Origin of the sequence: Mycobacterium neumannii, assembly GCF_002245615.1 — a bacterium.
In the GTDB taxonomy this organism is placed as follows: domain Bacteria; phylum Actinomycetota; class Actinomycetes; order Mycobacteriales; family Mycobacteriaceae; genus Mycobacterium; species Mycobacterium neumannii_A.
The window spans coordinates 228241-427600 of sequence record NZ_NKCO01000002.1 but is presented as its reverse complement, the minus strand read 5'-3'; the positions used below and the strand labels follow the sequence as shown (position 1 = coordinate 427600).

General features: G+C 67.8%; 165 protein-coding genes, 5 tRNA genes and 4 pseudogenes (1 of these 174 cut by a window edge). 56 read left to right on the top strand and 118 right to left on the bottom strand.

Annotated elements, in window-relative coordinates; genetic code table 11:
- Together CEX88_RS26260 and CEX88_RS04625 are read left to right on the top strand one after the other, a co-directional pair.
- A pseudogene (locus CEX88_RS26260) lies at positions 1-115 on the top strand (IS110 family transposase); the annotation flags it as partial.
- A gap of 14 nt (positions 116-129) precedes the next feature.
- A complete protein-coding gene (locus CEX88_RS04625) occupies positions 130-2136 on the top strand; it encodes a TPM domain-containing protein (RefSeq protein WP_094292535.1) in 2007 nt (668 codons plus the stop codon).
- A 263-nt stretch (positions 2137-2399) separates the two neighbouring features.
- On the opposite strand, the gene CEX88_RS04620 is transcribed toward CEX88_RS04625, so the two are convergent.
- Positions 2400-3794, bottom strand: coding sequence for a glycine--tRNA ligase (locus CEX88_RS04620; protein WP_094292579.1), 1395 nt, complete (start codon positions 3792-3794; stop codon positions 2400-2402).
- A 155-nt stretch (positions 3795-3949) separates the two neighbouring features.
- Here CEX88_RS04620 and CEX88_RS04615 point away from each other — a divergent pair, with 155 nt between their 5' ends.
- Positions 3950-4324 carry an ArsR/SmtB family transcription factor gene (locus tag CEX88_RS04615; RefSeq protein ID WP_066841703.1) on the top strand — a complete coding sequence of 125 codons (375 nt, stop codon included), beginning with the start codon at positions 3950-3952 and terminating at the stop codon, positions 4322-4324.
- Between the two features lie 10 nt (positions 4325-4334).
- A complete protein-coding gene (locus CEX88_RS04610; RefSeq protein WP_066841812.1) occupies positions 4335-4742 on the top strand; it encodes a Fur family transcriptional regulator in 408 nt (135 codons plus the stop codon).
- Here CEX88_RS04610 and CEX88_RS04605 read toward each other — a convergent pair.
- Genes CEX88_RS04605 through recO form a run of 3 tightly spaced genes read right to left on the bottom strand, consistent with a single transcriptional unit; the run spans position 4731 to position 6871 of the window.
- A complete protein-coding gene (locus CEX88_RS04605) occupies positions 4731-5156 on the bottom strand; it encodes a hypothetical protein (RefSeq protein WP_066841702.1) in 426 nt (141 codons plus the stop codon). The two genes, CEX88_RS04610 and CEX88_RS04605, sit on opposite strands and share 12 nt — an antisense overlap.
- Before the next feature lie 25 nt (positions 5157-5181).
- Positions 5182-6081: a decaprenyl diphosphate synthase gene (locus CEX88_RS04600; RefSeq protein WP_094292534.1), complete on the bottom strand. Its 900-nt coding sequence runs from the start codon at positions 6079-6081 to the stop codon at positions 5182-5184.
- Positions 6011-6871 carry a DNA repair protein RecO gene (recO, locus tag CEX88_RS04595; RefSeq protein ID WP_064426169.1) on the bottom strand — a complete coding sequence of 287 codons (861 nt, stop codon included), beginning with the start codon at positions 6869-6871 and terminating at the stop codon, positions 6011-6013. The genes CEX88_RS04600 and recO overlap by 71 nt, the downstream gene beginning before the upstream one ends.
- A gap of 63 nt (positions 6872-6934) precedes the next feature.
- Between recO and CEX88_RS04590 the strand changes: the two genes are divergently transcribed.
- Together CEX88_RS04590 and CEX88_RS04585 are read left to right on the top strand one after the other, a co-directional pair.
- Positions 6935-8452 (top strand): amidase, encoded by a 1518-nt coding sequence (locus tag CEX88_RS04590; protein ID WP_066841700.1) that lies wholly within the window; start codon positions 6935-6937, stop codon positions 8450-8452.
- A gap of 11 nt (positions 8453-8463) precedes the next feature.
- A complete protein-coding gene (locus tag CEX88_RS04585; protein WP_064398955.1) occupies positions 8464-9012 on the top strand; it encodes a CAP domain-containing protein in 549 nt (182 codons plus the stop codon).
- A gap of 4 nt (positions 9013-9016) precedes the next feature.
- Here CEX88_RS04585 and era read toward each other — a convergent pair whose 3' ends face one another.
- From era to hrcA, 8 genes are all read right to left on the bottom strand, one after another.
- A complete protein-coding gene (gene era / locus CEX88_RS04580; RefSeq protein WP_094292533.1) occupies positions 9017-9931 on the bottom strand; it encodes a GTPase Era in 915 nt (304 codons plus the stop codon).
- Positions 9928-10254 carry a cytidine deaminase gene (locus tag CEX88_RS04575; protein ID WP_094292532.1) on the bottom strand — a complete coding sequence of 109 codons (327 nt, stop codon included), beginning with the start codon at positions 10252-10254 and terminating at the stop codon, positions 9928-9930. The genes era and CEX88_RS04575 overlap by 4 nt, the downstream gene beginning before the upstream one ends.
- A 6-nt stretch (positions 10255-10260) precedes the next feature.
- Positions 10261-11586, bottom strand: coding sequence for a hemolysin family protein (locus CEX88_RS04570; protein ID WP_064419603.1), 1326 nt, complete (start codon positions 11584-11586; stop codon positions 10261-10263).
- Positions 11583-12119 carry an rRNA maturation RNase YbeY gene (ybeY, locus tag CEX88_RS04565; RefSeq protein ID WP_064398947.1) on the bottom strand — a complete coding sequence of 179 codons (537 nt, stop codon included), beginning with the start codon at positions 12117-12119 and terminating at the stop codon, positions 11583-11585. Before ybeY ends, CEX88_RS04570 begins: the two co-directional genes overlap by 4 nt.
- Before the next feature lie 8 nt (positions 12120-12127).
- Positions 12128-13171 carry a PhoH family protein gene (locus tag CEX88_RS04560; RefSeq protein WP_064419604.1) on the bottom strand — a complete coding sequence of 348 codons (1044 nt, stop codon included), beginning with the start codon at positions 13169-13171 and terminating at the stop codon, positions 12128-12130.
- 105 nt (positions 13172-13276) lie between these two features.
- Entirely contained in the window at positions 13277-14017 is a 741-nt protein-coding gene (locus tag CEX88_RS04555) for a 16S rRNA (uracil(1498)-N(3))-methyltransferase (RefSeq protein ID WP_094292531.1), read from the bottom strand.
- A gap of 67 nt (positions 14018-14084) precedes the next feature.
- Positions 14085-15230: a molecular chaperone DnaJ gene (gene dnaJ / locus CEX88_RS04550; RefSeq protein ID WP_066841695.1), complete on the bottom strand. Its 1146-nt coding sequence runs from the start codon at positions 15228-15230 to the stop codon at positions 14085-14087.
- A gap of 33 nt (positions 15231-15263) precedes the next feature.
- On the bottom strand, positions 15264-16295 hold the full coding sequence (gene hrcA, locus CEX88_RS04545; protein WP_064398940.1) for a heat-inducible transcriptional repressor HrcA: 1032 nt from the start codon (positions 16293-16295) through the stop codon (positions 15264-15266).
- 178 nt (positions 16296-16473) lie between these two features.
- On the opposite strand from hrcA, the gene CEX88_RS04540 reads away from it, so the two are divergent.
- A complete protein-coding gene (locus CEX88_RS04540; RefSeq protein ID WP_094292530.1) occupies positions 16474-16809 on the top strand; it encodes a type II toxin-antitoxin system VapB family antitoxin in 336 nt (111 codons plus the stop codon).
- Positions 16810-16816: 7 nt separating this feature from the next.
- Here the strand turns inward: CEX88_RS04540 and mbtG are convergent, their stop codons facing one another.
- The 8 genes from mbtG to CEX88_RS04500 form a co-directional block, all read right to left on the bottom strand.
- Positions 16817-18118 carry an NADPH-dependent L-lysine N(6)-monooxygenase MbtG gene (gene mbtG / locus CEX88_RS04535; RefSeq protein WP_094292529.1) on the bottom strand — a complete coding sequence of 434 codons (1302 nt, stop codon included), beginning with the start codon at positions 18116-18118 and terminating at the stop codon, positions 16817-16819.
- Positions 18115-22440: a non-ribosomal peptide synthetase gene (locus CEX88_RS04530; RefSeq protein ID WP_094292578.1), complete on the bottom strand. Its 4326-nt coding sequence runs from the start codon at positions 22438-22440 to the stop codon at positions 18115-18117. Before CEX88_RS04530 ends, mbtG begins: the two co-directional genes overlap by 4 nt.
- Positions 22441-22481: 41 nt before the next feature.
- Positions 22482-27569, bottom strand: coding sequence for a non-ribosomal peptide synthetase (locus CEX88_RS04525; RefSeq protein ID WP_094292528.1), 5088 nt, complete (start codon positions 27567-27569; stop codon positions 22482-22484).
- Positions 27566-30505 carry a mycobactin polyketide synthase MbtD gene (mbtD, locus tag CEX88_RS04520; protein WP_094292527.1) on the bottom strand — a complete coding sequence of 980 codons (2940 nt, stop codon included), beginning with the start codon at positions 30503-30505 and terminating at the stop codon, positions 27566-27568. Before mbtD ends, CEX88_RS04525 begins: the two co-directional genes overlap by 4 nt.
- Positions 30505-31836 carry a beta-ketoacyl [acyl carrier protein] synthase domain-containing protein gene (locus CEX88_RS04515; RefSeq protein WP_094292526.1) on the bottom strand — a complete coding sequence of 444 codons (1332 nt, stop codon included), beginning with the start codon at positions 31834-31836 and terminating at the stop codon, positions 30505-30507. Before CEX88_RS04515 ends, mbtD begins: the two co-directional genes overlap by 1 nt.
- Positions 31826-32572, bottom strand: a complete 747-nt coding sequence (locus CEX88_RS04510) for a thioesterase II family protein (protein ID WP_094292525.1) — start codon at positions 32570-32572, stop codon at positions 31826-31828. The genes CEX88_RS04515 and CEX88_RS04510 overlap by 11 nt, the downstream gene beginning before the upstream one ends.
- Before the next feature lie 249 nt (positions 32573-32821).
- A complete protein-coding gene (locus tag CEX88_RS04505; RefSeq protein ID WP_094292577.1) occupies positions 32822-34558 on the bottom strand; it encodes an ABC transporter ATP-binding protein in 1737 nt (578 codons plus the stop codon).
- Positions 34555-36381, bottom strand: coding sequence for an ABC transporter ATP-binding protein (locus tag CEX88_RS04500; RefSeq protein WP_094292524.1), 1827 nt, complete (start codon positions 36379-36381; stop codon positions 34555-34557). Before CEX88_RS04500 ends, CEX88_RS04505 begins: the two co-directional genes overlap by 4 nt.
- 122 nt (positions 36382-36503) lie before the next feature.
- Between CEX88_RS04500 and CEX88_RS04495 the strand changes: the two genes are divergently transcribed.
- Positions 36504-37364 (top strand): LLM class F420-dependent oxidoreductase, encoded by an 861-nt coding sequence (locus tag CEX88_RS04495; RefSeq protein ID WP_094292523.1) that lies wholly within the window; start codon positions 36504-36506, stop codon positions 37362-37364.
- Between the two features lie 4 nt (positions 37365-37368).
- Here the strand turns inward: CEX88_RS04495 and CEX88_RS04490 are convergent, their stop codons facing one another.
- Positions 37369-40854, bottom strand: coding sequence for a non-ribosomal peptide synthetase (locus tag CEX88_RS04490; RefSeq protein ID WP_094292522.1), 3486 nt, complete (start codon positions 40852-40854; stop codon positions 37369-37371).
- A gap of 102 nt (positions 40855-40956) precedes the next feature.
- On the opposite strand from CEX88_RS04490, the gene CEX88_RS04485 reads away from it, so the two are divergent.
- Complete coding sequence (locus CEX88_RS04485; protein WP_094292521.1) at positions 40957-42639, top strand: (2,3-dihydroxybenzoyl)adenylate synthase; 1683 nt, start codon at positions 40957-40959, stop codon at positions 42637-42639.
- An 87-nt stretch (positions 42640-42726) separates the two neighbouring features.
- Here the strand turns inward: CEX88_RS04485 and CEX88_RS04480 are convergent, their stop codons facing one another.
- The 4 genes from CEX88_RS04480 to hemW all read right to left on the bottom strand — a co-directional run bounded on the left by CEX88_RS04480 (position 42727) and on the right by hemW (position 50616).
- Complete coding sequence (locus CEX88_RS04480) at positions 42727-47910, bottom strand: type I polyketide synthase (protein ID WP_094292520.1); 5184 nt, start codon at positions 47908-47910, stop codon at positions 42727-42729.
- 180 nt (positions 47911-48090) lie between these two features.
- Entirely contained in the window at positions 48091-48798 is a 708-nt protein-coding gene (locus CEX88_RS04475) for an anti-sigma factor family protein (protein ID WP_094292519.1), read from the bottom strand.
- Complete coding sequence (locus CEX88_RS04470) at positions 48795-49310, bottom strand: sigma-70 family RNA polymerase sigma factor (RefSeq protein ID WP_094292518.1); 516 nt, start codon at positions 49308-49310, stop codon at positions 48795-48797. Before CEX88_RS04470 ends, CEX88_RS04475 begins: the two co-directional genes overlap by 4 nt.
- 118 nt (positions 49311-49428) lie before the next feature.
- Entirely contained in the window at positions 49429-50616 is a 1188-nt protein-coding gene (hemW, locus tag CEX88_RS04465) for a radical SAM family heme chaperone HemW (protein ID WP_094292517.1), read from the bottom strand.
- A 361-nt stretch (positions 50617-50977) separates the two neighbouring features.
- Here hemW and CEX88_RS04460 point away from each other — a divergent pair, with 361 nt between their 5' ends.
- The 3 genes from CEX88_RS04460 to CEX88_RS04450 are packed head-to-tail and all read left to right on the top strand — an operon-like array spanning position 50978 to position 54076.
- The gene (locus CEX88_RS04460; RefSeq protein WP_094292516.1) at positions 50978-52660 is read left to right on the top strand and encodes a nitrite/sulfite reductase; all 1683 of its coding nucleotides are present in this window, start codon (positions 50978-50980) and stop codon (positions 52658-52660) included.
- Complete coding sequence (locus tag CEX88_RS04455; RefSeq protein ID WP_094292515.1) at positions 52657-53361, top strand: phosphoadenylyl-sulfate reductase; 705 nt, start codon at positions 52657-52659, stop codon at positions 53359-53361. Before CEX88_RS04460 ends, CEX88_RS04455 begins: the two co-directional genes overlap by 4 nt.
- Before the next feature lie 7 nt (positions 53362-53368).
- The gene (locus CEX88_RS04450; RefSeq protein WP_066841677.1) at positions 53369-54076 is read left to right on the top strand and encodes a sirohydrochlorin chelatase; all 708 of its coding nucleotides are present in this window, start codon (positions 53369-53371) and stop codon (positions 54074-54076) included.
- A gap of 3 nt (positions 54077-54079) precedes the next feature.
- On the opposite strand, the gene CEX88_RS04445 is transcribed toward CEX88_RS04450, so the two are convergent.
- The 7 genes from CEX88_RS04445 to CEX88_RS04420 form a co-directional block, all read right to left on the bottom strand.
- Positions 54080-55147: a class I SAM-dependent methyltransferase gene (locus CEX88_RS04445; RefSeq protein ID WP_066841676.1), complete on the bottom strand. Its 1068-nt coding sequence runs from the start codon at positions 55145-55147 to the stop codon at positions 54080-54082.
- Between the two features lie 68 nt (positions 55148-55215).
- The gene (locus tag CEX88_RS04440; RefSeq protein ID WP_066841675.1) at positions 55216-56259 is read right to left on the bottom strand and encodes a sulfate/molybdate ABC transporter ATP-binding protein; all 1044 of its coding nucleotides are present in this window, start codon (positions 56257-56259) and stop codon (positions 55216-55218) included.
- 14 nt (positions 56260-56273) lie between these two features.
- A complete protein-coding gene (gene cysW, locus CEX88_RS04435) occupies positions 56274-57086 on the bottom strand; it encodes a sulfate ABC transporter permease subunit CysW (RefSeq protein WP_066841674.1) in 813 nt (270 codons plus the stop codon).
- Positions 57083-57970 carry a sulfate ABC transporter permease subunit CysT gene (cysT, locus tag CEX88_RS04430; protein WP_082961583.1) on the bottom strand — a complete coding sequence of 296 codons (888 nt, stop codon included), beginning with the start codon at positions 57968-57970 and terminating at the stop codon, positions 57083-57085. The genes cysW and cysT overlap by 4 nt, the downstream gene beginning before the upstream one ends.
- Positions 57967-58980 (bottom strand): sulfate ABC transporter substrate-binding protein, encoded by a 1014-nt coding sequence (locus CEX88_RS04425; RefSeq protein WP_094292514.1) that lies wholly within the window; start codon positions 58978-58980, stop codon positions 57967-57969. The genes cysT and CEX88_RS04425 overlap by 4 nt, the downstream gene beginning before the upstream one ends.
- A gap of 117 nt (positions 58981-59097) precedes the next feature.
- On the bottom strand, positions 59098-59190 hold the full coding sequence (locus CEX88_RS26580) for an Ms4533A family Cys-rich leader peptide (RefSeq protein WP_353612094.1): 93 nt from the start codon (positions 59188-59190) through the stop codon (positions 59098-59100).
- 139 nt (positions 59191-59329) lie between these two features.
- A complete protein-coding gene (locus tag CEX88_RS04420; RefSeq protein WP_066841672.1) occupies positions 59330-59527 on the bottom strand; it encodes a hypothetical protein in 198 nt (65 codons plus the stop codon).
- 32 nt (positions 59528-59559) lie between these two features.
- Between CEX88_RS04420 and CEX88_RS04415 the strand changes: the two genes are divergently transcribed.
- Complete coding sequence (locus tag CEX88_RS04415; protein ID WP_274381081.1) at positions 59560-60801, top strand: FAD-dependent oxidoreductase; 1242 nt, start codon at positions 59560-59562, stop codon at positions 60799-60801.
- A 57-nt stretch (positions 60802-60858) separates the two neighbouring features.
- The gene (locus tag CEX88_RS04410) at positions 60859-62895 is read left to right on the top strand and encodes a glycoside hydrolase family 15 protein (protein WP_064396771.1); all 2037 of its coding nucleotides are present in this window, start codon (positions 60859-60861) and stop codon (positions 62893-62895) included.
- 481 nt (positions 62896-63376) lie between these two features.
- On the opposite strand, the gene CEX88_RS04405 is transcribed toward CEX88_RS04410, so the two are convergent.
- Together CEX88_RS04405 and lepA are read right to left on the bottom strand one after the other, a co-directional pair.
- A complete protein-coding gene (locus tag CEX88_RS04405; RefSeq protein WP_066841670.1) occupies positions 63377-64096 on the bottom strand; it encodes a sensor domain-containing protein in 720 nt (239 codons plus the stop codon).
- A 6-nt stretch (positions 64097-64102) separates the two neighbouring features.
- Positions 64103-66016 (bottom strand): translation elongation factor 4, encoded by a 1914-nt coding sequence (lepA, locus tag CEX88_RS04400; protein ID WP_231987609.1) that lies wholly within the window; start codon positions 66014-66016, stop codon positions 64103-64105.
- A 21-nt stretch (positions 66017-66037) separates the two neighbouring features.
- Between lepA and CEX88_RS04395 the strand changes: the two genes are divergently transcribed.
- Complete coding sequence (locus tag CEX88_RS04395; protein ID WP_066841668.1) at positions 66038-66649, top strand: type II toxin-antitoxin system PemK/MazF family toxin; 612 nt, start codon at positions 66038-66040, stop codon at positions 66647-66649.
- A gap of 100 nt (positions 66650-66749) precedes the next feature.
- On the opposite strand, the gene CEX88_RS04390 is transcribed toward CEX88_RS04395, so the two are convergent.
- Both CEX88_RS04390 and CEX88_RS04385 read right to left on the bottom strand, forming a co-directional pair.
- The gene (locus CEX88_RS04390) at positions 66750-67355 is read right to left on the bottom strand and encodes a GNAT family N-acetyltransferase (protein WP_066841667.1); all 606 of its coding nucleotides are present in this window, start codon (positions 67353-67355) and stop codon (positions 66750-66752) included.
- Positions 67348-67776, bottom strand: a complete 429-nt coding sequence (locus CEX88_RS04385) for a CBS domain-containing protein (RefSeq protein ID WP_066841666.1) — start codon at positions 67774-67776, stop codon at positions 67348-67350. Before CEX88_RS04385 ends, CEX88_RS04390 begins: the two co-directional genes overlap by 8 nt.
- Positions 67777-67983: 207 nt before the next feature.
- Between CEX88_RS04385 and CEX88_RS04380 the strand changes: the two genes are divergently transcribed.
- Positions 67984-68844 carry a ribonuclease Z gene (locus tag CEX88_RS04380; RefSeq protein ID WP_066841665.1) on the top strand — a complete coding sequence of 287 codons (861 nt, stop codon included), beginning with the start codon at positions 67984-67986 and terminating at the stop codon, positions 68842-68844.
- Between the two features lie 4 nt (positions 68845-68848).
- Here CEX88_RS04380 and CEX88_RS04375 read toward each other — a convergent pair whose 3' ends face one another.
- The 3 genes from CEX88_RS04375 to CEX88_RS04365 are packed head-to-tail and all read right to left on the bottom strand — an operon-like array spanning position 68849 to position 72315.
- Entirely contained in the window at positions 68849-69688 is an 840-nt protein-coding gene (locus CEX88_RS04375) for a transglutaminase family protein (protein WP_066841664.1), read from the bottom strand.
- The gene (locus CEX88_RS04370; RefSeq protein WP_064405768.1) at positions 69688-70659 is read right to left on the bottom strand and encodes an alpha-E domain-containing protein; all 972 of its coding nucleotides are present in this window, start codon (positions 70657-70659) and stop codon (positions 69688-69690) included. The genes CEX88_RS04375 and CEX88_RS04370 overlap by 1 nt, the downstream gene beginning before the upstream one ends.
- Positions 70660-70674: 15 nt before the next feature.
- Positions 70675-72315, bottom strand: a complete 1641-nt coding sequence (locus CEX88_RS04365) for a circularly permuted type 2 ATP-grasp protein (protein ID WP_318284634.1) — start codon at positions 72313-72315, stop codon at positions 70675-70677.
- A gap of 157 nt (positions 72316-72472) precedes the next feature.
- Here CEX88_RS04365 and rpsT point away from each other — a divergent pair, with 157 nt between their 5' ends.
- Positions 72473-72733 carry a 30S ribosomal protein S20 gene (gene rpsT / locus CEX88_RS04360; RefSeq protein ID WP_064396786.1) on the top strand — a complete coding sequence of 87 codons (261 nt, stop codon included), beginning with the start codon at positions 72473-72475 and terminating at the stop codon, positions 72731-72733.
- 16 nt (positions 72734-72749) lie between these two features.
- Here the strand turns inward: rpsT and holA are convergent, their stop codons facing one another.
- Genes holA through CEX88_RS04345 form a run of 3 tightly spaced genes read right to left on the bottom strand, consistent with a single transcriptional unit; the run spans position 72750 to position 76077 of the window.
- Complete coding sequence (holA, locus tag CEX88_RS04355) at positions 72750-73691, bottom strand: DNA polymerase III subunit delta (RefSeq protein ID WP_197696717.1); 942 nt, start codon at positions 73689-73691, stop codon at positions 72750-72752.
- A 14-nt stretch (positions 73692-73705) separates the two neighbouring features.
- Positions 73706-75250 carry a ComEC/Rec2 family competence protein gene (locus CEX88_RS04350; RefSeq protein ID WP_094292572.1) on the bottom strand — a complete coding sequence of 515 codons (1545 nt, stop codon included), beginning with the start codon at positions 75248-75250 and terminating at the stop codon, positions 73706-73708.
- Between the two features lie 5 nt (positions 75251-75255).
- Complete coding sequence (locus CEX88_RS04345; RefSeq protein ID WP_066841662.1) at positions 75256-76077, bottom strand: ComEA family DNA-binding protein; 822 nt, start codon at positions 76075-76077, stop codon at positions 75256-75258.
- A 112-nt stretch (positions 76078-76189) separates the two neighbouring features.
- Here CEX88_RS04345 and CEX88_RS04340 point away from each other — a divergent pair, with 112 nt between their 5' ends.
- Genes CEX88_RS04340 through CEX88_RS04330 form a run of 3 tightly spaced genes read left to right on the top strand, consistent with a single transcriptional unit; the run spans position 76190 to position 78868 of the window.
- Positions 76190-76948, top strand: coding sequence for a hypothetical protein (locus CEX88_RS04340; RefSeq protein WP_231987602.1), 759 nt, complete (start codon positions 76190-76192; stop codon positions 76946-76948).
- 37 nt (positions 76949-76985) lie between these two features.
- Complete coding sequence (locus CEX88_RS04335; protein WP_202931364.1) at positions 76986-77792, top strand: SDR family NAD(P)-dependent oxidoreductase; 807 nt, start codon at positions 76986-76988, stop codon at positions 77790-77792.
- 23 nt (positions 77793-77815) lie between these two features.
- Positions 77816-78868: an NAD(P)H-dependent amine dehydrogenase family protein gene (locus tag CEX88_RS04330; protein WP_066841661.1), complete on the top strand. Its 1053-nt coding sequence runs from the start codon at positions 77816-77818 to the stop codon at positions 78866-78868.
- A 19-nt stretch (positions 78869-78887) separates the two neighbouring features.
- On the opposite strand, the gene CEX88_RS04325 is transcribed toward CEX88_RS04330, so the two are convergent.
- The 11 genes from CEX88_RS04325 to CEX88_RS04275 all read right to left on the bottom strand — a co-directional run bounded on the left by CEX88_RS04325 (position 78888) and on the right by CEX88_RS04275 (position 87353).
- Positions 78888-79496 (bottom strand): maleylpyruvate isomerase family mycothiol-dependent enzyme, encoded by a 609-nt coding sequence (locus CEX88_RS04325; RefSeq protein WP_094292570.1) that lies wholly within the window; start codon positions 79494-79496, stop codon positions 78888-78890.
- Positions 79497-79504: 8 nt separating this feature from the next.
- Positions 79505-79990 (bottom strand): SRPBCC family protein, encoded by a 486-nt coding sequence (locus CEX88_RS04320; RefSeq protein ID WP_094292512.1) that lies wholly within the window; start codon positions 79988-79990, stop codon positions 79505-79507.
- Positions 79987-80271 (bottom strand): ArsR/SmtB family transcription factor, encoded by a 285-nt coding sequence (locus CEX88_RS04315; protein ID WP_369829765.1) that lies wholly within the window; start codon positions 80269-80271, stop codon positions 79987-79989. The genes CEX88_RS04320 and CEX88_RS04315 overlap by 4 nt, the downstream gene beginning before the upstream one ends.
- A 140-nt stretch (positions 80272-80411) precedes the next feature.
- Positions 80412-81248 carry a DegV family protein gene (locus CEX88_RS04310; RefSeq protein WP_066841658.1) on the bottom strand — a complete coding sequence of 279 codons (837 nt, stop codon included), beginning with the start codon at positions 81246-81248 and terminating at the stop codon, positions 80412-80414.
- Positions 81239-81961: a diglucosylglycerate octanoyltransferase gene (octT, locus tag CEX88_RS04305; RefSeq protein WP_094292511.1), complete on the bottom strand. Its 723-nt coding sequence runs from the start codon at positions 81959-81961 to the stop codon at positions 81239-81241. Before octT ends, CEX88_RS04310 begins: the two co-directional genes overlap by 10 nt.
- Positions 81951-82610 carry a glucosyl-3-phosphoglycerate phosphatase gene (gpgP, locus tag CEX88_RS04300; protein WP_094292569.1) on the bottom strand — a complete coding sequence of 220 codons (660 nt, stop codon included), beginning with the start codon at positions 82608-82610 and terminating at the stop codon, positions 81951-81953. Before gpgP ends, octT begins: the two co-directional genes overlap by 11 nt.
- Before the next feature lie 20 nt (positions 82611-82630).
- Positions 82631-83032, bottom strand: a complete 402-nt coding sequence (gene rsfS, locus CEX88_RS04295; protein ID WP_094292510.1) for a ribosome silencing factor — start codon at positions 83030-83032, stop codon at positions 82631-82633.
- Positions 83029-83700 (bottom strand): nicotinate-nucleotide adenylyltransferase, encoded by a 672-nt coding sequence (nadD, locus tag CEX88_RS04290; protein ID WP_202931363.1) that lies wholly within the window; start codon positions 83698-83700, stop codon positions 83029-83031. The genes rsfS and nadD overlap by 4 nt, the downstream gene beginning before the upstream one ends.
- Positions 83701-83755: 55 nt before the next feature.
- Positions 83756-85204 carry a vWA domain-containing protein gene (locus CEX88_RS04285; protein ID WP_094292508.1) on the bottom strand — a complete coding sequence of 483 codons (1449 nt, stop codon included), beginning with the start codon at positions 85202-85204 and terminating at the stop codon, positions 83756-83758.
- Position 85205: 1 nt separating this feature from the next.
- Positions 85206-86081 (bottom strand): AAA family ATPase, encoded by an 876-nt coding sequence (locus CEX88_RS04280; RefSeq protein WP_068200830.1) that lies wholly within the window; start codon positions 86079-86081, stop codon positions 85206-85208.
- Positions 86082-86096: 15 nt separating this feature from the next.
- Entirely contained in the window at positions 86097-87353 is a 1257-nt protein-coding gene (locus CEX88_RS04275) for a glutamate-5-semialdehyde dehydrogenase (protein WP_094292507.1), read from the bottom strand.
- Positions 87354-87427: 74 nt separating this feature from the next.
- Between CEX88_RS04275 and CEX88_RS04270 the strand changes: the two genes are divergently transcribed.
- The 5 genes from CEX88_RS04270 (at position 87428) to CEX88_RS04250 (ending at position 90810) form a co-directional block, all read left to right on the top strand.
- Positions 87428-88318, top strand: coding sequence for a ribokinase (locus CEX88_RS04270; protein ID WP_202931362.1), 891 nt, complete (start codon positions 87428-87430; stop codon positions 88316-88318).
- A complete protein-coding gene (locus CEX88_RS04265; protein WP_066841651.1) occupies positions 88315-89151 on the top strand; it encodes an enoyl-CoA hydratase/isomerase family protein in 837 nt (278 codons plus the stop codon). Before CEX88_RS04270 ends, CEX88_RS04265 begins: the two co-directional genes overlap by 4 nt.
- 95 nt (positions 89152-89246) lie before the next feature.
- On the top strand, positions 89247-89576 hold the full coding sequence (locus tag CEX88_RS04260) for an ArsR/SmtB family transcription factor (RefSeq protein ID WP_094292505.1): 330 nt from the start codon (positions 89247-89249) through the stop codon (positions 89574-89576).
- The gene (locus CEX88_RS04255) at positions 89576-90187 is read left to right on the top strand and encodes a cation efflux transmembrane domain-containing protein (protein WP_094292504.1); all 612 of its coding nucleotides are present in this window, start codon (positions 89576-89578) and stop codon (positions 90185-90187) included. The genes CEX88_RS04260 and CEX88_RS04255 overlap by 1 nt, the downstream gene beginning before the upstream one ends.
- A gap of 20 nt (positions 90188-90207) precedes the next feature.
- On the top strand, positions 90208-90810 hold the full coding sequence (locus CEX88_RS04250) for a methyltransferase family protein (RefSeq protein ID WP_094292568.1): 603 nt from the start codon (positions 90208-90210) through the stop codon (positions 90808-90810).
- 125 nt (positions 90811-90935) lie between these two features.
- Here CEX88_RS04250 and CEX88_RS04245 read toward each other — a convergent pair whose 3' ends face one another.
- A complete protein-coding gene (locus CEX88_RS04245) occupies positions 90936-92990 on the bottom strand; it encodes an NAD(+) synthase (protein ID WP_094292503.1) in 2055 nt (684 codons plus the stop codon).
- A gap of 43 nt (positions 92991-93033) precedes the next feature.
- Between CEX88_RS04245 and CEX88_RS04240 the strand changes: the two genes are divergently transcribed.
- The 4 genes from CEX88_RS04240 to CEX88_RS04225 all read left to right on the top strand — a co-directional run bounded on the left by CEX88_RS04240 (position 93034) and on the right by CEX88_RS04225 (position 95889).
- Entirely contained in the window at positions 93034-93573 is a 540-nt protein-coding gene (locus tag CEX88_RS04240) for a cysteine hydrolase family protein (RefSeq protein WP_064396824.1), read from the top strand.
- 176 nt (positions 93574-93749) lie between these two features.
- Positions 93750-94250, top strand: a complete 501-nt coding sequence (locus tag CEX88_RS04235; protein WP_145987693.1) for a copper chaperone PCu(A)C domain-containing protein — start codon at positions 93750-93752, stop codon at positions 94248-94250.
- A 119-nt stretch (positions 94251-94369) separates the two neighbouring features.
- The gene (locus CEX88_RS04230) at positions 94370-95221 is read left to right on the top strand and encodes an NAD-dependent protein deacetylase (RefSeq protein ID WP_094292501.1); all 852 of its coding nucleotides are present in this window, start codon (positions 94370-94372) and stop codon (positions 95219-95221) included.
- The gene (locus CEX88_RS04225) at positions 95218-95889 is read left to right on the top strand and encodes a hypothetical protein (RefSeq protein WP_094292500.1); all 672 of its coding nucleotides are present in this window, start codon (positions 95218-95220) and stop codon (positions 95887-95889) included. The genes CEX88_RS04230 and CEX88_RS04225 overlap by 4 nt, the downstream gene beginning before the upstream one ends.
- A gap of 9 nt (positions 95890-95898) precedes the next feature.
- On the opposite strand, the gene proB is transcribed toward CEX88_RS04225, so the two are convergent.
- The 11 genes and pseudogenes from proB to CEX88_RS04170 form a co-directional block, all read right to left on the bottom strand.
- On the bottom strand, positions 95899-97023 hold the full coding sequence (gene proB, locus CEX88_RS04220) for a glutamate 5-kinase (protein ID WP_094292499.1): 1125 nt from the start codon (positions 97021-97023) through the stop codon (positions 95899-95901).
- Complete coding sequence (obgE, locus tag CEX88_RS04215; RefSeq protein ID WP_094292498.1) at positions 97020-98465, bottom strand: GTPase ObgE; 1446 nt, start codon at positions 98463-98465, stop codon at positions 97020-97022. Before obgE ends, proB begins: the two co-directional genes overlap by 4 nt.
- Before the next feature lie 82 nt (positions 98466-98547).
- A complete protein-coding gene (gene rpmA, locus CEX88_RS04210; RefSeq protein ID WP_064396842.1) occupies positions 98548-98814 on the bottom strand; it encodes a 50S ribosomal protein L27 in 267 nt (88 codons plus the stop codon).
- Positions 98815-98860: 46 nt separating this feature from the next.
- Positions 98861-99184 (bottom strand): 50S ribosomal protein L21, encoded by a 324-nt coding sequence (gene rplU, locus CEX88_RS04205; RefSeq protein WP_066841644.1) that lies wholly within the window; start codon positions 99182-99184, stop codon positions 98861-98863.
- Between the two features lie 180 nt (positions 99185-99364).
- Positions 99365-102235 carry a ribonuclease E gene (gene rne, locus CEX88_RS04200; RefSeq protein WP_094292497.1) on the bottom strand — a complete coding sequence of 957 codons (2871 nt, stop codon included), beginning with the start codon at positions 102233-102235 and terminating at the stop codon, positions 99365-99367.
- A 306-nt stretch (positions 102236-102541) separates the two neighbouring features.
- Positions 102542-102949, bottom strand: coding sequence for a nucleoside-diphosphate kinase (gene ndk / locus CEX88_RS04195; RefSeq protein ID WP_068201233.1), 408 nt, complete (start codon positions 102947-102949; stop codon positions 102542-102544).
- Positions 102950-102988: 39 nt separating this feature from the next.
- Positions 102989-103381, bottom strand: a complete 393-nt coding sequence (locus CEX88_RS04190; RefSeq protein WP_066841642.1) for a DUF4233 domain-containing protein — start codon at positions 103379-103381, stop codon at positions 102989-102991.
- Positions 103378-104853 (bottom strand): bifunctional tetrahydrofolate synthase/dihydrofolate synthase, encoded by a 1476-nt coding sequence (folC, locus tag CEX88_RS04185; protein ID WP_094292496.1) that lies wholly within the window; start codon positions 104851-104853, stop codon positions 103378-103380. The genes CEX88_RS04190 and folC overlap by 4 nt, the downstream gene beginning before the upstream one ends.
- Positions 104850-107501, bottom strand: coding sequence for a valine--tRNA ligase (locus CEX88_RS04180; RefSeq protein ID WP_094292495.1), 2652 nt, complete (start codon positions 107499-107501; stop codon positions 104850-104852). The genes folC and CEX88_RS04180 overlap by 4 nt, the downstream gene beginning before the upstream one ends.
- An 85-nt stretch (positions 107502-107586) precedes the next feature.
- Positions 107587-108846: a saccharopine dehydrogenase family protein gene (locus tag CEX88_RS04175; protein WP_094292494.1), complete on the bottom strand. Its 1260-nt coding sequence runs from the start codon at positions 108844-108846 to the stop codon at positions 107587-107589.
- Positions 108847-108856: 10 nt separating this feature from the next.
- A pseudogene (locus CEX88_RS04170) lies at positions 108857-110889 on the bottom strand (prolyl oligopeptidase family serine peptidase).
- Between the two features lie 73 nt (positions 110890-110962).
- On the opposite strand from CEX88_RS04170, the gene CEX88_RS04165 reads away from it, so the two are divergent.
- Both CEX88_RS04165 and CEX88_RS04160 read left to right on the top strand, forming a co-directional pair.
- On the top strand, positions 110963-112129 hold the full coding sequence (locus CEX88_RS04165; RefSeq protein WP_094292493.1) for an FAD-dependent oxidoreductase: 1167 nt from the start codon (positions 110963-110965) through the stop codon (positions 112127-112129).
- Positions 112126-112707 (top strand): VOC family protein, encoded by a 582-nt coding sequence (locus CEX88_RS04160; RefSeq protein WP_094292492.1) that lies wholly within the window; start codon positions 112126-112128, stop codon positions 112705-112707. The genes CEX88_RS04165 and CEX88_RS04160 overlap by 4 nt, the downstream gene beginning before the upstream one ends.
- 145 nt (positions 112708-112852) lie before the next feature.
- On the opposite strand, the pseudogene CEX88_RS26255 reads toward CEX88_RS04160, so the two are convergent.
- The 6 genes and pseudogenes from CEX88_RS26255 to CEX88_RS26000 all read right to left on the bottom strand — a co-directional run.
- Positions 112853-113083, bottom strand: a pseudogene (locus tag CEX88_RS26255) (transglycosylase family protein); the annotation flags it as partial.
- Between the two features lie 322 nt (positions 113084-113405).
- Positions 113406-113633 (bottom strand): annotated as a pseudogene (locus CEX88_RS04150) (transglycosylase family protein); the annotation flags it as partial.
- A 1137-nt stretch (positions 113634-114770) separates the two neighbouring features.
- Positions 114771-115361, bottom strand: a complete 591-nt coding sequence (gene mobA / locus CEX88_RS04145; RefSeq protein WP_066840644.1) for a molybdenum cofactor guanylyltransferase — start codon at positions 115359-115361, stop codon at positions 114771-114773.
- A gap of 10 nt (positions 115362-115371) precedes the next feature.
- Positions 115372-116442, bottom strand: coding sequence for a 2-oxoacid:ferredoxin oxidoreductase subunit beta (locus CEX88_RS04140; protein ID WP_094292490.1), 1071 nt, complete (start codon positions 116440-116442; stop codon positions 115372-115374).
- A complete protein-coding gene (locus CEX88_RS04135) occupies positions 116439-118394 on the bottom strand; it encodes a 2-oxoacid:acceptor oxidoreductase subunit alpha (RefSeq protein ID WP_094292567.1) in 1956 nt (651 codons plus the stop codon). Before CEX88_RS04135 ends, CEX88_RS04140 begins: the two co-directional genes overlap by 4 nt.
- Positions 118395-118713: 319 nt before the next feature.
- Positions 118714-118857, bottom strand: a complete 144-nt coding sequence (locus CEX88_RS26000; RefSeq protein ID WP_156431692.1) for a hypothetical protein — start codon at positions 118855-118857, stop codon at positions 118714-118716.
- A gap of 105 nt (positions 118858-118962) precedes the next feature.
- On the opposite strand from CEX88_RS26000, the gene fdhD reads away from it, so the two are divergent.
- Complete coding sequence (gene fdhD / locus CEX88_RS04125; RefSeq protein WP_094292489.1) at positions 118963-119799, top strand: formate dehydrogenase accessory sulfurtransferase FdhD; 837 nt, start codon at positions 118963-118965, stop codon at positions 119797-119799.
- Positions 119800-119829: 30 nt separating this feature from the next.
- Here fdhD and clpX read toward each other — a convergent pair whose 3' ends face one another.
- From clpX to CEX88_RS04100, 6 genes are all read right to left on the bottom strand, one after another.
- Entirely contained in the window at positions 119830-121110 is a 1281-nt protein-coding gene (clpX, locus tag CEX88_RS04120) for an ATP-dependent Clp protease ATP-binding subunit ClpX (protein WP_064396868.1), read from the bottom strand.
- A 292-nt stretch (positions 121111-121402) separates the two neighbouring features.
- Positions 121403-121714, bottom strand: a complete 312-nt coding sequence (locus CEX88_RS25900; RefSeq protein WP_126315837.1) for a hypothetical protein — start codon at positions 121712-121714, stop codon at positions 121403-121405.
- Positions 121715-121807: 93 nt separating this feature from the next.
- A complete protein-coding gene (locus CEX88_RS04115; protein WP_066840652.1) occupies positions 121808-122467 on the bottom strand; it encodes an ATP-dependent Clp protease proteolytic subunit in 660 nt (219 codons plus the stop codon).
- Positions 122464-123066: an ATP-dependent Clp protease proteolytic subunit gene (locus tag CEX88_RS04110; protein ID WP_064396872.1), complete on the bottom strand. Its 603-nt coding sequence runs from the start codon at positions 123064-123066 to the stop codon at positions 122464-122466. The genes CEX88_RS04115 and CEX88_RS04110 overlap by 4 nt, the downstream gene beginning before the upstream one ends.
- Positions 123067-123173: 107 nt before the next feature.
- Positions 123174-124577: a trigger factor gene (gene tig / locus CEX88_RS04105; protein ID WP_094292566.1), complete on the bottom strand. Its 1404-nt coding sequence runs from the start codon at positions 124575-124577 to the stop codon at positions 123174-123176.
- 39 nt (positions 124578-124616) lie between these two features.
- Positions 124617-124690 (bottom strand) — tRNA-Pro (locus tag CEX88_RS04100).
- A gap of 155 nt (positions 124691-124845) precedes the next feature.
- Here CEX88_RS04100 and CEX88_RS04095 point away from each other — a divergent pair.
- Both CEX88_RS04095 and CEX88_RS04090 read left to right on the top strand, forming a co-directional pair.
- A tRNA-Gly gene (locus CEX88_RS04095) sits at positions 124846-124919 on the top strand.
- 130 nt (positions 124920-125049) lie between these two features.
- Positions 125050-126267, top strand: a complete 1218-nt coding sequence (locus CEX88_RS04090; RefSeq protein WP_094292565.1) for a peptidoglycan DD-metalloendopeptidase family protein — start codon at positions 125050-125052, stop codon at positions 126265-126267.
- On the opposite strand, the gene CEX88_RS04085 is transcribed toward CEX88_RS04090, so the two are convergent.
- A complete protein-coding gene (locus CEX88_RS04085) occupies positions 126257-127243 on the bottom strand; it encodes a hypothetical protein (protein ID WP_238381939.1) in 987 nt (328 codons plus the stop codon). The two genes, CEX88_RS04090 and CEX88_RS04085, sit on opposite strands and share 11 nt — an antisense overlap.
- A gap of 83 nt (positions 127244-127326) precedes the next feature.
- Between CEX88_RS04085 and CEX88_RS04080 the strand changes: the two genes are divergently transcribed.
- Positions 127327-128274 carry a dTDP-glucose 4,6-dehydratase gene (locus CEX88_RS04080; RefSeq protein WP_094292487.1) on the top strand — a complete coding sequence of 316 codons (948 nt, stop codon included), beginning with the start codon at positions 127327-127329 and terminating at the stop codon, positions 128272-128274.
- A gap of 11 nt (positions 128275-128285) precedes the next feature.
- Here CEX88_RS04080 and CEX88_RS04075 read toward each other — a convergent pair whose 3' ends face one another.
- Positions 128286-129044: a class I SAM-dependent methyltransferase gene (locus CEX88_RS04075; protein ID WP_094292564.1), complete on the bottom strand. Its 759-nt coding sequence runs from the start codon at positions 129042-129044 to the stop codon at positions 128286-128288.
- A gap of 5 nt (positions 129045-129049) precedes the next feature.
- On the bottom strand, positions 129050-130276 hold the full coding sequence (locus CEX88_RS04070) for an MFS transporter (protein WP_094292486.1): 1227 nt from the start codon (positions 130274-130276) through the stop codon (positions 129050-129052).
- Between the two features lie 721 nt (positions 130277-130997).
- Here CEX88_RS04070 and CEX88_RS04065 point away from each other — a divergent pair.
- Positions 130998-131654 carry an undecaprenyl diphosphate synthase family protein gene (locus tag CEX88_RS04065; RefSeq protein ID WP_318284632.1) on the top strand — a complete coding sequence of 219 codons (657 nt, stop codon included), beginning with the start codon at positions 130998-131000 and terminating at the stop codon, positions 131652-131654.
- A 6-nt stretch (positions 131655-131660) separates the two neighbouring features.
- A complete protein-coding gene (locus CEX88_RS04060) occupies positions 131661-133049 on the top strand; it encodes an FAD-dependent oxidoreductase (protein ID WP_094292484.1) in 1389 nt (462 codons plus the stop codon).
- 32 nt (positions 133050-133081) lie between these two features.
- On the opposite strand, the gene CEX88_RS04055 is transcribed toward CEX88_RS04060, so the two are convergent.
- Entirely contained in the window at positions 133082-134542 is a 1461-nt protein-coding gene (locus CEX88_RS04055) for a sugar transferase (protein WP_238381938.1), read from the bottom strand.
- Between the two features lie 195 nt (positions 134543-134737).
- Positions 134738-135445 (bottom strand): GAF domain-containing protein, encoded by a 708-nt coding sequence (locus tag CEX88_RS04050; protein ID WP_094292482.1) that lies wholly within the window; start codon positions 135443-135445, stop codon positions 134738-134740.
- A 177-nt stretch (positions 135446-135622) separates the two neighbouring features.
- Here CEX88_RS04050 and CEX88_RS04045 point away from each other — a divergent pair, with 177 nt between their 5' ends.
- Entirely contained in the window at positions 135623-136384 is a 762-nt protein-coding gene (locus tag CEX88_RS04045) for a hypothetical protein (protein WP_066840674.1), read from the top strand.
- Between the two features lie 7 nt (positions 136385-136391).
- Here the strand turns inward: CEX88_RS04045 and CEX88_RS04040 are convergent, their stop codons facing one another.
- The 4 genes from CEX88_RS04040 to CEX88_RS04025 form a co-directional block, all read right to left on the bottom strand.
- Positions 136392-138080, bottom strand: coding sequence for a cation:proton antiporter (locus CEX88_RS04040; RefSeq protein WP_094292481.1), 1689 nt, complete (start codon positions 138078-138080; stop codon positions 136392-136394).
- A 50-nt stretch (positions 138081-138130) separates the two neighbouring features.
- Positions 138131-138937 (bottom strand): Fpg/Nei family DNA glycosylase, encoded by an 807-nt coding sequence (locus tag CEX88_RS04035; RefSeq protein WP_094292480.1) that lies wholly within the window; start codon positions 138935-138937, stop codon positions 138131-138133.
- A 2-nt stretch (positions 138938-138939) separates the two neighbouring features.
- Positions 138940-139413, bottom strand: coding sequence for a ribose-5-phosphate isomerase (locus CEX88_RS04030; protein WP_066840809.1), 474 nt, complete (start codon positions 139411-139413; stop codon positions 138940-138942).
- A gap of 112 nt (positions 139414-139525) precedes the next feature.
- Complete coding sequence (locus tag CEX88_RS04025; protein WP_066840680.1) at positions 139526-140134, bottom strand: mycothiol-dependent nitroreductase Rv2466c family protein; 609 nt, start codon at positions 140132-140134, stop codon at positions 139526-139528.
- Between the two features lie 189 nt (positions 140135-140323).
- Here CEX88_RS04025 and CEX88_RS04020 point away from each other — a divergent pair, with 189 nt between their 5' ends.
- From CEX88_RS04020 to CEX88_RS04010, 3 genes are all read left to right on the top strand, one after another.
- Complete coding sequence (locus tag CEX88_RS04020) at positions 140324-140707, top strand: DUF732 domain-containing protein (RefSeq protein WP_066840682.1); 384 nt, start codon at positions 140324-140326, stop codon at positions 140705-140707.
- 50 nt (positions 140708-140757) lie between these two features.
- On the top strand, positions 140758-143343 hold the full coding sequence (pepN, locus tag CEX88_RS04015) for an aminopeptidase N (protein ID WP_066840685.1): 2586 nt from the start codon (positions 140758-140760) through the stop codon (positions 143341-143343).
- Between the two features lie 96 nt (positions 143344-143439).
- Entirely contained in the window at positions 143440-143790 is a 351-nt protein-coding gene (locus CEX88_RS04010) for an HNH endonuclease (RefSeq protein ID WP_094292562.1), read from the top strand.
- An 86-nt stretch (positions 143791-143876) separates the two neighbouring features.
- Here CEX88_RS04010 and CEX88_RS04005 read toward each other — a convergent pair whose 3' ends face one another.
- From CEX88_RS04005 to CEX88_RS03995, 3 genes are read right to left on the bottom strand one after another with little or no spacing between them, the layout of a single operon-like run.
- Positions 143877-144362: a DUF5130 domain-containing protein gene (locus CEX88_RS04005; RefSeq protein ID WP_420799180.1), complete on the bottom strand. Its 486-nt coding sequence runs from the start codon at positions 144360-144362 to the stop codon at positions 143877-143879.
- Positions 144349-144633 (bottom strand): aa3-type cytochrome oxidase subunit CtaJ, encoded by a 285-nt coding sequence (ctaJ, locus tag CEX88_RS04000; protein WP_197506136.1) that lies wholly within the window; start codon positions 144631-144633, stop codon positions 144349-144351. Before ctaJ ends, CEX88_RS04005 begins: the two co-directional genes overlap by 14 nt.
- Positions 144634-144658: 25 nt before the next feature.
- Positions 144659-145327 carry an HNH endonuclease gene (locus tag CEX88_RS03995; protein ID WP_066840693.1) on the bottom strand — a complete coding sequence of 223 codons (669 nt, stop codon included), beginning with the start codon at positions 145325-145327 and terminating at the stop codon, positions 144659-144661.
- Between the two features lie 131 nt (positions 145328-145458).
- Between CEX88_RS03995 and CEX88_RS03990 the strand changes: the two genes are divergently transcribed.
- Together CEX88_RS03990 and CEX88_RS03985 are read left to right on the top strand one after the other, a co-directional pair.
- Positions 145459-145863, top strand: a complete 405-nt coding sequence (locus CEX88_RS03990; protein ID WP_197696687.1) for a globin — start codon at positions 145459-145461, stop codon at positions 145861-145863.
- Entirely contained in the window at positions 145863-147428 is a 1566-nt protein-coding gene (locus CEX88_RS03985) for a glycoside hydrolase family 13 protein (RefSeq protein WP_094292478.1), read from the top strand. Before CEX88_RS03990 ends, CEX88_RS03985 begins: the two co-directional genes overlap by 1 nt.
- 140 nt (positions 147429-147568) lie before the next feature.
- On the opposite strand, the gene CEX88_RS03980 is transcribed toward CEX88_RS03985, so the two are convergent.
- The 10 genes from CEX88_RS03980 to CEX88_RS03935 form a co-directional block, all read right to left on the bottom strand.
- Positions 147569-148228, bottom strand: coding sequence for a DUF8185 domain-containing protein (locus CEX88_RS03980; protein ID WP_420799179.1), 660 nt, complete (start codon positions 148226-148228; stop codon positions 147569-147571).
- Positions 148225-148668 (bottom strand): acyl-CoA thioesterase, encoded by a 444-nt coding sequence (locus tag CEX88_RS03975; RefSeq protein ID WP_094292477.1) that lies wholly within the window; start codon positions 148666-148668, stop codon positions 148225-148227. The genes CEX88_RS03980 and CEX88_RS03975 overlap by 4 nt, the downstream gene beginning before the upstream one ends.
- The gene (locus tag CEX88_RS03970) at positions 148665-153557 is read right to left on the bottom strand and encodes an NAD-glutamate dehydrogenase (protein ID WP_094292476.1); all 4893 of its coding nucleotides are present in this window, start codon (positions 153555-153557) and stop codon (positions 148665-148667) included. The genes CEX88_RS03975 and CEX88_RS03970 overlap by 4 nt, the downstream gene beginning before the upstream one ends.
- A 135-nt stretch (positions 153558-153692) precedes the next feature.
- A complete protein-coding gene (gene ettA / locus CEX88_RS03965; RefSeq protein ID WP_094292475.1) occupies positions 153693-155366 on the bottom strand; it encodes an energy-dependent translational throttle protein EttA in 1674 nt (557 codons plus the stop codon).
- 122 nt (positions 155367-155488) lie between these two features.
- Positions 155489-155947, bottom strand: coding sequence for a single-stranded DNA-binding protein (locus tag CEX88_RS03960; RefSeq protein ID WP_094292560.1), 459 nt, complete (start codon positions 155945-155947; stop codon positions 155489-155491).
- 232 nt (positions 155948-156179) lie between these two features.
- Complete coding sequence (locus CEX88_RS03955; RefSeq protein ID WP_094292474.1) at positions 156180-157022, bottom strand: hypothetical protein; 843 nt, start codon at positions 157020-157022, stop codon at positions 156180-156182.
- 120 nt (positions 157023-157142) lie between these two features.
- Positions 157143-159146: a bifunctional copper resistance protein CopD/cytochrome c oxidase assembly protein gene (locus tag CEX88_RS03950; RefSeq protein WP_094292473.1), complete on the bottom strand. Its 2004-nt coding sequence runs from the start codon at positions 159144-159146 to the stop codon at positions 157143-157145.
- 104 nt (positions 159147-159250) lie between these two features.
- A complete protein-coding gene (locus CEX88_RS03945; protein ID WP_094292472.1) occupies positions 159251-161593 on the bottom strand; it encodes a glycerol-3-phosphate 1-O-acyltransferase in 2343 nt (780 codons plus the stop codon).
- Positions 161590-163245, bottom strand: coding sequence for an HAD-IB family hydrolase/lysophospholipid acyltransferase family protein (locus CEX88_RS03940; RefSeq protein WP_094292471.1), 1656 nt, complete (start codon positions 163243-163245; stop codon positions 161590-161592). The genes CEX88_RS03945 and CEX88_RS03940 overlap by 4 nt, the downstream gene beginning before the upstream one ends.
- Positions 163242-164726 carry a wax ester/triacylglycerol synthase family O-acyltransferase gene (locus tag CEX88_RS03935; protein WP_064427572.1) on the bottom strand — a complete coding sequence of 495 codons (1485 nt, stop codon included), beginning with the start codon at positions 164724-164726 and terminating at the stop codon, positions 163242-163244. The genes CEX88_RS03940 and CEX88_RS03935 overlap by 4 nt, the downstream gene beginning before the upstream one ends.
- A 119-nt stretch (positions 164727-164845) precedes the next feature.
- Between CEX88_RS03935 and CEX88_RS03930 the strand changes: the two genes are divergently transcribed.
- From CEX88_RS03930 to CEX88_RS03910, 5 genes are all read left to right on the top strand, one after another.
- Positions 164846-164918 (top strand) — tRNA-Arg (locus tag CEX88_RS03930).
- Positions 164919-164955: 37 nt separating this feature from the next.
- Positions 164956-165708 carry an acyl-[acyl-carrier-protein] thioesterase gene (locus CEX88_RS03925; RefSeq protein ID WP_094292470.1) on the top strand — a complete coding sequence of 251 codons (753 nt, stop codon included), beginning with the start codon at positions 164956-164958 and terminating at the stop codon, positions 165706-165708.
- A gap of 62 nt (positions 165709-165770) precedes the next feature.
- Positions 165771-167204, top strand: coding sequence for a PE-PPE domain-containing protein (locus CEX88_RS03920; RefSeq protein WP_094292469.1), 1434 nt, complete (start codon positions 165771-165773; stop codon positions 167202-167204).
- 111 nt (positions 167205-167315) lie between these two features.
- The gene (locus tag CEX88_RS03915) at positions 167316-167651 is read left to right on the top strand and encodes a hypothetical protein (protein WP_094292559.1); all 336 of its coding nucleotides are present in this window, start codon (positions 167316-167318) and stop codon (positions 167649-167651) included.
- A gap of 20 nt (positions 167652-167671) precedes the next feature.
- On the top strand, positions 167672-168424 hold the full coding sequence (locus CEX88_RS03910) for an enoyl-CoA hydratase (RefSeq protein WP_094292468.1): 753 nt from the start codon (positions 167672-167674) through the stop codon (positions 168422-168424).
- A 1-nt stretch (position 168425) separates the two neighbouring features.
- Here CEX88_RS03910 and CEX88_RS03905 read toward each other — a convergent pair whose 3' ends face one another.
- The 9 genes from CEX88_RS03905 to CEX88_RS03865 all read right to left on the bottom strand — a co-directional run bounded on the left by CEX88_RS03905 (position 168426) and on the right by CEX88_RS03865 (position 178271).
- Positions 168426-168806 (bottom strand): YchJ family protein, encoded by a 381-nt coding sequence (locus CEX88_RS03905; RefSeq protein ID WP_094292467.1) that lies wholly within the window; start codon positions 168804-168806, stop codon positions 168426-168428.
- A 5-nt stretch (positions 168807-168811) separates the two neighbouring features.
- Positions 168812-169984, bottom strand: coding sequence for a dihydrolipoamide acetyltransferase family protein (locus tag CEX88_RS03900; RefSeq protein ID WP_094292466.1), 1173 nt, complete (start codon positions 169982-169984; stop codon positions 168812-168814).
- The gene (locus CEX88_RS03895; protein ID WP_420799184.1) at positions 169981-171012 is read right to left on the bottom strand and encodes an alpha-ketoacid dehydrogenase subunit beta; all 1032 of its coding nucleotides are present in this window, start codon (positions 171010-171012) and stop codon (positions 169981-169983) included. Before CEX88_RS03895 ends, CEX88_RS03900 begins: the two co-directional genes overlap by 4 nt.
- Before the next feature lie 28 nt (positions 171013-171040).
- The gene (pdhA, locus tag CEX88_RS03890; RefSeq protein WP_094292464.1) at positions 171041-172150 is read right to left on the bottom strand and encodes a pyruvate dehydrogenase (acetyl-transferring) E1 component subunit alpha; all 1110 of its coding nucleotides are present in this window, start codon (positions 172148-172150) and stop codon (positions 171041-171043) included.
- Positions 172151-172249: 99 nt separating this feature from the next.
- The gene (locus CEX88_RS03885) at positions 172250-173065 is read right to left on the bottom strand and encodes an HpcH/HpaI aldolase/citrate lyase family protein (RefSeq protein ID WP_094292463.1); all 816 of its coding nucleotides are present in this window, start codon (positions 173063-173065) and stop codon (positions 172250-172252) included.
- Complete coding sequence (locus CEX88_RS03880; protein WP_094292462.1) at positions 173065-173565, bottom strand: MaoC family dehydratase; 501 nt, start codon at positions 173563-173565, stop codon at positions 173065-173067. The genes CEX88_RS03885 and CEX88_RS03880 overlap by 1 nt, the downstream gene beginning before the upstream one ends.
- Positions 173562-174725, bottom strand: coding sequence for an acyl-CoA dehydrogenase family protein (locus CEX88_RS03875; protein ID WP_094292461.1), 1164 nt, complete (start codon positions 174723-174725; stop codon positions 173562-173564). The genes CEX88_RS03880 and CEX88_RS03875 overlap by 4 nt, the downstream gene beginning before the upstream one ends.
- Entirely contained in the window at positions 174722-176716 is a 1995-nt protein-coding gene (locus CEX88_RS03870) for an acetyl/propionyl/methylcrotonyl-CoA carboxylase subunit alpha (RefSeq protein WP_094292460.1), read from the bottom strand. The genes CEX88_RS03875 and CEX88_RS03870 overlap by 4 nt, the downstream gene beginning before the upstream one ends.
- Positions 176717-176720: 4 nt before the next feature.
- Positions 176721-178271, bottom strand: a complete 1551-nt coding sequence (locus CEX88_RS03865; protein WP_066840727.1) for a carboxyl transferase domain-containing protein — start codon at positions 178269-178271, stop codon at positions 176721-176723.
- 91 nt (positions 178272-178362) lie between these two features.
- Here CEX88_RS03865 and CEX88_RS03860 point away from each other — a divergent pair, with 91 nt between their 5' ends.
- Complete coding sequence (locus CEX88_RS03860; protein ID WP_066840729.1) at positions 178363-178995, top strand: SACE_7040 family transcriptional regulator; 633 nt, start codon at positions 178363-178365, stop codon at positions 178993-178995.
- Positions 178996-179022: 27 nt separating this feature from the next.
- Here the strand turns inward: CEX88_RS03860 and CEX88_RS25995 are convergent, their stop codons facing one another.
- The 3 genes from CEX88_RS25995 to CEX88_RS03845 form a co-directional block, all read right to left on the bottom strand.
- Positions 179023-179178, bottom strand: a complete 156-nt coding sequence (locus CEX88_RS25995) for a DUF6131 family protein (RefSeq protein ID WP_094286318.1) — start codon at positions 179176-179178, stop codon at positions 179023-179025.
- A 33-nt stretch (positions 179179-179211) separates the two neighbouring features.
- Positions 179212-179421 carry a hypothetical protein gene (locus tag CEX88_RS03850; RefSeq protein WP_064396951.1) on the bottom strand — a complete coding sequence of 70 codons (210 nt, stop codon included), beginning with the start codon at positions 179419-179421 and terminating at the stop codon, positions 179212-179214.
- A gap of 91 nt (positions 179422-179512) precedes the next feature.
- Positions 179513-181354 carry an alpha/beta hydrolase family protein gene (locus CEX88_RS03845; protein WP_094292459.1) on the bottom strand — a complete coding sequence of 614 codons (1842 nt, stop codon included), beginning with the start codon at positions 181352-181354 and terminating at the stop codon, positions 179513-179515.
- Positions 181355-181479: 125 nt separating this feature from the next.
- Between CEX88_RS03845 and CEX88_RS03840 the strand changes: the two genes are divergently transcribed.
- Positions 181480-182274: an MmpS family transport accessory protein gene (locus CEX88_RS03840; RefSeq protein ID WP_068200935.1), complete on the top strand. Its 795-nt coding sequence runs from the start codon at positions 181480-181482 to the stop codon at positions 182272-182274.
- On the opposite strand, the gene CEX88_RS03835 is transcribed toward CEX88_RS03840, so the two are convergent.
- The gene (locus CEX88_RS03835; protein WP_068200937.1) at positions 182271-183581 is read right to left on the bottom strand and encodes an MFS transporter; all 1311 of its coding nucleotides are present in this window, start codon (positions 183579-183581) and stop codon (positions 182271-182273) included. The genes CEX88_RS03840 and CEX88_RS03835 overlap by 4 nt on opposite strands.
- A 26-nt stretch (positions 183582-183607) precedes the next feature.
- Here CEX88_RS03835 and cmrA point away from each other — a divergent pair, with 26 nt between their 5' ends.
- Positions 183608-184414, top strand: a complete 807-nt coding sequence (gene cmrA, locus CEX88_RS03830; RefSeq protein ID WP_064426220.1) for a mycolate reductase — start codon at positions 183608-183610, stop codon at positions 184412-184414.
- 80 nt (positions 184415-184494) lie between these two features.
- On the opposite strand, the gene CEX88_RS03825 is transcribed toward cmrA, so the two are convergent.
- Positions 184495-186102, bottom strand: a complete 1608-nt coding sequence (locus CEX88_RS03825) for a helicase HerA-like domain-containing protein (protein ID WP_094292458.1) — start codon at positions 186100-186102, stop codon at positions 184495-184497.
- 83 nt (positions 186103-186185) lie between these two features.
- Here CEX88_RS03825 and orn point away from each other — a divergent pair, with 83 nt between their 5' ends.
- Together orn and CEX88_RS03815 are read left to right on the top strand one after the other, a co-directional pair.
- Entirely contained in the window at positions 186186-186833 is a 648-nt protein-coding gene (gene orn / locus CEX88_RS03820; RefSeq protein WP_066840825.1) for an oligoribonuclease, read from the top strand.
- A 41-nt stretch (positions 186834-186874) separates the two neighbouring features.
- Positions 186875-186950 (top strand) — tRNA-His (locus CEX88_RS03815).
- 178 nt (positions 186951-187128) lie between these two features.
- Here CEX88_RS03815 and CEX88_RS03810 read toward each other — a convergent pair.
- Positions 187129-188346, bottom strand: coding sequence for a L,D-transpeptidase (locus tag CEX88_RS03810; protein ID WP_066840750.1), 1218 nt, complete (start codon positions 188344-188346; stop codon positions 187129-187131).
- Positions 188347-188505: 159 nt separating this feature from the next.
- On the opposite strand from CEX88_RS03810, the gene CEX88_RS03805 reads away from it, so the two are divergent.
- Positions 188506-188578: transfer RNA gene (locus CEX88_RS03805), tRNA-Lys, on the top strand.
- Positions 188579-189098: 520 nt separating this feature from the next.
- Here the strand turns inward: CEX88_RS03805 and CEX88_RS03800 are convergent.
- Complete coding sequence (locus CEX88_RS03800) at positions 189099-189326, bottom strand: DUF3618 domain-containing protein (protein ID WP_064397418.1); 228 nt, start codon at positions 189324-189326, stop codon at positions 189099-189101.
- A 110-nt stretch (positions 189327-189436) separates the two neighbouring features.
- On the opposite strand from CEX88_RS03800, the gene bcp reads away from it, so the two are divergent.
- Positions 189437-189910, top strand: coding sequence for a thioredoxin-dependent thiol peroxidase (gene bcp / locus CEX88_RS03795; RefSeq protein ID WP_094292457.1), 474 nt, complete (start codon positions 189437-189439; stop codon positions 189908-189910).
- A 46-nt stretch (positions 189911-189956) separates the two neighbouring features.
- Positions 189957-190397, top strand: a complete 441-nt coding sequence (locus tag CEX88_RS03790; RefSeq protein ID WP_066840752.1) for a nitroreductase family deazaflavin-dependent oxidoreductase — start codon at positions 189957-189959, stop codon at positions 190395-190397.
- Between the two features lie 64 nt (positions 190398-190461).
- On the opposite strand, the gene CEX88_RS03785 is transcribed toward CEX88_RS03790, so the two are convergent.
- From CEX88_RS03785 to CEX88_RS03775, 3 genes are all read right to left on the bottom strand, one after another.
- Positions 190462-191808: a dipeptidase gene (locus CEX88_RS03785; protein WP_094292456.1), complete on the bottom strand. Its 1347-nt coding sequence runs from the start codon at positions 191806-191808 to the stop codon at positions 190462-190464.
- A 124-nt stretch (positions 191809-191932) separates the two neighbouring features.
- Positions 191933-192325, bottom strand: coding sequence for a holo-ACP synthase AcpS (gene acpS, locus CEX88_RS03780; RefSeq protein ID WP_064396968.1), 393 nt, complete (start codon positions 192323-192325; stop codon positions 191933-191935).
- A gap of 43 nt (positions 192326-192368) precedes the next feature.
- Positions 192369-199360: the 3' portion of a type I polyketide synthase gene (locus CEX88_RS03775; protein WP_094292455.1), read on the bottom strand. The gene runs 2260 nt beyond the window's last position; 6992 of the gene's 9252 nt are visible here — the last part of the coding sequence; the start codon falls outside the window, past its right edge — the gene reads right to left on this strand; the stop codon is at positions 192369-192371.

Genomic DNA, 199360 nt, shown 5'->3' with positions numbered 1-199360 from the left:
CTCCACACCCGAAGCCCTGCGCTGCCTCAAACGCCGCCTGGCCCGCGTCGTCTACGGCCACCTGCACACCGACCACAACAATCGTCAAAAGCCTTGCCAAGCGGCAGCGGCTTGACATAGGAGAAACGCATGCGCCTCGTCCGCCTGCTGACCCTCGTGCTCGCCATGCTCGCCGGCAGTGCACTCACCGCGCCGACGGCGGCTGCCGAGCCGCCGTTTCGGCTGCCGGGCTACGTCACCGACAACGCGGGCGTCCTCGACGGCGCCGCTCGGGCGGAGGTGACATCGGCGGTCGACTCGCTCTACAACAGCAGCAGGACCAGGTTGTGGGTCGTCTACGTCGATACCTTCTCCGGTCAGCCGGCCGAGACGTGGGCGCGCAACACCATGCGTACGAGCGACCTGGGCACCTACGACGCGCTGTTGGCGGTGGCCACGGTTGACCGTTCGTACGCGTTCCTGGTGCCCGACAGCGCAACGGAGTTGAGCTCGAGCCGGGTGGAAAGCGTTCGGCGCAACGGCATCGAGCCTGCACTGCGCAACAGCGACTGGGCAGGAGCGGCGGTCGCGGCGGCCGAAGGGCTCGCCCGGTCGGGCAGCTCGGGTTCGACCCTGAGCTGGGTCGGGTTGCTCATCGCCCTCGGAGTGATCGCGCTCGCGGTGGTGGTGCTGATGGTCTGGCGACGACGACGGCAGCGCAAGCGCCGGGAGGCCGAATTCGCCGCTGCGCGCAGAGTCGATCCGAGCGACCCGCAGGCGCTGGCGGCGGTGTCGCTGGACGCGCTCGACGACCTCTCGCGAGCGATGGTGGTCGAGGTCGACAATGCGGTGCGGACCAGCGACCACGAATTGGAATTGGCGGTCGAGGAGTTCGGCACCTCACGGACCGAGCCGTTCACGCGGGCGGTCAACAACGCGAGAACGACACTCGCCCAGGCATTTAACGTCCGGCAGATCCTCGACGACGCCATCCCCGAAACCCCGGCGCAAAGGCGCGACCTCTTGACCCGGGTGGTGGTCGCGGCGGCCAAGGCCGACCGTGAGCTCGACGCGCAGCGCGACGCGTTCACCGAGCTGCGGAACCTGGTGATCAACGCCCCGTCGAAACTGGACTCGATGACGCAGCGGGTGGTCGACATCACCGCCCGGCTCGAGCCGTCCCGCCGGAAAATGGCCGAACTGCACAGCGAGTTCGATTCAACCGCGCTGAGTTCGGTGGCCGGCAACGTCGACGCGGCCAAAGAACTGCTCGACTTCGCCGATACGAGCATCAGCCGTGGGCGCGACCTTGCCGCCCGCCCGGTGCCGGGCCAGCAGAGTGAGCTCGTCGAATGTGTGCGAGCGGCGGAGTCGGCGTTGGTGCAGGCGCGCGGTCTGCTCGACGCGGTGGACAGCGCCGCCAGTGACATCCGTCGCGCCGCTGCCACGTTGCCCGCGGCGATCGAGGACATCCAGAACGGCATCAAGCAGGCCGGCGCGTTGCTGCAGCAGGGCAACGTGCCGCAGGCCGCGCAGTTGGCCGAGGCGCGTGACGCGGCAGCGGCTGCCGTCGCCGCCGCGCAGCGCTCCAAAGCCGCTGACCCGCTGGGCACTTTCACCGAACTGACGAAGGCCGACGCGGATCTCGATCGGCTGCTGGCCGCCGTCGAGCAGGAGCGGGAGGCCGCTGACCGCCTCAACCGAGCCTTGGACGAGGCGCTGTTCACGGCGCGGTCGCGGGTCCGGTCGGTGTCGGACTTCATCGACACCCGTCGCGGCATCGTCGGTCCCGAGGCCCGGACCCGCTTGGCCGAGGCCGTCCGTCAGATCGGCGCCGCCGAAGAGCGGCGGGCCACCGATCCGGCCGAGGCCATCAAGCACGCCAACGGTGCGGCGATGCTCGCGTCACAGGCGCAGAACCTGGCCAACGCCGACGTTCAGAACGCGCACAGTTCGTACATGGGTCCGTTCGGCGGCGGCGGCCGCGGCGGTGGGGGCAACATGGGCGCGATCATCGGCGGCATCCTCATCGGAAACATCCTCAGCGGAGGAATGCGCGGCGGCTTCGGTGGCTTCGGCGGCGGCGGGTTCAGCCCCGGTTCGTTTGGCGGCTCCGGTGGCGGTGGCGGAATGTTCGGCGGCGGCGGCCGCTTCTAGCCGTTTGCCCCTCTCCTTTGCACCTTTCCTCTGCACCGCGAGCGCGCGTGTTTGCTCAGGGCACGCCGCTGCTTTTGCGCAGCTCGCGCACGCTCGACGGAGCGCGACGGTGCGAAAACTGTTGCCTTGCAACGGTGTGTTGTCGACAGACACGCACGCTCAGCGACGAGTGAGAGTGCGTGCAGTGCTCAATTTTCGCGGCGTGGCGTGGGCAAACACGCACGCTCGCGGCAAGGGAGTGACACGCACGCGCGCGCCGCTAGTCAGCAGCCTTTGAGACGAGCGGCGAGGTAGTCGCTGACGTTGTCGAGCGACACCCGGTCCTGCGTCATCGCGTCGCGCTCGCGGACGGTGACAGCCTGATCCTCGAGTGTGTCGAAGTCGACCGTCACGCAAAACGGGGTGCCGATCTCGTCCTGGCGGCGGTAGCGCCGCCCGATCGCGCCCGCGTCGTCGAAGTCGACGTTCCAGCACTTACGCAGTTCGGCGGCGAGGTCGCGCGCCTTCGGCGAGAGGGCCTCGTTGCGCGACAGCGGCAGCACCGCGGCTTTGACCGGAGCGAGCCGCGGATCCAGCCGCAAAACTGTGCGCTTGTCGACGCCGCCCTTGGCGTTGGGCGCCTCGTCCTCGGCGTAGGCGTCGACGAGGAACGCCATGAACGACCGCGTCAGGCCGGCCGCCGGCTCGATCACATAGGGGACGTAGCGGGTGTCGTTGGCCTGGTCGTAATAGGACAGGTCCGCACCGGAATGCTTTGTGTGCGTGGACAAGTCGAAGTCGGTACGGTTCGCGACACCCTCCAGCTCGCCCCACGGGTTGCCCTGGAAACCGAACTTGTACTCGATGTCGACGGTGCGGTCGGAGTAGTGCGACAGCTTCTCCTTCGGATGCTCGTAGAGCCGGAGATTGTCGCGGTCGATGCCCAGTTCGACGTACCACTGCAACCGCTCGTCGATCCAGTACTGGTGCCACTCGCGTGCGGTCGACGGCTCGACGAAGAACTCCATCTCCATCTGCTCGAACTCGCGGGTCCGGAAGATGAAGTTGCCCGGCGTGATCTCGTTGCGGAAACTCTTACCCGTCTGGGCGATACCGAACGGCGGCTTCTTGCGTTGCGTGGTCACCACATTGGCGAAGTTGACGAAGATGCCCTGCGCGGTCTCCGGCCGCAGATAGTGCAGGCCCTCTTCGCTCTCGATCGGACCGAGGTAGGTCTTGAGCATCATGTTGAAATCGCGCGGTTCGGTCCACTGACCCTTGGTCCCGCAGTCCGGGCACGCGATCTCGGTCATCGCCACGGATTCGGGGTCGCTGATGCCCTTCTTCTCGGCGTATGCCTCCTGCAGGTGGTCCTGCCGATGCCGCTTGTGACAGTTGAGGCACTCGACCAGCGGATCGTTGAACACGTCGACGTGCCCGGACGCCACCCACACCTCGCGGGGCAGGATGATCGACGAGTCCAGGCCCACCACGTCGTCGCGGCTGGTGACCACCGACCGCCACCACTGGCGCTTGATGTTCTCCTTGAGTTCCACGCCGAGCGGGCCGTAGTCCCACGCCGACTTGGTGCCGCCATAGATCTCCCCCGCCTGGTAAACCAGCCCGCGCCGTTTGGCCAGGTTCGCAACGGTGTCGATGATCGAGGAAGAGTGAGCCACGACTGCATAGCCTAGCGACCCGCTCACCACCGCCGAGCGACCGCATTTGTACGGCGACACGCCGCGATTTCGCGGACAGACACGGTCGCTCGCGGCCATTGGGCAGCCGTATCCCGGCGTTGACATGCATAGAAGCGCATGTATTGTTGGCCGTAATGAAAATCGTTTCCACTTTGGCGGACGGAAGCGTCGCCACCGGGGACGCCCACGACCACGGCGGCGCACCGTATCCCGACCTGCCCCCGCGTGACGTGCTCGACACCTCCGGCGACCTGCTGCGCGCGTTGGCCGCCCCGGTGCGGATCGCGATCGTGCTGCAATTGCGGGAGTCGGCGCGCTGCGTGCACGAGCTCGTCGATGCGCTGGCGGTGCCCCAGCCGTTGGTCAGCCAGCACCTGCGCATCCTGAAGGCCGCGGGCGTCGTCGCCGGTGAACGGTCCGGGCGCGAGGTGATGTACCGCCTCGTCGATCATCACCTCGCCGACATCGTCGTCGCGGCGGTCACGCACGCGGGCGAGGCGCACGAGTGATCACATGCCGATGAGCATGGGAGTGCGCGCCACGAGGCAACGCGCAGCCATCGCGGACCTGCTCGAGAACGTCGACGAATTCCGTTCGGCACAGGAACTGCACGACGAGCTGCGCCGCCGCGGCGAAGGCATCGGGCTGACCACCGTGTACCGCACCCTGCAACAGATGGCGGCCGCAGGCGTCGTCGACACGCTGCGCACCGACACCGGCGAGTCGGTGTACCGCCGCTGTTCGGAGGACCACCATCACCACCTGGTCTGTCGCGCGTGCGGTTCGACGGTGGAGATCCAGGGCGGCGACGTCGAGACCTGGACCGCCGACATCGCCCGACAGCACGGCTTCTCCGACATCAGCCACACGATCGAAATCTTCGGCGTGTGCGGGCAGTGCACGACGACGAACGGTTCAGCCGACTAGCGCCCGGCGCACCTCGGCGCCGGTCGCGAGCACCATGAGAATCAGCGTGCGCAGCGCGTCATCGGTCAACCCGGCGGCCGGAAAGTTGTAGCGCAGCAGCACATCCGCAGCCTTCTTGGAGTTGCGCTTGGCGCCCGCGGCAATCTCTTTCGGCGCGCTCTTGGAGGCCAGCGACACCGTGCCGAGCAGCGTGTTGTGGGCGTGTTCGGCGACCGCGGCGCGCAGCTTGGCATCCAGCGGCAGATCCCAGGCCAGGATCTGGGTCAGCGACACCAATTCCAGGCCTTCGGCGACCGCCACCGTGCGCAGCGAGGCAAAGGTCTCGTCGTGGTGGACGGTGACCGCCCCGTCGTCCTCTCGCGTCACGGGCACCACGCCCTCGAGGATCTCGCCGAGCCGCTCCTGCATTGCCATCACGCTCTCCCGCTCAGGTACATCATCAGGCTCTGCCGAAGCGACGGTTGCGGTTGACGTACTCCTCGCAGGCGGCCCACAGGTCGCGGCGGTCGTAGTCCGGCCACAACTTGTCCTGGAACACGAACTCGGCGTAGGCGGCCTGCCAGAGCAGGAAGTTGCTGGCGCGCTGCTCCCCCGAGGTCCGGATGAACAGGTCCACGTCGGGGATGTCGGAGCGGTGCAGGTGCTTGGCGAACGTCGCCTCGCTGATGCGGTCCGGCTTGATCCTGCCGTCGGCGGCCAACCGCGCGAGCTCGCGCGTCGCCTCGATGATCTCGGTCCGTCCGCCGTAGTTGACGCAGTAGTTGATCGTGATGACGTCGTTCCCGACGGTCATCTGCTCGGCGATGTCGAACTCCTTGATCACGCTGCGCCACATGCGGGGCCGCGAGCCGACCCAGCGCATCCGCACGCCCATGTCGTTGAGGTTCTCCCGGCGGCGACGCACCACTTCCCGGTTGAAGCCCATCAGGAAGCGCACCTCTTCGGTGCTGCGTTTCCAATTCTCGGTGGAGAACGCATACACCGTCAGGTGTTTGATGCCGATTTCGATTGCCCCGCAGGTGATGTCGATGAGGACGGCCTCACCCATCTTGTGCCCCTCGGTGCGGTGCAGGCCACGCTGGGTGGCCCAGCGCCCGTTGCCATCCATGACGACGGCGACGTGCTTGGGCACCTGATCGGCAGGGATGCGCGGCGCTGCCTCCTTCGACGTGTGCTGGGGCGGGCGCGCGAACCGGCCGTTGGTTCCTGCAGGAATGTCAGGAAAGACGACGGGCCACGTCGACTTGTCCGGGAACGTGGGATAGTCGTCAGGCGCCGGAGGCAGCTGTGGGTAGGTCGGCGGAGCCTTCTTCCTCCGCCCATCCCGTTCGCTCGCCATGTGGCACATCCTGCCCGACCACCGACGCGTGCTGGTCGCCGACACTCCTATCCACCCGGTACACCCGTTCCACCAGCGGCAACGTTCGCAATTGGCGCTCCAGATGCCACTGCAAATGCGCGGCCACCAGCCCGCTGGCCTGGCTGCGGTGCGACGCCGTCGACGTCTCGGCGTACTCCCAGTCCCCGTCGTGCAGCGCGGCCATCAGGTCCAGCACGGCCTGAGGCGGCGTCGCCGATCCGGAGGGTCGGCAGTGCACGCACACGCTGCCCCCGGCCGCCACGTGGAACGCCCGGTGGGGGCCCGGGGCAGCGCAGCGGGCGCATTCGGTCAACGCCGGTGCCCAGCCCGCGATCCCCATGGCGCGCAACAGGTACGCGTCCAACACGAGCTCACGGGGCCGGCCGCCGTCGGCCACCGCCCGCAACGCGGCCACCGTCAGCCGGTGCAGCGCGGGCATCGGCGCGCGTTCCTCACCGGCCAGGCGCTCCGCGGTCTCCAGCACCGCGCAGGCGCAGGTGTAACGGCCGTAGTCGCTGACGATGTCGGAAGCGAACGCGTCGATGGCCTGCACCTGGGTGACGATGTCGAGGTTGCGGCCCGGGTGCAGCTGAACGTCGATGTGCGCGAACGGCTCCAGCCTGGCACCGAATTTGCTGCGGGTGCGCCGAACCCCCTTGGCCACCGCCCGCACCAACCCGTGATCGCGGGTGAGAAGAGTCACGATGCGGTCGGCCTCGCCGAGCTTGTGCTGGCGCAGCACCACCGCCCGGTCTCGATACAGCCGCATCGGTTCAGTCTCCCACTGCGGTCCGTCAGATTCCGATCCGCACCGCCGATAAGCTTCTACTCGATGGTCAAAAACGCGCGATTCCCCACCCTCACTCAACAGCTCTTCCAGCTAGCGAGCGGCTCCATGACGTCGGTGGAACTGGTTCAGCGCTCCCTCGACGCCATCGCGGCCAGCCAACCGACGCTCAACGCGTTCCGCGTGGTGTTCACCGAGCAGGCCCTCATCGACGCCGCCCGCGCGGACCGCAAACGCGCCGCAGGCCAGGATCTTTCGAAGTATCCCCTGCTGGGCATCCCGATCGCGGTCAAGGACGACGTCGACGTCGCGGGCCATCCGACCCGGTTCGGCGCCGACGGCAACGTCCGCCCCGCCACCGGGGACGCCGAGGTGGTGCGGCGGTTGAAGGCGGCGGGCGCGGTCATCGTCGGCAAGACCAACACCTGCGAACTCGGTCAGTGGCCGTTCACCAGTGGACCCGCCTTCGGCCACACCCGCAATCCGTGGTCACGCGATCACACACCCGGCGGTTCGTCCGGCGGCAGCGCCGCCGCGGTGGCAGCCGGGCTGGTGACCGCCGCGATCGGCTCCGACGGGGCGGGCAGCGTGCGCATCCCCGCCGCATGGACACATCTGGTCGGCATCAAACCGCAGCGCGGCCGAATCTCGACATGGCCGCTGCCCGAGGCCTTCAACGGGATCACGGTCAACGGCGTGCTGGCACGCACCGTCGCCGATGCGGCGCTGGTGCTCGACGCCGCGTCCGGCAACGTCGCAGGCGATCGCCATCAGCCCCCAGCGGTCAAGGTTTCGGACTACGTGGCGCAGGCGCCCGGTCCCCTGCGGGTCGCGATGTCGACGAAGTTCCCGTTCACGGTGTTCCGCGCCAAGCTGCACCCGGAAATCCAGGCGGCGATGGCCGTCGTCGCCGCTCAGCTCGAAGACCTCGGGCACAGCGTGTTCGGCGCCGATCCGGACTACAGCCTCGAGATGTCGTGGAACTTCCTGTCCCGGTCGACGTCGGGGCTGCTGGAGTGGGCCGATCGGCTCGGCCACGGCGTCACGCTCGACAAGCGGACCAAGGCCAACCTGCGCACCGGCCGGTTGCTGTCGGAGCACGTGCTGCGCAAGGCCCGCGCCCGCGAGGCCCGCGCGCATCGCCGCATCGGATACATCTTCAACATCGCCGATGTGGTGCTGGCCCCCACAACCGCGCAACCGCCGCTCAAGGTGCACGAGTTCGACGAGCTCGGCGGGCTGGCCACCGACCGCACGATGATCAAGGCGTGCCCGGTGACCTGGCCGTGGAATCTGCTGGGCTGGCCGTCGATCAACGTGCCGGCCGGGTTCACCTCCGAAGGCCTGCCGATCGGCGTTCAGCTGATGGGCCCGGCCAACAGCGAGCCGTTGCTGATCTCGCTGGCCGCGGAGTTGGAGGCGATCAACGGCTGGACGGTACGCCAGCCCGAGCCATGGTGGTTTCCCGCACCCGCCCCCGACCCCGAACCCGCGGCATCCGACAAGCCGGTAGCGGCCTCCGACCGGCGCGAACCCGAGGACGTCTCCGACGAGGTCGCGTAGAGTCTCCCGGCATGAGAGCGCTGGGTTATGCGTGCGCGTTACCGGTTCTCGGGCTGGTGGGCGGCTTGGTGACCGGGGTTCCGACCGCGGCCGCTGACAACAAGCGGTTCAACGACGGTGTGGTGGCCAACGTCTACACCATCCAGAAGCAGGCCGGCTGCGACACCGACATCAAGATCAACCCGAAGCTGCGCCTGGCCGCCGAATGGCACACCAACGACGTGCTCAACAACCGCGCGCTGGGCGGCGACATCGGCTCGGACGGCAGCACGGTCGCCGACCGTGCGCGCAACGCCGGCTACGCGGGCCCGGTGACGGAGACGGTGGCCATCAACCCCGCGCTGGCGATGAGCGGCATCGAGTTGCTCAACCAGTGGTATCACCGGCCTGACTACAAAGCCATCATGGCCGACTGTTCGAACGTCGACATCGGCGTGTGGTCGGCCAACGCGCTCGATCGCACGGTGGTGGTGGCGGTCTACGGCAAGGGCGACGGCGCCCCACCGGCACACGGCCCGGGACGGCCGTTCGGGGAGCCCGGCTCGGGCGCCCAGAGCTGACGCGCTAGAAGCCCAGGCGGCCCAGTTGTTTCGGGTCGCGTTGCCAGTTCTTGGCGATCTTGACCCTCAGGTCGAGGTAGACCTTGGTGCCCAGCAGCTTTTCGATCTGCTGGCGCGCGGCGGTGCCGACCTCGCGCAGCCTGGCGCCGCCCTTGCCGATGACGATGCCCTTCTGGCTCTCGCGTTCGACGAACAGGATGGCGTGGACGTCGATCAGCTCGCCCTGCTCGGGTGTGCGGCCCTCGCGCGGGGTGACCTCATCGATGACGACGGCCAGCGAGTGCGGTAGTTCGTCGCGGACACCTTCGAGCGCGGCCTCGCGGATCAGCTCGGCCATCAGGGTCTCCTCCGGCTCGTCGGTGAGCTCGCCGTCGGGGTAGAAAGCCGGTCCCGGCGGCAGTTCGGAGGCGAGCACGTCGACGAGCACGTCGAGGTTGTCCCCCGCGGTCGCCGACACCGGAACGATCTCCGCGTCGGGTCCGACCAGCTCGCTGACCGCCACCAGTTGCGCGGCGATGCGGTCCTTGGGCACCTTGTCGATCTTGGTGACGATCACGACCAGTGTGGTCTTGGGTGCGACCGCGCGGATCTGGTCGTGGATCCAGCGGTCGCCGGGACCGATCCTCTCGTCGGCGGGGATGCACCATCCGATGACGTCGACCTCGGAGTAGGTGTCCTTGACCAGGTCGTTGAGCCGCTGCCCGAGCAGCGTGCGCGGGCGGTGCAGCCCCGGGGTATCGACGAGCACGATCTGAAAGTTCTCGCGGTGCACGATTCCGCGAATGGTGTGCCGGGTGGTCTGCGGGCGGTTCGACGTGATCGCTACCTTGGCCCCGACCAGCGCGTTGGTCAGCGTCGACTTTCCGGTGTTGGGCCGGCCGACGAAACAGACGAAGCCCGAACGGAATTCGTCGCTCATAGGTTTCGCACCGGGTGCCCGGATCGGTCTGTGACGATCACTATCGCGTCCGCGGACAGCTCGTGCACCGCGGCCACGCCCGCGTCGTCGGCCGGGCCGCCGAGCACCACTGCGGCCTCCAGCCGGGTCGCGCCGCTCGACACCGCTGCGGCCACGGCGGCCTGTAATGCGGTCAGCTCCAACGCCGTCAGCGCCACCGGAGCCGCCGCGTAGGTGCGGCCGTCACGGTCGCGGACAGCGGCTCCGCTGCCGGCCTCCGCCCGCGCCATCGCCCCGCGCGCCAGCGTCACGAGCTTGGCGTCCTCACTGTCCAGGTCGGTCATCACGCCCTACCGCTCTTCGCGCAAGCGCTCATCGTCATCATCACCGTCGTCTTCTCTTTGCGGAGGCTCGGTTCGGCTGACCAGAACCGTGCCGATGCGCACCCGCCCGCGGGGGTCCGGCCCGCCTTCGGCCTGCAGCCGCAGCCCGTCCCACGTCACCTCGGCGCCCGGAAGCGGGACGCGGCCGAGTTCCAGCGCGACGAGACCGCCGACTGTGTCCACATCGAGGTCGTCGTCGAACTCGATGTCGTAGAGCTCGCCGAGGTCCTCGATCGGCAATCGGGCCGAGACGCGATAGCGGTTGTCGCCCAAGTCTTCTACGGGCACCACTTCGCCGGCGTCGTACTCGTCGACGATCTCGCCGACGATCTCCTCGAGGACGTCCTCGATGGTGACCAGGCCGGCGATCGCGCCGTACTCGTCGACCAGCAGAACCATGTGGACGCGGTCGCGCTGCATCTCGCGCAGCAACTCGTCGAGCGGCTTGGAATCCGGTACGAACACCGTGGGCCGCATGACATCGGAGACCTTGGTGCCGCGACCGCCGTCGGTTGAGTAGTACGTCCGCTGCACGAGGTCTTTGAGGTAGACGACACCGACGATGTCGTCGACGTTCTCCCCGATCACCGGGATCCGGGAGTGGCCGCTGCGCACCGCAAGTGAGGTCGCCTGCCCTGCGGTCTTGTCGCTTTCGATCCACACCATCTCGGTGCGCGGCACCATCACCTCGCGTGCCGGGGTGTCACCGAGTTCGAACACCGACTGGATCATGCGCCGCTCGTCGTCGGCCACCACACCGCGCTGCTGCGCCAAGTCGACCACCTCGCGCAGTTCGATCTCGGAGGCGAACGGGCCGTTGCGGAATCCTCGACCGGGCGTCAGCGCGTTACCGAGCAGCACCAGCAACCGGCTGATCGGTGTCAGCAGCACCGAAAGCGCTTGCAGCGGAAGGGCCGCGAGCAAGGCAATCGTGTAGGCGTGTTGTCTGCCGAGCGTGCGCGGGCCGACGCCGATCACGACGAAGCTGACCACCACCATGATCGCGGCGGCGACGAACAACCCCCAGGTGACGCCGAGATGCCCGTCGAGGTAGGCGGCCAACAGCACCGTCGGCCCGACCTCGCAGGCGATGCGCAGCAGCACGATCAGGTTGATGTAGCGGGGCCGTTCGGCCATCACCCTGGCCAGCCGCACCGCACCCGGTCGCTCGTCGCGGACGAGTTCCTCGACGCGCGCCATCGAGACCGTGCTCAGGGCCGCGTCGATCGCCGCGAACAACCCGCCGAAGAAGACGAGGACGATCGCGAAGATCAGCTGTCCGACGCCGGTCACAGTTCGTCGAAGTATCGGGAGTTGTCGAGAAGCCTGCGTTCCTTCTCCGACTGGCGGTCGTGGTGGTAGGCCTCGACCTGGTCGGCGACCCACTCCTCGAGCAGTTGACGCTGCAGGGTGAACATCTCTTTTTCCTCGGCGGGCTCGGCGTGGTCGTAGCCCAGCAGGTGCAAAACCCCGTGCACGGTGAGCAACGCGAGCTCCTGGCCCAGCGAATGCCCGGCCGCAGCGGCCTGATCTGCGGCGAACTGCGGGCACAGCGCGATGTCACCCAACATGGCCGGACCGGGCTCGGGTGCGTCGGGCCGTCCGCCCGGCTCCAGCTCGTCCATCGGGAAGCTCATGACGTCGGTGGGGCCCGGCAGGTCCATCCACCGCATGTGCAGATCGGCCATCGCCGCGGTGTCGAGCAGCACCATCGACAGTTCGGCCGCGGGGTTGACCTTCATTTTGCGGATGACGAAGCGGGCGACGCTGATCAGTTCCTCTTCGGAGACGTCGATGCCCGACTCGTTGGACACCTCGATGCTCATATCGGCCGCTACCGTCGGGCTCGGCCGCCGGAGGCGCGGCGCTGGGCCCGGTTCAGCTGCGTGGGCTCGTCGTGTCGCGCGTACGCGTCGACGATCTCCGACACCAGCCGGTGCCGCACGACGTCGGCGCTGGTGAGCTCGGCGAAGTGGATGTCGTCGATGCCGTCGAGGATCCGCATCGCCGCGTGCAGGCCCGAAGCGGCCCCGCCGGGCAGGTCGACCTGCGTGATATCGCCCGTCACAACGATTTTCGAGTTGAAGCCCAGCCGGGTCAAAAACATCTTCATCTGCTCGGCGGTGGTGTTCTGCGCCTCGTCGAGGATGATGAAGGCATCGCTAATCGTGCGGCCCCTCATGTACGCCAGCGGCGCGACCTCGATCACCCCGGCGCTCATCAACTTCGGGATCAGCTCGGGGTCCATCATGTCGTGCAGCGCGTCGTAGAGCGGGCGCAGATACGGGTCGATCTTCTCGCTCAGCGTGCCGGGCAGGAAGCCGAGCCGCTCACCGGCCTCGACGGCCGGCCGAGTGAGGATGATCCTCGACACCTGCTTGGACTGTAAAGCGTTGACGGCCTTGGCCATCGCCAGATACGTCTTGCCGGTGCCCGCGGGACCGATGCCGAACACGATGGTGTGCGCGTCGATGGCGTCGACGTAGCGCTTCTGGTTCAGCGTCTTGGGCCGGATGGTCTTACCGCGCCGCGACAGGATGTCGAGGGTGAGCACCTCGGCGGGCGACTCGTTGCCGGTGCCGGTGAGCATCCCGACGCTGTGCCGCACGACGTCGGGGTTCAGCGCCTGGCCGTTGGACACGATCGCGATCAGCTCGGAGATCACCCGTTCGGCGAGCGCGACGTCGGCGGGTTCACCGGACAGGGTCAGCGCGTTGCCGCGCACATGGATGTCGGCCGCCAGGATGCGCTCGAGCGCGCGCAGATTCTCGTCGGCGGAACCCAATAGGCCCACGACGAGGTCGGGCGGAATGTTGATGCTGCTGCGTACCGACTCAGAAGACTGATCAGAGTCAGCGGTCGTCTCGCGGGGCGTCAAGAGGGTTCAGTGCCTGCTTTCTGGTTCTGGCCTGGCCGTTGCTGATGTCTGTTCACAGTTTACCGCTGGTCAGCGACACGACCCAATGGATAAGGCGCCCGCCCATCACGACCACCGATCGGTCAGCACGCCCAGCGCCCCCAGCGCGACCGCCGCGGCGGTGGAGGTCCGCAGCACCGTGGGCCCCAGCCGCACGGCCGTCGCACCTGCATCGCAGAGCGCGGCCAGCTCGTCGTCGGCGATGCCGCCTTCCGGTCCCACGACCACGACCACCGCATCGGCTGCGGTGACCGGCACATCGGCGAGTCGCTGGGTCGCCGATTCGTGCAGCGCGAGCACGACGGCGTCCCGGTCCCCGAGTCGGTCGACCAACTGGGTCGTCGAGACCGGGCCGCTGACCTCGGGGATGCGGGCCCGCCGCGACTGTCGGGCCGCCGAGCGGGCCACCGCACTCCAGCGGCGCAGACCTTTTTTGGCCTTGGCCCCCGAGTCCCACCGGGCCACGCATCGGCCGGCCTGCCAGGCCACGAACGCGTCCGCGCCCGCCTCGGTGGCCAATTCGATCGCCAACTCCGAGCGATCCGACTTGGGCAGCGCCTGCACGACGGTCACGGTCGGTGACGGGGGCGGCACGAAGCGCCGGTCCAGCACCCGCGCCGTCAACCTGCCCTTCGCCACCTCGTCGACCTCGCAGTGCGCCAGCTCTCCGGCGCCGTCGCTGAGCTGCAGGCGCTCACCGGGCCGGATGCGGCGCACATTGGCGGCGTGGAAGCCCTCGTCGCCCTCGACGACCGCGAGCTCACCGACCCCAGGCAGGGCGTCGACGTAGAACAGCGCCGCGGACATCGGCGTTTACCGAGGCGTCCGGGTCGAAATCTGTGGCCGGGTCGTCATCCGAGCGGGATCACGACCGTCAGCGGCCGCTGAACGTCTCACGCAGCCGGTTGAACAGCCCGCCGCCGCTGGCGGCCGTCGGCTGCGCCGAGCGCACCTCGGCGACGTCGCGGGCGCGCTTGGCCTTGAGCTTGCGCAGCAGTTCGGCGTCCTCGTTGTCCAGCCGCGACGGCACCACGACATCGATGTGGGCGTGCAGGTCACCGCGGACCCCGGAGCGCAGATGGGGCATGCCGTGACCGCGCAGCGTGACGATGGCGCCGGGCTGTGTGCCGGAGGGGATCGCGATCTCGGTCGGCCCGTCGAGGATCGCGTCGACGGTGACGGAGGTGCCCAGCGCCGCGTCGACCATCGGCACCGAGACGGTGCAGTGCAGATCGTCGCCGTCGCGCAGGAAGGTGGCGTGCGGCTGCTCGTGCACCTCGACGTACAGGTCGCCCGCGGGTCCCCCGCCCGGTCCGACCTCGCCCTGTGCCGCCAACCGCACCCGCATGCCGTCGCCGACGCCTGCCGGGATCTTCACGCTGATCTCCCGGCGGGCGCGCACGCGGCCGTCGCCGCCGCAACGGTGGCAGGGGTCCGGGATGACCTCGCCGACGCCGCCGCACACCGGGCAGGGCCGCGACGTCATGACCTGGCCCAGCAGGGAGCGCTGCACCGTCTGGATCTCGCCGCGACCGCCGCAGGTATCGCAGGCCATCGGGGCGGAGTTGCCGTGTGTGCCCTTGCCGTGGCACAGGTCGCACAGCACCGCGGTGTCGACAGTGACCTGCTTGGTCACGCCGGTCGCACACTCCGACAGGTCCAACCGCATCCGCAGCAGCGAATCCGACCCTGGCCGCACCCGGCCGATCGGCCCGCGGGTGGTCGCGCCGCCGCCGAAGAACGCCTCGAACACGTCGCCCAGGCCCCCGAAGCCACCGGAGAAACCGGCTCCGTTCGCCGCCGACTCCAGCGGGTCACCGCCGAGATCGACAATGCGGCGCTTCTCCGGATCGCTGAGCACCTCGTAGGCGGCGCTGATGTCCTTGAACCGGGCCTGAGCAGCCTCGTCCGGATTGACGTCGGGATGCAGTTCGCGCGCCAACCTGCGATAGGCGCGCTTGATCTCCGCATCCGACGCGCCCTTGCTCACGCCGAGCAGCCCGTAATAGTCGCGTGCCACGCTGACTTGCCTGACCTTCCACCTGTGCCGGGTCTACCGGCTGCCTAAGACTTCCCCGATATAGAGAGCAACCGCAGCGACATTAGCGATAGTTCCCGGATAGTCCATTCGGGTGGGCCCTAACACACCCATGCCGCCGTACACCTTGCCCGAACTGCCGTACGCGGTCGTCACCACCGACGTACCGGCCATCTCCTCGGCCTCGGTTTCGTGGCCGATGCGCACGGTCACCTTGCCGGCCTCCTGCTGCGCCGCCAGCAGCCGCAGCACCACCACCTGCTCCTCGAGCGCCTCGAGCACCGATCGCAGGGAGCCGCCGAAGTCGGCGGTGTTGCGGGTGAGGTTGGCGGTGCCGCCCAGCAGCAGCCGTTCCTCGCGGTGCTCGACGAGCGTCTCGACCAGCACGGTGGCCGACCGGCCGACCGCGTCGGCGAGCCCGCCGTGCCCGTGCAGCTGGGAGGCCAGGTCTGCGACGGCCACCGATGCGGCCGCCAGCGGTTTGCCCTCCAGGGCCTGACCGAGCAGGTCACGCAGCTTGCTCACGTCGTGCTCATCGAGCGTGTCGCCCAGCTCGACCATGCGCTGGTCCACCCGGCCGGTGTCGGTGATCACCACCAGCAGCAGCTTGGCCGGGGTGAGCGCGACCACTTCGAGGTGGCGCACCGTGGAGGTGGACAGCGTCGGGTACTGCACGATCGCGACCTGGCGCGTCAGCTGCGCGAGCAGGCGCACGGCGCGGCGCAACACATCATCGAGATCGACGCCGGATTCGAGGAACGACAGGATCGCGCGGCGCTCCGACGACGACAGCGGTTTGATGTCGTCGATCCTGTCGACGAACTCGCGGTAGCCCTTCTCGGTGGGCACGCGCCCGGAGCTGGTGTGGGGCTGGGCGATGTAGCCCTCGGCCTCCAGCACCGCCATGTCGTTGCGCACGGTCGCACTGGACACCCCGAGGTTGTGCCGCTCGACGAGCGTCTTCGACCCGATCGGCTCCTTGGTGGCCACGAAGTCGGCGACGATCGCGCGCAGCACCTCGAACCGGCGGTCGTCGGCACTACCCATGTCTGCTCACCTACCCCTCGAATCGCGTTGTCACCCATTTTAGGGGCACCAACAGCGCCGATAGCGCGTGCGCGGCTCTTCGACACGTGCAACAGGCGCGATCGCGGTGCATTAGCCTTGCTTCTTGTTGTCACAGTCCGGGGAGGACTCGGGGGACGACTCGAAGGACGCTGGCCCGATGATCTTCAAGGGAGTCAGGGAGGGTAGGCCCTACCCCGAGCACGGGTTGTCTCACCGCCAATGGGCGCAGATCCCCCCGCGCCAGATCCGCCTCGACGAGTTGGTCACCACCACCACGGTGCTCGCGCTCGACCGACTGCTCTCCGAGGATTCGACGTTCTACGGCGACCTGTTCCCGCACGCGGTGCGGTGGAAGGGCATCATCTACCTCGAAGACGGGTTGCACCGCGCGGTGCGGGCCGCGTTGCGCAACCGCACGGTGCTGCACGCGCGCGTGTTCGACATGGACGTTCCGTCCCCGGCTGACGCGTGGGCCCAGGCGCGACAGGTCTAGAACCGCGTCACCGAACTGATTGACGCTCATGTCCTTTCGGTGACGCGCCGGTGGCCTCGCCCAGGTCGGCGCCGAGGATGCGGTCCGACAACAGGCCCAGGCACGACAGGTTGGGAAAGCCCGGCCCCTGCGTAAGTCCCGACAGACCCGGCAGGAAGAGCTTGGGCCGCAACCCGGAGACGGCGAGGTCGTCGCCGATGGCCTCCTGCAGCACATCCGGGGTCAGCGGCGCGCCGAGGCCGAGTTCCAGCAGATCCAATGCGTCCTGGCCGAGCAGTGGCACGAACCACATCGCGTCAGCGCCCGAGCCGTCGATGACCAGGTCGAAACCGTGCACTGTCTCGAGCGATTCGCCGCCCTGAGTTGTGCTCAGCGTCAACCGGATACGGCCTTCGCGGGCGACCGCGTGCGCGACCCGACCCCGCAGGTGGCGGATCCGGTCGTCGGCGAGCAGCGCCTCCTGTACGCGGGCGGAGAACACCCCGCGGTCGGTCCGCAACAGCGCGTCGCGGCGCTCCGTCATGGTCAGGCTGGTCCAGCCGGTGGGGTCGGAGAACAGCGTGTTCTCGAAGAATCCTTCGCCTCGGGTGAACAGGGTCACCTGCGGCGAGATCACCGTGATCGTCGAAACACGATGCCGGAACAGCTCGTTGAGCATCGACGCCGCGGTCTCTCCCCCGCCGATGACCGCCACGCGTTCGGCGCGGATCAGCTCGTACTGCGCCGCGCGATGCCAGAACTGCGCGATCGACAGCACCCGCGGATTGCCCGGCAGGATCGAGCGCTCCGGCTGACCGGGACCCGTGATCATCAGGCCATCGGCCGTCACGGTGCGGTCGGGCGTCCGCAGCGCCCACCGCGGCTCGCCCGATTCGGTGTCGACCGAGATGCCGCGCACCTCGCCGCGGACCACGTTCATCTCGACGTTGCCCGCGACCCAGCGCAGGTACTGGCTCCACCTGCGATGGGTGGGGGCGGGCCGTCCGCGGTCGACCCACTCGGCGAACTGGCCCGTCGAGATCAGGTACTGCTGCCAGCTGTGCTGCGTCATGCGCTCGTCGAGTTCGGCGTTGCGCCGCGGCACCAGGGCTGAGCGGTACGGGAAGCCGACGTCCTTCTCCGGGCTCGTGCCCAACCGGTGCTGCCCGTCGGTCCAGCCGCCGTCGGCCTGCCAGTTGGCGGCCACGCCGGTCTTCTCGACGGCGACGACCTCGGGCACGTCGATGCCCATGTCGCGAAGTTCGGCGGCCTTGGCGGCGACGGCGACGGCCTTGGCGCCCGCACCCACCACCGCAAGCGTCCGGCTCATGAAACGACCTCTCGTAGCGATTCCAGCCACATCGTCTGCAGTGCGGCGACATCGTCGGCGGACAGAATCTCGGGAAGCGTGCGCCATTGCGTGCCCAGCACCGGCGCGTCGCTGTCGCCGAGCACGGCGGCGAGCACGGTCAATTCGTGCCGGACCGCCAGCCGCGGTTCGGGCAGCGGCGACACCCCCCCCAGCAATGTCCGGTCCGGACGCAGCGCACCGCCGTCGAACCCCGCGTGCACCCGGCCCAGGAAGTTGAGCAACACCTGCGGTTCGGGCAGCGCCGCCAGGCGTTCGGCGGTGTCGGGCCGCAGATAGCGCAGCAGCCCGTAATCGATGCCGTCACCGGGTATCTCGCCGACATCGCGGGCGGTCTGCACACGCAGCGGGTAGATCGCGGTGAGCAGGCCGACGGTGTCGGAGGTGTCGACGGTGTCGATCAGGTTGTCGGCGCGGCCGTGGGTCTCCAGGGCCAACAGCGGCGGCGGGGTGTCCTGGCCGCGGTGCAGCCGCCAGCGGGTGACGGTGCGCGCCGCCGCGGCAGCCAGCAGGTGCGGCGCGGGTTCGGACGCGTTGAGCAACCGCAGGGTGAGGTCTGTGTCGGTCACCGCCATCGAGACGACGACGTCGCCGACCCGATCGGTCTGCGGGCGCAGCCTGCGGGCGCCGAGCGGTGGGTCCTCGCCGTCGAGTTGAGCCGCCCAGAAGTCGGCCGTGTCAAGCGTGTACGCCCGCTCGCGCAGCAGCCTCGACCAGCGCCGGTAGGTGGTGTGCTCGCGGATGGGTGCCGGTTCGCGGCCCGATGCGATGGTGTGCCAGGCCGCGTCGAGTTCGGCCAACAGGATCCGCCAGGACGCCGGGTCCGCGGCCAGCACATGGGCGGTCAGCAGCAGGATGCCGGGCCCGCTGGGCGGGTGCAGCCACACCGCGGCGAGCAGCGAACCCTGTTCGGGGTCAAGGCGTTCCACCGACCGATGGGCGTGTTCGGCTACGGCTGCGACGAGGGCTTCGTCCGTGTCGTCGTCTACGGGCACCTCGGTCAGCAGATCTTGTGGCTCGTGCTCGACGAGCGTCATCGTCTGCCGGTCGATACGGCTTCGCAGTATCGGATGTCCGCCGACCACGGCGCGCAGAATCTGCTCGAGTGTTTCTCGGGTGACGCCGTCGGGCAACCGGATCGCCTCGGTCTGCCCCAACCGTCGCGGTTCGCCGCGTTCGTAGAGCCAGTGCGCGCTGGGCAGCACGGGCGTCGGACCATCGGGGTCGTCGTCGTGCTCGGCGAGCGCCGACTCGTTCTCGATGGCCTCGGCGAGCTCACGCAATGTCGCGCACTCCAGCATCAGCCTGGCGCGCAACGGAATTCCGCGCCTGCGGGCGGCCTGCACCACCGACAGCGCGACGATGCTGTCCAGGCCGAGGGCCAGAAGGTCCGCGTTGACATCGATGGTGGTGGCGTCGGGGCTTTCAAGCAACTGGCAGAGCACGGCGGCCAGCGCCTTCTCGGTCTCGGTCTCCGGCGCGGTCGAGGGCCCCTCGGCGACGGCGATCGCGTTCAGTGCGGCCTCGTCGACCTTGCCATGCGTGGTCAGCGGCATCTGGTCGATGACCACGATCGAGTGCGGAACCATGTAGCGCGGCAGGCGTTTTGACACCATGGCGCGCAACTCGGAGGCCGCGGGCGCGGGTTCGGCGGCGACGAACGCCACCAGTCGTGCGCCCCACCGTTGCTGGCGCACCACCACGTGGGCGTGGCGCACCGCGGGGTGGGTGTGCAGGACCGCCGAGATCTCGCTCGGCTCCACCCGGAAGCCGCGGATCTTCACCTGTGCGTCGGAGCGCCCGAGGAACTCCAGCGCGCCGTCGGGTTGGCGCCGCACCACGTCGCCGGTCCGGTACATGCGCTCGCCGTGCCCGAACGGGTCGGCGACGAACCGGCAGGCGGTCTCGCCGAACCGACCCAGATAGCCGCGGGTCAGTTGGCCGCCCGACAGGTACAACTCGCCCGGCACACCGTCGGGTACCGGCCGCAGCCACGAGTCCAGCACGTAGGCCCTGCTGGGCGACGTGGGATGCCCGATGGTCGGTTGGTCGTGTTCGGCGATCGTGGCGACGACTGCTTCGACGGTGGTTTCGGTTGGGCCGTAACAGTTGTAGGCCGCCATGCCGGTACGCGCGCACTCGTCGCGGATCAGGTTCCACGCCGGGATGCCGACGGCCTCGCCGCCGAGTGCGAGCACCCCGAGCGGCACCGTCGTCAGCAGTCCGACCGCGTGCAGCTGGGCGAACATCGACGGGGTGGTGTCGATCAGGTCGATCCCGTACCGGCCGATCGTCTCGACCAGCGCCTCGGCGTCACGCTGGATGTGATCGTCGACGATGTGCACCGCATGCCCGTCGAGCAGGGCGGCCAGCGGCTGCCATGCGGCGTCGAACGTGAACGACCAGGCGTGCGCCACCCGCAGCGGATGACGCAACCGAGCCGCCGCGGGGCGCAGCACATTTCGGGCGTGGTCCTCGGCGTAGGCCAGCAGCGCCTGATGGGTTCCGATGACACCTTTGGGCCTGCCGGTGGTGCCGGAGGTGAACACCATGTACGCGGCCTGACCCGGCAGCGCGGTCACCGGCCGGAAGTCCTGGGCGGTCTCGGACGGCACCTCTGCGAGCATCGCATCGTCGACGACGACGGTCGCAGCGCACTGGTCGAGGATGTCGGCGATCCGCTCGGCGGGCATCCCCGGGTCCAGCGGCACGATCACACCGCCTGCCTTGAGCACCGCCAGCATCGCGACGACATACTGCGGTCCTCGCGAAAGGCGGATCGCAACAGGCGTTTCGGCGATTACACCCTTGGCCACCAGCACGGTGGCGAGCCGATCGGCCGCCTCGTCGAGCTGTCGGTAGGTCAACTCACCGCCGGACCAACTCAGCGCCGGTGAACCCAACCGCGCGCTCGCGGCTTCGGCGAACGCGCTGTGCACGCCGAGATGCTCGCTCGCCGGCGCGGGCTCGGCGGTTGCGATCGCGCCCTCGCCGTCGAGCAGGACACTGACGTCGCGCAGCGACCGATCCCAGCCGGTGATCAGTCGCTGTGTGGTGGTGAGCAACCGATGCCCGAGCGACTCGGGAGTCATCTGGCCCAGCGCCCCTTCGACGACTTCGACCAGGACAGTGAGCTGGTCGTCGATCATGTGCGCGGCAATGGTGACCGGGAAGTGCGACACGCTCTCCAGCGCAGCAGGCCGGAATATCGCGCCGTTGGCCTCGAAGTCACCGCCACCGACCAGGCCGCCGGGCGGGAAGTTCTCGTACACGAGAAGGGTGTCGTACATCTCGCCGATGCCACCCAGGGCCCGCAGTTCGTTGTGGGGCAGGTATCCGTGGTCGCGCAGCTTGGCCGCTTCGCGTTGCAGCGAAACGCATTGGGCGCCCACTCGGGCCGTCGGGTCCAGCCGGACCCGCAGCGGCACCGTGTTGATGAAAAGCCCGACCATGGTCTCCACGCCGGCCAACTCGCCGGGGCGTCCGGACACCGTCACGCCGAACACCACATCGGAGCGGTCGGTGAACGCCGAGAGCACTGCGGCCCAAGCCATCTGGACCAGGGTGTTGACCGTGACACCGCGGGACCGGGCGGCCTCGGCCAACTGCTGCGTAGCGTCCCGATCCAGGCGCAGCTCGGTACGGTGCGGTTCACCGGTGGGCGGCTCCCCGGAGGTGAGGGCGGGTGTGACGAGCGTCGGGCCGTCGAGGCCGGCGAGGTGCTCACGCCACAGCGCGCGGCTGGTCTCCTGATCGCGGCCGGCCAGCCAGCCGATGTAGTCGCGGTAGGGGCGCGGCGGCGGTGGTAGTACGGACGGATCGCCGCCCGAGCGGTACAGCGAGATCAGCTCGCCGACGAACAGCGGCAGCGACCACCCGTCGATGATGATGTGGTGGGCCACGACGACGAACCGCCAGTGCGATTCGGGCACCTCGATCAACAGGAACCGGATCGCCGGTCCGCGCGCGAGGTTGAACGGCCTGCGATATTCATCGGTCTCGAGCGCCTCGACCTCGTCGGCCGCCACGGTGATGTGACGCCACGGTACGTCGACGCGGTTCGGCACAATCTGGACCGGTTTGCTCTGCGCCCGAACGAAACTCGCCCGCAGGTTGGGGTGGCGGGCGAGCATCGTGGCCGCGCACTCGCGCAGTAGGCCCGCGTCGAGCGATCCGGTGACATCGGCCGCCATGGTGATGACATACGGGTCCTCGCCGCCGTCTTCGGCGCTGCTCAGCTGCGCCAGCGAGAACAGCCCCTGCTGCAGCGGGCTGAGCGCCATCACGTCCTCGATGGCGACCTTCGGTTCGGCCTGCGTCGAGGTCACGGCGCGCCCTCTTGGGACGCCGACCACATCGACGTGACCGCCGCCAGTTCGTCGGCCGACAGGCCCGAGGCCGCCATCGGCTCGTGATAGACGTCGGGTGTCTCCGTCTCCGCGCCACCGTCCACCTTGGCAGCCAGTTCGTGGATCGTGGGGTGCTCGAACACCATTCGCGCAGTGACCGTCAGCCCGACATCGCGCGCCCGGGCGGCGAGCTGAACCGCGAGGATGGAATCGCCACCGAGCTCGAAGAAGTCGTCGGTGCGGTTCACCTCGGCCACGTTGACGACCTCGGCGAGCAGCGATGCCAGCACGCGCTCGGTTTCGGTGCGCACGGGTTCGGCCGGCCCGGCAGGCGTCGCCGGGCGACGCGCCTCGACGGCCTCGATGTACTCCAGTTCACCGTCGGCGGTCCAGCGCCCACGTCTGCCGGTCGCACGCAGGTCGGCGCCGGTCTCGTCGACGACGTGCTCGTAGACGTCGCCGACCACGCCGATCGCGACCGGGTCGCGCCAGCCGTCGAGCACGCTGGCCGATGCCGCCGCGCTGAACCGCTGCACCAGCCGGCGCTCTTGGCCGTCGGCGATCTGCACGTCGCGCACCCGTTGACCGGGATCGTCGGCGAAGGCGGCCAGCACACGATTCAGCCACCCGACGAACCGTTCGGCGGTGCTGCGCCGATACAGGTCGGTGCGGTAGATGACGTGGCCGCGGTAGCAGTCGTCGGCGCCGAAGAAGTTCACCGACAGGTCGGCGTGCGCGACGTCGAACGGGGGCTCGAGCGCGGTGAACGTGGTGTCGTCGTCGGGCCGTGATTCGATCACCTGGTCGGCGGGCAGCGCCTCCCGCACGTGCACAACGACACCGAACAAGGGGTTGCGCGACAGCGACCGCGCCGGGCTGACCGCATCGACCACCTGGTCGAACGGCAGGTCCTGGTGGGCGTAGGCAGAAAGCGCGGTGTCGCGGGCCCGGCGCAGCACCTCGCGCAGCGTCGGGTTGTCGGTCAGATCGTTGCGCAGCACCACGATGTTGATGAAGAAGCCGACGAGCTGGTCGAGTTCGGCCTCGGTGCGGCCCGCGACCGGGGTGCCCAGCGGAATGTCCGGGCGCTCACCGGCTTTGTGCAGCGCGACTGCCACGGCCGCCTGCAGCAGCATGAACTCGGTGACGCCGAGCTCCTGGCTCAGTTCGGCGAGCTTGCCGCGGGTGGCGGCGTCGATACCGAACTCGATAGCGTCCCCCTCCCCGCTGAGCACCGGCGGGCGCGGGAAATCCGGGGTCAGGCCCGGATCCTCGTGCAGACCGGCCAACTGCTCGCGCCAGTAGTCGCGCTGCGCGGCGACGGGCCCGTCGGTTTCGCCGAGCAGGGCCGCCTGCCACGCCGCGTAGTCCGCGTACTGGACCGGCAGCGGCGCGAAACCCGGTGCCTCACCGGCGCGCCTGGCCCGGTAGGCCGTCAGCAGGTCGGTGAACAACACCATCGCCGACCAGTGGTCGGCGGCGATGTGATGCACCACCAGCGAGACCACGTGCACCTCCGGCGTTGCGAGCACGGCCGCGCGAACGGGTGGGTCGGCTTCCAGGTCGAAGACGTGCCTGCGCTCCTTGCCGAGCTCGGCGTCCAGCCAGTCGTCGTCGGCGCCGTGGGCGCGGCGCACCGCGACCTCCAGTTCGTCGTTGACGATCTGATATGGCGCACCGTCGATTTCGCGGTAGGTCGTGCGCAGCACCTCGTGCCGGGCCACCACGTCGCGCACCGCGCGCACGAACGCGTCGGCGTCGCAGGGCCCGTTGATGCGGGCCGCGAACGGGATGTTGTTGACCGGGCTCGGTCCGTCGATGCGGTACTGGAACCACATCCGCAGCTGCGAGGCCGACATGAGCAGCGGCCCGTCGTGTGGGACGGGGACCAGCCTGGGGCGGGTGGGGCCGCCGGCGGTCGATGACGAGTCGATCCGTTGCGCCAGGGCGGCCACGGTGCCCAATTCGAAGACCTCGCGCACACCGATGTCGACGTTGAACGCACTGCGCACCCCGGCAACGAGTTTGGTGGCCAGCAGCGAGTGGCCGCCGAGGTCGAAGAACGAGTCGTCGGCGCCGATGCGGTCGCGTTCCAGCAGTTCGGCGAACAGGTCGGCGATCCGGCGTTCGGTACCGTCGGCCGGCTCGCGGAACGCCGCGCCGGAGTCGATGTCAGGTTCGGGTAGCGCCGCCCGGTCGATCTTGCCGTGGGCGGTGATCGGGATCTCGTCGAGCACGACGTAGGCCGCCGGGGTCATGTACTCCGGCAGGGCGGCGGCGACCCGGTTGCGGATCCGCTCGACATCCACCGATTCGATGTCCTCGGCCGGCGTGACGTAGCCGACGAGACTCTTGCCCACCCCGGGCAGGTCGCTGACCACCACGACCGCCTGGCCGACGCTCGGGTCGACGGAGATCGCCGCGGCCACCTCGCCGAGTTCGATGCGGAACCCGCGGATCTTGACCTGCTCATCGGCGCGACCGACGAACTCGATGTCGCCGTCTGCGTTGCGGCGGGCCAGGTCACCCGATCGGTAGAGCCGGCCTCCGGGGTTGAACGGGTCGGCGACGAACCGCTCCGCGGTCAGCTTGGGCCGGTCGTGATAACCGTGCGCGACATGGGTTCCGCCGATGTAGATCTCGCCGATCACCCCGACCAGGACAGGCCGCAGGGCGTCGTCGAGCAGGTGGATCTGGGTGTTGATCTTGGGCTTGCCGATGGGCACGATGCGGGTGCCCTGCTTACCCTCGACCTTGTACCGGCTCGCGTTGATGACGGTCTCGGTCGGGCCGTAGAAGTTGTGCAGCAGCGCGTCGAATGTGGCGTGGAACTTGTCGGCCAGCTCACCGGGCAGCGCCTCGCCGCCGATGGGCACCCGTTGCAGGGTCCGCCACTGGTTGACGCCGGGCAGCGACAGGAACAGGCCCAGCAGCGAGGGCACGAAATGCATTGAGGTGATGCCCTCGTCGTGCAGCAAGTCGGTGAGGTAGCCGACGTCGCGAAGCCCGTCCGGGCGCGGAATGACCAGCCGACCGCCGCACGCGAGCATGCCGAAGATCTCGGCGATCGAGACGTCGAAGCTCGGCGAGGCGACCTGCAGCAACCGCTCGCTGTCGTCGATCCCGTAGTCGCCCTTGAACCAGACGAAATACTCGGCGACGGGCTTGTGGGCCACCGGGACGCCCTTGGGCAGACCGGTCGAACCCGAGGTGTAGATCAGGTAGGCGGTGCTCTCCGGGTACAGCGGGCGGACGCGCTCGGCGTCGGTGGGGTTGGTGGTCGGGAACCGGTCGAGGTCGGTGATCGGTTCGCGGATGGCCAGTTTCGGATCGGAGTCCGACAGGATGAACGTCAGTCGGTCCTCGGGGTAGGTCGGGTCGACAGGCTGATACACCGCGCCCGCCTTGATCACGCCGAGCGCGGTGATCACCAGCTCCGGTGAGCGGTCCAGCAGCACCGCCACACGATCCTCGGTGCCGATGCCACGCTCGATCAGCCAGTGCGCCAACCGGTTCGCCGACTCGTTGACCTCGCGGTAGGTGTAGTTGCGTCCCTCGTAGACCACGGCGACGGCGTCGGGTGTGCGTGCCGCCTGCGCCTCCACCAGAGCCGTCATGGTCGACGGGACGGTGTCGAATTCTTCTCCTGCCGAGACCCGGCGCAACCATTCGACGTCTTCGGGCGCCATCAGTTCGAGTTCGTTGACGGGGAGATCGGGGCGCTGCAGCGCGTCGTCGAGCAGCACCGCGTAGTGCTCGAGCAGCTGGCGCACCAGCGGCGCGTCGAGGATCTCGACGCGGTACTCGGCCTCCACCACGATCCCGGGTGCGTCGAACTCCACCATGAAGCCCAAGGGCAGCTGGGTGAGATGACCGCGTAATTCGGCTCGGCGGCAGGTGATTCCGGGCGGGTTGAACCCCTGCGAGTCGGCGCCGCGCGCGCCGAAGGTCACCCGCGTCATCCGCTCCACACCGTGGCGGCGGTCAGGGTTCAGTTCGCGCACCACCCTGTCCAGGTTCACGCGCTGATGGGCGAACGCACCGACCGCGGTGTCGCGGGCGTGTGCGAGGACGTCGCGGAAGCTCTCGTGAGCGCCTGGGCGCAGGCGCAGCGCCACCGTGTTGCCGTAGTACCCGATCACGTCCTCGGTCTCAGCGGTGCGGTTGAGCACCGGTGCGGCGACCAGGAAGTCGTCGGCATGGGTGTAGCGCTGCATCAGTACCCCGAAGGCGGCCAGCAGCACCATGTACGGCGTCGCGCCCGCCTCCTTGGCCAGCGCGGCGATCCGCTCGACCGTCGCATCCGGCAACTGCAGCGTCAGCCGCTGCGAACGCCAGTTCGTCGGCACCGCAGAGCCGTTCGGTCCGGGCAGCTCCAGCGGCTCCGGCGGGTCGGCGAGCGTCTTGCGCCAGTAGTCCAGGTCCTCGTCGACCGGACCCAGCGCGTGCGACGGTGGTGTGACCGCGGGCGCCAAGGCCTCACCGGCGTACGCGCGCGTGAGATCGCCGAAGAAGACCGGCCAGCAGCCGTCGTCCCAGGCGATGTGGTGCGCCACGAGCAACATGACGTGTTCGTCGGGCGCGGTGCGCACAACGGTGAGCCGCAGCGGCGAGTCGGTGCTCAGATCGAAGGGGGCGCAGAATTCGCGCTGGGCCAGCACCTCCAAGCGCAGCCGGCGCGCATGCTCGGACAGCTCGGTCAGGTCGTGCACGGTCCAGCCCGGGGTCAGGTCGTCGTGGACGCTCGGTTGTGGTTCGCCGTCTTCGTCGACGCCGTAGGTGGTGCGCAGCGCGGCGTGACGCGCGGCGACCGCGTTGACGGCGTCGTGCAACCGGGCGACATCGAGGTCGCCGGTGAGCCGGTAGGACAGGCAGATGTTGAGGATCACCCCGGTCGGGTCGGCCGCTTGGACGAACCACATGCGGCGCTGGCCGTCGGACAGTCCGTCTTGTTCGCCGGTCGAGGTGTTCTCACCGCGCAGACCCCGCTCGGCGAGCTTGCGGCGCAACAGCTCCAGCCGGCGGTCCTCCACCTGCTCGCGGATATCGACCGTGTCAGTCACGCGTTGTCCACCTTCTCTGATCGTTCTTTGCTGTCGAGGTCGGCGATGAGTTCGCCGCCGGTGACGCCGCCGAGCAGGACCGCCAGCGACACCTTGTGTCCGGTCGCCCGTTGCAGCCGTTTACGCAGATCCAAAGCCAGGAGCGAGTCGACCCCCAGGTCGAGCAGCGATGTCTCGAGGTCGATCGAGCTCGCCTCGATGTTGAGCACCGCACCCAGCTCCGACGTCACCACCGCCGTGGTGTCGCCCGCCGGTTCGGTTGTGGCCGCGGTTGTCTCGGCATGCTCGGCCGTTCGGCTCCCCAAGAACACCCGCAAGCGGGCCTGGTCGGCGCTGAACAGCAGCGGATCCTCGCCGTGGTCGCGCACGCTGGCCTCGACGGCGGCGTCCGGGGACATCGCCAGCAGCCCGGACCGCTCGATCTTGGTCACCTCGTCTGCGTCGGCGATACCGCTGCCGCGCCACAGTCCGTACCTGGCGGCCACACAGCGTTGGCCCTTGGCCCGCAGCTGGCCCGCCATCACGTCGAGTATCCGGTTGGCGGCCGAGTATGCGGCGTGTCCGCGTCCACCCCACACTCCGGACACCGAGGAGCACACCAGGATTCGACCGTCCCGGCGCATCGGCCAGAGCTCGGTCGCCCTGGCCAGCCCGCCGATCTTCGCGGCGGCCGCCTCAGTGAACGTCTCCGGCGTGAGCTCGTCCCGATCGGCGAAGGCCGCCGCGCCCGCGGCATGGATGAGCAGGGACGCACCGTCGGCGCCGAACTCCTCGGCCGCCGCGGCCATCTCCTCGGTAGAGGTGATGTCACACCGCGGCGCGACCACGTCGAGGCCCGGCGCGATCGCGGCGAGTTCGGCCTTGGTGGCGGCGTCGACACCGCGGCGGCTGAGCAGCACGATGCGGCGTGCCCCGTGAGCGGCCAGATACCCGGCGAAATGCAATGCCACCGCGCCGTTACCGCCGGTGATCACGACGTCGTCGAACGCGCCGGACACCGAGAGCCACGAGGGTGCGGGCTCCATCGCCTCCCCGACGGAGCGGAGGAAAACCGCTGGACCCGAACCATCGTCGCGCACGGCAACCTCGTCGCCGCCGGACAGAAGTGCGCTGACCGCCGCGGCGGCCAGGGTGTCGTCGGGCTCCCAGGAAGGCAGGTCGAGATGCCGAAACGCCTGCTCGGGTCGCTCGAAGCCGAGACTGCGGTGCATCGCCGCCAGGGCGGTCTGCGCGGGCAACGCGACCGGCTCCCCCGGCTGGACGTGCTCACCGCCGACCGTCACGAGGCAGACCGCGCGGCAGTGCGGTCCCGACGCGTCGACGTAATCAAGCAGGCCCTCTCCGACGAGCTGGGAGATGTCGTGGGCCGCGCGTTCGGCGTCGGGATGGTCGAGCAGGGGTGCGACGGCGACGACGAGTTCGGCGTCGGCCGGTTCGACCACGTCGGATCCGTTGTCCCGCAGCGCCGTCCGCAGCTGTGCACCGAGCGACCCGCGCGGGCCGGCAAGCTCGACGACGGCGACGCGCTGTGCGGTCTCCTTTGAGCGCGCAGCGGTGGCGTCCCATTTCTCACGGGCGACGGTGAGGCCGTAGACCGGAGCCAGCGGCTGCGGTTGTGCCCACAGCCGCACCGACCGCATCGGCGCGTTCGGGAAGCCGCGCAACCGGGGTTGCGCAGCGACGTCGACCAGGTCGGCCCAACGAAATTCGGGGTTGGCCACCGCGACGGTGGCGATACTGGCCGACAGCGCGTCGATGGCGGCAAGGTCGCGATGCCCCGATCCGATGATCAGTGGGTCCTCGTCGCCCAGCAGGTCGCCCAGCGCAAACAGCAGGGCCGGATGCGCCGACATCTCGATGTACGCCGCGGCGCCGCGGCGACCCGCGGCCGCGACGGCCCTGTCGAATCGCACGGTGTTGCGCAGGTTCTGGTACCAGTATGAGGTGAACCCGGTGCCCCCGGGCACCACGTCGGCAGTGGTGGAGCCGATGAACTCTACTGGAGCATCGGCGAACTCGGTGTCTGGGAGCATCGCGAGGAGGTCCTCGCGCAGCCGCTCCAGCGCACTGGTGTGTCCGGGATAGTTCACGTCCAGTTCGCGCGCGAACAGACCGTGCTCGGTTGCGGTCGCGACGAGCGCGCTGATCGCCCCGCGCTCCCCCGACACCGCCACCGACGCGCCGGCGTTGACCGCCGACACCTCGAGCCATCCCGGCGTCGATTCGATCAACCGCTCGGCGTCGGCCAGTGAAACCCCCAGCGCGGCCATGCCGTAGTCGCCGGAGAGCCGCTCGACTGCCCTGGCTCGGGCGATGACCACAGCGGCCGCGTCGGGCAGCGTGATGGTCCCGGTGACGTGGGCGGCCGCGACCTCACCGAGGCTGTGCCCGACCACCAGGTCGGGTGTGATTCCGCATGAGCGCCAGATCTGGGCCAGCGCGACGGCATGGGTGAACTGCGCTGACTGGATCTGCGTCTGCGTCCAGGACCCGCCGTTGGTCTCCGCCGTCAGGTACGGCAGCGGTGACGGCTCGCCTGCGGCGACGAACGCCTCCGCGCACCGGTCGACGTGCGTGCGATACACCGCAGACCGCCGATAGGCGTCCGCCCCCATGGACGGCCATTGGTTGCCCTGTCCGGGGAAGACGAAAGCCGTTCGCGCCGCCGTTGATTGCGACGAGCGGGCCATCAGCGGGTGCGTACCGCCGTCGGCGATCGCTCGGAGCCCTTCGGCCAGTTCGGCGGTGCCGGCGGCGCGCACGACCGCGCGGTGCCTGCGTACGCGCCGGGTGCGCAGCAAGGTTGCGGCCACCGCCGCCACGTCGGGCTCGCGATCGAGGTAGCGCAATATCGCCTCGGCGTCGGCGGCCAGCAGTTCCTCGGCGTGCGCGCTCAACACGACCGGCACCCGGCCGTCGGGGAAACCGGTGGCCATCACGCCACCTCGGGACGGCTCGACGGAACCGACACGATCACATGGGCGTTGGTGCCGCTCATGCCGAACGCGGTCACCGCCGCGAACCGCTCACCGTTGGTGGCGGGCCAGGGTGTCAGCTCCGATGCCAGGCGCAATCCTTGGCTGTCCCAGTCGATTTCGCGGCTGGCCTCGTCGGTGTGCAAGGTGGCGGGGATGGCGCCGTGTTCGGCGGCGATCAGGGCTTTGGCCAGGCCGAGGCCCCCCGCGGCGGCCTGGGTGTGGCCGAGGTTGGACTTCACCGAGCCGAGCAGCGGGCCTCGGCCGGGTTCGGTGGCGCCGTAGGTTCCGGCGAGCGAGATCAGTTCGGTGCGGTCCCCGAGCCGGGTGCCGGTACCGTGCCCCTCGACCATCCCGATGTCGCGCGGACGCAGACCACTCTGTTCGAGGGCCCGAGCGAACAACCGCGCCTGCGCCGGGCCGCTCGGTGCGGTCAGCCCGACGGAGCGGCCGTCCTGGTTGAGGCAGGTCACCCGCAACTCGGCGAGAACGTGGTGTCCGTCGCGCAGCGCGCGCGACCGGCGCTGCAGGACGAACATGGCCGCGCCCTCGGCCCATACGGTTCCGCTGGCCTGCGCGCTGTAAGGGCGGCAGTGACCGTCGTCGGACAGCGCGTGTTGTTTGGAGAATTCGACGAAGAAGCCGGCTGAGCCCATCACGCAGACACCGCCGGCCAGCGCCAGGTCGCAGTCTCCCGACCGCAGCGACTGTGCAGCGGTGTGGATCGCGGTCAGCGTCGACGAACACGAGGTGTCGATGGTCAACGCGGGCCCGGCCAGACCGAGGGTGTAAGCGATGCGCCCCGAGATCACACCGAGCGCGGTGCCCGACATCAAATGCCCGGTGAGGTTGGAGTATTCGGCCAGATCGGGGCCGTAACCCATCACCGAAGCGCCCACATAGCAGCCGGCGTCGTGGCCCGCGAGGTCGTCGGGGTTGATGCCGCTGTTCTCCAGTGCCCGCCACGCCACCCGGAGTGCGACCCGCTGCTGCGGGTCCATCGCGACCGCTTCCCGCGGTGAGATCCCGAAAAACTCCGGATCGAATTCGGCTGCCCGAGCGAGGAAGCCGCCGAGATCGTGGATGCGCTTGAACCCGTCGCGCGCCGAGCCGTCGAGGATGTCGCGGACCGACCAGCCGCGGTCCCGCGGGAACGGGCACAGGCCCTCGCGGCGGTTGACCAACAGATCCCAGTAGTCCTCGGCGGTGTCGATTCCTCCCGGCGCCTCGATCGCCATCCCCACGATGACGATCGGATCCTCGCTGACGCCGTCGGGCGTGCTAACCGGCATTGACCAACTCCGCGACGGCGTCGAGATGGTCGTTGATGTAGAAGTGTCCACCGTCAAACAACGACAGCGTGAAGGCGCCCTGAGTGTGAGTCTCCCATCCGCGCAACATGTCTGGGCTGATTCGGTGATCGTCGCGGCCACCGATGGTGTGTATGTCGGCGGTGAGGCGGATGTCGGGTTCGCACGCGTAGCGGTTGAACGCCTCGTAGTCCGCGCGCACTGCGCGAACGAGCAGTTCGATGAAGTCCTCGTCGGCGAGCAGGCGAGGGTCGGTCCCGCCGAGGTCGACCATGTTGGCGACGACTTCGGTCGCGGCCGTCGGCAGGCGCGGTGAGGTGGCGATGGTCGAGGGGGCCTGGCTCGCCGAGACCCACAGCTGGCGGATGGGAAGGCCGTTGCGCTCGGCCACGCGGCCGAACTCGAACGCGGTCACCGCACCCATGCAGTGGCCGAACAAGCGCAGCGGTCCCAGTTCGGACCAGTCCCCCGCGGCGAAGAGGTCGGCGGCCAGATCCTGCACCGTCTCCGGTGCGGGATGGCGGAGCCGGTCCGCGCGCTGCGGGTACTGGACCACGTACGCGTCGTCACCGGTGCGGGCCAGCGCCGAGGCGAACGCGCGGTAGGCCGCGGCCGCCCCGCCGGCGTGCGGGAAGACGATGGTCGCTCCCTCTGATGACTGCCCCGCGGAGCGTTTGATCCAGGGCGCGAAGGTTAGCTGGCTCCGTTCGTCGATCATCGCGTCGGAGTCGCGTCGGGGTGGCGTCGAAGACCGGACAGGTGCGATGAGCGTGCCTGCGATTCCGCGGTGAAAACACTCATGAATTCCTCCGTGTGATTAGCGCAGGCTGTCCTAAATCGGAAGTGAGGTTACCCTATCCTTCGCGCCCCGGGCACGCCTACGTCGCCCCTCCGGTAAGGGGCATCCCGGTCCTGTCGGCTTCGCTGCTTCGCGTGGTTGTACCGGGTCTGAGGTGCGCGAACGCAGTTATCCCTTCGCGGCGGCCATCACCCACCCGCTGGCGGTAACGCGTTGGTTCCAGAACTGCGCGTACTGGCCGCCGCGGGCCATCAGCTCGGCATGGCTGCCCTGGTCCTCGACCGTGCCGTCGGCCGAGAGCACCACGATGTTGTCGGCGGCGGTAACCGTGGACAGCTTGTGTGCGACCACGATGACGGTGCTGTGTTGGGCCAGCGTCCGGATGGACTCGGCGACGTGATGTTCGTTCTGCGGGTCCAGCGCGCTGGTGGCCTCGTCGAACAGCACGATGGGCGCGTTCTTGACCAGCGCCCGCGCGATCGACACCCGCTGCCGTTCGCCGCCCGAGAGCGCCGAACCGCCTTCACCGACCCGGGCCTGCCAGCCGTCGGGCAGGCGCTCGACGACCGACAACAGGCCCGCGGTGCGAGCCGCCTCCACGATGGCGGCATCGTCGGCGTCGGGCCGCCCGATGCGGATGTTCTCCCACAGCGTGTCGTCGAACAGGTACACGTCCTGGAAGACCAGAGACAGTTGCGCCATCAGGTCCGCGGTGAGTTGGTCGCGCACGTCGACGCCCCCGACCCGGACCACGCCGCCGTCGACGTCGTAGAAGCGCGCGATCAGCTTGGTGATCGTCGACTTCCCCGAGCCCGACGGGCCGACCAGCGCGGTCATCGTGCCCGGTTCGGCGACGAAACTGACGTCCGTGAGCACCTTGCGATCCGAGTAGCCGAACGCGACACGGTCGAGCTCGACGCGCCCGGGCGCCGGAAGCGCGCTCGCGGTGGCCGGCTCGGCCAACGACGGGGTGTCGAGGATGGAGGTGATGCGCTCCAACTCCGCGGTCGCCAGCCTGACCGCGGACCCGAGTTCGGCCAGCTGCGACAGCGGTGAGGCGAACCGGGCGGCGAGCCCGAGGATGGCCACCAGCGTGACGGGGTTGATGTCGCCCTGCACCGCGATCCACACACCCGCCGCGATCAGCGTCGAGAAAACCGCCTGCACCGCAACGCCGTTCAGAAGCAGCCCGGTCACCGACTGCCACAGTGCGGCGCGTCCGGCGCGATGCTGGGTTTGTAGCGCGTCGCCAAGCGGCGTGTAGTCGGCCCCGGTGCGTCCGAAGGCCCGCAGCACGGGTTGGTAGCGCGCGAACTCGATCACCCGGTTGTTGACCTCGATCGCCGCATCGTGGGTGCGCACCTCGGCGCCGGCGATCAGCCGGGAGGCGAACCGCCCGCACATCACCAGCAGCACACCGCCGACCAGAGCGACGAGCCCGATCCGCCAGTCGAAGTAGAACAGGCCGGCCACCACGGTCACCGCGCTGACGGTGTTGACCACCAGCGGGGTGACCAGATTTCCGCCGCTGGTGCCGACGAAAACTGTTCCCTTGACCGCGATCTGGGACACCTTGCCGACCGTCTCGCGGCTGAACCATCCCAGCGGCAGGGTCACCATGTGGTCACCGAGCCGGTGGTGCAGCAGCCGCATCGTGGTCAGCGCCATGCGGATCGCGAGTTTGGCTTGAACGTAGCTGAGCACCGACGCGACCAGCACGGTAACCGCCATCAGGCCCAGCCAGCGGCCGGTGGCGGCGTAGTCGCCGTCGAACAGCGACACCGTCACCGGCACCAGGAGCAGCATCACCAGGCCGTGCAGGATGCCGTAGACGGTCACCACCGCCAGGAAACTGAACATCCGGCCCCGCTGCGGGCCGAGGATCTGCAGAAAGCCCCGGATCATCGGGCCACCTCCCATTCCCGTGCGTGCCCTGCCGTGTAGGACTGCCACATGCGCGCGTACTGCCCGCCCGCGGCGAGCAGTTCGTCATGGCTGCCTTGTTCGGCGACCCGTCCCTGATCCAGCACGACCACGTTGTCGGCGGACACGATCGAGCCGAGCCGGTGGGCGATGACCAGCACGGTGCGCCCGACGATCAGCCGCGACAACGCCTCTTGGATCTGGGCCTCCGAATCGGGATCGGCGAAGGCGGTCGCCTCGTCGAGCACCAGGATCGGCGTATCGGCCAGCACGGCGCGCGCGATGCTCACGCGCTGAGCTTCACCACCGGAGAAGTGCGCGTCCTCGTCGATGACGGAGTCATATCCCCTTGGCAGCTGCAGGATCCGGTCGTGGATGCGGGCGGCCTTGGCCGCGGCGACGACGTCCTCGTCGGTGGCGTCGGCGCGGCCGAGGCGGATGTTGTCGGCGACGCTGATGCCGAGCAGTTGCACGTCCTGCAGCACGAACCCGACGTGCCGGTACAGCTCGGCGGGCGCGATGTCGCGGACGTCGACACCACCGACGCGCACCGCGCCCGCGGTGACGTCGTGAAAGCGCGGCACGAGCGTGGCCAGCGTCGACTTGCCGCTGCCCGAGGGCCCGACCAGCGCGGTGATGGTCCCGGCTCCGAGTGTGAGCGACACGTCGTGCAGGACGGTGTTCTCGCCGTCGTAGGAGAACCGGACGTCCTCGAACCGGATCGAATTGTCCTGCGGTACCTGCGGTTCGCGCGCGACGGGCAGCACGGGTGTGTCCAACAGGCGCTGCAGGCGTCCGGCGGCGGCCGCGGCCTGGCGTTTGATGTGCGTGGAGTAGCCGACAGTCAGCACGGCCGCCGGGATGGTCACCGCGACCAGCGTCGAACCCAGCACCTCGATCGGGCTGACCCAGCCGCTGCGGACGAACCAGTATCCGCCGACCAGGTTGGCCAGCAGCAGCGCCGGGGTGTCGATGAAGACCGACGACACCGCCTTGACCCGAACCAGCGGTCCGATCCATCCCGCGAAGCTCTCGTTGAACTCGTCGGCGGCGTCGGCGAAACGCTTGTGCGCCTTGCCGGCCTGGCCGAACGTCTTGACCACCGACACCCCGGCGATGAACTCGACGATGGTGGCGCTGATCCGTTCGACGCCCTGGTCGAGCCGTTCCATCTGCATCCGGGAGTCGCGCCCCAGCGCGAGGTAGATGCCGATGTAGAACGGCACGGTGGCCATTGCCAGCAGGCCCAGGCGCCAGTCGAGGTAGAAGCAGTAGATGAGGCCGAACAGCGGGGTGGCCAGCGCGCCGGTGTTCTCCACCGCCGAATGGGCGACCAGGAAGTGCAGTTCGCCGACGTCGTTCTGGACGGCCTTGTTCACCTCGCCCGACGACTTGCTGCCGAACCAGCCCAGCGGCAACCGGCCCAGCTTGTCGACGATCCGCAGCCGCAACGACCGCTGCAGATCGACGTCGGCGAAGTGGGTGATCGTGAGCGCGGCACCGCCGGCGAGCGTGCGCACCAGCAGCGCGACGACCACGATGGCGACGACGGTCCAGAGCCTGGCGGTGTCCGGCGGCCCGTCGGCGAGCAGTTCACGGCCGATCTCCACGATGCCGATGAACGGCACGATCGTCGCCGCCGAGGCCAGCAGCTGGTACCGCTGTGCCCGCGACGAACGCGCCCGGGTGGGCGCGAGCAGCTGCTGCAGCGCGAGCTTGTCGTAGGTGGCTGCGCGCTTGGCCGCATCGGCCGGGGTTTCGGGGGAACCCGTCTCGATGGCGGGCGCGGGTTGCACAGCGGTCATGCACCCTCCAGGTCTAGCGGTGGGTAAGGGTCGCCTAACCCTACCGGTCGCCTATGAGGCGGCGGCCGCTACGTAACGTGAAGGCGTCGAGTACGGGCAAACACCTTTCGAAGGGATCGTTCATGGACCTGGCAGGCTTCGGTATCTGGAGTTCGCAGCTGCGCTACGGCGACCAGGGTGAAGCGGCCGAGGCCGCCGCGGAGCTGGAGGACCTCGGGTTCTCGGCCCTGTGGATCCCCGACGTCGGCGGGCCGGTCCTCGATTCGGTGGAGCACCTGCTCTCGGCGACCAAGCAGGTGGTGATCGCCACCGGAATCCTCAACCTCTGGATGCACGAGCCCGCCGACGTGGCCGCTCGCTACGCGTCGCTGACCGACAGCCACGGCGAGCGCTTCCTGTTGGGCATCGGGGTCAGCCATGCCCCGTTGATCGATTCGAAAGAACCGGGGCTCTACCGCAAGCCACTCGCGGCGACCCGCAAGTACCTCGACGACATCGATGCGACCCCCCAGCCGGTTCCGGTCGCCAACCGGGTACTCGCGGCCCTGGGTCCCAAGATGCTCGAACTCTCCGCGACCAGGGCGCGCGGCGCGCACCCCTATCTGGTCACCCCGGATCACACGCGCTATGCCCGCGAGCAGCTCGGCGAGGGCCCGCTGCTGCTCCCCGAGCAGACGGTGCTGCTCACCACCGACGCCGACGAGGCCCGCGCGCTCGGAACCGACTGGCTGCGTTCGTATCTGGCGCTGCCCAACTATGCCAACAACCTGTTGCGGTCGGGCTTCACCGAAGATGACGTGGCGACGGTCAGCGATCGGTTGTTCGACGCGATCATCGCCTGGGGCGACGAACAGACCGTGCTGGAGCGCGTTAAGCAGCATCACGACGCCGGCGCCGACCACGTGTGCGTGCAGGTGCTGACCGCCGATCCGCGGGAGTTCCCGCGCGAGCAGTGGCGGCGACTGGCCAGTGCCCTTCGCTGAGGCCCTAGGCTGACGACTCGAGCTCGGACAGCACCGCGGCGCTGTCCATCTGCGCGACCTCCAGGTACACCTCGGCGACCGCGTTGAGCCGCTCGGCGTCGGGTTCGCGGCCCAGGAGTCGTTCGGCGAGTTTGGCGACGCACCGGGCGGCGAACATGTCGGTGACCAACACCGTCGGGGTGTCCAGCCAGTCGCGCACCCGGGCGATCACCTGGGTGGCGAGCACGGAATCCCCACCGAGGGAGAAGAAGTCGTCGTCCACACCCACGCGCACGTCGTCATCGACATCGAGCACGTCTGCGACGATCGCCACCAACGCCGACTCCAACGGTGTGGCCGGCGCCCGGTACTCCTGGGCCGCAGGCGGTTCCACGTCAGCGAGCAGCCAGGCCGCGGCCTTGCGGTCGATCTTGCCGTTGACGGTGAACGGGATGCGGTCGGACACCGCGATGATCTTCGGGATCATGTGGGCGGGCACGAGATCGGTCATGGCCTGGGTGACCGTCCGCGCGTCGACCGCGGGGTCGTCGGTGCGCACCAACGCCGCGAGCACATCGCGTTCGCCGGGAATGACGGCGGCGACCGCGGCGTCGATTCCGGCGACCCGCTTCAGCGCGGCCTCGACGTCACCGAGTTCGATGCGGTATCCGCTGATCTTGACCCGGTGGTCGACACGGCCGACGAACTCCAGTGTCCCGTCGGGCAGGTAGCGGACGAGATCGCCGCTGCGGTACCAGGTTCGGCCGTCGTGCTCGACGAACTTCTCGGCCGTCAAGTCGGGTCGCCCGCGGTATCCGCGCGCGATGCCGCGGCCGGTGAACCACAGTTCGCCGGGCACCCAGTCGGGGCAGTCCGACCCGTCGGCGGCCACCACGCGGCAGGCGTTGTTCGGGAACGGGGTGCCGTAGGGCACCGACGTCCAGTGCGCGGGCGGATCGTCGACCTCGCAGATCGTGCCGTGCACCGCGGTCTCGGTCGCCCCGCCCAAACCGGCGGCGCGGACGCCCGGAGTCGAGTTGCGCAGGGCCCGAATCAGTTCCGGTCGCACCCAGTCGCCGCCGAGTAGAACAACCCGCAAGCCGGTCAGCCGGTCACCGCCGACCTCGAGCAGCATGTCGAGCCATCCGGGCATCCAGTTCAGGAACGTCACCCCGTGCTGCTGGATCAACCGCGCCCAGGTGTCCGGATCGCGGCGCTGATCCTCGTCGACCACCACGACCGCGCCGCCCGCGCGCAAAAGCGCGAAAATCTCCAGCACCGACATGTCGGCCTCCAACGAGGCCAGCGCCAGGCTGCGATCACCCCGGTGCAATCCGAAGTGCTCGGAGACGAACTCGATGGTGTTCATCACCGCGTCGTGGGTGAGCTCGACACCCTTGGGCTCGCCGGTCGAACCCGAGGTGAACAGTACATAGGCAAGCGAATTCGGGTCGGTCTGGACGGGTTGCGCGTCGGTGTCGCGGGTGACCGCGTCGGCGACGGCGATGACCGGCACGCCGGTGTGGTTCGCCCGCGCGCCGCCGCAAACGAGCACCGCGGCCACCGTGCTCGACTCGAGAATCCGGGCGGTGCGCTCATCGGGTTGGTCCGCACCGATCGGGAGATAGGCGGCGCCCGCCGCGAGGATGCCGAGCACCGCGGCAATCTGTTCGACACACTTGGGACCGATCAGTGCGACAAGATCGCCGGGTCGAACGCCGTTGTCGCGCAACGTCACCGCCACGCTCAGGGCCCGGTCGCGAAGTTCTCCATAGGTCATCTCGCCGTCGCCGCTGAAGACCGCCGGGGCGTCGGGGGCGGCGAGCGCTCGGTTGAAGAACCCGTCGTGGATCGCCTCACCGCTCGGCGGCGCGGTGGTGCTGTTGACCGCCTGCCGCACGGCTCGCTGCGCCTCGGGCACCGCGGGCGGATCGAATGCGTCCCAGGCGGCGTCGTCGGTCGCGAGCCGGGTCAGCTCGGCGAGGTGGTAGGCGAACATCTCGTCGGCGACACCGGGCCGGAACGCGTCGACGCGCACATCCCAGTTGATCATCAGGCCGTCGGCGAGCGGGGTGGCCTGCGCGTCGATGAGCACCTGCGGGCCTTGCGAGATCGTCCAGACCGGTGCCCCGAACTGGTCGGTGACCTCGCCGGCGAACAGGTCGCCGAGACCCAGTGCGCTGGTGTAGACGATCGGTGCCAGCACCTGGTTGCCGCGGTGGCGACCGAGGTCGCGCAACACCGACAGGCCCGAGTACCTCGAGTGCCGTGCGGTGTTGTGCAACGTCTCCTGCACGGCGCGTGCCCGCTGTGCGGGCGTGCGGGCTTCGGTGAGGTCGATGTCGAGCATCAGAGAGGACGTGAAGCAGCCGACGAGTTTCTCGACGTCGGGATGGAACGGCTCACGGCCGAACATCGGCAGGTTCAGCAGGAACCGCGAACCGCTCGACCAGCGCGCCAGCGCATGGGAATACGACGCCGCAACGGCCATCGCGGGCGTGATGCCACGGCGGTGCGCGGCGGCGAACAAGGCGTCGCGGGTCGGGACGTCGAAGATGTGCCAGAGCCGCACGCTACGCCGCGGGTCGTCCTGTTCGGCAGGCGGAATCAGCGGCAGCGCGGGCGATTCGGGAAGGTCGGGGATGCGCTCGGCCCACCACCGCACGTCTTCGTCGGAGGGGCCCGGATCGGACGCGGCCAGCGCGGCGCGGTACTCCCGGTAGGTGTAACCCAGATCGGGAAGATCGCCGCCGCGGTAGAACACCGCGAGGTCGGCCATGAACTTGCGGTAGCTCACCGCGTCGGCGGCGTTCATGTCCATGTCGACGTGCAGCCGGGTGCGACCGCCGGGCCGCAGCGACAAGCTCAACTCGAGCACGTCGCCGTCGAGGATCTGGTGCGATTTCTCGTGCCGGATGGACTCGAGTCGTTGCTCGGCGGCCTCGGCGTCGAGGTCCCGCAGGTCGTGGACCGTCACGGGCAGTCCGCGGTCACCGATGCGCTGCGTGCCGTCGGGAAGGATCTCGACGCGCAACATCGGGTGGCGCGCAACGAGTTTGGTGGCCGCGTGCTGTAACCGCTCGGGGTCGACGCCGGCACCGTCGAATTCGACGTACAGGTGCGCGGCAACGCCGCCGAGCTGCTGATCGTCGTTGCGGCCCAACCACATCGCGTGCTGCATCGGCGCCAACGGGAAGGGTTGGTTTTCGTCGCCGGTCTGCGCGGGCTCGGCCGCCGGCTCGGCGCCGCCGCCCCCGGACCGCTCGGCCACCAGTGCCGACCACGCCGCCACGGTGGGATTCTCCGCGAGAGCGGCGAAGTTGATGTCCATGCCCTGTTTGCGCCACCGGCCAGACAGCGACATCATGCGGATCGAGTCGAGCCCGGAGGCGATCAGGTCGGCGTGCGGGTCGACCTCGTCGGGACTCACCCCGAGCAGTTCGGCGACCTCCACGCGGACGGTGCGATCGGTTGTTCGCTCTGTCGACGAACCAGTCTCACCCACACCCACGACGCGTCCTCCGGATTAGTACAGGCTGCCCTAACTAACGCGGGGCACGCTACCTTATATGCGACCTACCGAACACACCTACCCCAAGGGGTCGCATCCTTCATGAGCACCGGTTTCGAGCAGTGCCCACAAGCAGATCAACCGCTTCGGAAAGGCGGGCTCGGCGACCTCATGACGGGTTTCGTGCCGTTCCCCGCAGACCGCGCCGACGAGTACCGGCGCGCGGGCTACTGGACCGATGAACCACTCGAGTCGATCCTCAAAGATGCGGTCGCGGCGTGGCCCGATCGGACCGCCGTCATCGACGACCACGTCAGCTACACGTTCGCCGAACTCGACGCCCGCGCCGAGCGGATCGCGGCGGCGCTGGCCGACCACGGCATCCTCCCCGGCGACCGCATGCTGGTGCAGTTGCCGAACACCTGCGAGTTCGCCGTTGCGCTGTTCGGTGTGCTGCGGGCCGGCGTCGTCCCGGTGATGTGCCTGCCGGGGCACAGGTCGGCGGAGCTGAACCATTTCGCCGCGGTCAGCGGTGCGGTGGGCCTGATCGTGCCCGATTCGGTCGGCGGGTTCGACTACCGCGAGCTGGCCCAGGAACTCGTCAGGGACAACCCGGCGCTGCGGCACGTGTTCGTCCACGGCGACCCGGGCCGGTTCCAATCCTGGTCCGCGCTGGCCGATTTCGACGGTCCCCTCGCCGAGCGGCCGCCGGTCGACCCCGATGCGCCCGCCCTCCTACTGGTGTCGGGTGGCACCACCGGACTGCCGAAGCTCATCGCCCGCACCCACAACGACTACCTCTACACCGCCAGGGCGAGCGCCCAGGAGTGCCACCTGACCGGCGATGACGTCTACCTCGTGGTGTTGCCCGCCGGGCACAATTTCCCGCTGGCGTGCCCGGGACTGCTGGGGTCGATGACCGTCGGCGCGACATCGGTTTTCACCACCGATGCCAGTCCAGAGGCCGCGTTCGCGCTGATCGACCGGCACAGGGTCACGGTCACCGCGCTGGTCAACGCGCTGGCCAAGGTGTGGACCCAGGCGTGCGAGTGGGAGCCGGTGCTGCCGACGGGGTTGCGGCTCGTCCAGGTCGGCGGTTCGCGGATGACACCGCAGGAGGCCGAGTACATCCTGTCCGCGCTCACGTCCGGGCTGCAGCAGATCTTCGGCATGGCCGAGGGCATGCTCAACTTCACCCGTCCCGGCGATCCGGTCGACGTCGTGGTCAACACCCAGGGCAGGCCGATGTCTCCGCACGACGAGATGCGCGTGGTCGACGAGTCCGGCGCGCAGGTGGCGCCCGGTGAAGAGGGCGAGCTGCTGGTGCGGGGCCCCTACACGCTCAACGGCTACTACCGCGCCGAGGAGGCGAACGCGCGCTCGTTCACCCCGGACGGCTTCTACCGCAGCGGCGACCGCGTGCGGATCTTCGCCGACGGCCCGCGCGCCGGCTACGTCGAGGTGACCGGCCGCATCAAGGACGTCATCCACCGCGGCGGTGAGACGGTGTCGGCGTCGGACCTCGAAGAGCATCTGTTCGCCCACCCGGCGGTCTACACCGCGGCGGCGGTGGCGCTGCCCGACGAGTTCCTCGGCGAAAAGATCTGCGCCGCAGTCGTCTTCAAGGGCGCCCCGATCACCCTGGCCGAGCTCAACCAGTTCCTCGACGAGCGGGGGGTGTCGGCGCACTGCAGGCCCGACGTGCTGGCACCGCTGCCCGCGCTGCCCAAGACCGCGGTCGGCAAGGTCGACAAGAAGAAGGTCGTCACTGCGCTCACGTCGTGACACGAGCTGACGCGCCGCCGAAACTGAAGAACTGCAGCAAATATTGGCGGCTTTTCGTGCAAACCTTCAGTTTCGGCGGGTTCTCGGTCAGGACACCTCGACCGTCTCCGCACCCTCCGGTGCGCCGAGCAGCTCGACGAGGCGTTCGGAGACCGCCGCCGCCGTCGGGTACTCCCACAGCAGTGTCGGTGGTAACGACAACCCGGTCTGCTTCTCCAGCTGCTTGAGCAGCCCGACCGTCATGATCGAGTCCACGCCGACCTCCACCAGCGGCAAACCGGTGTCGACGTCGGCCTCGGCCACGCCCAACTGTGCGGCCACCGCGGCGGTGACGACCTGGGCGACGCGTTCGGGGTCGGCGTCCACCAGGCTCACCTCCGGTGCATCGTCGCCTCCCGGGGCATCGAGTTCGGTGGGCGCCACGTCGGCCAGCATCGGCACCGACGCTGCCGCCGGAAGTAGCGGCAGCACAACAACGTTCGGATCGTCGTGGCGCATCGCCAGGTCGAGTGCCCGCATCGCTTCGTCCGCCCCGATGGTGTCCATGCCCAGCGCGTCCAGTTGCGCCGCGACGAACCCGGACGTCGAGCCCATGCCCAGGCCGCGCCACGCGGTCCAGGCGACGCTGACGGTGCGGTCACCGAGCGCCCGCCGGTGGCGCGCCATTCCGTCGAGGAACGAGTTCGCGCATGCGTAGGCGCCCTGGCCGGGGAAGCCGGCGAGGTAGCCGCACGACGAGAACAGCACCAGCCAGTCCAACTGTTCGGGTGGGAAGACCTCGTGAAGGGTCAGCGTCCCGTCGACCTTGGGACGCATCGCCGCGGTGAAGTCCTCGGGCGTCGTGTTGACCAACAGCGCACCCGCTTCGACACCGGCGGCGTGGATCACCCCGCGCACCGGAGGCAGTTCGCGCAGCACGGCGCGCAACGCGTCGGCCGCCCCTGCCGCGGCGATGTCCAACGCCACCACGCGCACGGACACACCGCGCTCCTCGAGTGCGGTGACCGTGTGGACCAGCTCCGAATCCGGTTGCCACTGCGAACGATCGGGCATGCCGCTGCGGGAGAGCAACACCAATCGCCGTGCGCCGATGTCGGCAAGCCGCTGCGCCATTTGCAAGCCGAGCGCACCGGTGCCGCCGGTGATGACATAGGTGCCGCCTGCCGAGCATTGCATCGGCGCTCCGGTCCCCCGCCCCGCCGCGGACAGCCGAGCCGATTGGGCGGCACCGTCGCGGAAGGCCACGACCGGATGGCCCTGCACCGATGAGAGGACCCCGACCGGCAGTTCGGCTGTGGCCACGTCGATCACGCCGCCGAAGGTCTTCGGGTGTTCGGCGGCGGCGACCCTTGCCAACCCCCACAGCGGTGCGTGCGCCACGTTCGCGCCCTCGTACACGCCCTGCGTGAGCACCCACATCCGCGCCTTGGCGCCGTGGTCGAGCAGTCCGCGCAGCGTCTGCGTCACCACCGCGACCGACTGTTCAGGTGTGTCGTGCGTGCTCGGGAGCACTAGCACGACGGTGTCACGGTCGAACGACTCAGCCGCAGAGGAAATCTCGGCCGCATCGCCGTAAAGCGCATGCGGCACCTCGGCAGCCGAGAGGTCCCGCGTCACGAACTCGCGGATGGCGGTGTCTCCGCCGACGATCACGACCGCCCCGGGCCGGCTGTCGGCCTGCCACGGCACCGGATGCCACGAGAGCCGGTGCAGCATCCGGGAAAGATCGCTGCCGGAAGGGTTTTCGAGCTCTTCGAACGACATACCCGTCAGCGAGGCGAGGACCTTGCCGGACTCTTCGGCGAGCAAGACGTCGGTCGTGGTGGTTCCGGGCCTGCGCCGAACGTGCAGCAGCGCCACCGCCGGCGGTCGGCCGTGCACCTGCACGCGGTCGATGTGGGCGGGCATCCGCAGTCGCGGTGGCCCGTCGAACACCGTGGAGGCCGCCGAGGTCGCCGCGTCCAGCAGCGGGGCCCAGGTGTCCGGCGTCGTACGGTCCCCGCGCGCGGCGACCTTGGCGAGCAGTTCGCCGTCGCCGCCGTGCAGTTCGAGGATCTCCCAGTCGAATCCCATCGCGGCCACACCCAGCGTTGCCAGCGTGTCCACGACGTGGTTCGAGGGCAGTGGATCACGGCAGCCGTCGCGCACGGACGACTCGTCGAGCACCTCCCCGAGGAGGTCTTCGATGTCGTCGTCGGCTGCGACCACCGCGCTGCTGTGGGTCAACCAGCCGCCGTCGACGGTGTCCTCGTCGTCGTCGACGAGGCGGGTGGCCAAGGTCAGCCCGTGGTCCTGCAGGACCACCTGCACGTCGCGGGCGCGTCCGGGCGCCACCGGGGTGCGCAGCCGGACGTCGACGAGGTCCCTGCCCGCACGGTCGCAGCGCGTGTCCAGCTCGTTGGACACGCCGAGGAAGGTGTTGACGATGACGGCGGCGGGCACGATTTCGGTGCCCTTCACCGGGTGGTCGCCCGGATACGGACGGGAGTCGAGATCCACGCGGGTCTGCCACATCTTGGAGGCGACCGCGCCGGTCACCTCGATCCGGCCCCCGAGCAGGGTGTGGGTGTCGACGTCGTGCACACCCCGGCCGCCGGGCGGAGGGGTGGGAGTGCGCCAGAAGTGGCGGTGGTGCCACTGCGTCACCGGGAGATCTGCCACCCACGGTGCCGATGACAGCTGGTGCTGCACCGGTGCACCATGGCAGTGCAGCGCGGCGACCGCCGTTGCCACCGAATGCATCAGGGGGCGATCACGACGCAACAGCGGGACGACGGCGTGCTGGTCGGTACCGGCCGTCGTGAGCGTCTCGACGATCGAGTGCGCCACCACCGGGTGCGCCGAGACCTCGAGGAACAGCCGATGCTCGTCCTCGATAGCCGCCGAAACGGCTTCCGCGAACCGCACCCGGTCGCGCAGGTTGGCCACCCAGTAATGCTGATCGCGTGGCGCCGCCGAGCGGGGATCGGCCAACGCCGTTGTGTAGAGCGGAATCTCGGGGGTGCGTGACGGCGGGAGTGAAGCCGTGAGTCGACCGAGCTCGCCGGTCAGCGCATCCATGGCGGGGCTGTGAAACGCGACGTCGGTGTTGACGCGACGCACCATGAAGCCTTGCTCGGTCCACTCTCGGCAGACACCGTCGACCGCCTCGATCGTGCCGGATATCACGGTCGACTCCAGCGACGCGCTGATCGCCGCCACCACGTCGGTCCGCCCGGCCAACCGCCGCTCGGCTTCGGCGAACGGGAGCCGCACGAGCGCCATCGCGCCCTTGCCCATCACCGACCGGAAGCCGCGGGCGCGGTAGCACGCCACCGCGGCACCGACGGTGAGGTCGAAAACCCCTGCGGTGACACAGGCCGCGACCTCGCCGACCGAGTGTCCGATGACCGCCGCCGGGGTGACGCCGCGCGCACGCAGCATCGCGGCCAGACCCGCCTGCATCGCGAACGTCAGCGCCTGCACCTGGTCGGTGCCGCCGAGCTCTCCCGTGGTCAGCGCCTGGCGCGCCGAGAACCCCAGCTCCACGGTGAACACCGGATCGATCGCGTCGATCACCGCGGCGAATTCCGGTGCCGCCGTGAGCAGTTCGCCACCCATACCGGCCCAATGTGAGCCGTGACCCGAGAACACCCAGACCGCGCCGTCGACCGCGGCGGGCAGCACCGTACCGGTCACCACGGACGGGTCGGGGATGTCTTCGGCCAGTGCGGTCAACGCGGCCGCCGCACCGTCGGTGTCGTCGGCCACCACGGCGGCCCTGGCCGGTTCGTGTGAACGCCGTGTCCACAGCGTGGCCGCGACTTCGTCGATCGGTGCGCGGTGGTATCGCAGGTGATCGGCGAGTGCACCCGCCTGGGTGCGCAATCGGGCGACGTTGCGCGCCGAGACGGGAATGATCGCCGGAAGCTGTTGCGCCGGAGGGTGGTGCGCGGACGGTTCGGCGGCAGGCGCCTCCTCGAGGAGCACGTGGGCGATCGTTCCGCCGTAGCCGTAACTGCACACCGCGGCCCGCCGCGGCGCACCGTCGGCGCCGTCCCAGGGCTCGACGCGCGTCGGCACCCGCAGGCCGCTGTTGGCCCAGTCGACGGCCGGAGTCAGTGAGGTGACACCCGCCGTCGGGGGGATGGTCCGATGGTGCAACGCCAGCGCCGCCTTGATGAGTCCCACCACTCCGGCGCCGCCTTCGAGGTGGCCGACGTTGGGCTTCACCGACCCGATCCGGCACGGCGCATCGGCGGGGCGGCCCGCCCCGTAGACCGACGCGAGCGCACCGACCTCGGTGGGGTCACCGGAGGGGGTGCCGGTACCGTGCGCCTCGACGAAGCCGACGCTCGCGGGCGCGATGCCGGCGAAATGGCATGCGCGCCGGAACATGTCGGCCTGCGCGTCGCCGTTGGGCGACATGATGCCGACGGTGCGCCCGTCCTGCGCCACCGCGCCGCCTCGCACGACCGCGTACACGTGGTCGCCGTCGCGCAGCGCGTCGGCGAGGCGCTTGAGCACCACCACGCCCGCACCTTCGCCGCGCCCGTAGCCGTCGGCCGAGGCATCGAAGGTCTTGCACCTGCCGTCGGGCGCGGTCGCGCCTGCCACGTCGAGCACCCGGGTCAGACCCGGTCCGATCAACGCGCTGACCCCGCCAGCCAGCGCCAGCGACGTCTCACCGGCATTGAGCATCTGGCACGCCTGGTGCACCGCGACCAGCGAGGCCGCGCACGCCGCGTCGAGGGCGACGCTGGGGCCGCGCAGGTCGAGCAGGTGTGAGACGCGGTTGGCGATGCCGCACAGCGACGTTCCGATGCCGGTCCAGGCTTCGATGCCCGGCAGGTCTTCCATGATCAGCTTGCCGTAGTCGTCGGAGTTGACGCCCATCAGCACCGCGGTGTCGCTGCCCGCCAACGACTTCGGCGGAACGCCGGCGTGCTCGAGGGCCTCCCAGCTCACCTCGAGCGCCAACCGCTGCTGGGGGTCCATCAGCTCGGCCTCGCGCGGTGAGACCCCGAAGAACTCGGCGTCGAACCCGGCCAGGTCGTCGAGGAACGTTCCCCACCGGGTGACATCCTTGAGCACCGCCGCGTTGCGGGGATCGCGCTGAAGGTATGGCTCCCAACGCTCCGGCGGAACCTCGCGGACGTCGCTGCCGCCGTCGAGCAGGAAGGTCCAGAACTGTTCCGGGGTGCCGATCGCACCGGCAACGCGGCAACCGATCCCGATGATCGCGACCGCGTCGGGGCGTGCGGAATCCTCGGATGGTGCGGTATCGGTCACGTCAGCTGAGTCCCGAAGCCTGGATAGCCTTGCCTAAGAAGCCACACGCCATGGCCGCAATACTGGCATAACCGGGCTCATTTGTGGAACCTACGCGGGCCTGGCGAACGTGGTGCCAATCACGTTCGAATCAGCTTGCCGCGACGTCATTCCGCCGACGGTCGAGGCACGTCCGAACCGTCACAAGGTGCGGACGGCCAGCGGTTCGTCGCTGCCCGACACCCGGATGTCGATGCTGCGGATCTCCGCGGTCGGGATGCTGGTCGCCGCCGACAGCCCGGTCGCCTCGTCTCCGGCCGGACGCCACGAACCCACGGCCGTCTGGACGCCATCGCGCGTCGTCACCACAATGTCGTAGCTGTCGACGTCGCGGGCCCAGTCCTTGGTGTACTCGCAGGCCCAGTTGAGCTCGGTGCCCCACTTCTTCTCGGTGACCGCCAGCTGTGCGGTCAGGCCCTGGCGCTGGCCGGGCTGCATCGGCTCCATCGCCACTGTCTGCACCGACGATGTGCGGGGGAAGACCGTGGCGCCCACGACACCGCCGAGGACCGCCAGCGCGGCCGCGACCGCGACCGTCGCCGCGAGCATCGTGCGGCGTGACCGCCGCTGACGCTTGGCCGCGGCCTGCGCCAGCGAGGCGACATCGGCGGACTGCTCGACAGCGGACCCCTCGTCCGCATCGATCAGCGCCGCGGCCTCCTCCCGGCTGAGCGCGGCCAGCATCGCGGGCATCTCGGCCAGGCCGGCCACCTCGGCGGCACGCGCCGGGTTCGCGGCGAGGTAGTCCTCGTAGGCGCGACGGTCCTGCGGGCTCAGCGCGCCGAGCACGTAGGCCGCATCCCATTCGGCGAGGTCGGCGACGGGTGTCCGGTCGAACTTGTCGCTCATTGGACCACCCCCCTTTCCTGCAGCGCCATCCGCAACGCGCGCAACCCGTAATGGAGCCTGGACTTGACGGTGCCCGGGGCGATCCGCTCGTGTGCGGCGATGTCGGCGACAGTTTGCCCGAAATAGTAGGCGCGCACTATGGCGGTGCGGTGGTCGGCGCTGAGCGATTTCAGCGCCTCGGCCAGCACCCACTTGTCGACCGCGGGACCGATCGCGTCGAGCGACGGCCGCTCGGGCAGGTCGTCGGTCTGCAATTCCCGGCTGAACCGCGCGCTGCGCCGGTCGTCGATGACGAGGTTGCGTGCGACGGTGAACAGCCATGCCCGCGCGGCGTCACCCGGCTGTTGCAGGATCTCGGGTTTGCGCCACAGCCTCAGCAGCGCTTCCTGCACCACGTCCTCGGCGAACGGTGTGTCGCCGCGGGTCAGCCGCAGCACGTATCGCAGCAGCGCCTGGCTGTGCTCGTCGTGGATCGCGCGCAGCAACTCGGCGTGCGCGGGGTCGGGAGTCATCGCTCATCCACCGCAGTCGTCATCGCTGATCACTACGACATCCACCAGAGAATCGTTCAATGTCCGGCGCGCGAGCGTGAGCTTATGGGCGAATTTCGGAGCCGAAGTTCCCCGGCGATCAGTCCAGCAGGTCGCGGACCACCGCGTCGGCCAGCAGCCTGCCGCGGTCGGTGAGCACCAGACGGTCGTCAACCCGGCTCAACAGCCCGTCGGCGATCGCGACGGCGGCGCGCTCCCGCTCGTCCGCACTCAGCACGCTCGTCGGGAGCCCGTCACGCAACCGCACCCGCAGCATCACGTCCTCGAGATGCAGGGTGCCGGCGTCGAGGTGCTCGAAGTCGACCACCGGCAGGCGACCATCGGTCAACGTTTGGGCGTACGCGTTCGGATGCTTGACGTTCCACCAGCGCACCGCGTCGACGAACCCGTGCGCACCCGGTCCCGCGCCCCACCACTGGCCGCCGTTCCAGTAGCCGATGTTGTGTTGGCACTCTCCGCCCGGTCTGCTCCAGTTCGAGACCTCGTACCAGGCGAAGCCGGCCTCCGCCAGGCGCGCGTCGAGCAGCTCGTAGCGGCGGGCCAGCACGTCGTCATCGGTCGGCACGAGCTCGCCGCGGCGCACCCGCCGGGCCATCGCCGTGCCGTCCTCGATGACCAGCGCGTAGGCCGAGACATGGTCGACGCCGGCCTCGACGACGGTGTCGACCGAGCACAGCAGGTCGTCGTCGGACTCCCCCGGCGTGCCGTAGATCAGGTCGAGGTTGACGTGGCCGAACCCGGCCGCACGGGCCTCCCGCGCCGCGGCGAGCGCCCGGCCCGGCGAATGTTTCCGGTCGAGAGCCGCCAACACATGGGCAGCCGCCGACTGCATGCCCAGCGAGACCCGGGTGTACCCGGCCGCCAACAGCTGGTCGAACAGCAGCGGAGACGTCGACTCCGGGTTGGCTTCCGTGGTGACCTCGGCACCCGGCGCCAGCGGGAAGTGCGCCCGCACGGCGTCGAGAACCGCGGCCAGCCCGGGCCCGCCCAGCAGCGACGGTGTGCCCCCGCCGACGAACACGCTGTCGACCTCGGGGATACGGCCCAGATGCGCCGCCGCCTGCGCCAACTCGATCCGCAGCGCCGCAAGCCACCCGTCCGGGTTGGCGCCGCCCAGCTCGCCGGGCGTGTAGGTGTTGAAGTCGCAGTAGCCGCAGCGGGTCGCGCAGAACGGCACGTGGATGTAGATGCCGAACGGCCGCCCCTGCGCAGGGGTCATCGGCGGCAGCACCCGCGCACGGTTCTCGGCAGCTACGGTTCGGACCATGTCTGCAATTGTCCGCCTGCCGCGAGATTGCACTCAGGCAGGCGTGCACTCGAACTTCTGATGCGTGGATGCATTCTCGACGAGGTTCTGCTCACCATGAGCGCAAATCTCGCCCGGTTAGGGCAGGTGCGGCGATTCGTGGCACAATGGCCGACGTGACTGCCCTCCGCATCTTCCCCAAGCGTGTATCGCTGGTGGTGCGTCGGCACGTCGACTTCAAGCGCGTGTGTACGTGTTGCTGTCTGCCTTGACGCGCTTGATCTAGACCCAGCCCACCCGTACTTCAGCTGGCCGCCGGATCTGCGCCGCCGGACAGCCCCGGCGATGACGCGCGATCCGGCTCCCCAAAGGAGCCAAAACCATGACCACAGCGGAATCCAAGCCGAAACCCGCAAAGAAGCCCCGCGCCGAGGGCCAGTGGGCCCACGGTTACCGCGAGCCGCTCAACGCCAACGAGCAGTTCAAGAAGGACGATGACGCACTCAATGTGCGCGCCCGCATCATCGACATCTACTCCAAGACCGGTTTCGACGGGATCGACAAGCAGGACCTGCGCGGCCGGTTCCGCTGGATGGGCCTGTACACCCAGCGTGAGCAGGGCTACGACGGCACCTGGACCGGTGACGAGAACGCCGACCTGCTCGAGGCCAAGTACTTCATGATGCGGGTGCGCTGCGACGGCAAGGCGCTGTCGGCGGCCGCACTGCGCACGCTGGGCCAGATCTCCATCGACTTCGCCCGCGACACCGCCGACATCTCCGACCGGATGAACCTGCAGTACCACTGGCTCGAGGTCGAGAACGTGCCCGAGATCTGGGAGCGGCTGGCCGCTCACGGTCTGCAGACCACCGAGGCGTGCGGTGACTGCCCCCGCGGAATGCTGGGCTCGCCGCTGGCCGGCGAATCGCTGGAGGAAGTGCTCGATCCGACGCCGGCCCTGGACGAGATCGTGCGGCGCTACATCGGCAACCCCGAGTACTCCAACCTGCCGCGCAAGTACAAGACCGCGATCTCCGGTCTGCAGGACGTCGCCCACGAGGTCAACGACATCTCCTTCATCGGGGTGAACCACCCCGAACACGGCCCCGGGCTTGATCTGTGGGTGGGTGGCGGTCTGTCAACCAACCCGATGCTGGCGCAGCGGCTCGGGGCGTGGGTTCCGCTTGACGAGGTGGCCGACGTGTGGGAGGCGGTCACTGCGGTTTTCCGCGACTACGGGTATCGGCGGCTGCGGTCCAAGGCCCGGCTCAAGTTCCTGATCAAGGACTGGGGTATAGAAAAGTTCCGTGAAATTCTCGAACAGGAGTACCTGGGTCGCAAGCTGATCGACGGGCCCGCACCCGAACCGGTCAAGCATCCAATCGACCATGTTGGCATCCAGAAACTGAAGAACGGACGCAACGCCGTCGGCGTCGCACCGATCGCGGGCCGGGTCTCCGGCACCATCCTGACCAAGGTGGCCGATCTCGCCGAGGCGGCGGGGTCGGACCGCATCCGGTTCACCCCTTACCAGAAGCTGATCATCCTCGATGTGCCCGACGACAAGCTCGCCGAGCTGACCGCGGGCCTCGAGGCGCTCGGGCTGCCGCCGGAGCCGTCGCACTGGCGCAAGAACCTGATGGCCTGCACGGGTATCGAGTTCTGCAAGTTGTCGTTCACCGAGACGCGGACCCGCGCGCAGGTGCTGGTTCCGGAGTTGGAGAAGCGGCTCGAGGACATCAACGCGCAGCTCGATGTGCCGATCACCGTGAATATCAACGGCTGCCCGAACTCGTGCGCGCGCATCCAGGTCGCCGACATCGGGTTCAAGGGCCAGATGGTCGACGACGGTGACGGCAACTCGGTCGAGGGTTTCCAGGTGCACCTGGGCGGCAGCCTCGGTCTGGACAGCGGTTTCGGCCGCAAGCTGCGCCAGCACAAGGTGCTGTCCAGTGAGCTCGGCGACTACATCGACCGGGTCGTTCGCAACTTCGTGAAACAAAGGGAGCAGGGCGAGCGTTTCGCAACGTGGGCGATACGAGCGGACGAGGCGGACTTGAAGTGACCGATTTGACCACGGATACCGATCTGCAGGGGCTCGCCGAGCGCGGCGCGGCCGAACTCGAGGGCGCGAGCGCGCATGACCTGCTGCGCTGGACCGACGAGAACTTCGGTGGCAATTACGTGGTCGCCTCGAACATGCAGGACGCCGTGCTCATAGATCTCGCTGCAGAGGTGCGGCCCGGCGTGGACATCCTCTTCCTCGACACGGGGTACCACTTCGTCGAGACCATCGGCACCCGCGACGCCGTCGAGGCGGTCTACGACGTCAACATCGTCAACGTCACCGCCGAGAAGAGCGTGGCCGAGCAGGACGAGTTGTTCGGTAAGGACCTGTTCGCGCGGGAGCCCAACGAGTGCTGCCGTATGCGCAAGGTCGAGCCGCTCTCGGCGGCGCTGCGCGGCTACTCGGCCTGGGTGACCGGCATCCGCCGCGTCGAGGCGCCTACGCGCGCCAACGCGCCGTTCATCAGCTGGGACAAGGCTTTCGGGCTGGTGAAGATCAATCCGTTGGCGGCCTGGACCGACGAGGACATGCAGAACTACATCGACACCAACGGTGTGCTCGTCAATCCGCTCGTCTACGAGGGCTATCCGTCGATCGGCTGCGCACCGTGCACGGCCAAGCCCGTCGAAGGCGCCGATCCGCGCAGCGGCCGCTGGGCAGGCACCGGCAAGATCGAATGCGGGCTGCACGCATCGTGAGGTCACTGTGACCCTCGTGCTGACCGCGCACGGCAGCGCCGACCCACGCTCGGCGGCGGTGACGCATGCGGTGGCAGGCCGGATCCGGCGCCTGCGTCCGTGGCTCGACGTGCGTCCGGCGTTCCTGGAACAGAACGGCCCCAGCCTGCTCGACACCCTGAGCGGTCTGCACGCCCCGGCCGTGGTCGTACCGTTCCTTTTGGCCAGTGCCTTCCACGCACGCATCGACATCCCCACGGTGATCGAGGAATCGCGCGCGGTGGTCGATCGGGCCGAGGTGCTCGGCGAGGACCCGGCGCTGTTGAGCGTGCTGCGGCAGCGGCTGGCCGAGCTCGGGGTCTCCCCCGACGACGACGGCCTTGGCGTCCTCATCGTCGCGGTCGGCTCGTCGCATCCCGCCGCGAACGCCAGGACCGCCACGGTCGCTGAGTCTCTGCGCTCCGGAACGCGCTGGGCGGGAGCCGAAGTCGCGTTCGCCACCGGACCGTACGCGAGTGTCGCCGAAACCGCCGAGCGCCTGCGTGCCCGCGGGGCCCGACGCCTGGTCATCGCTCCGTGGTTTTTGGCGCACGGCCGGATCACCGATCGCGTCGCCGAATACGCTGGGGCTCAAGGTATTGCGATGGCCGAACCGCTCGGGTCGCACAACCTCGTCGCGGCGACGGTGATGGACCGGTACGACGCGATCACCGCCACCGGGACCGTCGCTGCGTAGTCCTCAGGGCCGGACCTCGAACACGTTGTTGAACGGGGTCTGCGCGGCCAGCCGGAACCGTCGGAACCCGGCCGCTGTCACGACATCTCGAATGCGGGCCGGGCCCGCCTGAGTGCCGAGCGCCATCCCGACCGGTTGAGCCAATGACGACGGTGTGCACAGCAACGTGGAAAAGCCGTAGTACGCGCGCCCGATCGGGTTGAGGTTGTCCTCCACCCGGTCACCGGCGGCCGGCTCGACCACCATCCATGTGCCGTCTTCAGCGATGACCTCCCGCACGTGGCGTGCGGCGCCGATTGGATCGCCCATGTCGTGCAAGCAGTCGAACATCGTGACCAGGTCGTACGGCCCACCCGCGAACGCGTCCGCGGCCGCGGTCTGGAAGCTGACCGCTCCCGGCATCCCGTTCCGCGCACTGGCCACCTCGATGGACTTCGCATGTCCGTCCACACCGACGAACGTCGAGGCGGGAAAGGCTTCGGCCATCAGCAGCGTCGACGCTCCGTGTCCACAACCGACATCGGCGACACGGGCGCCGCTCCTGAGTTTCTCCACGACACCGTCCAACGCCGGGATCCAATCGTCGACCAGATGCGCGGCGTAGGTCGGGCGGAAGAACCGTTCGCACCCGACATGGACGTCGGAGTTGTGATCCCCCCAAGCGACGCCGACGCCTGCGCGGGCCGCCTCGAAGATGTGTCCAGCGTCCGATGCGGTTCCGTGCGCGATCTGGAAGAGACCGCCGACGAAGGCCGGGCTTGTTTCGTCGGTGAGCGCCACGGCCTGCTCGGCCGGCAACCGATAACGACCGGTCGCCGGGTTGTATTCGACGAAGGCGCCGGCGGTTTGCGCGTTGAGCCACTCCCTGGCGTAGTGCGCGTCGGTGCCGGTGCGTTCGGCCAACTCGGCTGGGGTGCTCGGCCCGTGCTCGACAAGCGACCGGTAGTACCCGAGGCGGTCGCCCATCACGACGAGTGCGCAGTTGAGTGCCGCGCCGGCCTCCTCGACCGCGCGGAAGACGAATTCCATCAGTTTGTCCGGATCGACCTGGGTCGGGGTGCTGGTGTTCATGCGAGCAACTCAACCAGGAAGTCAACCTGGCGTAATGGGGCAATTGCCCCATCTTCGGCCCAACCGACTCAGGCCCTCGTCACGGCCTCATCGTCGGGTGGATCCTGTGTGCTGCCGGGCAACGGTGGCACCCGGGTTGCGCGGACGTAGACAGTGTCCCCCTCCTTCAGCCCGAGCGCCTCGGCGTCGCCGCGGGTGATCTGCGCGGTGAAGGGCGTCTGGTCCGTCGCACTGTGTAACTCGACACGAACTTCGAAGCCTAGCATGACAATTCGGTCGATGATCGCGCGTACCACTCCGGTGGACTGCACCGACTCGTCGGTGGAAGCGATCGCCATGTCTGGGTTGCGTCCTACACGGATGTCGTGCGGTCGGACCAGCGCACCGTTCAGCGAGGAAACCGCACCTAGAAACGACATCACGAACGCGTTGGCTGGTGCATCGTAAACCTCTGCGGGGGAACCGATCTGCTCGATGCGGCCTCTATTCAGCACCGCGATCCGGTCGGCGACGTCGAGCGCCTCAGACTGATCGTGCGTCACCAGCACCGTGGTGACCTGCACTTCGTCGTGCAACCGGCGCAGCCAAGCGCGCAAATCCTCTCGCACCTTGGCGTCCAGCGCACCGAACGGTTCGTCGAGCAACAGCACTTGTGGGTCCACGGCCAGCGCGCGGGCCAGCGCCATGCGCTGACGTTGCCCTCCGGAGAGCTGGTTCGGGTAACGAGTCTGGAAACCGGCTAGCCCGACCACTTCGAGGAGATTGTCGACCTTCTGCTTGATTTCGGCCTTGGGCCGCTTGCGAATCTTCAGCCCGAACGCGACGTTGTCCCGCACCGTCAGGTGCTTGAACGCCGCATAGTGCTGGAACACGAAACCGATACCGCGCCGCTGGGGCGGCACGTTGGTGACGTCGCGGCCGTTGATCGTGACGGTGCCGGAATCGGGCCGGTCGAGGCCCGCGATGGCCCGTAGTAGCGTCGACTTCCCGGACCCGCTGGGCCCTAGCAATGCGGTCAGCGAACCGGATGGTACTTCGAAATCGACATTGTCCAGGGCCGCGAAGTCGCCGTATCGCTTGTTGGCGCCTCGCACGGCTATCGCATTGCTCATACTTCCCTTTCCGCCTATCTGCTGGCTCTGGACCGGCGCGCGTCGAGCAACACTTGCGTAATCAAGACCACGACCGCCACACTCATCAAAAGCGTCGACACCGCATACGCCCCATACTCTTCACCTCGGTTGTACCGGTCCGACACCAGCAGTGTGAGCGTCTGCGAAGAGCCTGGAAGGTTGGACGACACCATCAGCACGGCCCCGTACTCACCGAGGGTGCGTGCGATCGTGAGCACGACGCCGTAGGTCAGACCCCACCGGATGGACGGCAGCGTGACCCGCCAGAACGTCTGCCACCACTGCGAGCCTAGCGTGGCAGCGGCCTCCTCCTGATCGGTGCCTATCTCGTGCAGCACCGGTTCAACCTCACGGATCACGAACGGCACCGTGACGAAGACGCTGGCTAGCACGATGCCGGGGAACCCGAAGATGATCTTGAAGCCGAGGTTGTTCTCGACGAATCCGAACAGCCCCGCCGAGCCCCACAGCAGGATCAGCGCGACACCGACCACCACCGGCGACACCGCGAACGGCAGATCGATCACGGCCTGCATCAGACTCTTGCCGCGAAACTTGTTCCGCGCCAGCACCACCGCGGTCGGCACGCCAAACAGCACGTTGAGCGGCACCACGATCGCGACGACCAAGAGCGACAGTTGCAGAGCGGATACCGCGGCCGGGGTGGTTATCCAATCAATAAAGGTTCCGAAGCCCGGGGCGAAACTGCGCCACAGGATCAGGCCCACCGGCACCACGACCAAGACGACGATGTAGGTCAGCGCGAGGTAGCGAAGCAGGTGTCTGACCACCGGCGAAAGGATCATTGCGCCAAGGCGTCGCGTCGGGCGGCGCGCGATCCGATCGCGCGCAGGATGAACAGCACGACGAACGAGATGGCCAGCAGCACAATCGAGATCGCGGCGGCGCCGGTACGGTCGTCGTTCTCGATCAGGGTGCGGATCCACTGCGAGGACACTTCGGTCTCGCCAGGCACGGCGCCGCCGATCAGGACCACCGAACCGAACTCGCCGATCGCGCGGGAGAACGCCAGACCGGCGCCCGACAGCAGCGACGGCAGAAGTGCGGGCAGCATCACCCGGGTGAAGATGATCCAGTTGTTGGCCCCCAACGATGCCGCGGCTTCCTCGATCTCGCGGTCCAGTTCCAACAGCACCGGCTGCACCGATCGCACCACGAACGGCAGGGTGACAAACAGCAACGCCACCCCGATACCCCATATGGTGTGCTGCAGGTGCAGCCCGACCGGGCTGGCGGGGCCGTAGAGCGCCAGCATGACCAGGCTGGCGACGATCGTCGGCAACGCGAACGGCAAGTCGATCACTGAGTCGATCAGCCGCTTGCCGACGAATTCGTCGCGGGTCAGCACCCAGGCAACCAACAGCCCGAACACCAGGTTGACCACCGTCACCCCGAACGACACGGTCAGCGTCACCTTGAACGACGCGACGGCCGCGTTCGAGGTGACCGCAAGCCAGAACGCCTGCCACCCGCCGCCGGCCGACTGCCAGAGGATCGCGGCCAACGGCAGCAGCACGATGATGCTCAGCCAAATCGTCGCCGCACCAACCCGTAGCGAGGTGGTCCCATACCGGGGGCCCCAGAGGCTAATTGTTCGCTCGCCGTTCGTGGGTTCGGGTCGGCTCCCGTCAGGATACGGGGAACCCAACGCGTTCACGGAAGGGGTCATCCGGTCGCCTGGGTGTAGATCTTGGTGATGGTGCCGTTGTCCTTGTCGAACAGCTCGGGATCCAGTGTCGCCCAGCCTCCGAGGTCGTCAACGGTCCATAGTTTTGCGGGCGCGGGGAACTTGTCCCGGAACTCCTCGAGCACCGCGGGATCGACGGGACGGAAACCGGCCTCGGCCCACAGCTTCTGCGCCTCGGGGGTGTAGATGAAGTTCTTCAGCGCGTTCGCCTTGTCCAGGTGCGTGCTCGACGACACCACGGCGACAGGGTTCTCGATCTTGAAGGTCTCCGGCGGGTTCACGTACTCCAAGCCGAAGTGCAGCGCCTCGTTCTCGTAGGCCAGCAGCACGTCACCGCTGCCCTGCCGGAACACGTCGGTGGCCTCACGGCCCGAACTCGGGCGCAGCTTGATGTGCTGAGTCACCAGCTCGGTGACGTAGTCGAGACCGGCTTGGGGATCCTGTCCGCCCTTGCTGGCCCACGCGTACGGCGCCAGCAGGTTCCACTTGGCGGACCCGGAGCTCAGCGGGCTGGGCGTGATGACCTCGACGCCGGGCTTGAGCAGATCCGGCCAGTCCCTGATGTTCTTGGGGTTACCGGGCCGCACCGCGAAGGACACGACGGATCCGAACGGGATGCCCTTGGTGGCGTCGGCGTTCCAGTCCTCGGTGACCTTGTCGGCCTTAACGAGTCGGGTGATGTCCGGCTCGACGGAGAAGTTCACGATGTCGGCGGGCTTACCGTCGACGACGGCGCGCGACTGGTCGCCCGAGGCGCCGTACGACGTCGTGACGCCGACGCCTTTACCTTCCGGTGTCGCGGCGAATGCGGGAATGATCTTGCTCCAGCCGGGTTCGGGCACGGCATAGGCGACGAGCGTCAGCGTCGTGTCGGCGCCATTCCCGCCGCCCTCTCCGACCACATCGCTCGAGCCGCCTCCGCATGCGGCGAGCACTGTGGCGGTGGTGGCCAGCGCCGCCGCGGCGCGCCAGGTTTTGCGGATGTTGACCATCGGGGACCTTTCGTTGGGGGACTTCGGTGGAACCCGTCCCGACGGGAAGGCGATGGATCAGCGCGAGGCGTCATCTGGCAGCCGTTACCGACACCGAACCGCGGACGGGCGGAGGAGTCAGCAACAACAACAGACATCGGCAACAGCGCTGAAACTCACGGCAATGAGGGCCAGAACATGGCCGCTCTTGTTGCCGGACGCTGTTTGCATGGCGCGAAGCCTAACAGAGTTTCCGCGGCCTGCTCGGTGAAAGTTCGGCGGCGTCAACGAGTGAACAGCCACATGACGATCACCAGGATCACCAGGAGGACGAGCACCAGCGTCACCCGCGACCGCGGCATCCCGCCGCTCATTGATCAGCATCCCGTTCGTCGTGGCGAACACGGCGCCACAACCTGATCCCGTTACCGAGGGCGCCGTCGAGCACGACCGCGGTGCCGTACGCCAACGCGAGCACCACCGGCATCACCATCGCGGTCTGGGCGACGAACGGCAGGCCGGTGAGCCAGAGCTCGACACCGTCCCACCAACTCAGAAAGCCACCCACGCGGCCAGCCTAGGCGATGCGAAGATGGGGGCGTGGCCGCCGACTCCGACCCCGCTCTGCGTGCCGGTAACACCACCTGCATCGTGGCCGGCGGCGGTCCAGCGGGCATGATGCTCGCGTTGGTGCTGGCCCGCGCCGGGGTCGACGTCACGGTGATGGAGAAGCACGCCGACTTCCTCCGCGATTTCCGCGGTGACACCGTGCATGCCAGCACGCTGCGGCTGCTCGACGAGTTGGGGCTGTCCGACGAGTTCGCGGCGATTCCGCACCGAGAGATCGACACGCTGTCGATGACGGTGCAGGACACGCCGGTCACCATGGATCTGCAGCGAATTCCCGGTCCGCACAAACACATTGCGCTGGTTCCGCAGTGGGATTTCCTGGAGCTGCTGGCCACTGCCGCTCAACGAGAGCCGTCGTTCACCTTGCTGCGCAGCACCGAGGTGCTCGGCCCGATCCGTCACGGTGACAGGGTGGTCGGTGTCCGCTACCGCAGCGCCGACGGTGAGGAGCGCGAGATGCGCGCGACGTTGACCGTCGCCTGCGATGGGCGGTCATCGACGCTGCGCACCGAGATGGGGCTCAAGCCGAAGGACTTCGGTGTGCCGATGGACGTCTGGTGGTTCCGGCTGCCCCGCGATCCCGACGACCCGCACGGGCTCGCCGGTGTCCTCGGGGCCGGGCACGCGCAGATCGTCATCGACCGCGGCGACTACTATCAGTGCGCCTACGTCATCCCCAAGGGCCGCGACCAGGAGTTGCGGGCGCAGGGAATCGGGTCGCTGCATCGCGGTGTGGTGGCGCTGGTGCCGTGGCTGGCCGACCGCATCGGGGCGGTGACGTCGTTCGACGACGTGAAGCTGCTCGACGTGCAGTTGAACCGGCTCAGGCGCTGGTACGGCGACGGCCTGCTGCTTATCGGCGACGCCGCCCACGCGATGTCGCCGGTCGGCGGGGTGGGGATCAACCTCGCGGTGGCCGACGCCGTCGCCGCAGGCCGGATCCTGGCGGGTCCGTTGCGCTCGGGCAGCCTGTCGGCCAGGCATCTGGCCCGCGTGCAGGCGCGGCGCTGGCTGCCCGCCGCGCTGATCCAGTCGGTGCAAAGGCTGATCCACCGCCGTGTCATCGCGGTCGCCGTCGCTTCGACCGGCCAGGCCGAAGCGCCCCGGTTCGTGCGGGTGGCCGCCGGGCTTCCGTTGTTGCGCCGTTTGGCGGCCTACGGTGTGGCGATCGGTCCCCTACCGGAACGCATTCCGGCCTTCGCCCGCCGCTGACGCGCCGTTACGGCCAACAAGTAGACGGCGAGCGCGTCGGCAGTCGATGATGGCGGCATGGTTCTGCAACAAACCGGGCCGTCGGACGGGTCAACGGAGACCGAGAACGGGGCGAAGCCGGCTCAGGCCGTCACGGACAACACCCCGCTGACCGTGACCGCACCGACGCCGTACGCGCCCACCGGAGCGTTGCGAAACCCGTTTCCGCCCATCGCCGACTACGGCTTCCTGTCCGACTGCGAGAACACGTGTCTGATCTCATCGGCCGGGTCGGTCGAGTGGATGTGCGTGCCGCGGCCCGACTCGCCGAGTGTGTTCGGCGCCATCCTCGATCGCGGCGCCGGCCATTTCCGGTTGGGGCCCTACGGGGTGACGGTGCCCTCGGCCCGGCGCTACCTGCCCGGCAGCCTGATCCTGGAGACGACGTGGCAGACCCACACCGGGTGGCTGATCGTGCGCGAGGCATTGGTGATGGGTCCCTGGCATGACCTCGAGACCCGTTCGCGCACCCATCGGCGCACACCGATGGACTGGGATGCCGAGCACATCCTGCTGCGCACCGTGCGATGCGTGAGCGGCACCGTCGAACTGGTGATGAACTGCGAGCCGGCGTTCGACTACCACCGGATCCCCGCGACGTGGGAGTACTCCGCGCAGGCGTACGGCGAGGCGATCGCGCGCGCCAGCCGCGACGCCGATGCGCACCCCACGCTTCGGCTCACCACGAACCTGCGGCTCGGCCTGGAGGGCCACGAGGCTCGGGCCCGGACCCGGATGAAGGAAGGCGACCAGGCGTTCGTCGCGCTGTCGTGGTCCAAGCATCCGGCGCCACAGACCTATGAAGAGGCGGCCGACAAGATGTGGCAGACCAGCGAGGCCTGGCGCCAGTGGATCAACATCGGCGACTTCCCCGACCACCCGTGGCGGGCCTACCTCCAGCGCAGCGCGCTGACGCTCAAGGGGCTGACCTACTCCCCGACCGGTGCGCTGTTGGCCGCGCCCACCACGTCGCTGCCGGAAACGCCTCAGGGCGAACGAAACTGGGACTACCGCTATGCGTGGGTGCGCGATTCGACTTTCGCGCTGTGGGGTCTCTACACACTGGGCCTGGACCGCGAGGCCGACGACTTCTTCGCGTTCATCGCCGATGTGTCCGGCGCCAACAACGGTGAGCGACACCCACTTCAGGTGATGTACGCCGTCGGCGGCGAGCGCACGCTGGTCGAGGAGGAACTGCGCCACCTGTCCGGATACGACGGGGCGCGGCCGGTGCGCATCGGCAACGGCGCGTACAACCAGATGCAGCACGACATCTGGGGCACCATGCTCGATTCGGTGTATCTGCACGCCAAGTCGCGCGAGCAGATCTCCGACACGCTGTGGCCGGTGCTCAAGCAGCAGGTCGAAGAGGCGATCAAGCACTGGAAGGAGCCCGACCGCGGGATATGGGAGGTACGCGGCGACCCGCAACACTTCACCAGCAGCAAGATCATGTGCTGGGTCGCGCTGGACCGCGGCTCGAAACTCGCCGAGTTCCAGGGCGAGAAGTCCTACGCGCAGCAGTGGCGCGCGACCGCCGAGGAGATCAAGGCCGACGTGCTCAAACACGGCGTCGACTCCCGCGGTGTGCTGACGCAGCGGTACGGCGACGACGCGCTCGACGCCTCGCTGCTGCTGGCCGTGCTGACGCGGTTCCTGCCGCCCGACGATCCGCGGGTGCGCGCGACCGTGCTGGCGATCGCCGACGAGCTCACCGAGGAAGGCCTGGTGCTGCGCTACCGGGTCGACGAGACCGACGACGGGCTGTCCGGCGAGGAGGGCACCTTCACGATCTGCTCGTTCTGGCTGGTGTCGGCCCTGGTCGAGATCGGCGAGATCAGCCGCGCCAAACACCTGTGTGAACGGCTGCTGTCGTTCGCCAGCCCGCTGCACCTGTATGCCGAGGAGATCGAGCCGCGCACCGGCCGCCATCTCGGCAACTTCCCGCAGGCGTTCACCCACCTGGCGTTGATCAACGCGGTCGTGCACGTGATCCGGGCCGAGGAGGAAGCCGACAGCTCCGGAGTCTTCGTCCCGGCCAACGCCCCGATGTAGATCGCCTTTTCGGCGAGACTGCTGTTTTTGATGGATCTCCGCCGCCGGTCGTCAGAAAGCCCAGTCTCGGCGCGGTGTTATCTGGCCGCGTGGCGAGCATGTCCTGCGCGATGGTGGCCGCCTCGTCGCCGATCGAGTAACTGCACGGCCACGCCTCGACGGTCAGGTTCGATGCAGTCGACAGCACATGCTGGCAAGCACAAGCCGTCGGCATCCTGTTGCGTCGTAACCTGGGCGACCATCTTGCCGTCGGTACGAACCTGACCGAGTTCCACAAGTATACGTCGCATGAATTTCTCACGCCCACAGTGGAATTGGTGTAACCCCCCACGTCTCTCGAGACGAGTTGAAGAAATGCTGCGCCTCCTCGGCCGACGTGTAGAGCACCGCGGTCTGTTCGACCCAGTGATTTTGTCGTCGTCGTGTTCGCGCGGTCAGCTCCAACAGATTCGCGACGTAACCGACAATCTCGACCGAATGCTCAGGACTGGCCGATCTTGTCCATCATCAGGTCGGCGACCGCGGTCGCGTGCCGGGCGCCGGTCGGGCTGGGGCCGGCGACGTCGGTGATCTCCACCTCCACGATGCAATCGCCTGCCACACCGAGGGCCCGCTGAACCGTCGATCCGGCGTCCTGCATCACCACCGCCGAGACGATCTCGTCGTCGACGCCGACCTCGGTGATCCGGCTGGATCCCTGTGCGCCGCGGTCGGGTTGGCTCAACACCAGCGTCTGGCCGTTGCATCGGTGCCACTTGTCGGCCGATGAGGCGAAGAACTCCTGCGCGGCATCGGCGTCGATGAACTCGACCACCCCGAAGAACCCGGTGACGGTGGGGCCGTTGGCGTCACCTCCGGCCCACGACTGGCTGACCACCGACCGCACCGGGCTGGCTTGATACACCACCTTCTCCAACCGGTAACCGGTGCTCACACAGTCGGGCGGGCTCGCCTCGGCCTCCCGGACGCCCTGCAGCAGCATGTCGGCGCCACCTTCGACGACCTGACCCATGAAGCCGCTGGCCCCGAACATCGTGGTCAGCTCCTCAGCCGTGGGCAAAGCCTGGTCCAGCATCCGGTTCGGCGACGGTTTGGCCACCTCGGCGATCTGCGGGGCCGGGGCATCACCGGCGGGCGCCGAACAGCCGGCGAGGATCGCGCATGCGCCCACGGCCGCCGCCGTCATCGCCGCCGAGCGCACGCCGTCCTACTTCTTGGCCTTGTCGGCGGCCGACGAGTCGGTGGACAGGGCGGCCACGAACGCCTCCTGGGGCACCTCGACCCGGCCGATGGTCTTCATCCGCTTCTTGCCTTCCTTCTGCTTCTCGAGCAGCTTGCGCTTGCGGGTGATGTCCCCGCCATAGCACTTCGATAGCACGTCTTTGCGGATCGCGCGGATGTTTTCGCGAGCTATGATCTTCGAACCGATCGCTGCCTGCACCGGAACCTCGAACTGCTGGCGCGGAATCAGCTCCTTGAGCTTGGTGGTCATCTTGTTGCCGTAGGCGTACGCCGACTCCTTGTGCACGATCGCGCTGAACGCGTCGACCGGCTCACCTTGCAGCAGGATGTCGACCTTGACCAGGTCGGCTTCCTGCTCACCGGCCTCCTCGTAGTCCAGGCTGGCGTATCCGCGGGTGCGCGACTTCAGCGCGTCGAAGAAGTCGAAGATTATCTCGCCCAGCGGCATCGTGTAGCGCAGCTCCACCCGTTCCGGGGACAGGTAGTCCATGCCGCCGAGTTCGCCGCGCCGCGACTGGCACAGCTCCATGATGGTTCCGATGAACTCGCTGGGCGCGATGATCGTGGTCTTGACGATCGGCTCGTAAACCGTGCGGATCTTGCCGTCCGGCCAGTCCGACGGATTGGTCACCGTGATTTCTGAACCATCCTCCTGCACAACGCGATACACGACGTTCGGCGACGTCGAGATCAGGTCGAGGTTGAACTCGCGCTCAAGACGCTCGCGGGTGATCTCCATGTGCAGCAGGCCCAGAAAGCCGCTGCGGAAACCGAATCCGAGCGCCACCGAGGTCTCCGGTTCATACGTCAGCGCCGCATCGTTGAGTTGCAGCTTGTCCAGCGCGTCGCGCAGGACCGGATAGTCCGACCCGTCAACGGGATACAGCCCCGAGTACACCATCGGTCGCGGCTCCCGGTATCCGGTGAGCGGCTCGGCCGCGCCGTGGCGGGCGGTCGTCACGGTGTCGCCGACCTTGGACTGGCGCACGTCTTTCACGCCGGTGATCAGATATCCGACCTCGCCGACGCCGAGACCCGCGGAGGCCTTGGGCTCGGGCGAGACGATGCCCACTTCCAGCAGTTCGTGATGCGCGCCGGTGGACATCATCTTGATGCGTTCGCGCGGAACGATCTTGCCGTCGACGACGCGGACGTAGGTCACCACGCCGCGGTAGGTGTCATAGACCGAGTCGAAGATCATCGCCCGCGCGGGTGCGTCGGCGTCGCCGACGGGCGGCGGCACCTCGCGCACGACGTGGTCGAGGAGGTCGGCCACGCCCGCGCCGGTCTTCCCGGAGACCCGCAGCACGTCCTCGGGTTCGCAGCCGATGATGTGGGCAAGTTCGGCGGCGTACCGGTCGGGGTCGGCCGCAGGCAGGTCGATCTTGTTGAGCACCGGGATGATGTGCAGGTCGCGATCCAGGGCCAGGTAGAGATTCGCCAGCGTCTGGGCCTCGATGCCCTGGGCGGCGTCGACGAGCAGCACCGCACCTTCGCACGCCTCCAGCGCGCGCGACACCTCGTAGGTGAAGTCGACGTGCCCGGGGGTGTCGATGAGATGCAGGACGTATTCCTGGTCCCCCAATTTCCATGGCAGCCGGACGTTCTGCGCCTTGATCGTGATGCCGCGCTCGCGCTCGATGTCCATCCGGTCGAGGTACTGCGCGCGCATATCGCGATCGGCGACCACACCGGTGAGTTGCAGCATCCGGTCGGCCAGCGTCGACTTGCCGTGATCGATATGGGCGATGATGCAGAAGTTCCGGATCTGCGCCGGCGCCGTGAAGGTCTGATCGGCGAAAGTGCTGATGGGAATCTCCTGGTGAACGCGGACTTCGGGTGCCACCAGCGTATCCAGGCAGCGCCGGAAGCACACAATCGCGCTGGGCGGCGCTCGCTTATGCTCGGAAATATGCCTGCGCCCTGGAAACCACTGCAGACATTCCAAAGGTATGCCGAGAATCTGGTGTTCAACGAGGCGCCGAAGATCATCCGTCAGATCGGTCAGTCCGAGACCGTGCAGCGCGGCATCCAGCAGGGCATCCGGATCGGTCTGGACGCGATCGCCGGCGCATCCAGAGACGAGGCGCCCGCGATCACCGCCGGGCGACCGGTCAGCCGGCACTTCGTGCCCACCGCCCACCGCGCCCGCAAGGTGGTGTACGCCCCCGACCTCGACGGGCGCGCCGATCCGGGCGAGATCGTGTGGACGTGGGTGGTCTACGAGGACGACCCGACGCAGGGCAAGGACCGGCCGGTGCTGGTGGTGGGCCGCGACCGGTCCACGCTGCTCGGCCTGATGCTGTCCAGCCAGGATCACCATCGAGACGACCCGGACTGGGTGGCCATCGGCTCGGGCACCTGGGATTACGAGGGGCGGGCGAGTTGGGTGCGCCTGGACCGGGTGCTCGATGTGCCCGAAGACGGCATCCGTCGCGAAGGCGCGATCCTGGCCCGCGAGAAGTTCGAGGTCGTGGCCGCGCGGCTACGTGCCGAATACTCCTGGAGTTGAACGCTCGTCACCGCGAGCGACCGTGTTCGTCCGCGACACGCCGTAGATTTCTGGCACTTCGCGGTCACTCGTCAGCTTCGCTTGGTCCACGCACACCGGATCAACGCGGTTGGCGCCACATCGGCCACATCGGCGGGCCGCCGTCGGGCAACGCGATCTCGCCGGTGACGTCGAACCCGAAGCGCCGGTAGTAGGCGATGTTGTCGGGGTTGCTGGACTCGAGGTACGCGGGCGCGTGCTCGGCGTCGCAGCGGTCCAGGCGCGAGCGCATCAGCGCCTGCCCGTATCCGGTGCCGCGCACCGTCGGATCGCTGCCGATCACCCCCAGATACCAGTGGGGCTCCTCGGGGTGGTGCTGCTTCATCAGCTCGGCCATCGCCTGGCCGCGCCGCACATTGGCTCCCATCGCCCGGATGAATGCCGGCATCATCCGCAGCTCTTGGAGCCCGGTCTGCCGCCACTCGCCGGGCGGGTCCCACAGCGCGGCGGCCCCGATGCGCCGGCCGCCCGCCACCTCGACTCCTTCGGTGCGCAGGAAGTGGTGGCGAATCATCGTGGCGAACACCCGTGACAGGGCTCGCTCCCGCGCGGCATCGTTCGGCAGCATCCACTTCATCACCGGGTCGTCGTAGAACGCGCGCGCCAGCACCCCCGACATCTGGCGCACGTGCTGCCGCGCCGCCGGAGCGACCTCGACGTCAGCCACGGGTGATGTAGGCCTGCAGCTGCTCCTGCTGCGTTTCGAGCTCTTCCATCCGGGTCTTGACGACGTCGCCGATGCTGACGATGCCGACCAGCCTGCCGTTCTCCATCACCGGTACGTGCCGGACCCGGTTCGTCGTCATCAGGGCGCTCAGGCTGTCGACCGAATCGTCGGGAGCGCAGGTCGCCACCAGCGTGGTCATGATCTCCGACACCGGCTTGGTGAGCAGTTCGCCGCCCCGTCGGTGCAGCGCGCGCACGACGTCGCGCTCGGAGACGATCCCCATCAGACCGTCGGGCGACACCACGATCATGGCGCCGATGTTGTGCACCGCCAGTTCGGTGAGCAATCCCGAGACCGACGTCTCCGGAGTTATCGTGGCCACCGCGGCGCCCTTGCTCCGCAACACGTCCGCGATCCGCATCCTTGCCTCCGCTCGTGATCTTCCTCACAGGCTAGGTTGGACTGAGTCGGCGCGGAAGGCTTTGCGAGGTTGCAACCCGGTCACACTCGGGTGCGCAAGTCGCGAAACGGCATTCCAACAGCGCAAAGTCGAGTACATGGCTGCCGGAATACCGTTTCGGCGCCTATTGGCGCCAATTCGACGAGGCCCTCCGGTATATGTGGGGCCATGATCGAGGTCACACTGCTTGGCACTGGAAGTCCCATCCCCGACGCCCGCCGGGCGGGCCCGTCGACGCTCGTGCGCGCTGGCGGGCAGACGTTTCTGATCGACTGCGGTCGAGGTGTACAGCAACGTCTGACGGCCGCGGGAGCGCCGGCGAACGGATTGTCCGCGCTGCTGTTGACGCATCTGCACAGCGACCACATCGCGGATCTGGGCGACGTGATCATCAGCCGTTGGGTGTCGACGTTCACGCCCGAGCAGACGCCGCTGCAGATCATCGGACCGCCGGGCACCGCCGAGGTGGTCGAGCACACCCTCAAGGCGTTCGGCTTCGACATCGGATACCGCATCGCCCACCACGCCGACCTGACGGCCCCGCCCCCGGTGGAGGTGCACGAGTACACCGAAGGTGAGGTGTGGAACCGCGACGGCGTGACGATCCGGGTCGCGCCCACCGACCACCGCCCGGTCGCCCCGACGATCGGCTTCCGCGTCGAGCACGCCGACGCCTCGGTGGTGCTGGCCGGCGACACCGTCCCGTGCGAGAGCCTCGACGAACTGGCGGCAGGCGCAGGGGCGTTGGTGCACACCGTGATCCGCAAGGATCTGGTCGACCGGATGCCCATGCAGCGCATCCGCGACATCTGCGACTACCACTCCTCGGTCGAGGAAGCGGCGGAGACCGCGGCGCGCGCGGGCGTGGGAATCTTGATCCTCACCCATTACGTGCCCGCAATCGAACCCGGACAGGAAGAGGACTGGCGCGCACTCGCCGCGTCGGTCTTCGACCGGCAGATCGAACTCGGTGACGATCTGCTGCGCGTCGAGGTGCATCCCGGAATCTCGGCGAAGCCGGCCGTCTGACCGGTCAGGCCAACCGGGTGATCTCGACGACGACGTCGAGGTCGGTCGAGCCCTCTCCGGAGTAGATCCCCTTCAGCGGGGTGACATCGGAGTAGTCCCGGCCCACACCCACGCTGATGTACTGCTCGTTGATCGGGGCGTCGTTGGTGGGGTCGTAATTCCACCAGCCACCGGTCCAGGCCTGCACCCAGGCGTGGCTCTGCCCGTCGATGGTGTCGCCGATCACCGCTTTGTGGTTGGGATGCAGATACCCCGACACGTAACGGGCGGGAATGCCCATGGAGCGCAACAGGATCAGCGTCAGGTGGGCGAAGTCTTGACAGACGCCCTTGCCCTCGCGCAACGCGTCCAGCCCTGAGGAGTGCACTCCGGTGGTGCCCGCGACGTACGCCAACTCGCTGCTCACCCACGACGCGGCGGCGGTGACGGCCTCGTGCGGCGCGTGTTCCTTGATGATGCGCTGACCGACCCGGCGGATGCGCTTGCTCGCGGGCGTGTAGTGGGTGGGCGCAAGGACCTCGTCGAACCTGTCGACGACGGCCTCGGATTGCAAGTCCTCCCATGTCACTTCGCGTCCGGACATTTGGTCGACGTCGGTCTCCACGACCGACGACGACGTCACCTCCAACTCGGTGTGCGGTGCGTGCAGGTCGAACGCCGTCACCGCCGTTCCCCAGTAGTCGACGTAGCGGTAGTTGCGGGTGGCCGGGACGGTCTCCACGCGGTTGAGGATCACGTTCTGCCGCGAGTCCGATCGCGGCGTCAGCCGCGCCTCGTTGAACGACGCCGTCACCGGCGACTTGTATGCGTATCCGGTCGAATGGACGACCCGCATCCGCCACATCAGAGCTCTCCCTCTTCGATGACGAGCGTGCCGTTGTGACCCGCGTCGTGCCACGCCACCCACGGAGCGGAGTGAAAGTACTGCAGCGCCAACGCTTCACCGACATCGAAGCAGGTCTTCTGCAGGCCGGCCAGCCGCTGTTCCAGCGACTCGAGCAGCACACCGGGGCGCAGGAACTCCAGCTCGCTGCGGGCCCTGCCGAGTAGCCGCTGCGCCTCGGCCGTGGCGCCGAGGCGGCTGTGGGGTCGGTTCATCAACTCGTCGAGGCTGTGTTCGGCAAGCCGCAGAGAATAGAAGATCGACCGTGGGAAAAGCCGGTCCAGCAGCATGAATTCGACCACGCGACCGGCGTCGAGCACGCCGCGGTAGGTGCGCAAATAGGTGTCGTGTGCGCCTGCCGACCGCAGCAACGTGACCCACGCGGGTGACGACGCGCTGTCCCCGACCCGCGAAAGCAGCAGTCGCACAGTCATGTCCACCCGTTCGATGGCCCGGCCGAGCACCATGAAGCGGTAGCCGTCATCGCGCGACAGCGTCGAGTCGGCCAGCCCGGCGAACATCGCGGCGCGGCCCTCGACGAACGAGAGAAACTCGTGCGGTCCGAGACGCTTGGCGGCTCGTTCCCGCTCGGCCAGCGCGTTGTAAGTGGTGTTGAGGCACTCCCAGATCTCGGTGGACGTGACTTCGCGTGCGCCGCGGGCATTTTCGCGAGCCGCCGAGATGGCGTCGACGATCGACCCCTGGGTGCCTCTGCTGAAGGCGACGATGTCGGTCAGCGACCACACATCCAGCGGCGCGTCGGGAGCCTCCATCCCCAGCACTCGCAGCAGTGTCCGGGAGGCCTGGTCGGGGTCGACGCTGGAGTCCTCGAGCAGTTGATGCACGGTCACATCGAGGATGCGGGCGGTGTCGTCGGCGCGTTCGACGTACCGTCCGATCCAGTACAAGGATTCGGCGTTGCGGGCCAACATCAGCGCACCACCCCTCTACTGCTGCTGTTGTTGTTGTTGGTCTTGGGTCTGCCCGTCGCTGCTTTCGGCCTTGGGCCCACGCGCGGACTTGGGCAGCTTGCGCACCACTTCGGCGGCGCCGAGCTCGCGGTCGGCGACCGAGGTGCGCGACGCCAGCACCCAGGTGTCCTTCGACCCGCCGCCCTGGCTCGAGTTGACCACCAGCGAGCCCTCGGGCAGCGCGACGCGGGTGAGCCCGCCGGGCAGCACCCACACGTCGTCGCCGTCGTTGACCGCGAACGGGCGCAGGTCGACGTGCCGCGGCACCAGCTGGTCGCCGATCTGGGTGGGCACGGTCGACAGCTGCATGACGGGCTGGGCGATCCAGCCGCGCGGGTCGTTGCGGATCTTCTTGGCGACGGCGGCGAGCTCCTTTTCCGAGGCGTCCGGACCGAACACGATGCCGTAGCCGCCGGAGCCCTCGACCGGTTTGATGACGAGTTCGTCGATGCGGTCGAGCACTTCCTCGCGCTCGTCGTCGAGCCAGCACCGAAACGTGTCGACGTTTCCCAGCAGCGGTTTCTCGCCGAGGTAGTACTCGATGATCGTCGGCACGTAGGTGTAGACGAGTTTGTCGTCGCCGATGCCGTTGCCGACGGCACTGGAGATCACGACGTTGCCGGCCCTGGCCGCATTGAGCAGACCGGCGACGCCGAGCACCGAGTCCGGCCGGAACTGCATCGGGTCGAGGAACGCGTCGTCGATGCGGCGGTAGATGACGTCGACCTGCCGCTCCCCCTCGGTGGTGCGCATGTAGACGGCGTTGTCGCGACAGAACAGGTCGCGGCCCTCCACCAGCTCGACGCCCATCTGCCGGGCCAGCAGCGAATGCTCGAAGTACGCCGAGTTGTAGACGCCGGGCGTGAGCACGACGACGGTCGGGTCGGCGACGTTGTTGGCCGCCGCGTTGCGCAGCGACCGCAGCAGATGCGACGAGTAGTCGCCGACGGCGCGCACCCGATGGGTGGCGAACAGGTTCGGAAACACCCGCGCCATGGTGCGGCGGTTCTCCATCACGTACGACACCCCGGACGGTGAGCGCAGGTTGTCCTCAAGCACCCGGAAGTCGCCCTTGGCGTCGCGGATGAGGTCGATGCCCGCGACGTGGATGCGCACGCCGTTGGGCGGAACGATGCCCGCGGCCTCGCGGTGGAAGTGCTCGCAGGAGGTGATCAGCCGGCGCGGGATGACGCCGTCGCGCAGGATCTCCTGCTCGCCGTAGATGTCGTCGAGGTAGAGCTCGAGCGCCTTGACCCGCTGGATGATGCCGCGTTCCAGGCGCGTCCACTCCGCCGCGGAGATGACTCGCGGAACCAGGTCGAGCGGAAAGGGACGTTCCTGGCCGGACAGCGAGAACGTGATGCCCTGGTCGATGAACGCGCGGCCGAGCGCCTCGGCGCGGGCTTCGAGCTCGGAGGCATCAGAAGGGGCGAGCTCGGTGTAGATGCCCTTGTAGGGGCCCCGCACGTTGCCCTGGGCGTCGAACATCTCGTCGAAGGCCTCGGCGTAGCTACCGAGATCGCTGTATCCGGCGAAGACGCCCTGATATCGCTTGTCCTGCCTACGTGGGCTCCGCGATTGTCGCGTGGACTCGGTCGGTAGGGTACGCAGGCTCATCCCTGCCATGCTGCAACACTTCGGACGTTTCGGCAGGCCAGAGGACTCACTTTGGGCATTTACCCACTCCGCTGGTAACCTGAACCCTCGCTGCCCGCGTGCCGGGCGTCTATCAGACTTTGGGAAACCCCTACAGGATTTACGAAGGACTACACGCGTGGCCAACATCAAGTCGCAGGAGAAGCGCAACCGGACCAACGAGCGCCGCAGGTTGCGCAACAAGTCGGTCAAGTCGTCGCTTCACACGGCGGTGCGCGGCTTCCGGGCGGCCGTCGAGGCCGGTGACAAGGACAAGGCCCAGGAGCTGCTGGCGTCGACCAGCCGTCAGCTGGACAAGGCCGCCAGCAAGGGCGTCATCCACAAGAACCAGGCCGCCAACCGCAAGTCGGGGCTGGCTTCCGCGTTCAACAAGCTCTGAGTTCGTTCGAGTTCGCTCAGTCTTCTATGAGCTCGGCGACGCGCCGCACCGTCGCCTCCAACGCGTAGTCCGCGTCCGCTGCGGCCCCTTTGACATCCGCATTGAGGGCGGCCACCAACCGCATCGCCTCGGCGACGGTGGTGTGCGACCATCGTCGCGCCTGCTTCTGCGCCTTCTGCACCCGCCACGGCGGCATGCCCAGCTCTGACGCCAGCCGGTAGGGGTCGCCCGACAGCGGCCGCACCCGCGCGATGGTGTGCACCGCTTCGGCGAGGGCGTCGGCCAGCACGACGTGTGGTTCGCCGCGCATCATCGCCCACCGCAGCGCCTCGGCCGCCCCGGCCACATCGCCGACGACCGCCTTGTCGGCGACGTCGAACCCCTTCACCTCGGCCTTGCCCGAGTGGTAGCGGCGCACCGCCTCCGCGTCGACCGCCCCGCCGGTGTCGGTGACCAACTGTGAACAGGCAGCCGCCAGCTCGCGGATGTCGGAGCCGATCGCGTCCAGCACCGCGGTGACGGTGTCCTCGCCGACCTTCACCTTCAACGCGCGGAACTCGCGGCGGACGAAGTCGGCACGGTCGGCGGCCTTGGTGATACGCGCGCACGGATGCACCCGCGCGCCGAGCTTCTTGAGCTGATCGGCCAGTGCCTTGGCGCGCCCGCCACCCGAATGCACGACGACGAGCATGGTGCCTGGCGGCAGGTCCGCCGCAGACTCGGCGATGAGCGCGGCCGCATCCTTGCCCGCCTCGGCCGCCGACTCCAACACCACCACCCGCTCCTCGGCGAACAGCGACGGGCTCAACAATTCGGCCAGTTCGCTGGTGCTGACCTCACCGGCGCGCAGGCGATCGACCGGAATGTCATGGACGCCCGCCTGTTTGCGCACATCCCGAAGAACCGCCGCCACCGCGCGTTCGACCAGCAACTCCTCGTCCCCGAGCACCAGATGCAACTGCGACGCTTCGCTCACCCCACGATCGTGTCACGGCCAGCCGACAGCCCCGACACCGTCCACGCCAGCAGGCACACCGCGGCTGCGCCCGCCGCGATCCGCACGAAGCGGTAGCGCCACGCGAGGACGACCGCGACTCCAAGGCCCGCGGTCAACATCACGCCCGGCAGTCCGGACGGCACCGAAACCGTCGACCCCGGCACACCCGCCGCCCAGCGAGCCACGTGCAGCAGCCACCAGACCTCCGGGCCGGTGAACCGGATCAGCAGGTCCGTGCCTGCGGGCCAGATTTCACCCAACGCGGCCGCGGCGGTGCCGAGCACGGTGATCGGCGGAATCACCGGGGCCACCGCGACATTAGCGGCCACCGATACGACGCTGAACGTCCCGGCCATCCCGGCCACGAGCGGTGCGGTGACCAGTTGCGCGGCGGCGGCCACGCTGAGCGCGTCGGCGGCGGGCTTGGGCCAGCCGCGGTCGACGAGGCGCCGCGACCACACCGGCGCGAGTACGACCAGGGCCGCCGTCGCCGACACCGACAGCGCAAACCCGACATCGACGGCCAACTCCGGCGATCCGATCATCAACGCCAGCACGCTGGCCGACAACGCGGGAATGGCCTGGCGGCGCCGGTGCGACAACACCGCCAACAACGTGATCGCCCCCATCACCGCGGCGCGCAGCACACTCGCCGTCGGCTGCACCACCACCACGAACGCCAGCAGTGCGACCGCCGCCAGGCCGACGGCCGCCCGTGGCCCGACGAAACCCGCGGTCAACAGCACTGCGCCGCACACGATCGTCACGTTCGCCCCGGACACCGCGGTGAGATGGGTCAAACCCGCCGCACGGAAGTCGGCCGTCGTCTGACGCGGCACACTCGACGTGTCGCCGAGCACGAGCGCGGGCAGCATCGCCGCCTGATCGGCGGGCAGCGACCGCCGCGCGGCCTCGGCGAATCCGGCGCGGACCTCAGCGGCCGCACGTTGGACGGCGGACGCCTCGCCGTAGGTGGGATCGCCGATCGCCGACAGCACCGCCACGCTGAGTTCGCGTCGCGTGGGCGGCCCGATGCGAGCCCGAAACGCCACCGGTGTGCCTGCGGTCAGCTCGGCGATGCGACTGGTCGACGCGAAAACCACGACGTGGCCCGACATCTCGTGTCCGTCCAGCACCACGAGGGCGCCACGGAACATCGTCCGGTTGCCGCCGAGCGCACGGGGGCTTTCCGTCGGGGTGACCACGACGGCGGCGGCCGTGCCGTAGCGCTGGGTGACCGGATGCTCGCGCACCTCGTCGACCCGCAAACCGATCGCGATCGCGAAGCCCGCCGCTACCAGCCCGACCGCCAGCACGCTCGCGCCGACACCCTTGCCGTCGGTCGCCGCTCGCCGTCCACTACCCCACCACCCCAGCGCCGCGGTGGCCGCCACCGCGCCGACGGCGGCGACCGCTGATCCCCCGACGGGCCACAGGATTCCGGCGCCGGTCACCGCCCAACCGGTCAGCGCCGCCGGGACCAGGCGCAGATCCAGTGGGGCAGCGTCGGCGTCCGCCACCGGAGTCACACATGCACGAGGTCGCGCAGCTTCTCCAGCCGCGCCGGTCCGATGCCGTCGACGTCGCCGAGCTGCTCGACGCTGGTGAACCGGCCGTTGGCGTCGCGCCAGGCCACGATCGCCGCGGCCGTCACCGGCCCGATGCCGGGCAGCGTGTCGAGCTGCTCGACCGTCGCGGTGTTCAGGTCAACCGTGCCGCCCGCCGGTGCGCCGCTGTCCCCCGTCGACGGCGTGTTCGTCGACGCCGGCGCCGCGACGCCCGTGCTGACCGAGCTCCCCATGGCGGCCGGTTCACCCGCCGCAGGCGCGATGCCCACGACGATCTGCTCACCGTCGGCGATCCGTCTGGCCATGTTGAGCCCCACCAGGTCGGCGCCGTCCAGCGGCCCACCCGCCGCGGTGAGCGCGTCGGCGATCCGAGCGCCTTGAGCCAGCGTGACCAGTCCCGGCTTGTGGACCAGGCCCACGACGCTGACGACGACGGGGGCTCCTGGTTCGGGCGGCGTGCCACCGGGTGTCGGGCTGGCCGACGAAACCATCTGCACCGGCGGCAGTTTGGCCGCCGCTACCGCTGGGGTGTCGTCGCGCAGCAGCACGAACACCGTCACCAGCACGGCAATGAGACCGACGCCACCGAGCGCCACGACCCCGGCGCGACCGGGATCTGCGCGGACCGCCGCGAGCCAACCGGCCGCGCCGCTGCCTGCGGATTCCGGCAACCAGCGCGTCAACGACGTGTCCGGTGGCCGACCCTCATCGTCCGGTTCGGGCTCCACTTCCCCACCCAGCCTGCGCTGCACGCGCTCGGCAGGCAATTCAGTCCGCATGCCTGTGAAGTTAGGCGCGGGAACCGACCGCGGGGCTCGCCGGCGGCGGCCGGCGACTCGCCCTGTGGATGAAATGAGCGTTGGGGATAGGGCCGATGTTTACAGTGTTGCTGTGGATCGTCGAGTGCCGATGGTCGCGGCCGTCGCGTTCGCGGTGCTGTACGCCGTTGCGCTGCTGATGGTTCCGGCGTTGCCCGGCATCGACCACCCGGGCCTCGACATCGTCACCCATCTCAACGAACACTCCGGCGCGATGCGGACCCAGGCACTGTTGCTGGCGTTCGGTGCGCTGGCTCTGGTGGTGGTGCTCGGCCATGCCCGCGACCGACTCGCGGGACCGTACGCGTTCGTGTTCACCATCGGGTCGGCCGTCGTCCTCGTCCAGATCAGCATCGCGACTTGGTTCACCGCAGGGTTATCGCTGCACCCCGGCGATCTCGGCTCCGGAACCGCGCGGGCGCTCGCCGACGTGGTCACGATGTTCGGACCCCTGCTGACCGTGGCGAACATCATGGTCGCCGCACCGATCCTGTTGGCGGCCAACGAGGGACGCTTCCCCCGCTGGCTCGGCATCGTCGCCGCGGTCTTCGCCGTCGAGCAGCTGATCGAGACCATCACGATCATCGGGCCGCCGGGAAGCTTCATCTCCCCGGGTGGGCCGATGAACACGTACCTCGGCGGGCCGTTGTTCATCCTGTTCTTCCTCGCGCTAGGGGTGGCGCTGTCGTTGCCCGACGGATCCGAAACGCCGGCGTTGCCTGCCGGCCCCGGTACCGCCGGCGGCGAGCCTGCCGACGACTCCCGCCCGGCGGACGCATCCGCCTCCGAAGCGTCCGCCTCCGAAGACCCCGCCGAGCGAGACCCGGAATAGCCCAGCCGCGCCGCGCGAACGCACTAGCATTCCCCCGATGGCGACGTTGCAGCGGTTCACCGACCGTCGGGTGCTGATCACCGGAGGCGGATCCGGTATCGGTCAGGCGACGGTCCTGCGGATCCTCGACGAGGGTGGCACCGTGGTCGCCGCCGACGTCAGCGAGGCCGGGCTGGCCGACACCGAGGCCAAGGCCGGTGAGACGACCGCAGGACTGACCACCGTGGTGATGGACGTCGGCAGCGAGGATTCGGTGCAAGCCGGGGTCGCACGCGCCGTCGCCACAATGGGCGGTCTCGATGCGCTCGTCAACGCCGCGGGCATCCTCCGGTCGTCGCACTTTGCCGACACCACGCTTGCCGACTTCGAACAGGTTTTACGCATCAACCTCATCGGGACGTTTCTGGTCACCCGCGAAGCCCTGCCCGCGCTGCGCATCGGCACTGCCCCGGCGGTGGTCAACTTCAGCTCGACGTCGGCGAGCTTCGCGCATCCCTACATGTCGGCCTACGCGGCGTCCAAGGGCGGCATCCAGGCGATGACGCACACGTTGGCACTGGAGTTCAGCAAGCAGGGCATCAGGTTCAACTGCGTCCAACCCGGGTCGATCTCATCGGGAATGACCGACGGCACAGGGCAATCCTGCCAAAGCGTCGGACCCGGCCTGCCGGAGGACGCCGACTACACACTGTTCGGCAAGATCATGCCGACACTGCCCGTCGACGGTGACGGGATGTTCGCCAAACCCGACGCCGTCGCGGCCGTCGTCGCCATGCTCGCTGCGCCGGAGGCCTACTTCGTCACCGGTACCGAGGTCCGCGTCGACGGCGGCACCCATATGTGAATCGCCGACACCAAGGAGTTTTCGTGACGACACCCGACCGGCCGCTGCGGGTCATTCAGTGGACGACCGGCAACATCGGCCGCCGGTCGCTGCACGCGATCATCGGGCGCGACGATATGGAGCTCGTCGGTGTCTACGCCCACGGCGCCGACAAGGTCGGCGTCGACGCGGCGGAACTGGCCGGCTGGCCCGAACCCACCGGAGTGACGGCCACAAACGACATCGATGCGCTTCTGGCCCAACGACCCGACGCCTGCTGCTACAACCCGTTGTGGCCCGACATCGACGAGTTGGCTCGGCTTCTCGAGGCAGGTGTCAACGTCTGCTCGAGCGCGGCGTGGATCACCGGCGGCAAGCAGTCCCCCGAGGACCTCGATAGGATCCGAAAGGCCTGCGAGAAGGGCAATTCGACGATCTTCGGCAGCGGTGCGCATCCCGGTATGAGCAACATGGTGGGGATGGTGCTCTCGGGCGCCTGCGAACGCGTCGACGAGATCCGTATCACCGAGTCGGTGGATTGTTCGACCTATGAGTCGGCGGGAACGCAGACCGCGATGGGCTTTTCGCAGGATCCGGACACCCCCGGCCTGGCCGAACGTGTGCGGCGCGAAAGCGAGGTGTTCGCCGAGTCGGCGGCGATGATGGCCGACGCGATCGGCGCCACGCTCGACCGGATGACCTTCGACGTCACGTTCACCGCGGCCACCGGCGATTCCGATCTCGGGTTCATGCGGATTCCCGAGGGCACGGTCGCCGGGGTCCACGGTTACCACCGCGGTTGGGTGGGTGAAAAGAACGTCGTCAGCGTCGGGTTCAACTGGATCATGGGCGAACACGTCACCCCGCCGAAGCCGCTCGAACACGGCCATGTGATCCAGGTGTTCGGGCTGCCCAACATGCGCACGGTGCTACATTGCCTGCCGCCGAGGGACTGGACGGAACCCGGCTTCATGGGCCTGGGCATGATCTACACCGCGCTGCCGGTGACCAACGCCGTACCCGCAGTGGTGGCGGCGCCTGCGGGCATCGTGACGCTCAAAGACCTTCCGCCGATCACCGGGCGCGCGGCGGTGTGAACCCAACGGCGCCACATCCTCAGAGCCGCTGCGCCAGTCTCGCTTTCCCGGGCCCGTCGAGATCGCTGAGCGCAGCGCCTCGCCCAGCCATCGCCATCAGCAGCGCCTCGCCGCTACCCCGCACCTCCGGGCCGCTGCCATGAGTCCAGTCGAGATCCGTCGCGACGAGTCGTAGCCCGCGCGCCCGCCACGCTCCCCTCAAGAAGGGCGCGTACTTGGCGAATTCCAATGCAACGACCAGTCTTTCGGGTTTGAGCAAGCGCGGCATGTCGAGCGGTCGGCGGATGTCTTGTTGATGGACCATCCCGTCGGTGAGCGCGATCCGTCCGTCGAATCCGGCCGTGCTGCCGCGCGGCCGGGCGTACTTGCGCATGAGCGCGGTGAGTTCCGACGGTGACTTGTCCGCGTTCAACGCGACCCCGATCGCGTTCGGATTCCTGTGGCGCAGCATGCCCAATGCCATGCGGGCCACTGCGCGGGGCCGGCTCAGTTCCTCGTAACTGATGACGTGGGCGACCACATCGCGAACCCGCCAGTCCGTGCACAAACTCGGCTGATCCCATTGCTCTGGGGTCAACTGGTCGAGCAGCGCGGCGAAATCCTCGCGCTCCTCGCGTGCCATCTGCATCGGCGCTGTCACTGCGCCTCCAACTCCAGCAGCTCACCGAACCGGCGCAGGTACAACGGCCAACCCGCATCTCCGCCGACACCGGAAGCCACGGAATCCCAACCGTCGCCGTGTCGTTCGATGTGGCGATGCTCGAGGGTGACGCGCGTGCGGCCGTCCGCCTCGGCGGTGAACAGCACCTCCACCTCGCTGCACCGCGCCGGATCCGATTCGACCTGCCACGTCGTGCCGATGTCCCACGAGAAGACGAGGCGGCGCGGAGGGTCGAAGACGAGAACCCGCGCCCACACGCACACGCTGTCGTCGACACCGCGGTCGTAGATGCGACCGCCGGCGCGGGGTTCCAGCACCGTCTCCGCGATCGGCACGCCGAGCAGGTTGTGCTCGCGGGGCTTGAAGTCGCCGAATCTCTCGGTGAACACCTGAAACGCCCGCTCGAGAGGAGCTTTGACCGTGATGTCGTGGCGGATGACCGCGGACTGGGCTGAGGTCATGGTGGATCTCCTTCGCTCTCGACTATCTCTTTGAAACCGGCCAGCGCCTGCATCCAGAACCGATCGAGTTCGGCCCGCATCGCGGCCAAGCCTCCCGGGTCCAGTTGATAGACGCGGCGGGTGCCGTCGGCGCGGTCGCACACCAAGCCCGCGAGCTTGAGCACCTTGAGGTGCTGAGACACCGCCGGCCTGCTGACCGGAAGTTCGCGCGCCAGCTCACCCACCGCCATCGGCCGGTGTGCGAGGCGTTCGACGATCGACCGCCGGGTGCGGTCGGCCATCGCCACCCAGGCGTCGCCCTCTTGGTAAGTCAGCACGAACCGTAAGTTATCACTTACCAATCTCTGCCACAAGGCCCCATTGAGCGCACTGTTGTGTACGCGAACCGCGGGTGAGAGCCGGAAAAGTGTTTCGGCGGACGTTATACGGCCAGTTGGACGACGACGCCGATCGCACCGGCGCCGAGATGAATCGCCAGCACCGGCCCCATATCGGTGACGGTGAGCGATTCGAGTTGAGGAAGCCGATCGGTCAGTGCGGCGCCGACCTGGTCGGCGCCGTCGTGGTTGTCGACATGGTGCACGGCGATCGACGCCTGACGCTCACCGACGAGGTCGGCGATGCGGTCCACCATCGCGGCGTGCGCCTTGGTGCTCGTCCGGATCCGCTGATCGAGTACGAGCCGGCCGTCGACATCGAGGCGCAGCAGCGGTTTGAGCGACAGCGCGGTCCCCAACCACGACGCCGCGGTCCCGATCCGTCCGCTTCGCCGCAGGTTGTCCAGCCGATGCACCACGATGAAGGCATGGGTGCGCTGAGCCGCCGAACGCGCAACGGCCTCAACCGAATCCAAGTCCGAGCCGGACGCGGCGGCCTTGGCCGCCGCCACGGCCGTGAAGCCCACCCCCATCGCCGCCGACCGCGAGTTCACCACCCGCACCGACGATCCGAACTCGCGGGCCGCCTGAACCGCCGAACTGTAACTGCTCGACAGCGCCGACGACAGGTGCACCGCAACCACACCGTCGCCGCCACTGTCCCGCAGCGCTTGCCGGTAGGTGTCCGCGAGGTCGGCGGGCGCCGCTCCGGCGGTGCTGGCGCGCGGTACGTCGTGAATGTCGTAGGGCACCTCGTCGATCCCGTCCCGCAGATCGATCACATCGACCAGCACATGCAACGGCACCTGCCGGATGTCCCACTGTTTCAACTCGTCGGGCGCCAACCGCGACGACGAGTCGGTCACCACGATCACCGACATGGCACGCCGGCTTCGGCGAGCGCCTTGAGCATCGAGTCCGCGACGGCCCGATGGGCTTCGAAGTTCCAGTGGATCCCGTCGGGGTTGCCCTGTCCGCTCATGACGTACTCACCGACCGCCGCCTTGAGGTCGACGAGCGGAACGTCGTGCTGCCCAGCCCATTCGGTGAGCGCCTTGACCGTGCCCGCGCGGCCGTGGTGCGCCCTGCCGTACGTATCGGCGATGTGCACCGAGGGCAGGCACGCGACGACGGGAATCCCGGGGCGGTTGAAGTCGATCGCACCACGCGTCATCTCGAGGTACTCGGCGGACAGGTGCGGGGGCAGCGCCGCTCGCGCCACCGGCGACAGGCGCGGCTGCACCCAGCAGTACCCGTCACGCACCCAGCGCCGCAGCAACGGCGGGCGCACGAAGCGGATGAGTTCGCGCAGCGCGGTCGGCAGCGGCGACGGCAGCGAATCCATCCCGCCCGTGGCGAACACGACCGCACCGGCCCGCGGCAACGCCGCCCAGGCCCGCGGATCCTGTGTGGCCGCCCACCACACGTCGCGACACGTCCAACCGATCCGCCCGATCAGCTCGACGTCCCAACCCAGTTGTGCGGCAACAATGTTGGGCCAGATACGCGGATCGTCGGAAGGCAGCCCGCCGGTCGGCCCGTAGTAGGACAACGAATCGCAGAAGACCAGCAGGGTCTGACGCTCAGAGGACATCGCCGGCAACCTGCGCTGAGGCGTTCCACACGTCGAGCCGCCAGCGGACATCGGCGGCTGCCACGTCGACGGCGCTGTGGCCGGACAGCTGCACCCAGCTGGCGTTGCCCATCCCGCCCAGGATCGGCCAGTTGTCCACCGGCAGGTCGAGCAGCGAGGCGGTCAGCGCGGCGATCAATCCGCCGTGGGCGACCAGCACCACCGGCCGGTCCGGTCCGTCGCCGGACTGGTCCAGCCCCCACTCGGCGTGTTCGTCGACGAGCTCGTCGACCAGCGGCCTGCTGCGCGCGGCGACGTCGACGCGGCTCTCACCGCCCGGCGGCGCCCACCGCGAGTCGTCGCGCCATGCCAGCCTGGCTCCCGGCGCGACGGCGTCGACCTCCAGGTGCGTCATCCCCTGCCACTGGCCGAGGTGGGTCTCCCGCAGGCGGGTGTCGACGCTCACCGGCATTCCGGCGTGTTCGCCCAGCGCGACTGCGGTGTCGAGGGCGCGGCGCAGATCCGACGACACGATCACCAGCGGTCGGCGTTTGGCCAACACCTCGGCGGCGGCGACGGCTTGATGACGTCCCAGATCGCTCAGGTCGGTGTCCAGCTGGCCTTGCATTCGGCTGCCCGCGTTGTACTCGGTCTGCCCGTGCCGGAGCATGACCAGGCGCCGGATCCTCCTCACGGCCCGCCGTCCTCGTCCGCGGCTGCCTGCGCCGACGGCTCACCGATATCGACGGGGATGGTCGGGCAGTCTTTCCACAAGCGGTCCAGCGCGTAGAAGTTGCGCTCGTCCTGATGCTGGATGTGCACCACGATGTCGACGTAGTCCAACAGCGTCCAGCGGCCTTCGCGGGCGCCTTCGCGGCGGGCCGGTTTGTAGCCGGCCAGGCGCATCTTCTCCTCGACCTCGTCGACGATCGCATTGACCTGACGCTCGTTGGAGGCCGAGGCGATCACGAAGCAGTCGGTGATGACGAGCTGACCGGACACGTCGATCACGACCACGTCGTCGGCCACTTTGGAAGCGGCCGCCTTCGCGGCCACCGTCGCCATGCGAACGGCTTCGTCGGAGGCGCTCATTGATGCTTCCCTTGGGTTGTCAGCGGTTGCGCATAGAGTTTGCGCTTCGCCACGTACTGCACGACGCCGTCCGGCACCAGGTACCAGATCGGCCGGTTCTCCTGGGCGCGATTCCGGCAGTCGGTCGAGGAGATGGCCAGCGCGGGCACCTCGACCAGCCGCAGCGCATCGTCGGGCAACTCCTTGACCGCCGCGGCGACGTGCTTGCCGTCCAGCTCGTATCCGGGCCTGCTGACGCCTACGAAGTTCGCGATCGCGAACATGTCCTCCCAGTTCTGCCACGTCAGGATTGACGCGAGCGCGTCGGCCCCGGTGATGAAGTACAGATCGGCGTCGGGGTTGAGCGCATGCAGATCGCGCAGCGTGTCCTTGGTGTAGGTGGGCCCGCCCCGGTCGATGTCGACGCGGCTCACGCTGAACCGCGGGTTGGAGGCCGTAGCGATCACCGTCATCAGGTAGCGGTCCTCGGCGGCGGTGACGTCGCGGTCCTTCTGCCAGGGCTGTCCGGTCGGGACGAACACGACCTCGTCGAGCCCGAACCGGTCGGCCACCTCGGAAGCGGCCACCAGGTGGCCGTTGTGGATGGGATCGAACGTCCCACCCATCACGCCGAGCCTGCGTCGCGGAGCCACGAATAGCCAGCTTACGGGGCTGCCGCGAAATGGCATTCCAGCAGGGCTCTACTCGCACTTTCTCTGCTGGAACGCAATTTCGCGGAGTAAGTCAGACCGGTAGCAGCTGGTCGATCACCGTGGCGAGCTGCTTGGCCGAGCGGCATTCGTGCATGGTGATGACGTCTTGGTAGCGCGGCACCGCCGAGTCGCCGCTGCCCCACAGGTGTCGTGGCTCGGGGTTCAGCCAGTGGGCGTGCCTGCTCGAGTTGACCATGTGGGCGAGCAGCTCGATCTCGGGGTTGCGGTAGTTGTTGCGGCCGTCGCCCAGGATCAGCAGCGCGCTGCGGGGCGACAGCGCGTTGGGCCAGCGGTCCATGAACGACACGAACGCATGCCCGTAGTCAGAGTGCCCGTCGCGGGTGTACACCCCGGCCTCGCGGGTGATGCGCTGCACCGCGACCGCCAGGTCCGCGTCGGGCCCGAACAGTTCGGTGACCTCGTCGGTGGTGTCGATAAAGGCAAAGACGCGAACCCGACTGAACTGCTGGCGCAGCGCGTGCACCAGCAGCAGCGTGAAGTGGCTGAAGCCGGCGACCGAACCCGACACGTCGCACAGCACAACCAGCTCTGGCCGCGCCGGATGGGGTTTCTTGAGCACGACGTCGATCGGCACCCCGCCCGTGGACATCGATTTGCGCAGCGTCTTGCGCAGGTCGATCTCACCGGCGCGCGACCGTCGTCGCCGCGCGGCCAGGCGGGTCGCCAGCGTGCGGGCCAGCGGTTGGACCACCCGGCGCATCTGGCGCAGCTGATCCCCGGAGGCGCGCAGGAACTCGACGTTCTCGGCGAGCTGCGGCACCCCGTACATCTGCACGTGGTCGCGGCCGAGCTGCTCGGCGGTGCGCCGTTTGGTCTCGCCCTCCACCATCTTGCGCAACTGGTTGATGCGTTGTGCGGCAAGCGCTTTGGCGATCTGCTCCTGCGTCGGTGTCGGCTCGTCGCCGTAGGGCGCCAGCAGGCCGGCCAGCAGCCGGCCCTCGAGGTCGTCCAGATTCATGGCCTTGAGCGCCTGATACGACGAGTACGACGGGCCCCGACTGGAGTTGTACCGGCCGTAGGCCTCGACGATCTGGGCGATCATCGCGGCCATCCGCTCGTCGAGGTTGGCCAGGTCCTGGTTTTCGGCCAGCATGTCCAGCAGCGCCGCACGCATCGCCTCGACGTCTTCGGGCGGCAGACCCGGTTCGTCGGCGTCGGTGTCGTCGTCGTCCTCGACCAGGATCGTCCTGGCGCCCAGCGCGGCGGGGAACCACAGGTCGAACATCGCGTCGTAGGTGTCGCGGTGGTCGGGGCGGCGCAGCACCGCGCACGCGATGCCTTCGCGCAACGCGTCGCGATCGCCCAGTCCCAGCACCGAGACCACCCGTCCGGCGTCTACGGTCTCCGACGGTCCAACCGAGATACCTTGTGCTCGTAGCGCTTCGACGAACCCGACGAGATGACCGGGCAGGCCGTGCGGTGCCAGCGGCTGCGGCGGTCGGGTCCGGCGGACGGCCATGTCAGTTGAGCCTCAGCTCGCCGGACGCCTTGATCTGGTCCGACTGATGTTTGAGCACCACCCCGAGGGTGGCCGCGATCGTCGCATCGTCGATGGTGTCCAGGCCCAGGGCCAAGATCGTGCGGCCCCAGTCGATCGTCTCGGCCACCGACGGAAGCTTCTTGAGCTGCATCCCCCGCAGCACACCGATGACCTTGACCAGTTCGTCGGCGAGGCGCTCGGGCAACTCGGGCACCCGCGACAGCAGGATCCGCCGTTCCAGGTCGGGATCGGGGAAGTCGATGTGCAGGAACAGGCAGCGACGTTTGAGCGCCTCGGACAGCTCCCGCGTGGCGTTGGAGGTGAGCACGACGAACGGCGGCCGCTCGGCGGTGATGGTGCCCAACTCCGGCACGGTCACCGCGAAGTCCGAGAGCACCTCCAGCAGCAGGCCTTCGATCTCGATGTCGGCCTTGTCGGTCTCGTCGATCAGCAGCACCGTCGGCTCGGTGCGCCGGATCGCGGTGAGCAGCGGGCGCGAGAGCAGGAACTCCTCGGAGAACACGTCGTCGCGCGTGGCGTCCCAGTCGCCGGACCCCGCCTGGATCCGCAGGATCTGCTTGGCGTGGTTCCACTCGTAGAGGGCGCGGGCCTCGTCGACGCCCTCATAGCACTGCAGCCGCACCAGACCCGAACCCGTCGACTGCGCGACGGCGCGGGCCAGCTCGGTCTTGCCGACCCCGGCGGGCCCTTCCACCAACAACGGCTTGCCCAACCGATCGGCCAGGAAAACCGCTGTGGCGGTTGCGGTGTCGGGAAGATAGCCGGTTTCGGCGAGTCGCCTGCCGACATCTTCGATGTCAGCGAAGAGCGGCGCTGGGCGCGCGGGGACGCTCACGGATAAGTCTCCTGTTCAGGCGGGGCGAGTGTGACCGTCGCCCCACACAATCCATTTGGTCGAGGTCAGTTCGGGCAGACCCATGGGTCCGCGGGCGTGCAGCTTCTGGGTGGAGATGCCGATCTCGGCGCCGAACCCGAACTGCTCGCCATCGGTGAACGCCGTCGACGCGTTCACCATCACCGCGGCGGCATCGACGCGTTCGGTGAAGCGTTGCGCGGCAGCCAGATCGGTGGCGACGATGGCTTCGGTGTGTCCGGTGCCGTATTCGTTGATGTGGGCGATCGCGGCATCGACACCGTCGACCACCGCCACCGCGATGTCCATCGACAAGAACTCGGCGCGCAACTCGTCGTCCGACGGATCGTCGTGCACCGTCACACCGGCGTGTCGCAGCGCCTCGGTCAGCCGCGGCAACGCACGGTCGACGATGGCGGTGTCAATCAGAACCGACTCGGCGGCGTTGCAGACGCTGGGTCGACGGGTCTTGGCGTTGAGCAGGATTCGTTCGGCGACGTCGAGGTCGGCCGATTCATGCACGTACACATGGCAATTGCCGACACCGGTTTCGATCGTCGGCACGGTCGCGTCACGGACGACGGCGTCGATGAGACCCGCGCCGCCGCGGGGGATGACGACGTCGACGAGCCCGCGGGCCTGGATCAGATGCGTCACGCTCGCGCGGTCGGCGCTGGGCAGCAACTGCACGGCGTCTACCTCGAGCAGTTCGGTGGCCAGTGCGGCCCGCAGCGCGTTGACCAGTGCGGCGTTGGAGTTGGCCGCCGAAGAGCTACCGCGCAGCAGCACCGCGTTGCTGGATTTGAGTGTCAACCCGAACGCGTCGACCGTCACGTTGGGCCGGCCTTCGTAGACGATTCCGACGACGCCGAGCGGCACGCGCACCTGGCGCAGCCGCAGGCCGTTGGGCAGCGTGCGGCCCTGCAACACCTCACCGAGCGGATCGGGCAACCGAGACACCTGACGCAACCCGTCGGCGATGCCGTCGACCCGTTTCGGGTTCAGCGCGAGCCGATCGAGCATTGCCTCGGGGGTGCCTGCGGCACGGGCGACGTCGAGGTCGCGCTCGTTGGCCTCGAGGATCTGACCCGCCGACATCAGCAGGTGGTCGGCGGCGGTGTTCAGCGCACGGTTCTTGGTTTCCGAACTCAGGGTGGCCAGCGCGCGCGCCGCCAGGCGAGCCCGGCGGGCGCCGTCGTGCACCTGCTGGCGCAGATCGGCGCCGACAGCGCCGACGGGTGCCTCCACACTCATTTATCCAGGGTATCGAACGAGGTTCGGACGTTCGACACGTGTCAGGCGGGGGCCCTGCATTAGCGTTGGGAGCCATGGCGCCGCGGGACTGCAGCCGGGTATGCGTGGTCGGCAGTGTCAACGCTGATCTGACTTTCACCGTGCGCACCCTGCCCCGCCCGGGCCAGACCGTGCTGGCGTCGGGTCTGTCGATGGCTTCGGGCGGCAAGGGCGGCAACCAAGCGGTCGCCGCGGCCAGGGCAGGCGCGACGGTGCGACTGGTCGCCGCGCTCGGAGACGACGGGTCGGCGGAGATGTTGCGCCACCACCTGGCCGCCAACGGCGTCGCACTCGACGGCGTCGTCACGGTGCCGGGACAGAGCGGGTCGGCCGTGATCACCGTGGACTCGTCGGCGGAGAACACGATCGTGGTCGCCCAGGGTGCCAACGGGGCGCTGAGCGTGGACTCCGCCGAGGTCCGCGCCGCCATCTCCGACAGCGACGTCGTGTTGCTGCAGCTGGAGATCCCGATCGCGACCGCGCTCGCCGCCGCGCAGGTGGCGTCCTCCGCAGGCGCGGCCGTCATCGTCAACGCCTCGCCGGCCGGGGCCCCGCCGCACGAGCTGCTCGCCTTGTCCGAGCTGGCCGATGTGGTCGTGGTCAACGAAACCGAAGCGGGCGCGTGGCACTGGCCGGTCCCCCACCTCGTGATCACCCGCGGGGCGCGCGGCGCGAGCTACCTCGGCGACGGCGAACGCTTCAGCGTTCCTTCTCCCGCGCTGCGCGCGGTCGACACCACCGGTGCGGGTGACGTGTTCGCCGGTGTGCTCGCCACGCACTGGCTCGACGGCCACGAAGTCGCGCTGCGCCGAGCCTGCGCCGCGGCGGCCCTGTCGACACTCGTACCGGGGGCGGGTGACTGCGCGCCCTATGCCGAAGCCATCGACGACGCTGTGTCCAACAGAGCAACAGAAAGGCAGTTATGACGACCACCCAGCCGAGCACCACCGACGCCCCCCGGCCTCCCGACGGCGACTGGCTCGGCACCCCGTTCCTGAAGTTCACCCGCGAGGGTGCGTTCGGGGTGTGCCGGCTCGACCGGCCGGAGGCGCGCAACGCGATGACCCCCGCGATGTACTTCGGCATCAAGTACGCCGTCAAGCATGTCGAGAGCGACCCTGATCTCGCCGGATTGCTGATCACGGGCACCGGCGACGTCTTCGCACCCGGCGGGGACATGGGTGGGGGCGGTGCCGACAACTGGATGACGTTCGGGCCTGCGCTGGGGATGGACGCGTTGCCGTTCGACACGCTGCGCCAGTCCGCCAAACCCGTCGTCGCCGCGGTGAACGGGTTGTGCCAGGGCGGTGGGCTGCAGATCGCGCTGTGCGCCGACATCGCCGTGGTCAGCGAGCGGGCCACATTCCGGGTGCCCGAGTTGTACCGCGGGATCGCCGACACGTACTACAGCCACATGTTGGCCCGACTGATCGGGCCCGTGCGCACCCGCGACCTGATGTTCACCGGGCGCACGTTGACCGCCGCCGAGGCACACGACTGGGGCATGGTGGCGCGCGTGGTGCCCCACGATGAGCTGGCCGAGGCGGCTCGCGAGGTCCTCGCCCAGTGCTGTCGCACCGCGCCCGCGGCTCGAACCGTCGTCAAGTCCAGCCTGGACAACTACATCGGCCTCTACGACCGCATCGGTATGCAGGCCAGCCTGGGCGCGCCCGAGTCCATCGAGGGCTTCATGGCCTTCAAGGAGCGTCGGTCGCCCAACTGGGTGCACCCGAACCTGCGCATCGACGGCCGCCTCTAGGGCCCGCGATTTGGGTGTAGTTGGTGTCGCTGACCGCAACCAACTACACCGAAATCGCAAGGAGATAGTTCAGCCCGTGATGTACTGTTTGCGGCATGCAGACGGTCACTCGCAGCGATGCGCTGTCGCGGTTCGGTTGCGCCCTGTCGGATCCGACCCGCGCCGAGATTCTGCTGATCCTGCGCGACGGGCCCGGATATCCGTCGGAGCTGGCCAACAGGATCGGCGTCTCCCGCCAGATCCTGTCCAACCACCTGGCGTGCCTGCGGGGCTGCGGTCTGGTGACCGCGCAGCCCGAGGGCCGGCGCAACCGCTACGAACTCGCCGATGAGCGCATCGCACACGCGCTCGACGACCTGGTCGGTCTGGTGCTCGAGGTCGATCCGGCCTGCTGCCCCGCCGCCGCCGACGACGCCTGCTGCTGATGGCCACACCGAGCGAAACCCGGCGTACGGTCCTGGCGCGCCGGATCCGCTGGTTGGTGGCGGCCACGATCACCTACAACGTCATCGAGGCGATCATCGCGCTGGCCGAGGGCGCACGGGTGTCGTCGTCGGCCCTGGTCGGGTTCGGCCTGGATTCGGTCGTCGAGGTCTCCTCCGCAGCGGCCGTCGCATGGCAGTTCTCTGCACCCGATCCCGAAACGCGGGAGAAGACTGCGCTGCGATTCATCGCGTTCTCGTTCTTCGCACTCGCCGCGTACGTCGCCGCCGACGCGGTGCTGACGCTGACCGGCCGAGGTGAGGCCGCACCCTCCGTAATCGGCATCGTGCTGGCCGCACTGAGCCTGGTGATCATGCCGGTGCTGTCGTTGGCGCAGCGACGGGCCGGTCGCGAATTCGGGTCGACGTCGGCGGTCGCCGATTCCAAACAGACCCTGCTGTGCGCCTACCTGTCGGCGATCGTGTTGGCGGGCCTGGTTCTCAACGGCTTGTTCGGCTGGTCGTGGGCCGACCCCGTCGCCGCGCTCGGGGTCGCGGTGATCGCGGTCCGCGAAGGGGTCGAGGCGTGGCGCGGGGACCCGTGCTGCGGGTGAGCGTCGAGAAAGGGGTGAGCATGCCGATCGTCGCCATCGCGCTGTTCGTGGTGTTCGCCTTGCTCGGGTTCGGTTGGCGCAGTTGGCAACAGAAACGCCGCACCGGGTCGACCGGTTTTCGTGGTATCAGCGGCCGGCCGTTGTCGCTCGAATGGTTCGCCGGCGTGGGGTTCGTCGTTTCGATGGGTGCCGCGGTGTTCGCGCCGATCCTGCAACTGGCCGACGTCGTCGCTCCGCTGGCGCCGCTGGATCGGACGTGGGTGAACATCGCCGGCATCGCGATCGCGGTGGCGGGCATCGCCGCAACGCTCTACGCGCAGGTCGACATGGGCGACTCGTGGCGCATCGGGGTCGACGCCAGTGAGAAGACGACGTTGGTGCGTCGCGGCGTGTTCGGATGGGTGCGCAATCCGATCTTCACCGCGATGATGGTCTTCGGCTTCGGAATCGCCCTGATCACACCGAATCCCGTCGCGGTGATCGGGTTCGTACTGCTGATCGCGACGATCCAGACACAGGTCCGTGTCGTCGAAGAACCGTACCTGCTCACCGTGCACGGCGACGACTACCGCGACTACCTCGCAACCGTCGGTCGATTCCTTCCCGGCGTGGGACACCGGTAGCGGGGGTGGCCGACCGGGCGGGTCTTCGGCCGTTAGCGTGGGGCCATGGCACGCAATCAGACGAACAGCAAGCAGGAAGCGGGCAGGCGCTGGATGCCGCTGAGCAGCTGAGGCGCCAACCGAAGTCACTCCTCAGGGATTTCGCGCTCGATCTCGTCGAGCCAGGTGCGTGCGGACATGTCCGAAGGTGCCCGCCAGTCGCCCCGCGGCGAGAGCGATCCGCCGTGCGACACCTTGGGTCCATTCGGCACGGCCGACCGCTTGAACTGGGCGAACGAGTAGTAGCGCTGGGCGAACACCTGCAGCCAGTGCCGGATCTCCTTGAGCGAGTACGACGGCCGCTTCGACTCGGGGTATCCGGTCGGCCACTCGCCGCGCTGCGGATCGCTCCATGCGTGCCAGGCCAGAAACGCGACCTTTGAGGGCCGGAACCCGAAACGCAGCACCTGGAACAGCGAAAAGTCCTGCAGCACATATGGTCCGACCTTGGACTCGCTGCTCTGGATCTCCTCGTCCTCCCCCGCGGGCACCAGCTCGGGCGAGATCTCGGTGTCGAGAACCGACTGCAACACCTCGTTGACCTTGTCGTCGAACTCCTTGGACGAAATCACCCAGCGAATCAGGTGCTGGATCAACGTCTTCGGAACACCGCCGTTGACGTTGTAGTGCGACATCTGGTCGCCCACGCCGTACGTCGACCACCCCAGCGCGAGCTCCGACAGGTCGCCGGTGCCCAACACGATGCCTCCGCGCTGGTTGGCCAGGCGGAACAGGTAATCGGTGCGCAGTCCGGCCTGCACGTTCTCGAACGTGACGTCGTAGACCTTCTCCCCCCGGCCGAACGGGTGGTCGATGTTGGTGAGCATCAACTCCGCTGTGGAGCTGATGTCGATTTCGGTGAACGTCACCCCCAGCGCCTCGGCCAACCGCTCGGCGTTGCCCTTGGTCCGCTCACCGGTCGCGAACCCGGGCATGGTGAACGCCAAAATGTCGCTGCGCGGGCGCTGTTCGCGATCCATCGCCCGGGCGGCGACGATCAAAGCATGCGTCGAGTCCAGACCTCCGGACACACCGAGCACGATCTTGGGGAAATCCAGCGCGCGTAGGCGCTGTTCGAGCCCGGCCACCTGGATGCTGTAGGCCTCATAGCAATCCTGTTCCAGCCGTTCGGGATCCGACGGCACGAACGGGAAACGCTCGATGTGGCGGAGCAACCCGACGTCGCCGGTCGGCGGATCGAGCTGGAACTCCACCCGCCGGTAGGTGTCCGTCGATGCCGCGTGGTGCCTGCGGTTGTCGTCGAAGGTGCCCATCCGGATGCGTTCGGATCGCAGCAACTCCAGATCGACGTCGGCGACGGATCGGCGTTCACCCTTCGGGAAGCGCTCGGACTGCGCGAGGCATTCGCCGTTCTCCCAAATCATCGTTTGCCCGTCCCAGGCCAGGTCGGTCGTCGACTCGCCCTCTCCCGCCGCGGCGTACACATAGGCGGCCAGGCAGCGCGCCGACGCCGAGCGGGCCAGCAGGCAGCGGTCTTCGGAGCGTCCGATCGTTATCGGGCTTCCGGACAGGTTCGCCAGCACCGTCGCGCCGGCCAGCGCCGCCGACGCGCTCGGCGGGATCGGCACGAACATGTCCTCGCAGATCTCGACGTGCAACACGAAACCGGGGACGTCGGTCGCGGTGAACAACAAGTCGGGCCCGAACGGCACGTCGGCCCACTCGCCTCCGCGGCCCATTCGGATTGCGCCGCGCACGTCGTCGCCGGGGGCCATCTGCCTGCGCTCGTAGAACTCGCGATACGTCGGCAGGTAGGACTTGGGCGCCACGCCGAGCACGCGGCCGCGGTGGATCACGATGGCCGTGTTGTAGATCCTGTGCCGATAGCGCAGCGGAGCGCCGATCACCAGGACCGGCATCAGGTCGGCGGAGGCGACGACGATGTCGAGCACCGCGTCCTCGACCGCATCCAGCAGGGCGTCCTGCATCACGATGTCCTCGATGGAATATCCCGACAGCGTCAGCTCCGGGAAGACCGCGAGCGCGACGTTGTCGTCGTGGCAGGCACGCGCCATCCGCAGCACCGACTCGGCATTGGCCCGCGGATCGGCGAGCGTCGTGTGGTGCGTGCATGCTGCGACGCGGACGAAGCCGTGCCGGTACGCCGAGTAGAAATCCATGCCTCATTGTTGCCCGAAAACGGAACGGGGTATGCAAGTCCCCATGAGTGACACCGCAGTGCTGGTCATCGACATGATGAACACCTACCGCCATCCCGACGCCGAGAAGCTGATCCCACACGTCGCCGAGATCATCGATCCCCTTGCGGCGCTCGTGGCCGAGGCCCGTGACCGCGACGATGTCGACCTCATCTACGTCAACGACAACTACGGCGATTTCACCGCGGAGTTCAGCGACATCGTGCAGTCGGCGCTGCAGGGTGAGCGCCCGGACCTGGTCGAGCCGATCGTCCCGCAGAAGGGCTGCCGCCTGATGACGAAGGTGCGTCACAGCGCCTTCTACGCCACGGCGCTGGCATACCTGCTGGGGCAGTTGAAACCTGAGCGGGTCATCCTCACCGGCCAGGTCACCGAGCAATGCATCCTCTACACCGCGCTGGACGCCTATGTCCGGCACTTCCCCGTCGTCGTGCCACCGGACGCCGTAGCCCACATCGACCCCGAGCTCAGCGACGCGGCACTGACCATGATGAAAAGCAATATGAGCGCCGAAATCACGCCAGCGGCAAAGTGTTTGCAGTGATCAGTCGGACGCGAGGTCATGCTCGAAGCCGCGCGCCGATGTGTCGGTCCTGACGCCGGTCGGCTCGCGGGCGGTGTTGACCCAGCCCGACCACGCCGCACGCCCGCGGCACCGACGCAAACCGGGTATCGGTCGACGTTTGGCGCCGCGGGCAGCGGGTAGGCCCCGCTTCGGTGATGAAAGTCAAACGGTCCAAGCCCGCTCCCCTTACGACGGCCATGCTCGTGACGTTCCTGCTGGCCGGCTGCGGCAGCTTCACCACTGGCGAATCCAGCAATCGTGGGTCCGGTTCGCAGACGCCGGAGACCACCGTCGAGAACGCTTTCGTCGTACCGCGCTACTTACCCGGATCGTGCGAGATCCAGGTCGGCGACACCGCACAGTTGCGGTTCACCATCACCAACAATCGACCGGCGGACACCGAACGGCTGGAGGCGATCACGACGACGGCCGCCGAGACCACCCGCATCGACCCGAGCCCTCCGATCGAGATCCACGCGGGCACCGCGCTTGCCACCGGTCAACCAGTCGAACCGCGCCGGCCGCTCACCGTCACCCTTGACGGCATCACCCAAACCGTTCGGCCCGCCTCCAACGTCGACGTGACCTTCCGTTTTCAGAAGTTCGGCGAGCTGACCATGCCCGTCCCCGTCGAAGCCTGCCCGACCCAGCGATGAGCAACGGCAGGCACGATCGCACTGCACTAAGGGGTTGATCGCACGCACCCGCTGCGTGCAATCAACCCGTTAGCACGCGGTGAGGCCGAAGCGCTGCCGAACTGACTACCCTCGACCAGGTGGACGCACCCGAACTCGTCGCCCTGCTGCGCGACCGGCGGATCGCGGTGCTCACCGGCGCGGGGATGTCCACCGACTCGGGAATCCCCGACTACCGTGGCCCGGACTCGCCGCCGAGCAACCCCATGACGATCCGCAAGTTCACCTCCGACCCCGTGTTCCGGCAGCGGTACTGGGCGCGCAACCACCTCGGGTGGCGTCACATGGATGCCACGCTGCCCAACGCCGGCCATCGGGCCCTCGCCGCGCTCGAGGCCGCGGGTGCGGTGTCGGCGCTGATCACCCAGAACGTCGACCTGCTGCACAGCAAGGCGGGCAGCCACAACGTCGTCAACCTCCACGGCACCTACGCGCAGGTGATCTGCCTCGACTGTGCGCACACGATGAGCCGCGCCGCCCTGGCCGATCTGCTGGAGGCGGCCAATCCGGGCTTCGCCCAGCGGGTCGCCGAGTCGGTGGGCGGCATCGCGGTCGCCCCGGACGCCGATGCCGTCGTCGGCGACACCACGTCGTTCTGCGTCGTCGACTGCCCGCATTGCGGCGGGATGCTCAAACCCGACATCGTCTACTTCGGCGAGAGCGTCCCGAAAGAGCGGGTGGCTCAAGCCTATTCGATGGTCGATGCGTCCGATGTCCTACTGGTCGCGGGGTCGTCGCTGACGGTGTACTCGGGTTACCGGTTCGTGCGCCACGCCGCGGCGGCGGGTATGCCGATCGCGATCATCAACCGCGGACCCACCCGCGGCGATGCGCTGGCGACGGTCAAGATCGACAACGGGTGCTCGCCCATGCTGGCGTTGTTGGCCGACGAGCTGCCCGCCTTCGCGACGTCGACGGGAATGACGGCGTGACCCAGACCTCCGAGGACGCCTCGTGGCTCCGTGAGCTGATCGACCGGCATCGCCCTGATCCCGGGCCGGTCACCGGCCGATGGGCACTGGGCATCGGCGACGTGATCGCCGAGCACTCGCTCACACCCGACAAACTCCGGCGGCTGGTGCGCAAGCTCAACCACTTCGGCGGCGTGGCCATCAGCGAGGACGCGGTCGAATTCGACGGGGACACCGTGGAATGGGCGGAGGTCGAAGAGGTCCGCACCCGCAGCCTGATCGAGTACCTGTTCACCGGCGGAGTGGACAAGCAGATCGATAAGCTGCCGCTGCCGTGGTTTCCGTTCCGGCACAAGGTGCTCGGAGTGGTCTCGCGCGCTGCGCTGACGCTTCTGCTGGCCGCGGCCAAGCAGCAACTCGAAGGCGGAGCGCTGGAGATCCGGATCCCGGCGGAGGTGCGCTACGACGGCCTGTTGCGCACCCGCGAGCTCACACCGGGAATGCTGGCGGCGGTGATCCTCGCAGATCCGGTGGTCCGCGAATGCTTCGAGGCGACCGCGAAGGCCAACGGCGTGACGGTGCAACCGGCCGACGACGACGTGATGGAAAGCGCCGACGAGCGCGCCGACCAGATCAAGGCGATGCTCGAGGGAATCTCGGCGCGCATCCGATCGCTGGGCGATCACTAGCGCACCGGCTTAGACGGCCACCAGGTCGTCGGCGTGTACGGCGGGCCGGCGCAGCTCCGGAGACAGATCCGACGTCGACCGGCCCAGCATCGTGGCCAACTCACCGCGGTCGTAGGCGACGACGCCGCGCGCGACCATCGTCCCGTCCTGCGCCCGCAACTCGACGACGTCGCCGCCGTAGAAGCGCCCCGACACCGCGGTGATACCGGCGGGCAGCAGCGAGCGCCGCTGTGTGACCACCGCGCGCACCGCACCGTCGTCGAGCGTCAGCGCGCCCGCGGCCTCGGCGGCGTAGCGCACCCAGAACCGGCGCGCCGACATCCGTTCGGGCCGCGGCGCGAACACCGTTCCGACGGACGCGTCGGACAACGCGGTCGCCGCATCCGAGGCCGCGGCCAACAACACCGGCACCCCGGCGTCGGCGGCCAGTAACGCCGACGACAGCTTCGACGCCATCCCTCCGGTGCCCAGTTGGCTGCCTCTGCCGGCCACCACGCCGTCGAGGTCCTCCGGCTGCGCCACTTCGGCGATGAAGCGCGCGTTACCCCTTCGCGGATCCGAATCGTAGAGCCCGTCGATGTCGGACAGCAGAATCAGCGCGTCGGCGCCGACCAGATGCGCGACCAGCGCCGAGAGTCGGTCGTTGTCGCCGAACCGGATCTCGTTGGTGGCCACGGTGTCGTTCTCGTTGACGATCGCCACCGCGTGCAGCGCTCGCAAACGGTCGAGCGTGCGCTGGGCGTTGGTGTGCTGGACTCGCATCGAGATGTCGTGCGCGGTCAGCAGGACCTGTCCGACGGTGCGCTCATAACGCGCGAAGGCCGCGCTCCACGCGTTGACCAGAGCCACCTGGCCGACGCTGGCGGCGGCCTGTTTGGTGGCCAGGTCGGCGGGCCGTCTCGACAGCCGCAGCGGTTCGATGCCCGCCGCGATGGCCCCCGACGACACGATCACCACATCCGAGCCTGCCCGCATCCGGTTCTCGATGGCCTCGACCAGCACCGCGAGCCTACTGGCGTCAAACACTCCGGTCGGCGTGGTCAGCGCGGTGGTGCCGATCTTGACGACGACGCTGCGCGCGGTGCGCACCGCCGCCCGGTGCGCCGACTCGTCGGGGCGCGCGGAGGCGGTCATGACTCGCCGCCGGGGCGCCGCCGTTCCCGCCGCGCGGCCTTACGCTCGGCGGCCCCGACGCGATCGGTCTGCTCGAGCCGCTGATCCGTGCCGCGGCCCGACATCGGCACGTCGACGCCGGCGGGTGTCTGCGGCTCCCAATCGAAGGTGACCTCACCGATGGTCACCGCGCATCCGGGTCGCGCGCCCAGCTTCAACAGCTCATCCTCGACACCCAGGCGGGCCAGCCGGTCACCGAGGTAGCCGACGGCCTCGTCGTTGTCGAAATCGGTTTGGGCGACCCACCGTTCGGGCCGGACACCATGCACGACGAAGCCGCCGTGCCCATCCGGCTCGACGGTGAAACCGCTCTCGTCCACGGGGACGGGACGGATGACGGGTCGGCGCGGCACGACCGGCGGTTGCGCTTCGCGGTACGCCGACACCATCTCCCACAACGCGAAGGTCAGCTGCCGCAACCCTTCCCGGGTCACGGTGGACACCTCGAACACCGGCCAGCCGTAGCGGCGCACGATCTCCTCGCGCACGAATTCGGCCAGCTCGCGGGCATCGGGCACGTCAATCTTGTTCAGCACCACCGCACGCGGACGCTCGGCGAGGTCGCCCAGCGTCGAATCGCCTTGCAGTGTCGGCGTGTACGCGGCGAGCTCGGCCTCCAGCGCGTCGATATCGGAGACCGGGTCGCGGCCAGGCTCCATCGTCGCGCAGTCGACCACATGCACCAGCACCGCGCAACGTTCGATGTGCCGCAGGAAGTCCAGTCCCAGCCCGCGCCCCTGCGAGGCGCCGGGGATGAGACCGGGCACGTCGGCGACGGTGAAGGTGTTGCCGCCTGCGGACACCACGCCGAGGTTGGGCGCCAGCGTCGTGAACGGATAGTCGGCGATCTTCGGTTTGGCCGCCGAGATCACCGACACCAGGGAGGACTTGCCTGCGGAGGGGAAGCCGACGAGCCCGACGTCGGCGACGGTCTTGAGCTCCAGCGTCAGGTCGCGGACCTGACCCTTCTCCCCCAGCAGCGCGAAGCCGGGAGCCTTACGTGCGCGCGATGCCAGCGCGGCATTGCCCAGGCCGCCGCGGCCACCGGCGGCCGCTTCGAAGCGGGTGCCGGCGCCCACGAGGTCGGCGAGCAGCCGGCCGTCCTCGTCGAGCACCACCGTGCCGTCAGGAACCTTCACCTCGAGGTCGGCGCCCGCGGCCCCGTCCCGGTTGCCGCCTGCGCCCTGCTTGCCGGACGGTGCGACGACGTGCGGATGGAAGTGGAAGTCGAGCAGCGTGCGCACTTGGGGGTCGACGACCAGGATCACGCTGCCCCCGCGACCGCCGTTGCCGCCGTCGGGACCGCCGAGCGGTTTGAACTTCTCGCGGTGGACCGAGGCGCAGCCGTTGCCGCCGTTGCCGGCTCGCGCGTGGATCACGACGCGGTCGACGAAGCGAGGCATCGGTCTTCCTTTCCGTGACGAGTGTGAGCTACTGCCAGCTTCAGCCGGGAAGTCGCAGCAGCATCACATTCGCGGCAGGAAGTCAGGCCTCCTGCGGTGCCGGTCGAACGACGCTGACGATCTTGCGGCCGCGCTTTGAACCGAATTCGACGGCGCCGGGAGCGGTGGCGAACAGGGTGTCGTCACCTCCGCGGCCGACGTTGGTGCCGGGATGGAAATGTGTACCCCGCTGCCGCACCAGGATTTCGCCGGCCTTGACGATCTGGCCGCCGAACCGCTTGACGCCGAGCCGCTGTGCGGCGGAGTCGCGACCGTTCCGCGAGCTGGAAGCGCCCTTTTTGTGTGCCATGTCTGTGGTTCCCCTCAGTGCTTTCTGTCCGTCGCCTGACGGCTCATCACTTGATGCCGGTGACCTTGAGGACGGTCAGCTGCTGGCGGTGTCCCTGCCGCTTGTGGTAGCCGGTCTTGTTCTTGAACTTGTGGATGCGGATCTTCGGGCCCTTGGTGTGCTCGAGGATCTCACCCGTGACCGCGACCTTCTCCAGCGACTTCGCGTCGGAGGTCACCTTCGACCCGTCGACGACGAGGGCCACGGGCAAGGAGACGCTGGCGCCGGGCTCGGAGTCGAGCTTCTCGACCTTCACCACATCGCCGACGGCAACCTTGTACTGCTTACCGCCGGTCTTGACTATTGCGTACGTGACCTTCTCGGCTGCCATCGTCTTACTACTCCTACGTCGTTCACTGGGCGCGCGCGACTTGCCGCTGCGCTGGTCTGGGTTTGCGACTGCCGCCGACTCGCATGGTCCAGCCTGGCGACAACTGCTCAAGGCTACTTGAGCCGCCGCATGAGGGTCAAATCACCGCAGGTCACGGCTCGTCGGCCCCGGGCCACCAGATCAGCGCTCGTTGGTTGGCGGGCCCGCAGGCCGGGCGGCCGCGCGACGCCGGTGCCGCCCTCGCGAGACAGCCGCAGATGCGGCCCCCCTGGTGTCGTAGTCGCCGGAGTCCTCGTCCTCGTCCGAATCCTCGTCGTCGGTGTCCTCGTCGTCGTCCTCATCAGAGTCGTCGTCGGAGTCGTCGGCGCCGATGACCTCGATGTCGTCGTCGATATCGTCTTCGTCGTCATCGGAGTCCAGGTCGATCTCGTCCTCGTCCTCGTCGGAATCGTCGTCGGACTCGTCGTCCTCGTCGTCCTCATCGGAGTCGGTCTCGTCGAAGTCCTCATCCTCAAGGTCCTCGATATCGTCCTCGCCCGACTCGATCACCGCGGTGCGGATGGCTTCGGAATCGGTCTCGGCGACCTCCTCGGGCTTCTGATCGCGGCGCTCATCGTCGGTGGTGTCTTCGTCAGCGGCATCGTCGTCTGCGTCATGGCGACCGTTGGCCGCCGCCATCGCCTTGAACATCGGGTGCTCGCCCGCGGGATGCGGCGGGACCTTGGCCACGGCGACGTCGTCGGACTTGGCGCCGCGTTTTCCGCGCTTGCCGCGCCGACCGCCGGCGTCGGACTTGCGTCCGCTGCTCGACGTCGAGTCGACCGGGTCGCCGTGCAGCACGATTCCGCGCCCGCTGCAGTGTGTGCACGGGGTCGAGAACGCCTCCACCAGACCGGTGCCGAGCCGCTTGCGCGTCAACTGGACTAGACCCAGCGACGTCACCTCGGAGACCTGATGGCGGGTCCGGTCCCGGGCCAGCGCCTCGGTCAGCCGCCGCAGCACCAGGTCGCGGTTGTTCTCGAGCACCATGTCGATGAAGTCGATCACCACGATGCCGCCGATGTCGCGCAGCCTCAGCTGGCGCACGATCTCCTCGGCCGCTTCGAGGTTGTTGCGGGTGACGGTCTGCTCGAGGTTGCCGCCCGACCCGGTGAACTTGCCGGTGTTGACGTCGATGACGGTCATGGCCTCGGTGCGGTCGATGACGAGCGTGCCGCCCGAGGGCAGCCACACCTTGCGGTCCATCGCCTTGGTCAACTGCTCGTCGATGCGGTGCACCGCGAACACGTCGGGGCCGTCGGCGGAAGCGGGCTCGTATTTCGTCAGTCGCGGAAGAAGTTCGGGCGCAACCGAATTCACATAGTCGTTGATGGTCTTCCACGCATCGTCGCCGGAGACCGTCAGGCCCGTGAAGTCTTCGTTGAACAGGTCGCGGATCACCTTGACCAGCACATCGGGCTCTTCGTAGAGCGCGACGGCCGCACCGGCCTTCTTGGCGGTGATGTCGGCGGCCTTGGCCTCGATCTCGGACCAGCGCTTGGCGAGGCGTTCGACGTCGTTGCGGATGTCCTCTTCTTTGACGCCCTCGGACGCGGTGCGGATGATCACCCCGGCGTCTGGCGGCACCACCTCACGCAGGATCTCCTTGAGACGCTGGCGTTCCGTGTCGGGCAGTTTGCGGCTGATGCCGGTCGACGAGGCGCCGGGCACGTAGACCAGGTACCGACCCGCCAACGACACCTGCGTCGTCAACCGGGCGCCCTTGTGGCCGACGGGGTCCTTGCTGACCTGGACGACGACGTAGTCGCCCGGCTTGAGCGCCTGTTCGATCTTGCGGGCGGCGCCGCCGAGTCCGGCGGCTTCCCAGTTGACCTCGCCGGCGTAGAGGACACCGTTGCGCCCGCGGCCGATGTCGACGAACGCCGCCTCCATCGAGGGCAGCACGTTCTGCACGATGCCGAGGTAGATGTTGCCGACCAGGGAGGCCGACGCCGCCGAGGTCACGAAGTGCTCGACGACGACGCCGTCCTCGAGCACGGCGATCTGCGTGTAGCGGGCGCCCTCGTGCGGAGGTTCGGTGCGGACCTTGTCGCGCACGACCATCATCCGTTCGACGGCCTCGCGCCTGGCCAGGAATTCGGCCTCGCTCAGGATGGGCGGGCGGCGCCTGCCTGCGTCTCGGCCGTCGCGCCTGCGTTGCCGTTTGGCCTCCAGCCGGGTCGATCCGCTGATGCCCTGGATCTCGCCGTCGCCGCTGCCGGACTTGTCGTTTCTGGTCGACTTCCGCGGCTCGCGCTCGTGCACGACCGTGTTGGGTGGATCGTCGGGCGAGGTCGCGTCGCTGTCGTCCGCCGACCCCGATTTGCGACGACGGCGGCGACGGCGACGGCGGGTGGCGCCATCGGTGCCGGTGTTCTCGTCGTCGCCGTTGTCCTCGTCGGAGTCGTCCGAGTCGTCGCTGTCGGAGTCCGAACCCTGAGAACCGCCCTGATCGGCGTCCCCGTCGCCGTCGGCGTCGTCGCCGTTCTGCTCACCGCGACCGCGGCCCCGTCCGCGCCGACCGCGGCGGCGACGGCGACCGGAGGGCCGCTCGGACTGGTCGTCCTCGCTGTCCTGGCCGTCGTCATCGTCGTCGGTGTCGTCGTCATCGTCGTCGGCGTCGGCGTCGTATTCGAAGCGGACGGGCTGCGGCGCGACGAACAGCGGCATGTATTCAGCGCGCTGCGGCGCCTCTTCGGCGGGGGTCTCCAGAATCGTCCGGGACTCCGGCTCGTCTCCGTTGCTCGGTTCGGCGGCAGCCGCCGGTTCGGGCGTCTGCGGCGCGTCGGCAGCGTCAGCGAGCGCTTCGCGCACGCGTTGAGCCTCGTCCTCCCCGAGGGCGGATTCGGCGGTGCGAGGGCGGCCGTCCAGCGCGGTCAGCGCCTCGAGAACCCGCTCGCTGGTGGTGCCCAGCACCTGGGCCAGCGAATCGACTCTCAACGACTCCGGCTGAGAGTCCTGTGCTTCTCGCGTGTCTTCAGATAGGTCTTCGGTGGGGGCATCTTCGGCCACGTAGTCTCCTTAAGCCCCCGGGCGCGTCGTGTTTGACGCGGCCACGCGAGGGCTTCCGCTATGGACCCGGGTGACTTCGCCCGAGCTTGTTGTGGTCTCGCTCCGAGCGGCCCACTGGGGGACCATCCCGGTGCCGGTCTGAATGATGGCTGGACGGTCGGCGCCGCATCACGCGTGGCGATGGTCGCGCACGTCTAAGTCTTCATTCGGGTGTCCGGTCCCCGTTGGCGGCCGGTCACCCGAGTCGAGTATCCCACATCACGACGCCCCGCCCGACCAGGCTGGGCGAGACAGGTCGCGAAACCCCTACTTGCCGGTGAACCAGAGATCGATCTCGCGCGCGGCGGACTCCGGGGAATCCGAGCCGTGAACGAGGTTGTCCTGGGTGATCAGGGCCAGGTCACCGCGGATGGTGCCCGGTGCCGCCTTCTCCACGGGGTCGGTTCCGCCTGCGATCTGGCGGAACGCCGCGATGGCGCGTGGACCCTCGACGACCGCCGCCACGACCGGGCCCGATGTGATGAACGCGAGCAGCGAATCAAAGAACGGCTTGCCCTCGTGCTCGGCGTAATGCCTGCGGGCCAGCTCGTCGCTGACGGTCACCAGCTTCAGCTCGGCGATCGCCAGCCCTTTGCGTTCGATCCGGGAAAGAATGTCACCGACAAGACGCCGCTTGACGCCGTCGGGCTTGACCAACACGAGGGTCCGTTCAATCGGCTCAGTCACGGCCGACAGAATAGCCGCCGAAATCGACTACTCCGGCGGACGCTGCTGACCAGGCAGAAGTCCCCTCTTCTGTCGGCGAAGGACCTCGGCGCGCAGATAGGCGATCATCAGCCACACCACCAGGAAGATCACCCCGACGAAGGCGATCGCCCCGTCGAGGACCACACCCGCGATCAGCACGACCTGAAGGCCCACATTCACCCAGATCGCCCAGGGCTTGCCCTGCACACCGGCCAGCAGTACCAGGATCACCGCCATCCCGATGAGGAAGCCGCCGGTGGCCGCGGTGAGCCCGCCGCCGATGTTGGCCACCACCGGCAGCGCCAGCAGCACGACGATGGCTTCCAGGATCAGCGTGCCCGCCATCACCCCGCGGAAGCTCTTCCAGGGATCCGGCTGCTGCGGCGCCGGTTCGGTCATTGCGGATCCTTTCCGAACAGCGTGCGTGCCGCTCCCGCGGTGACGACCGACCCGGTGATCACGATCCCCGCGCCACCCAGCAGTTCACCCTCGATCGCCGACTCCTCGACGATCGCGGTGGCGATCTCGATCGCGTCGGGCAGCGTCGCCGCGGTGACCACCCGCTCGGGACCGAACCTCTGCTCGGCCACCAGCGCCAATGCCTCCACGTCGAGCGCGCGCGGTGATCCGTTGTGCGTGACGACCACCTGGTCGAACACCGGTTCCAGGGCGGTCAGGATGCCGTCGACGTCCTTGTCGCCCATCACCGACACGACGCCGACCAGAATGCGGAAGTCGAACTCCTCCTGCAGTGCCTGCGCCAACGCCGCGGCTCCGGCCGGATTGTGCGCGGCATCGATGAAAACCGTTGGCGCGCTGCGCATCCTCTCCAGGCGGCCGGGGCTTGTCACCGCGGCGAAACCCGCCCGCACCGCGTCGATGTCCAGCTGGCGCTGTGCCCCGGCGCCGAAGAACGCCTCGACGGCCGCAAGCGCGAGCGCGGCGTTGTGCGCCTGGTGTTCTCCGTGCAGCGGCAGGAAGATGTCGGAGTACAGGCCGCCGAGGCCCTGCAGTTCGAGCAGCTGCCCGCCGACGGCGACCTGCCTGCCGAGCACCGCGAACTCCGAGTCCTCGCGCGCGACCGCCGCGTCGGCGCGCACCGTCTGGGCCAGCAGCGCTTCCATCGCCTCGGGGGCCTGCCTGCCGATGATCGCGACCGTATCGGTGGGCACCAGGTCGTCTTCCTGTTTGCCGATGATCCCGGCCTTTTCGGCGGCGATCTCGGCGAGGGTGTCGCCCAGGTACTCGGCGTGGTCGACACCGATCGGAGTGATCACCGTGACGGGGGCGTTGACGACGTTGGTGGCGTCCCAGCGACCGCCGAGGCCGACCTCGACGACGGCGACGTCGATCGGCGCATCGGCGAAGGCGGCGAACGCCATCGCGGTCACCACCTCGAACTTGCTCATGGCGGGTCCAGCCTTCCCCAGGACGCCGGCCTCGGACTGCTGATCAACCAGGTGCACGAAGGGCTCGATCTCGCGGTAAGTGTCGACGTAGGCCGCGGGGCTGATCGGCTTGCCGTCGATCGAGATGCGCTCGACCGCCGATTGCAGGTGCGGGCTAGTGGTGCGTCCGGTGCGACGATGCAGTGCCGTCAGCAGCGCATCGACCATCCGCGCGACCGATGTCTTGCCGTTGGTGCCCGCGATGTGGATCGACGGGTAACCGCGCTGCGGTGAGCCGAGCAGTTCGAGCAACGCCGAGATGCGCGTCGTGCTGGGTTCGAGTTTCGTTTCGGGCCAACGCTGGTCGAGCAGGTGCTCGACTTGCAGGAGCGCCGCGATCTCGTCCGGTGAAGGCTCGGGATCCGGCGGCCCCAGCGGCTCCACGTCCGGCTCTGGCCGGTCGTCCGGCTCCGGGTCGGTCATCGCAGCGCGGCCAACCTCGCGGCGATGCGGTCGACTTCCTCCTGGGCGATCTGTTGGCGTCCGCGGATCTTGTCGACGACTTCTGCGGGAGCCTTCGCCAGGAACGCCTCGTTTCCGAGTTTGCCTGTGGTACTGGCCAGTTCCTTCTGCGCCGCGGCGAGATCCTTTTCCAGCCGGCGCCGCTCGGCGGCCACGTCCACGGTGCCCGAGGTGTCGACCTCGACGGTCACGGTGCCGCGCGACAGCCGCACCTCGATGGCCGCGGTCGGGGCGAAGCCATCAGAGTCGGTGGTCAGCCAGGCCAGCGAGCGCACGGCGGGCACCTGCGCCTGCAGGTCCGCGCCGACGATGTCCGACAACCGCGCAGGAACCTTCTGCCGGTCGTTGAGTCCCTGATCGCTGCGGAAGCGACGCACCTCGGTGATCAGCTTCTGCATGTCCGCGACCCGTTGCGCGGCAACCGGATCGGGTTCGAAACCCGATGGCGTCGGCCAGTCGGCGATCACCAGCGACTCGCCACCGGTCAGTGTCTTCCACAACACCTCGGTGACGAACGGCATCACCGGATGCAGCAGCTTCAGCAGTGTGTCCAGTACCGCGGCGAGCACGGCCGTGGTGTGCGTGATGTCCTCGGCGAGCTGAACCTTGGCCAGTTCGACGTACCAGTCGCAGAACTCGTCCCAGGCGAAGTGGTAGAGCGATTCGCACGCGCGGCTGAACTCGTAGGCGTCGAAGGCCGAATCCACCTCCGCGCGAACCTGTTCCATCCGGCCCAGGATCCACCGGTCGGCGTCGGTCAGCTCGGCGGCGTCCGGCAGTGCATCCGGCGCCGCGCCGTTCATCAACGCGAACCGGGTGGCGTTGAACAGCTTGGTGGCGAAGTTGCGTGAGGCTCGGGCGTGATCCTCGCCGATGGACAGGTCACCGCCCGGGCTCGCCCCGCGGGCCAGCGTGAATCGCAGCGCATCGGCGCCGAAGAGCTCCACCCAGTCCAGCGGGTCGATCCCGTTACCGCGCGACTTGCTCATCTTGCGGCCGTGCTCGTCGCGAATCAGTCCGTGCAGGAAGACGTTCTGGAACGGCACCTGGGGTCCGCGCTGACCGTCGAGGGTGATCGCCGGGTCGTCGGCGACGAAGGTGCCGAACATCATCATCCGCGCCACCCAGAAGAACAGGATGTCGTAGCCGGTGACCAGCACGGTCGTTGGATAGAACTTGGCGAGGTCGGGGGTTTGGTCCGGCCAGCCCATGGTGGAGAACGGCCACAGCGCCGAACTGAACCAGGTGTCGAGCACGTCGGGGTCCTGCTCCCACCCCTCGGGCGGCGTCTCATCGGGCCCGACGCAGACGGTCTGGCCGTCGGGGCCGTGCCAGATCGGGATGCGATGGCCCCACCACAGCTGGCGCGAGATGCACCAGTCGTGCATGTTGTCCACCCACGCGAACCACCTGGGCTCGAGGCTGGGAGGGTGAATCACGGCGTCGCCGTTGCGAACTGCGTCACCGGCGGCCTTGGCCAGCGCCTCGACCTTGACCCACCATTGCAGCGACAGCCGCGGCTCGATCGGCTCGCCGCTGCGTTCGGAGTGGCCGACGCTGTGCACGTACGGCCGCTTCTCCGCGACGATGCGGCCTTGCGAGGCCAGCGCCTCGCGCACCTTGACCCGCGCCTCGAAGCGGTCCTGGCCGTCGAATTCCGTTCCGGTGCCGACGATTCGGCCCTTGGTGTCCATGATGGACGGCATCGGGAGCTGGTGGCGCAGACCGATCTCGAAGTCATTTGGGTCGTGGGCGGGAGTCACCTTGACGGCGCCCGTGCCGAATTCGGGGTCGACGTGCTCGTCGGCGACGATCACGATGTCGCGGTCGATGAACGGGTGCGGCAGCGACGTTCCGACCAGGTCGCGGTATCGCTCGTCGTCGGGGTGCACCGCGATCGCCGTGTCGCCCAGCATCGTCTCGACGCGGGTGGTGGCGACGACGATGTGCGGTTCGTCGTCGTTGAGCGAGCCGTACCGGAACGACACCAGCTCACCCTCGATGTCTTCGTATTTGACCTCGAGGTCGGAGATGGCCGTCTCGAGCACCGGCGACCAGTTGACCAGTCGCTCGGCCTGGTAGATCAGGCCCGCGTCGAAGAGTCGCTTGAAGATCGTGCGCACCGCGCGCGACAGGCCCTCGTCCATGGTGAACCGGTCGCGACTCCAGTCGACGCCGTCGCCGAGGCGGCGCATCTGCGCGCCGATCGTGCCGCCGGATTCCCGCTTCCAGTCCCAGACCTTGTCGACGAACAGGTCGCGGCCGAAATCCTCTTTGGTCTTGCCGTCGACCGCGAGTTGCTTCTCGACGACCGACTGGGTGGCGATGCCGGCGTGATCCATGCCCGGTAACCACAGCACCTCGTAGCCCTGCATCCGCTTGCGGCGCGTCAGCGCATCCATCAGCGTGTGGTCCAGCGCGTGGCCCATGTGCAGGTTGCCGGTGACATTCGGCGGGGGCAGCACGATCGAATAAGCGGGCTTGCTGCTGGTCGCGTCGGCGGTGAAGTAGCCGGCCTTGACCCAGCCCTCGTAGAGGTCGCTCTCCACTGCGGCCGGGTCCCAGGACTTGGGCAGGGCTTCGGCAGAGGATCGGGGGCTGGCGGTCACCCCGCAATTCTAGGAATGCAGTGCGCGGTGTCGCTAAGTGCCCCGAACGGAGCGGCTTTTCGCTCCTGATGCGATGTGACGTGCGCTACCTGTGCAGGCGCGTCGTCTCCAGCGTCACCCCGGCGGCGGGTAGGCGGGTGAGCAATGCGTCGCCCATCGCCGCGGCGGGGGTGAGCACGCCGCGAAGGTCGGAGAGCTTGTCCCGGTCCAGCGCCAGCGCGAGCCCGCACTCCCCCAACAGCACCGCCGTCGCCTTGTAGCCCGGATCGCCCTTCTGCGACATGACGGCCCGATACCGGGTGCCCGTGGTGGTCGTCGCGTACGTTTCGACGGTGTAGTGGCCGCTCTCGCGGACCTTCTCGCTGGGACCGGTGCCGGGTTTGGGCAGCACTCGGTCGACCAGCTTGCTGGGCACGCGGTCGAAGTAGCGGCTGCCCAGCGCCATCGTCGCGACGTTGCCGGCCGCGGCCAGCGCCGATGCCACCGGCGCGAGCACCGACTTGCCCATGCTCATCTGTTCGCCGTACTCCAGGCGCCGACCATAGGCGTAGTCGAGTAATGCGTTGCTGCGCCGCACGATACGGGTGTTCACCGCGGCCATCACGAAAGGCGCAACCCAGTACCCGTCGAGTTCCGGTGCGATCTCCGCGCCCCGCCGCCACCGCAGATCGGGTTGGCCGCCCAGTTCGGGTTCGGCGGCGCGGTCGGGGGTGAGCGTGTACGGGTCGTTCATCACCCGTCGCGCCTCTTCGTCCGACGACGCCGCCCGCATGACCTCGATCATCGACGCGGCCGTACCGCCGGAGACCCCTCCCTTGAAGGACCGCACCACCAGGTTGGTGTCGGTGAGTTCGCCCGCACCGTCCTGCTGCGCGCGCCGATACAACGCGAACACCGTGAGATCCGATGGGACGGAATCGAATCCGCACGAGTGCACGATGCGCGCACCGGTGTCGGCAGCCTGCTTGTGGTACTGGTCGATGCTCTCGCGGATGAACAACGACTCACCGGTCAGGTCCGCATAGTCGGTGCCGGCGGCCGCGCACGCCGCGACCAACGGCAGACCGTACTTCGCGTAGGGACCCACCGTGGTCACCACCACGCGCGTTTGTGTGGCCATCGCGTTCAGGGTCGACGGCTGCGACGCGTCCGCGGTGATCAGCGCCCAGGAGGCGGCCTTGTCACCCAGGGAGTCTCGGACCGCGATCAGCTTGTCGTGCGATCGACCTGCGAGCGCGATCCGGGCGTCCGGCGCCGTCCTGGCCAGGTATTCGGCGGTGAGTTTCCCGACGAACCCGGTTGCTCCGTACAAGACGATGTCGAATTCCCGCTCCGGTGCGCTCATGGTCGCGACGCTACCCGAGCGTCTCGGGCACCTCGATGTCCTCACCGAGCACGTGCCGGGCCAAGAACCCGATGACGACCTGGTACCAAATCTTGGCGTGTTGCGGTGTGAGCACCCAGTGGTTCTCCGACGGGAAGTACAGGAACCGGTGCGGGCTGTCGCCGTCGGCGTCGGCGGGCAGCGCGGAGTGGGTCAGCAACTCGTACCAGAACCGCAGTGCCTGGCCGATCGGCACCCGGTAGTCCTTGTGGCGTGGATGACCAGCATGGGCGTGCGAATGTCGCCCACGTGGTGGTGCGGCGAGTTGGCCTGCGCCATGTCGCGCGTCATCTCGCGTAGCCAGTAGTACGAGGAGTCGGTGGTGGCGCCGAACTGGTCGAGCGCCCAGAGGCTGGCGTGGGTGACGATCGCGTCGAACCTGTCGGTGTGGCCGGCGACCCAGTTGGCCATGTAACCGCCGAACGATCCACCCATCGCCGCGGTGCGGGACGCGTCGATGCGCGGATGCGCGCACGCGGCGTCGGTGATGGCCATCAGATCCTCGAACGGGGCACCGCCCCATGCGCCCCAGCCACGTGCGATGAAGTCCTGCCCGTAACCGGTGGACATCCCCGGATCGGGCAGCAGCACCGCATACCCGCGAGCCGCCAGTAGCCACGGATTCCACCGCCACGACCACACGTTCCAGCTGGCCAGCGGGCCGCCGTGGATCCACAACAGCAGCGGCGCCTCGCCGTCTCCCGCCGGGAGCGCCAGCCACGAACGCACCCGCCTGCCGTCGGCGGAGGTCGTCTCGAGTTCGGTCAGCGTTCCCGGCAGCGGCGGCAACCCCGCACACGGGAGTTCGGTGATCGCGCCGTCGGGGTCGATGCGCACGGGGTGGGGTGGCGCGGCGTAGGAGCTGCGCAACGCGAACAGCACACCGCCCGCAGCGGCCACCACGTCGGAGTAGCAGTAATCGTCGAAGGTCAGCTGAGTCACCGCGCCGTCGGCGAGGTCGACACGGAAAACCGGGGCCCTGCCGTCCTGATCGGCCGTGACGATCACCGCCGAGCCGTCCCGCAGCCATGTCACCGATGCCGGCCACCGGTCCCAATCGTCGGTGAGCACGCGTGGGCTGTCACCGAATCGGATGCAGCCCAGCGTTATTCGCGGTGGGGTGTCGGGGTTCGAGAACGTCTCGCGCAGGTAGACGACAGTGGCACCGTCGGGGGAGATGGCCGGACTCCACACGTCGGCGGCGGGCTCCTCCACCACCACCGTGCGTTCGCCGCTGTCGAGATCGATGCGCATCAACACCGAATGCCGAGATGCGCCGGGGGCGGGCCGCTGCCACGTGGTGACCAGGAAGCGCCCGTCGGAACTGACGTCGAAGTCGGAGTCGCGCAATGCAGCGCCCGGCGCGGCGGTCAGGTCGCGGACGTCCTCACCGCGGGCGGAATCGTCGGTCAACGCGACGCCGAGCAGGTGCGGCTCGCCCGGCCCGAGATCGGAGTCCCAGTGGCGGATCGGATAACCGGTGTGCAGGATCGCGGTGATCTTGTTGTCCTTGCGCAGGGACCGGAGCCGACGGTCGTCGTCGATGGTCCGAGCCGACGGCATCAGCGGTGAGCGCACCACAACGACGTCCTCCTCGCGGGCGGGGCGCACCGCCTCGACGCCGCCGGGAAGCGCCAACACCTGCGCCGCTTCACCGCCGGTCGACGGGAGCCGCCACAGCGCGGCGGGCGGCTCGTCGTCATCGGGGGTCGGGCGGACGGCGATGAACAGCAGATCGCCGTTGGCCGCGAACGCAGGCGCCGACTCCCCCTTCGTCCCTCGCGTCAGTCGGCGTGCCGGTTGGGCACCGGCGGGATCGAGCTCCCAGACCGCGCTGACGTATTCAGTTCTCTTGTCGTTGAGTTGGGCGACGGTGGTCACCAACCGTGTTCCGTCCGGCGACAGCGCCAGCCCCGAGAGGCGGGGCAACGCGACGTACTCGTCGAGGTCGTGGAAAGGGGCGCGAGACGAGGTGGACAGGGCGTCGGGGGCCGTCGCGATCATGCCCCGTTCGTAGCACACCGATCGGACGCCTTCTCTGCACGAAACTGCGCGCTCGGCGCGCTAGGTTCGACAGATGCCGAAGCGGATCGTAGTTGTCGGGGCAGGCATCGCCGGGCTGGCGAGCGCCGTCGCGCTGCAACAGCGCGGACACGACGTCACGCTCGTCGAGGAGCGCGCCGACACGTCGTCCGGCGCCGGAATCAGCATCTGGCCCAACGCATTGGCCGCACTCGACGACATCGGCCTCGGCGATCCGGTGCGTCAGGCGGGCGGCCGGGTCACCGCGGGCGCGGCCCGTTGGCGTGACGGCAGCTGGCTGCGGCGACCCGAACGGCAACGCCTCATCAAGGCCCTCGGCGAACCTCTCGTGGTCATCCGCCGCTCGGCGTTGACATCGATCCTGGCCGGTGCGCTCGCCGACGGCACCCTGAAAGCCGGAGTGGCGGCCGAGGCGCTGGCGACGACCGCCGACGGCGTGAGAATCAGGCTGGCCGACTCCGCGGTGCTGGAGGCCGAGGCCGTCGTGGGCGCCGACGGCACCCATTCGATGGTCGCCCGTCATCTCAACGGACCGCTGCACAACCAATACGTCGGCTACACCGCGTGGCGCGGAGTGGCTGAGTGCACGATCGATCCTGAGCTCGCGGGCGAGACGCTCGGACCCGCGGTCGAGTTCGGCCACGTGCCGCTCGGAGAGGACCACACCTACTGGTTCGCCACCGAACGCGTACCCGAGGGGACGACGGCGCCGCAGGGTGAACTGCCCTACCTCCAGGAACGGTTCGCGTCGTGGGCCGCGCCCATCCCCGAGATCCTGGCCGCCACCGACCCTGAGGCCGTCCTGCGCAACGACCTCTATGACCGCGACGAGGCCCGCAGGTGGTCGCGGGGTTCGGTTGTGACGGTCGGTGACGCCGCGCATCCGATGCGCCCGCACCTTGGACAGGGCGGTTGTCAGGGACTGGAGGACGCCGCGATCCTCGCGAGGTTCCTCGATGGCGACGACGATGTCACCACGGCCTTCGCGCGGTTCGTGAAGTTCCGCCGCCCGCGGGTCCGCTCGCTGGTCCGCGAATCGCGGTTCATCGGGCGCGTCATGAATCTGCCGCCGGCGATCAGTGCGCTCGTGAGCCGTGCGACGGTGCTGGGACCCGAAGCCCTGGTGGCCCGCCACCTGGCCGATGTGGCGTCGCGGTCGGCGTTCAAGCTGCCGACCGACCGCGACCTGTTCGCGGTGTGACCGTGCGGTTGGGCCCGCTGGTCGTCGACGCGGCCGACCCGCCGGCGATGACCGTCTTCTGGGCCGCGGTCCTCGGCGCCGAGGCCCAGCGCAGGCTGTTGGTCTTCCGACCGCAGAACTGCCCGACGACGGTGAAGAACCGCGTCCACGTGGACCTCTACGTGCGCGATGTCGCGTCGCTCCTCGACCTCGGCGCCCGCGTCCTCGCCGAGCACACCGGGTGGACGATGCTGGCGGACATCGAGGGCAACGAATTCTGCGCGTTCCCGCAGGACCCGGGAGGAGGCCCGCCCGCCCGCGTCTTCGCCGTCTGCACGGACAGCGACCGGCCCGAAGAGCTCGCCGCCTGGTGGGCGCCCCGGGTGGGAGCCGAACTGCGGGACGGCCCCGACGGGGCGCCGCGGTGGCTCTACGGGTCGGCCGGTTGGGAGGACCTCATCTGGAAGTTCGTCCGCGTCGACGACGACCGTGTCGTTCCCAACCGCTGGCAGTGGAGCGTCGACTCGGCTCCCGGGGCACTGAGCGACCCGCAGGGCAACGAGTTCAGCGTGCTCGGGCGATCGTCCCGATCGGGTTGAACAGCGCGGTGCACATCTGACGCGGGTTGACGAAGCCGAACAGGCCGCTGGACGGCATCGAAGCGCAACCGGTCGCCGAGGCAGGCATCGTCCGCGCGGTCGGAGCGGACGGACCCGACGGCGTGGTCCATACGGCGGGCGTCGCGCCGCGGGGTCCGCACTTCGGCCACGCCTTCAGGCCCTGGGTGCGCAGGACATTCTCGGCAACGCGGATCTGCTCGGCGCGCGACGCGGTCGCCGGGTTGCCGACACCGCCGTTGGCGGCCCAGGTGGCCTGCTTGAACTGCAGACCCCCATAGTGGCCGTTACCCGTGTTGATCGCCCAGTTGCCACCGGACTCGCATTCGGCGATGGCGTCCCAGTTCACCGAATCGGCGTTGGCTGTGGCCAACGACGACTCGGACAGTGCCATCGGCACCATCGCAAGCGCTCCGGAGATCGCCGCGGCCAAGAAGCCCTTGCTCACTGCAGTACGAACGTTCATCTCTGCGGTCCTTCCCCGACCGTTTTCACAAGGCCCGCATCCGAGAACCCCTCGATCTCCGCTGCGGTTATCCGGTGTGTCGGGTGATGAACGTCACGTGTTACGCGAGGGTCAAAAGTTTTATTCGTTACTTAATTGGCGTAAGAGCCTTCTGAGAAAGAAGAGGCGGTGCCGGATACCCGGCACCGCCTCTTCGTTAAGACGAAACGCGTGCTTAGCCGCGACCGCCGCAGGTCGGCCATGCGCCGATGCCCTGCGACTGCAGCACGTTCTCGGCGACGCGGATCTGCTCCTCGCGGCTGGCGTTGTGCGGGGAGCCGCTGCCACCGTTCGATTGCCACGTGCCCATGGTGAACTGCAGGCCGCCGTAGTAGCCGTTACCGGTGTTGATGGACCAGTTACCGCCCGACTCGCACGCCGCGACGGCATCCCAGTTCACACCGCTGTCCGCATTGGCAGTGCCGGTGGCCAGAGCCATGGGCGCCAACGCGAGCGCTCCGGCAAAGGTCGCCAGGCCAAGTGTCTTGCGGATGTTCTTCAACTTCTATCCTTTCGCCACGCGCGCGCCAACACACACCCGCGCCAAAGCGCGCGGGGTGGGCATGCCTGTCAGCCAGGCCAGGGAGTTGGGCCGCACCGTCTCGGTCGGGTGCGACAGCGGGAGGCCGGAATGCCTCGCCGGGCCTCAGCGCCGGCGGCCGCCGGAGACCGTTCGCCTCCTACAGCCCCACTCACACACAGGTTCGTGGTTTCAAATTGTTTGCTCCGGGTAGAGCCATTGGGGACCGTACAAAAAGAGTTCGGCCGCCGTCATATCGAGCGAAGGTGTGTCGCGGCATGATCACGAAACGATTACGGCGCAGATTTCTCAGCATATTCCCAGGTTGCAGCGTGCTTTGACGAACACGGCAAAACTGGTGTCAGGACAAGTTCTCGTGAGCCATCTCACGGCTATTTTGTGAGCTGAACCACGCGTCTGTGGGGTCGCGTCCTGGTTGGTGCGGCGAAAACCGCAGTGTCGTCGACAAAATGACCGCAACGGGCATGATCGTCGCCCCATGACTGCGGCAACTTCGCTGGCCCTGCGACCCGGTTTAAGAGTTGGAACACGTTGCGCGTCAGCAACTCACGAGGTCGTTCGCTCACCGCCCCATTTCTCGCCCCTGCGAAGGCTTCACCGGGCTCGTTACGGCATCCGTTATCCCAGCGCGTCTTTCGTCGTCAATGCGACACCCGTTCGACACACTTTCGGGCCCGTGGACCCGCCGTATGCGACGGCCATGCTATGCGTCGCGCGTTTCGCCGCGACCGGCCCATCCGCAGCGGCATACCTTTGGGCGGGCTCGGGCACCGAATCAGTCCCCAGGGAGCTCGAATTCGCCCACCGCTGCAGGTGATGCCGCCGAAAGGCGCTGAGAGCCAGCCGTATTCGTGTATCTGTTATGCCGATAGTGCACTTTCACGCGCCGACCGATATCAGCACGTTGATGTGCTTATCACGGTAAAACGCGTACTAATTCACTGGCGGGAATTCAATTCACTCAATCGCGAATAGCGGGTATTTCAACCAGTTAATTTGCTAGGCAATTTGCACGTTGCGGATCGCCTTGAGATCGGCGGCGGTGTTGAGGTTGGTCAGCGCACGCTGTTCAGGCATCACGATCCGCTGCGTGTCGACCCGGTCGACCAGCGCGCGCATGCTGCGCTCCCCCGCGTCGATCAGTTCGTCGACGCGCCCAGCCAGCGCGGTGCGGTAGACGCCCGCCAGGTAGTGGTCACGCCCGTCCCAGGGCAGCACCACGTCCGCCCCGACGCGCACCGCCGGAGCGACCAATGCGTCGATCAACTCGACGGTCAACAGCGGCATGTCCACCGCGGAGACGAAAGCGAGTTCCGATCCGGCGTCGGCGGCCGCTCGCAGCCCCCGGCCGGTCGCCAGCAGTGGGCCGACGCCAAGCACCTCGTCGCGCAGAACCTCGGCGTCGAGCGCGGGCATCGCCTGCCCCGGGGCAGCGATGACGAAGATCGGCGCGCAACGCGGTTTGAGGATGTCCACCATCCGCTCGACAAGCGTGGCGCCTTCGTACGGCAACGTGGCCTTGTCGCGGCCCATGCGGCGGGAAGCCCCGCCCGCCAGGATGATTCCGGCCAGCGGAACGGTGGTCGTCATGACCGTGACGTTAGTCGACAGTCCAGGTGTCTTTGCCCCGAAGCAGTGACTGAAGCGCCGCCGTGTCGTGTGCCCTCTCGGTGCGGGCCGCGGCGATCTGCTGACGGGCCGCATCGTCGTAGGTCGGCTTGCTCACCTGGCGGAAGATGCCCATCACCATGTGCTCGAGGCTCTGATCCGACAGCCGCGACAACGCGAACGCGTACGCGGGGTCCTCGAGGTTGGCGTCGTGCACGACGATCTCGCCGGCCGACACGTCGGCGGTCTTGGCGATCTCGAGCCCGTAGCCGGACTTGACCACGCAATACTCGCCGTCGGCCCCGAACGTGACCGGCTCACCGTGGGTGAGGTTGATCAGCCGCTCCTCGGCGCCTTCCTTGCGCAGGGCGTCGAACGAGCCGTCGTTGAAGATCGGGCAGTCCTGCAGGATCTCGACCAGGGCCGCACCGCGGTGAGCGGCGGCGGCCCGCAGCACCTCGGACAACCCCTTGCGGTCGGAGTCCAGTGCACGCCCGACGAACGTCGCGTCAGCACCGAGCGCCAACGACACCGGGTTGAACGGGTAGTCCAGCGACCCCATCGGCGTCGACTTGGTGACCTTGCCGACCTCCGACGTCGGGGAGTATTGCCCCTTGGTCAACCCGTAGATCCGGTTGTTGAACAACAGGATCGTGATGTTGATGTTGCGGCGCAGCGCGTGAATAAGGTGGTTGCCGCCGATCGACAGCGCGTCACCGTCACCGGTGACAACCCACACCGACAGATCCTCGCGGGCCAGGGCCAGGCCGGTCGCGATCGTCGGGGCGCGGCCGTGGATCGAGTGGAACCCGTAGGTCTCCAGGTAATACGGGAAGCGACTCGAGCAGCCGATACCGCTGACGAACGCGATGTTCTCGCGGCGCAACCCCAACTCGGGCAGGAAGTTGCGGATGGTGTTGAGGATGACGTAGTCACCGCAACCGGGGCACCAGCGGACCTCCTGGTCGCTGGTGAAGTCCTTGGACTTCTGCGGCTGATCGGTCGTCGGCACCCGACTGGTGCCTGCGGTCAACCCGAGATCTGCTCCGATCAAGTCGGTCATACGTTCGCTCCCACACCGCTCACGCCGACTTCGACGGTGGCCGCCGCCAGTCGTGCGAACTTCACTTTGTCACTTTCCTTCTCGCCCAACGTTCCGTCCAGCGCCGCATCAATGATGCCCTCGACCTCGTCGGCCAGGAAGGCCATGCCTTCCACCTTGGTGACCGACTGGACGTCGACCAGGTACTTGCCCCGCAGCAGCAGAGCAAGTTGGCCGAGGTTCATCTCCGGGCACACGACCGTCGGATACCGCCGCAGCACCTCTCCGAGGTTGGCCGGGAACGGGTTGAGGTTGCGCAGGTGCGCCTGGGCGACGTTGATGCCCTTGCGGCGCGCCCGCCGGCACGCCTCACCGATCGGTCCGAAGCTGGAACCCCAACCGAGCATCAGCAGTTCGGCGTCACCTGTCGGGTCGTCGACCTCGAGATCGGACACGGCGATGCCGTCGACCTTGGCCTGCCGCAGCCGGACCATCAGGTCGTGGTTCTTGGGCTCATAAGAGATGTTGCCGGAGCCGTTGGCCGCTTCGAGGCCACCGATCCGGTGCTCGAGACCGGGCGTACCGGGGATCGCGAACTGGCGCGCCAGGGTCTCCGGATCGCGGGCGTACGGCTGGAACGGTTCTCCGGACTTGGCGAACGTGTGCTCGATGGCCGGGTAGCTGCTGACGTCCGGAATCCGCCACGGCTCAGAGCCGTTGGCGATCGCACCGTCGGAGAGGATGACCACAGGCGTGTGGTAGTTGACCGCGATGCGGGCGGCCTCCACGGCCACGTCGAAGCAGTCCGACGGTGAGCGGGGAGCCACCACCGCGACCGGTGACTCGCCGTTGCGGCCGTACATCACCTGCAGGAGGTCGGCCTGCTCGGTCTTGGTCGGAAGACCGGTGGACGGCCCACCGCGCTGCACGTCGATGACGATCAGCGGCAGTTCTGTCATCACCGCCAGACCGATCGCCTCGGACTTCAGCGAGATGCCCGGGCCCGAGGTGCTGGTGACACCCAGGGCGCCGCCGTAGGACGCGCCGATGGCCGCGCCGATGCCGGCGATCTCGTCCTCGGCCTGGAAGGTCATCACGTTGAAGTTCTTGTGCTTGGACAGCTCGTGCAGGATGTCCGACGCCGGGGTGATCGGGTAGGTGCCGAGCACGACCTGCAGATCGGCGAGTTGACCGGCGGTGACGATTCCGTAAGCCAGCGCGGTGTTACCGGAAATCTGGCGGTACTCACCGGTTTTGAGCTTGGCGGGTGCGACCTCGTAGGTGCTGGCGAAGGCCTCGGTGGTCTCGCCGTAATTCCAGCCGGCCTTGAGCGCGAGCACGTTGGCCTCGGCGACGTCGGGCTTGCGGGCGAACTTCTCGCGGATGAACGCCTCGCTGTGCTTGAGTTCGCGGCCGTACATCCACGACAGCAGACCGAGCGCGAACATGTTCTTCGCCCGCTGGCCGTCCTTCTTGGAGGCGCCGATCGGCTCGACCGCACCCAGCGTCAGGGTCGTCATCGGCACGGCCTGCACGACGTAGTCGGACAGTTCCTCGGTCTCCAACGGGTTGGCTTCATAGCCGACCTTGGCGAGGTTGCGCTTGGTGAACTCGTCGGAGTTGGCGATGATCAGACCGCCGCGGGGCAGGTCGGAGACGTTGGCCTTCAGCGCCGCCGGGTTCATCGCGACGAGCACATCGGGGCGGTCGCCCGCGGTCAGGATGTCGTAGTCGGCGATCTGGATCTGGAACGACGACACACCGGGCAGCGTGCCCTGCGGCGCGCGGATCTCGGCGGGGTAATTCGGTTGGGTGGCAAGGTCGTTGCCGAACAGGGCGGCTTCGGAGGTGAACCGGTCACCGGTGAGCTGCATACCGTCGCCGGAGTCGCCGGCGAATCGAATGACGACCTTCTCGAGCTTCTGTCGAGGACCCGCACTCCCCGGACTGACCGCGTTGTCCTTCGCTGCCACGAGGCCTGCCTTCCACACTGCGTGGGGACGTCCTCCGAGTCACAGTCGAGTCGACGCGCCGTCGGTGGACGTCCACCAAAATTTTTGATGTCACTGCCAGTACCGATTATTGCACTTTTCTTAGGCGGCCCTTCACCGGACTCGCCCGCGGCGTGCCGCACACGGAGGGTCGAACACACAGCTCAGTCGATGTGTGGATGCCTGCCGTGAGACATAACTGTGTTGTTCGTCACGTCTACGAGACAAAAATTCTAAGGAAATGGTTACCGTCCAGTAGCCGGTAGCTAGCACCCCATCGTCGGTGCTGGTCGTCCTGTTGTCAGTGCCGGGTGGACGCCGACTCCCCGCGCCGTTCGTGCCAACGCAGGCGCAGTAACAGCAGGTGGCGGTGCGCGCGGAAGCCAGCCGACAGCGGATCACGCCAGACCGGCATGCGGCGGTTCGGTTCGAGTTCGTTGTGCACGAATCCATTGTGCCGTCCGAATGGCGAGGACGCCGCCTCGCGCGCTGGCCCCGGCATGAACAGCACGGAAACGTTATCGACGTCGAATCGCCCTAGTGTGGAGTCATGGGTCGGGTCACAGCCAGGCGGCGGGTAAAGCATGTGACCATGGACTCCGCGGTGGCGCGGCCGGAGACCCTCGTCGTCGAGGAGCCGATGGAGATCCGCGTCAACGGCGCATCCATCACGGTGACGATGCGCACTCCGGGCTCCGATGTCGAACTCGCGCAGGGTTTTCTGCTCACCGAGGGGGTCATCGCCGGACGTGACGACGTGCTCACGGCGCGCTACTGCAGAGGCACGGGCGTCGACGACGCGGGCTTTTCGCAGAACACCTACAACGTCCTCGATGTGACGCTGGCCCCGCATGTCGCGCCGCCCGATGTCGACGTCACGCGCAACTTCTACACCACATCGTCGTGCGGGGTCTGCGGTAAGGCCTCACTGGAGGCGGTACAGCTGAGCAGCCGCCACGGCCCGGGGGACGATCCGACGACCATCACCGTGCAGACGCTCTCGCAGCTGCCTGCGCGGCTGCGCAAAGCCCAAAAGGTGTTCGCCAGCACGGGCGGCCTGCACGGCGCCGCGCTTTTCGACTCCGGGGGCACGACGCTCGCCGTGCGCGAAGATGTCGGCCGGCACAATGCGGTCGACAAGGTCATCGGGTGGGCGGTCGAGCAGGACCGCATTCCGCTGACGGGGACCGTGTTGCTGGTCAGCGGACGCGCCTCGTTCGAGCTGACGCAGAAGGCCGTGATGGCGGGCATTCCGGTGCTTGCGGCGGTGTCGGCGCCGTCGTCGCTGGCGGTCGATTTGGCCAGCCAGTCGGGGCTGACCCTGGTCGCCTTCCTGCGGGGCCGGTCGATGAACGTCTACACCCGCCCCGACCGCGTTGTGCACTGATGCGGCTCGTTCCTCGCCGCTTGATCGTCGTCAGGCGGACTTGTCGCGACGCTCCGGACGCGACGGCTTGCGCGGCACGATCGTCGGCAGCACGTTGTCCTGCACAGTCTCCTTGGTGACGACCACCTTGGCGACGTCGTCGCGGCTGGGGATGTCGTACATCACCGGCAGCAGGACCTCTTCCATAATGGCGCGCAGTCCACGAGCACCGGTGCCGCGGTGGATGGCCTGATCGGCGATCGCCTCGAGCGCCTCGTCGGTGAACTCGAGTTCGACGCCGTCCATCTCGAACAGGCGCGTGTACTGCTTCACCAATGCGTTCTTGGGCTTGGACAGGATCTGCACAAGGGAGTCCTTGTCCAGATTCGTCACCGACGCCACCACCGGCAAGCGGCCGATGAACTCCGGGATCAACCCGAACTTGATCAGATCCTCGGGCATGACCTCGGCGAAGTGGTCGGCGGTGTCGACGTCGGCCTTCGAATGCACCTCGGCGCCGAAGCCCAGGCCGCGCTTGCCGACGCGGTCGGACACGATCTTCTCCAGACCCGCGAACGCTCCCGCCACGATGAACAACACGTTGGTGGTGTCGATCTGGATGAACTCCTGGTGCGGATGCTTGCGGCCGCCCTGTGGAGGCACCGACGCCTGCGTTCCCTCCAGGATCTTCAGCAGAGCCTGCTGGACACCCTCACCGGAGACGTCACGGGTGATCGACGGGTTCTCGCTCTTACGGGCGATCTTGTCGACCTCGTCGATGTAGATGATGCCGGTCTCGGCGCGCTTGACGTCGTAGTCGGCGGCCTGGATCAGCTTGAGCAGAATGTTCTCGACGTCCTCGCCCACGTATCCGGCTTCGGTCAGCGCGGTGGCGTCGGCGATCGCGAACGGCACGTTGAGCATCTTGGCCAACGTCTGCGCCAGGTAGGTCTTACCGCAGCCGGTCGGACCGAGCATCAAGATGTTGGACTTGGCCAGTTCGACGGGTTCGGAGCGCGAATCGCGACTCTTCTCCCCCGCTTGGATGCGCTTGTAGTGGTTGTAGACGGCGACCGCGAGCGTGCGCTTGGCGGTGTCTTGTCCGATGACGTAACCCTCGAGGAACTCGCGGATCTCCGCGGGTTTGGGCAACTCGTCCAGCTTTACGTCGTCCGCATCGGCGAGTTCTTCTTCGATGATCTCGTTGCACAGATCGATGCACTCGTCGCAGATATAGACGCCCGGACCCGCAATGAGCTTCTTAACCTGCTTTTGACTCTTGCCGCAGAACGAGCACTTCAGCAGGTCACCGCCGTCTCCAATGCGCGCCATGGTGGTGGGGTCCTACTTTCCTCGCAGCCGATGAAGCTTCTTTTCTGTGGTTGCCTCGGGTGGTGAACCCGACGCTACCCGTTTGTTCCCGCGCGAGGCGACCGATAAAGCCGAATCGCGCCAGTGGTATTCATCTGTGTTCGCGCCAACATATCGTCTGATTACCCTCGGACCCCAGCGAACGCGCCGCCGTGTCGTTGGCGTGTCGTGGCCGTGACCGGACCGAGAGGGCGTCGGCACCCAACGTACCCGTTATCGGCGCGGTGCACGCCGGCGCCGATTCGGTGTGACGCTATCGGCGCCCGGGGCCTGCGGGACCCGGCCCAGCCGGCCCTGGCCCGACCGGACCCGGACCAGCGGGGCCCACCACTCCTCCGACACCGACGGGACCTGCGGGCCCCACGACGGGGTTCGGGGGGTTGACATAAACGGTCGCGTCGACGGGCACGCATTGGAGCGAGTAGACGTCCCAATACGTCCCTGCGGGACAGGCCGGTTCCTGAGCCTGGCTCACCGCCGGTGAGGCGATCTGAGCCAGGCCGCAAACCGCGGCCGTCACCGCCAACGCGGTCATCGCGAAACCCGCTCGCATCCCAAGTGTCATCGCCGTCCTCCCCTGGCCGTCCGCCCGTGCAGACGCACAGCGTGCCACGCCAAAGGCAGACGCGAACTGCATTTCGCGCGGTTGCGGGACAGATCAGGCGGTCTGGGCCGACAGCTTGCGGTACTCCAGGACGGTGTCGATGACGCCGTAATCCTTAGCCTCTTCGGCGGTCAGGATCTTGTCGCGGTCGGTGTCCTTGCGGATCTGCTCGGGGGTCTTGCCCGTGTGGTTGGCCAGCGTGACTTCCATCAGCGTGCGCATCCGCTCGATCTCCTTGGCCTGGATCTCGAGATCGGAGAACTGGCCCTGAATGACGCCGGCCAGCGCGGGCTGGTGAATCAGCACGCGAGCGTTGGGCAGCGCCATGCGCTTGCCGGGGGTGCCCGCGGCCAGCAACACCGCGGCGGCCGAAGCGGCCTGGCCCAGGCACACCGTCTGGATGTCGGCCCGCACGTACTGCATGGTGTCGTAGATCGCCATCAGCGAGGTGAACGAGCCGCCCGGGGAATTGATGTACATGGTGATGTCGCGGTCGGGGTCGAGCGACTCCAGCACCAGCAACTGGGCCATGATGTCGTTCGCCGACGCGTCGTCGACCTGCACACCGAGGAAGATGATGCGTTCCTCGAACAGCTTGTTGTACGGGTTGGACTCCTTGACGCCGAAGCTCGAGTGCTCGATGAACGACGGCAGGATGTAACGGGCCTGGGGTTGCAGGCGGGCGTCGGCCTGAGGATGCAAGTGATCGGTCATTTGTCTAGTCCTGCTCCTGGTCCTGAGCCGTTGACGCTCGCGCTGGTGATGATGTGGTCGACGAAGCCGTACTCGAGGGCCTCCTGCGCGGTGAACCAGCGGTCGCGGTCGGAGTCCGCTTCGATCCGCTCGATGGGCTGCCCGGTGAACTCGGCGTTCAACCGGAACATCTCCTTCTTGATCACCGCGAACTGCTCGGCCTGGATCGCGATGTCGGCCGCACCGCCGGTGATCCCGCCGAGCGGCTGGTGCATCAGAATCCGGGCGTGCGGCAGGGCGTAACGCTTACCCTTCGTGCCCGCCGCGAGCAGGAACTCGCCCATCGAGGCCGCCATACCCATGGCGTAGGTGGCGACGTCGCACGGCGCCAGCACCATGGTGTCGTAGACCGCCATCCCGGCGCTGATGGAGCCGCCGGGCGAGTTGATGTAGAGGTGGATGTCCTTGGTGGGATCCTCGGCCGACAGCAGCAGAATCTGCGCGCAGAGCTTGTTGGCGATGTCGTCATCGACCTGCGAGCCCAGGAAGATGATCCGCTCCGCCAGCAAGCGCTCATAGACCGAGTCGACAAGGTTGAGGCCTTGCGAGGCGCCACGCATGTGGGTCACGTCTGGATACCTGCTTTCTTCAAGAGCTTGATACTCACCGACACTAACCAACCCGCGCGGGCGTGCAGTCCCTAGACGGGCCGCGTTCGCTCTCAGCGTCACTTCGCGTCGGCCGACTCCTCGTCCGCTTGTGACTCGGCGGCGTCGGAGGCCTCCTCGGCAGCTTCCTCGGTCTGCTCTTCGGACCGGCCGAAGAACTCGGTGGTGTCGATCACGTTGCCGTCGGAGTCTTTGACGGTGGCGGCCTCGACGACAGCGGCCAGCGCCAGCCCACGACGCACGTCGGCGAACAGCGCGGGCAGCTGGTTGTTCTGCTGCAGCGACTGGATCAGCTGCTGCGGCTGCAGGCCGTACTGCTGAGACATCAGCATCAGGCGCTCGCTGATGTCGTTCTGGCCGACCTGGACGTCGAGGTTGTCGGCGATCGCATCGACCAGCAGCTGCGTCTTGACCGCCTTCTCCGCGTTGGTGCGGTTGTCGGTGTCGAACTGGTCGCGGCTGCTGCCCTGGGCTTCGAGAGCCTCGGCCAGACGCGCCTCGTCGTGGTCGAGCCCGTGGATGGCGTTGTGCAGCGCGTCGTCGACCTGGGCCTGCACCACGTTCTCCGGCAGCGGCACCTCGACCTGCTCGAGCAGCGTCTCGAGCACCTTGTCGCGGATCTTCTCGGCCTGCTGCACCCGCTTGACCCGGCGCACCTGCTCGACGAGCGACTCCTTGAGCTCATCCATGGTGTCGAATTCGCTTGCCAGCTGGGCGAATTCGTCGTCAGGCTCGGGCAGCTCGCGCTCCTTGACCGACTTGACGGTGACGGTCACCTGCGCGTCCTTGCCGGCGTGCTCACCGGCGGCCAGCTTGGTGGTGAAGACGCGGGTCTCCCCCTCCTCGAGGCCGACGATCGCCTCGTCGAGACCGTCGATCAGCTGGCCCGAGCCGACCTCGTGCGACAGCCCCTCGGTGGCGGCCTCGGCCAGCTCCTGGCCGTCCACGGTGGCCGACAGGTCGATGGAGACGAAGTCGCCGTTCTGGGCGGCGCGCTCCACGCCCGTGAGGGTTCCGAAGCGCGCGCGCAGCGTCTGCAGTTCGGCGTCGACCTCTTCGTCGGTCACCTCGATGGCGTCGACGGTCAGCGTCAATTCCGACAGGTCGGGAAGCTCGATCTCGGGGCGGACGTCGACCTCGGCCGTGAACGTGAGGTCCTGGCCGTACTCCTTATTGGTGATCTCGATCTCGGGCTGGCCCAGCGGCTGCACCTCCGAGCTGGTCACCGCTTCGCTGTAGCGGCCGGGAAGGGCCTCGCTGACGACCTGGTCGAGCATTGCTTCGCGGCCGACGCGCGCCTCGAGCAGCTTGCGCGGCGCCTTGCCGGGACGGAAGCCGGGGAGCCGGACCTGCTTGGCCAACTGCGCGAACGCGCGGTCGAAGTCAGGTTCGAGCTCAGTGAAGGGCACCTCCACGTTGATGCGCACCCGGGTGGGGCTCAACTTTTCGACGGTGCTCTTCACGATCTTGCTCCTCATATTCTGGTTCGGTCGGTGTCGCAGTCGGGGTGACAGGATTTGAACCTGCGGCCTTCCGCTCCCAAAGCGGATGCGCTACCAAGCTGCGCTACACCCCGTGCTCTGCACGTCGCGCCGGCGCTTGAGCGCTGCGCCTGCGCAGGCCGTCCGCAAAACACGGAACGACCACGCGAGATACTACGGGCTGCACACGCGAAGCCCTCAATTGGATTTGATTTGGCTGCCGCCGGTACGATCTGGTCTTGCTGTACATGCGGGCGTAGCTCAATGGTAGAGCCCTAGTCTTCCAAACTAGCTACGCGGGTTCGATTCCCGTCGCCCGCTCCACTCGCTACCAGCGGTAGCGCGGTAGCACGCAGAACACCCGCGCAACCGACCGCGGTCCGGACAAGATCATCGCTATGCTCTCGGCGATGCTCACCGCCGTCGAATCGCAGGTCAGCGGAAGTAGGCCATGATGCGCATTCTGGCGATGTTCCGCGTGCACAACGGCGAGGACGTGCTGCCGCGCGTGCTCGATTCCCTGGCCGGCTGGTGCGACGACGTCTACGCGGTCGACGACCGCAGCACCGACGGGACCGCGCAGATCCTGCACGACCATCCCGCGGTCACCAACGTCGTACACGCCCGCTCAGATCTTCCGCAGACCCCGTGGCTGATCCCCGAACCACCCGGGCTCGAATTGCTGTACCGCATGGCCGATTTCTGCCGCCCCGACTGGATCTTCGTGATCGACTCCGACCAGGTGGTCGAAACCGACATCGACATCCCGGCGATGCTCGCACGCGTTCCCAACGATGTCGCGGCGCTGATGTGTCCGATGATTCCCAGCTGGGACGATCCGGACTACCCGGACATGATCCCGCTGATGGGCACCGCCGAATCGATGCGCGGACCGTTCTGGCGCTGGCGTCCCGGTTTGCGCGCCGGGACGCGCGCAATTCACAACCCGCACTGGCCGGCCAACATCACCGAACACGGTGGCATCGGCGTCGCCAACGATGTCCGCCTGTTGCACACCGGGTGGTCGACGCTGGCCGAGCGGATCGCCAAGGTCGAGCACTACCGCAAGCTCGATCCCCACTCCGAGTTGAACTACGGCGTGCCCTACGACCGCGCCCTGCTGTTCGGGTACGCCTACGACGAGATCGACCTGCTGCGCTCCGATTACCGGCGGCGGGCATCAGGTGACTTCGACCCCGCCGAACCCGGCGCCCGGGTGCCCATCGACCGCGACCGGCTGGCGATCGCGTCGGGTTATGGACGCCGCGCCACCGGTTTCCACCCCGGCGTCGACTTCGCGGCGGCGCCGGGAACACCGGTCCACGCGGCGATGTCGGGCGCCGTCAGCCGCGTCGTGAACCTTGACGACGGGCTGCAATCGATGACCATCGCGGGAGCCGACCGTGAGACCGTGTACGTCTTTCGGCCGGGCGATGACCGCCGCATCGACGTCGAAGCCCAAATCGACGCGGGCACGGAAATCGGCGTCCTGCAGGCACATGACGAATCTGCCGACGGCTTCCTGCATTTCGAGGTCCACGTCGACGGCGAGCACGTCAACCCCGTGCGCCACCTGGCGAACATGGGACTGAAGCCGTGGACACCGTCGGGGCGTCCGCGCCCGGTGTCGGGCACGTTCCCCCCGTCGTCGCCCTGCGCGATCATCGTCTGAGCTGATCCTCCAGAGCCCGCGCGGACCGGATGGTCGAACGCACCTCCTGGAGCAGCTTGGCCGGATGCTGCTGGTCCATCGCGCTGAGCCGGTTGTACTCCTGCACCCCGAAACCCGCTGACTCCAAACGGATGTCATATCGCAATGCCAACGTCCGCAGGGCTTCGAAGTGGAGGTAGGGCACCAACGGCTGACCCGTCACCATCAGACACGACGAGCCGCGCATGCCGGCCGTCTGCGCCGCGAACGTATACGTGTCGGCGGAATTCGCCCGGCGACGTTCGGGATCCGGTGACGGCGTCTCGAGCAGCATGACGGGCACGCCGAATTCATTGCTGTCAGGCGGAAAGTGCCAGACCGTCTCGTTGCACTGCACTCGATCGACGCGACGCCTCACATGCGCGCACACCTCGTCGACGTCGAGGCCGAACACGTCGCGGGCGGCGGCGACCATCAACTCGAACTCGGTACGCGCGCCAGGCGCGCACGCGGCGACGGCATCGGCTTCGGAATCCAGCAGGCGTCGGGACGCCGCGGCGAGTACGACATTGCCGACTCGGCGGCTCGCGACCATCTCCCCCGCGTAGCGCGTTCGCAGCAGGTTCGTGTACCGCCCGCCGCCGATGACGATGAGGTGATCGAACTCGGTTCCGGCGGGCTGTAACTCGGCGATGAGCCCCAGCTGCTCCGCCAATTTCTCGATCCGCTCGAGGTGATCATCAGGCAGCTCGAGACGAGGGATCAGCCACCGGACCGCCCCGCCGGCGTCCTGATTGTGGAACCGGACCGCACTCTGGCGCCGCGCTTTACCCCGGTAGTCCCATACCTCGCTGAACTCGTCCAGGAATGCGAGCCGTTCGCTCAATGCCAGGCCTCGCGGAACGCTTCCGCCGAACATGTCGACCAATTCGGTCAGGGCGGGGTGAGTGCACCACGCCTCGATCTGTCCCCGATATTCCGCGGCGACGTCGCACATTTGATGCATCCTTTTCGCATACCGCCAGCGGCGCCGGGTGGTAATCATAATGCGGCATATGTCTTGAGACGGGAGCACTTTAGGTGAGGATCCTCGTTACCGGCGGCGCCGGCTTCCAAGGGAGCCACCTCTGCGAAGCCCTCCTCGCCGCCGGACACCGCGTGACCGTCCTGAACACCTTCTCGGTGACCGGCAAGCAGAACCTGGCCGACATCGCGAACGATGACCGGGCCGACGTGGTGTTCGGTTCGGTCACCGACTGGGAGTTGATCAGCAAGACGGCGCGCGATCACGAGGTGGTCTTTCACCTGGCGGCAAATGTCAACGTCGACAAGTCGCTCAGCGACCCGAAGAGCTTCATCGAGACCAATGTGGTGGGGACCCAGAACGTTCTGGAGGCTGCCCGCGAATACGGCGCGCGGGTGATCCTCGCGTCGACCTGCGAGGTGTACGGCGACGGACATCGCTTGGGCCCGGGCTCGCTGCTGGACGAAACCGCTGAACTGAAGCCGAACAGTCCGTATGCGGCGTCGAAGGCCGCCGCCGATCGTCTCGCGTACTCCTACTACCGCTCCTACGGCATGGACGTCACGATCGTCCGACCGTTCAACATCTTCGGTGAACGCCAGAAGAGCGGCGCGTACGGGGCACTCATTCCGATCCTCGTCCGCAAGGCGTTGACGGGCGAGGACCTCGTGATCTTCGGGGACGGAAGTGCCACCAGGGATTATCTCCACGTCAGCGACGTGGTGAACGCATACCGCCTCGTGTTGGACACGCCGGAGTTGGCGGGCCGCGCCATCAATATCGCCAGCGGTGTGAACACGCGCGTACGCGACATCGCCGACTACATCGCGGAAAGATTCGGCACGAGGGTGGTGAACGGGCCCGCGCGGCCCGGGGAGGTGACCCGCTTTCCGGCCTCCATCGAATTCGCGCAGCAGATCGGCTTCGCTCCCGAGGTGAAGATCTGGGAGGGCATCGATCGCTACATCGAGTGGGCGAAACAACAGCCGCATCCGGCCCGCTGAATCCCAAGACACTACAGCTGCTTTCGGGCCTCCACGAGAACCCGAGTGGGATGGGTGACGAATCGGCCGTGCGCTTCGATGTGTTCGTGCACCGCGCGCAGGCGCGTCAGGTACGGCTCCGCGGTGAAGTCCGGCACCGTCCAAATCAGCTTGCGCAGGAAGTAGACGACCGCGCCGATGTCGTAATACTCCGAGGTGAGCGTCTCAAAGCGCAGGTCGACGACCTTCAAACCGGCCGCCTCCGCCTGCGCGGCCTGGACGGAGGGCTCCATGTGCGCGCCGAGTTCCGGCATCGGGCCCATAACGGCTTCGATGAGCTCGAGCGCGGTCGCCGGCCCCGGATGCTGGGCCAGATAGGTTCCGCCGGGCCGCAGGACCCGGGCGATCTCGGTCCACCAGACGGCGATGGGGTGGCGACTGCTCACCAGGTCGAAAGCGTTGTCGGCGAACGGCAACGGCGGTTCGCCGCGGGTCTGCAGAACCACGACCCCGCGAGGATGGAGCAGACGGGTGGCTTTGGCCGCGTTGGGTGGCCACGATTCGGTGGCCGCCATCGTCGGCGGGAACTTCTCCACACCGGCGAGCACCTCTCCCCCGCCCGTGTAGAGGTCCACCGCTGCTGACACCTCGCCCAGCCGTCGGCTGAGCAGGCGCTGGAAACCCCACGACGGCCGTTCCTCGGTAGCGCGGCCGTCGAGCCAGGAGAAGTCCCACCCGTCGATCGGCTCGGCAACGGCCTCGGCGACGAGTTCCTCGAAGGACCGGCTCATCGACCTCACGCGGCCACCTCTGCGCGGTCGGGTGCGCGGGTCGCCACCGCCACGGCCAGTACACACAGCATCAAGACGACGAAGACCGGCCAGATTGCGACGACCTGAGCCAGCAGGCCGAAGCCCGCGCCGAGGATCCCGGTGACCACAGCGGTGAGCGTAGCGGCGAAGCTGATCAGAACTGCGCGTTGTTCTTCGGCGGCGAACGCACTGATCCACGACACCATCGCGGCCGCGATCGCGGCGTTCGACAAGACGACCAGAAAAAAGACGACGCCGTACGCCCACAAGCGTGGCTCGTCGAAGATCAGTTCGTTGGCAAGGCAGATCGCCGTCGCGACGCAGCTCACGAACGCGCTCGACACGAGCATTCCGCGTACCCCGGCGCGGCCGAACACGTTGCGCCACAGGAACGAACCGGCGACGAGCCCCGCCGCCGAACCAATCACGATCATGTGCAGGCTGCCGGCGGTGTCGACATGGGCCAGCGATGTGCGCAGCGCGAAGAACGTCTCGTTCACCAGGATCGGAACGAAGACGATCTGCGTGGTCAGGAACACCCGGTACCAGCGGGTGGTACGGAGTACGGCGAGCCCTTCGCGGAAATCGTCGACGATACGGCGTGGTGGAGCCACCGGGCCCGGCCTCGCCGGCCCGACGATGAGCGCGGCCACGAAGGCGATGCCCATCGCGGCGGCGCCCAACCAGAGCACATCGAGATGTCCGTCTGCGGTGTCGCGGTTGGGCAGCAGCGGGATGAGCAGCAACGTGGCCGCGACGGTCAGGATGGCTCCGAGCGCCTGCTGGTTGAGCACCAGCTCGTTGCGCCGGGCCGCGGTGACCATGCGCGAGATGATCTCGGCGAAGGCGTTGTTCGCCACTCCCATCGCGCCGCCGATGAGCACCGACGACGACAGGAACGTGAACACCACCAGCGTGTTGTGCAGCGCGGCCGTGGCCACAATTGCGGTCAGGACGGCGATGCTGCCCGCGGCGGCGGCGATGACGACGTTCGGGCGGTGCCGTGACCGTTTGAGCACCAGCGATGACATCGCATTCCCGAGCACGAAACCGATACTGAAGCTCGGGACGACGAACCCGGCGGCCACGTCCATGTCCTCGGCCACCAGAAGGAACGGCAGGACCGCCAGAACGCTGCCCAACTGCGCGCCCATGAAATAGAAGGCGCCGAACCCCAGCAGTACCCGATAACGGCTCTGCGCCACGGCCACCGCCGACCCACCTTTCCTGCCGGTGTCGACCGGCCTGTCGATGGTGTCAGTCCGACCAGGATTGCGCTGACGAAAGGCGGTGGATCGGTTCCGATCTCGCGACTCCTCGGGGAGTCACCCTGCTCACCGGAACACCCCCGACGAACTTCACTTCTTCGCTGAAATTGACGCTTCCGGAACAAAAACGGCGCCGCCTCCGGTCGCGCACCACCCTCTTGCACTCGTTTCATCGGCAAGCAAGCTACCGAGGCATGCTCGGCTGATACGTCTTGACAATTTGCTGCCTTTGCAGGTTGGTGACACGGTTTCTGACTTTAAAGTCGGCCTATTGACACCGAATGCCATATTTCGGCCATATCTCGTTCAATGGAATGTCATCCTTTTTTTGTCAATAACTTGACTCATGACCGTCGGTGGCATACCTATCTAAGAAGGAACAATTAAAAGGGGTTTCAATGGGCCCGATCGACTTCTCGGGCGAGACAGCCGTCGCTCGCCGGCGGTGGCCAGAGCCGGGTGGAAGTACGCCCAGTACGGATCCCCCTTTACCGTCCAAGATCAGGACGGACGATTCCTCCCGCTTGACCCCGCGTGCGGGCCCGCCCCAGGGCCGTCGCGATGAGGCGCGACCTGGAATGTATGGATAAATGGACTTATGGGAATGCAATAAGTACCCTTACTCAGGGCTATAAGTATGCTTACGGGGGATAGATTGCGCGTATTGACGGGCTTCGAGCCTGCCCATGTCGGTTTGATACCAGACGGTATGCGTCGATGGGCGAAAAGTCGCGGCATCTCCTTGGCTGAGGCGTATCTACAGGGCGCGGAAAAAGTAGCCGACATCCTTCAGGTGCTGCGCCGACACAACGTGCGAACCGTCTCGGTGTACAACCTCAGCCGGGCCAATCTCGCCCGCAGTCAGGCCGAACTCGAGCCGGTGTTCAACGCCTCGATCCACTTCCTCACCCACTTGATTCCCGCCCGCTTCGAGCCCGACGACTGCAGCGTGCGGTTGCACGGTGACCGCACGCTGCTGCCCCCGGAGTACGTCGCGGCAGCCGAGCGCGCCCAATCGGTTATGCGCGGCGAAGAATTCCGGATCAACATCCTCGCCGCCTACGACGCGAACGACGAGCTACGAACAGCTCTTCAGCAAGCGCAGCAACGGGGCGGCGAGATCCGCGGTGCCTTCGACATCGAGGATGTGGACCTGGTCATCCGCACGTCCCCCGAGCCCCTGCTGAGCGGCTTTCTTCCGCTGCAGACCCAGTACGCACAACTGCGGTTCTTGACGACGCCGCTCAACGAACTCGAGGAGCGCCACATCGACGAGTTCATCGACGACTACCGGCGCACGCCGCAGCTCCGGGGACGGTAGACACCGATGCACTCCGACCGGCGCCCCTTGATCATCGGAGCAGGACCCGCCGGCCTCACCGCTGCTCTCGAACTGGCGAAGAACGGTGTCGCGGCCCAAGTCCTCGAGGCATCGTCGAACGTCGGCGGTCTGGCGCGCACCCCGGGTGAGAACGGTTTCCGGGTCGACCCCGGTGGCCACCGCTTCTTCACCAAGAACGAGCAGATCTTCGAACTCTGGAAATCTCTGCTTCCGGCCGAAGAGTGGCACTCGGTGTCGAGGCGCTCCGCCATGCTCGTCGACGGCCATTTCGTGCCTTACCCGCTTCTTGGTCGAAACCTGCTGACTCGGTTGGGTTTTGGGCGCGGAGCGCGGGGCTTGGGCAGTCTCTTGTGGTCCAGGCTCCGACGTGGAGGGCGTTCGCTCGACGATTCTGCGACCTTCCTCGATTGGGGCCGGTATCAATTCGGCGACTATTGGTACCGCATGTTCTTCGACGGGTACGTCCGCAAGACGTGGCTCGCCGAGCCCGCTCAACTCACCAGCGATTGGGCCGAGCAGCGCATCAAGCCGATCGTCTGGGGCGGTCGCGACGCGATGGCCGCCGATGCGTTTCTCTATCCCCGCCGCGGGCCGGGTCAGCTCTGGGACGCCGCAGCAGCGGAGCTGGCGGAATTCGGTGTCGAACCGTCGCTCGACTCACCGGTGGCCAAGCTGGGTTTCGATGGCAGAAGGTGGACGGTCGAACTGCGCGACGGAGGCATCGCGACCGGAGATGCCGTCTTTTCCAGCGTGCCCCTGCAGATGTTGGTCAATGCCCTGGAACCCGCGCCGCCACAGCACATTTGGGAGGCTGCCGCCCAACTGAAGCACCGTGGGCTGATCACAGTCGCGGTCGCCCTCGGAGAGCGCCGCGAGCTCCCTTTCAACTGGGTGTACACGCCGGGCATGGACCTGCGGGTGGGACGTATCCAGAACTACCGCCAATGGTCCGACGACCTCACTCCACCGGACTGGGACGGGACATACCTGGGGTTCGAGTACTTCATCGGTGCAGGATCGGCGCTGTGGGCCGCCGACGACGATCACATGCGGCAGATCGTCGAAAGCGACTTGCGCACACTGGGTTTCGATCCGTCCACGATCGAACGTGTCATGGTGGTCCGCTCGCAGTTCGCCTATCCGATCTGCAACCCGGCGATGGAGACAAGCGTCGCCCAGATCCGGGATTACCTGCGCAAGCACTACCCGTCCCTGCATCCGATCGGACGCAACGGCATGCACCGCTACGACAACCAGGACCACGCGATGCTCAGTGCCATGCACAGCGTCAAGCGGTATTTCGGCGAGAGCGTCGACCCCTGGCAGGTCAACAAGGAACGCCGCTACCACGAGTTCGGGTTGCTGAAGGTCTAGTACTCCGCCCGTCCGGGTTCTCCGAATTGTTCCTACTCGGCGGGTTTCAGCACCGCAAGCACAGTCAGGACCAGGATCTTGAAATCGAGCAGAAGCGACCAATTCTCGATGTAGTAGTTGTCGAATTCCGCCCGGTCGGCGATCGAGGTCTGGCCCCGAAGTCCGTGCACCTGGGCCCAACCGGTGATGCCCGCCTTCACTCGGTGGCGGTCGCCGTAGCGTCGCACCTGCATCTCGAACAGTTCGACGAACTCCGGTCGCTCGGGGCGCGGGCCCACCAGCGTCATGTGCCCGCGCACCACGTTGACCAGTTGGGGTAGTTCGTCGAGGGACGCCTTGCGCATGAACTTGCCGATGGCGGTGCGCCGGTCGTCGCCTTCCACTCCCCCAGGTGCCGAACCCTCCTTCAACGCGAACGCTTTAGTGGCGGCGCCGACGGGTCTCATGCTGCGAAACTTCAGGCAGTCGAAGACCTTGCCGTCGCGCCCGACGCGTTCCTGACGGAAATAGACAGGGCCTGGCGAACTCAGCTTCACCAGAATCGCGAGCGTGAGATACAGGGGCGAGATCACGATCAGCAGGACCGCCGCGATCAGCCGGCCCAAGGCATGCTTGACGGCGAACTGCCATCCCTTTGGGTCGGTGTGGGAGAGCACCAGCAGTGGGATGCCACCGAGGTGCTCGACGTAGGTCGCGCCGCCGATGACGTCCATTAATCGAGGCACTACACGCACGCGGAGTCCGATGTTGTGCGCCAGCTGAGCGGTGAGGGCCAGCTCGTCGTCGGGAGTCGACGAGGGCGCCACGATGAGTTCTTTGGCGCCGGTGGTCTGAGCCACGACCTCGAGGTTGGCCGTGGATCCGTAGTACGGCACGTCGGCCAACTCCGCCGCGCGCGGGCGAGCGGCGTCGAGCACCCCGACGGGGTGCAGACCGTAGTCGGGGATCTGACGCATCCGTGTGATCAGCTGATGGGCGAATGGACCGGAACCGATGATCAGCGCTGACGACCCGAAGCCATGCCTTCGCCGCAGGTGTCGCTGAGCCAACGATCTGGCGAGGCGGTTCGCAGGCAGCAGGATGGCCGCGCAAATCCAAATCCGAATGGCCAATTCGCTTGGGCGAACGTGTTCCACGACCACCGAGCCGGTCGGTAATGGGGGCACGAGCACAAGCATGATGGTGAGTGTCGCCAGCGCAGATAACGCTACCGAGGTTTCGACGGGTTCGAAGTCGTCGAGGAAGCTGTGGCCGAGCTTGCGCTTGTACATCGACCGGGTGTGCATGATCACCAGGAGAATCGGCACGAAGAGCCACGAGATTGTCGCGATGTTCCGTTCCGCGACGGGGCCGGGCGTCAACCACTGCGCTATCGCGACGGACCACACCCCGGCCCAGATGTCCAAGCCGACAGTGAGCGCCACATAACCCGACTCGGCGCGAAGGGTTTCGATCCAGCCGGACTTCCCACCGCGAGAAGTGGGTGACGGCATGGCGGTGAGTTGCGGGACCGTAGTCCTGAGCCGAGGCTGCGAATCACGGGTGGGCGATTTCGCGTCAGGCTGCATTCTCCCCCCGGAAACCCGACGTGTACAGAATTGTCTGCGTCCGCAAACGTTGCCAGTCTAGGTCATGACCCCGAAGTTCCAGCCAGTTCGCGGGGCCGAACGGCCCGCTCATCGTTGTGGCTAGGTGCCCGTGTGGAATATGCGTTCTGTGGCGAGCGCGGCGAGGTCACTGAGCACCTGAAGATGACCCGTACTCCACAGGCGTGGCTTGGTGTCGTAGACGCACAGTGTCCCAACGGCATTGCCCGCATCGTCCATCAGCGGTATGCCGAGATAGGCCACCACCGTCCCGTCCCGCACCGCGGGATGCTGCTTGAAAGTCGGATCGGCCCGCGCGTCCTCCAGGATCAGCGGCGCGCCATTGGCCACCGCGTACTGACACACCGAGCGCTCGAGTGGTGTCTGCCGATCCTCCGGTGAGGTGCTTTCTTGACCGACGGCACTTTTGAAGAACTGTCGATCGACGTCGACAAGCGACACCATCGCGAAGGGAGCGTCGAGCGCTTCGGCCGCGGCCCGGGTGATCCGGTCGTAGATCACCTCCGGCGGCGAGTCCAGCAAGCCGGTGTCGTGCAGGGCGGCAAGTCGGTCAGGGTCGGCAATGACGGTCGACACGTCTGGCATCGCCTCCTCGTCGAGCACGCCCGCGGCGGCAAGATGAGTTTGCAGGTCGGCGATGTTCGGATCGTTGGCGCGCCTCAAATCGGTGGCCATTTGCGCCGCAACCGCACGGGCAACGTACGTGTCGACGCTCTCGCCTGCCTCGCGCGCATGCTCTTCGAGCAGGCGGTTAAGGAAGTCGTCGAATCTGCGTACCCACCGCGTCACCCCATTCACGGTACGCAAATTGACGCTCGAACAAAAATCGGGGGGCCGGTTGACCGGGTTTGCCCGAGACCTCGACGAACCGCCACAGTACAGCGCACCGAGGGACAACGCGCGTGACCGCCCGGCCACACCGTTCGCGATCCGGTTTTCGCGTTCACGCTGGGTACGCTGGGCGCTATGAACGGTGTTCTGCTCGTTCTCGTCGTCCTGGTCATCGTCGCTCTCGGCGCCGTGGCCTACGCCGCGATGAGGGCTTCTGACCGGCGCAAGGCCGCCTCGCTCGAGGACGCCAAAGCCGACGCCCGCCGCATCATCGAACGTCTCGGCGGTCAGGTGATCGGCCTGACCGGCAACGACGACGCGTCGAAGCAGGCGCTGGCCGACGCGTCCGAGCGCTACACCGCTGCCGGGTCGCAGATCGACCAGGCCAACACCGCCAAGCAGGCGTTGCTCGCCAAGGAGAGCGCGCTCGAGGGCCTCTACTACGTGCGCGCCGCTCGCGTCGCGATGGGCATGGATCCCGGCCCCGAACTCGAAACGCTCGCCGGCCAGCGGTCGGCGGGCACGGTGACCGAGGAGCGCAAGGTCGACTTCGAGGGCCGCGAGATCGAAGCCTCGCCGACGCCATCCGAGCGCACCCCGAATTACTACCCCGGCGGCCGGGTCGCGGGTCGGCCGGTGCCTGCGGGTTGGTATTCCGAGCCGTGGTGGAAGCCAGCGCTCGTCGCCGGCGCCTGGGGCCTGGGCTCGGTGCTGCTGTTCGACGCGTTGTTCTCCGGCATGCACGGCAGCGGCTATGAAGAAGGCTTCGCCCAGGGATACGACCAGGGGTTGGACCAAGGCCAGGATCCCGGGGGCGACTGGGGCGGTGACGGCGGCGGCGACTGGGGCGGCGGCGGTGACATCGGCGGCGGCTTCGGCGATTTCGGCGGCTTCTGACCTTCTGCTACAGCCGGCTCTCCAGACGCGCCGACACCCCGGCCTCCTGTAGGTCGAGCCGTTCGAGCATCGCGCGGACCGCCTCGTCTTCGATGCGGCCCTCATCGCGTTCGGCGATCAGCGCGGCGCGCTGGTGGGTGAGCACGTCGCGGTACAGCGCGGCGAACACCTCGGAGCGCTTCGTATGCGCCTCGGGGTCCGGCATCTCGTCGGCGTCCTGCGAGTGCCGGGCGATGGTCGCCTCGATCTCGGCGGCCACGCGAGAGCTCAGGCCCGCAGGCGGATTGGCCCGAAAGTCGGCCAGCACCCGATCGGCGGCGTCGTGCACGACGCGTTCGGCCTTGAGTTCCTCCTCGCGATCGACCGCGTGATCGTCGGAGAACCGCGAGATGTGCAGCCGCCGGATCAGGATCGGCAGCGTCGAGCCTTGGAGCAGCAGCGTGCCGACGCTGACCACGAACGCGATGGCCTGAATGGTGGCCCGCTCGGGAAACGGCTCGCCGGTGACCGTCGTCGCCGGAATGGCCGCGGCCGCAGCCAAAGTCACGACCCCGCGCATCCCGGTCCACGACACGACCACGTTCTCCCGCCAGGACAGTGATCGCCGGTCGACGCGTGACCGCCACTTACCCGGCGGGTTGTTGCGCCGCCGGGTTCCCAGCGCTCCGCGACCTCCGCCCGCCGGTACGGGAACGCTCAACCGCGTCTCGACGTGCTGGGACAGCTTGTTGCGCCCGAAGATGGCGAACACCGACAGCGGCCGGATCACCAAGACGATGACCAGCACGACCAGCGACGCCACAGCGACCTCGGCCAGCGACTCGTGCGCCTCCTGCAGGTCCTCGAGCACGAAGCGCAGATGCAACCCGATGTAGGCGAACACGAACGCCTCGAGCAACACGTCGACGGAGTTCCACACATAACGTTCCTGCAGCCGGGTCTGGTACCCGGCCGACAGCGTGCCGTTGGCCACCACGAAGCCGGCGACGACGACGGCCAACACCCCCGATGCGTGCAGCTCCTCGGCGACGATGAACGCCGCGAACGGCACCACGAGGCCCTGCACCGTCTCCAGCCCCGGATTGGCCAGTCGCCTGCGGATCCACAGCGTCACGTAACCGAGCAGCGCGCCCACGATCGGCCCGACGACGGCGCTGTAGCCGAACAGCAGGAACGGGTTGTGGATGAAGATGTGCCCGCCGGTGACCTGCACCACCGCGATCGAGAACAGGGTCAGCGCAGCGGCGTCGTTGATCAGGCTCTCTCCGGTCAGGATCGCCATCACCCGCCTCGGCAGGCCCAGCTTGCGACCGACGGCGACCGCGGTCACCGCGTCCGGCGGCGCCACGATCGCGCCCAGCACCAGGGCCGTGGCGAACGTCAGGGGCACCACCACCAGCCACGCCGAGGCCGCCACCGCGAATGCCGTCACCACGACCAGTCCGACGCCGAGGCCCAGGATCGGCCGGATGTTGCGCAGGAACGTCGGGAACGAGAAGTTCAGCGCCGCCGAGTACAGGAGCGGCGGCAGCACCACCGTCAGGAGGATGTGCGAATCCAGTTCGGGTGGCTCGAAATCCGGCAGAAACGACACAGCGGCGCCGATGATGACGATGACCAGGGCCGGTTCGAGGCCGCGCCGGTGTGCGACAGCGGTGACGACGATGGCTCCGACGACGACGAGAATCAACTCCACGCGCCGATTGTCGCTGAGGAGCGCCCGTCACGTTGACCCAGCCGGGGTGCCTACGTCTGGTCGGTGGGGCACCAGAACAGGTTGCGGCCTTCCATCACCTTCGTGCGGATCTCGGTGCCGCACAGCCGGCACGGCTCGCCCGCCCGCCGATAGACGTAGGTGCGGGGCCGTCCGGGCCCGTACGAGGGCAGCCCGTGGTCGTCCTCGGGGCGGATGGTGTGGATCTTGCCGCGCCGCAACCCGATCCGCATCAACGCGACGAGGTCGGTCCACATCGCGTCGAACTCGTCCTCGTCGATACGCATGCCCGGCCGGTGCGGGTCGATGCCGTGCCGGAAGAGCAACTCGTTGCGATACACGTTGCCTACCCCGGCGATCACCGTCTGGTCCATCAGCAGCGGTCCGATCGGCCTGCGCGACTTGCGGATTCGGGCCCACGCCAGCGATCCGTCGGCGTCGCGGCGAAGCGGATCGGGTCCGAGCCGGTCGATGACGTCGGCGATCTCCGGTTCGGCGAGCACTTCACACACCGTCGGCCCCCGAAGGTCGGTGCCGTACTCGGCGCCGATCATCCGCATCCGGACCTGTCCCACCGGCGGCGGCGGTGTCGTCCCGGCAGGCAGCGGCCACTCGGTGAACGTGCCGTACAACCCGAGATGCACATGCACCACCCGGTCACCTTCGTAGTGGTGGAACAGATGCTTGCCGTAGGCGGTGGCCTTCTTGAGCACCCGCCCGTCGACGGCGGCGGCGCCGTCGGCAAACCTGCCCTGCGGGGTGGACACCAGCACCGGTGCACGAGCGAATCGCCGCTGGTGCAACCGGGCGAGCCGGTGCAGAGTGTGGCCTTCCGGCATCCCTAGGCGCCGGGTACCGGGGGCGCGACGTGGGTGCGTTCGTACTCGGTGAGGATGTCGATACGACGTTGGTGCCGTTCGGCTTCCGACCACGGGGTGCTCACGAACGCGTCGACGATCGCGAGCGCCTCCTCGACGGTGTGCATGCGCCCGCCGATCCCGATCAGCTGAGCGTTGTTGTGCTCGCGTGCGAGTTTGGCGGTCTCGACGCTCCACGCCAACGCACAGCGCGCGCCGAGAACCTTGTTGGCCGCGATCTGCTCACCGTTGCCCGAACCCCCGAGCACGATGCCGAGGCTGCCCGAATCGGCCACGGTCTTCTCCGCGGCGGCGATGCAGAACGCCGGATAGTCGTCGTCGGGGTCGTTGACGAATGCCCCGCAGTCGATCGGCTCGTGCCCGGAACTGCGCAGGTGCTCGACGATGGCCTGCTTGAGGTCGAAGCCGGCGTGATCGGCTCCCAGGTAGACGCGCATGGCGGTCACCCTACTTCGGCGCCCACGAAATCGACATGAGGGTCGCGATCTTGGCAGGCGGACGACCCTGGTCAGGTCTCGCCGGGCCCTAGGCTCCGGACGGGTACGGCGCTCAGTCGAATTCCGGCGACTCCGTGCGGGTGCGCTTGAGCTCCCAGAAGTGCGGATAGGACGCGAAGGTCACCGAGGCGTCCCAGAGCTTGCCGGCGTCCTCGCCGCGCGGGATTCGCGACAGCACTGGTCCGAAGAATGCGACACCGTTGACATGGATGGTCGGGGTGCCCACGTCCTCGCCGACGGGGTCCATGCCCTCGTGGTGGCTCTTGCGCAGCGCGTCGTCGTACTTGTCGGTGGTTGCGGCCTCGGCGAGCTCGGCCGGGAGGCCGACCTCAGCGAGCGACTCCTTGATCACCACATCGAAGTCCTGGATGCCCTGGTTGTGGATGCGGGTTCCCATCGCGGTGTACAGTCCGCCGAGGACCTCGCGACCCTTGGCCTGTTCGGCCGCGATGGCGACGCGCACCGGCCCCCACGCCTTCTTCATCGCCTCCTGGTATTCCTCGGGCAGGTCGCGTCCCTCGTTGAGCACCGCGAGGCTCATCACCCGGAAGCTCACGTCGATGTCGCGGACCTTCTCGACCTCGAGGATCCAGCGCGAGGTGATCCAGCACCACGGACACAACGGGTCGAACCAGAGTTCTGCAACGGACTTCTCGGACATGGGCGAATCCTTCCGGGCGCGGGGTGGGCAGAGTCCATTCCTGACAACTGCGGTCGTGCTTGGAGTGTTCCCCCGCCGCGGCGGCTATAGCGGCCCACGTCGCAGGGCGCGATATGAGAAACGCCTAAGAGTGCAAACGGTGATCGAACCGTGTTCCTGATGTGACCAATGTGAAGAATCGTTACCGAAGTGAATAAACCTGTTGATCTTCGAGGACGCGCTCTGGCGTTGGGGGTCGGTCTGGCGGCGGTTGCAACGACGTTCGCCGCACCGGCCCAAGCCGACACGACCGACGAGGCATTCCTGGCCGCACTTCGCGGCGCAGGCATGTCCGTCGACAATCCCGTGAACATGGTCGCGATCGGGGAATCCGTGTGCCCGATGCTCGTCGAACCGGGCAAGAACCTCGCGAAGGTGTACACGCAGGTGTCCGACAACGGCATCCCGCCGGACATCGCGGCCTTCTTCACCGGCATCGCGATCTCGATGTACTGCCCGCAGATGTTGGCGTCAGTGGGCAACGGCACCGTGATGGACTGGCTGCCCGCGGCGCGGGCGATACCGGGTTTCTGACTCGGGACGTGCGACGCGCCGCTTGACGGCGCGGGCGTTAGGTTGGTCGGGTGGCACTTCCCAACCTGACCCGTGACCAAGCCGTCGAACGCGCCGCCCTGGTCACCGTCGACAGTTACCGCATCGAACTCGACCTGACCGACGGCGCCGGCAAGCCCGGTGAACGCACGTTCCGGTCCACAACCACGGTCGAATTCGATGCCCTTCCCGGCGCCGACACCTACATCGACATCGCGGCCGACACGATCCACAGCGCCACCCTCAACGGCCGCGACATCGACGTGTCGGGCTATGACGAATCGACCGGCATCGCGCTGACCGGACTGGCCGGGCGCAACGTCCTTGTCGTCGACGCCGATTGCCGCTACTCCAACACCGGAGAGGGTCTGCACCGCTTCGTCGACCCCGTCGACGACGAGGTGTACCTGTACTCGCAATTCGAAACCGCCGACGCCAAGCGGATGTTCGCGTGCTTCGACCAACCGGATCTCAAGGCGGCCTTCGACGTCACGGTGACAGCGCCGTCGCACTGGGAGGTCGTGTCCAACGGCGCCACCGTCACCGTCGAGGACGCCGGTGCAGCCAGGCGGCACACCTTCGCCGCGACACCACGGATGAGCACGTATCTGGTGGCGCTCGTCGCCGGTCCATACGCACGCTGGGACGACGTGTACAGCGACGACCACGGCGACATTCCGCTGGGGTTGTTCTGCCGCAAGACGCTGGCCGAGTTCATGGACGCCGGGCGGCTGTTCACCGAGACCAAGCAGGGATTCGGCTTCTACCACAACAACTTCGGCATCCCGTATGCGTTCGGTAAGTACGACCAGCTGTTCGTACCGGAGTTCAACGCCGGCGCGATGGAGAACGCCGGCGCGGTGACGTTCCTCGAGGACTACGTCTTCCGCAGCAAGGTGACCCGAGCCTCCTACGAACGGCGCGCCGAGACCGTTCTGCACGAGATGGCGCACATGTGGTTCGGCGACCTGGTCACCATGCAGTGGTGGGATGACCTGTGGCTCAACGAGTCTTTCGCGACGTTCGCCTCGGTGCTGTGCCAGGCAGAAGCCACCGAGTACACCGAGGCGTGGACGACGTTCGCGAACGTGGAGAAGTCGTGGGCGTACCGCCAGGACCAACTGCCCTCCACCCATCCCGTCGCCGCCGACATCCCCGATCTGGCGGCCGTCGAAGTGAACTTCGACGGGATCACCTACGCCAAGGGCGCCAGCGTCCTCAAGCAACTGGTCGCCTACGTCGGCGAGGAGGAGTTCCTCTCCGGCCTGCGCGATTACTTCCGCGACCACGCGTTCGGCAACGCCACATTCGGTGACCTGCTGGGCGCGCTGGAGAAGGCCTCGGGGCGCGACCTGTCGGGATGGGGACAGCAGTGGCTTAAGACGACGGGCCTTAACACGCTGCGACCCGACTTCGACCTCGACGCCGAGGGCCGGTTCACCCGGTTCGCCATCGACCAGAGCGGGGCTGCGCCCGGCGCCGGTGAAACCCGGGTGCATCGCCTCGCGGTCGGAATCTACGACGACGACGGCTCCGGCAAGCTGGTGCGGGTGCATCGCGAGGAACTCGACATCGAGGGTTCGAGCACGGATGTGCCTGCGCTGCACGGTGTTCCGCGCGGCAAGTTGATTCTGGTCAACGACGACGACCTGACGTACTGCTCGCTGCGGCTGGACCAGGATTCGCTGCAGACGGTACTGACGCGCATCGCCGACATCGCCGAGCCGCTGCCGCGCACCCTGGCGTGGTCGGCGGCGTGGGAAATGACACGCGAGGCCGAGCTCAAGGCCCGCGAGTTCGTGTCGTTGGTATGCGGCGGTGTTCACGCCGAAACCGAAGTCGGTGTGCTGCAACGGCTTCTGCTGCAGGCCCAGACGGCGCTGAACTCCTACGCCGATCCGGAGTGGGCGCGCTCGTCGGGCTGGCCCGAGTTCGCCGACCGGTTGCTCGACCTGGCCCGCAGCGCCGAGGGCGGCTCCGATCACCAACTGGCCTACGTCAACGCGCTGTGTGGATCGGTGCTCGATCCGCGGCATGTGGAGGTGCTTTCGGCGCTGCTCGACGAAGACCCCGCGCTCAAGGGTCTGCCCGGTCTGGTCGTCGACACCGACTTGCGGTGGCGCATCGTGACCGCGCTCGCCGCCGCGGGCGCCGTCGACGCCGAGGGTATGGAGACGCCGTTCATCGACGCCGAGGCCCAACGCGATCCGACCGCGGCGGGACGCCGGCACGCCGCCGCAGCGTCGGCCGCGCGACCCGAACTGGCGGTCAAGGAAGCGGCGTGGGAGCAGGTGATCGAGGACGACACGCTGGCCAACATCACCGCGCGCGCGATCATCGGCGGCTTCGTTCAGCCCGGTCAGCAGGCACTGCTGTCGCCGTTCCGGGAGAGGTACTTCGGCGCGATCGCGGGCGTGTGGCAGCGGCGGTCCAGCGAGGTGGCCCAGACCGTCGTCATCGGGTTGTACCCGTCGTGGGACATCAGCGAAGACGGGTTGGCCGCCGCCGACGAGTTCCTCGCCGACCCCGATGTACCGCCGCCGCTGCGCCGTCTGGTCATCGAGGGCCGCGCCGGTGTCGAGCGGTCCCTGCGCGCCCGCGCCTTCGACGTCACCTAAACCGCCGGGACCTTTCTGCGCGAGCGACCGTGCTTGTACGCCGACACGCCGCGTCGGGCCGTACAAGAGCGGTCGCTCGCGGTGCATGCTGAGCGCGTGGCGGTCAGCAGAACTCGCCGGGCCAGGGCGGCCCGTAAGCGTAAGCGTCGACTCGGCGCCGTCGACAACGACCTCACGCCACAGCAGTGGCAAGCGCTGAAAGACGCGTGGAAGGGCTGCGCCTACTGCGGCGCGACGGATCGAGCGCTGCAGCGCGACTGCGTCATGGCGATCTCCCGCGGCGGCAGGTACACCATCGACAACGTCGTACCGGCGTGCGCCTCGTGCAACACCAGCAAGTGCAACGACGAGGTCACCGCGTGGCTGCGGCGCAAGCGTCTCGACGAGCGGCGCTTCCTCGAGCGTTACGTCGAAATTCGTGCCGCGCTCGCACTCGATGCACCGTGACGCGCCCGCGAACGTGCGCATAACGCTGCTCTGGCGCGGTGTGTCGTGTACACACACGCACTCTCGCGCAACAGGGGAAGGTGCGGTCAGGCCGGGGTGACGCCGGCGCTCATCACCCGCACCGCGCTGATCAACCCGTCCATCAGGTTGCCCTCTTTGAACGACGCGGCCGCCGCGGAGACGCCCAGCGGTGCGGCCTCTTCGATGCCGCGTCCCTTGACGTCGGCGCCGTAGACCACCTCGATCGCGTGCTGCTCGGGCGAGACCGCCAGCAGCACGGCGTTGTTCGGGGTAGGCACCTGAGCGAGGATCTCGCGCGCGGTGGCCGCCGTGTCGTGGCCGAGATTGCCGATGTACACGGCGAACCGGGCCTTCGAAGCCCGCGAGCCGTATTTGAGCGCGTCGTCGAGGAACACCAGGTCCTTGGTCGGGAAGGGGTAGTCCAGCGACAGCTCACCCGGCTGCGTGACACCGGAGATCCGGCCGCTGGAGGTGACCACCCAACCCATCGGGAGGTCGGTGTGCTCGAGCGCGGCCCGATGGCCGGTTACCGCAACGTCACCACTTGCCACTGGCGCCGCCTCCAATCGTCACCGCGTTGGACTGGTGTTCACCCACGTTTCCGCCGTGGGCCGCCGAGTCGGCGGCCACACTGCGTCCGGTCGCGTGCCCGTGATCGGCGGGCTCGTCGGACGCCCACAGGATCGGGGCGTGCTTCCAAGGGTCGGACATCTTGTAGCTCGCCGGGTGCGGGCCCTTACTGCGCCAGATCAACAGGGCAAGGACGGCCGTCAGCCCGAGCGGCACCAAAGTCAGAAGCGCGATTGTCGTTGTGGTGCTCACGACGCAAACCGTATACCAGCCGCGTTTACGCCGCGCCCTCGCCCAGATATCGAACCCAAGACGGGTCGAGTTCCTTGACGCTGGACAACAGCCGCCAGTGCTGGCCCTTCGGCGGAACGGGCACTATGCGCAGGGACCACCCCAGCTCGGTGAGCAGCCGGTCGGCCTTGCGGTGATTGCACGACGAACAGGCCGCTACGCAGTTCTCCCACGAGTGCACTCCCCCGCGGCTGCGCGGAACCACATGGTCGACGGTGTCGGCCTTACTCCCGCAATAGGCGCAGCGAAACCGGTCGCGGTGCATCAAAGCCGCGCGCGTCATCGGGATGCGCGCCCGGTACGGCACCCGGACGTAGGAGCGCAACCGGATGACCGAGGGCACCACGATCGATCGGGTCGCCGAATGGATCACCGGCCCGCCGGGATCGTCATGCACGACGTCGGCCTTACCGCACATCAACATGATGACCGCCCGCCGCATGGGCAGAGCGGTCAACGGTTCGTAGGTGGAGTTCAGCAGCAGCACACGGCGACGACCCCAGATCGAGCCCTCGGTGGTACTCGGCGGATGGATGTCGACGCTGTGGAGGACGCGTGTCTGCGCGCCCGGTACCACCGACCCGGCTAGGGCGGTTGCGGCACCGTGACTCCGCTGGCCGGCCCTTTTGGACGGGCCTTTCTTGCGATGCGCCATACGTCCTCCGTCCGACAGTTCACCACGGATTCCTGTGAATCGCACGACAATTCTCGACGTGTTCGCAGGTCAGTCAGGTGAACATCGGGTGGTGCGCCCGCCTGACCTGGTCAATCCAGCAACAAGGAACAATGGTCGGCGTGACACAGCCACAGAGGTCGTTCTATGACGAAGTCGGTGGCCACGAGACGTTCCGCGTGATCGTGGCGCGGTTCTACGAGTTGGTCCGCGAGGACGAAATCCTGCGTCCGCTCTACCCCGAGGAGGACCTCGGACCGGCCGAGGTGCGGCTGCGGATGTTCCTCGAGCAGTACTGGGGCGGCCCCCGCACGTACTCCGACCAGCGTGGGCATCCGCGGTTGAGGATGCGCCACGCCCCGTTCCGGATCGGCTACATCGAACGCGACGCGTGGCTGCGGTGCATGCACACCGCGGTCGCGGAGATCGACTCGCACACACTCGACGACGAGCACCGTAAAGAGCTGCTGGCCTACCTGGAGATGGCCGCGCATTCGATGGTGAACGCGCCGTTCTAATGACGAATCCTTGGTGGTCTGACGCGCTGTTCTATCAGGTCTATCCGCGCTCGTTCCGCGACAGCAACGGTGACGGGGTCGGCGACCTCGACGGGGTGACCTCCGGCCTGCACTATCTCAAGGCACTCGGCGTCGACGCGATCTGGCTCAACCCGGTGATGGTCTCGCCGATGGCCGACAACGGCTACGACGTAACCGACCCGCGCGACGTCGACCCTCTGTTCGGCGACCTGGCGGCGTTGGACCGGCTCACCGCCGCCGCCCATGACCTGGGCATGAAGGTGACGATGGATCTGGTGCCCAACCACACCAGCTCCGCGCATCCATGGTTCCAGGCGGCGCTGGCCGCGAGCCCGGGCAGCGCGCAGCGCGAGCGCTACATCTTCCGCGACGGCACCGGGCCCGGCGGTTCGAAACCCCCCAACAATTGGCTGTCGGTGTTCGGTGGGCCTGCGTGGACCCGGGTGACCGAAGCCGACGGCAACCCCGGCCAGTGGTATCTGCACCTGTTCGACGCCGAGCAGCCCGACCTCAACTGGGAGAACCCCGAGGTCTTCGACGACCTCGAACGGACACTGCGGTTCTGGCTCGACCGCGGCGTCGACGGCTTCCGCATCGACGTCGCGCACGGGATGGCCAAGCCGCCCGGGCTTCCCGACATGAAGATCGTGGGACGCGAGATGCTGCTGGCCGAGATGGACGACGATCCCCGGTTCAACAACGACGGCGTGCACGAGATCCATCGCCGGATCCGGCGGGTGTTCGACGACTATCCGGAATCCGTTGCGATCGGCGAGGTCTGGGTCTACGACAACGAGCAGTTCGCACGCTACGTGCGTCCCGACGAACTGCATCTGGGCTTCAACTTCCGGCTCCTGCGCGCGGCGTTCGACGCCGCCGACATCCGTCACGCGATCGAGAACTCGATGGCCGCAGCCGGATTGGTGGATGCCGTCCCGACGTGGACGCTGGCCAACCACGACGTCGACCGCGTGCCCACCCGCTACGGCGGCGGTGCCGTCGGCTCTGCCCGCGCCACGGCGATGGCCCTGGTCGTGCTGGCGCTGCCCGGGCCCGTGTTCATCTACAACGGCGAGGAACTGGGCCTGCCGAACGCCGACCTCCCCGACGAGGCGCTGCGCGACCCGGTGTGGGAGCGCTCCGGGCACACCCGCCGCGGGCGCGACGGCAGCAGGGTTCCGATGCCGTGGGAGGGCGACACCCCTCCGTTCGGGTTCTCGGATAACCCGGACACCTGGTTGCCGATTCCCCCGGAATGGTCGGCGCTGACGGTTGAGAAGCAGTTGGCGGATCCGTCGTCGACGCTGGCGTTCTTCCATCGCGCTTTCGAATTGCGTTCACAGCGTGCCGAATTCGACGGTTCGATGGTCGAGTGGCTGGACTCGCCCGCCGACAGCCTGGTGTTTCACCGCACCGGCGGGTTGGTGTGCGTGCTCAACGCCGGCTCGCGGCCGATACCGCTGCCGGAGGGTCAGGTTCTGCTGGCGAGCGCGGAGGTGTCCGACGGCGCCCTGCCGCCCGACAGCGCGGCGTGGTTGGTCTAGCGATCGCACGCTAGGGCGCTGTGAGCGATGCGCGCTCGCGGTGGCGCGAGCGACCGCAAGATGTACGCCGCTAGCGGCGTGTCGCTGTGCAAACACGGACACTCGCCGGCTTCGCGCGTGAGCCCACGCGGCGGGAAAAGTCAGCGCAGGACGACGGCCGGGTCGCCGCGGCGGCGGTACACCGAACCGAACCGCGCGTCGATGCGCAGCCACGCCGGCGTCACCCGCACCCGCACGATCTCATCGGCTCCCACCGCCGATCCCGATTGCGGCAGGAAACCCATTGCCGTCAAAGCGAATACACACCTCATCGGGATGCCGACGCTGTCGTCGCCGGAACTGACCGCGACGACCTCCTGGTCCAGCAGGGACACCGGTGGACCGTGACTGCTGGAGTGCTCTTTGGCCAACTCCCCACCGCGCTGCGCCAAGTCGAGCACGAAGCGGGCGGGCACATCGTCGAGGTGGACGAAGCCGGAGTCCGGCGGAAGTGCTCCACGCCAGGCGGAATCCAGCGCAAAGCCAGGTTCGACGAAACCGGTACCGTCGATGGTCCGCAGACCATCGGCCAGCGCGTCGGCGCCCGCGGAGAGATCCGGCGGATTGACCCGGCCCTCGATCACCCGGCTGGCCAGCACATCGAATCCCGTTGCGACCCAGGCGACCAGCACTTCCTCGGACCGTTGACGCAATCTGATCACCGCGGCTTCGTCGAGACGTAAAGCCCGCTCGGCGAACGTCGCGAGGTCTCCGCGGTGCGGTAGCTCGGTCAGCCAGAGGCCCCGCTCGGATCGCGTCATCGTGTCCAGCGCTGCAGATACTCGTTTTGCTGCGGCGAAAGCCGGTGCAGCCGCTGCTCTTTGATGTGCACAGCGGCCAACTGGGTGTCCGCGATCACCGCCGGCTTCGAGTCCGGCGGCGCGCCCACCGATCGCACCTCGTAGCCGACGGTGAAATCGACCGAGCGCACGCGCTTCGACCACATGGTCACCTGAAGCGGCGAGTCGATCAGCCGCAACTGGGCCTTGTACGCGATGTTGACCTCGGCGATGAGCAAGCCGATGGTCTCGATTTCCGGGCCGAACGGTTCTCGCAGGAACGGGATCCGGGCTTCCTCGAGGATCGTCACCATGGTGGCGTGGTTGATGTGCTGGTACATGTCGATGTCCGACCACCGCACATGGACCGGCGCGACAAACCCTGCCCCACTCGTGGTGCGCGCGAGATCAGCGCCTGTCATCGAGAAGTCCCCGTTCCACTGGTCCGTGTCATGCTGCGAATCTGACGCGCCGCCACCGACAGCGTCGCGAGGTCGTGCTGACCGCTTTCATGAATCTCGTCGAGCGTGCGACGGGCGCGGTCCACCCGGGAACCGTTCGTCGTCTCCCATTCGGCGATCTTCTCCTCACCCGTCTCCTCAGGTTCACCCACCGCCAGCACGTCCAGGCACAGAGCGCGCAGCGACCCGTAGATGTCGTCGCGGATCGCCAGTCGCGCCAACGAATGCCAGCGGTCGTCGCGCTCGAGCCGCGACACCGCGGTGAGCAGGGTATCGGTGTTGAGGTAGTTCATCAGCGCGAAGTAGGTGTCGGCCACCTCGTCGGGTTCGCGCTCCACGATGTCCCCGATGTCGATGATGTCGAGAAGGCTGAACTGGTACAGCCCCGTGGCCAGCTCGTACGCCAGATCCTCGGGGACTCCGCGCGAGGTGAGGTCGTCGGCCTCCTTGGCCACGATGGCCTCGTCCTCGCCACGCAGCCACTCGGACATCCGCGGTGTCAATGCCGCGACTTTGGCCGCGAACCGGTTGGTCTCGGCGCCCACCGCCAGCGGCTGAGGACGGTAGTTGAGCAGCCAGCGCCCGGCCCGGTCCACCAGCCGCCGCAGATCCAGGGTCATCCGGTCGGTCACCGCAACCGAAACGCCGTCGTCCCCCGCCGCGCGGATCTGCCGCCAGATGTCGTTGATCCGGAAGATCGCGTTGGCCGCGGCATAACTGCGCACGGCGTCCAGCGGGCCCACCCCGGCGTCCTCGCTGATGCGGTACACGTAGGTGATTCCGCTGGTGTCGATGACGTCGTTGACCAGCATGGTCGTGACGATCTCGCGGCGCAGTTCGTGCGACCGGATCTCCGCGGCGAACGGCTCACGCAGTTTCTGGGGGAAGTACCACGGCAGCCGGGAGGCGAACGCCTCCTGATCGGGCAGCTCGCTGGCCAGCAGGTCGGCCTTCAACGCAAGCTTGACGTGAGCCATCAGCGTGGCGAGTTCCGGTGAGGTCAAACCCATTCCGGCATCGGTGCGGCGGTGGATCTCCTTCTCCGACGGCAGCGCTTCGAGTTCACGGTTGAGGCCGCGGTCGGCGACGAAGGCCTTGATCATCCGCGAGTGCACCGGAAGCAGGCTCGCCGCGTTGGCGCGGCTGGTGCCCATCAGATCGTTCTGATCCTCGTTGTCCCTGAGCACCAGCCGGCCGACCTCGTCGGTCATCGACAGCAACAGTTCGGTGCGATCTTCGGGGCTGACCTTGCCCGCAGTGACCAGCGAGTCGATCAGGATCTTGATGTTGACCTCATGATCGGAGCAGTCGACCCCAGCCGAGTTGTCCAGCGCGTCGGTGTTGATGCGGCCTCCGGCGAGGTCGAACTCGATACGCCCGAGCGCGGTCACACCCAGGTTGCCGCCCTCACCGACCACCTTGGCCCGCAACTGGTTTCCGTTCACCCGAACCGGGTCGTTCGCACGGTCGCCGACGTCGGAGTCGGATTCGGATTCGGCCTTGATGTAGGTGCCGATACCACCGTTGAACAACAGGTCGGCCGGCGCCTTCAGGATCGCCTTGATCAGGTTGGGCGGGGTCAGCTCATCGACATTGTCGTCGATGCCCAGCGCGGCGCGGGCCTGCGAGCTGATCTGGATCGACTTGTGCTCCCTGCTGTATACGCCGCCGCCCTCGCTGATCAGCGAGGAGTCGTAGTCCTCCCAGCTCGACCGCGGCAGGTCGAACAGACGCTTGCGCTCCTCCCACGAGCGCGCCGCGTCGGGATCGGGGTCGATGAAGATGTGGCGGTGGTCGAAGGCGGCCAACAGGCGAATGTGCTTGGACAGCAACATGCCGTTGCCGAATACGTCGCCGCTCATGTCGCCGACACCGACGACGGTGAAGTCTTCGGACTGGGTGTCGACACCCATTTCGCGGAAGTGCCTCTTGACCGACTCCCACGCGCCTCTGGCGGTGATGCCCATGGCTTTGTGGTCGTACCCCACCGAACCGCCCGACGCGAACGCGTCGCCGAGCCAGAAGCCGTAGGACTTGGCGACCTCGTTGGCGATGTCGGAGAACGTCGCGGTGCCCTTGTCGGCGGCGACGACGAGATAGGCGTCGTCGCTGTCGCGGCGCACCACATCCGGCGGCGGGGTGACCTGTCCGGACCCCTTGTCGACGTTGTCGGTCAGGTCGAGCAGACCGGCGATGAACAGCTTGTAACACGACACGCCCTCGGCGCGTTGGGCTTCGCGGTCGTCGGCGGCATCTCCGGTCGGTGTCGGCGGCTGCTTGACGACGAAACCGCCCTTGGCGCCGACAGGCACGATCACCGCGTTCTTGACGGCCTGCGCCTTGACCAACCCGAGGATTTCGGTGCGGAAGTCCTCGCGTCGGTCCGACCAGCGCAAGCCGCCGCGCGCGACGTAACCGAACCGCAGGTGCACACCCTCGACCCGCGGCGAGTACACGAAGATCTCGAACTTCGGTCGCGGCAGCGGTAATTCGTCGATCAATCCGGGATCGAGTTTGAACGACAACACGTCCTCGCACCGGGCCGACTCCTGCCGCCTGACGAAGTAGTTGGTGCGCAGCGTCGCTTGGATCATCGACGCGAACGCCCTCAGCACGCGGTCCGTGTCCAGGCTGACCAGTGCGTCGATGTCGGCGCTCACCGCCGCCGCGGCCGCCTGGGCGTCACGCCGTTTCGGTGCGTCCTCCTGCTCGTCCTCGAACGGACAGAACAGCGCCTCGAACAGTTCGACCAGCGAACGGGCGGTCTTGGCGTGGTCGTTGACGACGGCCTCGATGTGTGACTGGCTGTACGGAAAACCCGCCTGGCGCAGGTATTTCGCGTAGCTGCGCAGCACCGAGACCTGCTGCCAGTTCAGGCCGGCCCGCATCACCAGCTCGTTGAACCGGTCGGTCTCGGCGCGGCCCTGCCAGATCGCGGTCAGCGCGTCGGCGAAACGCGTGGCGGTTCCGGTTCGCTCGGATTCGGACTCGATGTGCGGGATCGACTTGTGCGGTGAGATTTTGAACTGGTAGATCCACACTACGAGCCCGTCGGGACGTTCGACGGTGAACGGTCGCTCTTCGAGAACCACCACGCCCATCGACTGCAGCATCGGCAGCAGATCGCTCAATGACGCGGAGTGCCCACCCAGATATAACGTGAGCTGCGCGGCGCCCTCCTCGAGATCGGTGAGCACCGGTTGGATCGAACCGTCCTGCAGGTCTTCGATGACCGCGATGTCATCGATCGCGTCGAGCGGCGCGACCGCCTGCTTGTACGCCTCGGGGAAGGCGGCGGAATAGTGTTGCGCCGTGCGCTGATTGATCGAACCCGTCTTCACCGCGCCGATCAACCGGTCACCCCAGGTGCGCGCCGCTTCGGTGAGCAGATCCTGGATCCGCGACTCGTTGTTCGGGGACGTGTCGATGTCGCGGGCGTTGGTGCCGTCGGGCATTCGTACCGCGAAATGAACTACCGCCCATGGCGATTCGCTCACCCGCGCGGTGTACTCGATGCTGACACCGCCGAGTTCGCGCACGAGGATGTCCTGCATCTCCAACCGCACCGCGGTGGTGTAACGGTCGCGCGGCAGGTACACCAGGCACGAGACGAACTGCGCGAGCGAATCGGCACGCATGAACAGCAACGTGCGCCGGCGGGACCCGAGGTCGACGACGGCCTTCACCATGTCCAGCACGTCCTGCGCCGACAGGGCGAACAATTCCGCGCGAGGGATGGTCTGGATGATGTCTAGCAGCAGTTGTCCGGGGTGGCTGGGGTCGTTGCGGGACAGCGACAGCGCCTCGTTCACCCTGCGCGAGATCAACGGGATCTCAAGCACGTTGGCGTTCATGGCCGCCACCGTGAACAAGCCGACGAAGCGGTGTTCGATGACGGTCGGTCCGTGTTGTTCGCGCACGACCGCGATGTGAGGGTAGGCGCCGTAACGCAGATAGCTCGGAATGGTGGCCTGCGCCAACACGAGAAGGTCGTCGTCGTCGGTCAGCGGCGGCAGCACATCGTGGCGCAGCCGAAGCGCCCCCAGCCGGCTGGACGGATCGACTGACGACCGGCCGTCCTGTATCGAACACCGCTGGTAGCCCAGCAGCACGAAATGTCCGTCGGCCAGCCATCGCAACAGCGCGGCGACGTCCTCGCGGTCGGGTCCGCGGAACCTGCCGCCGGTGTCGGTGGCCACGTCGTGCGCCAACCGGCGCAGCGTCGACGACAACTCGTCAGAATCGAGTGCGACGTGACGTGCATCGGCGAGCACGCTCGGCAGCATCTGCGCCACCTGAGCCAGCGCCTTGGGGTCGACCGTCGCCGCGAGCTGAACGTGGATCCAGGCCTCGAACACCCCGTCGCGGGACCCGCCGGCTTCAGCGGCCGGCGCGATGTCGAGCAGTTCGCCTGCGCGCGCACGGTGTACCCGCAGCACCGGGTTCATGATCGCGGTGTAGGCGACGCCGAAGCGGTGCAGCAGCACCGTGACCGAGTCCATCACCATCGCGGAGTTGTCGGTGACGATCTGCAGCGCGGGGCCGAACCCGGCCGGGTCGTCGGCGCGGTACACCTCGACGCGGGTATCGCCGTAGGGGCGGAAGCGACCGAGCCGGTGATGCGCGGCGATGAGGCTCGGCGTGACGACCTGATGCGCCGTCGCCGTCACCGGCATGGTGACCGTGGAATCGGCGGCGGGAGCGTCGGCGTGCGGACCCCGATAGGTCTCCAGATAGGCCCGCGCGAGCCGCCCCATGGTCTGGTCGTCAAGTCCAGGAGAGTGGTTGGCCCCGGTGACGCCGACCCCGGCGCCCGCTGATCTCCCGACGTCTCCCGGATTCACCGACATGCGACGCTCCTGAACTGTAGGCGCGGACCTCCGCCGTTGGATGTCACCACCAGCCCCGATGAGCGAAGCGGCTCCGCGGTCCGCAGAAGTCGACCCTAGTAGCCCGCGCGCGGGCTTTGCGGGTACCCCGCCGGATCAGTCGCGGGTGAGCTTTCGGTGCGTCACGCGGTGCGGGCGGGCGGCCTCTGCGCCGAGCCGTTCGACCTTGTTCTCCTCGTAGGCACCGAAGTTGCCCTCGAACCAGAACCACTTGGCCTCGTTGTCCTCGTCGCCCTCCCACGCCAGGATGTGGGTACACGTGCGGTCCAGGAACCACCTGTCGTGGGAGATCACGACCGCGCAGCCGGGGAAGCTCTCGAGTGCGTTCTCCAGCGATGACAGCGTTTCGACGTCCAGGTCGTTGGTCGGCTCGTCGAGCAGGATCAGGTTGCCGCCCTCCTTGAGGGTCAACGCGAGGTTGAGCCGGTTGCGTTCACCGCCGGACAGCACACCGGCCGGCTTCTGCTGGTCCGGCCCCTTGAAGCCGAACGCGGAGACGTAGGCCCGCGAGGGGATTTCGTTCTGGCCGACCTCGATGTAATCCAGCCCGTCGGAGACGACCTCCCACACCGTCTTCTTCGGGTCGATGCCCGCACGGCTCTGGTCGACGTAGCTCAACTTGACCGTCTCGCCGACCTTGACCGTGCCGCTGTCGGGCTGCTCGAGGCCCACGATGGTCTTGAACAGCGTCGTCTTACCGACACCGTTGGGACCGATGACCCCGACGATGCCGTTACGCGGCAGCGTGAACGACAGGTCCTTGATCAGGGTGCGGCCGTCGAAGCCCTTGTCGAGGTGCTCGACCTCGACGACGACGTTGCCCAGCCGTGGCGGCGTCGGAATCTGGATCTCCTCGAAGTCGAGCTTGCGAGTCTTCTCCGCCTCGGCGGCCATCTCCTCGTAGCGCTGCAGGCGGGCCTTGCTCTTGGCCTGCCGTGCCTTGGCGCCCGACCGAACCCAGGCGAGCTCGTCTTGGAGACGCTTCTGCAGTTTGGCGTCCTTGCGTCCCTGCACGGCGACGCGCTCGGCCTTCTTCTCCAGGTACGTCGAGTAGTTGCCCTCGTACGGATAAGCCCGTCCGCGGTCGAGTTCGAGGATCCACTCGGCGACGTTGTCCAGGAAGTACCGGTCGTGCGTGACGGCGAGGATCGCGCCCTTGTACTCGGCGAGGTGCTGTTCGAGCCACTGCACGCTCTCGGCGTCCAGGTGGTTGGTGGGCTCATCGAGAAGGAGCAGGTCGGGCTTGGACAGCAGCAGCTTGCACAACGCGACCCGTCGGCGCTCGCCTCCGGACAGATGGGTGACCGGGTCGTCGGGCGGCGGGCAGCGCAACGCGTCCATCGCCTGCTCGAGCTGCGAGTCGATGTCCCAGGCGTCGGCGGCGTCGAGCTCCTCCTGCAGCCGGCCCATCTCCTCCATCAGCTCATCGGAGTAGTCGGTGGCCATCAGCTCGGCGACCTCGTTGTAGCGGTTCAGCTTCTCCTTGATCGCCACGCCCTCTTCGACGTTCTCGCGGACGGTCTTGTCCTCGTTGAGCGGCGGTTCCTGCTGCAGGATGCCCACAGTCGCTCCGGGCTGCAGGAACGCGTCGCCGTTGTTGGGCTGGTCCAGCCCGGCCATGATCCGCAAGACGCTCGACTTGCCGGCCCCGTTGGGACCGACGACGCCGATCTTCGCGCCCGGAAGGAAGTTCAGGCTGACGTCGTCGAGGATGACCTTGTCGCCGTGCGCCTTGCGGACCTTCCGCATCGAATAGATGAATTCGGCCATGCCGTCGGATGCCTTTCAAAAGTTGCGAGTCTCTCGGTGATGCTCGCGGACCATCGTAGGCGTGGCCCCGCCGGCGCAGCCGAGTGAGCTACTCGAGGTCCTGCGCCGGCGGCGTCCCCGCGCTACGCGGTCAGGGGCAGCGCCGTGTCGGGCTGCTCCGTGTCGTCGTCATCACCGGTGTCTTCGGAGTGGTTTTCCGGGTCGGTGAACCGGTGTTCGGACTGCTGCCGCCCTCGGTCGATGCGTGCCGTGCACCGGGCCAGATCCGGCCCGACCGATGTGGCGCGCACTTCGACCGACGAGCGTCGGTTGCCGTCCCGGTCGTCGTATTCGCTTGTATAAACGTGTCCGACGACGATGACGGGGTCGCCCTTGACCAGCGCCGCGCCAGGCCCGGCAACCACCCTCCCCCAGCAATTCACCGTCACGAACAACGAGTTTCCGGGCTCCCATGTTCCCTCGGCCGTGCGGCGGCGCGAGTTGCTCGCGACCCGGAACCGGACCATCTCCTGATCCCCCACCCGCCGATGGATCGGGTCGGTGACGATGTTGCCGACGATGGTGAACGGTGTCTCGAACATGACGATCTCCTGTTTCTTTGCGTTTGCTTGCCGATCGCCTTGTGGCGTCTCGGTGACACCGCTATTGAGCGCCGCGGCGCCGACACCGAGACTCGGCACGCTCCGTCGCCAGGCGGCCCTGTGGATGAATTCGTCGTTGTGGATGGTGCGTTCGTTGTCGCCAGACCGACGTTTTGGCTGGTTTACCCACCCGCGATCGACCATTGCGTCGGTTTCGAGGCGTCCCCGGAACCTACGGGCGCCAGCCCCGCGACAGCAGGGCAATTCGCGCCTGCTCGACGATGTCGACCCCGCGGTCCTCTTTGATGACGTGGATGACGTGCCAGCCGAGCCGCTGCAGTACGCGATTGACCTGAACATCGAGCACGTACTGTCGTCGGCTGGTGAGGTGTTGTTCTCCGTCGTACTCCGCGCCGACTTTGAAGTCCTCCCAACACATGTCGATGCGCCGGACGTAGCGGTCCCACTCGTCACGGACGACGAATTGTGTGGCGGGGCGAGGTAGGCCGGCATCGATGAACAGCAGCCGCAGCCATGTTTCCCTCGGCGACTCGGCGCCACCGTCGACGAGCGGCAGCGCCGCCCGTAGCTGGCGCAGACCACGCACACCGCGATGACGTTTCGCCAGTAGCGCGACGTCCTCGGTGGCGAACGGGCACGCATTCATCAACGCGTCCAGGCGTGCGACAGCCCGGTCACGAGGCTGATGGCGGCCCAGGTCGAACGCGGTCCGGGCCGGCGTGGTCACCCGGATGCCCGCGACCGAGGTGACCTCGTCCTCGTCCAGGGTCTCGTCGCGCGCGATCAGCCCGCGCTGGCGCCGGACCGCCGCGACCAATTCGATGGGGACGTCGTCCACGACCCATTTCGCCCCGTGCATCGCGGAAGCGGCCACCCCGGCGATCACCGCCGAAGGCGAGGCGAAGGATACGCCGGCGATCCGCTCGCGCAGCGACACCTCGTGGCCCCGCGGGATATAGACGCCGCGGTACAGCGGCCGATAGTGACTGCGCAGGTGGGCTCTGGTGAGGTGGCCGGCGGCCACGGCGTCACGGCCGACGAACGGAATCTCCACACTGGTGGGACGCAGACGGCCGTCGGTCTGGCTCCCACCGTTCCCGAAACCGACGCAATGGTCGATTCCCGGGCCGGAAACCAGCCAAAGCGTCGGTCTGGGCGCCTAGCTCGCCGGATCTCAGCGCGACGAGGCGTCGCGGCGGGCGAGCTCGGCGAGCATCGCGTTGTAGGCGGCGAGCTCCGCGTCGTCGTCGCGGTCGGCGGCCCGGTCGATTCGTTTGGCCGTGCGCTGGTCGCTGCGCGTCCACTGGATCAGCAGCGCGAGCATCACCACCACGAGTGGGACCTCACCAGCGGCCCAGGCGATTCCGCCGCCGGTGCGCTGATCGGCGAGCAAGTCGGTGTGCCAGCTCAACTGCAGTGACCGGTAGAACGGCTCGCCCAGCACGGTCTTGGTGCCCATCAGCACCACACCGAAGAACGCGTGCAACGGCAGCGAGGCGAACACCATCGCGACCTTGCCGAGGTGAGGAATCTGGCGCGGCGCCGGATCGATTCCGATCGTGACCCAATAGAAGAGGTATCCGCTGAGCAGGAAGTGCAGATTCATCAGCACATGTGCGCCGTGCTTGTCGACCGCCGCGTCGAACAGCCCGCCGAAGTAGAGCCCATAGAAACCGGCGACGAAGATGACCGTCGCGATGATCGGCTGTGTCAAAAACCGCGACACCCCCGAGTGCAACGCGGCCAGCAGCCACTCCCTCGGACCCGGCGGCTCACCGCGTCCCGCCGTCGGCAGCGCCCGCAGGGCCAGCGTCATCGGCGCGCCGAGCACCAGCAGGATCGGCACCAGCATCGACAGTGTCATGTGGGCGATCATGTGCATCGAGAACATGGCGGGCATGTAGCGGCCCAGGCCCGACGACGTCGCGATCAGCAGCGACGCGCAGCCGCACAGCCAACCCAGCGTCCGTCCGACCGGCCACGCGTCACCCCGACGGCGAAGGCGACGCACACCGAGCAGGTAGACCACCGCGAAGACGATCGCGGCGGTGCCGAAGATCAGGTCGAAACGCCAGTCGAGCAGAATCCGCTCGAAAGTGGGTGGGCCTGCTAGGTCGTATCCGATCCCCACCTCGACCGGGCTGGGCTGTTCGACCAGCGGCGGTGGAGGAGTGCGACCGAGCCCGACCGCGATGCCGAACGTCGCCCCGAACAGCAGCGCCTCGAGCAGCGCCAGACGCACCAGCGGACCGCGCGCGTCCGGGTCGTCCTGCAACGCGGCCACCGCGGAGCGGCGTTGCCACCAGCCGATCACCGCGAGCAGGGACAGTGCGCAGATCTTCGCGACGATCAACCAGCCGTACTCGGTGCGCACCAGGTCGGCCGGTTCGACGCGCACGAGCGCGTTGATCACGCCGCTGACGGCCATGACGACGAAGCACCCGAACGCGAGCGCCGAGAACCGGCGGGCGGCGAGGTCGGCGTGCTTACCGCGCCGCATCGCATGTACCAGCAGGGCGAGCAGCCCGCCCGCCCACAGCGCAGCGGCACCCAGGTGAAACAACAGGCTGTTGGTGGCCATGTCGTGGGCGCCGCCGGTGGACGAATGCCCGGCCAACCCGAGCGGGATCAGCGTCGTCAGCGCCCCGCCCAGCAGGACCGGCGTCCAGGACCAGCGCAGCACCGGCAGGCTGGCGACCGTGACGGCGGCGGCCAGGAACGCCGTCCACCGCCACGCGCTGGCCATGTCGACGAGGTCGGCCGCCGACCAGACGGCCACCGGGTCGAGGGTCTGGCTCAGTGGCTGACCGGAGACGTCGGAGACCGTCAACGGAACCATCAGCGCCGCGCACACCGTCCACGCCGCGGACGCGCCGGTGCCCAGGCGCAGCGCGCGGTACCCGCCGGCGTCGAGCACGCCGTTGGTTTGAGGCGGCGTCAGGAACGCGGCGAACAGGAAGGACCCGACGGCGATGACCGCCGCGATCTCACCTGCGGCCCGAACGAACGGCAGGCCGTAGGTCGTGATCGGCCCGGGATCCGGCAGTCCGGTCGCACTCAGCGCGTCGGCCAGCGACAGAGCGCCGATGCCCGCGGCGATCGTCCCCGCCAGGACAGCGACCCCGACCAGCACCGGCCATACCGCGCTGGTGCGCACGCCCGATGCCGTCGTCGTCATCCCACCAGCGTATGGCGCGGCTCAGCCTCTAGAGGAATCGCCGAGCGTACGGTTGCTCACGCCGCTGCTTGCGAAACACGTACACAATCGTGCGCTCGGCGGACTCAGGAGGCTTGGCGCGCCTCACGGCGCGCGATCTCACGCGCGATGAACTGCTCGCGGGCGATCTGCTCGACCTTGTCCATATCGCGCAGGATGGCCCGCAGTTCGTCCCGGAACGCGGTGCGGCGCTCGTGCAGGTCGGCGGCGGGTTCGAGCAGGTCCTGGTCGGCGGCGACCTGGCGGGCGGTCGCGAACAGCAACGCCGACACCGCTTCGTTGCTGCGCACCCGGCTCTGCGCGACGTACTGGTTGCCCAGTCCGAGCGCCTTCTTCGTCAGGTCCTTCTCGTCGATCTCGGCAGGGGCGTCGAGCAGCGCATCGGCGACGATCTGGTACGCCTCGAAGAAGGGTCGCAGCATCGCGCCCGCCAACAGCGGCGACTTGGTCCGCAGTAATCCCTCGACCCGCTGTTCGCCGCCGGTCACCTGCTCCTCCCAGCCGCTCTGCCAGGACAGCTCCTCGGCGACGTGCTCACGGAACGCCGCCGAATCGGCGAAGTAGAAGTCGAACTTGAGCAGATCGCGCAGCCGCATCACCTGCGACCAGAACGCCTCCAGCCGGTCGGAGCCCGCGCGGCCGGCGTGCACCAGCGCCAACTCGACCAGCGAGGTCTCGAGGAACGCGTCGATGAGGGTGTTGCGGTAGAACGCCGCTTCGTGTTCGTCCTCGGGAGCGATCCGCCAGACGGGCTCGCGCCCGCCCTCGACGCAGGTGACGGGGTGCCGGTTGGACAGCGCGTCGAGCGCGGCCCGCACCCCTTCTGGGGTGCGCAACCGCAACGCGCTGTTGGTCATCGGGGTCTGCTTACGCTCGAGGTAGTCCAGCGACGGCTGCAGCGTGTGATGAATCTGGCTCAGCGTCAACGCGATTCCGCGCGTGGTAAGCAACAGCGCCGACACCAGTGCCGAGGCGTTGACCGGTGTGGCCCGCAGGATCCGCCACGACACTTCGAACGCCATCTTCTGCAGGGCAAGGCGTTTGGCACTCTCATCGGTGGTCATCGGCCCGTGCGGCGCATCGAGGTACTCGCGCATGGAGACGGCCTCAGGGAAGCGGACATAGATCTTGCCGTAGTTGCGCTCGCCCTGGGCCTTGATGAAGTTGTACATCCACGACAGGCTTTCGGGCGTCTTCTCGCCGCCGCGGGCGTAGGCGGCGTATTCGGACGTCTCGTGCAGCTGGTCGAAGCTGATCGACACGGGCTGCAGCAGGATGTCCTCGCTGCGGCCGTCGAGGTACGCGTCGGCCACGTAGGCGAGCAGGCCGAGCTTGGGCGGCAACATCTTTCCGGTCCGCGACCGCGTACCCTCGATCGACCAGCTGAGGTTGAATCGCTTCTCGACGATGTAGCCGACGAACTGCCGCAGCACATACTTGTAGAGCGGGTCGTCGAGCTTGCGACGCAGGAAGATGACACCCGAATGGCGCATCAACGGCCCCATGAAGCCGAACGAGAGGTTGATGCCCGCGAAGGTGTGCACCGGCGGTAACCGGTTCTCCTGCATCGCCACCGGAACGATCACGCCGTCGAGGTAGGACCGGTGCGAGAACAACAGCACGGCCGGATGGTTCTCCAGGTTGCGCCGCATCAACTCGACCTCGTCGCGGTCGTAGTCGATGTTGGGATCGAAGCCGCGGCTGAAGATCGCGCGCCCCAACGACGGAATCAAATCGACGGAGAACCGGCTCCACCCCGTGGAGAGCTCGTCGAGCATCTCCCCCGCGGTCTCCAGGTCCGCACCCGGAATCTTGGACAGGCCTTCGCGGAAACGCGCCGACGCCAACAACTCCGGCTTGATGAGCCGTGGTGATTTGTATTCCGGCCCCAGCAGCCGCAGTTCGACCCGCTCGATCGCCAGGATCGCGCGGCGGATCACGAACCGCGCGAATTCCCGGGGGTTTTCGGCGACGGTGGTGTCGGCCCATTGCTGACGCAGTTCGGAGACCTTCGCCGGTTCACCGGCGACGACGCGGGCTCGCGTCCGGTCGCGGCGCAGGATGCGGCGCTGCAGAATCTCGGGCGGACGGTAGGTGTCGCGGCCCGAGAGCAGCGCCACCACCTTGGATCGGGTGGGCAGGCCGCCGGGCACCCAGAACACGCGCACAGGCACCACGGAGCGGTCTTCTCCCGCTTCGAGTTCGGACACGAGCGAAGCCAGCACACCGGCAGGCGGGTCCTCGTACGGCAACAGCAGGACGTCGATCTTGGCCTCGGGGTTCTCGCGCCGTTGCCGCTCGAGCCAGTCGTCGAGCAGATCACGTTCGGCCGCAGAGGAAGCCGACGCCAGCACCAGCGCGTCACCGGTGGGCGTGAAGGGCGTGTACTGGTCGGCGGACGGCTTCACGGACGCCCCCTCCCCGCGGATTTCGGTGCCGACTTTTTGGCGGCCGGCGCATTACGCACCGACTTCGTCGCGTACTTGGCCTCGGACTTGGTCGCCTTCTTGGCCGCCTTCTTCGCCGCCGACTTCTTGGCGGGGGTGCTCTTCGGCCGCACGTTGCGGTCGTAGAGCTCGGGAAGAGACGACTCGTCGTGCGGCCAGTTCGCCAACGTGTCGAGGTAGAGCTGGCGCACCTCGGCGATGCGCTCCCCGAGATTGTCGTGCGTCCAGTCGTCGACCGGGATCGGCGGATAGACCACGACGTCGACCGTGCCCGGGTTGAAGGTGCTCGAATCACGCGCCGCGATCACTTCGGCGTTGCGAATGACGATGGGCACCAACGGAATACCGGCTGACATCGCGATCCGGAACGGCCCCTTCTTGAACGGCCCCACCTCGGTTGTGTCCAGCCGGGTGCCCTCCGGCGCGATCAGGATCGACAGCCCCTTGCGCGCGAGTTCCTCGACCTTCTTGAGCCCCTCGACCGCCTTCTGCGGGTCCTCGCGGTCGATGAACGCGGCGTCCATGATCTTGCCGAGGGTGCCGACGATCGGATCCTTCTCCAATTCCTTCTTGCCCACCGACGTGAAGTTGGTGTCCACCAAGTGGCCTGCGATCAACGGGTCGGCCTGGTTGCGGTGATTGAACAGGAACACCGCGGGACGCTTCTTGGTCAGGTTCTCCTTGCCCAACACGTTGATGTTGATGCCAAGGGTGCTCATCAGCGCCCGGCCGAAGGCCGCGGTGAAGAAGTTGACCCCGTTGCGCTTGCTCCGCGTCAACAGCCCGAGGCCGAGCGCTCCGGCCGCGATGGGTCCCATGGTGGCGATACCCGCCGCCGTGCGCAGTTGCGAGACCGGGCTCGCGCCACTGCGACTGCTGAAGCGCAGCACCGGCCAGCCCCGCTTCGCGGCGACCGCGGCGAGTTTGCCTCCCGGATTCGTCGGGCGCGGGTTTCCCACCAGATACATCAGCGCGACGTCCTCGTCGCCGTCGGCGTAGAAGTAGCTCATCGACAGGTCGACGCCGTGCTCGGCGGCGAACTTCTGCACCGCCCTGGCCTTGCCCGGCCCCCAGATGATCGGGCGCGTCACCTCGCCGGTGAGCAATCCGTGTTCGTCGATCTCGAACTTGTTGCTCAACACATTCGAGATGCCGAGGAAGCGGGCGACGGGCTCGACCTGCACCGTCAGCGCCGAGGAGCTGAGGACGACGGTGTGGCCGCGGGCCATGTGCGCGCGCACCAACTCGCGCATCTCGGGATAGATCCGGCCGACGATCTTCTGGACGAACAACCGCTCGGCGAGTTCGTCGACGTCCTCGAGCGAATTGCCGCGCAGCATGCGCGCACCCTTGCCGATCAGGTCCTCGAACTCCGACCGCCCCAGTTGGTGGTTGAGGCCGGCCTGAACCATGCCGATGAACTCGCCCATCGACATCTGGCGACGACGAAACCGGTCCTGCGTCATCACGACGCCGGTGAAGCCGGCGACCAGGGTGCCGTCGAGATCGAAGAACGCACCGACTTCGGGTCCCTGCGGGCTGGCCTGGATCTCGGCGACCGAACCCGGCAGCCGCATGGTGCGCCGGGCGCTCTGGCCGTTTGGCGAAGTCATTGCGCTGCACTCCCATTCGACGACGAGACAGTGGAAGGGGCCGGGTCGACGGTGAACGAGGCGGGTTCGGCTCGACCGTCGCCGCCCAGGGCGAGGACCTCGTCGAAACCCGACAGCAGGCAGCGCGCCCACAACTCCTGGTCGGTGATCGCCGCGCGGTCGTAGCGGGTGGTGATCGTGCAGTACCCCGAGCGCGAGATCAGCACCACCATCATCGCCACGCCCGGCAGCGGGCCAAGTCCGTACTGGCGCAGGACTTTTGCGCCCGCGATGTAGGTGTCCCCCGCGTACACCGGGACATTGCTGGCCTGGACGTCGGAGTTCACGATCGAGCCGGCCATCGTCTCGAGGGCGGTGTCGGGTAGCAGGCCGACCAACGGAGCGATGGCGCTGACCATGTCGATCGCGCGTTCCTCGCGCTTGGTGGTCATCTGCGAGCGGATGTTGCGGATGCGGATCTCGGGGTCCGTCAGGCCGATCGGCGCGGCGAGGTTCAGACCCGCGAACCGGTTTCCGCCCGCCGGGTCCGCGTCCGAGCGGAGGTTGACCGGAACGGCCATCGGCAGCGTGTCGAGCGGTACGCCCTTGGCTTCGTGGTAGAGCCGCAGCGCGCCGCACAAACCCGCCAGATACGCGTCGTTGATCGAACCGCCGGCCGCCTTGGCGGCCCGGTGCAGGATGCCGAACTCGATGTCGATGGCTTCGCTGCGCGACGACAGGCTGCGTCGCCGCAGCACTGGCGACGGATCGGCGACCGGACCGATCACGCGCGCACCCGACATGGCGTATCCGACAGCGCCGCCGAGCCGGGAGATCGGGTCGCGGATCACCTCCCCTGCGACGTGCGCGGCGCCGAACAACGCTCCGCGCACGCGACCCGCGATGGTGCCGGGCAGCCGGACGAGCCCTTGGCGCATCAGGTCGTTGGGCGACAGGTCCTGCGGGATGGGAAGGGGCGGCAGCGGCTGCGGCGACGGGTCGCGCTCGAGGTCATAGAGATTGGCGAACATCTCGACTCCGCCGACCCCGTCGGTGACCGCATGGCTGAGGTGAACGACCATCGCGGCGCGGTCGTCGGCGAGCCCCTCGACCAGCGTTGCCGTCCACAGCGGCCGGGAGATGTCGAGCGGCGACTGCGCGGCCACCTCGGCGAGGTCGAGCACCTGACGGAACGTGCCGGGTTGCGGGGCGCGCACCCGACGGAGGTGGAAGTCGAGGTTGAAGTCGGGGTCCACCACCCACCTCGGCGCCACGGTCGGCAGCGTCGGCATCACGACCTTCTGCCGCAGCCGCAGAACCTTGCGCGAGGCGGCGTCGAACTTGGCGCGGAACGTATCCCAGTCCGGCGCGCAGTCCAGAAGCTCGACGGTCATGATCCCCGAGCGGGTACGCGGATTGGCCTCGCCGCGGTGCAGGATCTGGTCGAGTGGGCTGAGTTCCTCAGGGAGTCCCGCCGCGTCGAGTTCCGGCACGTCGCTCATGGGCCGTCGCGTCCTCCTGCTCGTGATCGTGTGGCCACCACGCTAGTCGGCGGTGCGAGGCGGCGAGGCGGCTTTAATCCGTGAGCCTGCAGGCCCTGGCGATAGACTCTCGTGGCGTTGCCCCCGTAGCTCAGCGGATAGAGCAGCCGCCTTCTAAGCGGCTGGTCGCAGGTTCGATCCCTGCCGGGGGCGCTCATCGCCGGATTTCGGTCCGGACATACTTGACCCGATGCCGACCAACGACCTCGAGCACCGGCTGAGCCCGCTGCCGGATACGGGATACGTCTATCGCACAGCGTGGCGGGTGGCCACGGGCGACATCGACGGCGACCTGCACCTGCGCCTCGACGGCGTTGCGCGCTACATCCAGGAGGTCGGGGCGGAGAACCTCGTCGACGCAGGCGAGGCCGACGACCACCCCCATTGGCTCGTCCAACGCACGGTCATCGATGTGATCGAGCCGATCGAGTTCCCCAACGAGATCTCGTTCAGCCGCTGGTGCTCTGCGCTGTCCACCCGGTGGTGCACGATGCGCGTCGACCTGGTCGGCAGCGACGGCGGCCGCATCGAGACCGAAGGCTTCTGGATCGCCATCAACAGCAAGACGCTGACGCCGCAGCGCGCCTCGGACAGCCTCATCGCGCGGTTCGCCACCACCACCGACGAACTCCGCCTCAAGTGGCGGCCCTGGCTGACCAACCTCGAGGACGCCGACGAGGTGGTGCCGTTCCCGCTGCGTCGCACCGACATCGACATCTTCGAACATGTCACCAACACCGCCTACTGGCACGCCATCCACGAAGTGATGGCGCACGTACCCGACCTCGGTCGCGCCCCGTACCGCACGGTGGTCGAATACCGCAGGCCCATCCGGTACGGCGAGGACGTGACCATCGGGTGGGCGCGCCGCGGTGACGCCGTGGACATCGCGCTGACCGTCGGCGAAGACGTCCGCGCCGCGGCTCTGATCGCCAAGCTGTAGCCCGTCGCGTACTATCACGCCAAGCGTTGATGTTTGCTGCGCATGGGGTGGGAGGGCGAAGGATGGCCGCTTCGGGCAAAAGGTGGACGCGGTTGGCGACGGGCGTGGCCGCCGCGGGGGTCGCTACCTGTGTCGTCGGCCTCGCGGCCACCCAGCCGGCCTCCATCGCCTCGACGGTGGTCGATCTGACCGCCCTCATCGTCGTGGGCAGCTCGACGAACCCGACTGGGGCGGGCGTGGCGGAGTTCTTCGGCGGGAAGTTCGACACTCCCCGGTACACGGACTACCACGGCGGCGGCGACGTCGTCTACGTCGACTTCCGCACCGGTCCTGGCGGCATCGAGCAGGCCCTGCGCGACCACGCCGGCGAACACAACGCGGTATTGGCGTCCGGCTGGGGCGCGGCGAACGCCAGTTTGCTGCTCCTGCGGAATCGGACGGATCTGAAGGACACCGTCTTCATCCTCGACAACGACGTGGCGCGGCCCGACGGCGGCTTCGGCACCCGATATCCGTGGTTCGCGCTGATCGGGGTGAACCCGATCCCGACCCCGAGCAACGTGCCCGCGCTGCGCGTCGTCAACACCGGCTACGAGTACGACTACAACTCCAACGCCCCGGCCGACGTGCTGAACCCCGTCGCCGCGGTCAACTCTCTGGTCGGCTACCTCTACACCCGGCTCAACCAGTCCGAGCGCGAACTCCCGGTGGACGCCGAGGGCAAGCCCACCGTTCACTGCGACGCCAACACCTGCGCGATCCTCGCGACCGGGGGCGTCCTGGACTGTCCGGACGCGCAGTGCAGCGCTCCCACCGGCGACCGGATCACGGCCTATGTGACCGAGAGGGGCAACACCACCTACGTCACCTACACCGCCGAAGAGCTTCCACTGACCCGGCTGATCCGCGACGTCTTCGGCGACCAGCTCGCCGAGCTCACCGGGCCGGTGCTGAAGCTGGCCGTCGACTCGGCCTACTACGGCGGCAATCCGATCCCCCGGGATCCGAGCGCCTACCGCCCGGCCCGGATCGCTCCCCCGCCCGACGAGTTGTTGGCCACGGCGGTGAAGGTCCCCGGCGCGATCCTGCAGGGTCTTTCGGCGGCGTCCTCGCCGCGGCCGACAGTGCAACCCGAAACGGCGGTCGAGCAGGAGACGACGGTGGACCCGGAGCCGACGGTCGAACCGGAGACGACGCAACGGCGGACCGACTCCAACACTCTGGCCAACGCGCACACGACTCGACCGACCGGCGCGGGCGACCCGGATACCGCGCAGAAGCGCCGACCACAGCTCAACGTGCTGCGCGACAGCGTGCGAGCCCTGCCGGGCAAGCTCCGCGACAGCTTCGGCCCGAAACGCGTTCAGCGGCATGATGATTCCGCTGTCACCGGCCCGGCGCTCGGCACCGCAGACGATGCTGAAAACGACGCCGCGGGCGGCAACGCCGGTGCACCCGGTGAGGGCGCGAAGGCGGGGGCCGACGCCGCCGCCTGACGGCCCTGGTCCACCGGTCGGGCGATATCTCCCTGGTGGCAGTGCCCGGTCGATAGACTCAGCGGCGTGAACTCGAGGCGCGGGATCGCCGCCGCGGTGTGGGCAGGCGCGATGGCCATCGCGCTTGCCCTGCCCGCGTATGCCGCGCCCCCGCCCAGCTACGGCAGCAACGGCGTCTTCAACGTCACCACGAACCCGAGACCGGGCTGGACCACGGCCTCCATCGAACCCGGCCGCTACCGGGTCGACCAGGCGCCCAGTATGTTTCCCTACCAGAGCGCACCGGGCTTCTGGTACCGCTGCCATGGCTTCCCTTGCAGCCCCAGCTATCCCGGAAACCTGATCGCCTCGGGCGGCGCGATCCGCGACGTCCCGACCTTCGTCGACATCCTGCCCAGCGATGTCGCGGTGGCGCTGCACAACGTCACGCTGACCGTCGCCCCCTGACGGGTCACTAGGCTGAGCCGGTGACTGATCCGGTACTTATCGACATCCAAGACCGCGTCGCGGTGCTCACCGTCAACGACCCGGAGCGCCGAAATGCGGTGACGTTCGAGATCTCCACCGCGCTGCGCGAAGCCGTCGACGCCGCCGAAGCCGATCCGGATGTGCACGCGGTGATCGTCACCGGCGCGGGCAAGGCGTTCTGCGCGGGCGCCGATCTGAGCGCACTCGGCTCGGCGACCGAGGACGGGCTGCGCAAGATCTACGACGGCTTCCTCGCCGTCGCCAACTGCGCGCTGCCGACCATCGCGGCGGTGAACGGCCCCGCCGTCGGCGCCGGGCTGAACCTGGCGCTGGCAGCCGACGTGCGCATCGCCGGGCCCGCCGCGCTGTTCGACCCCCGATTCCAGAAGTTGGGCATCCACCCCGGCGGAGGCGCGACCTGGATGCTGCAGCGCGCGATCGGCCCGCAGGCCGCCCGCGCGTCGCTGCTGTTCGGCATGCGCTTCGATGCCGAGGCCGCCGTCCGGTACGGCCTGGCGCTCGAGGTCGCCGACGATCCCGTGGCCGCGGCGAGAGAACTGGCCAAGGGGCCGGCGGGAGCACCGCGCGAGGTGGTGCTCGCGACCAAGGCGTCGATGCGGGCGACCGCCAACCCCGGCGTCGTCGACACCGACCAGCACCGCATCGCGGTCGACACCGAACTCGGTCCGCAGGCGGCCTCGATCCAATCCCCCGAGTTCGCCGAACTGCTCGCCGCGGCGCGGCGCAGATGACCTAGACGCGGCCGACGTAGAACCAGCGTCCCACTCTGCGATCGAACCGGCTGCGCTCGTCCATCGCGCCGGGCTGGCCCGCCCGAAGGTAGCGGGCCGTGAACTCGACCTCACCGCGGTCGTCGGTCTCGCCGCCGGCCACCACATCGCTGATGACCAGTCCGGTCCAGGTCACTTCGTCGTCGAGGGTGACATCGGACGGTCGCGTCCGCGGATGCCACGTCGTGAAGAGGTAGTCCACAAGGCCTTTGGCGAACGCAGAGTAGCGCGATCGCATCAGCTCCTCGGCCGTGGCGGCGAGGCGCGCACCGTCGTGCAGGGGTTCGCAGCACGCGGCGTAGACGTCTCCGCTGCCGCACGGGCATGAACCGCCGTGAGCCATAGGCGCTACAGATCGAGCAGCGCCGTGTCCGGCGCTTCGATCAGATCGCGCAGGTCGCACAGGAACGCCGCCACCTGCGCGCCGTCGGCGATGCGGTGGTCGAACGCGCAGGTGAGGTTCATCGTCGGACGCGCGACGACGGCGTCGTCGACCACGACGGCGCGCGCTTTGAGCGAGCCGACGCCGAGGATGGCGGCTTCGGGGTAGTTGATGACGGGCACTCCGTCGTCGAGGCCGAGCGCGCCGAAGTTCGACACCGTGAACGTCGAGCCCTGCAGCTCGGTCGGTTTCAGCGTGCCCGCGCGTGCGTTGCGAATGAGCCGGGCCACCTCGGCCGCGAGTTGGCGGGTGGTCTTGAGGTGCGCATCGCTGACGACGGGCACCAACAGGCCGCGCGGCGCGGCGACACCGAACCCAAGGTGTACGGCCGAATGCAGGTGGATCTGAGCGCCGTCGGTGGTGTCGACCCACGTGGCGTTCAGGTTGGGGTGGTGTCGCAGTGCGATGGTCAGCAGTCGCAGCGTGAGCACGAACGGCGTGATCGGCGCGTCCTCGTCGGCACGGTCGCGCAGCCGATCGCGCAGCCGCAGCAGGTCGGTCCCGTCCACCTGCACCGCGGTGTGTGCGTCGGGAATCTGCCTGCGCGACATGGTCATCCGCCGAGCCATCTCGGCCTGCACACCGCTCACCGTCACCATGTCGGGGCTGGGCGCGGACCGGCCCGCCGCGGCGAGCACGTCTTCACGGGTGATGACACCGTCGGGGCCGGAGCCCGTCAGCGCGGCCAGATCCACGTTCAGCTCCGCGGCCAGCTTGCGCACCGGCGGCTTGGCGCGGACGCGGTGCGGCGGTGCCGTCGCTCGCCTGCTGTGGTCCATCGCCGCGTCGGCGCCGTAGCCGACGAGTACGGGTTTGCGCTTCTCTGCGGGCGGTTCGGCCTCGGTCGCGATGCGCACCAGCATCGCGCCGACCGCCAGCGTCTCGCCTTCGCCGCCGCCAAGTTCGACCACGCGGCCCGCGTACGGGCTGGGGATCTCGACCTCGGCCTTGTTGGTCTCGACGGTGCACAGCGTCTGGTTGAGTTCGACCTCGTCGCCGACCGCGACGCTCCACGCGTTGATCGTCGCGTCCTCGAGTCCCTCGCCGAGGTCGGGCACTAAGAAGTCCATCACGGTCATGGCTGCTCCAACGTTCGTTCGACGCAGTCGAGCAGACGGTCCACCCCTGGCAGCCACAACTTCTCGAGACGCGCAGGCGGATAGGGGGTGTCGAACCCGGTCGCCCGCAGCACCGGGGCCTCCAGGTCGTAGAACAGCTCCTCTGCGATGCGTGCCGCCAGTTCGGCGCCGAAGCCCAGCGTGCGGGGTCCCTCGTGCATCACGACGGCCCGGCCGGTGCGCCGCACCGACTCCGAAACCGCTTCGAAGTCCAGTGGATTGAGCGTACGCAGGTCGATCACCTCGAGGCTCCAGCCGTGGTGCTCGGCGGCGATGTCCGCCGCGCTCAGCGCCGTGGCTACCAGCGGACCGTAGGTGAGCACGGTGACGTCGGCGCCGGGGCGCCGTATCGCCGCCCGACCCAAAGGAAGACCCGGGGTCGAGGTGTCGACGGGTTCGCGTGCCCAGTACCGGCGTTTGGGCTCGAGGTAGATGACCGGGTCGCGGCTGGTGATCGACTGCCGCAGCAGCCAATACGCATCCGATGGTGTCGAGGGCACGACGACCTTCAGGCCCGCGCTGTGCAGCCAGTGGGTCTCGGTCGACTCGGAATGGTGTTCGACCGCGCCGATTCCACCGAACGAGGGGATGCGGATCGTGACCGGCATGTCGATGTCGCCGCGTGTGCGCGTCCGGTATTTCGCCAAGTGGCTGACGATCTGGTCGAAGGCCGGGGCGGCGAACCCGTCGAACTGGATCTCCGGCACCGGAATCAGGCCGCGAAGGGCCATGCCGATCGCGATTCCGACGATCGCCGATTCGGCCAGCGGCGTGTCGAAACACCGCTGGGCGCCGAAGGTTTCGGCCAGGCCCTCGGTGACCCGGAAGACACCGCCGAGGGTCGCGACGTCCTCGCCGAAAACCAGCACCCGGTCGTCGGAGGCCATCTCGTCGTGCAGTGCGCGGTTGATGGCCTGCGCCATGGTCAGCGTCGGTACGGCCGGCATCGCGGTCATCAGCGGCTCGGGAGGTTCGTCCTCGCCGAACATCGACGGACGCTCGATGATCTGCGTCATGTCACGCCTCCTTCGCGAGTTCGGCGGCGAGTTGCTCGCGCTGGGCGGCGAGGTCCGGCGTGATGTCGTGGTACACCGCGTCGAACACCTCGGTGACGTCGAAGTCCTCGGCGCCGACGACCGCGTCCCGCAGGTCGGCGCGCAACCGTTTCGATCTGGCCCTGACCCGCTCCTCGAGCCGTTCGGGCCACACCCCGGTCGACTGCAGATACGTTCGGAAGCGCGCGATCGGGTCGCGGGCCGCCCACTGCTGCACCTCTTCGGGGCTGCGGTACCGGTTCGGGTCGTCGGAGGTGGTGTGCGGGCCCATCCGATAGGTGACGGCCTCGATGAGCGTCGGACCGTGACCTTCGCGGGCCCGCTGCGCGGCCTCGGCGGTGACGGCGAAGCACGCGAGCACGTCGTTGCCGTCGACGCGGACCCCCGACATTCCGTAGCCGATTGCGCGATGGGCAATGGACGGCCCCGCCATCTGCTGGTGAACCGGCACCGAGATCGCCCACTGGTTGTTCTGGACGAAGAACACGCACGGCGCCCGGTACACCGCGGCGAAGTTCAGCGCCTCGTGGACGTCACCCGTGCTGGTGGCCCCGTCGCCGACGAACGCCAGCGTCACCGAGTCCTCGCCCAAGCGCTCGGCCGCCATCGCCGCGCCGACCGCGTGCAGGCCGTGGGTGCCGATCGGGATCGCGATCGGGGCGACGCACTTGTCGGTGAAGCCCAGTCCGCCGTGCCATTTGCCTCGCCACACGGCGGCGATCTGCGCCGGGGCGATGCCGCGGACCAGGAAGGCGCCGATCTCGCGGTATTGCGGGAACAGCCAGTCGGTCTTGCGCAGGCACGCCGCGGCGCCGATCTGCGCGGCCTCCTGGCCGCGACAGGATGCGAACAGCGCCAGCTCCCCTTGGCGCTGCAGGTTGACGAATTCGACGTCGAGGTCGCGCGTGACGACCATCGACTCGTAGAGCCAGGCGAGTGTCTCGGGCGGAAGGTCTCTGCGGTATCGGGTGGCCCTGTCCGAGGTGGTCGACGTCCCGTCCGGGGCGACCAGTTGTATGGGCTCCATCTCGACGTCGAGCGACTCGAGGGGTGCCGAAGCCAACCCTGCCATACCGCCTCCTAGGGTCACTGGCGGCGGATCGCGCCGTCAGGCGACTGAGGTGCTCAGCACGGAGGCGGGGAGAACAGACCCCCGGTGGGAGGCTGTCGGCTAGTCGCCGGGGTGGGGCGCTAGCGTGACGATGCGCTCTGCTCGCCGCAGTACTGGGGCATCCACCATTATGCCCTCGAACTGGAAAACGCCCCGGGCATCGCGGGCCGCGGCCAGCACGTGTCGCGCCCACTGCACCTGCTCGGGCGTCGGCGTGTAGCCCTCTCGGATCACCGCGACCTGGGACGGATGGATCGCGACCTTCACGTCGAAGCCCACCGCGACCGCATCGTCGACCTCACCGCGCAGACCGTCGAGGTCTCGGATGTCGAGGTACACCGAATCCAGCGCGAGCCGACCGTAGGCCTTGGCCGACAGCAGCGTCTGCGATCGCACGTGGCGCGCCACCTCGCGGTAGCTGCCGTCGGGATACCGGTTCGCGGTGCCGCCGGTGACCGCGAACAGGTCCTCGGCCCCCCACATCAGCGCGACCGTGTTGTCTATGCGCGCCAACTCCGTGACGGCCAGCGCTCCGAGCGGTGTCTCGATCAGCACGACGACGTTGCGCGGCGCCAGATCGCGCACCTGCTGCGGGTCCTCGGTCTTGGCGAGCATGACGGTGGTGTACTCGGTCTTCGCGAGCGCCTCGAGGTCGAGCGGATGGTCGGCCGTGCCGGCGGGGTTGACACGCACCACGGTCCGGTCCGGGTCCAGGCGCGTCTCGATCAGTGCCGCGCGGGCGGCTTCGCGATCCTTGGCCGCGACGCCGTCCTCGAGGTCGAGGATCACGACATCGGCTGCAGCTGCGGCCTTCTCGAACCGCTCCGGGCGGTCGGCCGGACAGAACAGCCAGGCGGGTCCCGTCGCGAGCGCCACTACGCGTCACCCTCCGGTCGCTTGCGCACCATGGTCTTTCGCGACGCGGTGGCCACGATGTCGCCGTGCTGGTTGCGGCCGACGTGCGAGAACGTCACGATGCCTTCACCCGGCCTACTCTTGGACTCGCGCTTCTCGAGCACCTCGGACTCCGCGTACAGCGTGTCGCCGTGGAAAAGCGGCTTCGGGAAGGCGATTTCGCCGAAGCCCAAGTTTCCGACGATGGTGCCCTGCGTCAGCTGGGTGACCGACAGACCCACCAGCGTGGACAGCGTGAACATCGAGTTGACGAGCCGCTGGTTGAACGGCGGCAAGGCATCCGAGAACGCGGCGTCCAGGTGCAGTGCCTGAGTGTTCATCGTCAACGTGGTGAACAAGACGTTGTCGGCCTCGGTGATGGTGCGTCCCGGCCGGTGCTGGTACAGCACGCCGGTCTCGAACTCCTCGTACCACAGCCCGCGCTGGACGATAATCCTCTTCTCACCCTGTTCTCCGCTCACAGGCCCAGCTCCCGCCCGATCAGCATCAACTGCACTTCCGTTGTGCCTTCACCGATTTCGAGGATTTTGCTGTCGCGGTAGTGCCGGGCGACGGAGTATTCGTTCATGAAGCCGTAGCCGCCGAAGATCTGGGTGGCGTCGCGGGCGTTGTCCATCGCGGCCTCACTGGCCACCATCTTGGCGATGGACGCCGCCTTCTTGAACGGCTTGCCGGCCAGCATCAGCGCGGCGGCGTCGTAGTAGGCCGTGCGGGCGACGTGTGCCCGCGCCTCCATGCGCGCGATCTTGAAGGCGATCGCCTGATAGCTGCCGATCGCGGCGCCGAAGGCCTCGCGTTCCTTGGCGTACTTGACCGATTCGTCGACACACCCCTGGGCGGCACCGACCGACAGCGCGGCGATCGCGATGCGGCCCTCGTCGAGGATGCGAAGGAAGTTGGCATAGCCCCGGCCGCGCTCACCGAGAAGGTTCTCCTCCGGCACGCGCACGTCGTCGAAGCTCAACGGGTGGGTGTCGCTGGCGTTCCAACCCACCTTGCTGTACGCCGGTTCGGCGGTGAACCCGTCGATGGGCACCGGAACCAGAATCGACGAGATCTCCTTCTTGCCATCGGGTTTCTCGCCCGTGACGGCGGTGACGGTGACCAGCTTCGTGATGTCGGTGCCCGAGTTGGTGATGAACTGCTTGGAACCGTTGATGACCCAGTGGCCGTCGTCGAGACGGGCGGTGGTCTTGGTGGCGCCGGCATCGCTGCCGCCGCCGGCCTCGGTGAGGCCGAACGCACCGAGCGCCTTACCGCTCGCCAACAGCGGCAGCCACTCCTGCCTCTGCTTCTCGCTGCCGAACCGGTACACCGGCATCGCACCCAGCGATACCCCCGCCTCGAGCGTGATCGCCACGCTCTGGTCGACCTTGCCGAGTTCCTCCAATGCCAGGCACAGCGCGAAGTAGTCGCCGCCCATGCCGCCGTACTCCTCGGGGAACGGCAGACCGAACAGTCCCATGTCGGCCATGCCCGCGACGACCTCGTACGGGAACGAATGTTCCTCGTCGTGTTTGGCGGAGACGGGCGCCACCACGCTCTGGGCGAAGTCGCGGACCGTCTTGGCCAGTTGTTCGTAATGATCGGGAAGTGTCCCGGTGGCTAGAAAATCAGTCATGCTTCTTCCTTCTCGACGATGGGGTCCGCGATGACCTTCGCCAACGGTTGCCCCACCTTGACCTGATCGCCTTCGGCGACAAGGAGTTCCACCACGCCGTCGACGGGTGCGCTCAGCGCGTGTTCCATCTTCATGGCCTCGACCGTCACCACCACGGTGCCCGACGTCACCCGATCGCCGTCGGCCACCCCCACGGCCACTACGGAACCCGGCATCGGGCTGATCAGCTCGGCGTCGCCGCTGTGCGCGTCGTCGGGTCGCACCGGCGCTTCGCGCACCTCGTCGACAGCAAGCGTGCGGCCCCCACCCGCCAGCCAGATCCGGTGGTCGTCGGCGACCACTACGTAGTCCGTGACGATCCCGTCGAAGGTGACCGCCAGCCGGTCGCCTGCCAGTGACACCGCCAGCGACCGCGATGGGCCATCCTCGATCGCCGCACCACCCGCCGACGGTGTGCCGGTGAGGTGGACGTGGTCGACACGCTCACCGGACTGCAGCCGATACGTCGTCGGCGCATGGCGGCCCATCCGCCAGCCCGAAGGGACCGCCCACAGATCACCGACGGGTTGCGGCCACGAGCGCAGCCACCGATACGCCGCGGCGGCGACCAGGTCGGCGTCCTCGGCACTCGCCGGGTGAAAGTCCGGGCTGCGACGATCCAGCAGGCCGGTGTCGAGACGGCCCGCCGCGACGTCGGGATCGGCGAGCAGGAACCGCAGGAACTCGACGTTGGTGGTGACCCCTAAAACCGCGGTGTGCGCCAACGCCCGGTCCAACGCCCGCAGGGCAGCCGGCCGGTCGTCGGCATGCGCGATGATCTTCGACAGCATCGGGTCGTAGTCGCTGCCGATCACCGAACCCGTAGCCAGCCCCGAGTCGACCCGGATGCCGGGGCCTTCTGGCTCGGCGAGGCCCAGCACGGTGCCGCCGGTGGGCAGGAACCCGTGTCCGGGGTCTTCGGCGTAAACCCGCGCCTCGATCGCGTGCCCGGTCATCAAGATGTCGTCCTGCGCGATCGCCAGCTTCTCCCCCGCGGCGATCCGCACTTGTTGCTCGACGAGATCGATCCCGGTGACCATCTCGGTGACCGGATGCTCGACCTGAAGGCGGGTGTTCATCTCCATGAAGAAGAACTCGTCGGGCCGGTCGGCGGACACGATGAACTCGACGGTGCCCGCACCGGTGTAGTCGACGCTGCGCGCGGTGTCGCACGCCGCCGCACCGATTCGCGCCCGCGTCGCCGCGTCCAGCAGTGGCGACGGTGCCTCCTCGATGACCTTCTGATGCCGGCGCTGCAGGGAGCATTCGCGTTCACCGAGATGGACGACGTTGCCGTAGCCGTCGGCGAGGACCTGCACCTCGATGTGGCGCGGGTTCAGCACGAACCGTTCGAGAAACAGTGTGTCGTCGCCGAACGCGGCGGCCGCCTCCCGGCGCGCGCTGGCCAGGGCGCCCGCCAACTCGGCCGGCTCGTGCACGACGCGCATACCTTTGCCGCCACCGCCGGCCGAGGGTTTCACCAGCACGGGGAAACCGACCTCGGCGGCGCCGGCGACGAGATCGTCGTCGGACAGGCCGGGACGCGAAACTCCGGGTACCACCGGAACCCCGAACGCCGACACCGCCGCCTTGGCCGCGATCTTGTCGCCCATGGTCTGGATGGCGCCGACCGGCGGGCCGATGAACACTATTCCCGCGTCCTGGAGTGCAGCGGCGAATTGCGCGTTCTCCGAGAGGAATCCGTAACCCGGATGCACGGCCTGGGCACCGGTGCGCCGCACCGCCGAGACCACGGCGTCGATGTCGAGGTAGCTCTGTCTGGCCGGCGGCGGTCCGATGCGGACTGCGACGTCGGCTTCCGCGACATGGCGGGCACCCGCATCGGCGTCGCTGAACACCGCGACCGATCGGATGCCCATGGCGCGCAGCGTGCGGATGACGCGGACGGCGATCTCGCCTCGGTTGGCGACAAGGACGGTATCGAAGTTCATGTCCTCACATCCGGAACACGCCGTAGGAGATGGACTCGAGCGGTGCCTGACCGACCGCCGAGAGTGCCAGTCCGAGAACCGTTCTAGTGTCGGCGGGGTCGATCACCCCGTCATCCCACAGCCGGGCCGTCGAATAGTACGGATTGCCCTGGTGCTCGTACTGCGCGCGTATCGGCGCCTTGAAGTTCTCCTCCTCCTCGGCGGTCATCTCGCCGCGCACGGTCGCCAGCACCGATGCGGCCTGCTCGCCGCCCATCACCGAGATGCGGGCGTTGGGCCACATCCACAGGAACCGCGGCGAATACGCGCGCCCGCACATCGAGTAGTTGCCCGCCCCGTAGGAGCCGCCGATGACCACGGTCAGCTTCGGCACCCGCGCGCAGGCCACCGCGGTGACCATCTTCGCGCCGTGTTTGGCGATACCGCCTGCCTCGTAGTCGCGGCCGACCATGAACCCGGAGATGTTCTGCAGGAACACCAGAGGGGTGTTGCGCTTATCGCACAGCTCGATGAAATGGGCTCCCTTGAGCGCTGATTCGCCGAACAGCACGCCGTTGTTGGCGATGATGCCGACCGGATGTCCGTGGATTCGGGCGAATCCGGTGACCAGGGTGCTGCCGTATTCGGCCTTGAACTCGGCGAATTCACCACCGTCGACGATGCGGGTGACGACCTCGTGTACGTCGTAGGGAACGCGCGAGTCCACCGGCACCACGTCGTAGAGTTCGTGTTGATCGGCCACCGGGTCCACGGTCGGCCGAACATCCCAGGGCAGCGGCTCACGGGGGCCGAGCGTGGCGACGATGCGCCGCACGATGCGCAGGGCGTCGCGGTCGTCGTGCGCCAAATGGTCTGTCACGCCGGAGGTTTTCGAATGCAGGTCGCCCCCGCCTAGTTCCTCAGCGGTGACCACCTCGCCCGTCGCCGCCTTCACCAACGGTGGGCCGCCGAGGAAGATCGTGCCCTGGTTGCGCACGATCACGGCTTCGTCGCTCATCGCGGGCACGTACGCGCCACCGGCGGTGCAGGATCCGAGCACCGCGGCGATCTGCGCAATCCCCTGGGCGCTCAGGTTGGCTTGGTTGTAGAAGATGCGGCCGAAATGATCGCGATCGGGGAACACCTCGTCCTGTCGCGGCAGGAACGCGCCGCCGGAGTCGACGAGATAGATGCACGGCAGCCGGTTCTGGCCCGCGACTTCCTGGGCCCGCAGGTGCTTCTTGACCGTGATCGGATAGTAGGTGCCGCCCTTGACGGTCGCGTCGTTGGCGACGATCACACATTCGCGTCCCGACACGCGACCGATTCCGGTGATCATGCCGGCACCGGGACACTCGTCGTCGTACATGCCGTCGGCGGCAAGCGGCGACAGTTCGAGGAACGGGCTGCCCGGGTCCAGCAGGCCGTCGACGCGGTCGCGCGGCAACAGCTTGCCGCGGCTGACGTGACGCTCGCGGGCGCGCTCTGAACCCCCGAGGGCCGCCGCGGCGAGCTTGGAACGCAATTCGTCGACCAGCGCGAGGTGCTCCTCGCGATGTGAAGGCCGCGATGCCATCGGAAAACCCGTTCGTTGAGTTAATGACGAATAACTGGTGGTATGTTAGTCAAGATTAACTCCAGATGTCTACAGGCGGGCGGGAGGCGCGGTGTCTTCAACTCCGATCCCCGAGGTGCCCGCGGCCACCAGACGCAGCAAGGCGAAGTCGGATCGGCGATCCCAGTTGATCGCCGCGGCCGAACGCCTAGTTGCGGAACGCGGCTACCTGGCGGTGCGACTGGAGGATATCGGCGCCGCGGCCGGTGTCAGCGGTCCGGCGATCTATCGGCACTTCCCGAATAAGGAAGCGTTGCTGGTCGAGTTGCTGGTCGGGATCAGCACCCGCCTGCTGGCCGGCGCCACCGAGGTCGTCGCACGCGCCGACGATCCCGCGTCGGCGCTGGAGGGCCTGATCGACTTCCATCTGGACTTCGCCCTCGGGGAGTCCGACCTGATCCGCATCCAGGATCGCGATCTCGCGAATCTGCCCCCCACAGCCAAACGTCAGGTGCGTCGCGCGCAACGGCAGTACGTCGAGATCTGGGTCGATGTGCTTCGGCGGTTGGACGAGTCGCTGGCGGAGGCCGATGCCCGGTTGATGGCCCACGCGACGTTCGGGCTGTTGAACTCCACGCCACACGCCCTCAAGCCGAGCGCCACAAAAACGGCCGAGGCCAGACCGCGATCCGTCTTGAAAGCGATGACGGTCGCGGCGCTGACCTCGGCCGCGCGGGACGCTTAAGCGCCTAGCCCGTTAGTGCCGGGCGCGTTAGTACCAGGCGCGTCTGCCTCCGACGGGACGGCCCATGGACCCCAGAATCCAGAACACCGCTCCGATGACCATGAGGATGATGCCGATGGTCCAGAGGATGTTGATTCCGAAGATCAGTCCGAGGATGAGGAGAATCGCTCCGAGGATGATCATTAGCATTCCTTTCGAATTGGCAAGTGCCAGTTGTCACTGGCTGGGTTCTGGCAGGTTGCAGGCTTCAACCGTGGGGTTGACGCCCGCGTAGTTCAGCGGACCGGCCACCACTGTCAAAGCGATGCTTCCCGCTGTCGCGCAATTGGTTTCACTGGTTTCGAAATAGCCGCGCTGGTAGGCGGCGAAGGCACCGATCAGCAACCAGACGAGCACCAAAACGCCGAGAATTCCGCCACCTCGCATGCTGCGCCTCCTTTGTCGCGCCGGATCGACGCGTGCGAAGCGTTTACCCGGCAGACAATTTCGGTAAACGTGGCTACGGAGAACGATTCGGTTACGGATTCGGATTCGGGCTGAATGCGGCAATCAGCCACTCGCGCATGGCTTTGACCAGTACGGCGCGATTCTCGCGCCGGTCGATCTCGTGTCCGTCGTCGTCGAACATCAGCAGTTCCACTTTTCGGTTAAGTGCCTGCAGCGCGTCGAACATTTGCTGAGATTCGGTGGGGGGCACATTGGTGTCGTTGGCGCCGTGCACCAACAGCAACGGCGCGGTCATGGCATCGACACGTTGTAACGGCGATAGCTGCTCGAGCAGTTCGCGGTCGCCGATCGGGTGGCCGTACTTCGGATATGCCGCGGCGGCGATCCATGGTTCGGTGTTGCGGTACCAGGTGTTGAGATCGCTCATTCCGCAGATGCTGATTCCGGCGGCGAACCGGTCGGGGTGGAAGGTGAGCGCCGCCTGGGTTAGGTAGCCACCGTAGGACCATCCGCAACATGCGATCCGGTCGGCCGGAGCGACCTCACGCTCGACCAGGTAGTCGACCGCGTCGGCGACGTCGTCGATCGCGGCGAACCGTCGCTCCTTGTCGTCGGCGTGCATGAAGGTTCTGCCGAACCCGCCCGAGCCGCGGACGTTGGGCAGGAACACGCTGATGCCCTCTTCGAGCAACGCGGGGAAGAACTCGTTGTAACCGGGCCTCCCCTGCCCCTCCGGCCCGCCGTGCAGAAACAGCATCGCGCCGATCACCGGAACTCCGTCGCGCGGCCGAAAGAGCCACCCGGTGAATTCCATGCCGTCGCGTGCGGTGACCCGTTCCAGCGTCGGGTCCGGCGACACCGGTCCGGAGCTGGGCTCGCGGTCGACGATCTCCCACTCCCGAGTACGCGGGTCGACCAGTTCGACGGTCGGCGGGGTGGACGGGCCTTCGACGGTCATGGCCAGCATCGAGCCACCGGCACTGATGCTCAACTGGGTGGCCACCATCCCCGGCAACGGGATCGGCGGCTGCAGTGTGTGGTCGGTGCGTTCCATGATCTGTAACTCGCTGGCACCGTGGATGTTCCAGAGAACGGCCACGGTCGACAGATCGTCACTCACGGTGAACTCGTCGAGTTCATAGCCGGGACGTTCGGCGATGACCTGGTAGGCCACGCCGTCGGCGGTGACCGTCACCTCGAGAAGTCGCGCATGCTCGGTGCCGTTCTCGCTGCGGATCAGGGCCCGGACATAGCCTTCGGTGCTGTCGGCGTCGTAGGTACTCGCCGGCTGGTAGAGCTTGGTCAGCTCGCCCTCCAGGCCGGCGCGCAATCGGCGTGCGTAGTGGTCGTCGAGGATGATGCCGGTGTCGGTCGTCGACCCTGGATCGTATGGCAGCAGCGCGGTTTCGGTGCGTCCGCGCAGCATGATGAGATCGCGGTAACCGCGCGGTCCGACGCGCACGAGCGCGGCGCCTGCCCAGGCGTCGACCAGACGGCCGCTCGAGCGGCGGTCCAGCACGGTGGTGCGGCCGGTGGCCGGGTCGATCAGGCAGGAGCTACCGACGCCGTCTTCGCCGGTGAGGATCGCCGCCACCAGGGTGCCGTCCCAGGCAATCAGTTCGGCGGTGCCCTCGGGCGCCCCTGGCGTCCACGAGTCGATGCGGCGGGCGTCGCGGTCATCGGGATCGGTTGTCACGACCCAGATCTGGGTTCGGGTGCTGCCCTCCGGAGCGACTTCACAAGCCAGCCAATGGCCGTCGGCCGAATGCAGTACACGCGTCACCGGGCCTTCGACCGGCAGCTCGACGTCTCGCGACGAGCTTGCCCGCCAGCCGCGCAGGAAACGCTGCACTGCGCGCGGAAAGCCACCGTCGTCGACCAGATGTGCGAACGCGGTGGCGTCCGGCGACATGGATGCGCCATAGACTCTGCGAACCTGCTCTCCCACCGGACCAATTGTGCCTACCCGGGCAAGTCCAGTGACGACCTGCGCCTGTTGGGCGGTCGCACAGGTACCCTCGCACGCATGAGGTGGGTATGACCGGTACACCACAGCCCGGCCGCGACGAGCAGTCGGGTTACGGCCGCGGGGAGCAACCGCAGGGCTACGGCTATTCCGGATACAGCGATCCGGCATACGCCAGCCAGGCGTACGGCCCCACCTATCAGGCACCGCCCGATCCCGCTCCGACTCAGCATCTGCCGACGTACGGCGCGTATGGGTACGAGACCTACGGTTCGAACCAGTACGGGGCGCCCTACCCGTCGGGCGATCCGCCCCCGCCGCCCGAGGACCCGAAGTCACCCCGCTGGTTGTGGGTCGCCGCGGGTATCGCGGTGCTGACCGTGCTCGGCCTGGTGATCGCGTTGGTCGTCGTCAACAGTTCGCAACAGCAGACGGTCGTCGCGCCGCCCCCGATGCAAGAGCCCGACTTCAACACGCCGAATCCGACACCGGCGCCGCGCCCGACCGTTCCGCGCACGACGCGGCCCACGGTGCCCACGGTCCCCACGGTGCCCAGCACGCCCGGCGCACCCGGTGCCCCTGGTACGACGACTCCTGGCGTCACCCAGACCGTCGTTTACGTCGTCAGCGGTTCCGGGCGCGCGATCAACATCACCTACGTCGACACCGGCGGTCTGCTGCAGACCGAGTTCAACGTGATGCTGCCCTGGAGCAAGGAAGTGGAGTTGTCCGAGTCGGCGGCGGCGACGGCGAGCATCAGCATCATCAACGTCGGCCGCGAGGTGAACTGTTCGATCTCCGTCGACGGTTCGGTGGTGCAGAAGCGCACGGGGGCCGGCCTGACCATCTGCACGGCCAGCGGTTAGGCGGGCGCACGCCGCGGAACCCGCACGGCGAGCATCGCGATCAGGCCGGCGGCGAGGACCACGACCAGCCCACCCATCCCCGCTCGGTCGGTGCCGAAGACGGCGATGAAGACCGAGAACAGCATGGGCGCAAGGTAGGAAACAGCGCGGCCGGTGGTGGTGTAGAGCCCGAACGCGACGCCCTCCTTACCCTCGGCGGACATGCGCAGCATCAGCGTCCGCGCCGCGGACAGCGTCGGCCCGATGAACAAACAGAGCAGCAGTCCGCAGATCCAGAACGCCAGGACCCCGTTCAGCGACATCAAGATGAGGCCGACCGCGATCATCCCGCTCAGCGCGACGACGATGACGGGTTTGGCCCCGAACCGGTCGTCGAGAAATCCGCCGCCGACCGCGCCGAGGGCGGCGACGGTGCTGGCGCACACCCCGAACAGCAGCACATCGGCCTCGGACACGCCGTAGACCCGCACGCCCAGTACCGCCCCGAACGCGAAGATCCCGGTCAGTCCGTCGCGGAACACCGCGCTGGCCAGCAGGTAGTACACCACGTTGTGGTCACGTCGCCATTCGCTGCGGATGTCGGCCCACAACTTGCGGTACCCGCCGATGAACCCGACGGCCTGCCGTTGGTCCAGCGGGTCGGGTTCGGCGCTGGGTCCGGCGATCAGCACCGGCAGAGCGAACAGCCCGAACCAGACGGCCGTGAAAACCATGGCGGCCCTGACGTTTCCGCCGTCCTCGACCGGCAGACCGAACAAACCGCCGTCGCCGGTGATGAACCCGAAGTACACGACCAACAGCAGGGTGACACTGCCGAAATAGCCCAGGCCGAGCCCGAATCCGGAGATCTGGCCGGAGGTCTGCGGAGTCGACAGTTGGCGCAGCATCGCGTTGTAGGGCACGGTGGCGAGCTCGTTGCACGCCGACGCGCAACCCAGGAGCACCAGACCCAGCGCCAGGTAGCGGTAGTCGTCGCGAACTGAGCTCATCGAGGCGATCAGGACGACCGCCAACGCGCTGAGCACGGCTAGCACGCGGCGCCGTCGCCACGGGGCGTCGACCCACACTCCCGTCACCGGAGCCAGCAGCGCGACGACCACGCCGGCCGCGCCCAGCGACCAGCCCAGCCAGCTGGTGGCGCTGGTGCCGCCGGGCAGGTCGTCACCGACGGCATTGGTCAGGTAGATCGAGAACACGAAGGTCACGACCACCGCGTTCAATCCGGTCGCGCCGAAATCCCACAGCGCCCAGGAGATGATCTGGCGGCGAGCCGCCCGAGGGGCGCCGGAATCGGGTGGGTGGCTCATGGTCCGCCCACGATATAGTCCGGCGCATGCCAGTACCCGCACCCAGCGCCGACGCCCGCGCCGTGGTCACCGGCGCGTCCCAGAACATCGGCGAATCGCTGGCCACCGAACTCGCGGCCCGCGGACATCACCTGATCATCACTGCGCGCCGCGAGGAGGTGCTGCGGGCGCTTGCCGACCGCCTGGTGCAGCAGTACGGCGTGACGGTGGAGGTGCGACCCGTCGATCTGGCCGACCCCACGGAGCGCACGAAGCTGTGCGACGAGTTGGCGACTCGCAACATCTCGATTCTGTGCGCAAACGCGGGCACCGCGACGTTCGGCCCGGTGTCGTCGCTGGATCCGGCGGACGAGAAGGCGCAGGTCCAACTCAACGTGTTGGGCGTGCACGACCTCGTGCTCGCCGTCCTGCCGGGAATGGTGCAGCGCAAGGCCGGCGGGATCCTCATCTCCGGCTCCGCGGCGGGCAATTCACCGATTCCCAACAACGCGACCTATGCCGCGAGCAAGGCGTTCGTCAACACGTTCAGCGAGTCGCTGCGCGGCGAGCTCAAGAAGGACGGGGTGCACGTGACGTTGTTGGCGCCGGGGCCCGTGCGCGAGGCGCTGCCGGACCCCGACGAGCAGTCGCTGGTGGAGAAGGTGATTCCGGACTTTCTGTGGATCTCCACGCAGTACACCGCCAAGCAGTCGTTGGATGCGTTGGAGCGCAACAAGATGCGCGTCGTCCCCGGCGTGACGTCGAAGGCGATGTCGGTTGCGGCGGGGTACACGCCGCGCGCGATCGTGACGCCGATCGTCGGCGCCGTCTACAAGAAGCTCGGCGGCAGCTGAGCGTTCTCCTGCCGCCGCGAACCTGCATTCCGGCAGGGCCCTTCTCGCACTTTCGCTGCGGGAATGCAGTTTCGGCGCCACTAGCGACGACGACGGCTGCGCCTGCGCCCGGTGCCGAAGATGCTGCGGGTGATCTCGCGGCCGATCACCGTGCCCGCCGAGCGCATCGCGCTCTTGAAAGCCGGACTGCTGACGACCTTCTCCACCATCGACGGCTCTGCGGTGTCGCGAGACTTGACCTGACCCGAGGCGCTGGCCCCACCGCCCTGCGGCACCGGAGGCAGCTGCGGCGGTAAGGCGTCAGGCGCGGCGGGGGGCTCCTCCGGCGGGGCCAACCGCGCGTTGAGCCGCTCGTAAGCGGACTCCCGGTCGATGGTCTGGCCGTATTCAGCCTGCAGCGCACTGGCTTTCGCGGCGGCGGTGATTGCTTCTGGACCGATGGTGTCCATCAGCGATCGCGGGGCTCGCATCCGGGTCCATGCCACTGGTGTCGGCGCGCCCTTCTCCGACAACACGGTGACGATCGCCTCGCCGATACCCAGCGACGTCAAGGCCGACTTCAGGTCGTAGACATCGGTTTTGGGATATGTGCGCACCGTCTTCGACAGAGCCTTCTCGTCGTCGGGTGTGAATGCGCGCAGCGCGTGCTGAATACGCGCACCCAACTGGGACAGGACGTCGTTGGGCACGTCAGTGGGCAACTGCGTGCAGAAGAACACCCCGACCCCCTTGGACCGGATCAGCTTGACCGTCTGCTCGACCTGTTCGAGGAACGCCTTGGACGCGTCAGAGAACAGCAGGTGCGCCTCGTCAAAGAAGAAGACCAGTTTCGGCTTGTCGAGGTCGCCGACCTCCGGAAGCGTCGCGAACAGGTCGGCAAGCACCCACATCAGGAAGGTGGAGAACATCACCGGACGGGCGGCCTGGCTGCCGAGCTCGAGCAGCGTGATGATGCCGCGGCCCTGCTGGTCGACCCGCAGCAGGTCCTCGGGCTCGAGCTCGGGCTCGCCGAAGAACGTGTCGCCGCCGTCGGCCTCGAGATTGATCAGCGCCCGCAGGATCACCCCCGCGGTCGTGGTGGACACCGCGCCGAGCGCCTTGAGCTCGGGCTTGCCCTCGTCGCTGGTGAGGTATTGGATCACCGCGCGCAGGTCCTTGAGGTCCAGCAGCGAAAGCCCCTGCTTGTCGGCCCAGTGGAAGATCAGGCCCAAGGTCGACTCCTGCGTGGCGTTCAGCCCGAGCACCTTCGACAGCAGGATCGGGCCGAAACTGGAAATGGTCGCGCGCACGGGCACCCCGATACCGGTGGTGCCCAGCGACAGGAACTCGACGGGATACGCCGTCGGCGCCCAGTCGTCACCGGTGTCGGCGGCCCGCGCGGTGACGTTCTCGTTGGCCTCGCCGGGTCGCGACAGCCCCGAGAGGTCGCCCTTGACGTCGGCCATCACACACGGCACCCCCGCGGCCGAAAGCTGTTCGGCGAGCACCTGCAGCGATTTCGTCTTGCCGGTACCGGTGGCGCCGGCGATCAGGCCGTGGCGGTTGACGGTGGCCAGTGGGATGCGAACCTGCGCGGTCGGATCACAGGTGCCGTCGACGACGACGGAGCCAAGCTCCAGCGCGGCCCCTTCGGCGGCGTAACCTGCGGCGATCTTCTGTGCGGGGGTGGGCGTGGACTCACTGGCCATGGCTGGCACCCTAACGCCCGCGACGCACCCGACGGACGGGGTGCAACGGGCCGCATGCAGCGGCAAGGCTTAATGTGAGCGTCGTGCGTGACGAACTGGTGTGGATCGACTGCGAGATGACGGGCCTGGATCTCAAGACCGACCGGCTCATCGAAATCGCGGTGCTGGTGACAGACGCTGACCTCAACATTCTCGGCGACGGCATCGACGTCGTCATCCACACCGACGACGAAGCGTTGGCGTCGATGATCCCGGTGGTCACCGAGATGCATACTCGCTCGGGGCTGATCGACGAGGTCAAGGCGTCGACCGTCACCGTGCCCGAGGCCGAGGAGCTGGTCCTCGACTACATCCGCACCCACGTCAAACAGGCCAAGACGGCGCCGCTGGCGGGCAACTCGATCGCCACCGACCGCGGCTTCATCGCCCGCGACATGCCCAAGCTCGACGACTACCTGCACTACCGGATGATCGACGTGAGCTCGATCAAGGAGTTGTGCAGGCGCTGGTATCCCCGCATCTACTTCGGGCAGCCCGAGAAGGGCCTCGCGCACCGTGCGCTGGCCGACATCCACGAGTCGATCCGTGAGCTGCAGTACTACCGCCGCACCGCGTTCGTGGCCCCACCCGGGCCGTCGACCAGCGATATCGCGGCCGTGGCCCAAGAATTGGGGCCGCCGAACGAGAGCGCCGACGACATCGATTCGGCCGCCGAGCGTTCGAGCGGTTAGTATCGACGTCGCCGCCGTGCCCACCAGGGTTCGCGGCGATGGTGGCTGTAGTTCAGTTGGTAGAGCACCAGGTTGTGATCCTGGATGTCGCGGGTTCGAGTCCCGTCAGCCACCCCAATGAGTCAGGGAGCGAATCTTCGCTCCCTGACTCTTTTTTCGACCGTCGGCAGGGGGTATGGCGCCGATCCGTGAGCCGATGGCGAAATTCCGGGCGCATTTCGGCTCAGGTGTCACTTTCGGGGCGGCGCTGAGGGGCTTTCGGCGCTGACGCGCTGCGCCCTGTCAGCTGCTCACGTCAGAGGTTGGCGTTGCCGGCCTTCCACTGATCCCACGGGATGTTCCAGTCCCCGAGACCGTCGGTGCCCGGCAGCGTCGACCCGACGGTGTTGACGATCTCAACGACGTCTCCGCGCTTGGAGTTGTCGTGGAACCACCGCCCATTGCTCGTGCTGACGTTGATGCACCCATGGCTGACGTTGCTGTAGCCCTGACTGCCCACCGACCACGGCGCGGCGTGGACGTAGATGCCGCTGTAGGAGATCTGGGTGGCCCAATCCACCTCTGTGCGATACCCGTTGGCGGAGTTGACCGGAACTCCGTAAGTCGAAGAGTCCATCACCATGTGTGAGCGCCGGTCCCCGACGATGTAGACGCCGTTGTTGGTGGGCGTGCTGTTCTTGCCCATCGACACCGGCATGGTCTTGATCACCTCGCCGTTGCGCTTGACCGTCAGCGTCTTCGTGCTGTCGTCGATGCTGGTGATGACCTCATCGCCGATCGTGAAGCTCGTGCTGACGTTCTCCTGACCGAAAAGGCCGTCTCCGAGGTCGACGCCGTAGGTGTTCACCGCGACGTCGACCTTCGTGCCGGGCTTCCAGTAGTTCGCGGGCCGCCACCGCACCTCTTGGTTGCTCAGCCAGTAGAACGCGCCCTCGACCGGAGGATCGGTCTTGATCTTGATGGCCTTCTGCGCGGCCACCCGGTTGGTGATGCTCTCGTCGAACCGAACGGCGACCGGTTGTCCGACTCCGACCACCTCACCGTTGTTGGGCAGCACATACGGCATGGTCAGGTTCTCGGGCGAATGGGTTTCGAAAGCCATCCGCCGGGTGGTGGCGCCGCCGAGCCCTAGCGATTCGGCCGTGAGCGTGTAGCGCTTGTTGTAGCCGAGTGGCTCGGTGGTCGACCAGGTCAGCCCGTCCGGGCTCAAGACCCCCGCGACCGACTTGCCGGACTCGTTCACCATGGTGACCGATTCGAGCACGCCGTCCTCCGCGCTGATGGTCACCGGCGAGTCCACACTGACGCCCACGGCACCGTCGGTAACCGATGCGGTCAGCTTCGGGACGAGCAGGTCTCCGAACGGAGTTCCCTTGTCGTCGATCACCTGGGGCTGCTGCGGCGCCGAGTTACCGCCGCATGCCGACAACGCGAGTGCCATGGCGGGGATCAGCGCAACGGTCACCAACCATGCACGTCGACGCGGACGGGCCACTGAACGGACTCGCCACATTGCTTACTCCACCTCACAACCAGGGACTACGGGATCGATGATTCTTGGCAACAGTCTAAGGGCAAAATCGAGTACGGGTTGCGACGCGGACATCGTCGAGGCGACGTCGGGGCCGGAGATTTCGTCCTGCACAGCAAGTCCTGTTATTGTCGCACCCGCGCGCCGTTAGCTCAGTTGGTAGAGCAGCTGACTCTTAATCAGCGGGTCCGGGGTTCGAAACCCTGACGGCGCACAAGCTTCGATTGAGTGCGACCGTGACAGTGCGTCACGGTCGCGTTCTTCTTTCCCACGCGGTGACGCGCGCAAACGTCCACGGCGACGTTGCCGGATCACGGTTGCGCAAATCTTGGACATCAATCTGCTGTCGTGTGCGAGATGTGTGCTGCGGACTACATAACGTGGCTTATGGAGACGAAGATCTCACCATCTATGCCGTTGCGGAGATGCTGTCCCCCTGGACTTTGTACGGTTCAAGCTGCGATAAAAGAAGTCAGTCTGCTACAGTCACGTTAGCTGACCTACGAGAAGCACAAAAGCAGCAAAAAGCCGGAAGGAATAAGGGACTTAGCTGATGGCGCAGCCTGGCGGTTCATTTGCGGCAGACGGAGCGGGCGCGGGTGCGTCCCCCGAAGTAACTGCCCAGATTCCGGTCGCTGTGTACAGCTGCAACCGGCTCGGCCGGGTCGCCAATCCCCCTGGTTTCTCGTTCTCCGACCTGTTCCGCACGCCGCGACGGCGCTGAGAGCGTTCGCTCAGTTCTGCCGAATCCGGCGCACGACGAGCACGAGCGCAACGACTCCGACGCCGGCAAGAGACACCGCGACTGCGGGTTTCGTCACAAATCGGATTGCCGCCGACTTGGCGTCGTCGAGCAATCGACTGGGGTTGGCACGCTCGGCGAGGGTGTCCACCGTCGCCGCGAGTTGCTCCCGAGCCTGGTCGATGTCCTGCTTGATGGTCTCGGGATCGCGGTCTGCCACGTGCGCCTCCAAGCCGTCCAAGTCGGTGCTCCCAGATGGAGCCTGCCGATCTACCCTAGAGCAGCCCGCGCTCGCTGTAGCGCACCGGTCGACAGAAGGGATGCCCGCGCATGCCACAGACTCCGCGACTCGAGGTCGGCGACAAAGCCCCTGCATTCAGCCTGCCCGACGCCGACGGCAACACCGTCAAGCTGTCCGACTTCAATGGCCGCAAGGTCATCGTGTACTTCTATCCGGCGGCCTCGACCCCCGGCTGCACCAAACAGGCCTGCGATTTCCGCGACAACCTCCACGAACTCAGCGATGCCGGCCTCGATGTCATCGGCATCTCACCGGACAAGCCGGAGAAGCTGGCCAAGTTCCGCGACAAGGAGAAGCTGACCTTCCCGCTGCTGTCCGATCCGGATCGTGAAGTGCTCACCGCGTGGGGTGCGTTCGGGGAAAAGACGATGTACGGCAAGACCGTTCAGGGTGTGATCCGGTCGACGTTCGTCGTCGACGAGAAGGGCAAGATCGAGGTCGCCCAGTACAACGTGCGCGCCACCGGGCACGTCGCCAAACTACGACGCGACCTGTCCGTTTGAGCTGTTCTGGTCAAGAAGTCGTATCGGCGCAGCAATACTCCTCACCATGAATTCCCTCGTCGAGAAGGCGCTCTTCGGATACATGCGGTTTCACGACAAGGTGTACCAGAAGACCCACGGCTGGATTGGCCACCGGATGATGTGGATTCCTAGCCTGCTGTTGCATACAGTCGGCGCCAAGACGGGCGAGCCGCGCACAGCATCGCTGGCATACGGCCGCGACGGTGAGGACTATCTGGTGACGGCGTCCAACGGCGGGGCTCCGCGGTCGCCGGGCTGGTATTACAACTTGAAGGCTCACCCTGACGTGGAAATCAACGTGGGCCCAAAGCGTTTCGGCGCTACAGCTCGGTCGGTCCTACCAAGTGATCCTGCATACGACCGGCTATGGAAGATCGTCAACGAAGTCAACAAGGGCACGTACGCCGAGTACCAAAAACGCACTTCCCGCCCGATCCCCATCGTGGTACTCACGCCCAAGCAATAAAGCGGCCACGGCGTCCGCTCGGGTGCGCATCCACCTGGTGCGCGCCACCGGGCACGTCGCCAAGCTACGACGCGACCTGTCCCTCTGAGCCCAGGTTCGCCAGCAACAGGGCCTCGGACACGGCGGCGCGTTCCAGCACACCGAGGTGCAGGCTCTCGTTGACGCTGTGCGCCTGTGTCGCAGGGTCTTCCACGCCGGTCACCAAGATCTTCGCCGACGGGAATGCGTCGGCGAACTCGGCGATGAACGGGATCGAACCGCCGACGCCGGTATGGACGGGCTCGGTGCCCCACGCCTCCCGGAAGGCCGCTCGGGCAGCGTCGTAGACCGGGCCGGTGGCGTCGATGGCGTACGGCTGCCCGTGGTCACCCCGGGTGACGGTTACCTGGGCACCCCACGGGGCGTGCTGCTCGAGATGGCGGGTCAACGCCTCAATGTGCTGTTCCACGTCTGCACCCGGCGCGATACGCATGCTGACCTTGGCCCGTGCTCGCGGGATCAAGGTGTTGGACGACTTGTCGATCGGCGTCGTGTCGATCCCGATGATGGTGATCGCCGGTTTGGCCCACAACCGCTGCGGCACTGAGCCCGAACCGATCTCGGACACGCCCGCCAGCAAGCCGGTCTCCTCGCGGACACGCTCGGGTGGGAAGTCGACGTCGGCGGCCACACCCTCGTGCAGGTCGTTCACCGCGACGTTGCCGTCGTCGTCGTACAGGCTGGCCAACAACCGCACCAGCACGCTGACCGCGTCGGGCACGACCCCACCCCACAGTCCGGAGTGAAGGCCGTGGTCGAGCGTTGCGACCTCGACGACACAGTCGACGAGCCCGCGCAGCGACACCGTCAGCGACGGCACCTCAGTGCTCCAGTTGTCGGAGTCGGCGATGACGATCACGTCGGAGGCCAGGGTGTCGTGGTGCGCGGCCAGCAGTCGCGACAGTGACGGGGACCCCGACTCCTCCTCCCCTTCGACGAAGACGGTGACGCCGACAGGTGGGTTGCCGCCGTGCGCGCGGAAGGCCGCCAGATGTGTTGCGATGCCTGCCTTGTCGTCGGCAGTGCCTCGACCGTAGAGGCGTCCGTCGCGCTCGGTCGGTTCGAACGGCGGCGAAATCCACTGCGCCGGATCGCCTTCGGGTTGCACATCGTGGTGGGCGTACAACAACACCGTCGGCGCTCCCGCCGGTGCGGGATGGCGCGCGATGACCGCGGGCGCACCGCCCTCGCTGACGATCTGCACATCACCGAAACCGGCGTCGGTCAACAGCTTCGCCACCGCGTCAGCGCTGCGTTGCACCTCGCCGCGCCGCGCCGGGTCCGCCCACACCGATTCTATGCGCACCAGATCTTCCAGATCGCGCCGAATCTCCGGCAACACCTCACGCACCCGCTGCAACAGATCGCTCATGGCGACGACACTAGCGGGTCAGTCATTCACCGCGAGCGACCGCGAAGTGTCGCAAATCCGCGGCGTGTCGTGTGCAGACACGGTCGCTCGCCTACTGGGGTGTGGGCCCTCGCGGGAGGTCGGGTTAGCGCTCTTCGAGGATGGCGACCGCGGCGGCGGTACCCGCCTCGTGGGTCAACGACAGGTGGATCGTCACATCCTTCAGGTGCTCGGCGATCGCGCCGGACAACCGAACCTTGGGCCTGCCCCACATGTCGGTGATGACCTCGATGTCGCGGTGGATGCCTTCGGGCAGCACCGGCCGCTTGGAGAATCGCGACCCCGACCACGCCTTGATGACGGCCTCCTTGGCCGCCCAGCGCGCTGCCAGATGGCGGGCCGCCGACGAACTCTTGTCGGCGGCGTCGCGCCGCTCACCGGGGGTGAACGTCTCGGCGAAGACCGTCCCGGGCTGGTCGACCTGTTCGGCGAACTCGGGAATGGAGACCAGGTCGATCCCCACCCCGACTATCGCCATGGGCCGAACGCTATCTCATACCCTTCGCTCGTCGCGCAAGCGCTCATCGCCCGCTTCCGCCGGGGACATACACGTCGTCGTCGCCGAGCCGCGATGCCGGATCGAGAAGCATGTCGGCTTCCTGCCGCTTCTCGGGGGCGTCGTGGCCGAACCGGCGGTCGGCCGGCTTCTCGTACAGCGACTTGCCGCCGGCGATCGCCGATGCCAGCCGGTGCTGGCCTGCCAGCACGCGGGCATCCGCACGCTGCTTGTAGTCCGCGCGCTGCTCGGGGGTCAGCGCGGCCAGGAACGCCTGCGGATGCACCAGCGCGATCAGGCCGGACACGTGGCCGAAGCCCAGGCTGGTGATCAACCCCGCCTTCAGCGGGAACGAGCCGCCGAGGTGCAGGGTCTCCCGCAGCCACACCATGTGCGCGGACCCGGCGAGCTCGTCGTCGACGCAGTCCAGGCTGCGGTTCGGCGGAATGACGCCGTCGCGCAGGATCTGGCACAGCCCCATCATCTGGAACGCTGCGGCGCCGCCCTTCGAGTGACCGGTCAGGCTCTTCTGCGACACCACGAACAGCGGTGCGCCGTCGGAGCGGCCCAGCGCGTCGGCGAGCCTCTCGTGCAGCTCGGTCTCGTTGGGATCGTTGGCCAACGTCGACGTGTCGTGCTTAGACACCACCGCGATGTCGTCGGGTCCGACGCCGAGCTCGGCCAGCGAGTTCGCCAGCTGCGACTTGCGACCGCCGCGGCCTGCGGCCAACGCACCCAGACCGGGCGCCGGAATCGAGGTGTGCACACCGTCGCCGAACGACGACACGTAGCCCACCACCGCGAGCACGGGCAGCCCCATCTTGAGCGCGAGATCACCACGGGCCAGCAGGATCGTCCCGCCGCCTTGGCCCTCGACGAACCCGAGCCGACGACGATCGTTGGCACGGGAGAACTTCGAGTCGCTGATCCCCCTGGCCCGCATCATCGCGGTGTCCGCGGTCGCGGCCATGTCACCGAACCCGATGACCGCCTCGAGAGTCGTGTCGTCGTACCCGCCGGCGACCACGAACTCGGCCTTGCCCAGCTTGATCTTGTCGACACCCTCCTCGACCGAGATGGCCGCCGTCGCGCAGGCCCCGACCGGGTGGATCATCGCCCCGTAGCTGCCGACATAGCTCTGGACGACGTGTCCGGCGATGACGTTCGGCAGGACCTCCTGCAGGATGTCGTTCGGTTTGTTCCGGCCCAGCAGGTTGCCGTGGTACATCGTCTGCATCGACGTCATCCCGCCCATGCCGGTGCCCTGTGTGCTGGCCACCAGGCTCGGGTGCACCCAGCGCATCAGTTCGCTCGGGCTGAAGCCCGCCGACAGGAACGCGTCGACAGTGGTGACGAGGTTCCAGATCGCCAACCGGTCAATGGAGTTCATCATCTCCTGGCTGACGCCGTACACCATCGGGTCGAACCCGGTCGGGATCTGCGCGCCCACTGTGCGGGACAGCTTGACCTTCCGAGGGACCCGTACCTCGGTGCCCGCTTTACGGGTCACCTGCCAGTCGCCGCTGTCGGGTACGGGTGCGATCACGGTGTGCTCAGGATCGAACTTCAGGAATCCGCGGGCCTCGGCCTCCGACGACACGACGAATGTGAAGTCCTTGTCGAGGAAGACCGAAACCAGAAGCGGCGACGCGTGATCGGGGTCGATCGCTCCATCGTCCACCCATTCGCGAATGCCGACCCGCTCGACCACGGCGTCGTGGTAGCGCTCCACCAGCTCACCCTCGTCGACCAGGTCACCGGTTTCGGTGTCGTACCAGCCCGGCGTGGGATCGTCCTCCCACTTCACCAGCCCGGTCGTCCACGCCAGCTCCAGGACGCCGGCGGCCGACAGCTCGTTCTCGACCTCCATCTCGAAACGGGTGCGCGAGGAACCGTACGGCCCGAGTTCGGCGCCGCCGACGATCACCACCATGTCGGCGGGATCGACGTCGAGGTCGGCCCACTCGGGTGCCGGCGCGGACTTGTAACCGCGTGGCGGTGACGGCAGGGCACGCACGGTGCCCTCGGGATCCGTGTCCTCGGTGTGGCTTTCGGACACCATCTCTTCGCGGGCCTTGGCGGCCAGCTCGGCCATGTCGATGTCGACATCGGCCAGCCCGCCGGTGAAGTCCGCCTGTAGCGGCTCACGCGCCGCGGCGACCTTGGCCTCGATGTCACACAGCCCGAGCAGCATGCTCGCCATCTCGTCGGTGGTGAACGTGCGCACTCCGGCCTCTTCGACCGCACCGACGATCGCGTCGTTGTGGCCCATCAGGCCCGTGCCCTTGGTCCAGCCGATTAGCGCATGCGCAAGCGAAACCCGCTGCGCCCACGATGATTCGGACTTCCACCGCGAGACCAGCGCATCGAGCGAGGACTTCGCCTCGCCGTAGGCGCCGTCGCCGCCGAACATGCCGCGGTTCGGCGAACCGGGCAGCACGACGTGCAGGCGTGCGGCGATATCGCGCTCGGCGCCGATGTGGGACAGACCGGCAATCAACCGCTGCACGGCCCACAACAGCACCTTCATCTCCATCTCGGCGCGCGACCCGGCATCGGACAGGTCGCCCGCCACCCGCGGAGCGGCGAACGGGAACAGCAACGTCGGGGTCTGGGCATCCTTGAGGTGGATCGACTGCGGCCCAAGGCTTTCGGTCTGCTCGGTACCGACCCACTGAACCAGCGCGTCGATGTCGGTGTAGGACGCCATGTTGGCGGGCACCACCCACAGCTTCGCGTTCCAGCGGGCGTGGTCGCGGTAGAGCGACCGGTAGAACGCCAGCCTGTTGTCGTCGAGCTTGGACGTCGTCGCGATGACGGTGGCACCGCCGTCGAGCAACTGCGCGACCACCGACGCCGCGATCGAGCCCTTGGACGCGCCGGTGACGACGGCGACCTCGTGGTGGTAGCGGCCGGTGCCCGGATTCTCGGCACCCGCGGCCGCGCGGCCGTACAGCGAGGCGTGGATGTTACGACCCGCCGCCAGCGCCTTACCCTGCCACCAGGTGGCCTGCGTCCCGACCACGTGGCCTGCGCCCTCGAAGCGTTCCGAGAGTCGCTGCCAGTCCTTGTCGATCTCGTCCTCGTCGTACAACCACAACCGAGCCAGATCCTCGCGGGCGCTGGCCCAGCGGTCGTCGAAGAGCACCGCCTTGCGACCGTCGAACACGGGCGCCACCAGTCGCGGCCAGTCCGAACCCAGTTCGGCGGTGACCAGATCGATCAGTTCGGCGTCGGTGGCCTCCGGCACCGGGACCGGGGTGTCCAGGCCGAGCTGGCCCAGGATCATCCGCGCCGCCGAGGCGAGCACGCCATCCGGACCGGTGACCCGTTCGGCGAACTCGGTCAGCGCGGCGGAATCCACCACGCCTCCACTGCTTCCCGCGGCCGACGGCAGAGACACCGCCACACCCCGGCGGACCGCCACCGAGGCGACCGCGCTGTCGATGACCTTGTCGACGGTGGCGGCGTCGGCCAGGGCCCCGTCGTGCAGGCCACCCAGCTCACCACCGCGCACGCTGGTCCCCTCCCGGGTGCCCAGCGCCACCTCGACGGTGACGTGCTTGATCCAGCCCGGGCCCAGCTCCCAGGTCTTGGTGACCCGCTCGCCGATGTAGGCCGGACGCTTACCGGACGGCCCGAAGACGGTACGCAGCTGGTCGTTGACCGCGTCGGAGAGCACGGGGCCGAACGGCTTGTAGGTCCTGGCCAGCTTGGTGACCTGCCCCTTCAACGCGGCCAGGTCGGCTTCGCCCGCACCGTCGATGGCGCCGAGGTTGAGCTCGGAGCCGAGGTCGACCAGCAGCTGGTTACGCCGCGAGGACGCACCGTCGGTGATCGACTCGATGGAGTCCAGCGGTTCGATCTGGTCGATGCGCATCTTGGCCGACAGCGCGATCAACGCCATGGTGGCGTCGGAGGCGTCGAACGTCAGGTCGTCCGGACGCGGAGCGCCCGCGGGCGCGACAGACGGCGAAGGAGCGCCCGCGGGCGCAGCCGGCGCGGGGGCGGCCGGTGCGGCCGTCTCGACGGGCGCGGCGGCTTCGGCCGCGGGAGCCGGGGCCGGTGTGTCCTCGAGTTCGGGCTCGGGGTCGGTGTCGGTGGCGAACAGCACCGCAGCGTCGCGCTCCGAGTTCAGCACTTCGGTTGTGCTGTGTGAATACTCGGGAAGCTTGAGCGTGTTGGCGGCCAGCCCGGCGACCGTCGGCGCGGACTTCACACCGATCTCGACGAAGCGCTCGATCCCCAGACCGCCCGCGGCTTCCTCGATGAACAACAGGTCCTGCGTCTCGATCCACCGCACCGGGCTGGCGAACTGCCACGCCAGCAACTCGATGACGATCTTGCGGCACAGCTCGCGCGGCTTCTCGTTACGCCAGGTGTCGTAGTCGGCGAGGATCTCGTCGAGCGGCTCGGCAGGCACCAGATCCCGGATCTCCTCGATGAAGTCGCGATCGAGCGTGAACGGCCGCGGCACCAGGTTCGGGATGTACTTGCCGACAATCAGATCCGGATCCTGATCGCGCGGCATCACCCGCTCCAGGGAGCGGCGGAAGTCGGCCACGCCGACCCGCAGCACCGAGGAGTGGAACGGCACGTCAATGCCGGGCACCAGGATGAACGACCGCTTGCCGCCGCTGATCTCGCGGCGCCGCTCGACCTCCTCCTCCAGGGCCTCGAGGCCGCGCACCGTGCCGGCGATCGCGTACTGCGAGCCGCGCAGGTTGAAGTTCACGATTTCTAGAAACTCACCAGTGCGCTCGGAGATCTCGGCGACGAAAGCCTTGACGTCGGCATCGTCGAGGTCGATCTGCGACGGCCGGATTGCGGCGAGCCGGTAGTTCGACCGGCCGAGGTGGTCACGCGGCACGATGTCGTGCATCTTGCTGCCGCGGTGGAACACCACCTCGAGCAACGCCTCGAGCTCGTAGACGCCGCTGACGCACGCGAGCGCGGTGTACTCGCCGACGGAGTGACCGCAGGCGATCGCACCCTCGACGAACGCGCCCTGCTCGCGCATCTCGGCGACCTGGGCGGCGGCCACGGTCGCCATGGCGACCTGGGTGAACTGCGTCAAAAACAGCACACCGTCGGGATGGTGGTAGTGCACACCGCTGGCGATCAGGCTGGTCGGGTTGTCCCGCACCACGTGCAGCACCGAGAAGCCCAGCGTCTCGCGGGTGAACTTGTCGGCGGTGTCCCACACCTTGCGGGCCGCCTTGGACCGGGCCCGCACCTCCATGCCCATGCCCTTGTGCTGGATGCCCTGACCGGGGAACGCGTACACGGTCTTCGGCGCGGCCAACTGCGCCGTCGCCGACATCACGAGCTCACCGCCGACCTTGGCGCTGATCTCGAGAATCTCGGCGCCGCGGTCGATCCCGACGCGGTCGACGCGGAACTCGATGTCGTCGCCCGGCAGCACCATGCCGAGGAACCGCGACGTCCAGCCGACCACCCGAGCCGGCGGCGCGGGCCTGCCGTCGGTGGCGGCCACGACGTGCTGTGCCGCGGCCGACAGCCACATGCCGTGCACGATAGGCGATTTCAGCCCCGCGAGCAGCGCGGCGGCGCGGTCGGTGTGAATCGGGTTGTGGTCTCCTGACACGACGGCGAACGCGCTCATGTCGGTGGGTGCGGTGACTGTGACGTCCCGGCGGCGACGACGCTGGGTGTCGGTCGCGTTGTCGGTGATCGCACCGCCCGCGCGCGCCGGGTCGCCCAGTTCCGCAGCACCGGTGCGTCCGCGGATCGCGAAGCGTTCCTCGAGCTCGGCCAGCAGCGTGCCCTCGGCGTCGCGGATCTGCACCGACACGGGTACGACGCGGCCGTATTCGGTGTCGCTGGCCGCTGAAACCGTTGCGGTGACGGTCAATTCGGCCCGCTCCCTCGGCATCTGCGTCAGCAGGTGCGCAGCGTGGTCGAGGTGGACCAGGCTCAGCAGCCCTTCGACGACGGGGAAACCGTCGTCGGTGATCGCCGAGCCGATCGCCGCGAACACCGCGGGCCAGCAATAGCCGACGAGCGCGTCGGGCACCAGCGTCAGGCCCGGCGCCAGCGGCGCACCGAACGCGGCGGTCACCCCGGTGTGGTCGGCGACCCGTTCGGGGTCCCAATCCGCGGTCACCGTCGCGGTGTTGTCGTGCACCGGCGGCAGGGCGTCGGGCCCGTCCACACCGGCGGCGATGGCGAGCACGGAACGCATTGCGGCCGAGGCGTCTTCGACGGTGACGACAGGCATGCCGCCGTTGACGGTGCACGAGGGCAGCGTGAACGGGATGTCGATCCAGATGTCGGACAGCGGGACGCTCAGCGTCACACGCTCACCGCTGAGCTCGAGGCGGGCACCGGTGGACGGATGCGTCGCGTTGCGGTTCTCGTTGGCTTGCCACTCGTCGGGTGCACCGATCCGATGCACGGGGTTGATCGCGACGCGGCCGGCCCACAACACATCGGGCGAATCCAGCACCACCGCAAGCGGACCCGTGACGTCGGCGCGCGCCTGCCGGCGCGACACCACCTTCACGGGTTGGCCGTTGACGGCCACCGCCTCGTCGATGGCGGCCTGCTCGAAGCGGTCGAGCAGCTCACCGACCGGCTCGTCGACGCGGGTGATCCCCGCGACGGCCTGGGTACCGGGGATGATGCACACCTGGTCGGCGGTGTAGCGGGCGTCGTGGGCCTGCCACAGGGAGTCGCTGCGCCACCACCGACGCACGTCCTTGTCGATCACCGGGACGAAGTTGACCGGCTTACCCGGCTTCTTGCACAGCGTGACGAACCACGGCACGTCGGCGGGGTGCAGGCGCAGCGTCTCGGCCTCCGGGTAGCGCCCCGCCAGGGTCGCCATGGCGCGGGCCGGATCGTCCAGCAGCGCAGCGTCATTGAACAGTGTGAGGATGGGGCCGGAGTCCTGCGGGTGCAGTCGGGCTTCGGCACGGTGCAACATGTCGGCGAACCGCTCGCGCCAGGTGTCGGCCAGCCACGGGCTGTCGGCCAGTTTGGTGTCGGCGGTGC

What these genes read in the sequence shown, in the direction of transcription:
- CEX88_RS04625 (WP_094292535.1), top strand. Translation starts at nt 130, where the DNA reads ATGCGCCTCGTCCGCCTGCTGACCCTCGTGCTCGCCATGCTCGCCGGC.
- CEX88_RS04615 (WP_066841703.1), top strand. Translation starts at nt 3,950, where the DNA reads ATGAAAATCGTTTCCACTTTGGCGGACGGAAGCGTCGCCACCGGGGAC.
- CEX88_RS04610 (WP_066841812.1), top strand. Translation starts at nt 4,335, where the DNA reads ATGAGCATGGGAGTGCGCGCCACGAGGCAACGCGCAGCCATCGCGGAC.
- CEX88_RS04605 (WP_066841702.1), bottom strand. Translation starts at nt 5,156, where the DNA reads ATGGCAATGCAGGAGCGGCTCGGCGAGATCCTCGAGGGCGTGGTGCCC.
- CEX88_RS04600 (WP_094292534.1), bottom strand. Translation starts at nt 6,081, where the DNA reads ATGGCGAGCGAACGGGATGGGCGGAGGAAGAAGGCTCCGCCGACCTAC.
- recO (WP_064426169.1), bottom strand. Translation starts at nt 6,871, where the DNA reads ATGCGGCTGTATCGAGACCGGGCGGTGGTGCTGCGCCAGCACAAGCTC.
- CEX88_RS04590 (WP_066841700.1), top strand. Translation starts at nt 6,935, where the DNA reads ATGGTCAAAAACGCGCGATTCCCCACCCTCACTCAACAGCTCTTCCAG.
- CEX88_RS04585 (WP_064398955.1), top strand. Translation starts at nt 8,464, where the DNA reads ATGAGAGCGCTGGGTTATGCGTGCGCGTTACCGGTTCTCGGGCTGGTG.
- era (WP_094292533.1), bottom strand. Translation starts at nt 9,931, where the DNA reads ATGAGCGACGAATTCCGTTCGGGCTTCGTCTGTTTCGTCGGCCGGCCC.
- CEX88_RS04575 (WP_094292532.1), bottom strand. Translation starts at nt 10,254, where the DNA reads ATGACCGACCTGGACAGTGAGGACGCCAAGCTCGTGACGCTGGCGCGC.
- ybeY (WP_064398947.1), bottom strand. Translation starts at nt 12,119, where the DNA reads ATGAGCATCGAGGTGTCCAACGAGTCGGGCATCGACGTCTCCGAAGAG.
- CEX88_RS04555 (WP_094292531.1), bottom strand. Translation starts at nt 14,017, where the DNA reads ATGTCCGCGGCGCTGTTCTACGTCGACGCCCTGCCTGGGGTCGGTGAG.
- hrcA (WP_064398940.1), bottom strand. Translation starts at nt 16,295, where the DNA reads ATGGGTAGTGCCGACGACCGCCGGTTCGAGGTGCTGCGCGCGATCGTC.
- CEX88_RS04540 (WP_094292530.1), top strand. Translation starts at nt 16,474, where the DNA reads ATGATCTTCAAGGGAGTCAGGGAGGGTAGGCCCTACCCCGAGCACGGG.
- mbtG (WP_094292529.1), bottom strand. Translation starts at nt 18,118, where the DNA reads ATGAGCCGGACGCTTGCGGTGGTGGGTGCGGGCGCCAAGGCCGTCGCC.
- CEX88_RS04530 (WP_094292578.1), bottom strand. Translation starts at nt 22,440, where the DNA reads ATGGCGCTCAGCCCGCTGCAGCAGGGGCTGTTCTCGCTGGCGCAGCTG.
- mbtD (WP_094292527.1), bottom strand. Translation starts at nt 30,505, where the DNA reads ATGGCCACCGGTTTCCCCGACGGCCGGGTGCCGGTCGTGTTGAGCGCG.
- CEX88_RS04515 (WP_094292526.1), bottom strand. Translation starts at nt 31,836, where the DNA reads ATGCCGGTTAGCACGCCCGACGGCGTCAGCGAGGATCCGATCGTCATC.
- CEX88_RS04510 (WP_094292525.1), bottom strand. Translation starts at nt 32,572, where the DNA reads ATGATCGACGAACGGAGCCAGCTAACCTTCGCGCCCTGGATCAAACGC.
- CEX88_RS04505 (WP_094292577.1), bottom strand. Translation starts at nt 34,558, where the DNA reads ATGATCCGGGGCTTTCTGCAGATCCTCGGCCCGCAGCGGGGCCGGATG.
- CEX88_RS04500 (WP_094292524.1), bottom strand. Translation starts at nt 36,381, where the DNA reads ATGACCGCTGTGCAACCCGCGCCCGCCATCGAGACGGGTTCCCCCGAA.
- CEX88_RS04495 (WP_094292523.1), top strand. Translation starts at nt 36,504, where the DNA reads ATGGACCTGGCAGGCTTCGGTATCTGGAGTTCGCAGCTGCGCTACGGC.
- CEX88_RS04485 (WP_094292521.1), top strand. Translation starts at nt 40,957, where the DNA reads ATGAGCACCGGTTTCGAGCAGTGCCCACAAGCAGATCAACCGCTTCGG.
- CEX88_RS04475 (WP_094292519.1), bottom strand. Translation starts at nt 48,798, where the DNA reads ATGAGCGACAAGTTCGACCGGACACCCGTCGCCGACCTCGCCGAATGG.
- CEX88_RS04470 (WP_094292518.1), bottom strand. Translation starts at nt 49,310, where the DNA reads ATGACTCCCGACCCCGCGCACGCCGAGTTGCTGCGCGCGATCCACGAC.
- hemW (WP_094292517.1), bottom strand. Translation starts at nt 50,616, where the DNA reads ATGGTCCGAACCGTAGCTGCCGAGAACCGTGCGCGGGTGCTGCCGCCG.
- CEX88_RS04460 (WP_094292516.1), top strand. Translation starts at nt 50,978, where the DNA reads ATGACCACAGCGGAATCCAAGCCGAAACCCGCAAAGAAGCCCCGCGCC.
- CEX88_RS04445 (WP_066841676.1), bottom strand. Translation starts at nt 55,147, where the DNA reads ATGAACACCAGCACCCCGACCCAGGTCGATCCGGACAAACTGATGGAA.
- CEX88_RS04440 (WP_066841675.1), bottom strand. Translation starts at nt 56,259, where the DNA reads ATGAGCAATGCGATAGCCGTGCGAGGCGCCAACAAGCGATACGGCGAC.
- cysW (WP_066841674.1), bottom strand. Translation starts at nt 57,086, where the DNA reads ATGATCCTTTCGCCGGTGGTCAGACACCTGCTTCGCTACCTCGCGCTG.
- cysT (WP_082961583.1), bottom strand. Translation starts at nt 57,970, where the DNA reads ATGACCCCTTCCGTGAACGCGTTGGGTTCCCCGTATCCTGACGGGAGC.
- CEX88_RS04425 (WP_094292514.1), bottom strand. Translation starts at nt 58,980, where the DNA reads ATGGTCAACATCCGCAAAACCTGGCGCGCCGCGGCGGCGCTGGCCACC.
- CEX88_RS26580 (WP_353612094.1), bottom strand. Translation starts at nt 59,190, where the DNA reads ATGCAAACAGCGTCCGGCAACAAGAGCGGCCATGTTCTGGCCCTCATT.
- CEX88_RS04410 (WP_064396771.1), top strand. Translation starts at nt 60,859, where the DNA reads ATGGTTCTGCAACAAACCGGGCCGTCGGACGGGTCAACGGAGACCGAG.
- CEX88_RS04395 (WP_066841668.1), top strand. Translation starts at nt 66,038, where the DNA reads ATGCTCGGAAATATGCCTGCGCCCTGGAAACCACTGCAGACATTCCAA.
- CEX88_RS04385 (WP_066841666.1), bottom strand. Translation starts at nt 67,776, where the DNA reads ATGCGGATCGCGGACGTGTTGCGGAGCAAGGGCGCCGCGGTGGCCACG.
- CEX88_RS04380 (WP_066841665.1), top strand. Translation starts at nt 67,984, where the DNA reads ATGATCGAGGTCACACTGCTTGGCACTGGAAGTCCCATCCCCGACGCC.
- CEX88_RS04375 (WP_066841664.1), bottom strand. Translation starts at nt 69,688, where the DNA reads ATGTGGCGGATGCGGGTCGTCCATTCGACCGGATACGCATACAAGTCG.
- CEX88_RS04370 (WP_064405768.1), bottom strand. Translation starts at nt 70,659, where the DNA reads ATGTTGGCCCGCAACGCCGAATCCTTGTACTGGATCGGACGGTACGTC.
- CEX88_RS04365 (WP_318284634.1), bottom strand. Translation starts at nt 72,315, where the DNA reads ATGAGCCTGCGTACCCTACCGACCGAGTCCACGCGACAATCGCGGAGC.
- CEX88_RS04345 (WP_066841662.1), bottom strand. Translation starts at nt 76,077, where the DNA reads ATGCGGACTGAATTGCCTGCCGAGCGCGTGCAGCGCAGGCTGGGTGGG.
- CEX88_RS04335 (WP_202931364.1), top strand. Translation starts at nt 76,986, where the DNA reads ATGGCGACGTTGCAGCGGTTCACCGACCGTCGGGTGCTGATCACCGGA.
- CEX88_RS04325 (WP_094292570.1), bottom strand. Translation starts at nt 79,496, where the DNA reads ATGCAGATGGCACGCGAGGAGCGCGAGGATTTCGCCGCGCTGCTCGAC.
- CEX88_RS04320 (WP_094292512.1), bottom strand. Translation starts at nt 79,990, where the DNA reads ATGACCTCAGCCCAGTCCGCGGTCATCCGCCACGACATCACGGTCAAA.
- CEX88_RS04315 (WP_369829765.1), bottom strand. Translation starts at nt 80,271, where the DNA reads ATGGCCGACCGCACCCGGCGGTCGATCGTCGAACGCCTCGCACACCGG.
- CEX88_RS04310 (WP_066841658.1), bottom strand. Translation starts at nt 81,248, where the DNA reads ATGTCGGTGATCGTGGTGACCGACTCGTCGTCGCGGTTGGCGCCCGAC.
- octT (WP_094292511.1), bottom strand. Translation starts at nt 81,961, where the DNA reads ATGTCCTCTGAGCGTCAGACCCTGCTGGTCTTCTGCGATTCGTTGTCC.
- gpgP (WP_094292569.1), bottom strand. Translation starts at nt 82,610, where the DNA reads ATGCTCCGGCACGGGCAGACCGAGTACAACGCGGGCAGCCGAATGCAA.
- rsfS (WP_094292510.1), bottom strand. Translation starts at nt 83,032, where the DNA reads ATGAGCGCCTCCGACGAAGCCGTTCGCATGGCGACGGTGGCCGCGAAG.
- nadD (WP_202931363.1), bottom strand. Translation starts at nt 83,700, where the DNA reads ATGCCATTTCGCGGCAGCCCCGTAAGCTGGCTATTCGTGGCTCCGCGA.
- CEX88_RS04285 (WP_094292508.1), bottom strand. Translation starts at nt 85,204, where the DNA reads ATGGCCGTCCGCCGGACCCGACCGCCGCAGCCGCTGGCACCGCACGGC.
- CEX88_RS04275 (WP_094292507.1), bottom strand. Translation starts at nt 87,353, where the DNA reads ATGAGTGTGGAGGCACCCGTCGGCGCTGTCGGCGCCGATCTGCGCCAG.
- CEX88_RS04270 (WP_202931362.1), top strand. Translation starts at nt 87,428, where the DNA reads ATGGCGCCGCGGGACTGCAGCCGGGTATGCGTGGTCGGCAGTGTCAAC.
- CEX88_RS04265 (WP_066841651.1), top strand. Translation starts at nt 88,315, where the DNA reads ATGACGACCACCCAGCCGAGCACCACCGACGCCCCCCGGCCTCCCGAC.
- CEX88_RS04260 (WP_094292505.1), top strand. Translation starts at nt 89,247, where the DNA reads ATGCAGACGGTCACTCGCAGCGATGCGCTGTCGCGGTTCGGTTGCGCC.
- CEX88_RS04255 (WP_094292504.1), top strand. Translation starts at nt 89,576, where the DNA reads ATGGCCACACCGAGCGAAACCCGGCGTACGGTCCTGGCGCGCCGGATC.
- CEX88_RS04250 (WP_094292568.1), top strand. Translation starts at nt 90,208, where the DNA reads ATGCCGATCGTCGCCATCGCGCTGTTCGTGGTGTTCGCCTTGCTCGGG.
- CEX88_RS04245 (WP_094292503.1), bottom strand. Translation starts at nt 92,990, where the DNA reads ATGGATTTCTACTCGGCGTACCGGCACGGCTTCGTCCGCGTCGCAGCA.
- CEX88_RS04240 (WP_064396824.1), top strand. Translation starts at nt 93,034, where the DNA reads ATGAGTGACACCGCAGTGCTGGTCATCGACATGATGAACACCTACCGC.
- CEX88_RS04235 (WP_145987693.1), top strand. Translation starts at nt 93,750, where the DNA reads ATGAAAGTCAAACGGTCCAAGCCCGCTCCCCTTACGACGGCCATGCTC.
- proB (WP_094292499.1), bottom strand. Translation starts at nt 97,023, where the DNA reads ATGACCGCCTCCGCGCGCCCCGACGAGTCGGCGCACCGGGCGGCGGTG.
- obgE (WP_094292498.1), bottom strand. Translation starts at nt 98,465, where the DNA reads ATGCCTCGCTTCGTCGACCGCGTCGTGATCCACGCGCGAGCCGGCAAC.
- rpmA (WP_064396842.1), bottom strand. Translation starts at nt 98,814, where the DNA reads ATGGCACACAAAAAGGGCGCTTCCAGCTCGCGGAACGGTCGCGACTCC.
- rplU (WP_066841644.1), bottom strand. Translation starts at nt 99,184, where the DNA reads ATGGCAGCCGAGAAGGTCACGTACGCAATAGTCAAGACCGGCGGTAAG.
- CEX88_RS04190 (WP_066841642.1), bottom strand. Translation starts at nt 103,381, where the DNA reads ATGACCGAACCGGCGCCGCAGCAGCCGGATCCCTGGAAGAGCTTCCGC.
- folC (WP_094292496.1), bottom strand. Translation starts at nt 104,853, where the DNA reads ATGACCGACCCGGAGCCGGACGACCGGCCAGAGCCGGACGTGGAGCCG.
- CEX88_RS04175 (WP_094292494.1), bottom strand. Translation starts at nt 108,846, where the DNA reads ATGAGCGCACCGGAGCGGGAATTCGACATCGTCTTGTACGGAGCAACC.
- CEX88_RS04165 (WP_094292493.1), top strand. Translation starts at nt 110,963, where the DNA reads ATGCCGAAGCGGATCGTAGTTGTCGGGGCAGGCATCGCCGGGCTGGCG.
- mobA (WP_066840644.1), bottom strand. Translation starts at nt 115,361, where the DNA reads ATGACGACCACCGTTCCGCTGGCCGGAATCATCCTGGCGGGCGGGGCT.
- CEX88_RS04140 (WP_094292490.1), bottom strand. Translation starts at nt 116,442, where the DNA reads ATGACCGACTTGATCGGAGCAGATCTCGGGTTGACCGCAGGCACCAGT.
- fdhD (WP_094292489.1), top strand. Translation starts at nt 118,963, where the DNA reads ATGGGTCGGGTCACAGCCAGGCGGCGGGTAAAGCATGTGACCATGGAC.
- clpX (WP_064396868.1), bottom strand. Translation starts at nt 121,110, where the DNA reads ATGGCGCGCATTGGAGACGGCGGTGACCTGCTGAAGTGCTCGTTCTGC.
- CEX88_RS25900 (WP_126315837.1), bottom strand. Translation starts at nt 121,714, where the DNA reads ATGACACTTGGGATGCGAGCGGGTTTCGCGATGACCGCGTTGGCGGTG.
- CEX88_RS04115 (WP_066840652.1), bottom strand. Translation starts at nt 122,467, where the DNA reads ATGACCGATCACTTGCATCCTCAGGCCGACGCCCGCCTGCAACCCCAG.
- CEX88_RS04110 (WP_064396872.1), bottom strand. Translation starts at nt 123,066, where the DNA reads ATGCGTGGCGCCTCGCAAGGCCTCAACCTTGTCGACTCGGTCTATGAG.
- CEX88_RS04090 (WP_094292565.1), top strand. Translation starts at nt 125,050, where the DNA reads ATGCGCATTCTGGCGATGTTCCGCGTGCACAACGGCGAGGACGTGCTG.
- CEX88_RS04085 (WP_238381939.1), bottom strand. Translation starts at nt 127,243, where the DNA reads ATGTGCGACGTCGCCGCGGAATATCGGGGACAGATCGAGGCGTGGTGC.
- CEX88_RS04075 (WP_094292564.1), bottom strand. Translation starts at nt 129,044, where the DNA reads ATGAGCCGGTCCTTCGAGGAACTCGTCGCCGAGGCCGTTGCCGAGCCG.
- CEX88_RS04060 (WP_094292484.1), top strand. Translation starts at nt 131,661, where the DNA reads ATGCACTCCGACCGGCGCCCCTTGATCATCGGAGCAGGACCCGCCGGC.
- CEX88_RS04055 (WP_238381938.1), bottom strand. Translation starts at nt 134,542, where the DNA reads ATGCCGTCACCCACTTCTCGCGGTGGGAAGTCCGGCTGGATCGAAACC.
- CEX88_RS04045 (WP_066840674.1), top strand. Translation starts at nt 135,623, where the DNA reads ATGAACGGTGTTCTGCTCGTTCTCGTCGTCCTGGTCATCGTCGCTCTC.
- CEX88_RS04035 (WP_094292480.1), bottom strand. Translation starts at nt 138,937, where the DNA reads ATGCCGGAAGGCCACACTCTGCACCGGCTCGCCCGGTTGCACCAGCGG.
- CEX88_RS04030 (WP_066840809.1), bottom strand. Translation starts at nt 139,413, where the DNA reads ATGCGCGTCTACCTGGGAGCCGATCACGCCGGCTTCGACCTCAAGCAG.
- CEX88_RS04025 (WP_066840680.1), bottom strand. Translation starts at nt 140,134, where the DNA reads ATGTCCGAGAAGTCCGTTGCAGAACTCTGGTTCGACCCGTTGTGTCCG.
- CEX88_RS03995 (WP_066840693.1), bottom strand. Translation starts at nt 145,327, where the DNA reads ATGGCGCATCGCAAGAAAGGCCCGTCCAAAAGGGCCGGCCAGCGGAGT.
- CEX88_RS03990 (WP_197696687.1), top strand. Translation starts at nt 145,459, where the DNA reads ATGGTCGGCGTGACACAGCCACAGAGGTCGTTCTATGACGAAGTCGGT.
- CEX88_RS03985 (WP_094292478.1), top strand. Translation starts at nt 145,863, where the DNA reads ATGACGAATCCTTGGTGGTCTGACGCGCTGTTCTATCAGGTCTATCCG.
- CEX88_RS03980 (WP_420799179.1), bottom strand. Translation starts at nt 148,228, where the DNA reads ATGACGCGATCCGAGCGGGGCCTCTGGCTGACCGAGCTACCGCACCGC.
- CEX88_RS03975 (WP_094292477.1), bottom strand. Translation starts at nt 148,668, where the DNA reads ATGACAGGCGCTGATCTCGCGCGCACCACGAGTGGGGCAGGGTTTGTC.
- CEX88_RS03970 (WP_094292476.1), bottom strand. Translation starts at nt 153,557, where the DNA reads ATGTCGGTGAATCCGGGAGACGTCGGGAGATCAGCGGGCGCCGGGGTC.
- ettA (WP_094292475.1), bottom strand. Translation starts at nt 155,366, where the DNA reads ATGGCCGAATTCATCTATTCGATGCGGAAGGTCCGCAAGGCGCACGGC.
- CEX88_RS03960 (WP_094292560.1), bottom strand. Translation starts at nt 155,947, where the DNA reads ATGTTCGAGACACCGTTCACCATCGTCGGCAACATCGTCACCGACCCG.
- CEX88_RS03950 (WP_094292473.1), bottom strand. Translation starts at nt 159,146, where the DNA reads ATGACGACGACGGCATCGGGCGTGCGCACCAGCGCGGTATGGCCGGTG.
- CEX88_RS03940 (WP_094292471.1), bottom strand. Translation starts at nt 163,245, where the DNA reads ATGACTTCGCCAAACGGCCAGAGCGCCCGGCGCACCATGCGGCTGCCG.
- CEX88_RS03935 (WP_064427572.1), bottom strand. Translation starts at nt 164,726, where the DNA reads ATGAGCGACGTGCCGGAACTCGACGCGGCGGGACTCCCTGAGGAACTC.
- CEX88_RS03925 (WP_094292470.1), top strand. Translation starts at nt 164,956, where the DNA reads ATGCCGACCAACGACCTCGAGCACCGGCTGAGCCCGCTGCCGGATACG.
- CEX88_RS03920 (WP_094292469.1), top strand. Translation starts at nt 165,771, where the DNA reads ATGGCCGCTTCGGGCAAAAGGTGGACGCGGTTGGCGACGGGCGTGGCC.
- CEX88_RS03915 (WP_094292559.1), top strand. Translation starts at nt 167,316, where the DNA reads ATGGCCATCGCGCTTGCCCTGCCCGCGTATGCCGCGCCCCCGCCCAGC.
- CEX88_RS03905 (WP_094292467.1), bottom strand. Translation starts at nt 168,806, where the DNA reads ATGGCTCACGGCGGTTCATGCCCGTGCGGCAGCGGAGACGTCTACGCC.
- CEX88_RS03900 (WP_094292466.1), bottom strand. Translation starts at nt 169,984, where the DNA reads ATGACCGTGATGGACTTCTTAGTGCCCGACCTCGGCGAGGGACTCGAG.
- CEX88_RS03895 (WP_420799184.1), bottom strand. Translation starts at nt 171,012, where the DNA reads ATGTTCGGCGAGGACGAACCTCCCGAGCCGCTGATGACCGCGATGCCG.
- pdhA (WP_094292464.1), bottom strand. Translation starts at nt 172,150, where the DNA reads ATGGCAGGGTTGGCTTCGGCACCCCTCGAGTCGCTCGACGTCGAGATG.
- CEX88_RS03875 (WP_094292461.1), bottom strand. Translation starts at nt 174,725, where the DNA reads ATGACTGATTTTCTAGCCACCGGGACACTTCCCGATCATTACGAACAA.
- CEX88_RS03870 (WP_094292460.1), bottom strand. Translation starts at nt 176,716, where the DNA reads ATGAACTTCGATACCGTCCTTGTCGCCAACCGAGGCGAGATCGCCGTC.
- CEX88_RS03865 (WP_066840727.1), bottom strand. Translation starts at nt 178,271, where the DNA reads ATGGCATCGCGGCCTTCACATCGCGAGGAGCACCTCGCGCTGGTCGAC.
- CEX88_RS25995 (WP_094286318.1), bottom strand. Translation starts at nt 179,178, where the DNA reads ATGATCATCCTCGGAGCGATTCTCCTCATCCTCGGACTGATCTTCGGA.
- CEX88_RS03850 (WP_064396951.1), bottom strand. Translation starts at nt 179,421, where the DNA reads ATGCGAGGTGGCGGAATTCTCGGCGTTTTGGTGCTCGTCTGGTTGCTG.
- CEX88_RS03845 (WP_094292459.1), bottom strand. Translation starts at nt 181,354, where the DNA reads ATGTCGCCGGACGCCACCGCGTTCGCACATCTGGTCGACGACGGTGGC.
- CEX88_RS03840 (WP_068200935.1), top strand. Translation starts at nt 181,480, where the DNA reads ATGACCGGTACACCACAGCCCGGCCGCGACGAGCAGTCGGGTTACGGC.
- CEX88_RS03835 (WP_068200937.1), bottom strand. Translation starts at nt 183,581, where the DNA reads ATGAGCCACCCACCCGATTCCGGCGCCCCTCGGGCGGCTCGCCGCCAG.
- cmrA (WP_064426220.1), top strand. Translation starts at nt 183,608, where the DNA reads ATGCCAGTACCCGCACCCAGCGCCGACGCCCGCGCCGTGGTCACCGGC.
- CEX88_RS03825 (WP_094292458.1), bottom strand. Translation starts at nt 186,102, where the DNA reads ATGGCCAGTGAGTCCACGCCCACCCCCGCACAGAAGATCGCCGCAGGT.
- CEX88_RS03810 (WP_066840750.1), bottom strand. Translation starts at nt 188,346, where the DNA reads ATGTGGCGAGTCCGTTCAGTGGCCCGTCCGCGTCGACGTGCATGGTTG.
- bcp (WP_094292457.1), top strand. Translation starts at nt 189,437, where the DNA reads ATGCCACAGACTCCGCGACTCGAGGTCGGCGACAAAGCCCCTGCATTC.
- CEX88_RS03790 (WP_066840752.1), top strand. Translation starts at nt 189,957, where the DNA reads ATGAATTCCCTCGTCGAGAAGGCGCTCTTCGGATACATGCGGTTTCAC.
- CEX88_RS03785 (WP_094292456.1), bottom strand. Translation starts at nt 191,808, where the DNA reads ATGAGCGATCTGTTGCAGCGGGTGCGTGAGGTGTTGCCGGAGATTCGG.
- acpS (WP_064396968.1), bottom strand. Translation starts at nt 192,325, where the DNA reads ATGGCGATAGTCGGGGTGGGGATCGACCTGGTCTCCATTCCCGAGTTC.